The sequence below is a fragment of the Chitinophaga sp. Cy-1792 genome (assembly GCF_011752935.1).
Classification (GTDB): domain Bacteria; phylum Bacteroidota; class Bacteroidia; order Chitinophagales; family Chitinophagaceae; genus Chitinophaga.
This window is the reverse complement of the sequence record NZ_VWWO01000001.1, coordinates 1,730,145-1,960,830: the sequence shown is the minus strand read 5'-3', so window position 1 is coordinate 1,960,830 and position 230,686 is coordinate 1,730,145. Positions and strand designations below refer to the sequence as shown.

Annotated in this window: 188 protein-coding genes and 5 tRNA genes (1 of these 193 running past the window's edge); 76 read left to right on the top strand and 117 right to left on the bottom strand. The window is 44.9% G+C overall.

Annotated features, from left to right (window positions below; genetic code table 11):
* Positions 1–1,758: 1,758 nt before the first annotated feature.
* A complete protein-coding gene (locus F3J22_RS08065) occupies positions 1,759–4,293 on the bottom strand; it encodes an ATP-dependent Clp protease ATP-binding subunit (RefSeq protein WP_167015995.1) in 2,535 nt (844 codons plus the stop codon).
* Positions 4,294–4,601: 308 nt separating this feature from the next.
* On the opposite strand from F3J22_RS08065, the gene F3J22_RS08060 reads away from it, so the two are divergent.
* Together F3J22_RS08060 and F3J22_RS08055 are read left to right on the top strand one after the other, a co-directional pair.
* Complete coding sequence (locus tag F3J22_RS08060; protein ID WP_167015993.1) at positions 4,602–4,976, top strand: anti-anti-sigma factor; 375 nt, start codon at positions 4,602–4,604, stop codon at positions 4,974–4,976.
* A 99-nt stretch (positions 4,977–5,075) separates the two neighbouring features.
* A complete protein-coding gene (locus tag F3J22_RS08055; protein WP_167015991.1) occupies positions 5,076–5,984 on the top strand; it encodes a ribonuclease Z in 909 nt (302 codons plus the stop codon).
* Between the two features lie 84 nt (positions 5,985–6,068).
* On the opposite strand, the gene dapA is transcribed toward F3J22_RS08055, so the two are convergent.
* Both dapA and F3J22_RS08045 read right to left on the bottom strand, forming a co-directional pair.
* Positions 6,069–6,944, bottom strand: coding sequence for a 4-hydroxy-tetrahydrodipicolinate synthase (dapA, locus tag F3J22_RS08050; RefSeq protein ID WP_167015989.1), 876 nt, complete (start codon positions 6,942–6,944; stop codon positions 6,069–6,071).
* A gap of 78 nt (positions 6,945–7,022) precedes the next feature.
* Positions 7,023–7,976: an acetyl-CoA carboxylase carboxyltransferase subunit alpha gene (locus F3J22_RS08045; RefSeq protein WP_167015987.1), complete on the bottom strand. Its 954-nt coding sequence runs from the start codon at positions 7,974–7,976 to the stop codon at positions 7,023–7,025.
* A 167-nt stretch (positions 7,977–8,143) separates the two neighbouring features.
* Here F3J22_RS08045 and F3J22_RS08040 point away from each other — a divergent pair.
* Positions 8,144–8,217: transfer RNA gene (locus tag F3J22_RS08040), tRNA-Asp, on the top strand.
* 195 nt (positions 8,218–8,412) lie between these two features.
* Here F3J22_RS08040 and F3J22_RS08035 read toward each other — a convergent pair.
* From F3J22_RS08035 to F3J22_RS08020, 4 genes are all read right to left on the bottom strand, one after another.
* On the bottom strand, positions 8,413–9,558 hold the full coding sequence (locus F3J22_RS08035; RefSeq protein WP_167015985.1) for an epoxide hydrolase family protein: 1,146 nt from the start codon (positions 9,556–9,558) through the stop codon (positions 8,413–8,415).
* Between the two features lie 71 nt (positions 9,559–9,629).
* Entirely contained in the window at positions 9,630–10,472 is an 843-nt protein-coding gene (locus F3J22_RS08030; RefSeq protein WP_370459409.1) for a DUF6597 domain-containing transcriptional factor, read from the bottom strand.
* A gap of 188 nt (positions 10,473–10,660) precedes the next feature.
* A complete protein-coding gene (locus F3J22_RS08025) occupies positions 10,661–11,209 on the bottom strand; it encodes a hypothetical protein (RefSeq protein ID WP_167015981.1) in 549 nt (182 codons plus the stop codon).
* Positions 11,210–11,253: 44 nt separating this feature from the next.
* Positions 11,254–11,667, bottom strand: a complete 414-nt coding sequence (locus F3J22_RS08020; protein WP_167015978.1) for a RidA family protein — start codon at positions 11,665–11,667, stop codon at positions 11,254–11,256.
* A 373-nt stretch (positions 11,668–12,040) separates the two neighbouring features.
* Between F3J22_RS08020 and F3J22_RS08015 the strand changes: the two genes are divergently transcribed.
* Positions 12,041–12,973 (top strand): hypothetical protein, encoded by a 933-nt coding sequence (locus F3J22_RS08015; RefSeq protein WP_167015976.1) that lies wholly within the window; start codon positions 12,041–12,043, stop codon positions 12,971–12,973.
* A gap of 11 nt (positions 12,974–12,984) precedes the next feature.
* On the opposite strand, the gene F3J22_RS08010 is transcribed toward F3J22_RS08015, so the two are convergent.
* Entirely contained in the window at positions 12,985–13,686 is a 702-nt protein-coding gene (locus tag F3J22_RS08010) for an AraC family transcriptional regulator (protein ID WP_167015974.1), read from the bottom strand.
* 173 nt (positions 13,687–13,859) lie between these two features.
* On the opposite strand from F3J22_RS08010, the gene F3J22_RS08005 reads away from it, so the two are divergent.
* Positions 13,860–14,351 carry a hypothetical protein gene (locus tag F3J22_RS08005; RefSeq protein ID WP_167015972.1) on the top strand — a complete coding sequence of 164 codons (492 nt, stop codon included), beginning with the start codon at positions 13,860–13,862 and terminating at the stop codon, positions 14,349–14,351.
* Positions 14,352–14,397: 46 nt separating this feature from the next.
* Here F3J22_RS08005 and F3J22_RS08000 read toward each other — a convergent pair whose 3' ends face one another.
* Positions 14,398–15,036, bottom strand: coding sequence for a DUF6624 domain-containing protein (locus F3J22_RS08000; RefSeq protein ID WP_167015970.1), 639 nt, complete (start codon positions 15,034–15,036; stop codon positions 14,398–14,400).
* Positions 15,037–15,182: 146 nt separating this feature from the next.
* Here F3J22_RS08000 and F3J22_RS07995 point away from each other — a divergent pair, with 146 nt between their 5' ends.
* Complete coding sequence (locus tag F3J22_RS07995) at positions 15,183–15,782, top strand: macro domain-containing protein (protein ID WP_167015968.1); 600 nt, start codon at positions 15,183–15,185, stop codon at positions 15,780–15,782.
* 29 nt (positions 15,783–15,811) lie between these two features.
* Positions 15,812–16,429 (top strand): hypothetical protein, encoded by a 618-nt coding sequence (locus F3J22_RS07990; protein ID WP_167015966.1) that lies wholly within the window; start codon positions 15,812–15,814, stop codon positions 16,427–16,429.
* 54 nt (positions 16,430–16,483) lie between these two features.
* On the opposite strand, the gene F3J22_RS07985 is transcribed toward F3J22_RS07990, so the two are convergent.
* The 3 genes from F3J22_RS07985 to F3J22_RS07975 form a co-directional block, all read right to left on the bottom strand.
* Positions 16,484–16,825: a HopJ type III effector protein gene (locus F3J22_RS07985; protein ID WP_167015964.1), complete on the bottom strand. Its 342-nt coding sequence runs from the start codon at positions 16,823–16,825 to the stop codon at positions 16,484–16,486.
* Between the two features lie 112 nt (positions 16,826–16,937).
* Entirely contained in the window at positions 16,938–17,420 is a 483-nt protein-coding gene (locus tag F3J22_RS07980) for a hypothetical protein (RefSeq protein ID WP_167015962.1), read from the bottom strand.
* A 3-nt stretch (positions 17,421–17,423) separates the two neighbouring features.
* Complete coding sequence (locus tag F3J22_RS07975; protein ID WP_167015961.1) at positions 17,424–17,804, bottom strand: hypothetical protein; 381 nt, start codon at positions 17,802–17,804, stop codon at positions 17,424–17,426.
* 124 nt (positions 17,805–17,928) lie between these two features.
* Between F3J22_RS07975 and F3J22_RS07970 the strand changes: the two genes are divergently transcribed.
* Together F3J22_RS07970 and F3J22_RS07965 are read left to right on the top strand one after the other, a co-directional pair.
* Positions 17,929–18,885, top strand: a complete 957-nt coding sequence (locus F3J22_RS07970) for an alpha/beta hydrolase (protein ID WP_167015960.1) — start codon at positions 17,929–17,931, stop codon at positions 18,883–18,885.
* Between the two features lie 86 nt (positions 18,886–18,971).
* Complete coding sequence (locus F3J22_RS07965) at positions 18,972–19,403, top strand: Rrf2 family transcriptional regulator (RefSeq protein WP_167015959.1); 432 nt, start codon at positions 18,972–18,974, stop codon at positions 19,401–19,403.
* A 40-nt stretch (positions 19,404–19,443) separates the two neighbouring features.
* On the opposite strand, the gene hmpA is transcribed toward F3J22_RS07965, so the two are convergent.
* The 4 genes from hmpA to F3J22_RS30385 form a co-directional block, all read right to left on the bottom strand.
* Positions 19,444–20,637 carry an NO-inducible flavohemoprotein gene (hmpA, locus tag F3J22_RS07960; protein WP_167015958.1) on the bottom strand — a complete coding sequence of 398 codons (1,194 nt, stop codon included), beginning with the start codon at positions 20,635–20,637 and terminating at the stop codon, positions 19,444–19,446.
* Between the two features lie 264 nt (positions 20,638–20,901).
* On the bottom strand, positions 20,902–21,411 hold the full coding sequence (locus F3J22_RS07955; RefSeq protein ID WP_167015957.1) for a nuclear transport factor 2 family protein: 510 nt from the start codon (positions 21,409–21,411) through the stop codon (positions 20,902–20,904).
* A gap of 234 nt (positions 21,412–21,645) precedes the next feature.
* Positions 21,646–22,482 (bottom strand): CsgG/HfaB family protein, encoded by an 837-nt coding sequence (locus tag F3J22_RS07950; RefSeq protein WP_167015956.1) that lies wholly within the window; start codon positions 22,480–22,482, stop codon positions 21,646–21,648.
* Positions 22,483–22,659: 177 nt separating this feature from the next.
* Entirely contained in the window at positions 22,660–23,235 is a 576-nt protein-coding gene (locus F3J22_RS30385; protein ID WP_205195161.1) for a DUF1801 domain-containing protein, read from the bottom strand.
* Between the two features lie 135 nt (positions 23,236–23,370).
* On the opposite strand from F3J22_RS30385, the gene F3J22_RS07940 reads away from it, so the two are divergent.
* Positions 23,371–23,556 (top strand): KTSC domain-containing protein, encoded by a 186-nt coding sequence (locus tag F3J22_RS07940; protein ID WP_370459408.1) that lies wholly within the window; start codon positions 23,371–23,373, stop codon positions 23,554–23,556.
* A gap of 1 nt (position 23,557) precedes the next feature.
* Here F3J22_RS07940 and F3J22_RS07935 read toward each other — a convergent pair whose 3' ends face one another.
* From F3J22_RS07935 to F3J22_RS07925, 3 genes are all read right to left on the bottom strand, one after another.
* A complete protein-coding gene (locus F3J22_RS07935) occupies positions 23,558–24,676 on the bottom strand; it encodes a multiheme c-type cytochrome (protein WP_240155091.1) in 1,119 nt (372 codons plus the stop codon).
* Positions 24,677–24,766: 90 nt separating this feature from the next.
* Complete coding sequence (locus F3J22_RS07930; RefSeq protein WP_370459407.1) at positions 24,767–25,786, bottom strand: type IX secretion system membrane protein PorP/SprF; 1,020 nt, start codon at positions 25,784–25,786, stop codon at positions 24,767–24,769.
* Between the two features lie 12 nt (positions 25,787–25,798).
* Positions 25,799–27,718 carry a gliding motility-associated C-terminal domain-containing protein gene (locus tag F3J22_RS07925; RefSeq protein ID WP_167015951.1) on the bottom strand — a complete coding sequence of 640 codons (1,920 nt, stop codon included), beginning with the start codon at positions 27,716–27,718 and terminating at the stop codon, positions 25,799–25,801.
* A 332-nt stretch (positions 27,719–28,050) separates the two neighbouring features.
* Here F3J22_RS07925 and F3J22_RS07920 point away from each other — a divergent pair, with 332 nt between their 5' ends.
* From F3J22_RS07920 to F3J22_RS07900, 5 genes are all read left to right on the top strand, one after another.
* Positions 28,051–28,767, top strand: a complete 717-nt coding sequence (locus F3J22_RS07920) for a response regulator transcription factor (RefSeq protein WP_167015950.1) — start codon at positions 28,051–28,053, stop codon at positions 28,765–28,767.
* On the top strand, positions 28,751–30,109 hold the full coding sequence (locus F3J22_RS07915; RefSeq protein ID WP_167015949.1) for a HAMP domain-containing sensor histidine kinase: 1,359 nt from the start codon (positions 28,751–28,753) through the stop codon (positions 30,107–30,109). Before F3J22_RS07920 ends, F3J22_RS07915 begins: the two co-directional genes overlap by 17 nt.
* Before the next feature lie 108 nt (positions 30,110–30,217).
* A complete protein-coding gene (locus F3J22_RS07910; protein ID WP_167015948.1) occupies positions 30,218–30,703 on the top strand; it encodes a hypothetical protein in 486 nt (161 codons plus the stop codon).
* A 21-nt stretch (positions 30,704–30,724) separates the two neighbouring features.
* Positions 30,725–31,642, top strand: coding sequence for a bestrophin family protein (locus F3J22_RS07905; protein WP_167015947.1), 918 nt, complete (start codon positions 30,725–30,727; stop codon positions 31,640–31,642).
* 240 nt (positions 31,643–31,882) lie between these two features.
* A tRNA-Asp gene (locus tag F3J22_RS07900) sits at positions 31,883–31,956 on the top strand.
* Positions 31,957–32,013: 57 nt separating this feature from the next.
* On the opposite strand, the gene F3J22_RS07895 is transcribed toward F3J22_RS07900, so the two are convergent.
* Positions 32,014–32,736: a hypothetical protein gene (locus F3J22_RS07895; RefSeq protein WP_167015946.1), complete on the bottom strand. Its 723-nt coding sequence runs from the start codon at positions 32,734–32,736 to the stop codon at positions 32,014–32,016.
* 108 nt (positions 32,737–32,844) lie between these two features.
* Complete coding sequence (locus tag F3J22_RS07890; RefSeq protein WP_167015945.1) at positions 32,845–33,891, bottom strand: sialidase family protein; 1,047 nt, start codon at positions 33,889–33,891, stop codon at positions 32,845–32,847.
* A gap of 214 nt (positions 33,892–34,105) precedes the next feature.
* Here F3J22_RS07890 and F3J22_RS07885 point away from each other — a divergent pair, with 214 nt between their 5' ends.
* Positions 34,106–34,963 carry a helix-turn-helix domain-containing protein gene (locus F3J22_RS07885; protein ID WP_167015944.1) on the top strand — a complete coding sequence of 286 codons (858 nt, stop codon included), beginning with the start codon at positions 34,106–34,108 and terminating at the stop codon, positions 34,961–34,963.
* Between the two features lie 155 nt (positions 34,964–35,118).
* Here F3J22_RS07885 and F3J22_RS07880 read toward each other — a convergent pair whose 3' ends face one another.
* On the bottom strand, positions 35,119–35,808 hold the full coding sequence (locus F3J22_RS07880; RefSeq protein WP_167015943.1) for a LytTR family DNA-binding domain-containing protein: 690 nt from the start codon (positions 35,806–35,808) through the stop codon (positions 35,119–35,121).
* Complete coding sequence (locus F3J22_RS07875) at positions 35,805–36,878, bottom strand: sensor histidine kinase (RefSeq protein WP_167015942.1); 1,074 nt, start codon at positions 36,876–36,878, stop codon at positions 35,805–35,807. The genes F3J22_RS07880 and F3J22_RS07875 overlap by 4 nt, the downstream gene beginning before the upstream one ends.
* Positions 36,879–37,034: 156 nt before the next feature.
* On the opposite strand from F3J22_RS07875, the gene F3J22_RS07870 reads away from it, so the two are divergent.
* Both F3J22_RS07870 and F3J22_RS07865 read left to right on the top strand, forming a co-directional pair.
* A complete protein-coding gene (locus tag F3J22_RS07870; protein WP_167015941.1) occupies positions 37,035–38,720 on the top strand; it encodes a S41 family peptidase in 1,686 nt (561 codons plus the stop codon).
* A 62-nt stretch (positions 38,721–38,782) separates the two neighbouring features.
* A complete protein-coding gene (locus tag F3J22_RS07865) occupies positions 38,783–39,769 on the top strand; it encodes a S9 family peptidase (RefSeq protein WP_205195160.1) in 987 nt (328 codons plus the stop codon).
* Positions 39,770–39,835: 66 nt separating this feature from the next.
* On the opposite strand, the gene F3J22_RS07860 is transcribed toward F3J22_RS07865, so the two are convergent.
* From F3J22_RS07860 to F3J22_RS07850, 3 genes are all read right to left on the bottom strand, one after another.
* Positions 39,836–40,858, bottom strand: a complete 1,023-nt coding sequence (locus F3J22_RS07860) for a retropepsin-like aspartic protease (RefSeq protein ID WP_167015940.1) — start codon at positions 40,856–40,858, stop codon at positions 39,836–39,838.
* Between the two features lie 36 nt (positions 40,859–40,894).
* Positions 40,895–42,202 (bottom strand): hypothetical protein, encoded by a 1,308-nt coding sequence (locus F3J22_RS07855; RefSeq protein WP_167015938.1) that lies wholly within the window; start codon positions 42,200–42,202, stop codon positions 40,895–40,897.
* Between the two features lie 100 nt (positions 42,203–42,302).
* Positions 42,303–43,373 carry a DUF2911 domain-containing protein gene (locus tag F3J22_RS07850; protein ID WP_240155021.1) on the bottom strand — a complete coding sequence of 357 codons (1,071 nt, stop codon included), beginning with the start codon at positions 43,371–43,373 and terminating at the stop codon, positions 42,303–42,305.
* Between the two features lie 314 nt (positions 43,374–43,687).
* On the opposite strand from F3J22_RS07850, the gene F3J22_RS07845 reads away from it, so the two are divergent.
* The gene (locus F3J22_RS07845; RefSeq protein ID WP_167015934.1) at positions 43,688–44,539 is read left to right on the top strand and encodes an archaemetzincin; all 852 of its coding nucleotides are present in this window, start codon (positions 43,688–43,690) and stop codon (positions 44,537–44,539) included.
* Here the strand turns inward: F3J22_RS07845 and F3J22_RS07840 are convergent.
* Positions 44,536–44,916: a DoxX family protein gene (locus F3J22_RS07840; protein ID WP_167015932.1), complete on the bottom strand. Its 381-nt coding sequence runs from the start codon at positions 44,914–44,916 to the stop codon at positions 44,536–44,538. The two genes, F3J22_RS07845 and F3J22_RS07840, sit on opposite strands and share 4 nt — an antisense overlap.
* Positions 44,917–45,089: 173 nt before the next feature.
* On the opposite strand from F3J22_RS07840, the gene F3J22_RS07835 reads away from it, so the two are divergent.
* Entirely contained in the window at positions 45,090–45,998 is a 909-nt protein-coding gene (locus F3J22_RS07835; protein WP_167015930.1) for an NAD(P)/FAD-dependent oxidoreductase, read from the top strand.
* A 137-nt stretch (positions 45,999–46,135) separates the two neighbouring features.
* Positions 46,136–47,317, top strand: coding sequence for an aminotransferase class V-fold PLP-dependent enzyme (locus F3J22_RS07830; protein WP_167015928.1), 1,182 nt, complete (start codon positions 46,136–46,138; stop codon positions 47,315–47,317).
* 60 nt (positions 47,318–47,377) lie between these two features.
* Here F3J22_RS07830 and F3J22_RS07825 read toward each other — a convergent pair whose 3' ends face one another.
* The 5 genes from F3J22_RS07825 to F3J22_RS07805 form a co-directional block, all read right to left on the bottom strand.
* Complete coding sequence (locus F3J22_RS07825; protein WP_167015926.1) at positions 47,378–47,662, bottom strand: hypothetical protein; 285 nt, start codon at positions 47,660–47,662, stop codon at positions 47,378–47,380.
* The gene (locus tag F3J22_RS07820; RefSeq protein ID WP_167015924.1) at positions 47,659–47,934 is read right to left on the bottom strand and encodes a hypothetical protein; all 276 of its coding nucleotides are present in this window, start codon (positions 47,932–47,934) and stop codon (positions 47,659–47,661) included. The genes F3J22_RS07825 and F3J22_RS07820 overlap by 4 nt, the downstream gene beginning before the upstream one ends.
* A 30-nt stretch (positions 47,935–47,964) precedes the next feature.
* A complete protein-coding gene (locus F3J22_RS07815; protein WP_167015922.1) occupies positions 47,965–48,522 on the bottom strand; it encodes a hypothetical protein in 558 nt (185 codons plus the stop codon).
* Between the two features lie 159 nt (positions 48,523–48,681).
* On the bottom strand, positions 48,682–49,230 hold the full coding sequence (locus F3J22_RS07810) for an adenylate kinase (RefSeq protein ID WP_167015920.1): 549 nt from the start codon (positions 49,228–49,230) through the stop codon (positions 48,682–48,684).
* 51 nt (positions 49,231–49,281) lie between these two features.
* A complete protein-coding gene (locus F3J22_RS07805; RefSeq protein ID WP_167015918.1) occupies positions 49,282–49,707 on the bottom strand; it encodes an SRPBCC family protein in 426 nt (141 codons plus the stop codon).
* 178 nt (positions 49,708–49,885) lie between these two features.
* Between F3J22_RS07805 and nfi the strand changes: the two genes are divergently transcribed.
* Positions 49,886–50,560: a deoxyribonuclease V gene (gene nfi, locus F3J22_RS07800; RefSeq protein WP_167015916.1), complete on the top strand. Its 675-nt coding sequence runs from the start codon at positions 49,886–49,888 to the stop codon at positions 50,558–50,560.
* Between the two features lie 36 nt (positions 50,561–50,596).
* On the opposite strand, the gene F3J22_RS07795 is transcribed toward nfi, so the two are convergent.
* The 3 genes from F3J22_RS07795 to F3J22_RS07785 all read right to left on the bottom strand — a co-directional run bounded on the left by F3J22_RS07795 (position 50,597) and on the right by F3J22_RS07785 (position 54,427).
* Positions 50,597–52,030, bottom strand: coding sequence for a S41 family peptidase (locus F3J22_RS07795; protein WP_167015914.1), 1,434 nt, complete (start codon positions 52,028–52,030; stop codon positions 50,597–50,599).
* Between the two features lie 65 nt (positions 52,031–52,095).
* Positions 52,096–53,724: a rhomboid family intramembrane serine protease gene (locus tag F3J22_RS07790; protein ID WP_167015912.1), complete on the bottom strand. Its 1,629-nt coding sequence runs from the start codon at positions 53,722–53,724 to the stop codon at positions 52,096–52,098.
* Between the two features lie 55 nt (positions 53,725–53,779).
* Entirely contained in the window at positions 53,780–54,427 is a 648-nt protein-coding gene (locus F3J22_RS07785) for a rhomboid family intramembrane serine protease (protein ID WP_167015910.1), read from the bottom strand.
* Positions 54,428–54,574: 147 nt separating this feature from the next.
* Here F3J22_RS07785 and F3J22_RS07780 point away from each other — a divergent pair.
* Positions 54,575–54,648, top strand: a tRNA-Asp gene (locus tag F3J22_RS07780).
* A gap of 75 nt (positions 54,649–54,723) precedes the next feature.
* Positions 54,724–55,221 (top strand): hypothetical protein, encoded by a 498-nt coding sequence (locus tag F3J22_RS07775; RefSeq protein WP_167015908.1) that lies wholly within the window; start codon positions 54,724–54,726, stop codon positions 55,219–55,221.
* Positions 55,222–55,301: 80 nt separating this feature from the next.
* Here F3J22_RS07775 and F3J22_RS07770 read toward each other — a convergent pair whose 3' ends face one another.
* Together F3J22_RS07770 and F3J22_RS07765 are read right to left on the bottom strand one after the other, a co-directional pair.
* Positions 55,302–56,021 carry a LytTR family DNA-binding domain-containing protein gene (locus F3J22_RS07770; protein ID WP_167015906.1) on the bottom strand — a complete coding sequence of 240 codons (720 nt, stop codon included), beginning with the start codon at positions 56,019–56,021 and terminating at the stop codon, positions 55,302–55,304.
* Complete coding sequence (locus F3J22_RS07765; protein WP_167015904.1) at positions 56,018–56,833, bottom strand: sensor histidine kinase; 816 nt, start codon at positions 56,831–56,833, stop codon at positions 56,018–56,020. Before F3J22_RS07765 ends, F3J22_RS07770 begins: the two co-directional genes overlap by 4 nt.
* Positions 56,834–57,744: 911 nt before the next feature.
* Between F3J22_RS07765 and F3J22_RS07760 the strand changes: the two genes are divergently transcribed.
* Together F3J22_RS07760 and F3J22_RS07755 are read left to right on the top strand one after the other, a co-directional pair.
* A tRNA-Asp gene (locus F3J22_RS07760) sits at positions 57,745–57,818 on the top strand.
* 89 nt (positions 57,819–57,907) lie between these two features.
* Positions 57,908–57,989, top strand: a tRNA-Tyr gene (locus F3J22_RS07755).
* Positions 57,990–58,171: 182 nt separating this feature from the next.
* On the opposite strand, the gene F3J22_RS07750 is transcribed toward F3J22_RS07755, so the two are convergent.
* From F3J22_RS07750 to F3J22_RS07735, 4 genes are all read right to left on the bottom strand, one after another.
* A complete protein-coding gene (locus F3J22_RS07750) occupies positions 58,172–59,455 on the bottom strand; it encodes an HAD-IB family phosphatase (protein WP_167015902.1) in 1,284 nt (427 codons plus the stop codon).
* Positions 59,456–59,800: 345 nt separating this feature from the next.
* Positions 59,801–60,850: a hypothetical protein gene (locus tag F3J22_RS07745; RefSeq protein ID WP_167015900.1), complete on the bottom strand. Its 1,050-nt coding sequence runs from the start codon at positions 60,848–60,850 to the stop codon at positions 59,801–59,803.
* Positions 60,851–61,125: 275 nt separating this feature from the next.
* Positions 61,126–62,382, bottom strand: coding sequence for a DEAD/DEAH box helicase (locus F3J22_RS07740; protein WP_167015898.1), 1,257 nt, complete (start codon positions 62,380–62,382; stop codon positions 61,126–61,128).
* A 295-nt stretch (positions 62,383–62,677) separates the two neighbouring features.
* On the bottom strand, positions 62,678–63,115 hold the full coding sequence (locus F3J22_RS07735) for a c-type cytochrome (protein WP_167015896.1): 438 nt from the start codon (positions 63,113–63,115) through the stop codon (positions 62,678–62,680).
* A 161-nt stretch (positions 63,116–63,276) separates the two neighbouring features.
* Between F3J22_RS07735 and F3J22_RS07730 the strand changes: the two genes are divergently transcribed.
* Entirely contained in the window at positions 63,277–64,113 is an 837-nt protein-coding gene (locus F3J22_RS07730) for a methylated-DNA--[protein]-cysteine S-methyltransferase (protein ID WP_167015894.1), read from the top strand.
* 80 nt (positions 64,114–64,193) lie between these two features.
* Here the strand turns inward: F3J22_RS07730 and F3J22_RS07725 are convergent, their stop codons facing one another.
* Positions 64,194–65,972: a RagB/SusD family nutrient uptake outer membrane protein gene (locus tag F3J22_RS07725; RefSeq protein ID WP_167015892.1), complete on the bottom strand. Its 1,779-nt coding sequence runs from the start codon at positions 65,970–65,972 to the stop codon at positions 64,194–64,196.
* Positions 65,973–65,998: 26 nt separating this feature from the next.
* Positions 65,999–69,226: a TonB-dependent receptor gene (locus F3J22_RS07720; protein ID WP_167015890.1), complete on the bottom strand. Its 3,228-nt coding sequence runs from the start codon at positions 69,224–69,226 to the stop codon at positions 65,999–66,001.
* A gap of 236 nt (positions 69,227–69,462) precedes the next feature.
* Here F3J22_RS07720 and F3J22_RS07715 point away from each other — a divergent pair, with 236 nt between their 5' ends.
* From F3J22_RS07715 to F3J22_RS07705, 3 genes are all read left to right on the top strand, one after another.
* Positions 69,463–73,494 (top strand): two-component regulator propeller domain-containing protein, encoded by a 4,032-nt coding sequence (locus tag F3J22_RS07715; RefSeq protein ID WP_167015888.1) that lies wholly within the window; start codon positions 69,463–69,465, stop codon positions 73,492–73,494.
* A gap of 246 nt (positions 73,495–73,740) precedes the next feature.
* The gene (locus F3J22_RS07710; protein WP_167015886.1) at positions 73,741–75,966 is read left to right on the top strand and encodes a heavy metal translocating P-type ATPase; all 2,226 of its coding nucleotides are present in this window, start codon (positions 73,741–73,743) and stop codon (positions 75,964–75,966) included.
* Positions 75,967–76,013: 47 nt separating this feature from the next.
* Positions 76,014–76,223: a heavy-metal-associated domain-containing protein gene (locus F3J22_RS07705; protein ID WP_167015884.1), complete on the top strand. Its 210-nt coding sequence runs from the start codon at positions 76,014–76,016 to the stop codon at positions 76,221–76,223.
* 168 nt (positions 76,224–76,391) lie between these two features.
* On the opposite strand, the gene F3J22_RS07700 is transcribed toward F3J22_RS07705, so the two are convergent.
* The 3 genes from F3J22_RS07700 to F3J22_RS07690 form a co-directional block, all read right to left on the bottom strand.
* A complete protein-coding gene (locus F3J22_RS07700) occupies positions 76,392–77,855 on the bottom strand; it encodes a RagB/SusD family nutrient uptake outer membrane protein (RefSeq protein ID WP_167015882.1) in 1,464 nt (487 codons plus the stop codon).
* A gap of 11 nt (positions 77,856–77,866) precedes the next feature.
* On the bottom strand, positions 77,867–80,989 hold the full coding sequence (locus tag F3J22_RS07695) for a SusC/RagA family TonB-linked outer membrane protein (RefSeq protein WP_167015880.1): 3,123 nt from the start codon (positions 80,987–80,989) through the stop codon (positions 77,867–77,869).
* 753 nt (positions 80,990–81,742) lie between these two features.
* Positions 81,743–81,949: a hypothetical protein gene (locus F3J22_RS07690; protein ID WP_167015878.1), complete on the bottom strand. Its 207-nt coding sequence runs from the start codon at positions 81,947–81,949 to the stop codon at positions 81,743–81,745.
* 569 nt (positions 81,950–82,518) lie between these two features.
* On the opposite strand from F3J22_RS07690, the gene F3J22_RS07685 reads away from it, so the two are divergent.
* From F3J22_RS07685 to F3J22_RS07640, 10 genes are all read left to right on the top strand, one after another.
* On the top strand, positions 82,519–86,388 hold the full coding sequence (locus F3J22_RS07685; protein ID WP_205195158.1) for a Pls/PosA family non-ribosomal peptide synthetase: 3,870 nt from the start codon (positions 82,519–82,521) through the stop codon (positions 86,386–86,388).
* Positions 86,385–86,897: a GNAT family N-acetyltransferase gene (locus tag F3J22_RS07680; RefSeq protein WP_167015876.1), complete on the top strand. Its 513-nt coding sequence runs from the start codon at positions 86,385–86,387 to the stop codon at positions 86,895–86,897. The genes F3J22_RS07685 and F3J22_RS07680 overlap by 4 nt, the downstream gene beginning before the upstream one ends.
* A 201-nt stretch (positions 86,898–87,098) precedes the next feature.
* Positions 87,099–88,955, top strand: a complete 1,857-nt coding sequence (locus F3J22_RS07675) for an O-antigen ligase (protein WP_167015874.1) — start codon at positions 87,099–87,101, stop codon at positions 88,953–88,955.
* Positions 88,956–89,049: 94 nt separating this feature from the next.
* Positions 89,050–89,244, top strand: a complete 195-nt coding sequence (locus F3J22_RS07670) for a hypothetical protein (RefSeq protein WP_167015872.1) — start codon at positions 89,050–89,052, stop codon at positions 89,242–89,244.
* Between the two features lie 284 nt (positions 89,245–89,528).
* Positions 89,529–89,702 (top strand): hypothetical protein, encoded by a 174-nt coding sequence (locus F3J22_RS07665; RefSeq protein ID WP_167015870.1) that lies wholly within the window; start codon positions 89,529–89,531, stop codon positions 89,700–89,702.
* Positions 89,703–89,883: 181 nt separating this feature from the next.
* The gene (locus F3J22_RS07660) at positions 89,884–90,942 is read left to right on the top strand and encodes a hypothetical protein (protein WP_167015868.1); all 1,059 of its coding nucleotides are present in this window, start codon (positions 89,884–89,886) and stop codon (positions 90,940–90,942) included.
* On the top strand, positions 90,939–91,355 hold the full coding sequence (locus F3J22_RS07655; protein ID WP_167015866.1) for a MauE/DoxX family redox-associated membrane protein: 417 nt from the start codon (positions 90,939–90,941) through the stop codon (positions 91,353–91,355). The genes F3J22_RS07660 and F3J22_RS07655 overlap by 4 nt, the downstream gene beginning before the upstream one ends.
* 23 nt (positions 91,356–91,378) lie before the next feature.
* Positions 91,379–92,623, top strand: a complete 1,245-nt coding sequence (locus tag F3J22_RS07650) for a 6-bladed beta-propeller (protein ID WP_167015865.1) — start codon at positions 91,379–91,381, stop codon at positions 92,621–92,623.
* A gap of 444 nt (positions 92,624–93,067) precedes the next feature.
* Entirely contained in the window at positions 93,068–93,334 is a 267-nt protein-coding gene (locus tag F3J22_RS30815) for an HTH domain-containing protein (protein ID WP_167015863.1), read from the top strand.
* Positions 93,335–93,367: 33 nt separating this feature from the next.
* Positions 93,368–96,214, top strand: a complete 2,847-nt coding sequence (locus F3J22_RS07640) for an outer membrane beta-barrel protein (protein WP_167015861.1) — start codon at positions 93,368–93,370, stop codon at positions 96,212–96,214.
* Between the two features lie 99 nt (positions 96,215–96,313).
* On the opposite strand, the gene F3J22_RS07635 is transcribed toward F3J22_RS07640, so the two are convergent.
* The 9 genes from F3J22_RS07635 to F3J22_RS07595 form a co-directional block, all read right to left on the bottom strand.
* Positions 96,314–98,935, bottom strand: coding sequence for a S9 family peptidase (locus F3J22_RS07635; RefSeq protein ID WP_167015859.1), 2,622 nt, complete (start codon positions 98,933–98,935; stop codon positions 96,314–96,316).
* Between the two features lie 210 nt (positions 98,936–99,145).
* Complete coding sequence (locus F3J22_RS07630) at positions 99,146–100,408, bottom strand: DUF2264 domain-containing protein (protein ID WP_167015857.1); 1,263 nt, start codon at positions 100,406–100,408, stop codon at positions 99,146–99,148.
* A 217-nt stretch (positions 100,409–100,625) separates the two neighbouring features.
* Positions 100,626–101,816 (bottom strand): glycoside hydrolase family 88 protein, encoded by a 1,191-nt coding sequence (locus tag F3J22_RS07625; protein WP_167015855.1) that lies wholly within the window; start codon positions 101,814–101,816, stop codon positions 100,626–100,628.
* A gap of 21 nt (positions 101,817–101,837) precedes the next feature.
* Positions 101,838–102,899: a LacI family DNA-binding transcriptional regulator gene (locus tag F3J22_RS07620; protein WP_167015853.1), complete on the bottom strand. Its 1,062-nt coding sequence runs from the start codon at positions 102,897–102,899 to the stop codon at positions 101,838–101,840.
* A 37-nt stretch (positions 102,900–102,936) separates the two neighbouring features.
* Positions 102,937–103,692 (bottom strand): 2-dehydro-3-deoxy-D-gluconate 5-dehydrogenase KduD, encoded by a 756-nt coding sequence (kduD, locus tag F3J22_RS07615; RefSeq protein WP_167015851.1) that lies wholly within the window; start codon positions 103,690–103,692, stop codon positions 102,937–102,939.
* Entirely contained in the window at positions 103,692–105,905 is a 2,214-nt protein-coding gene (locus F3J22_RS07610; protein WP_167015849.1) for a DUF4861 family protein, read from the bottom strand. The genes kduD and F3J22_RS07610 overlap by 1 nt, the downstream gene beginning before the upstream one ends.
* Positions 105,906–105,926: 21 nt before the next feature.
* Positions 105,927–106,769: a 5-dehydro-4-deoxy-D-glucuronate isomerase gene (gene kduI, locus F3J22_RS07605; RefSeq protein ID WP_167015847.1), complete on the bottom strand. Its 843-nt coding sequence runs from the start codon at positions 106,767–106,769 to the stop codon at positions 105,927–105,929.
* A gap of 36 nt (positions 106,770–106,805) precedes the next feature.
* Positions 106,806–108,071: a DUF2264 domain-containing protein gene (locus F3J22_RS07600; protein ID WP_167015845.1), complete on the bottom strand. Its 1,266-nt coding sequence runs from the start codon at positions 108,069–108,071 to the stop codon at positions 106,806–106,808.
* A gap of 175 nt (positions 108,072–108,246) precedes the next feature.
* Positions 108,247–110,205 carry a heparinase II/III family protein gene (locus tag F3J22_RS07595; RefSeq protein ID WP_167015843.1) on the bottom strand — a complete coding sequence of 653 codons (1,959 nt, stop codon included), beginning with the start codon at positions 110,203–110,205 and terminating at the stop codon, positions 108,247–108,249.
* A 298-nt stretch (positions 110,206–110,503) separates the two neighbouring features.
* Here F3J22_RS07595 and F3J22_RS07590 point away from each other — a divergent pair, with 298 nt between their 5' ends.
* Complete coding sequence (locus F3J22_RS07590; protein ID WP_167015841.1) at positions 110,504–112,150, top strand: UxaA family hydrolase; 1,647 nt, start codon at positions 110,504–110,506, stop codon at positions 112,148–112,150.
* A 246-nt stretch (positions 112,151–112,396) separates the two neighbouring features.
* Here the strand turns inward: F3J22_RS07590 and F3J22_RS07585 are convergent, their stop codons facing one another.
* From F3J22_RS07585 to F3J22_RS07565, 5 genes are read right to left on the bottom strand one after another with little or no spacing between them, the layout of a single operon-like run.
* On the bottom strand, positions 112,397–113,740 hold the full coding sequence (locus F3J22_RS07585; protein ID WP_167015839.1) for an MFS transporter: 1,344 nt from the start codon (positions 113,738–113,740) through the stop codon (positions 112,397–112,399).
* A gap of 35 nt (positions 113,741–113,775) precedes the next feature.
* On the bottom strand, positions 113,776–114,438 hold the full coding sequence (locus F3J22_RS07580; RefSeq protein WP_167015837.1) for a bifunctional 4-hydroxy-2-oxoglutarate aldolase/2-dehydro-3-deoxy-phosphogluconate aldolase: 663 nt from the start codon (positions 114,436–114,438) through the stop codon (positions 113,776–113,778).
* A 3-nt stretch (positions 114,439–114,441) separates the two neighbouring features.
* The gene (locus F3J22_RS07575) at positions 114,442–115,440 is read right to left on the bottom strand and encodes a sugar kinase (protein WP_167015834.1); all 999 of its coding nucleotides are present in this window, start codon (positions 115,438–115,440) and stop codon (positions 114,442–114,444) included.
* Positions 115,440–116,834, bottom strand: a complete 1,395-nt coding sequence (uxaC, locus tag F3J22_RS07570) for a glucuronate isomerase (protein WP_167015832.1) — start codon at positions 116,832–116,834, stop codon at positions 115,440–115,442. The genes F3J22_RS07575 and uxaC overlap by 1 nt, the downstream gene beginning before the upstream one ends.
* Before the next feature lie 13 nt (positions 116,835–116,847).
* Entirely contained in the window at positions 116,848–118,344 is a 1,497-nt protein-coding gene (locus tag F3J22_RS07565; protein WP_167015830.1) for a tagaturonate reductase, read from the bottom strand.
* A 214-nt stretch (positions 118,345–118,558) separates the two neighbouring features.
* Between F3J22_RS07565 and mnmA the strand changes: the two genes are divergently transcribed.
* Positions 118,559–119,662, top strand: a complete 1,104-nt coding sequence (gene mnmA / locus F3J22_RS07560) for a tRNA 2-thiouridine(34) synthase MnmA (RefSeq protein ID WP_167015828.1) — start codon at positions 118,559–118,561, stop codon at positions 119,660–119,662.
* Positions 119,663–119,720: 58 nt separating this feature from the next.
* On the opposite strand, the gene F3J22_RS07555 is transcribed toward mnmA, so the two are convergent.
* Positions 119,721–120,107, bottom strand: a complete 387-nt coding sequence (locus F3J22_RS07555; RefSeq protein WP_167015826.1) for a helix-turn-helix domain-containing protein — start codon at positions 120,105–120,107, stop codon at positions 119,721–119,723.
* Positions 120,108–120,196: 89 nt separating this feature from the next.
* Between F3J22_RS07555 and F3J22_RS07550 the strand changes: the two genes are divergently transcribed.
* A complete protein-coding gene (locus tag F3J22_RS07550) occupies positions 120,197–120,706 on the top strand; it encodes a dihydrofolate reductase family protein (protein ID WP_167015824.1) in 510 nt (169 codons plus the stop codon).
* Positions 120,707–120,818: 112 nt separating this feature from the next.
* Here the strand turns inward: F3J22_RS07550 and F3J22_RS07545 are convergent, their stop codons facing one another.
* The 7 genes from F3J22_RS07545 to F3J22_RS07515 all read right to left on the bottom strand — a co-directional run bounded on the left by F3J22_RS07545 (position 120,819) and on the right by F3J22_RS07515 (position 129,799).
* Positions 120,819–121,421: a hypothetical protein gene (locus F3J22_RS07545; protein WP_167015822.1), complete on the bottom strand. Its 603-nt coding sequence runs from the start codon at positions 121,419–121,421 to the stop codon at positions 120,819–120,821.
* Positions 121,422–121,451: 30 nt separating this feature from the next.
* The gene (locus tag F3J22_RS07540; RefSeq protein ID WP_167015820.1) at positions 121,452–122,048 is read right to left on the bottom strand and encodes a hypothetical protein; all 597 of its coding nucleotides are present in this window, start codon (positions 122,046–122,048) and stop codon (positions 121,452–121,454) included.
* A 119-nt stretch (positions 122,049–122,167) separates the two neighbouring features.
* On the bottom strand, positions 122,168–122,887 hold the full coding sequence (locus tag F3J22_RS07535) for a hypothetical protein (RefSeq protein ID WP_167015818.1): 720 nt from the start codon (positions 122,885–122,887) through the stop codon (positions 122,168–122,170).
* Between the two features lie 484 nt (positions 122,888–123,371).
* Positions 123,372–123,926, bottom strand: coding sequence for a hypothetical protein (locus tag F3J22_RS07530; protein WP_167015816.1), 555 nt, complete (start codon positions 123,924–123,926; stop codon positions 123,372–123,374).
* Positions 123,927–124,004: 78 nt separating this feature from the next.
* Positions 124,005–125,192 (bottom strand): RsmB/NOP family class I SAM-dependent RNA methyltransferase, encoded by a 1,188-nt coding sequence (locus tag F3J22_RS07525; RefSeq protein WP_167015814.1) that lies wholly within the window; start codon positions 125,190–125,192, stop codon positions 124,005–124,007.
* Between the two features lie 180 nt (positions 125,193–125,372).
* A complete protein-coding gene (gene odhB, locus F3J22_RS07520; protein WP_167015812.1) occupies positions 125,373–126,932 on the bottom strand; it encodes a 2-oxoglutarate dehydrogenase complex dihydrolipoyllysine-residue succinyltransferase in 1,560 nt (519 codons plus the stop codon).
* Between the two features lie 110 nt (positions 126,933–127,042).
* A complete protein-coding gene (locus tag F3J22_RS07515; protein WP_167015810.1) occupies positions 127,043–129,799 on the bottom strand; it encodes a 2-oxoglutarate dehydrogenase E1 component in 2,757 nt (918 codons plus the stop codon).
* 277 nt (positions 129,800–130,076) lie between these two features.
* On the opposite strand from F3J22_RS07515, the gene rpsT reads away from it, so the two are divergent.
* Both rpsT and F3J22_RS07505 read left to right on the top strand, forming a co-directional pair.
* Positions 130,077–130,331, top strand: coding sequence for a 30S ribosomal protein S20 (gene rpsT / locus F3J22_RS07510; RefSeq protein ID WP_167015808.1), 255 nt, complete (start codon positions 130,077–130,079; stop codon positions 130,329–130,331).
* Between the two features lie 70 nt (positions 130,332–130,401).
* Positions 130,402–132,186 (top strand): M14 family metallopeptidase, encoded by a 1,785-nt coding sequence (locus F3J22_RS07505; protein WP_167015806.1) that lies wholly within the window; start codon positions 130,402–130,404, stop codon positions 132,184–132,186.
* A 488-nt stretch (positions 132,187–132,674) separates the two neighbouring features.
* Here the strand turns inward: F3J22_RS07505 and F3J22_RS07500 are convergent, their stop codons facing one another.
* The 10 genes from F3J22_RS07500 to F3J22_RS07455 all read right to left on the bottom strand — a co-directional run bounded on the left by F3J22_RS07500 (position 132,675) and on the right by F3J22_RS07455 (position 142,141).
* Positions 132,675–133,688 (bottom strand): beta-ketoacyl synthase chain length factor, encoded by a 1,014-nt coding sequence (locus F3J22_RS07500; RefSeq protein ID WP_167015804.1) that lies wholly within the window; start codon positions 133,686–133,688, stop codon positions 132,675–132,677.
* A 16-nt stretch (positions 133,689–133,704) separates the two neighbouring features.
* Positions 133,705–134,919: a beta-ketoacyl-[acyl-carrier-protein] synthase family protein gene (locus tag F3J22_RS07495; protein ID WP_167015802.1), complete on the bottom strand. Its 1,215-nt coding sequence runs from the start codon at positions 134,917–134,919 to the stop codon at positions 133,705–133,707.
* 12 nt (positions 134,920–134,931) lie between these two features.
* Positions 134,932–135,192 (bottom strand): phosphopantetheine-binding protein, encoded by a 261-nt coding sequence (locus F3J22_RS07490; RefSeq protein WP_073077454.1) that lies wholly within the window; start codon positions 135,190–135,192, stop codon positions 134,932–134,934.
* Between the two features lie 94 nt (positions 135,193–135,286).
* On the bottom strand, positions 135,287–136,582 hold the full coding sequence (locus tag F3J22_RS07485) for an ABC transporter permease (protein WP_167015800.1): 1,296 nt from the start codon (positions 136,580–136,582) through the stop codon (positions 135,287–135,289).
* 21 nt (positions 136,583–136,603) lie between these two features.
* Positions 136,604–137,350, bottom strand: a complete 747-nt coding sequence (locus F3J22_RS07480) for an ABC transporter ATP-binding protein (RefSeq protein ID WP_167015798.1) — start codon at positions 137,348–137,350, stop codon at positions 136,604–136,606.
* 9 nt (positions 137,351–137,359) lie between these two features.
* On the bottom strand, positions 137,360–138,361 hold the full coding sequence (locus F3J22_RS07475) for a BtrH N-terminal domain-containing protein (protein ID WP_167015796.1): 1,002 nt from the start codon (positions 138,359–138,361) through the stop codon (positions 137,360–137,362).
* 76 nt (positions 138,362–138,437) lie between these two features.
* Entirely contained in the window at positions 138,438–138,836 is a 399-nt protein-coding gene (locus tag F3J22_RS07470) for a hypothetical protein (protein ID WP_167015794.1), read from the bottom strand.
* A gap of 24 nt (positions 138,837–138,860) precedes the next feature.
* Positions 138,861–139,997 carry a beta-ketoacyl-ACP synthase III gene (locus F3J22_RS07465; RefSeq protein WP_167015792.1) on the bottom strand — a complete coding sequence of 379 codons (1,137 nt, stop codon included), beginning with the start codon at positions 139,995–139,997 and terminating at the stop codon, positions 138,861–138,863.
* 191 nt (positions 139,998–140,188) lie between these two features.
* Positions 140,189–141,112 carry a dialkylrecorsinol condensing enzyme gene (locus tag F3J22_RS07460; RefSeq protein WP_167015790.1) on the bottom strand — a complete coding sequence of 308 codons (924 nt, stop codon included), beginning with the start codon at positions 141,110–141,112 and terminating at the stop codon, positions 140,189–140,191.
* Positions 141,113–141,406: 294 nt separating this feature from the next.
* Positions 141,407–142,141, bottom strand: a complete 735-nt coding sequence (locus tag F3J22_RS07455) for a head GIN domain-containing protein (protein ID WP_167015788.1) — start codon at positions 142,139–142,141, stop codon at positions 141,407–141,409.
* A 93-nt stretch (positions 142,142–142,234) separates the two neighbouring features.
* Here F3J22_RS07455 and guaA point away from each other — a divergent pair, with 93 nt between their 5' ends.
* Complete coding sequence (gene guaA / locus F3J22_RS07450) at positions 142,235–143,773, top strand: glutamine-hydrolyzing GMP synthase (protein WP_167015786.1); 1,539 nt, start codon at positions 142,235–142,237, stop codon at positions 143,771–143,773.
* Positions 143,774–143,871: 98 nt separating this feature from the next.
* Positions 143,872–145,188, top strand: coding sequence for an ABC transporter substrate-binding protein (locus F3J22_RS07445; protein ID WP_167015784.1), 1,317 nt, complete (start codon positions 143,872–143,874; stop codon positions 145,186–145,188).
* 95 nt (positions 145,189–145,283) lie between these two features.
* Here the strand turns inward: F3J22_RS07445 and F3J22_RS07440 are convergent, their stop codons facing one another.
* Together F3J22_RS07440 and F3J22_RS07435 are read right to left on the bottom strand one after the other, a co-directional pair.
* Positions 145,284–146,339 carry a hypothetical protein gene (locus F3J22_RS07440; protein ID WP_167015782.1) on the bottom strand — a complete coding sequence of 352 codons (1,056 nt, stop codon included), beginning with the start codon at positions 146,337–146,339 and terminating at the stop codon, positions 145,284–145,286.
* A 59-nt stretch (positions 146,340–146,398) separates the two neighbouring features.
* Positions 146,399–147,769, bottom strand: a complete 1,371-nt coding sequence (locus F3J22_RS07435) for an MFS transporter (RefSeq protein ID WP_167015780.1) — start codon at positions 147,767–147,769, stop codon at positions 146,399–146,401.
* 150 nt (positions 147,770–147,919) lie between these two features.
* Here F3J22_RS07435 and F3J22_RS07430 point away from each other — a divergent pair, with 150 nt between their 5' ends.
* From F3J22_RS07430 to F3J22_RS07415, 4 genes are read left to right on the top strand one after another with little or no spacing between them, the layout of a single operon-like run.
* Positions 147,920–148,390, top strand: a complete 471-nt coding sequence (locus F3J22_RS07430; protein ID WP_370459406.1) for an Lrp/AsnC family transcriptional regulator — start codon at positions 147,920–147,922, stop codon at positions 148,388–148,390.
* A gap of 1 nt (position 148,391) precedes the next feature.
* A complete protein-coding gene (locus tag F3J22_RS07425; protein ID WP_167015778.1) occupies positions 148,392–149,249 on the top strand; it encodes a helix-turn-helix transcriptional regulator in 858 nt (285 codons plus the stop codon).
* 59 nt (positions 149,250–149,308) lie between these two features.
* A complete protein-coding gene (locus tag F3J22_RS07420; RefSeq protein ID WP_167015776.1) occupies positions 149,309–149,704 on the top strand; it encodes an ester cyclase in 396 nt (131 codons plus the stop codon).
* Positions 149,705–149,731: 27 nt separating this feature from the next.
* A complete protein-coding gene (locus tag F3J22_RS07415) occupies positions 149,732–150,754 on the top strand; it encodes an LD-carboxypeptidase (RefSeq protein ID WP_167015774.1) in 1,023 nt (340 codons plus the stop codon).
* Position 150,755: 1 nt separating this feature from the next.
* On the opposite strand, the gene F3J22_RS07410 is transcribed toward F3J22_RS07415, so the two are convergent.
* On the bottom strand, positions 150,756–152,081 hold the full coding sequence (locus F3J22_RS07410) for an NCS2 family permease (protein ID WP_167015772.1): 1,326 nt from the start codon (positions 152,079–152,081) through the stop codon (positions 150,756–150,758).
* Between the two features lie 53 nt (positions 152,082–152,134).
* Here F3J22_RS07410 and F3J22_RS07405 point away from each other — a divergent pair, with 53 nt between their 5' ends.
* Genes F3J22_RS07405 through F3J22_RS07395 form a run of 3 tightly spaced genes read left to right on the top strand, consistent with a single transcriptional unit; the run spans position 152,135 to position 156,193 of the window.
* The gene (locus tag F3J22_RS07405) at positions 152,135–154,588 is read left to right on the top strand and encodes a ligase-associated DNA damage response DEXH box helicase (RefSeq protein WP_167015770.1); all 2,454 of its coding nucleotides are present in this window, start codon (positions 152,135–152,137) and stop codon (positions 154,586–154,588) included.
* Positions 154,589–154,629: 41 nt separating this feature from the next.
* Positions 154,630–155,277, top strand: coding sequence for a ligase-associated DNA damage response endonuclease PdeM (gene pdeM / locus F3J22_RS07400; protein WP_167015768.1), 648 nt, complete (start codon positions 154,630–154,632; stop codon positions 155,275–155,277).
* A gap of 13 nt (positions 155,278–155,290) precedes the next feature.
* A complete protein-coding gene (locus F3J22_RS07395; protein ID WP_167015765.1) occupies positions 155,291–156,193 on the top strand; it encodes a histone deacetylase in 903 nt (300 codons plus the stop codon).
* 60 nt (positions 156,194–156,253) lie between these two features.
* Here the strand turns inward: F3J22_RS07395 and F3J22_RS07390 are convergent, their stop codons facing one another.
* Positions 156,254–156,937: an ABC transporter ATP-binding protein gene (locus F3J22_RS07390; RefSeq protein ID WP_167015764.1), complete on the bottom strand. Its 684-nt coding sequence runs from the start codon at positions 156,935–156,937 to the stop codon at positions 156,254–156,256.
* Between the two features lie 102 nt (positions 156,938–157,039).
* Here F3J22_RS07390 and F3J22_RS07385 point away from each other — a divergent pair, with 102 nt between their 5' ends.
* Positions 157,040–157,261: a DUF2795 domain-containing protein gene (locus F3J22_RS07385; RefSeq protein ID WP_012794455.1), complete on the top strand. Its 222-nt coding sequence runs from the start codon at positions 157,040–157,042 to the stop codon at positions 157,259–157,261.
* A 191-nt stretch (positions 157,262–157,452) separates the two neighbouring features.
* On the opposite strand, the gene F3J22_RS07380 is transcribed toward F3J22_RS07385, so the two are convergent.
* From F3J22_RS07380 to F3J22_RS07360, 5 genes are all read right to left on the bottom strand, one after another.
* Positions 157,453–158,265 (bottom strand): enoyl-ACP reductase, encoded by an 813-nt coding sequence (locus F3J22_RS07380; RefSeq protein ID WP_167015762.1) that lies wholly within the window; start codon positions 158,263–158,265, stop codon positions 157,453–157,455.
* 61 nt (positions 158,266–158,326) lie between these two features.
* On the bottom strand, positions 158,327–159,973 hold the full coding sequence (gene recN, locus F3J22_RS07375) for a DNA repair protein RecN (protein WP_167015760.1): 1,647 nt from the start codon (positions 159,971–159,973) through the stop codon (positions 158,327–158,329).
* Positions 159,974–160,080: 107 nt separating this feature from the next.
* Entirely contained in the window at positions 160,081–161,568 is a 1,488-nt protein-coding gene (locus F3J22_RS07370) for a tol-pal system YbgF family protein (protein ID WP_167015758.1), read from the bottom strand.
* 405 nt (positions 161,569–161,973) lie between these two features.
* Entirely contained in the window at positions 161,974–162,726 is a 753-nt protein-coding gene (locus F3J22_RS07365) for a zinc ribbon domain-containing protein (RefSeq protein ID WP_167015756.1), read from the bottom strand.
* A 3-nt stretch (positions 162,727–162,729) separates the two neighbouring features.
* Positions 162,730–163,824: a Nif3-like dinuclear metal center hexameric protein gene (locus tag F3J22_RS07360; protein ID WP_167015754.1), complete on the bottom strand. Its 1,095-nt coding sequence runs from the start codon at positions 163,822–163,824 to the stop codon at positions 162,730–162,732.
* A gap of 59 nt (positions 163,825–163,883) precedes the next feature.
* Between F3J22_RS07360 and F3J22_RS07355 the strand changes: the two genes are divergently transcribed.
* Complete coding sequence (locus F3J22_RS07355) at positions 163,884–165,383, top strand: carboxypeptidase M32 (protein WP_167015752.1); 1,500 nt, start codon at positions 163,884–163,886, stop codon at positions 165,381–165,383.
* Positions 165,384–165,439: 56 nt separating this feature from the next.
* Here the strand turns inward: F3J22_RS07355 and F3J22_RS07350 are convergent, their stop codons facing one another.
* Together F3J22_RS07350 and F3J22_RS07345 are read right to left on the bottom strand one after the other, a co-directional pair.
* The gene (locus F3J22_RS07350) at positions 165,440–166,123 is read right to left on the bottom strand and encodes a rhodanese-like domain-containing protein (protein WP_167015750.1); all 684 of its coding nucleotides are present in this window, start codon (positions 166,121–166,123) and stop codon (positions 165,440–165,442) included.
* Between the two features lie 44 nt (positions 166,124–166,167).
* A complete protein-coding gene (locus F3J22_RS07345) occupies positions 166,168–166,749 on the bottom strand; it encodes an SAM-dependent methyltransferase (protein WP_167015748.1) in 582 nt (193 codons plus the stop codon).
* Between the two features lie 151 nt (positions 166,750–166,900).
* On the opposite strand from F3J22_RS07345, the gene F3J22_RS07340 reads away from it, so the two are divergent.
* The 4 genes from F3J22_RS07340 to F3J22_RS07325 all read left to right on the top strand — a co-directional run bounded on the left by F3J22_RS07340 (position 166,901) and on the right by F3J22_RS07325 (position 176,302).
* Positions 166,901–171,757 (top strand): PKD domain-containing protein, encoded by a 4,857-nt coding sequence (locus tag F3J22_RS07340; RefSeq protein WP_167015746.1) that lies wholly within the window; start codon positions 166,901–166,903, stop codon positions 171,755–171,757.
* A gap of 114 nt (positions 171,758–171,871) precedes the next feature.
* Positions 171,872–174,712, top strand: a complete 2,841-nt coding sequence (locus F3J22_RS07335; protein ID WP_167015744.1) for a PKD domain-containing protein — start codon at positions 171,872–171,874, stop codon at positions 174,710–174,712.
* A gap of 3 nt (positions 174,713–174,715) precedes the next feature.
* Positions 174,716–175,747 carry a PorP/SprF family type IX secretion system membrane protein gene (locus F3J22_RS07330; protein WP_167015742.1) on the top strand — a complete coding sequence of 344 codons (1,032 nt, stop codon included), beginning with the start codon at positions 174,716–174,718 and terminating at the stop codon, positions 175,745–175,747.
* 198 nt (positions 175,748–175,945) lie between these two features.
* Positions 175,946–176,302 (top strand): T9SS type A sorting domain-containing protein, encoded by a 357-nt coding sequence (locus tag F3J22_RS07325; RefSeq protein ID WP_167015740.1) that lies wholly within the window; start codon positions 175,946–175,948, stop codon positions 176,300–176,302.
* Between the two features lie 187 nt (positions 176,303–176,489).
* Here the strand turns inward: F3J22_RS07325 and F3J22_RS07320 are convergent, their stop codons facing one another.
* On the bottom strand, positions 176,490–177,662 hold the full coding sequence (locus F3J22_RS07320) for a class I SAM-dependent rRNA methyltransferase (RefSeq protein ID WP_167015739.1): 1,173 nt from the start codon (positions 177,660–177,662) through the stop codon (positions 176,490–176,492).
* A 158-nt stretch (positions 177,663–177,820) separates the two neighbouring features.
* Between F3J22_RS07320 and F3J22_RS07315 the strand changes: the two genes are divergently transcribed.
* From F3J22_RS07315 to F3J22_RS07305, 3 genes are all read left to right on the top strand, one after another.
* Positions 177,821–178,381, top strand: coding sequence for a nucleotide exchange factor GrpE (locus tag F3J22_RS07315; RefSeq protein ID WP_205195157.1), 561 nt, complete (start codon positions 177,821–177,823; stop codon positions 178,379–178,381).
* A 112-nt stretch (positions 178,382–178,493) separates the two neighbouring features.
* The gene (gene dnaJ / locus F3J22_RS07310) at positions 178,494–179,666 is read left to right on the top strand and encodes a molecular chaperone DnaJ (protein WP_167015737.1); all 1,173 of its coding nucleotides are present in this window, start codon (positions 178,494–178,496) and stop codon (positions 179,664–179,666) included.
* A 110-nt stretch (positions 179,667–179,776) separates the two neighbouring features.
* On the top strand, positions 179,777–180,718 hold the full coding sequence (locus F3J22_RS07305) for a class I SAM-dependent methyltransferase (protein ID WP_240155020.1): 942 nt from the start codon (positions 179,777–179,779) through the stop codon (positions 180,716–180,718).
* 29 nt (positions 180,719–180,747) lie between these two features.
* Here F3J22_RS07305 and F3J22_RS07300 read toward each other — a convergent pair whose 3' ends face one another.
* From F3J22_RS07300 to tgt, 15 genes are all read right to left on the bottom strand, one after another.
* A complete protein-coding gene (locus F3J22_RS07300) occupies positions 180,748–182,493 on the bottom strand; it encodes a VWA domain-containing protein (RefSeq protein ID WP_167015736.1) in 1,746 nt (581 codons plus the stop codon).
* 140 nt (positions 182,494–182,633) lie between these two features.
* The gene (gene hpt, locus F3J22_RS07295; RefSeq protein ID WP_167015735.1) at positions 182,634–183,176 is read right to left on the bottom strand and encodes a hypoxanthine phosphoribosyltransferase; all 543 of its coding nucleotides are present in this window, start codon (positions 183,174–183,176) and stop codon (positions 182,634–182,636) included.
* A 54-nt stretch (positions 183,177–183,230) separates the two neighbouring features.
* Positions 183,231–184,727: a glucosaminidase domain-containing protein gene (locus F3J22_RS07290; RefSeq protein ID WP_167015734.1), complete on the bottom strand. Its 1,497-nt coding sequence runs from the start codon at positions 184,725–184,727 to the stop codon at positions 183,231–183,233.
* Between the two features lie 37 nt (positions 184,728–184,764).
* Positions 184,765–185,406 (bottom strand): O-methyltransferase, encoded by a 642-nt coding sequence (locus tag F3J22_RS07285; RefSeq protein ID WP_167015733.1) that lies wholly within the window; start codon positions 185,404–185,406, stop codon positions 184,765–184,767.
* A gap of 103 nt (positions 185,407–185,509) precedes the next feature.
* A complete protein-coding gene (locus F3J22_RS07280; protein ID WP_240155019.1) occupies positions 185,510–186,127 on the bottom strand; it encodes a TIGR00730 family Rossman fold protein in 618 nt (205 codons plus the stop codon).
* A 597-nt stretch (positions 186,128–186,724) separates the two neighbouring features.
* Positions 186,725–187,864, bottom strand: a complete 1,140-nt coding sequence (locus tag F3J22_RS07275) for a TIGR03364 family FAD-dependent oxidoreductase (RefSeq protein WP_167015729.1) — start codon at positions 187,862–187,864, stop codon at positions 186,725–186,727.
* Positions 187,865–187,882: 18 nt separating this feature from the next.
* Complete coding sequence (locus F3J22_RS07270; RefSeq protein WP_167015727.1) at positions 187,883–188,560, bottom strand: HAD hydrolase-like protein; 678 nt, start codon at positions 188,558–188,560, stop codon at positions 187,883–187,885.
* Between the two features lie 267 nt (positions 188,561–188,827).
* Positions 188,828–189,442, bottom strand: a complete 615-nt coding sequence (locus F3J22_RS07265; RefSeq protein WP_167015725.1) for a hypothetical protein — start codon at positions 189,440–189,442, stop codon at positions 188,828–188,830.
* Between the two features lie 10 nt (positions 189,443–189,452).
* Positions 189,453–190,862: an FAD-binding oxidoreductase gene (locus F3J22_RS07260; RefSeq protein ID WP_167015723.1), complete on the bottom strand. Its 1,410-nt coding sequence runs from the start codon at positions 190,860–190,862 to the stop codon at positions 189,453–189,455.
* A gap of 51 nt (positions 190,863–190,913) precedes the next feature.
* Positions 190,914–191,933, bottom strand: a complete 1,020-nt coding sequence (locus F3J22_RS07255; RefSeq protein WP_167015721.1) for a PorP/SprF family type IX secretion system membrane protein — start codon at positions 191,931–191,933, stop codon at positions 190,914–190,916.
* 6 nt (positions 191,934–191,939) lie between these two features.
* Entirely contained in the window at positions 191,940–195,617 is a 3,678-nt protein-coding gene (locus tag F3J22_RS07250) for a PKD domain-containing protein (RefSeq protein ID WP_167015719.1), read from the bottom strand.
* 172 nt (positions 195,618–195,789) lie between these two features.
* The gene (recG, locus tag F3J22_RS07245) at positions 195,790–197,883 is read right to left on the bottom strand and encodes an ATP-dependent DNA helicase RecG (protein WP_370459420.1); all 2,094 of its coding nucleotides are present in this window, start codon (positions 197,881–197,883) and stop codon (positions 195,790–195,792) included.
* Positions 197,884–197,993: 110 nt separating this feature from the next.
* Positions 197,994–199,316: a citrate (Si)-synthase, eukaryotic gene (locus F3J22_RS07240; protein ID WP_167015717.1), complete on the bottom strand. Its 1,323-nt coding sequence runs from the start codon at positions 199,314–199,316 to the stop codon at positions 197,994–197,996.
* A gap of 478 nt (positions 199,317–199,794) precedes the next feature.
* A complete protein-coding gene (locus F3J22_RS07235) occupies positions 199,795–200,886 on the bottom strand; it encodes an LptF/LptG family permease (protein ID WP_167015714.1) in 1,092 nt (363 codons plus the stop codon).
* A 47-nt stretch (positions 200,887–200,933) separates the two neighbouring features.
* Positions 200,934–202,064: a tRNA guanosine(34) transglycosylase Tgt gene (tgt, locus tag F3J22_RS07230; protein WP_167015712.1), complete on the bottom strand. Its 1,131-nt coding sequence runs from the start codon at positions 202,062–202,064 to the stop codon at positions 200,934–200,936.
* A gap of 133 nt (positions 202,065–202,197) precedes the next feature.
* On the opposite strand from tgt, the gene F3J22_RS07225 reads away from it, so the two are divergent.
* Positions 202,198–203,334 carry a glycosyltransferase gene (locus F3J22_RS07225; protein WP_167015710.1) on the top strand — a complete coding sequence of 379 codons (1,137 nt, stop codon included), beginning with the start codon at positions 202,198–202,200 and terminating at the stop codon, positions 203,332–203,334.
* A 35-nt stretch (positions 203,335–203,369) separates the two neighbouring features.
* Positions 203,370–203,999 carry a 16S rRNA (guanine(527)-N(7))-methyltransferase RsmG gene (gene rsmG, locus F3J22_RS07220; protein WP_167015708.1) on the top strand — a complete coding sequence of 210 codons (630 nt, stop codon included), beginning with the start codon at positions 203,370–203,372 and terminating at the stop codon, positions 203,997–203,999.
* An 81-nt stretch (positions 204,000–204,080) separates the two neighbouring features.
* On the opposite strand, the gene F3J22_RS07215 is transcribed toward rsmG, so the two are convergent.
* From F3J22_RS07215 to F3J22_RS07200, 4 genes are all read right to left on the bottom strand, one after another.
* A complete protein-coding gene (locus F3J22_RS07215; protein WP_167015706.1) occupies positions 204,081–205,412 on the bottom strand; it encodes a BT_3987 domain-containing protein in 1,332 nt (443 codons plus the stop codon).
* Positions 205,413–205,431: 19 nt separating this feature from the next.
* The gene (locus tag F3J22_RS07210) at positions 205,432–207,276 is read right to left on the bottom strand and encodes a RagB/SusD family nutrient uptake outer membrane protein (RefSeq protein WP_167015704.1); all 1,845 of its coding nucleotides are present in this window, start codon (positions 207,274–207,276) and stop codon (positions 205,432–205,434) included.
* Between the two features lie 19 nt (positions 207,277–207,295).
* Complete coding sequence (locus F3J22_RS07205) at positions 207,296–210,349, bottom strand: SusC/RagA family TonB-linked outer membrane protein (RefSeq protein WP_167015702.1); 3,054 nt, start codon at positions 210,347–210,349, stop codon at positions 207,296–207,298.
* A gap of 102 nt (positions 210,350–210,451) precedes the next feature.
* Complete coding sequence (locus tag F3J22_RS07200; protein WP_167015701.1) at positions 210,452–211,528, bottom strand: FecR family protein; 1,077 nt, start codon at positions 211,526–211,528, stop codon at positions 210,452–210,454.
* 183 nt (positions 211,529–211,711) lie between these two features.
* Here F3J22_RS07200 and F3J22_RS07195 point away from each other — a divergent pair, with 183 nt between their 5' ends.
* The 5 genes from F3J22_RS07195 (at position 211,712) to F3J22_RS07175 (ending at position 215,557) form a co-directional block, all read left to right on the top strand.
* The gene (locus tag F3J22_RS07195) at positions 211,712–212,314 is read left to right on the top strand and encodes an RNA polymerase sigma factor (protein WP_167015700.1); all 603 of its coding nucleotides are present in this window, start codon (positions 211,712–211,714) and stop codon (positions 212,312–212,314) included.
* A 221-nt stretch (positions 212,315–212,535) separates the two neighbouring features.
* Positions 212,536–213,093 carry an RNA polymerase sigma factor gene (locus F3J22_RS07190; RefSeq protein WP_167015698.1) on the top strand — a complete coding sequence of 186 codons (558 nt, stop codon included), beginning with the start codon at positions 212,536–212,538 and terminating at the stop codon, positions 213,091–213,093.
* 18 nt (positions 213,094–213,111) lie between these two features.
* A complete protein-coding gene (locus F3J22_RS07185) occupies positions 213,112–213,519 on the top strand; it encodes a hypothetical protein (protein WP_205195156.1) in 408 nt (135 codons plus the stop codon).
* A gap of 344 nt (positions 213,520–213,863) precedes the next feature.
* Complete coding sequence (locus F3J22_RS07180; protein ID WP_167015696.1) at positions 213,864–214,430, top strand: DinB family protein; 567 nt, start codon at positions 213,864–213,866, stop codon at positions 214,428–214,430.
* 152 nt (positions 214,431–214,582) lie between these two features.
* Entirely contained in the window at positions 214,583–215,557 is a 975-nt protein-coding gene (locus F3J22_RS07175; protein ID WP_167015694.1) for a patatin-like phospholipase family protein, read from the top strand.
* 71 nt (positions 215,558–215,628) lie between these two features.
* Here F3J22_RS07175 and F3J22_RS07170 read toward each other — a convergent pair whose 3' ends face one another.
* The 6 genes from F3J22_RS07170 to F3J22_RS07145 form a co-directional block, all read right to left on the bottom strand.
* Positions 215,629–217,518: a M1 family metallopeptidase gene (locus tag F3J22_RS07170; RefSeq protein WP_167015692.1), complete on the bottom strand. Its 1,890-nt coding sequence runs from the start codon at positions 217,516–217,518 to the stop codon at positions 215,629–215,631.
* A gap of 73 nt (positions 217,519–217,591) precedes the next feature.
* Positions 217,592–218,671 (bottom strand): winged helix DNA-binding domain-containing protein, encoded by a 1,080-nt coding sequence (locus tag F3J22_RS07165; protein ID WP_167015690.1) that lies wholly within the window; start codon positions 218,669–218,671, stop codon positions 217,592–217,594.
* Between the two features lie 68 nt (positions 218,672–218,739).
* Positions 218,740–219,408 carry a 16S rRNA (cytidine(1402)-2'-O)-methyltransferase gene (gene rsmI / locus F3J22_RS07160; protein ID WP_167015688.1) on the bottom strand — a complete coding sequence of 223 codons (669 nt, stop codon included), beginning with the start codon at positions 219,406–219,408 and terminating at the stop codon, positions 218,740–218,742.
* A gap of 75 nt (positions 219,409–219,483) precedes the next feature.
* Positions 219,484–219,729 (bottom strand): phosphoribosylformylglycinamidine synthase subunit PurS, encoded by a 246-nt coding sequence (gene purS / locus F3J22_RS07155; RefSeq protein WP_167015686.1) that lies wholly within the window; start codon positions 219,727–219,729, stop codon positions 219,484–219,486.
* Between the two features lie 108 nt (positions 219,730–219,837).
* A complete protein-coding gene (locus tag F3J22_RS07150) occupies positions 219,838–220,620 on the bottom strand; it encodes a phosphatidylcholine/phosphatidylserine synthase (protein WP_167015684.1) in 783 nt (260 codons plus the stop codon).
* A 52-nt stretch (positions 220,621–220,672) separates the two neighbouring features.
* Positions 220,673–221,962 carry an aminopeptidase P N-terminal domain-containing protein gene (locus F3J22_RS07145; RefSeq protein ID WP_167015682.1) on the bottom strand — a complete coding sequence of 430 codons (1,290 nt, stop codon included), beginning with the start codon at positions 221,960–221,962 and terminating at the stop codon, positions 220,673–220,675.
* 347 nt (positions 221,963–222,309) lie between these two features.
* On the opposite strand from F3J22_RS07145, the gene pckA reads away from it, so the two are divergent.
* The 4 genes from pckA (at position 222,310) to F3J22_RS07125 (ending at position 227,841) form a co-directional block, all read left to right on the top strand.
* The gene (gene pckA / locus F3J22_RS07140) at positions 222,310–223,911 is read left to right on the top strand and encodes a phosphoenolpyruvate carboxykinase (ATP) (RefSeq protein WP_167015680.1); all 1,602 of its coding nucleotides are present in this window, start codon (positions 222,310–222,312) and stop codon (positions 223,909–223,911) included.
* Between the two features lie 373 nt (positions 223,912–224,284).
* The gene (folD, locus tag F3J22_RS07135; RefSeq protein WP_167015678.1) at positions 224,285–225,172 is read left to right on the top strand and encodes a bifunctional methylenetetrahydrofolate dehydrogenase/methenyltetrahydrofolate cyclohydrolase FolD; all 888 of its coding nucleotides are present in this window, start codon (positions 224,285–224,287) and stop codon (positions 225,170–225,172) included.
* Positions 225,173–225,219: 47 nt separating this feature from the next.
* The gene (locus tag F3J22_RS07130) at positions 225,220–225,843 is read left to right on the top strand and encodes a 7-carboxy-7-deazaguanine synthase QueE (protein ID WP_167015676.1); all 624 of its coding nucleotides are present in this window, start codon (positions 225,220–225,222) and stop codon (positions 225,841–225,843) included.
* A gap of 111 nt (positions 225,844–225,954) precedes the next feature.
* Positions 225,955–227,841: an OmpA family protein gene (locus F3J22_RS07125; RefSeq protein WP_167015674.1), complete on the top strand. Its 1,887-nt coding sequence runs from the start codon at positions 225,955–225,957 to the stop codon at positions 227,839–227,841.
* 58 nt (positions 227,842–227,899) lie between these two features.
* Here F3J22_RS07125 and F3J22_RS07120 read toward each other — a convergent pair whose 3' ends face one another.
* Positions 227,900–228,874: an AraC family transcriptional regulator gene (locus F3J22_RS07120; protein ID WP_240155018.1), complete on the bottom strand. Its 975-nt coding sequence runs from the start codon at positions 228,872–228,874 to the stop codon at positions 227,900–227,902.
* Between the two features lie 140 nt (positions 228,875–229,014).
* On the opposite strand from F3J22_RS07120, the gene F3J22_RS07115 reads away from it, so the two are divergent.
* Positions 229,015–229,410, top strand: coding sequence for a nuclear transport factor 2 family protein (locus F3J22_RS07115; protein ID WP_167015672.1), 396 nt, complete (start codon positions 229,015–229,017; stop codon positions 229,408–229,410).
* Positions 229,411–229,516: 106 nt separating this feature from the next.
* Here F3J22_RS07115 and F3J22_RS07110 read toward each other — a convergent pair whose 3' ends face one another.
* The gene (locus tag F3J22_RS07110) at positions 229,517–230,323 is read right to left on the bottom strand and encodes a 5'-nucleotidase, lipoprotein e(P4) family (protein WP_167015670.1); all 807 of its coding nucleotides are present in this window, start codon (positions 230,321–230,323) and stop codon (positions 229,517–229,519) included.
* A gap of 99 nt (positions 230,324–230,422) precedes the next feature.
* Between F3J22_RS07110 and dprA the strand changes: the two genes are divergently transcribed.
* A protein-coding gene (dprA, locus tag F3J22_RS07105; RefSeq protein ID WP_167015668.1) for a DNA-processing protein DprA crosses the window boundary here: on the top strand, positions 230,423–230,686 show its 5' end (the start). Its footprint extends 843 nt past the window's final position; only the first 264 of its 1,107 coding nucleotides appear in the window; the start codon lies at positions 230,423–230,425; its stop codon lies beyond the right edge, outside the window.

Sequence of the window (230,686 nt, the reverse complement as noted above, 5' to 3'; positions counted from 1 at the left end):
TATACTTTACCCTGAGTGAGAAAAATTACACCAACATACCATTTTGCGATTTGTATATATTGCTCCGGAAGTGTATACATAGCAAATAATATTTATCGACCGGCTGTGCCAGCTAAAAGCCCGGCAGTACAATCATTATACTAATATATTCATCCGGTTTTCTCTACAAATATAAATACTATTTTTATTTAATATAATAAATTTCCATAACATAAAGATGTTATATAGAAATATTATATGATTTAATTTTTTTTTGAAGATGATATAAGGAGATGATTGATCTGGAAATGAGGCATTTGACGACCGCGGAAGATTGATTGGAGGATTTAGTACGGAGATATTAAAACCGACATCCTCGATGTCGGTTGGGGGGTCCGCCCCTTCGGGGCGGGAGATTTTCCTGGTAGATTACTGGGCAAAAGTCATATGTGTAAGCCACCTGAGGTGCCTTTAAAACCTGGGCAGGGAATTTTCAAAGGTAGATTGCTGCGCATAAGCCATATGTGCAACTTATCAGCGGTGGGAGAAGCAGCCTTTAAGATCTGGGAGGGATTTCCAAGGTAGATTACTGCGCATAAGCCATATGTGCAACTTATTAGCGGTGGGAGAAGCAGCCTTTAAGATCTGAGCAGGAGATTTTTCCGGCAGAATATTACGCAAAAGCCATAGCGGTAAGCCATCAACGACGAAAGAAGCGGGCCTTTAAGATCTGGGCAGGAGATTTTTCCAGCAGAATATTACGCAAAAGCCATAGCGGCAAGCCATCAGCGACGAAAGAAGCGGGGTTTTAAGATCTGGGCGGGATTTCCAAGGTAGATTACTGCGCATAAGCCATAGGTGCAACTTATCAGCGGTGGGAGAAGCAGCCTTTAAGATTCGGGCAGGAGATTTTTCCGGCAGAATATTACGCAAAAACCATAGCGGCAAGCCATCAGCGACAAAAGAAGCGGGGTTTTAAGATCTGGGCGGGATTTCCAAGGTAGATTACTGCGCATAAGCCATAGGTGCAACTTATCAGCGGTGGGAGAAGCAGCCTTTAAGATCCGGGCAGGAGATTTTTCCGGCAGAATATTACGCAAAAGCCACAGGAGGGAGATTTTTCCGGCAGATTATTGCGAAAAAGCCATAGCGGTAAGCCATCAACGACGAAAGAAGCGGGCCTTTAAGATCCGGGAGGGATTTTCAGGATAGATTATTGCAAAAAAACCATAGCGGCAAGCCATCAACGGCGGGAGAAGCGGCCTTTAATATTCAGGCTGGAGATGTTCAAAATAGATTGCTGCGCATAAGCCATAAGGGCAAGCCACCAGCGGCGGAAAAAGCGGGATTTAATATTGGGGCGGGATTTTCAAGATAGATTGCTGCGAAAAAGCCATAGCGGCAAGCCACCAGCGGCGGAAGAAGCGGCCTTTAAGATCCAGGCAGGAGATTTTTCCAGATAGATTCCTGCGCAAAAGCCATAGCGGCAAGCCATTTAAGGCGGGAGAAGCAGCCTTTAAAATCTGAGCGGGAGATTTTTCCGGCAGAATATTACGCAAAAGCCTTAGGGGCAAGCCATCAACGACGAAAGAAGCGGGCCTTTAATATCCGGGCAGTGGAAATCAACCAGTGAGCAAATAAACCAACGATTACCGGGCATATAAGCACCTGACTGCAGACCGGAAAAGCCGGTGATTCACCCAATTGGAAGCAGCCCTAAAGAAAAAGGGCCATCCCTGCTGTGAGAGACGGCCCTTAATTATAAGATGGGAGACTTAATTAAGCCTCTGATTTTTCTGATTTACTCTTGGAAGAGTTGTTTTTCAGTGTAAATATCAGCTTCTGGTTTTCTTTGTCCAGGTCTGCTACGAGGATATCACCGTCATGAATATTCATGTTCAGGATTTCTTCGGCTAAAGGATCTTCCAGGTATTTCTGGATGGCCCTGTGCAGCGGACGCGCACCAAACTGCTGATCGTAGCCTTTGTCTGCGAGGAAGCCTTTTGCTTCTTCTGTCAGTTCCAGGCTGAAGCCAAGGCTGTTCAGACGTTTCAGCACACTCTGCATGGTGATGTCGATGATCGTATAGATATGCTCTTTGTTGAGCTGGTTAAATATGATCACATCATCAATCCTGTTGAGGAACTCAGGAGAGAAGGTACGTTTCAGTGCTTTTTCGATCACTGATTTTGTATTCTCTTCTTCGCTGCTCACACGGGTACTGGTAGAGAATCCAACACCTGCACCGAAGTCTTTCAACTGACGGGCACCAATGTTAGAAGTCATAATAATGAGGGTATTTTTAAAGTCTACCTTACGGCCGAGACCGTCAGTCAGAATACCATCATCGAGTACCTGTAACAGGAGGTTATATATATCCGGGTGTGCTTTTTCGATCTCATCCAGCAGGATTACTGAATAAGGTTTACGGCGAACTTTTTCTGTCAGCTGACCACCTTCTTCGTAGCCAACATAGCCCGGAGGCGCACCGATTAAGCGGCTAACGGAGAATTTCTCCATGTATTCACTCATATCGATACGGATCAGTGCATCATCGGAGTCGAACATGTAGCGGGCCAGTGATTTGGCGAGCTCTGTTTTACCCACCCCGGTAGGGCCGAGGAAGATGAATGTACCGATTGGTTTTTTCGGATCTTTCAGACCTACGCGGTTACGCTGGATGGCTTTGGTGACTTTGCTGATAGCTTCGTCCTGTCCAACCACTGCACCTTTCAGATCTTCACCCATGCGGCGTAATTTATCGCTTTCTGCCTGTACCATCCTTTTCACAGGGATACCGGTCATCATGCTGACAACTTCCGCGATGGCTTCTTCATCAATCGGGTAGCGTTTATGCTTCACTTCTTCTTCCCACATGGCTTTTGCGCGTTCCAGGTCTTCACCCAGTTTCTTTTCAGTATCGCGCAGTGCAGCGGCTTCTTCGAAGCGTTGGCTTTTCACTACTTTATTTTTTTCCTGCTTGATATCTTCAATCTGTTTTTCGAGGTCGAGGATATTCTGCGGAACATTGATGTTTTTGAGGTGAACGCGGGCGCCGACTTCATCGAGTACGTCGATGGCTTTGTCTGGCAGCAGGCGGTCTGTCATGTAACGGTCGCTCAGTTTCACGCATGCTTCGATGGCATCCTCAGTATAGCTAACATTATGGTATTCTTCATAACGAGGCTTGATATTATTGAGGATCTGAATGGTTTCATCCACGGAAGGTGGTTCTACCATTACTTTCTGGAAGCGGCGGTCGAGTGCACCGTCTTTCTCGATGTACATACGGTATTCATCGAGGGTGGAAGCGCCAATGCATTGGAGCTCACCTCTTGCGAGGGCTGGTTTAAAGATATTGGAAGCATCCAGGGATCCGGAGGCACCACCCGCACCAACGATGGTATGTATTTCATCGATAAACAGGATAACGTCCCTGTTTTTCTCGAGTTCGTTCATGATGGCTTTCATCCTTTCCTCGAACTGGCCGCGGTATTTGGTACCGGCTACCAGGGCGGCGAGGTCTAAGCTGACAACACGTTTATCGAACAATACGCGGGAAACCTTGCGTTGCACGATGCGGAGGGCGAGGCCTTCCACGATGGCAGTTTTACCAACACCGGGTTCACCGATGAGGATAGGATTGTTCTTCTTGCGGCGGGAGAGGATCTGCGACACGCGTTCGATTTCCTGTTCACGACCAACAATAGGATCTAAGCTGCCTGACTCGGCCAGCTTGGTAATGTCTCTACCAAAATTGTCCAGTACCGGTGTTTTGGACTTGGTATTTGTCTGTTTGGCTTTGGAGGCGTAGCTCTTTCTTTCGTCTTCAAATTCTTCCTCACCCGGATCATCGAATTCTGCTTTTGGATCAGCAGATTTTACAAAGCCTAGTTCGTTTTTAAAAGTATCGTAGTCCACGTCAAATTGTTGTAAGATTTGTGTACAAACGTTTTCTTTATTTTTTAAGATAGACAGCATCAGGTGTTCCGTTTCAACGGTGGCACTCTTGAGGGCTTTCGCTTCGAGTACCGTGACGCGGATAACCTTTTCAGCCTGTCTTGTCAGGGGAAGACTATTGATATTGGCAATGTTTTTCCCCGTCTTATCTTTTACAGCCAGTTCTACTTCTTTGCGTAATTCGTACAGGTCCACGTTTAACGCTTGCAGAATCTTTACGGCCGTGCCTTCGCCTTCGCGAATAATACCTAACAGCAGGTGTTCAGTACCGATGAAATCATTTCCCAGGCGTAAAGCTTCCTCCCTGCTGAACGAAATGATCTCCTTAACTTGCGGTGAAAAATTCTGGTCCATTGTGAATAAATTAGATTATAAAAACCCTTACGGGGGCTTGTCTATACAATAATAACGAATAATTCTGATTTCCCTTGTCAGCGAATCCGTCGGATTGAAGTTATCGTTTTTTTGCAGTCCGGCGTGTTACACTTTAATAGTATTAAGAATTATTTTTGTGGTGAATGTGTGGGTACGGGTCTCTTTTAAAATAACTACGAAGAAGGCTAAACATTTGTTCGGTCTCATCCGGGTATTTTTTCAGGCGGGTGCCCTTTCTTCTAACTCAGCAATTGATTCTTACTAAAATATAAAACAATATCCAACGCATGAAATTCAAAATTGATACCAAAGAAAAAATAGTGGTTTTTTGTCCGGAAGAAAATGCTTTGGATGCTAATTTGTCAGCCTCGTTCATTACTACCGCTACCACCCTGCCCGGCCTGGAAACCCGCAATCTCATACTGGATTTACATTTGATCGAAACTGCGGACGATGCCGGCATAGAAGCCATTTTTGCAGTCTACGGCTTCATGTATGACAATAATCGCTCATGTGCGATCACCGGTCTTAACAACATTTTAACTGCGCGCCTGAAAGCAGAGGGGCCTGAAAACCTTAATCTTGCTCCTACCATGGCCGAAGCAATAGACCTGGTGATGATGGAAGAACTGGAACGGGAATTATTGGACGGAATGGAATAAATTAGCAGACGGCTCTTTCAGGAGCTGGTTTTGCATTATTCAGGCAGGCGGATTCCTTTCACACGAAAGGGGAACGCCCCAAGAAAGAAGGTATATCAAATGTTTGGAGTAACGATTTTAGGAAATAATTCAGCCATCCCCACCCTGGACAGGCACCCGACAGCGCAGATCGTCACCTGTAACGATCAGTTGCTGCTGATAGATTGCGGGGAAGGGACCCAGCTGCAATTTGCAAAATATGGCATCAGGCGTAGCAAGCTCCGGTATATCTTTATCAGCCATTTGCATGGCGACCACTATTTTGGACTGATAGGATTACTGAATACCCTGAGTTTGATGGGCAGAACGGAGCCCCTTAGCATTTTTGCCCCTCCGGAGCTGGAACAGATCATCCAGATTCAATTGGACTGTGCCGGTACCATTTTGAAGTTTGAGCTCACTTTTGTGCCGCTAATGCCGGAATACAGCGGTGTTATCCTGGAGGATAAGGACCTGGAGGTTCGTTGTTTTCCTACCCAGCACCGGATTAGCTGTTTCGGATTTTCGGTGTTATTGCAGAAAAGGAAGCGTAAACTGCTGCCAGACCAGGCGAAGGCCTATGAAATTCCGGCCGCTTATTACGGTAAACTGCAGGAAGGGGCGGATTATGTCAGGAAAGATGGCAGCATCGTCAAAAATGACTGGGTAACGATGTCGCCGGGAAAAGGCAAGCGGTATGTATACTGTGCAGATACGCTTTATGATGAAAATCTGCTGCCATACCTGAAGGATGCTGACCTGATGTACCATGAAACGACTTACCTGCATGAACTGGCAGACAGGGCGGCAGAGCGTTTTCACAGCACCACGGTGCAGGCAGCGACGCTGGCGGCAACAGCGCATGTAAAGCGGCTGCTGATTGGTCATTTTTCTTCTAAATACAAGGAATTAGACCAGTTTCTGGAAGAAAGCAGGCCTGTATTTCCGAATACCGACATTGCGGCTGAAGGCACCACCTTTATTGTATAACAACGGTTTAACTAATGATAAAAGGCCGTCTCTACTAAGTAGAGACGGCCTTTTCAATATTGTTATTACTATCTGTGAACTGTGTTAGTATTTGCGGAGGTACTCACCGATCTCGTTATAGAGATCATCAGTAACAGGGAGTACCGGCAGGCGGAATACGTTTTCAACAATGCCTTTATGGGCCAGGAATGCCTTGATACCAGCCGGGTTGTTTTCAGCGAACATCATGTCGAAGCCTTTCATCATTTTATCGTTGAGTGCGCGGGCAGCAGGGAAATCGTTTCTGAGGGCTGCTTTTACCATTGCCGGAAAATCGGCAGCGAAGTAGTTGGCAGCAACAGAGATAACGCCGTCCATACCGCATGCCAGCTGTGGCAGCGCCAGGGCATCGTCGCCGCTGACAACGATAAAATCTTTCGGTTTATCGCGGAGGATCTGCATGCATTGGAGCATATCACCGGAGGCTTCTTTCATGGCTACGATGTTTTCTACTTCGTGCGCGAGGCGTAAAGTAGTGTCGGCAGTCATGTTACGGCCGGTACGACCAGGAACATTATAGAGAATGATTGGCTTAGGAGAAGCCTGTGCGATCATTTTATAATGCTGGTAGATACCTTCCTGTGTAGGTTTATTGTAGTAGGGAGCAACACTGAGTACAGCAGCAGCCTGTTCAAGCGGATAATTTTCGAGGCTTCTGACAACTGCTTTTGTGCTGTAATCACCAACTCCTACCACAACTGGCACCCGTTTCGATACCTTTTCAAAAGTGAATTTCACCAGGTCCTGCTTCTCTTCTACGGAGAGCGTTGGAGTTTCACCAGTTGTGCCGAGCGTTACGATATAGTCAACGCCGCCAACAATCACATAGTCGATCAGCTTTTCGAGAGCGTTCCAGTCTATGCTTTCATCTGCTTTAAAGGGTGTCACCAAAGCCACCCCTGTGCCTCTTAATTGTTCCATGATTATGTTTACGAGAAAACAAAATTAGAATTTCGGATGCCGAAATTCTAATTTTTTATTGTCTTCTTCGAATATTTTTTAATGTTCTTCGTAAAAGCCCATGCGGGAGAATTTGTCGATACGTTGTTCGATACGGGTTTCCGGATCGATGTTTTTGAGTTCTGCCAGTGCTTCTTTGATACGTTTTTTCAGGATATCAGCCATTTCATCGGGGTTTACGTGTGCACCACCGAGCGGTTCACGGATAACGCCGTCAACGAGTCCGAACTGGCTCATATAGTCTGAAGTAAGTTTTAATTCTTCAGCTGCCTTCTCTTTAAAGTTCCAGCTACGCCAGAGGATAGTGGAGCAGTTTTCCGGGGAAATAACGGTATACCAGCTGTTTTCGAGCATGAGTACGCGATCGCCGATACCGATACCGAGGGCGCCACCGGAGGCACCTTCACCGATAATGATACAAATTACAGGCACGCGGAGTTTCACCATTTCGAAGAGGTTACGTGCGATGGCTTCGGCCTGGCCTCTTTCTTCCGCTTCGAGCCCTGGGTAAGCACCGGGGGTATCGATGAGCGTAACGATAGGTTTATTGAAGCGTTCTGCGAGTTTCATGAGGCGCAGCGCTTTACGATAACCTTCAGGATTAGCCATACCGAAGTTTCTCAGCTGACGCATTTTGGTATTTACACCTTTCTGCTGGCCGATAAACATCACTGTTTCACCGTCGAGGTCAGCGAAACCGCCTACCATGGCTTTATCGTCCTTCACATTACGGTCGCCGTGCAGTTCCACGAAGTTGGAGCACATCTTTTCAATATACGCGAGCGTATAGGGCCTATCGGGATGGCGGCTGAGCTGAACACGTTGCCACGCAGTCAAATGGTCGTAAATTTCCTGGCGGGTATCGGCGATTTTCACCTCATACTCCTTTACAGTGGCAGAAACATCCACCCCAGACTTTTCACCATTTTCCTTCAGCTTGGCCAGCTGCTCATATAAATTCTCGATAGGTTTTTCGAAATCCAGGAATTGCATAACTTGAATAAATTGGTTAAAGTACGGTGTAAAGATAGTGCTGAAAATTTTTTTTAAAAAAGATTTGCTAAAATGGAAACTTTGTTGCTATCTTTGCAATCCCAAAACGGGACAACACAACCGTTTGGGAGCCAGAAAGATAGCAAGTATCTTGACTATATTTTCGAGGATCGGTAGTTCAGTTGGTTAGAATGCCGCCCTGTCACGGCGGAGGTCGCGGGTTCGAGTCCCGTCCGGTCCGCAAAAAAGCAGCTCTGCAAAGAGCTGCTTTTTTCGTTTTAGGTGGTATTACCAGGTCCGACGCGGCCGCTACATAGTAGAACTGTCCGCTCCTCAAGATTTTATTATATTATATATCTCTATATACGAATCAACATCAAGGAATTAAAAAGCCTCCAAATCGAAAGATTTGAAGGCTTTTATTTTTTTTAGCTGTTTATTTAGATCTATTATAGAAAAAGTCACTAAGCTCCTTTGAAAATAAATCAGGAGCGTCCAGTGCAGCAAAATGGCTCCCTTTTTCAATGATATTAAACTGTTGCACATTTACTTTCCTATTGACCCACTCAATAGGGAAAGGGGCCTCTCCCGGGAATAAGGATACACCGGTAGGAACTTCCACCTTCATTTCTGATTTAAGCCCTGTAGTCCATGCTACCTTGCTCTCTTCGGCATATGTCCGGATAGAGGTATTGATCGTTTGAGTGATCCAATATATCATGATATTGGTGAGCAGCACATCTTTGGTAAAGTGATCATCAAGATTTTCAGGCTTGCCGGACCAACCATGAAACTTTTCCACGATCCATGAAGCCAGGCCCACCGGCGAATCATTTAAGCCATAACCCAACGTTTGCGGCTTGGTAGTCTGAATAAGGTTAAAAGCACCTTCAGCAAAGAACCATTGTTGAATAAAGCGACCAAACTCCTGCTCCGGTGCAGACATTGTTGCCCAATCTTCCCTTCCGTTTGGATAGCCAACATCTGTTATATGAATAGCTGATACCAACGAAGGAAATTGATTCGCCAATGATTTGCTGATCGTGGAACCGATATCTCCTCCGGCAGCATAAAATGACTGATATCCTAATACCTCTGTCATTAGTTTAGCCCATAAAATTGCGGTTTTATCACTGCTCTGAGGAACACTATCCGAAAATCCGAAACCAGGGATGGAAGGTATGACCAGATCAAAATCCTGCGCTGCATCACCTCCGTAACTTGCCGGATCAGTAAGCATCGGAATTACTTTATGAAACCTGTAGAAGCTATCGGGCCAACCGTGCGTTAAGATCAAAGGTTTGGGATTTTTAGATTTCCCCCTGACATGTATGAAATGAATCGCGACACCATCTATGGTTGTCTTAAACTGGGGCAGCTTATTTAGTGCTTCCTCCTGCGCTCTCCAATCATATTGATGTTGCCAATATGCTACCAACTCCCGCAGATAGGTCGGATTTGTTCCATAATTCCAACCAGCATTTTCCGGCTCATCCGTCCAGCGTGTTTGCTGTAATCTTGTTGACAAATCGTTCAGGACTTCCTGTGGTACTGCTATTTTAAAAGGTGTGATTTCAGCCATTTCTTTTTGTTTTTACAAAGATACCAGCCCGTCTGCCGACCGCATTGTAAAAAATTTACCTCCCCGGCAACCTATAAATCATCCGCCGGAGGACGCAAGATCATATCTGCGACCAGGTGATTATCCTCTACTTCCATTTGTGATGATAAATATTGTGTTGGTTTGATACCGGTAAATTGCGAAAACTCCTTGATAAAATGTGCCTGATCAAAATAGTCATAATCATTAACAATAGCCATCCAATCTGCTTTCCCCTTAAAGGCCTGGATATCCCTGATCACATTTTGAAATCTATGAAGCTTTTGCAGGTATTTCGGCGGGAAGCCGGTGTGTTGTTTAATGATCTGTATGACGTGTTTCTGTGAGTAACCTGATTTTTTTATTAGCCAGTCAATCGGCTTATCAATGTTTTTATCAACAAATTTCACCAGCGAGTTTTCAAAATGCTGATCTCCGATTAATTGCAGGAAATAGTTTTCAATAATGGTAAACAGCTGTGGGACATCATTTGCATTGATGAGTTTTTCATATAAATGCTTAAAAGAGTTGCCTAAAAGCAATTCAGCCTCTACACAAACCGACGGTATAGCTGTTACAGGAATTTTTGTTAGCGCATAAAAACCACCGGTTGTAAAACGTATGCTAAGAATAGATGATGCCGTTTGATTCTGATATAAGATTGCCTGCTTTTGCGTTCCTGATATCCATGCATGCTTCATGGTCACTTTCTCTTTCATATCCGCATCCAGAAATACAGTATTAATCGTTTTTTCCTGTAGCTCAATAACCAGGTTTATACCTTTATCAGGAAGTTCTTTAATAAATGGAATGTTGGAGGTTGATCCACTAACATACACAATATGTTGAATGTATTCCGACAAAGGGGCGCAAGGTATATGTTTATGGAATATCATAGAAGTTACGAATGATCTCTGCCAATAAATCTTCTTTTCCCTGGTAGAAAATCAATGGCTTTTGCTACACTCATATCGCCGGGTTGTTTTTAGCCGGGAAAAATATCGTACAAACTCGTTTCTTAAATATGGGCTTCTACTATCGAAAATATTATAAAAAAGCCTTCAGGCCAAGAACCTGAAGGCTTTTATTTTATTTCTCCGGCACCCGGATCCTTCCCCTCCATTTTTACGGAATACAGCGCCGCGATATCTTCCAGATCTCTGGCTCGTCCAAGGGAGGTTTTATTGAGAATTAAATCATCAAAACTGATATATGGAATATCCACACCCTCCTTTTTCATGACAACTTTATTGCTGCAGGCAGCACGAAACCGCTTAAATCCGGGCAATGCAGGTAATAAATCCAGCTTATACTCCGGCAGATCCAGCTTAAAGTATGATTTTTCAGGATCAGGAGAAGTTTCACTACGGAAGTCAGCAACATCGAATTCCAATGTTTCCAGAGCATTTAGGAGCCTGAAATAATTATCATAGGTTGGGTTGTACCAAATATCAATATCGTATTTCTCCGCAACCGTGCCATCTTCCTCCCGTGACAACCGAAAATAGCCATGGAAAGCCACTGCGACACCTCCAACGATCAGATATTGCACACCGTTAGCATTGAATGCGCGACATACGCCTAAAAGATATATAAGTAAGTTTTTATCCACCTGATTTGAATGATATTCCAACTAATGTAGGTAAATACCAGCAATATCGGGGGATTAACATGCTCCTATTTATCTCCCATAAAAGCAATCGCATCTACTTCTATCTGCATTCCGTCCAGTGCCAGTCTGGGTACGGGAATCAATGTACTTGCCGGAAATCCTTGTTTTTTCCAGGTTTTCTGCATTTCTTCACTCCATATTTTAAGTTTCGCCTCATCATGATTTACGATAAGTATGGTGATTTTGAGCACATTACCAACATTTAAGCCATAACCATTCAATACAGTTTCAAGGTTTTTAAGGGCAGATTGCACCTGTGTCCTGAAATCATTTGAGAGATGATGATTTAAGCCTTCTCCCCCACTCTGCCCGGAGATAAATACATATTTTCCATTGCCTTCTGCGCTGGTAGCGTGAGAAAATCCAAATGGGGTGGGATCAAAAAGTGCTGCCGGGTTTTTATTGATAACCTTACTCATCGTTGCTGATTTTATATTTTTTTGTGAAAATGCCTGCAAGCCGGAACACAGGACTAACAAGGCTATTAATACGCGTTTCATCAGGTTGTATTTTCAGCAAAATTAAAACGGTACCTTTTCTACCCACTTTACATATGTTGATTGGATTGAAAACTAATTCAATCAACACTATATACGCTGGCACCTGGAAACAATTTACAAAGTGGTCATTTCCTACAAAATTTGGCGTACTTATCGTTGGAGTAGATCATTAAAATGCCGACTTCGTCATCTCTCTTCTATCCTATTTCTTCGGATTTATTATGAAATTTCCACCAATTTGAACATTTCGTGCCTGAAGCGGTTGTGATATGTAGGGTAAACAGCTTATCATATGCTGCAAAGGGTCATCTCTTTTTTCTTTATTTTCCTGTGTGCCTGCACTACCTCCCGTAAATCGGCAGATATCCTGCAGATATCAAAAGAAAGCTATTGCGATCCTCCAACAGGCATGATCCCAAATGGCCCTGTATTATCACATAATGCAGATTCATTGCTGGCGGCCAATCAGCACCTGAGCAGTAAATATTCTGCTTCCAGTATACTGGTGTTATATGCACTGGGCATACTGGAAGATGTCAACCAGATCTACCTGCTGAAAAAAGATTCGCTGAACAGCGTGAAAGAATTACTGCTGCGCAGGCATATTAACGATAAAATCCTGCTGGGAGAAGCAGATATTTCATCACTGGCAGCGGAGCTGGACTGTGAAGGAGAACGTATAGATCAGATCGCCAAATATGTTGATGATATCAATTCAAAGCGTACCACAAAGTTTACAGTAACCTCCATTATTGTAGGCGCCCTGGCAGGTGTTGCTGGTTCGGTGATCAGCAATTCGGGCTGGAACAAAGGCGTTGCCATTACTGCAGGAGCTGCTGCCATCGGTTTGGGCCTGGCAACACTCAACCCAAAAGGCAGAAAGGCTGCGTTGACGCATCAACGCAACTTATTACGTGATATCTGGCTACAGGAAAACAACCACGATATATCGCCTTTTATATGGTTTATGTTGACAGAAAAACGAATCAGCAATACCGGCAATAATTCCCTGGTGGAAAACCTGAAACAACGATGGATAAAATACCAGTTTGATGGCAACGCCAATAAAGCGCAACACTCTGTCATCTTCACAGATGGAGGTATTTACCGTGCCAGCGATTTACATAACAGAGCGGAAATGCTTAACCAGCTGCAGGCTGAAATCAGGAGCCTGGCACAACCACTTAATATTTTCCTGCGGGAGCTTTCTGATTACGTACCGTAAAGATGGTTTATTCATCCACCTTTCAACACAAAAAAAGGCTTAATGCCAAACATCTTATAAAAGGCTTTATTGAAATGGGAAGAATCAGCAAACCCAACATGGTAAGCACATTCCGTTAATGAATACCCTAGCTGCGATTGTTGTGCTGCATAAAGAATTTTACGCCAGCGTATATACTGCTGCACGGCAATTCCTGTTTCTTTTTTAAAAAGATGAGATAAGCGGCCTTCTGAAAGAAATACAGCGCGGGACAAAGCAGATAATGTTATGTTCTCTTTTGTAAGCATACGGTCGATCATCTCTATACAAACAATAATCCGATCATCTACATTATTACCAATACGCTCCCGGGGAAGGGCAGAAAAATTAAATTTTCCATTCTCATGAAATGCTTCCGGGAAAGGAACATTTGTCGCAATATCATCTGTTCCTGCTTGTATTAACTGCCTCGCAAAATATCGACCCATATCGGAAAGCGGATCCAGAAACAACAGACTGCAGCTGGCCTTCAGGCAACTGAAGCTATGCCGCAGATTAGAAGGTATGATTACATTTGTAAGATTTGTATAGCTGCCCTTATCGGTTGTTACAGAAAATGTACCCTCCATACAGCAAACCACTTCAATAGCATAATGCGAATGTATTCTTGTCTCGTAATCACTTTTGGAGAATACGGCATATCCCTGATCAATATTGAATAATTCTATAGACATGCAGAAAAGCAATTTGCGAGGTCATGAACAGATAAATTGCAGGATAAAAGTACTAAAATCCGGGCTATATCTGCGCTTTGTTACATTGCCGGAAATATTTCCGAAGGAACCACATTATTCCTGTTTTCTTCATAAAAAATCCGCATATTTAGATATATTAATTCCCCTACACCATGAACTTCTTTAAACGGTTATTCACGAAAAGTGAGCCTGATACACAACCCCGGGCAGGTACTTTAATAAAATGTCCACGGTGCCTGGGAAAAGGACATGTAGATAAAGAAGATATCAGGCGACTGGAACAGGAGCTTTCCTGGAACCCCGGCAGGTGCGTCTACTGCAACGGATTTGGCAAAGTAGAGGCAGACATGATCAGCAAAGTGGCTGTAAATGAAGAATATTTCACCACTGCATTAACACAGAAAGAAAGATTGAAAGTTATCGCCGGCGACCCAAAAGCGCTGGACAGGATGCAAAAACATAATGAAAGACGCGCGACATTTATTGCAGATATCACCAGGATGTACTTCATGGAAAACATGGAAGTAGAAGATATCGTAGAGGTATACCTCCAGCAGGATAAGGGATTGAGCCCTACAGCATACCAGCAAAGAAAGGAAGAACTGACAGATTATATCCGGAAAGTAGCTAGCCGTAAGAAATAAGGACAATGCTGCTGTTGTTACCTTTCAGCCCAACAGCAGCAGTACATCAAGGCTTCACCCGTGGCCTGCCTAAGGCCTTCAGTACTGTTTCATAGTATTCTTCCATTGGTTCCAGTCCTATTTCTTTTCTTCGTTTATCCACATTTTCAGGATCTTCCAGGTCTGGCGGCAGCATGATTTTATTGTTACTATCGAAGAGATTCCCATTCTTACCATATACCGGCTGCGTACCATACAATTGCTTTCCACCGGTATTATGTTGGATACGGTCGTAGAGATAAGCGTAATCTTTACGGGATATTTCACCCGCTAATGACAACGTATCCAGTACCGGCAGCAATTGCTTTTGAAACGCAGGATCATGGTCTGCATGCTGGATAAGGACAAAAAAATTATGCGATGATGCCGGTCCTACCATGGCAGCAGTAGGATAGCCATATTGCGCATATATTTTCTTCACGACCTCCAGTTCATTCCGGTAAACGGCCTTCTTTAAAGAGTCCTGCCTTTTAATACTGTCTGCCGGTGCATTTCTCAAATGCATTTCCCTAAACTGCCATTGCACGGCCTGATCATCATTATAAAGACTATCAATAGTTCGTGAGAGGGCTGCATTCACCTGAGCATGGGCATAGAAAGCAGTACAGGTAAGGATTACCAGGAAGAAATACTTTATGCTATTCATGAATAAAGGTTTAGATACAGGAAACTACAAAACCCGGGAAACATGGCCATTTTTATTTGATATCAACTTATCAACCATTAACTTATAGCATTCATTATGAATAAGTTTAATAAATTTGCAGCTCGTTAACCCAAAAGAATATACTTATGAAACTAATCTTAGCAGACCTGGAACCAAGGCTTGTAGCTGCCTGGCGATCATTCTTCGACACCATTCCGGATGTAACTATCATTGAAGGGGATATTACCGCTTTAACTGTAGATGCGGTTGTCAGCCCGGCTAATTCCTTTGGCTTTATGGATGGAGGCCTTGACTATGCCCTATCTGAACGACTGGGATGGGACCTTGAAAAAAGGTTGCAGGCACTGATAAAAGCGCTGCCGGAAGGAGAATTACTGGTAGGCCAGTCGTTGGTACTGGAAACCGATGACGACAAAATTCCTTTCCTGATTTCAGCGCCTACCATGCGTGTGCCGACCAACTTCAACATTGATACCTCCATTAATGCCTATCTGGCCATGAAAGCGGCTTTACTGGCAGCAAGGCGTCATCCGGATATCACTTCTGTTGCCATCCCGGGCTTCTGTACCGGTGTTGGGCGTATGCAGCCAATCATTGCAGCAAAACAAATGCATATGGCATACGAGGAAGTAATGCTGGGTAAAAAAATGGACTTCAGCACCTTCAGTGAAGCACAGCAGCATCATTGGAAGATCAATCCGCAAGGAATGATCTGGACACATTAATACAATCTGAATAAATAATAACAATACTTATGGGACTCGACCTATTTCATGACAAAGTAAGTCATCAATCAGACGGTAGCACCTCTTTTTATGAAGCTGAATATTTCACAAATTCTCCTGAGTTTTTACGGAATAATAAAGACCTACTGCATACACTTACCCATTCATGCGATTTTTTCGACATAAAAATATTTCCGGATGATGAGTCCGTGGCAAAATATCGTGGCATTTATCCCAATGATAAAACAATAAAATTAGTCGGCGAGCTATCTACATTAGAAAAAAAGTTCAGGGAGATAGAAACCTATTACAACCTTGACCCTAGTGATAAATTTATAATGTCAGGTCAATTTGGATATCCGATGACAGCATTCATGTCTTACCTGCAGGTTAGTTATGCGGTAGGGTTTCGGACCTTTAAGGGATTATACTTCACAAACGAAGGCCTCATGGAGAAATGCATGATTTCTGAATTTCGGGAAAATTTTAGAGACGATATATTATATACCAAAAAAGAGGATGTAATAAGAGCCGCCGGATACCTGGATTTAGACTATAAATACGCAGACGAGGTACTGAAAGAATTTCAAACTACTTTCATCGACAATTTTGAAGAAGGAAAAAGCATTTTCCACACCTCCTGGTAATAAAAAAAGCTGCTGTAGCCAATGCCACAGCAGCTTTCCAATATAGTCAAGCCGTTATTTCGCCTGTAAAGCTACTCCTTCGAATTTAATACCTGCCCAACCGTGCTGCATGAACTGCCTGATATTCTGGTGGTCTGTAGCATCAGGATGACTTAATACTGCCTGGTAATGCTCAGCAAACAGGTACAGGGTATCTGCTTCAGCGAGGTTATTCAGCTGTGCGAAAGCAAATACTTTGGCACTACCCTGATTTTGTGTTGCCTCGTTGAAGGCATCTCCATTTTTGAAAGCGGTAGGCTGATGCTGGTAGCGGGCCTCTATGAATTCTAATACGTCTTTAAACGCGAGTTTATTATCCTTTAATTGTCCGATTAATCCGGTTACTTGTTCTGTCATGTACTAGATACTATTTTTAGATATATGGAAGGCAAATATTATTTCAGGGAGTAATCTCCGGCTGCCTTCCCAACACCAAAAGTAAAAAAATAAAATCTTAGAAAGTTGCCGGCTATTTACAGCCAGGCTCATTTACTTTCTTCAACCGATAGGCACTCAGACTATCTACGTATAGGTGTTCCTGTTCGGGTGCTGATGGAGAAAATTTAACTTTCCAGGAGGCCAGTCCCCTGTCTTTATCTTTCCATGTAAAGGTATAAACGACTACACTGGTGGTATGAATGATAGTCTGGCTATCATTCTTTTCCTGCTGTGTAAGCCGTGCCCAGCTATGTTCCATCTGGTCCTGGTTGTACAGGGAATCTCCGGTTACACGTATGGTACGCAAATCGAGGCCACAGGGCTGGTAGATGATGTAGTCACTGTCTTTCCGGGTAACTTCGAACCAGGCGCCCTGTAATCCTCTTTCGTGGGAGTCGACAGCGGGCTCCGTCAAAGCGGTGTCCGTATTGGCGTTTTTGGTTGTTTCGGTATTTCCGGTATTACAGGCAGCCAGTAACATTACCCAGGGGAAAATAGCTGTCAATCGGTTCATAAATTACTGTGTTATCGGTTGTAGCTTTATGGTTTCCAGCGAAATAACTTTATCATCTTTCGTGGAATTTTTGTCGAAGATAAAAATAGTATCAGTGATATACCCTTCTTTTTTGAAGAGCAGCTTATCTGAGTTGGGGGCCAGTTTTCCGCGCTCTTCCCCGGGGAATAATGCCCGGGTATCTTTCACAGCGGGGATAACGAAACTACCGTCGGTGTTGGTGCCTGCCAGGGTATCTGCGGCATCATAGCTGGAAATAATGACTTTTTCCAGCGGCTTGCCCGTAATATTATCGCATACAGTTCCCTTGACGGAAGGGCGGAGTGTTGGAACACTACAACCTGATATTATCAGGATCACAAACAGTCTGAATGGTTTTTTCATAGCTTGCTTTGTATAAAGTTATTATTTTTTAGTTTAGTTAGATGCCGCCATTACCTGTTTTTTATAGTGATTCACTTGCAGAGATATTGTTAAAATTGTATTTTCCGCAGCTCATTTATACGTTATGAAAACAGGTTTCCTTTTATCCTTGCTGCTGGCTACAGGTAGCGCTGCCATGGCGCAATCGCAGGCCCGCATCACCAATCAGCCAGACACATCCTTTACTAACTATAGTGCATATACGCATAATAAGAAAGCCTATCCGCAGATAGCGATGGTCAATGAATCCATTCCATCAGACATTAAAAAACAGCAATATACCTATCGTGGAGCGCTGCAAATAAGTTCCTATTCTGCGACTAAAAAGGTAAAGAAAAAGCGGTTGCCCGCCATCATTATCGTGCATGGCGGCGGATGGAGAAGCGGCTCACCGGATCAGCACCAGGCGATGGCTGTGGAACTGGCGCTGCGGGGATATGTCACCTTCACACCGCAATATAGTTTATCCACTACCGCGCTATATCCGGCAGCAGTCAATGATATCAAGGCAGCTATTACCTGGGTAAAGCAGCATGCGGCCGACTGGCATATCGACACAGCAAGGATAGCACTGGCAGGGTTTTCCGCCGGCGGACAGCTGGCAGGACTGGTAGCCAATTCCGCCGATAATTCAATATTTCTGAAAGACAGTACCTACAGCAATTCAGTCAGTGCCCTGGTTTCCATAGATGGTGTCATGGCTTTTATCCATCCTGAATCCGCGGAAGGCAACGACAGCAAAGGCCCTTCCGCCGGTACGTTATGGTTCGGCTATACTAAAGACGAACAGCCAGCCCTCTGGCATCAAGCGTCTGCATTAAACTATGCCGGCAAAAACTCACCTCCTACCCTATTCCTGAATAGTGAACACCCGCGATTTCATGCCGGCAGAGACGATTACAGGAAGATATTGAGTCAGTATAACATTTACACGGAAGTGCATGAATTCCAGGGACCGCACCCCTTTTGTCTTTTCCATCCCTGGTTTAACAATACGGTACAGGACATTGACATCTTCCTGAAAAAAGTAATGACAAACTAATCTATCATCTATTTAAAACAGCGCCAGAAGGATTAAAAGAGCTTATTCTCCTTTATCGTATCTTTGTGGGGAAAATAAGCAATAACATGTTTTCCAGAACTTGTGAATACGGTATCAGGGCAATGATCTTCATCGCACAAAAAACCAAGAATGGTGAACGTGTGGGTATTAAGGAGATTGCCACAGGGATAGATTCCCCGGAGGCTTTTATTGCCAAAATCCTGCAGGAGCTGGGACGCAAAGGATTGCTTCAATCACAGAAAGGCCCCAGTGGCGGGTTTTATCTTGATAAACCTTCCAGAAAAAATACATTGGCAGATATTGTCCGGGCTATTGATGGCGACCGCCTGTTTTCTTCCTGCGGACTTGGACTGAAACAATGCTCAGAAACGCATCCCTGCCCTATTCATAATGAGTTTGGTAAGATTAGAAAAGCAATTAAGCAGATGCTCGAAAAATCGAAAATCGGGGAGTTTACCGATGAGCTGGAACAACAGCTGCTCTTTTTAAGGCGCTAAAAATATAAAGCTCCGGCAAAGGTTGCCGGAGCTTCTTTTTTTAATTCAGTTGCAGCGATGCAGGGCCGAATTCTTCGAACCTGATGGCGCCTGGGGATATACCTTTTGCAGTGAGGTATTCAAAATGCTTTTTAATGAAGCCAGCAGGGCCACAGATATAGTAGGTGGCATCTTCCGGCATTTCCGGTAGTGCTGCCAGGTCTACCCAGCCTTGTTTCAGCTGAGCAGTTTCCTGCGATACCTTATCGTAGAAGATATGGCTCACCAGGTTATTTTCTGTTGCGGTCCAGTTGCTGATGGTATTTTTGAATGCGTGCACTTCTTCGCCCCTACAACCGTGGATCCAGTATTTTGTTTGTTTGTGATCGTTATTGAGTAGATGTTCCAGCATAGAGAGGAGCGGCGTCTGGCCAACACCCCCACTGATGAATACCACCGGGTTTTCATTTTCCTGTAATACGAATATGCCTGCCGGTGCGGAAACTTCGATCATATCTCCTTCTTTCACGGTATGATGCAAGGCATTGCTGATCATGCCATCCGGATGGGTGCTGCCTGCTTCCTGTTTCACAGAGATACGGTAATATTCGCCGTTCGGTGCGCAGCTGATGCTGTATTGTCGTGGCTGCAGCAGGTTTATTTCTGGCAGGAAGAGTCGTACGCTCAGGTATTGGCCAGGCTGGAAATCGGCCACCGGACCGTTATCTGCCGGGTAAAGCAAGAAGGAGGTAATTTCTTCAGATTCTTTTATTTTCTGTTTTACGATGAAGGGGCGCCATCCTGTCCAGCCGCCATGAGACGCAGTTTTCTGTTCATATATGCCGGCTTCATGGCCCATCATGATGCTGGCCAGCTGTTGATAGGCGGCAGTCCATGCGTCGAGTATTTCTGCTGTTGCTGCCGCTCCGAGCACTTCAGCGATGGAAGCGATCAGGTGTTTACCTACGATCTGGTAGTGTTCAGGGCGGATATCCAGACTGGCATGTTTATGACCGATGCTGTCTACCACGGGAAGGAGTACAGCTGGATTTTCAATGTGTTCCGCATATGCCAGCACGGCCATTGCCAGGGCTGCCTGCTGTTTGCCGTTTTGCTGATTGCCCATGTTAAAGATATTTTTCAGCTCCGGGTTATGCGTAAACATACGTTGATAGAAATGTGTGGTCAGCGTACGGCCATGTTCTTTTAATACTGGTACGGTGGCTTTTACCAGTTCAATTTGCACAGGTTTCATCGTAATTATTTAATAAAATATATAAATACCTTTTTATCCTTTATTTTAATAGATGTTATGCCGGCTGCACCATATTTCAAGACAAAGTTAAATACAAAAAATAATAAAAGACAAATTTATCTTTTATTATCTCTACGGGAAGATCATCTACCCGGAATAAGCATTTATGCAACAGATATTTTATAAAAAAACATCGGGTAAATAGCGCTGGTGCTATATACCCGATGAAATACTTTCTGCCGTTAATATTTATCAGTCAGACATTTATTCAGCCGCATTATGATCATAACTAATCACACGGGTCATCTTCCATACACCATCTTTCAGTATCCAGACATGTGTGAACTTTGCAATACCAGTGAGGTATTCCGGCTTTCCGGGTTCTGTAATATAAAACTTATGCTCACCGGTGAGTACGGCCCCATATATTTCATGGTTCTTTTCAAGCGGATAAACTTTCATGGTTTCGGGAATCGCTTCTCTACGGAGCTGGAAATTATTTCTGTCTTTACAGAGATTTTCCTTCACGCTGTTTACCAATGCAGGCAGACCAAATAAAGGGCCGCCTTTATCGTGGTAGAATTCCACATCATCAGAGAAGAAGCCCTGGAATTTAACAATATCACAGCTATTGTATGATTTCCAGAAGGCACTGTCCAGCTGTAGAATCACGCCAGTAATACGCGGGGTAATTTGTTGGGCAGATGAAGGTGTTATGTTTATAAATGATGTTAACAACATCAGTACCATCAGTTTTTTTATCAGGGAGTACATAATTACTTTTTTTACTTTGACAGATATACTCCTGATTTTACAGAAACAGTACCACGATTGTAACGGGCATGCCAGTTCTTAAAAACTCAATACCACAGAGGATTTCAAATTTTGGCGACATGTAAGCACCGATACATTATTGTTCAAATACGGACAATTCTGTTTAAAAACCGAACAATAAAAAATCCCCTGCGGCGGTTGCCACAGGGGATCAGTATATACTTTCGTTATGAATTATTTCTGAAAGAATAACTTCTTAGGTGCTTCTGCGGTGAGCTCACATTTAACGGGTGAGCCAGCAGTTACCAGTTTGGTAATTTCGGTAGCGCCTTCCAGCACGGTGCAAATAGAGAAATGTTCGTCTTCCACTTTTGCTACTACTATTCTGCCGATGGTTTTCTTCCTGGTGAGTTTTTTACCATCCACATTTACTTCTACTACCTGGTATACTTTGAACTCGTCACCTTCTTTGGTTTCTACGGCTTTACCAGCGGTCAGCAGTACTTTAGAGGCGTCGCCATAGGCGGTTTTCTCTTCAATGGAAGCAATGCTGGCGGTGAGTTTAAAGTTATCTTTAATGAATTTTTCCAATTTTCCACGGGTACCGTTCAGCGCATCTGAAAAAGCATTCTTGCCTTTGGCAATATTATCGAAATTGCCGGAAGCCGTTACTTCTCCGGTGTTGACATCAATGATTCTTACGGTGTAGATCACTTCTGCCTGCGGCGTTACGGTGGTTCCCAATACGGGCACTTTGGATTCTTTCTGATCTTCGGTTACACGAACTACGTTACCGATGAGCAGGTATTGTGCCCCCAGGTCTTTCATTTTCTCTACTTCTGCATTTTCTGCCGGAATGGCTTTCACCTGGTCCATCTCTCCGCGCTCTACCAGGGTAAAGCGTTTGCTTCTGATAAATGCATCTTCCACTGTATTCTGGATGGTAGACTGATATGCACTTGTATCGGCACCGTTACTCCTGAAGGCAACACCGATCACCGGTTTTGTTTGTGCGAAAGCAGCATAGGAGGAAAACAGTAAAGCTATGGCAGTAAAAAATTGTCTCTTCATATTGAACTAGCCTCTTATATTTTTGGATAACCTATCGTTTGAAACCCTATAGTTGTACTAACAAAAATAATAATACGTCTCAAATTTAGCTCAAAAACGTATAGGCTAATCAGTTATTATGCCCTTAATGGCTGCATAACGAATAAGAAGGCTAATTTTAACACCATTTTAAGACTGTTACCCTTTAAACTGCAAACCTGCGGCAGCGAGTGCCTCCGTCATTTTGGGTACAGAAGATTTCCCCATGCCATGCAGCAGCATAATATCTTCCAGGGTGTGGTCAGCCAGTTGCTTCAGCGTGGTAATCCCCTTGTTTTCCAGTGCGCGCCTGGCGGGGGCTGCCAGTCCGGGTACGAAAAAGGTAGGCTCCGGCGCTTTCTTCACGGCTGATTTCTTCGTTTTACCCAGGTTCTGCTCAATACGATAGCGCGTAATGGCGGTTATCAGGGCAGCAGGCAGCGGCTCATTCAGCGGGAGCTGTACGGTACCTTTGGAGGTTTTATAATGGGTAAGTTCTTTTTCGAAATGTTCCATAGCACCTGCACCCGGATAAAATCCGATATGACTTTTGTAACCGGCGAAATGTACCAGGTGACCATTCAAATCGAAAGTGGGGATGCCGTAACTAATCGTTTCAAAGGCCAGGGGAGCAGCTTTACGGATAATTGCCCGTATTTTCTCCAGCATATCCTTTACCTCTGCCGGGAACGCCGCTATGTACGCATCGATATTTGCAGGCTGAACTGATTCCATATAAACGGGGTTTTTACTCTCTTCGAAATTACAATCGGGGTACCAGAAGGATCAGGGCTTATTGCGACAATTTCAGGTAGAAAATCCGACGTTTTCAGGTATAATCATTGCGGCAGTACAGCTATGCCCTCCAGTGTGGTCGCATATTACCACTACTCCCCTGCCCGAAAGGTGCTCAGGGTTACTTACACTTCAGGTAAGGTATACGACTACCTGCAAGTGCCTGCTACCGTATATGAAGCCTTGAAAGCCGCCATTTCAAAAGGCACCTTTCTGAACCAATATATCAAAGGTCACTACAACTACAAGTTAATAAATTAATTTATTTTCTTATATAATGAGAACGTAAAGAATCAGCCACCGTATTTTCTCCTCCGGTCAGGAAGGTGATTACCTTAGATTTCTCTACTGGCATATGACAATCAATACAGTTCTGTTTTAACTGCACTACCGGCAGTGCTTTATTGGTACAGAATTTCGGTGATTCCGGCGGGTGACAGCTCATACATTTCAGCGAATAAGCCTGCAGGTCGCGGGAATCTTCATGGGCATTATGGCATGTATTACAAGTCAGCTGGTTCATACTTTCCCGGAAGCAGCGGCTCTTTTTCAGTAGCTGGTATTGATTTCCATGTGCATCTGGTGCTTTGCCGGCAGGTGTGGCGAAATAATCTGCCATAATAAACTCCGACAGCTTATTGCCCGGCCGGAAATCGAACAGGGAGCGCTGCGGCGTCAGCAGGCCGGAATGGCACAAAGCGCACATATCTACCTGTTGCTGTGCGGAAAGCTTGCCCACCTCTACTATTCCATGTGGTGTTTTATCGTCCGGATGCTGGGAATGCCAGGCCACATGCTCCTGGGCAGGTCCGTGGCAACGCTCGCAGTTGATACCGTACATCACCTCATTTTTAGGGAATAATTCTTCTTTACGTATACCGGTCATCTTTTCTTCTACATTCACATAAGAGCTATGGCAGCTGAAACAGGTAGCAGGCACCATTCTTTCGAAGAAAGGATGTGTGGCAGGATATCCTGGACTGTTTACCCAGCTGTTGACAGGCTTGAAGTACGACAATGGCAGCTGATAATAATGGTTGTTACGCCAGCTAAGGTAGGTCTGTGCATTGCGCCCCTGTCCTACTACCACATCGAAACTGGCACGCTGTTGCAGCTGACCGTTCGTATAGGCTGTCTGATAAAACTGGCTATCTGCCTTTTCTGCTTTTACGACAGCACCGCCGCTGTACACAAAGGAATCATTTGGCGATTGGAAACTACCTAAAATGGTAGTGGTACTTGCCGGTGCGGAGGCATGGTAATGGGCAGTTTTAAGGTAGCTGTCATATACCGTTTTATGGCAGCTGATACAGGCCTGGTCACCCGCAAAAGCAGGCCCTCTCTCATCTTTCTTACTTCCTACACATTGGGATAATATCATCACACTTATCCCGATAAACACAACAAAATAAAACGATCGCTTAAACATAACAGGGGAATCTCTGCGAAAGATACAATATCTTACCAAATCTTACCAGATGTTGCGCGGGCAGCCATCCGCGTATTTATTACCCAGGATAATACCCAGTACGATCTCGTGTGTGCCGCGGGCATATGTTCCCAAAGCGGTAGTGGTATTATCATAGGAATAGCCTACGTTGAATTTATTGAAGATATTAAAGCCCATCATGGCGCCGAAGCTGTCTTTGTACCTGTAACTGGCCCCTACCCAGAGCAGGTCGTTGTATTGCAGCTTAACATTGGTTTCTACCTGTAGCGGCAAAGGGTTGATATATTTCACCATTACAGAAGGCAGGAGGTTAAACTGATCGTTCAGCAAAAACCGGTAACCGCCGGTAAAGAAGAGGTGTGGCACCGTCTGGCCGGTTTGAGCGGTAATTTTACTATCAGAGAAATTCAGTTTCGAAGGTACAATCTGTAATGCAGATATACCCAGGAAGAAGTCTGCAGAATAGAGATACAGCCCTGCATTCATATCAAATTTTGTTTTATTGACGATGCCGGCACTATATACCGCCGGATCAACAGTGGTATTACCAAAATCGAGTTCATAGCTCTTGAGGGAATACCTGCTGATACCTGCGCCAAAACCAGCAGCGATACTGGTTCTTGGGGAGAGACCTACATGGTAGGCATAGGTACCATAGGCGCTGAAGTTGGACAATGGCCCGGTAGCATCCTGTATTACCTGCAAGCCTATGCCGTGATGTGGCTGTGCGGCGGTATAATCTTCCCAATAGCGGTGGCCGCGCGGATTTTCGCCAGGCACTTCAAAAGAAGTGGCGGTAGTACGGTAATCCTGTTTACCAATGGGTCCCTGAATAGTAAAATAGGTAGTCACCGGTGCACCATCGAGTCCGGCCCACTGGTGGCGGTGACTCACTTTTATATCTGTATAATTTTCAATACCGGTAAGTGCTGGATTGATGATATACTGATTGAGGATATACTGGGTATAGTGTGGTTTCTGCTGCGCAGCAGCGGATAATACCATCAACAAGAGGCAGGCCTGAAAGGCAACATTCTTCATCTTCATAAACCTTTACCGAATGATGACCACCCAACCGGAAGGATTTTTTCCAAACCCGGTTTTAAGATCTATTGTATAGTAGTAGGTGCCTACCGGCAGCGGGCTGCCGTTGATGGTACCGTTCCATTCGTGACTGTAGCCATGGCTTTTGAATACCAGCTGTCCGTAGCGGTTGAATACATTGATATCCGATTCGGGATAGGTATCCAGTTTATCGATTTTCCAGGTATCATTGATACCATCGCCGTTAGGGGAAAAGGCATTGGGAATGCTGATCTTCTTATATACCCTGACAAAAGCATCGTCCGTAGCAAACCCGCAGCCATGGCTGGAAGTAACCTGCAACGTATATGTAGTATCCGTTGCAGGGCTAACAATTGGGGTTAACGAGGAGGCATTCGTTATATAATAAACAGGTGTCCAGGTGAAGGTCACATCAGATCCTCCGGCGCTGCCGTTGAGTTGTGTGGTTTCACCTTCGAATATTTTTTTGTCGGGGCCGGCATTAGCGACAGGTTTATGCCATACATTCACGACTACGGTATCTTTATCGGTACACTGTCCGTTACTAACGGTGAGGATATACGCCGTTGTATCTGTGGGTGTGGCCACAGGGTTGGCACTGGCCGGATCTGATAGTCCGGTGGCGGGTGTCCAGGAGAAACTGTTACCACCACTCCCCTGCAGGGTAACACTGCTGCCTTCGCAGATGCCGGCATCGGACCCGGCATTTGCTACCGGTGCAGCATTGACATCTACCGTAGTAGTGCCAGTATTGGTGCATCCGAGGGAAGTGGTAAGTGTAACAGTATAGACACCGTTGTTGACGGCGTAAACAGGACTAATGACTGGTTGCTGAAGATTACTGGTAAATCCGTCAGGACCTGTCCAGCTGTAGGTAGATCCGTTATCGCCGCTGGCGCTGAGCTGCAGCGATTCCCCTTCACAGGCGGGATTATTGCTACCTGCATTGGGGTCCGGGTCCGGTTGTACATCTATCGTAATCAGGTTAGAGACCGTGCGGCAGCTGGACGACGTGATATTGGTACCCTGCGCTGTTGCCAGTCTGTAAAGGTATTTTCCGGCAGCTGTAGGATTACGTATATACGTTTGCGTTGTTTCCCCGGAGATATCTGTCCAGGTGGCGCCATTGTCTGTGCTTTGCTGCCATTGGAAGGCCGGGTTCGTATAGCCGGTAGAGATAGTACCCTGGAGGGTATACGTAACAGGCTTATCGGCACAATAGGCGATGCTGGTACCACCGGTTTGCAAGGCGGCAGTGAGGTTAGGACCACAAGGGCGGAAGGTGATATCATCCAGCGCAAGGTCATTGGCAGGTGCGCCACCGGGGCTGTTGTTAGTCATTTTGATGATCACATCGGAAACACCGGCAGGCGTGGTAAAATAGAAGCCGAATTGCCGCCATACCGGGCCGGAGCTGGTACGTGCGATGGTACCGGTGCTATATTGCTGAATGACAGTATTACCGTCGGCAGTGAGAATAGAAAAAGTAACATTAGGAGGATTGATATCACTGGAGCGCAAAAGGTTGACGATCCAGGCGGCAAATTCATATGTTGTATTGGGACATAACCCGGTTACTTTCTTTTTATAAAAATAATCTGTAACAGATGTATTGGCATTTACCACCATCATATAGCCACCGGAATTGCCGGTATGGTCAGTGGTAGACCACCAGACGTTCCCGGCGCCGGCAGTGGTATTTTCTACCGTATAGGAGCCATCATAGGGGAAACTTTGAGCGACATATGTATAGCTGGTGATATCACTGCCTAAAGCAGCAGCAAAAGTGGCCGTTCCTGAACCGAAGTCGATATTTACAACCGGGTCGCCCAAACTACCCGTGCACAGTTGAGCAAAGGCAGTGCAGGTGAATAGGAGCAGCAGGCAAAGTAATCCGGTTCTCTTCATTTTCAAATAGTGTGACAGGTATAGTATTATAGCTGTGAGCCTGATTGTCCGACAAAAATATTCTTATCAGGATAGTAACGGGAATTATTATACGAATCGGTAGAATGTATAGATAAACAGGCGGAAGCCCTTTTATTAGCTTCCCGTCATCCCGTTCGGACCTTCGGTCCGAAACAAATTCCGGGATTTCAGCGCCACCGCAGGTGGCGTTGAAATCCCGGAAAAAGAGAAAATTCGTATAGCTATAGACGTTAGCTTACCAGTTTGGACTCCTGAGATATAACAATTATTCTCTATCTACCTTGTAGGTTTATATACTATATTTGTTTAGCATGAAGATATTATTAATAGAGGACGAACCGGCTGTAGTATCCGTGATTACGCGGGGACTGACAGAAGCAGGCTATGAAGTCAGTGTGGCGCCTGATGGCACCAGTGGCTTAAAAATGGCCCTGGACAATCCTGTTTTCACATTGATCATACTGGACGTAATGTTGCCCGGTCTCAACGGCATTGAGGTATGTAAAGCCATTCGTAAGGAAGGCACGGCTACCCCCATCCTGATGCTGACAGCCCTGGGCACCACAGAAAATATAGTCATGGGACTAGATAGCGGGGCAGATGATTACCTGGTAAAGCCTTTTAAGCTGGCGGAACTGGAAGCCCGCATCCGTAGCCTGTTGCGCAGGAAAAGTGGCATAGCAGCCCCCCTGCCGGTGACAAACAGTAACATATTGCAGTTAGCCAACCTGGAGCTGGACACCGACACCAAAACAGCCCGCCGTGGAGGCAACAACATTCAGCTGACCGCCACAGAATACCGGCTGCTCGAGTTTCTGCTGAAGAATCCCCGGAAAGTATTGTCCCGCATGGAAATCCTAGAGCAGGTATGGGGCATCGACTTTAATATGAACACCAAAGTGGTGGATGTATATGTTAATTATCTCCGGAAAAAAATAAATAAAAATAATCAGCCGGAACTGATACAAACCGTAACAGGACTGGGTTACATGCTGAAGGAAGGAAATACAGATGAAGATACGCCATAAAATACTGATCGTTTTTGCAGGCCTGACACTGTCCACCATCATGATCATGGGCGGACTGATCTATTATTTTGCCAATCAGCATTCATTTGAGGACTTCTATAAAAGGCTGGAAATCCGCGCCTATCTTGCTGCAAAGGCTGCCCTGCCGTACTACGAATCAGATGCCGTTATCTACAATGAAATCAGGGATGAACACCTGGAAAAATTGCCCGCAGAAAAAGAGTATTTTTTAAAGGTAGACAGCATGGGCCATGTGGCACAGGATTCCACGCTTTCCCTTCCTCCATCTTTTTATAATAAAGTCGTAATTCAACACCGCGCTACCTATCGCGAAGGCAACCGCTTCTATGAAGGGGTGCTGTACAAATCCAAACAGGGCCTGTATGTGGTGATCGTATCCGCCATCAACCAGTACAGCACCGAGTATATGGCCTGGCTGCGGAAGATATTGCTGATATGTTTCAGTATATCCGCTATCATATTAATAGGCGTTGGCGCTATATTTTCCCGGTATATATTACAACCTATCCGTCATATTATGACGCAGGTAAAAAGTATCAGCAGCCGAAACCTGCACCTGCGGCTCAAAGTAGACAACAGCGGTGACGAAATCAATGAGCTGGCAGATACCTTCAATAATATGCTGGACAGGCTGGAAACCGCTTTTGAAACACAGAATAACTTTGTGAGCAACGCCTCCCATGAGCTGAGTACCCCACTCACCGCCATCATCGGAGAGGCCGAACTGGCGCTGAACAAGGACCGTAGCCAGGAAAGCTACATCCATGCCATCAAAAATATCCTGGCAGAAGCAGGAAGACTCGAACATATCACCAAAAGCTTACTGCACCTGGCCCAAACCGGCTTTGCCAATACACGCCCCGACTGGGGAATGGTTCGAACCGATGAATTATTGTTTAATGTTAAGAATACTGTTGATAAAATTATCCCTGGTAGTCAGGTAGATATAGATTACAGTCTTTTCCCTGAAGAGGAAGAAAAGCTGACGGTACGAGGCAATGAACAGTTGCTGGAGCTAGCTTTGAGCAATATAGTCATGAATGCCTGCAAATATTCCAACAACAAACCTGTATCTATAGCCCTGGCAGCCACAGACAAGAAGGTCATCATCATTGTAAAAGACCAGGGGATAGGCATCCCACAGCAGGACCTGCCTTATATTTTCTCTCCCTTTTTCAGGGCCTCCAATACGGGCCACTATAAGGGGTATGGCATTGGGTTGCCGCTGGCGATGAATATCATCCGGATGCATAAAGGAGATATTATTGTTAACAGCCAGGTAAACGCCGGAACCGAGATCAGGATTGAACTTCCACTGTAGCGTTCGTTTTTCTTACCGTTTTCTTACCACATTCTTACAACCTTTTAACCGGCCTCTTACCGGCTTCTAATCTTGTGCGCATAGTTTTGTATCATAAATGCAACAGCTATGAAAAATGTACTTATTCCTACTGACTTTTCGATTCGTTCTCTTGGTTATGTACACAATGTAGTATCGCAGTATCCCGGTGAAATGGTCAACGTAATTTTTATGCACGCGTTGCGTATGCCGGACTCCATTTTTGACCTCGTAACGTTTACACGAAACAGCAGACATATAGAATTAATCAGCGCCGACTTCAAAGATGGCTGTGAGATTATCCGTAATAAATATGCCTCTGCGATAAAACAGTTGAAGGTGGAGTTCTTCCATGGCGATACCAACATCGCATTTAAGAATTTTTGTATTGCCAACGACATCGATGTGATACTTCAGCCGATGGACCTGGAATACAAAGCGCCAGGGAAGCGGAGTTACAACCCCGAGAAAATAATTAACAGATCTAAGTTACCGAAGATCACGGCGCCGTTGCCAGGAAACAGGAAGATACTGGTAAAAGCAACAATTTCATCATTGCTGCTGGCATCTGAATAAAAAAAATTTAAAACAGTATTTATGCTGCTGAAGAAAAATATTCCCTTTGGGTATGTATTTGGAAAGATAAAGTATGAGATTCTGATGGTAGCCGTTTACAGTATGCTTGTAAACATATTATACTATCAGTATGGATATAAAAATATTAGTATTCCCATTGCGGTGCCAATGGTATTAGGTACGGTATTGTCGCTGTTGCTGGCATTCAGATCGAATCAAGGATACGATCGCTGGTGGGAAGCGCGTACCATATGGGGAGCAATTGTAAATGATTCCCGTTCTCTGTCCAGACAGATTTTAACGTTGACAGCATCGGATTATCCATCAGAAGAATTAGAGAGTTTCAGAGAACGTTTTATAAAGCGACAGGCAGCATGGTGTTATAGTCTTGGTCAGTCATTACGCAAAACAGATCCGTTGAAGGGGCTGGAGCGTTTACTGAGCAGAAGAGAATTAAACTATGTGATGAAGTATGATAACGTACCTGCTGCACTGTTGCTTTTACATGGCCGCGATATCAAGCTGGCACTGGAAAACGGCTGGATCAACAATTACCAGCAGGTGAGCCTCGATCAGACGCTGAGTAAGTTATGTGATTCTATGGGTAAATGTGAGCGTATCAAGAATACCATTTTTCCTGCAACGTATAGTTTGTATACACACTTTACGCTGTTATTCTTTATAGTGTTGTTACCGTTTGCCCTTATAGATTCCTTAGGCTTTATGGAAATACCATTGGTAGTAGCCATTTCTGCCTCATTCCTGCTGATTGAGCGTATGGGTATCAGCTTACAGGATCCGTTTGAGAACAAGCCTACGGATACGCCGGTAACAACGATTGCGCGGACTATTGAGCGTGACCTTCGTCAGATGTTGCACGAACAGCATGACCCGCAACAGGAAGAAGTTTTAGACCATCCAAAGTACTATGTATTATAGCCAGACAATTTGTGCAAGGCAACAAATTATAGCGTTAAAAGGCAACCCCGGTTTTTACCGGGGTTTTTTATTTTGCTTTTTCTGAGATGATTAATTTCTGCCAAACACAGCACCATCGGTGATTACAAGCTATTCATTTCATCTATTCCTAAACTGTATTTAATTTATTTTTAGCGGATTTCAATAATACCTTTTGGAAGTTTGAAACTTTTTGTTCTATATTTGCAACCCCAACGGGAAGGATCGGTAGTTCAGTTGGTTAGAATGCCGCCCTGTCACGGCGGAGGTCGCGGGTTCGAGTCCCGTCCGGTCCGCAAGAAAGCATCTCTGCAAAGAGGTGCTTTTTTCGTTTAGGGATTATTCTGATTATATTATAGATCATCAATAACGTGCAATAAACTATCATTTACATACTCATTAAAAGTATTAGAGTATATCTGGGTAATAGTATTGCTACGCCCCAGGGCCAGTCGGCAAGGTATAGCATGACTTCCATTAAAATGATCAACCTTAGAGATAATCAACTCCCCCGGCATTAAATAGATATTAGGCTGTCCTGTGCCACAGATGCCCTGCTCGCATAATTTCTTATTCACCTTTACCCATTGTCCACGGCTATTCATCATCTCTCTGTGCATTTGGCTCACATTATAGGTTATCCCCAATGACACCGCTGTATCGCACAGATTACGTATAATGACTATTGAAGCATGATAGTAGCGGTTTGAGTCACAATAATGGTCAATAGACCTGTCTTTGTTGAGATATTCCAATGCATCACATGCAGGATATGAAGTATCAACCTGTACAGATATGTTACATGTTGAATATCTTAAAATCCAATATGCCGGATATTCTTTGAATCTGCATTCTTCACGCTGCCAGTAACGCGTTCCAATATTGATCGTATCTTTCGAAGGCCCAAGGTAATAGATAGGAAAACCATCATCCTCAAAAGATTGCAAATACGCATTAGCACTACGGGAAGTATCTTCCAGTATAAATCCACCTATATGAGAGAAACTGACAGGTACAGGCTTGTGGAAGCAAGCGGAAAGCAACATGATAAATAAAAACATGATTTTGGGTCTCATAGTCTTTGTATAATGATGCTATACTGGAATTATTCCATATTTGCCAGCTGTGGTTCGCAAAAAAGCATCTCTTCTCAGAAATGCTTTTTGCGCTTTATTTGAGCAGGGTTAACAATGGTTCTCCGTCTGTACCGCATAAATCACGTTACCGGAAACAGATAATATAAACATCTTCCCTTTTACAGCAGGCAGCACCAGCTTCCATGTTTTTCCCTTATCGGAGGTCCTGTAAATGCCATTAGTATGACCACAAAAGAAATCTTCCCCCACCTGAATAATGGACGTTTTGTATTCCTGCTCAACAGGGGTGGTCTCTTTTTGATGCCAGACTGAGTCGTTGCCTTGTGCCGGATATCTGGCATTTATGAACTGTGAGGGTGCGTCAATAATAGTTTGCGGCTGCAGGCCAGCATCAATGGGCTGCCAGGTTTTCCCGCCATCGTAGGATGTTCGCACTCTTCTCGTCCTGGCCGCTGCACTGTAATTGATAGCAGCGAACCCACCTTTGATACTTTCCACATCAATGCCCACGCCGCCCTCACTGATCACCAATTCCCAGTTTTCACCTTTATCAGTAGATCTGATTATTCCTCTATTGGAGGTGGCCACCATAACACCGTCCGACTCTGCCACTTTGCCTAACAGGCCCCATGCATGGACATTTTCCCATGTTTTTCCATTGTTGGCGGATCTAAAAAGGCCTTCGTCGGTGCCAACGAATAGGGTGCCTCCTGCAGTTTCTGTAACAGTGCGTACTTTTTTCTCCTGTAAATCCGTGAATATCGGCAACCAGGCATTTGTTCCGTTAAGCTTTTGTAAAATGGGACTATAGTAACTATATGCAAATATCCCCATCTTACCAGGAGCAATGCTGCTATGTTTGTCAGGGAATATATCCTTGGTCCAGAAAGGAGCTGCGGAATTCTTGCTGCTGTGGTATATCCAATTTCCATCGGTTAGATAGAGCCCATTATCATCTGCGTAAACAACATTTCTGTTAAGGTCGTAGCCATCCTTCACATGTTCGGGCAGCCCGTTACTAATGTCCTGCCAGGTTTGTCCGCCATCAGCAGACCTAAAAACGATGTTTGCTGTTCCGGTGCTATCGGTATGTCGGGTGTGGAGACTATCCGTGAGTAAAGAAGCCTGCTGCATTCCTACCGGCCGGTTACAGCAGCACAGAAATGGGACAAGGAGCAAAAATGAAAAGTGATTGAAATTCATGACGGTAATTAATTTGGTACAACAATGCAGTAAAGGTATTTGGCCCCAATTTCCCTGAAGGTTTTTAGTGGTAAAAAGATGTAAAAAGCGGTGTAAAACGTTTGTAAAACCACGTAAACTGGGGGTTAATAGTTATTTTGCGTATATGAAGTCATATATTTTGTTGGGTTCTTTTGCCTTGATAATTATAATTTTAATTGGTGCTGTTGCGGTTAACAAGAAAGAAAAGGAAACCCCTGATCACCATTTAGAAGTTGTATTACGTGATATAGGGCACCAGCTTTTGCTTTCCGCCAAAGATTCTACCTCCCGGGTGCTGCCGGTTAAGAAAATAAACGGAAACACGTACCAGATTTCCTTTCAAAATGACTTCAGTTTTGTTTCAGATACCCTTATCAACCTGGTGCAACGGGAATTTCAGAAAAGTGCGCCGGCAACCCACTATATCGTGAACCTGAGGAACTGTAAGCAAAATGAAACCGTGTTTGCTTTCGAAATAAATCACCAAAAAGGCGACCTGACACCTTGCCGGGGTCGCAAGCTGGAGGTGGATTGCTATATTATTGAAATTGAATTGTTAAAGGCGCGCTCCTTAAATCCCCTTTGGCTATTGCTATTGATTATTCCTTTGGGGGGTATTGCATATTTCATGAAAGATAAGTTTCGGAATAAAAAAGCGCAGGAACCCATCATAGATAATGATAATTATATACAATTGGGACGCTTTAGATTTTATTCAGATAAAAATATGCTGGAAATTGAGAATAAAACTATTACGCTTTCAGAAAAAGAAACAAAAGCACTTAAAATATTTGCTGAGAATATAAATCAGATCGTAGAAAGGGATAAACTGATGAAAGAGATCTGGGAAAATAACGGCATCGTAGTTATTAGTAGAAATGTGGATGTATTAATATCTAAATTACGTAAGATATTAAGCGACGATAACACCATTAAGTTTATTACGGTACCTGGCAGGGGTTATAAGTTAACTATTGAGTAAAGACCCATTTAAATCAGGCAATCAAAAGTCACAACTGGCTGAAAATTAATTAAATGAGATTTCACGGACAGTGTCCGCAAATTCTCTGGGTACATCTTATTTTGCTATTCAACACCGTCTACAAAAGCATTTAAGCAAAAAGGTGTTTTTTCTTTTTAAGACAGTCTTCTCACCAACGCATCTTTATACGTAAGTCCAACAGAAAGCTTTATCCCATCCACTACCATGAAATTCCCTTCCAGGTATTGGATAAAACTGGCATTTATGATAGTTGACCGATGTATTCTTATGAATTTTGATGCAGGAAGCAACGATTCAATCTTCCCGATGGTTATATAACTCACAAGCGTACCACCAGTTGTATGCACTTTCAGGTAATCCCCCAAAGCTTCTATGTAGCGGATTTCTGAAAAGTCCACTTTTACCAAACGTTTGTCTACTTTAAGGAAGATGCTCGTGGTTTGCAAGGCATCCCTTTCCTCATGGTCTACCCTGCCTGGCTGCACAATTTTCTGAACCGATTTCAGGAAACGATCAAAGGAAACGGGTTTTACAAGATAGTCTACCGCCTCCAGCTCAAAAGCATCTACGGCAAATTCAGCGTGAGCAGTAATGAATATCACTTTAGGCGCATTCCTGATTGATTTGACAAAATTCATCCCATTAATGCCAGGCATGTCGATATCCAGAAACATCAATTCTACCGGCTGGCTTTGCATTACAGTAAAAGCCTCCATGGCGGTATTATAACAGCCCAGGCAATGCAGATCCGCTATTTGATCGATATAGGAAACAATCAGCTGCCTCGCCAGAGGTTCGTCATCGACTACGATACAGTTGATCATGAAATGTTAATTACTAAGGTTACTGTAAAGATTCCCGGCTCATCATGAATAATCAGTTCATGGTTGTCCGGATAAAGCAATTCTAAACGTTTTCTCACATTTACCAAACCTATCCCGCCATATTTGTCTGCTGTCATCTTTGCGGATAAGTTTTTTGCATTAGAGATTTGGAAAATAAGCTCATTTTCATCAACTGACAACACCATTTTCACCCATTTATCCTGCATATGCTGACCCAGGGCATGTTTAAAGGTATTCTCAATTAACGGCATAAACAGCAAAGGTTCAATATTGATATTATTTATCTCTCCCTGGATACTAAAATCAATCAGGTCCATAGCGGTATGCCGTAGATTTTCCAGGTAGATGTAATTCCTGATAAAATCCACCTCCTGTTCTAATTTAACAGTTTCATGCCGGCACTCGTAAATCACATACCTCATTATCGAAGACAAACCTTCAATCATCTTAGGCGCACCTGGCGATTGCTGCACACTTAAAGAATAGATGTTATTTAAAGTATTGAAAAAAAAGTGTGGTTGTATCTGGATTTTTAATTGGTTTAACTCCAGTTTTAACTTTTCTGTCTCCACTACGCTCAGGTTGTGCTGTTTTTTAAACAATAACTTCACTACATATAACGAAGTGGCCCCCAGCAATACTAAACAGGTGTAACCCAGGGATTGGTTAAAGTATCCTTTAGACAGATCTTCAGGATGTGCGCTTAAAAGATTATTGCGATATACTTCCGGTATGAATGGAAAGTGAATCATCAAAAGACTACTCAACCTGGAACCCAATTCATACAACAGTATATATACCGGAAATAAAACTACTGCCAATAAGTATTTCCCTTTCCCTATAGTGTAGGGTAAAAATATACGATAGAATAAAATGATCAGGGGTAACTGAAAAATATTGAGCAAGACAAGGCTCCAGGTGAATGAAAACTGACTGAATATCTGAAGACCTACTGCCAGCGGACTTAATACTCCTGTCACAAATAAATACACCAACTCAGCCAGCAGGCCTTTCTGTCTATAGCTAAGTACAATAGGTCGAAAACGCATTCCTCTAAATTAAACATCATTTATAAGTTCAGGAAAATTTTTAGCCGAACCTGCTGTTTCACTGGTCGAAGTGAATGAGATATCTGTCCGGCAAGCAGGAATCAGTGTTCATCGAAAAAAAATATCATTGGAATATAGCTGGATTAATATTGGGGTATGAAAAGAAATTATGTCATCATGCTGATTTTGTTCCTGTCAGCGGCAACTGCTTTTGGACAATCTAAAACACAATATCTTCAGCTTAGTGAGCTATGCAGGACATGGGGATCATTAAAATACTATCATCCTGAGATTGCCAGTGGCAAACATAATTGGGACAGCTTATTGATCGTCAGCATAGATAATATTTTATCCGCCAGGGATATTAATCGCTTCCATGAAGCAATTGATGGTATGTTAGCAGCGGCTGGCAATGATACGGCTGCGTATTATTCGCCCGAAACTGATCGTTCAGTAAGATACCGCAACTATGATATTTCCTGGATCAGACGTGCGAAATATCTGAGTGGTACGCAGAAAGAAAAGCTCCATTATATAGCCACTCATCCTCACAGGGGAAAAAACTACTATGCACATCCGGGTGATGATATGGACAGCACTGTTGCTACCCCTAATGAGCAACCATATAAAGACATGTTGCTTCCCGATGTCAACTACCGCTTGCTGGGGCTTTTCAGATTCTGGAATGTGATCAACTACTACTATCCTTACAAATATGCGATAGGCAAGCCATGGGATAAAGTACTGCAGGAAATGATTCCCATGATGGTAAAAGCCAGTGATACACTTTCCTATTATCGGACGATCGCGCAAATGGCGGCCGCTATAAACGACTCACATGGAGGATTATGGCCAGAAGTATACAAACCAATTGCAGGTAAATACATGCCTCCTTTTAATTTCCGTCTGATCGAAGGGAAAGCTGTCGTAACAAAAATTATCGACAGTACACTGGTAAAGGATACCAGGTTCCAGGCAGGCACAACACTGGTAGCTGTTAACGGTATTCCCATCTCCCGCCTGATCAAAACATATTGGGACTATGTACCCGGATCGAATGCCGGCGGCAAGCTCAAATCCATGCATGCCTTTATACTTAACACCCATTCAGCGCAGGCACTATATAGCGGCATCAACAAAGAAGGAAAGAAGATCAACTTAGTACTGCAACAAATAGAAAGGGATTTTTTAAAAGACTATGCTGATTTTTTCCAGATGAACAGCAAGATAACGGCTAAGGTACTGGAAGGAAATATCGGTTATGTGTATTTTAGTAATCTCAACCGCCAAAACCTGGATAGTGTCATGAATGCTGTTTTGAATACCAAAGCGATCATCTTTGATATGCGCAACTATCCGGAAAACGGAACAGGAACATACCAGGTTCCTGGTTACCTGCTCTGCCAGCCAGCAATATATGCCAGAAACACCTATCCTGATTTCAGTTTACCGGGCAGATTCAACTACATGGTATCGAATGAGGGTACGCCATTTTCACTGGTTGGAAGACACAACCCAAATCCTTACAGCGGAAAAATCATATTGCTGGTAGACAGCCGTACCCAAAGCGCAGCAGAATGGGCCTGTATGACTTTGCTCACATCCCGAAACGTAACGGTAATAGGAAACCAAACAGCAGGAGCAGATGGTAATGTGACCCGAACGGTTCTTCCTGGTGGGTACAAGATAGCTTTTTCAGGTTTAGGGATCTATTTTCCTGATGGCCGTGAGACCCAGCGAACAGGCATCCCAATTGACATAGCGGTAAAGTATACGGTAGCAGATGCCATCGGAAATCGTGATCCTGTACTCGCTAAAGCAATTGAATTTGCAAATAAATAGCTTCTACATGCAGGCTTTTCTTATCTTTCCAGGTTTTGAAATATCAAGTAAATCCTATACTAATGAAACCTCTTCTTACGAATGCATTGCTGGCATTGGCTATACTTAGCACTATGCACTGTGGCACGCCTCCTTCCAATAACAAAGCAACAAACACTGACTTAACAGCTGCCTCGCCGGTGGACCTTTCATTCCGCACAGCGCGGAAGGGTTTCAAAACCAGGTTGATTAAGCTTCAACGTATGGGAACCCATACCATAGCTCCTCCTCCCAACATCCTTTCTCTCGTGTCTTTTCCAACAGAAATAGGTAATATGGATGCATACCTGAGTAAAATACCAGATGACGGGAAACTGCACCCTGCCATCATCTGGATTACCGGTGGCTTTGGCAATGGTCTGGACCCGGTATGGGAACCAGCAGATACAGAAAATGACCAGACAGCATCTGTTTTCAGAAAAAGTGGCCTGATAACCATGTATCCTTCACAACGTGGTGGGCAAATGAACCCCGGTCACGACGAATCTTTTTTAGGTGAAATAGATGATATTATTGCTGCGAGAGATTTCCTTGCCAAACAAAAAGGAATTGATTCTAATCGTATCTACCTTGGCGGACACAGTACCGGTGGTACCAAAGTGCTGCTTGTCGCAGAAGTCACCAATAAGTTCAGGGCTGTCTTTAGCTTTGCACCGGTTTCCTATGTGGTGAGCTATGGCCCGGATGCGCTTACCTATGATTTCAACAATGAAGATGAATCGCTGATGCGCTCACCCATATGCTGGTTAATTGACATAGCCACGCCAACTTATATCCTGGAAGGGAATGATCCTGAAAGGAGTAATATTGAGGAACTACGTAGAATAAATAAATATGTAAAAAAATATGAACTGCCACTCGTTCATTTATTCGAGATAAAAAACAAAGATCATTTCAGCTCATTATACCCAGCCAGCGCTATTCTGGCAAAAAAAATACTTGCCGATACAAGTGCCAATGTGAATTTTGAATTTAATGAGGAATTGTTTGGGAAGGTGCAAATGAAATAGCACATAAATAAAAAAATATGGTCTCTGCAAAATCTGAAGATGCAGAGACCATATGAGCTACATAAATTATTTCTCCAGAATTAGTTGCTCCCGCTGATTATCAATGGACCAACGCCGAAATTTATTAAGGAAAGTCTTTCCCAGCAGAAAGCTATCAGCTTCTTTGGATGCACCAATAACCAGGTTATCAACAGTAAACTTCCCTACCTGGACATGATTGATTTTATATACATCACAAAGCAGTATCCTTCCATTGGCCAGGGTATAGGTTTGCTGTCCCAGGAAATCATCTTTAGATACCAGTTTCAGTTGAAGCAATTTATTCATCATGGTGTCCGACACCAGCATATCAGTAGCTCCGCAATCCAGCATCCATACGTTTACCACCGGGCCTATTTTCACTTTCAGTTTCGTCATACCGCCAACAGTGATTACATCAACAGAGTCGATCCTTTTGCTACCGTTTACATCCAGACTATCTGCTACTTTCCAGGCATGGGTAGGAGATATTTTTTTATAGGGATATCCGCCGCAACTATAGGCAATTTCATTAAACAACATAGAATTAGGATCATTTATATCCTTAACACTTTCTGCATTAATTTTCCGTTTCGCCATAATAGATACCGCACAATCGCAATAGCTATTTATTCTGCTTTCATCCAGTTTTTCCTTTGTATTCTCCCGGATATACGCTGCCATAGAATCCCGGTAGGTCGTCATTTGAAGCGGTGAGAAAAAAAGATTGTTTTGCGAAATGGTACTGTAGCAGTCCTCGATACGTTGCTGTAATGCTACATCTTCTTCTAAAAGTTTCGTTAAAGATAAATGAGGATACAAACGTTCATATTTCTTTATTTTCGCCATAGGAAAATACCTGTCAAGTTGCTCCGCCTGGCAGGTGCAGACCTTTACAGCTTCCTGGTTATTGGCATCTGCTTTCAAGGCTTTTATGCAGTGCCAGATGATCGTATTTTTCTCCCATACATTACGTCCCTCTTTGGAACGGATATATTCCTCCCCAGGTTTGGCAAACTGGGCTGATACGTCAATGGAAATAAACAGTAATATAAATACAAGAAATCGCATAAAAAGCTTTGACAGATTGAATATAGATGATTGGTCTTAAAAATTTTGTACGGCATAACGTACTTTAACATCCGGCAACATCAAGACTGCGGGCTTTTTACCAGTTGTGATCAGTACCTGATCTATTGGCCGGGCATCTGTAGCCGAATTATCCACGAACACTTGCACAAGGCGGATACCTGATTGCGGCAGGAGATTACGTGGAACCTTAACAGGAGAACGGTTCATTTTCAACAACCAGTCAGGCCGTCCGTTGATTAGTTTAACAGGAGGATGAACTACCTGTAAATCTGTTGCTCCAGCTAAGAGACCCGCGGTTAAAGGTTTTCCGTCCTTCAATAATACAACAGATTGCCCCGAAGTTTTTGATACCGCGATGCTATAGAGATCAACATCCGGTCGGTTCATAGGCACCGGGGATAATCCGGCCTGATCGATCGTCAGTGGATCAATGCCTGTTTTATCTTTAAGAATGGCGGCCATTTTAAGGTATGGCTTTTCTTCATTCAGCAAAGGATGCTCAGCGGCATGACGTTCGCCCACATAAACGAGTATTTTACTATCAGGGAACGGCTGTACCCCGCGACGGATAAGATTCTCTGCCTGTGCCTGTTCCCTTTCCTGATCAGTGTATCCCCTACCTGCTGTTTCATACGACACCGGACGGTATCCCATCGCCAGCGATTGCCTGATAAAATCAGCAAATACAGGATCATCAAAATAGTATCCACTATAAAAATCACCCGCCCCTCTAACTATGCCATCCTTCGAAAGTTGCTCCATTTTAAGCCGCGCTTCCTGGTCATCAGCATATGGTCTTAGCGCTTCAACAGCCAGCACTGTATATCCCAACGGTTTCAGGGCTTTCGCAACCTCCAGGCCGAAGGCACGACCACGTGGGTCCAGATGATTTTCATTAAGAATAACAATACGTGTATCACGCGCACGCCTGACTATTTCATCGATAGCCGGGATTGCTTTGGCCATCCGCAAATCTGAGACCTGCTCTTCCGGTACGTGAAAGTCAGCCCCTTTAGCCTTGTTGAATGAAGGAATCCCTGTTATCGCAGACATCACCTGTGCCCATTGGTCCACAACATCGGCATCATCTATCTGATCAATACTTTCTACCCCCAACCTTTTGAGCAGACCAAAAGAAGCGTCCAGATACTTTCCATGTGACACGTCGCTGATAGATTGCTTGTAAGCTTCCAGGAGCGTATCATTGGGTATTTTTTTTATTGGCAGCACAGTGCCGGCAGATTGTGCGGCAACCGTCATTCCAATTGCAGGCGCTAAAAGGATTGTCAATATACTGATGGAAAGTAATAGTGTAATTTTCATATGTACAGTGTAAACCAGAATCTGGAAATGCAAGTAACGCAAAAAAGCTCACTTTTTAGAAGTGAGCTTTTACTTGAGAACTGGAAAATACCGAATAGCTTCAGGAATTTATATCCTTGCCATCCTGCAATGTTTTCACCATTTTTTCAAGGCGGTCTTTGTTAACAGGATCAGGCGCCTGCGCCAGGGCTTTCTGTGCGTAGCCCAGGGCTTTTTTAAAATCTCCCAGGGCAGAATATCCACGTGCCATACCAGCATTGGTAATGAATTCATCCGGATGTTTATCGTAATCCATTTTGAAGATCTCGAATGCTTCTTTCCCTTTTCTCAGATGAGCAAGGGTTCTGGCATAGAAATACAGCTCATTGACATTACCATAGGGCAAGGCCTTTTTCATCGCAGCCATCGCTTCCTGGTTACGGCCCAGACTATCCAGGATACCCGCTTTCGTACTCCATGCCTGGAAGCTCTGAGCGCCTCCGGTTCCAAGACTGGTAGCGGAATCTGACCATAAGAGCGCCTCTTCCAGGTTAGTATTGTTTTGCTCACAGAAGCTGGCTGCGGTATGCCATGTTTGCCAGATGAAGCCACTGGTACCGCGAAGTTCCTTACGGAAAGAGGCAATCTGTGTTGCTACCAGGTCCACATCAATCTTAAAGGGAATCGCCAGCTTTTCCCACTCCAGCATCACGGTAGCGCTGGAAGGTGTTTCATCTGCAAACTCATATCTGAGCCATTCCTGGCTTTTATCCAGTGTTACCGGCTTCACCTTTACGCGTAATGCATCCTCTTTAGGATCATAGTAAAAGCTACCCCAGGAACTGGAGTTTTTGCTAAAAATCAACATACTTTCATTGGGATCATAGGCAACAAAGAATCCATAAGTGCCTGCTGCCAATGGCTGACCATCAATTTTTACATCTGTGGAAAAAGTGATGGTCGTATTTTCATTTGCACCCGCGCGCCATGGCGCAGCCTTGGAAGGCCCAAAGCCCAGGTTGGCAAAACCTTTATGTACCACTCCGCCCCAGATATGCCCTTCTCTTCCTCTTACACCCGGGCGACTGTAATTAATAGATACCTGTGTAATACCTACACCTTCACTCACCGTAGCACGTTTATTATCGCCACTAGGCAGGTTGGTGAATTGTGCCTGAGCAACAATAGTCATTAATAGAATTGTACAAGCAAGGATTGTCTTTTTCATTTAGTGTTTTTTGGGTGGGGAATAAAATAGCTACGGGCTTTCACCATGCGGGGGTAAGTGGTAGCCATCGATACAACAAATTCCTTGAAAAGGTAGCATTATTCAGGCATAGCCCAGCGTCACACATTAGGGTTTTTCGACCACTCATCAAAATAGATACTGCGGCAGGATAGCATGTTCTTATAAAACAAAACATCTTCCCATTTATCTTTTTTTATTAAATTGATAAAATAGTTGCTATAACCTATACCGTAATGATCTCCAAAATATATTGCCTGTTGATAATTGCTTTAGCTATTTGTTTTTGTAGCTGCAACAAACGAAACACCTATTTCGACAGGATCGCTAAAAACGATATTCCGCTGCCGGTACCACAACACGGAGACTGGCTATATATACATAAAGAAAAAGGACAGACATGGAAGGAATATCAGGCTATACATCCGGTAAAAGCATCTGCAGAAAGGTCCGTAATTTACCTTTTACCTGTTGGAGATTTCGGGGTATTACAAAAAGAAATGATCGCCGCTACCTGTGAGTATAACGCACTGTTTTTTCAGTTGAAAACCATCGTGCTTCCAGGTATCGACGATAATGTACCACAAACAGCAATGCGAACATTTGGAGATGATAATCACATTCAATTGCTGGCCAGCTATCTGCTCGACAGCATTGTAAAAAGTAAAAAGCCCAAAGACGCTATCGTACTGCTGGCTATCAGTGCAAAAGACCTCTATCCTCAAAGCAGCTGGAATTACGTCTTTGGGCTCGCTTCCTATAATGACCAGGTGGGCGTTTCCTCGATTTACAGATTACAGGAATCTCACCTGGATAGTACCAACTTTAAAACGGCGCTACGCAGATTACTGATCATCAGCACACATGAAATTGGCCACATGTTTTCCATGCATCATTGTACTCATGCGAAATGCACCATGAATGGCACTAATGGCCTGGAAGAAACGGACCGTACACCTGCCCGCCTCTGTGCTGTATGCCAGCAGAAACTTTCTTTAGCTGTTTCCTACAACAATGAACAGCGTCAGCAACAGCTGCTGAAATTCTTTCACCACTATCAGCTGGAAGGCGATGAAGCGCTCTTAAAAAAAGATGCCGCCCTGCAGCATTAATTATTAGTGTACTTACCTTTGTTCAGCGCAAAAAACAAGGTTACCAGCACCATCGTCAATGGATAGGATGTTTCAGCGAAAGGTGCCCCGGCAGATATTTTGAACAGCGTAGCAACAATCATTGTCAGCAGTAACGCGATAGACAGAGGCCTTACAAAAAATCCGCTGATCAGTGCAAGCCCGCCAATCAGTTCTGCCAATGTAGCCGCCAATCCAAAGGCCTCCGGCCAGAAATTAATACCAACTATTTTCAAGGTACCACCCAGAAATGCCCACATAGCGGGTCCACCCATTATTTTCATGATACCAAATGTCAGGAATAGTAATCCAATACCTATGCGAAGAATCAAAAATGCCAGTTTGTTTGTGTTTTGCATGATGTTAAGTTTTCTAAATAGGATACAAAATTAGGGACCGAATGTTATCCCTTCGATGGACTAAAATCACATAAGCATGGACATTTTTTAATATCCATTTCAAATTAATTATTTGCAACACTGTTGCATTTGTTTATTTTTATATAAATTTGTTGCCACGAAAAACGGGAAATATGAAATCAGGAGACAATTATGATGTAATTATCATTGGGGGTAGCTATGCCGGCCTGGCAGCGGCTATGTCGCTGGGCAGGTCGCTACGCAGGGTATTGATAATAGATGCCGGCAAACCCTGCAACAGGCAAACACCGCATTCACATAACTTTATCACCCACGATGGCGACAAACCAGCTGCCATAGCAGCAGCTGCTAAAGCAGAAGTACTAAAATACGCTTCGGTACGCTACCGGGAAGGTGCGGTGACAGCTGTAACGCCACTGCCAGGTGGCTTCACCGTCCATACGGAAGTGGGTGAAAGCTTCGAATCCACTAAACTGGTATTTGCTACCGGCCTGAAAGATAATATGCCGGCCATTCCAGGCTTTGCAGCTTGCTGGGGCATATCCGTCATCCATTGTCCGTATTGCCATGGATATGAGGTCCGAAATGTACCAACAGGCATATTGGCCAATGGTAACATGGGCTACGAATTCGTGAAACTCATATCCAACTGGACAAAAGATCTCACCATTTTCACCAACGGCACTCCTGACTTCACAGAAGAGCAATTATCCAGGTTCAAAAAGCATCATATCAACATAATTGATAAACCGATAACGGCATTTAATCATCAGAACGGCCAAATCAACACCATTAGCTTTGCCGATAACAGCGAACTTCCCGTTACGGCAATATATGCCAGACCACCGTTTACGCAAGGCTGTGAGCTGATTAATACCCTGGGCTGCGAATTGACAGAATCCGGCCTGTTAAAGACAGATATTTTCCAGCGTACAACCGTTCCGGGAGTTTACGCTTGTGGTGATAATATGACCATGGGCCGATCCGTAGCACAGGCAGTAGCCACCGGTACAATGGCAGGTGCTTTTGTGAACAAAGACCTGATTGAACTATTCTTTTAATGGCGTAGCTCCTGGTTCTGCCAGGAGCTATTTATAATTATAATTTTTCAGGCAGATGCAGCCCTTATATTTTTAACTATAAGCGCCGGGATTTACTTAAATTTAGAAAGGAAAATCTTTATCAAATTTAAGCTACCATGAACCTGAACACCCTTCGTACGGATACGCCCGGCTGTGATAACATCATTCACCTCAACAATGCAGGGGCTGCCCTGATGCCCCGGCCGGTAGTGACTACCATAGAGCAATACCTGAAAGAAGAAGCTGATTTCGGAGGCTATGAAACGGCAGACAAACATGCAGCAGACCTTTCCACTTTTTACGATCTAACCGCGCAGCTACTGCAGACACAACCCCGTAATATAGCCTTCACTACCAATGCTACAGATAGTTATAATAAAGCATTAACTGCGGTACCTTTCGAAGAAGGTGACGTTGTACTGCTAACAGAAAATGATTATCCTTCCAATTTCATTTCCCTGATAAGTTTACAGAAACGCTATGGTATCAAGCTGGTGTTGGTAAAAAACGCGCCCAACGGAGAAGTTGACCTGGAAGATCTGGAAGAAAAATTACGTACCTATCATCCTAAACTGGTATCTATCACACATATCCCTACCAGCTCAGGACTGATACAACCTGCTGAGGCAGCAGGAGAAATCATCAGCAAATACGATACTTTATACTTACTGGATGCCTGCCAGTCGCTGGGACAGCTACCAGTAACAGCTGCCGCCACGAAGGCCGATTTCATCAGTGGCACTGCCAGGAAATGGCTGCGGGGGCCCAGAGGCACAGGACTACTATATGTATCAGATAAAGCGCTGGATATGGGCCTGGAGCCACTATTACCAGATTTTGCCGGCGCAACATGGACCGGCCCTTTCTCCTATACTCACCGCAATGATGCAAAACGTTTTGAGCTGTGGGAGAAATCGCAGGCATTACAAATGGGAACAATTGCCGCGTTGAAATACCTGCTGGATTTAGGTATTGAAAATGTTTACACCCGCTGTCAGATGCTGGCAGCAGAATTGCGACTTGCATTGGAAGAAGTGCCCGGCGTAAAACTCCAGGACAGAGGTGACCGGTTATCTGCTATCATTACATTTACGGTAGATGGTAAACAGGAAGCAGGCGCCAAACAGTTTTTCCGTGATCGTGGTATCAATATCTATACTACCAGCAAACCTTCTGCTGTCATAGATTTTCAGGAAAAAGGAATCGACTGGGTAATGCGTGTATCCCCACATTATTACAATGACGGCGAAGAATTGACGAGATTTTTAGAGGTATTGAGAGAGTGGCAGGAGGAATAATATTAAAAGTATTGAGGAGCGTACTTATCATACCTCCTCATTACTTTTTCTTAGATACATTCATGGATGCTGATTTTCCAAAGCCTGTTGCCTGTTGTACGCTGCACGCTCCGCATCACGCTGTTTCTGCCAATCTTGGCGCTGCGAGGCACACCAGGCGCTAAATGCAAAATCATCTGCATTTTTCTCATTTGACAAATATTCACGCAATTCACGAAAACTTTCTGTTTCCTGAATTATTCGTTTATGCGGAGAATTATATAAGATATTGGGTAAATTCTCCAGATGCTTTTTAACTTCCGCCTTTACATTGGCTATCATTTCAGCCGTAACTTCTCTCCTCATTTTTGTTGATTTTTAATTTGCATTTTATACGCTGCACGCTTCGCATCGCGCTGTAGTTGCCAGTCACGGCGCTGCGAGGCGCACCAGGCGCTAAATGCAAAATCATCTGCATTTTTCTCATCTGATAAATATTCGCTTAATTCACGAATACTTTCGGAATGCTGCACTTTTCTTTCATAAGGATCATCCCTCATAATATATTTTGCATTCTCAAAGTGCTTGTTCAATGCAGCTTTTCCGGCGGCTATCATTTCCGGCGTAACTTGTCTCATAATATTTTTGTTAATGTAAAAGAATAGGAATCAAAATTTAACACTATTAGGATTTAATTCTAACGCATAGTATTTATACAGGCAATATTTGGTTCTTTTATAATCGAAATCAAAAATCATAGGTTTAGGCAATAACTGTCCGAATTCATCCAGTTCATATGTATCATCCCTTTTTCGGCGAACATAATAATCTATTCCTAATGGTCTAAAATACACCTCAATATAATCTCTGTTATTTTTAAGAATCTGGTGATACAATATTGTTCGTAAATCTGTAGACCCATCAATAATCAAAAAACAATCCTGATTACCTCTAAGAAATATCCATCCTTGCAATAAAATGGTAGATAAAACCTTACCTACATCAATATATTTAAGCCTGACCGACGTATCTATACTACCATCACTTTTCACCGGACCAAAAGAAAGCACATTGTATCCTTCAAACTCAGGATCATCCATGGCATCAATTTTTATTAACAATTCAACAAATCTATTTCCTTCCACTTCCGCATAAAGGTTAGCTCTTCTCAAATCAAAGGAGGTCCAAATACGGTTATACGTATTTTCAAAATCAATCATTAACATAAACAATGGTATTTGAGTAACAAACAATTTTATGCAGCAAATGTATATCGCGCAGTTATACGCACAAAAAAAATGAACAGCTTTTTTCTGTTCATTTTCATTCAGGGATTTTATAATTTTCGTACTGAGTGAACAAGTAAAATTATGACATTTACAATATCATTTGTGATGCATATTCCACCACGCCAAAACCTTATCCATCCGCTCTTCTATGCTGACATCACCCGCTATTTCCAATACCGGAACAGATTGTTCCGACAACCATTTCCTATGCACATCAAATGTCCTGTTGGCCACACCGGTTTGCTCATCATAATCTGCTGCCCATTGCATAAATGCATCGTGCGATTTACGCAATACAGGATCCGTTTCAAGTGCCTCTCCATAGCGTTGCTGTTCACGCGCGCGCAATCGTTGCATACGTACTGGAGCAGGTATCCATAAAAAAACGATCAGATCAAAAACAGGAAAAACATTTTCACCCCAGTTGACAACAGAACCACCAAATACCCAGCTGTCCTGCTTCGCAAGCTCCGTCGATATCATCGCGTTGCGTTCCGCAGCATCACGGCGCTGCGAAAAAGGTGGCACCGTAGGCAACCAGAAATAATTATCACTATCGAAATAAGGAATATCAAGATAATGCGCCAATGCATTACCCAATGTTGTAACGCCGGACCCGGAAGCACCAAGTATATGTAATTTCATCTTTCCAGACTAAATAAACAGGTAAATCAAAATTTCGTTTATACTATAGCGTTAGTGTGACTCTACATATTTTTTAAAATTATTCAGGATAGACTGCCATCCCGCCTGCTGCATTTCCACAGGGTTCTTCGTTTCTGTTTCAAAATCTTCTGTAATGCGAACACCGCCTTCCACCTCCTCAAATACTATCTTCACTTTTCTGCCATCCCCCAGCCTATATTCAATCAGCTTATGATCATCTACCAATGTATACTCGCCTCCAAAATCAAACCCAAAACTACCATCCCTCGCATCCATTCGATAAGAGAATTTACCACCTGGCCGAAGATCATTCTCTGCCCGCGGTGTATGCCAGTCTTCCGAAGCGGTATTCCACTGGATAATATCATTCGGATCGGACCACATCTTCCAGATTTTCTCTATTGGTGCATTAACAATAGTTTCAATGCTAAGTACCATACCAGATGTATTACTCATAACTATTAATTTAATTACTGATGAATTGGCTATGTTGCCAGCACAAACCTGCCTGAGAAATTAAATAAAATGGCTGTTAACGACAATCTTTGGGTGCTATACACCTGCAAAGATATTCAATATGCACCAGTTACTGCTATTTTTACGACCTTAGTACCTGAACCTATGATTATTGACTATGATTAGCGAAGCTGCTGCCATTGCTGAGCAAACGAGACTTAGCAAAACTATAATATCTGTTGATCATCTCCCCCACCCTGTAAAATTCATAGCAGGAACAGACGTTGAATACGATAAAGAAACCGACCTGATCGCCGGAAGCATTGTCGTATTAAATTATGAAACACTCGAAATTGTTGAAATTTCCACTCACTGCATGCAGGTTACCTTTCCCTATATCCCCGGACTTTTCTCTTTCAGGGAACTGCCGCCACTGCTGGTGGCCTATGAACAGCTGCAACAAAAACCAGACCTGATCGTCTGCGATGGCCAGGGCATGGCGCATCCCCGCCGCTTCGGCATGGCCTCGCATCTCGGCGTCACCATTCAGCAACCAACGATTGGCTGTGGAAAAACCCGCCTGTGCGGTTATTTCGAGGAACCAGCTCCGGAACGCGGTGCTGTCAGTCCGCTACTCGCAGAAGATAACCAGGAAGTAATCGGTAACGTACTCCGCACACAAACAGGTATCAATCCTGTGTACGTTTCTGTCGGTCATATGATTTCCCTGGCCACCGCCACCGATATTGTACTGAAATTAGCTACTTCCTACCGCCTGCCTGAAACTACCCGCATCGCGGATAACTACGGCCGCCTGGCACTGGAAGAATATAAAAAATCCCGGTCGCTGTAAAAGCAACCGGGATTCAGATTCGTATAATCGTTAGCGTTATTTACTATTTCCTTCGAGATACAGCTGTGCCGCTGCAATCCAGTCCTGATCTTCTTTCAGCTGTATTTGTGGCTTGATACCAACGTTATCGATCGCCAGCCCCTGATCCACACGGCGGCTACGGGAAGATGGATAACCCAGCGTGTAAGACAGCGTTTTGAAATCTATATCCAGCATATTGGCATAATCCAGGATACCTGCACTATGTGTTCCCATCAGCGTAGTCTTTTTGCTCTGCATCGCCTCCAGGATAAACTGTTCTGCTGTGCTGGCATTTTCTCCATCTATCAGTACCACTACCTTCTTAGGAACAGGATGTGTTACTGTCAGCTTCTTGTAACCATCAGGGATAACATGTATCATTTTTCCCGGATGCATCACCATTGAATCTACAAATGCTGCAATTACCTCTTTGGTTTCATCTGGCATATCCGGCTGCGCGGCAACCTTTTTCCAGGCAGTAATATTGTCTTTGGTAGAATAGAAGTCTGCACCTACTATTTTAACTGAGTCGGTATACAGGTATGGAGAGATGCTGCTATAGGAGAAATCAGATCCACCACCGTTACCACGAATATCCACGATCAGGTATGGAGAGCTTTCTATTGCTGCCTTATTGGCCGCTACTACAGAGTCGATCACCCTCGCCTGATCTGTATTAAAGGAGGCCACACGCAGGTAAAATGTTTTAGGAGAAAGTTGTTTACCGGAAGTCCATGGCAATCTCACTTTCTTTTCTATTCCGGCAGGCTCCGGGTTATTATTTGTCACATTGCCTTCTCTAAGCCATGGGCCAAAGCTATTGCCTTTAACATCATAGGATATCGGCTGTATCAGGCCCTCTTCGGTATATTGGAAGCCATTGAATTTATAGTTTACAGAGTCGTAATTAAACTCCATCAGTACATCGCCAGGGCGCCAGCTGTTGGAAGGCGAAATCATGATCTGTGCTACATAATTCCTGAATGGATTTTCATCATTTATAACCGCGATACGGAAAGATCTGTCTTTATTCCAGAAAATGCCTTCCGCACCGGTAGCGCTTTTCAGATTGGTGATACGTTGCGGACTCAGTTTCACCGGAGTAACTTCTGCACGGGCTTTACGCACCATTTCCACCCATGGTCTTTTAATGCTGTCTTCCTTGCGATACAAAACCAGGTGCCCATCCTGGAAGTAGTCCAGGTACCGTTGTACCAGGAACAGGCAATAGGCAGGCTTAATAGCCTGTGGCGCCAGCTTTAGGATACTGTTGCTGATGCTGTCGTATTTACTGCGGCCTTTCTGCTTTATTTTATCGTTGAATCCGACGTAGTTGGTTTCCACCTTCTGCTTGATATACTTGAATTCTGCAGCACAATCGCATTCTGTTTGTGCATAGGTGGCAGATCCAGCTAGCAGCAAGGCTAACAATAGCATTCTTATTTTCATACAGGCATAGAATTTTTTAGGTAGACAATAGGTTTTTCTCAGATATTATTTTTTGATGATAAAAATTAGTCCTGGTTTGATGGACTGGCAGGCCCTCCCCGGCGTAATTCTTCCAGCTTTCTTTTCATCCCGGGTGCGAGGAAGGAACCGATGATCAATCCACTCACCAGGCCACCGATATGTGCGGCATTATCGATGCCGGCACTGAATCCCAACGTTAAGTTAATGCCTGTCCAGAACAACATATTCATAAGTAGTCCTTTAGAGAGATCATTTTTGCGATCAAGGATAAGCAGTGCAAGGAGTACACCGAACAATCCGAAGATAGCGCCGGAAGCGCCCACACTCACTGTTGCCGGATGCCATGCAATACTGGCCAGACTCGCTACAATACCGGTTACCATATAAACGATCAGTAACTTCTTACTGCCCAGTAATCGTTCCAGCAAACCGGCAGCAAACAGCAAACCATACATATTCATGGCCACATGCAGCAAACCTCCGTGAAGGAACATACTGGTTACAAGCCGCCACCACTGTCCATTGACAGTATAGGGCCTGAAGTCAGCGCCCCATCGGAGCAAATCTTCTGCACTGAATGAAAGTACGCCCAATCCCGACACTGCCATCGCCAGAAAAACGCCTACATTAATATAAATCAGCAGCGGCGTAACTACATACCCCTTTCTGATTTTCAGCACATCATAATTGGGCTTACGGGGACCTCCCGTGCGCTGCTGCGGCTGATGTTGATGTTCCTGCGAATATTGTTGATGTTCTTTCATAGTATGCATTTCAGTATCCAGTTCATTTATAGGAACTTTCCGAAGTGGTGAATACACCACGATACAGGCCCAGACACCGAAGAAAAGGAGAAAAGATAAAGGCATCCATACCGGCGAGCTGTTCCTGTCCTCAAATGTACCGAATCGGGGGCGCAATATGATATTATCGGAAGATGTAAATGTTTTGTCCGATGCTATTGCCTTCTGGAAAGCTTTTCCAGCTTCACTTACCGGCACCCGCTCCAGGTAAGAAAATCCTGTCAGGGAATCTTTCTCATATTTATCGGCTGTTTCGTTAATAAATTTTTTATAGGCCGCTTCTTTCTCTTCACCGCTAAGGTCATTATCCAACGTTTCGCTGTAATGGATGGCATACCAGGCAGCACATACGTGTGATGCTGTATCTGCGGCCTTATCCAGGATAGGGAGGGCCAGGTAAAGGTGCATATTGAAATGCTCATCACTACGGCCAGAAACATCAACAGCATGTTGCACGCCAATATGTTCCTTGTCTAAGTAGCAGTTTTTCAGACTATAATACTTCGTTTTGGGAGTGCTGCCTATATCTGAAATAGTTTGAAGTGGCGTCAGTTTGCCGGTGGCAGATACCAGGTAATGCTGTACTACAATGGTAGGAATGGCCATGGACAATGCCAGGAAAAGCTGCAGTACCAGTTCCCTTGTACCTGTAGCGGCTACCATTTTTATTTTGTCGCGGAACCAAATCAGTACAGGTACCCACGATAGCAGGAAAGGTAACCAGAAAAGCAGCAGGTCTTCGTCTAACGGGATGAGTTCCAGCCTGATAAATACCAGCCAGTGAAGGAAGGTATATAACCCTATAAAGCCGACCACAACAAATAGTGACGGGATTATGATATGGCGGAATTTTTCTTGCAGTTGAGACATAAAATCTTATCCGGATTAATTTTTCTTAGCTACAAATTAAAGGTATTCCTGTCAACTACAGCCGCTGGGAATGTTCTTCCAGTGCTTTTCTTTCGGCAGTGGTGAGGCTGTTAATGCCTTTTTGCTGTATTTTTTCGAGGATATCATCGATGATCTGGGCTCTGTCGGCACGTTCCAGGTTATAACGGTCATCAATATCCCCTTTGTATTGCCCGTATTTAGGCCATATCATGGGTATTACATAAATCAGGAGGAATACCAGGGTATAGCACCATGCAGCCATATTAAAGAGGCCGAAAATACTCAGGGGAAAGTCTCCTATTCTGGCGATGGTAGCCAGCATGACACCGGCAGTGGCCCATTGTGCGCCACATATCTGATGTCCCGACTGTTTGCGGCAGGCAAACAGCTGGATGACATTTCCCAGCACCAGCGAGATGAAATAGGTCAGCAGGAAGCTGGTTACCGGCAATGCATATACGGCCTGGCAGGTAAAGAAGTACAGGGTAAACATATTCAGCAGCAGTGTAGACCAGCTACGGTGAATAAAGCCAGCGGTAATAAAGCGATAGTATTGCCGGGAGATAAAAATCTTATCTGCCTTTAAAATATATTGCCCGTAGAAAGTTTTATTCCTAAATGCCAGCCATGATACAATAATGTTTGCCAAAACGAGCCCCAGGCTGATTATACCGGTATTCATAGGTCAGGATTTTTACTTTTTGACACAATGTAAAAATGCGAATATTTTTAAATTTTAAAAATATTTTTGGAGGATTGAATTTTTTGTCGCTATATTTGCAACCCCAAACGGGGAAAACGGAATGGCTCAAAAGGCCGTCTGTATTGAGGATCGGTAGTTCAGTTGGTTAGAATGCCGCCCTGTCACGGCGGAGGTCGCGGGTTCGAGTCCCGTCCGGTCCGCAAAAGGCCACTTCTTAGGAAGTGGCCTTTGCGTTTTTAGCAATACCCTGACTTCATACCCACAATCAAATCTACATGTGGACCTATAAGAAAACCTATGCCATCGGTGGCCTCGAAAATGTTGGCTTCGCAGAAAATACGGATAACCTCATTGTATTATCTGGCCAGGGAAAAGGAATCTTCAACTGCATTTCAGCCGAAAAAACTGACAGAATTAATGATGATTGGTGGGAGGAGTTTGATGAATCCACCGGTACGGTACATGGATTTGGCATACTGGAAGGCTCACTTATTCAAACAGGCGGCCTATACGGAGATCACAGTCTTCCCCACGTAACAGCCGACGGATGGCAGCTTATAACACGGGAAAATGAACCAGATGACCCTCCCTTTGAACATTACAGGGTAACAAAAATTTTCCTGGTTTCCCCGGATGGAAAGGAAATTTTCTTCATTACAAAAGATGGCCCGTGTGAGTTAATGGCCTATGGGTTTTCGCCAACCGGAAATTCCCTGATTGTTGCATTAAGCTGCGACCTGGTAATATGGAGCAGAGACGGTGGAATATTATAAACAGGCCTTTGCAGAAGCCGAACCGATAATAGGCTCGTTTCTGATTGATCCACTTATGGATAAGCATACTTTTTCAACTCCTACATCATCTTCAGCTTCATCATCTCAATAAAACCCGGTTTATATGTTTCGCCCAATAAAATGTCTGCGTTAATATTTCTGAGCATGATCTGATTACCTTCTACAGCAATGATTTTAGAGATAGAAATAATAAACGACTTGTGTACCCGCATATACTGCTTACGTGGCAAACGCTCTTCCAGGTCTTTCATATTCAGCAGCGCCATAGTTTTCTGGCCATTATGATGAATAGCCACATAATTTTTCATACCTTCTATATAATCAATATCCCTTAAATTGATTTTCAGCATTTTCCCTTTTTGTTCCGTCTTCACAAAAATATAGTCATCATCATCCAATTCATTACTCACCTGTGTGGTACCAGAAGTGCTCATGGTCAATGCCCGTTGGGCTGCCTTCAGAAACCGGGGAAAAGGTATCGGCTTCAGGAGATAATCTACTACTTCCAGATCATAACTTTCGGCGGCAAACTCGCTATAGGCTGTCGTTAATATTACCCTACAGCTGCCCTGAATTGTTTTAATAAAGTCAATACCAGATATTTCAGGCATCTGTATATCCAAAAAAATTAAATCAATTTTATTTGTATTTACAACTGTTAGTGCTTCCATCGGGTTAGTGGTGGAATGCAGGAGATGCAGGTAAGATGTCTGCTTTATATAATAAGCAAGGACATCAATAGCATGTTGTTCATCATCCACTATCAGACAATTAATCATTGCAAATCGGGTTTTGAATTTAATGGTGTTGCTATGAGCATTGGCAGATGCCGCTGATGTTCAGCGGCTGCCTGGAAATTGATCGTTAATGTTGCAGCATAAAACATACTGTCCCCTGCTACTTCTCCCGTTTCAAACGTATGAAAATCATGATATGTCCAGTATAGCCGTTTCCGGATATTTTCAATACCAATTCCATGAGATAGTTCCTTAGGGCCTGCCTTCCTTTTGTTAAATGTCGTAAACTGAAGCCTGGTCTGATCTTCATTTACCTCCAGCCGTATCCTTACCGGGTGATAAGGATCTGTAAGATCTCCATGTTTAAATGCATTTTCTACCAGTGTTATCAGTACCAGCGGAATAATTCTGATGGAAGTAATATCACCCAATATCACAAAATCAAGATGCAATGTATTACTGAACCTTAACTGGTTGATCTTAATTACATTTTTAAGATGTTCTACTTCCTTTGACAGCGTCACTTTACCATCCATACTCTCATTGGGTTCCAGCGAATAGCGCATTATCTCCGACAAGGTAAGAATCCCTTCAGACAGCTCTTTTGAACAATTCAGGGATTTGGCATAAAAGAAATTGAGGGTATTATACAAAAAGTGAGGGTTAATCTGCGCATTCAAAAATGCATATTCCGATTGTAATCTGTTTTGCTCCATTTGCAGTTGCTTCAACTCAACATCTCTAAGCCGCTTTTCTCTTCTTACTGCCTGTATATAAAAAAAATAACCTAATGCATCCATCGAATACAACAGGTATGTCCAAAAATAACTTACTGCAAATTTGGGTATGGTCATTGGCGTCATTGGGAATTTAGGATTGAGAACCGACCTTATCCTATACTGATATACCCAAAACATCACAAAAAAAACGGGGAAGAAAGCCAACTCCGCCAGTAGTACAAACCAGACACGCTTTGGCCTGTTCTTATCTACAAATATATCCAGTATATAAAAACAAGCATAAAACGCAACAATACTTGGGACACTTGAAAGTACTGCATCCCAGAAAAAAACAGTATGTATTCCTGTGACGTACATTTTCGCCCCTATCCCTATAGCAAAGTAGATGGTCCATACTATTGTATGCACCCAGACCATCTTGTATTTCCTTAGTATACTAACCAACAACATCATATAACTATTGGTATGCTGAAGTAGCGTAAAATACCAAAATATTGCGCTCCTGCACTTTTTCTATCATTAACCTCCTGCAACACCTGTAATAGTTTCGGCCATATACAGCGTAATGATGCCATTGGTGCTGATTTCTTTACTGTTTGAAATAACAATAGTAATTACAGCACCACTGGGAACATCATATGTGGCGGAAGGATCGGGTATTACGTATTTTATGCATCCGGAAAAATCGGAACAGGATTCCAATACCTTCAGGAGCAGGAGGCAAGTTTCGCATCATTAAAGTTTCCATGGTCCTGAAAATTTTACAGAATACTACTTGTCGCATTGTTTATACAAAAATAGTATGAACGGAAAGGTGTTAAAATCTGATACACCAAATAGTATAATAGAAGTACGAAACCCGGAAAAATATAAAAAACGTATAACCGTTGGCGATACAACAAAAGAGCTGCGGCAAACAATTATAATAAGTTGATTTACAGAAATATTTGGTGAGTTGAAATTATTATCTATATTTGCAACCCCAAACGGGGGAAACGAACGGCTCAAAGGGCCGTCTGTATTGAGGATCGGTAGTTCAGTTGGTTAGAATGCCGCCCTGTCACGGCGGAGGTCGCGGGTTCGAGTCCCGTCCGGTCCGCATATTATTTTCAGACGCCTGATGTGCTACATCAGGTCTGTTGGTCCGAAAGAAATTAAAAGGAATACATTCCTTCAAATTCAATCGCTGGGCAGGTTCCAGAGCGGCCAAATGGGGCGGACTGTAAATCCGCTGTCTACGACTTCATAGGTTCGAATCCTATCCTGCCCACAGTTTTAAAAGCCTTCGGAGATATCCGGAGGCTTTTTTGTTGATATATATTTTGCTATTCATATCTAATAATCTTCTAAAAATCTTTAGATCATAAGGAACTACGGATGATCTATCCCACCAAATAAAAAAACCGCATAAACCCTAAGATCTATGCGGTCCCTGTTTATTATTCAACTATTTTAATACAATACCCTGAAACTAATAGTACCCGGCACTTCGCGCAGCGCCTTTAACAGCTGCGGTTTATAATCGGCACGGATATCTGCAATAACATATCCGATCTGCTCATTGGTCATCAGATATTGTGAAACAATATTGATCTGATGATCTGCAAATACCTGGTTAACTTTCGCCATCACTCCCGGTACATTGGAATGGATATGTATACAGCGGTGCACCGCTTCTACCTTCGGTAACTGTAAATGCGGGAAATTGCTGCTCTTGAAAGAATCGCCATTGTTGATAAAACGGATCATTCGCTTCGCAACGGATGCCTGTTTCTTCAAGTTATCGAATACAATCACACCCGCTGCTGTACATGCTTCCAGCGGCAAATACTTTTTACCATTGCCAATATACCCGATTACCTTCAGCTTAGGGGCCTGCTGCAGCTGTGCGGCAGATAGTTCCATCTTATCCCCCAGCAATAACATCCCTGCCTTAGATAATAACTTATCATCCAATCGCTCTGTCACTTTCACATTGAAGCCTTCTTTCTTCATCAGCTTTACGGCATCTTCTGCTACATTCCCTGCAACAACGCAGTGGATACGGTTTTTAGGATATGATATCGCTGAAGGAAGATTATTTATGTAAAGAAATTCATCCAGACTTGGTGTAACGTGGTCCGCTTTTTCCACCACAGATTTACGGCTGATATTTTCCGTAAATGCATAGAACTTGCGGATCATACCAAATTCTTTCAGCTGAAAATCTGAATAGCCATCACCGATACCATGGATTTCTCCCTGGAGCTGCAGCTCTTTCAGCAGCTTCACCTTACCACCTTCAAATGACAGCGGGTTCGCTTCATCGTAGCCATTGATGCGTCCTTCACTATCGAATGTGAATGTATTGGCATAAATATTTTCCTTCCTGATATGATAAGGCAGCACTACCGGCGTAATAAACTCTTTGAATCCACCAGACACAATCAATACATCATCTGTATGGTCTTTGAAAAAGTTCTTATTCCTTGCAAACGACGGCGACACCAGCTTCTTCAGGTGTTTCACCAGTAATTTCAGGTGCTCTTTGTTTGCCTCGAGCAACTTTACCCTTCCTGCCAGACTCTCACGGAAAGAGAGTTTTCCTTCCATTGCCTGGTTGGTAAGATCTTCTATTTTCTTATAGATGGCTTCCTTATCCGGATGATTTTGCAGAGAAATGCGGGCGAGTTCGTCCAGTGCTTCTACCTGTGTAAAAGTGCTGTCAAAATCGATGATATAGTACTTTTTACTCACTGACAATCTGTTTTGAGAAGCACAAAAATAAAAGTTTGAGCAGGTTTTTTGCGACAAACTTCCCGCCTGTACTAAATTTTACCGCTTGCATTTTTGAGAATTAAAACAGTTAACTGCTGTGGCAATCAACTATCATGGATGCTGTTGCCGCTTGTATGGTGCTTTCCAGCCAGTGCCGGCGGGAAGATATGGATATATTTATGTGCAATAACAAGGAGCTGCCATCCATTGGCCTTCTCTTTCAACGTGCAGGTTTTTATCGGGTATTTTTGTTTTTGGATAGTAAATAAGGGGATAGCGCTAAAATGTGTCAGACCTTTCTATTCGCTGTTGTTGCGGGGAAGGTTATTCAAATTCATATGCGAAATTGCCGATTACCCTGTTTCTGTCGTCAGGATTGACAGCGAGATAGCGGGCAACTTCCGCAAACACGAATTTTTTAATATCATTCCTGATAACGGCAGATTCCAGTCGCCACCTGGCGGGGCCTGTCAGCTCAAAGCCTTTACCCCTGACAGCCGCTATCAATATCATGCTTTCTACCAGTTTACGCTTACTGATCCTGATCTTGGTTTTTGCTTTCACAGCAGCTTCCTTGATGGCCATGATCATGCCTTCCTGTACCCCATCAATCAAACTTCCGCCGAGGAATAGTTCATAATGGTTCGCAAAGGAACGTACATACGAAGTCGTTATCCACAACGGCTGATAGCAGAAACTGATCTGGTATACATAATCACGGATATTGGCTTTCAAATCCATACGAAAGAAAGGGTTTGCATGGGGATGCTGCCCGATGGCGCCATCCAGCATACGGCCTATCCCTTGCGGATAAAGCAATACATTGCGTTTGAAGTCGGTTCGTTCATCGGTAGTGACGATGCGGATACCGGGATAGAGGTAGGCAAACTTTTGCAACAGCAGGGTTGTCTGCTCATAATCCACATCAAACTGGCGGAAAATGGCCGTATCCAGTGCGAATTCAATCATTACATCTCCTGGCGTGCCTTTACCGTTGCTGATATTAAGGATATAAAATCCTTGTTTGCTATCGATTGTATAGATATCTTCCTCATGATGAATCTCAATTTCAGCATGTGCACTGAGTGCGATCATGATGGCTATAGGTAATGCACTGGGCTGCTGCATCTCGGGCAGATCAAGATGATGAATGCAGCTGATGAGGCCTGCAGTTGCTACTTTCGTTGCTGACAGCCGAATATTTCCCGAATGGAGGAATTCAATAGTTATGGTCGTTTCATTCCTGGTTTCAGTTAACATCTCTTCCAATACATATTCCAGCATATTCGCGAAGCCCGTAAATCTCAAATTCCCAATAAACATCGCAGGACGAGAACGTATCAGCTCATTCAATTTGTTGGCGCGGGTATCCATCTCTTAAAAAAGGGTCAAATTCAAAAAAATATTAATACAATATCAAAAGATCCTATGTAAATTATCTACCATCTCATCTGATTTTTTATGAAAACTGGTAAAACGTCGCTCAAAATAAGCAATAACGGAAATTCAACGAGTGTTTAATTTATCAAATTGCAGGTTAAAATAAGCGCAATGTCATTTTTTTTACACAAGCGGGCATAAAAAAACCGGGAAGTTAACCCGGTTCCATCACATAATTCTATTAAGATTATAATAAGATTAAGACAAGATTAAAAATCTATCTTGTTCCGCTTATCTGTCTGATAGCGCTTTTTATGCTGATTAGAAGGCTTAGGTTTTCTTGGCTCACGGCGGGCTCCTTCGGAAGTATTTCTGTCTGCGTCCATATTGGCAGCTTCAGCAAATGGATGCCTCAAAACAGTTATCGGCTGCTTTGTAAGTCGTCCTATATTTTTCAGGAAACCACGTTCATTGAGGTCACAGAAAGAAAGCGCAATCCCATCATGTCCTGCCCTTCCGGTACGTCCAATTCTGTGTACATATGTTTCCGGCACATTCGGCAGGTCGAAGTTGATAACATGTTCCAGTGAATCCACATCAATACCTCTGGCGGCAATATCAGTGGCTACCAGCACACGCAGGCTTCCACCCTTGAAGCTGGTCAGGGTTACTTCCCTTGCTTCCTGCGACTTATCACCATGCAGTGCATCGGCACGGATACCGCTACGTTTCAGGTGCTTCGCGATATTATCCGCATTATGCTTGGTTTGCGTAAATACGATCGTGCGCTTGATATCCCTGTTTTTAAGGATCAGCTCCAGCAAGGCCTGTTTATCCTTTTTACGCACATAGTAAACACCTTGCTCAATCCTTTCAGCAGTAGAAGAAACGGGAGTTACCGTTACTTTTTCGGGCTTATAAAGCATTGTATTTGCCAGCTGGGAAATTTTAGGTGGCATGGTAGCAGAGAAAAACAGCGTCTGTCTTTCTGAAGGCAATTCCTTAATGATCTTCTTGATATCATTCACAAAACCCATATCCAGCATACGGTCTGCTTCATCCAGCACAAAAACTTCCAGGTGACTCAGGTATACATAACCCTGGTTCATCAGGTCCAGCAGTCGGCCGGGAGTAGCAATGAGGATATCGGTACCATTTCTCAGGGAAATGACCTGTTTATGTTGTGGTACACCACCAAAGATCACATCGTGCTTCAGGTCGGTAAACTGGCTATAGGCCTGGAAATTATCTCCGATCTGGGAAGCAAGTTCACGGGTTGGCGTCAGGATCAGGGCACGCACGTGCTTATAAGCCTGCTGGCCTCTGTCTTCCCTGTATAACTTTTGTATGATAGGAATGGCAAATGCGGCGGTTTTTCCGGTGCCGGTCTGTGCGCATCCCAGGAGGTCGGTACCTTGCAGAACTATAGGTATAGCTTGTTGCTGTATGGGGGTTGGGGTTGTATAACCCTGAGCTTCAACAGCTTTTAATATGGGCTTTATCAGCCCTAATTGCTCAAATTGCATGTTCAAAATTTTAGCCCGGAAACGTGGCACCGGAGTCATCAACATCAGTAAAAGGCAGGTGTCCGTATATACGTCGGGGGTGACCGGATGAGCTTATTATAAAATAATTGAAAGTTTATCTGGTCTGTTAGTTAATTAGTTACAAGGCAAGTCCTTGTATAGCTGACCAATGAGGAGCGCAGATTTTCGTCGTATGTGCTATGATCTCAAAAGACGGAACCAAAGATACGTCTTTTTGGGTTCAGGATAGTGTTAAAAGTAAAGGCCCTTGCAACAGGGCCTTATACCGGGTAAATTACTTTGTTGAAGCAGGCTGCTGCGGCGGAGGCGGCGGCGTCTGTCCTTCGGCTGGTTTGCTTACCGGTTCCTTATCACCATGATGGCAGGTATAGCAGGTAACCGTCATGGTTGCTGAACCTTTAAAGAAATTCGTGTTGATACTATCCGTCATACGCATCATATCGCGTGCAATGTCCTTGTGCGGATTGTCATCGCTGGCAAAATCCATTTTCTTAGGATCATCCTTACCCGGCGCATGGCAGAAATTACATTTTACACTTAATGAAGTGTTGAAATTGTGCATCACCGCAATGAGCTGATCGTGGCTGATATCTTTAGGGAGAACCTTCAGATTTTTAGGACCTTCGGGCTGCTGTGGCAGCGATAAAGAACATAATGAGCCGGCAGCGATTAAAGCTGCAGCCACTACGACTACGCTCTTTTTAAGTTTCATGACCTTGGATTTTGACTGGATTAAGACAGTTATTTGCTTCCTTATATTATGAAATCTACAAAAAAATCTCATATTCCAAAATTTTCTATAGATAAAATGCGCAAGTTTCGGGTTTACAGGCATTCCTCACCGTCTTACTTTTGTTGTAAATTGATGGAGATATGAACAACTACGATAAAGTGGCAACGGCCATCACCTTTATCAGGGAGCACTTCAGAGAGCAGCCTGACCTCAGTGAGATTGCAGCGGCAGCGCATCTGAGCCCTTATCATTTTCAGCGGGTATTTGCAGAATGGGCAGGTGTATCTCCCAAAAAATTCCTGCAATACCTGACACTGGATTATGCAAAACAATTATTACGTGAAGAAAACACCACCCTGCTGGATGCTGCTTTCGAAACCGGATTATCCGGTACCAGCCGCCTGCACGACCTCTTCATCAACATTGAAAGCATGACACCAGGTGAATATAAAAACGGTGGTAAAACCTTGCATATCAACTATAGCTTCGCTGAAAGTCCATTCGGTAATATCCTGGTGGCCAGCACTGCCAAAGGCATTTGCTATATGGCTTTTGCAGATGAACCTGCAACAGCACTACAGGAACTCTACGCCTGTTTCCCGGAAGCGGAATTCAGCCAGATGACAGATATAATGCAGCAAAATGCCTTGTATATCTTCCGGCAGCAGCCAGCAAGTCTGCCGGAGATCAAACTGCACCTCAAAGGAACACCGTTCCAGCTGAAGGTATGGGAGGCATTGCTGAAAATCCCGATGGGTAACCTGCGTACCTATTCACAGATAGCGGAAAGCATACAGCATCCGAAAGCTTCCAGGGCCGTAGGTACGGCTATAGGCAGCAACCCTGTCGCCTTTCTGATCCCGTGTCACCGTGTGATCAGGGCCAGCGGCGAAACAGGTGAATATCATTGGGGTAGTACGCGCAAAACAGCTATCCTGGGATGGGAAGCTGCGCGTACCCAATCAACGGATCAATGATGGGGTACAGATGAAAGGCCTCTACATTAAAAAAATAAGCCTCCTGGAAAGGAGGCTCACCTGTTTGACTTTATATTGCTCTATTCAATCCAGCCTTTATTTTGGTCCAGCTTAGGATTATTTTGTCTTTCTGTTAATGGAATAGCCCAGGTATACAGCTGATCTCCCAGCCATACAAACGGTACTACTACTGTTCCCCAGATCTGTTTGATACCGTTGCCAGGATAAAACACATCATCTTTCCAGGTTTTCCAGCGTAATTCATCGAAGTAGGAAATACCTTCATTCGGGAATTCACACAGGCGTTCGTGGCGGATGCGTTTACGCAAATCATCTTGTCCGGCTACTGTGGTACCAGCGGAAGAGTTCAGCAAACCTACGCCTGCACGGCCTCTTACCTGGTTTACCAGGTCCACGGCTGCTGCCGTGTTACCTTGTTCGTTCAGCGCTTCTGCCCACATCAGTAAAACATCTGCATAACGGATCAATGGCATATCAATACCACCGGAGTAACGGTTAGGTAATTGTGTAGAACCGGTATAGACAAATTTTCTGTGCAGATAATAGAAGAGTGATTTAGTATCTGTCAGCAGGTCCAGTGTTGGTGGTAATTCATCCCTTACCGGCCAGCGCAGGGTAAATGTCTGGTCAGCACCATTAATATTTCTACCAACATAGGTTGCATACGGTGTGATGACATTCGCTGTCAGACGCGGATCCCTGTTGGCATATACTGCCTGAATACGCTGTTCATTACCCGTAGGCAGGTAATCTGCCATATAGGCGCCACGGTTTGTTGCGGCAGTAATCTCTGCTGCGGTGAGGTTGTTGCGCAGGAAATATACTTCCCGCTGTGCAGCGGTTTTGCTGCTATAACCCGGAATAACGGCATCCCAGTTGAATTTGCTGCCATCTTTATTTTCGTAGGCATCTACCAGGTCAGGTGCGATCAGGTATGTGTTCCAGCAGGAACCGAATGAAGAACGGGTACCGCAGTAAAATTGCGTGGTACTACCGAATCCATCTACCGGCAAATTCTGAATAGAAAAAATACACTCGTCACTCTGTTCGTTGGCTTCCAGGAATAATTCCCTGTAGGTTGGGAACAATCCGTAACCTGCATCTTTCACACTCTGGAAATCAGCAGCAGCCTTATCCCAGACTTTCTGGTACATATATACTTTTCCTCTCAGCGCATAGGCAGCCCCTTTGGTAGCATGGCCAAAGCTGGAACTACCTTTTGCATATTTTGCAGGCAGATTTGGTTCAGCAATCGCTTCTGTCAGATCTTTAATGATCTGTGCCCATACTTCATCTTCTGTATTGCGCGGACGCATCAGGTCATTAATATTCCGGGGATCCAGATAGATAGGTACTCCTTTAAATACCTGGTTCAGGCGGAAATAATAATAGGCTCGCATAAATTTCATCTCTGCGAGATAACGGCTTTTCTTATCTGCGGCAGAAGGTGAAACTTTCTGGAGGTTATAGATGGCGTCATTTGCACGGAAAACACCTTCGTAAAAATCCACCCACGACAAAGAAAACATAGTATTCGAAGGAGTAGCAGTACCTGTCTGGAAGGCGTCGCCATCACGTCCCTGACCGTCAATAAAACGGCTGTACTGATAAATCTCCCTGCCACTGGCACCACCGTTACTATAACCCATTTTTAACTGGGCATAAACACCGTTAACACCCAGGTCGGTCAGGTTGTCGGTTGTCCACATGGTGGAGGAAGAAACCGAAGTGTAAGACTTTGTGTCCAGCAGATTTTTACGGCAGCCGGCCAGTGTCAGTACACCTACCACCAGTGCAGCACCCGTTAAATATCTTCTTTTATTATTTATATAATTCATGATTATTATTCTTTTTATCTGAAAAATTATAAACCAAGGGTAATACCTACAGCTACCTGCTTCATGGTAGGATACCCAATATCCTGGCCCAGCTCAGGATCGATACCTTCCCATTTGGTAATGGTCAGCAGGTTTTCACCGGAAAGGAATACACGGCAGTTATGCAGGTGTACACGCTTCATCACATCAGCAGGCAGGGTATAGCCTATCTGAATATTTTTCAGTTTTACATAATTGGCATTGTATAACCAGAATACACTTGGGGTATTGTTAATCGCGTCACCATTGAATTTCAGACGAGGGAAATGACCATTGATATTATTTCTCGGATCGCTTGGGTTTGCGTCGTTAAAATAATAGTGGTCATCCGCAATACGTTGTGCGATGCCATTACCAGTACGTACGATGGAGTTGTCGTAACCTTCTGCGTTCCAGTAGAATTGCAGTCCCATCGCACCTTGTATGGACATAGACAGGTCAAAGTTTTTATAAGCCAGGTTGGTATTGAAACCAAAAATGAACTTAGGATCTTTGTTGGTGCCGGTAAATTTCCTGTCGTAGCTGTTGCCATAAACTCCATCACCGTTGAGGTCAGCAAAGATGAAATCACCATAATACAACTGTGATTTACCGGTAGCATTTACAGGCGAGAAGGTATAACCGGCTGCCTGCATATCTTTCACCCATTGTAAATCTGCAGCGGTTCTGATCATACCGGAGGTAGGACCACCATTGATATTTACGGTACCATCTGCATTTTTATAGGAGCCATTACCGTGGTACAGCTGACGCAGATAATATTCACCGATCATATGTTCTTCTACGTTCGGATTAACCGCGCTGGCACTGGATGCAACAGCGCCAATGTTGCTGTTATATACTTTGTTGCCGTTTACGGTACTCCAGCCTTCAACCAATGCGCCTTTGTATTGTGTGATCTGATTACGGTTGTAAGAGAAGTTACCGCCGATAGAATAGCGGAAATCACCTTTACCTCCCTGCCAGTTCAGGCTAATTTCAATACCTCTGTTATTTACACTCGGGCCGTTTACCGTTGGAGCAACTACGCTTCCTGCAGTCAGTGGTAATGGAACTGTTGTGAGGATACCACTTGTCTGACGGTTATAGAGATCCAGCTCTACAGAGAGATGTCTGTCGAAGGTGCTGAAATCTAAACCGATATCTGTTTGTGCGGTGCTTTCCCAGCGGAGGTCAGGGTTGGCAATTTTATATTGTGCCATGGCTGAGGTCTGGTTGCCGCCATAGGAATAGGAGCTACGACCATAGGTAGCCTGCCAGTCGTAAACGCCTGCAGCATCATTTCCGAGCTTACCCCAGGAAGCTCTCAGCTTAACATCCTGGAAGAGATGCGAGAACTGTTTGGCAAACTGTTCTTCGGATATACGCCAGCCTGCGGAGAAGGAAGGGAAGTTACCCCACCTGTTGTTGGCGCCGAAGCGGGAAGAAGCATCCCTGCGCATGTTGGCTTCGAACATATATTTATCTCTGTAGATATAGTTCAATCTACCAAAGAAAGAACGCATAGAGCGATCAAATGCAGTACCACCGATAGACGACATGGTTGTTCCGGTACCGATGTTGGTAATGGTAGCATCCAGCAAGCCGGTCATGGTAGCCCCGAAGTTGAAATACTTGTAGTAATATTCATTGTACCCTACCATGGCATTCAGACTATGATCTCTCCACTGGTTGCTGTAGCGGAGGATCTGATCCATAGAATAGCTGTAATCTTTACTCTCTCCCTGTCCGGTAGACAGGTTTATTGGCAAGGCTGCAGGAGCAGCAATGGTATTGGTAGCAAAGTTCCAGCGGTCGAGCGGGATAGTATAATCGGTAGAATCCGTGCCTCTTACCTGGTAGTTGAAGCGGCTTTCTACCGTGAAATGTTTCAGGAAATGGATATTGGAATACAGCGTGCTGCTTATCCTGGATTCCTGGGTGGTACCGCCGGTGCCGTAGAGGTAGCCGAGCAGGTTATTCAGGCCGGCAGATTCGTCGGAGGAAGTAGGTGCGCCGAGTTTACCGTCGTACATAGGGTACAATCCTGGTGTAGTCTGACGGAGGAAGTTGAAGAGATTGCCCACATTTCCCTTGTCCCGGTTCTGCACTGATGCAAACGTTTGCGTTCCCAGGGTTAAAAAGTCAGTAGCTTTTACTTCCACGTTGGCGCGCATTTCATAGCGTTTGATACCGGTATTATGCATAACGCCGGGGTTACCGAGGTAACGGGCAGAAAGGTTATACAATACATTATCACTACCACCGGTTACCTGGAAGTTATGATTCTGGATCAGGTTATTTTCGAAAATGGTTTTACCCCAATCGGTATTAGGATATACCACATAGTTAGGAATACCAAAGTCATTGAGTTTGTTAGGGTCCTGTTTGGCGGCTTTCCACAGGTCGATATTGGATTGCTGATAAGGGGCAGCCTGGCCGATGTTGGTAGCGCCTTCGTTAAACAGTTCCATATGACGCACGTAGTCCGTCACGAATTTAGGTTTGTTGTTGGGGGTTGCCTGGGAGAAAATACCGGTATAATTAAACTGCGGCTTTCCTTTTGTTCCTTTTTTGGTAGTAATGAGAATTACACCATTTGCGGCCTGTGCACCATAGATAGAAGCAGCAGCCGCATCTTTCAGGATAGAGATAGACGCAATATCCGATGGGTTTACCGCATCCATCGTACCGATGACGCCATCAATCACTACCAGGGCACTGGCGTTATTGAGCGTACCTGTACCTCTTACACGGATAGTAGCACCGTCCAGGCCCGGCTGACCGCTGCCCTGTACCACACTTACACCGGCCGCAAGTCCACCCAGCGCCGAAGATACGTTGGTCACCGGGCGCGCATCCAGCTGTTTGGAGCCGATGGAGGCTACCGAACCAGTCATATTAACTTTTTTCTGTACACCATAACCTACCACTACTACTTCATTCAAACCTGTTTCTTTTGAACGCAGTAATACATTATAGGAAGATGCTGCCCCCACCTGGAGTTCTGTATTATCGAACGACATACCCGAAAAGACAAGGATAGCGCCATCCGGCACCACCGCCTTGAAATTACCGGTACCATCTGTAATACCGATTGGCTTGCCTCCTTTAATGTGGAAACTTACGCCCGGAATTGGCGTACCCGTGGAATCTTTCACTGTTCCCTGGATGTTTTTCGTTTGTGCAAATAACATTAACGGGGAAAACACAAATACGAATAACATCAACCGCATAGCATTAAGGAGATGTTTTTTCTCCTTCCTGTGCTGCAGCTCACAATTTCTTTTTTGAAAATACATTGTGGAAATTTTAGAGATAAATAATTAGAGTTGGTTGACGTGGTTTTGTTCAACGCTGGTTTTACAAGCATTCATTCTTATCTACAAATTTGTATATTTGGTGCTATCATAGAGGGGCATAAATGAATCTAAATAGGGGTTCTTTCTTAAACCTATCAGCCAAAACAGCAGTGAACATCAATTTCTCCACCAAATTAGCAGTGGTTTTACTCCTTTTACTACCGCTGTGTTCCAGGGCGCAACTGCGCAACCTGAAGTTTCATCATATCAATACGGAGAATGGTCTTAGCCAGAATTCCGTGCTGGCCATTACCCAGGATAAAGAAGGATTTATCTGGTTCGGCACACAAAGTGGCCTCAACAGGTACGATGGGAATAATATGAAAGTATTCAACAGCCGCGATAAAAAAGGATTATCGCACGGCTATATCCTGTCTCTTTTATGTGATCATAATAACCAGCTCTGGGTAGGCACCGGCCAGGGACTCAATAAATTTGATAAGGTAACGCAAACGTTTGCATCATACTACCCCGTTACCCCAAAATGGGATAACGCCAACTGCATCACCAGTATAGCAGAAAGCCGAAACCTCCTGTGGATAGGCACTAAAGACGGACTATTTAAGTTTTTACCCTCCCGCGGAACCTTCGAAAAAGTAAACCTCGACGGCATACTCACCAACAAAGACCGCTTAATAATATATGATATATACCCCGCCAGAAATGGAGACCTCTGGGTAGCCTGCAATGGTGGCATCGTCATACTCGATATCAGTAACGCAGCAATTCATATTAAAAAAATACAACAACACGCAGGCGACGGCAGCAACGAAATTACAGCAACAGCCATCGCCGAACACCCAAACGGTACCTTCTATGTAGGCACACTGAACAATGGTATACTGCTATGTAACAGCAACGGCGACATTACCCGTTCCTTCTCCACGGCCAACAACCCCACCGTTGTCAGTGACCATATCAGAAGAATAATCGTAGACAGCACCAGGAACAAAATACTGGCAGCTACACAAAACGGACTCCTCCTCTTCAATGCCGCCGATAATTCCATCACAGCCTGCCAGCACTTCGCCAAAAACCCGCAAAGCATTCAGAAAAATTCCCTCTGGAGCCTCTACCTCGATACTGATGGCAGCTACTGGATAGGCTCCTATTTCGGCGGTGTCAGTGTTTCTGATGGCGATCATACCGCTTTCAATACATGGCCAGGCATGGAAATGTACCCAGGCATCGGCAACCCGGTCATCAGCGGCATGGCTAAAGATAAAAATGGGGACCTCTGGATATGCACGGAAGGGAATGGCCTCCTCCAGTTCAATCCGCAAACATTACAATATAAGGTATACCGCAACAGCCCCGCTGCCAACAGTGTCAGCTCCGACCTGCTGAAATGTATCTACCTCGACAAAGAAAATCAATTATGGATAGGTACCCACAGCGGCGGACTCAATATGCTCAATGCCGCCCGTAACACCTTCTCCCATTATTCTCTTTATAAAGATCTGCAAACAGAAAAGGCCAACGAAATCTACGCAATCTCCGAAACCAGCAACGGCAAACTGCTTGTGGCGGGTAAACATGGCGTATTCGCTATCACAAAAGGTAGTAACGAATTCGAAACCAAAAACTTCCTGCAGCTGATCAATGTCTCTGCCAATGCACTGTTCCAGCTCAATGCCACCCAACACCTCGCGGGCACACAAGATGGCCTGTACCTGATAGAGAATAACCAGGCCAGACAGCTGTTCAGCGGTCTCGCCATCAATTGCATCCTGTCACAGTCTGACGAAATCATATGGCTGGGCACCAAAGCAGGCCTCTATACCTATGACCTGCAAACCCGGCGACTGCTGAAAAGCAATATCAAATCTCTGGACATCAGCATACTAAGCATCAGCACCGATAACAGTAAAAATCTCTGGCTGAGTACCGAAAACGGCCTCTTCATGCTCACGCCGGATAATGCTATTCACCACTACCTCGCCAGCGACGGCCTCGCCAGCAATCAGTTTAACTACAACTCTGTCATCACCGATAACGACGGCCGTATCTTCTTCGGCGGCAACGACGGACTCACCTACTTCTACCCGGCAGACCTGAAAATCAATACCACCATCAGCCCCCTGATGTTTACCGGTATCACCATGCTGGATTCCGCCGCCAATAACCCGCCGGCACAGCTATTGACAGACCTCAATCATACGGATCATATTACCCTGGACAGCAAACAGGCGTCTTTCAGTCTGCAATTCGCATTACTGAATTATATAAAATCTGAAAAAAATCAATATGTCTACCAGCTGGAAGGCTTTGACAAAAACCCCAGAACAACACATATTCCCACAGCAGCATATATTAATCTGCCTGCGGGCGACTATATCTTCACTGTAAAAGGTATCAATAACGACAACATCGCAAGTGCGGAAAAGCGTTTATACATCACCGTATTACCGCCGCTATGGCGTACCTGGTGGGCATATACTTTTTACGCACTCCTTATTTGTGCATTTATATTCAGCACCATCCGCTATATCTTCCTGCAGCTGATCCTCAAAAAAGAAGAGCATCTGCATCAGCAGAAACTGGATTTCTTTACCAACATTTCTCATGAAATCAGGACCCATCTGACGCTGATAGTGGCGCCTGTCAGCAACCTCCTGGCACAGAAAGAGATGCCGCCAGCCAACAAGGCAACCCTCCACCAGGTGGAAGCCAATGCCTCCCGACTTATGCAGCTGGTGAATGAATTAATGGATTTCCGGAAGCTGGAAAGAGGTTTTATGCACCTGCACATCGCCACCTATGAAGTGAATGGCTTCATGCAGGAAATCTACAAAGCCTTTCTGCCTGTGGCTGAAAGCCGCAATATCAGACTGACATTTACTCCCCTCCCAAAGGACACGCCGCTGTATTTCGATAAACACCAGCTGGAAAAAGTCTGTTTTAATTTAATAAGCAATGCCTTCAAATTCACACCTGATGGCGGTATTATAGCTATTAAGTTATATGCAGATGAGGAACAGGTACGCGTAGAAATTGCAGATAACGGGTTTGGTATAGATGATAATTATAAAGATAAGATCTTCGAAAACTATTACCAGATAAACGACCATACCCGCCAGAACACAGGCTATGGCATCGGGCTGGCACTCTCCCGGAAAATCGTGGAATTACACAATGGCAGCCTGTTTCTTGCCGATAAAATCAGCGGATATTCTACTGTTTTCAATATTGTGCTGCTGCAAGGAACCGAACACCTCAAAGGAGAACACGTTCACTTCGATGGCAAGGCCGGCGGCCCGGGAATCACCCCTCAGATACTGGTACAACCTGAAATCAACCATTCTACCGATCAGGAGGAAATCCAGGATGAAATCCGTAAAACCATACTGGTAGTGGAAGACAACCAGCTGATACAATCACTCATCAAAGGTATCCTGCCCCCTTTTTACCAGGTAACCATCGCCTCCAATGCTGAGTCAGGGCTGGTAATAGCCAGGGAAACGCTCCCCGATATCATCATCAGCGACGTCATGATGCCAGGAATGAATGGCTTCAAATTCTGCAAGCTATTGAAATCAGATACGCTTACCTCTCATATTCCTATCATCTTACTAACAGCAAAAACCGCTACAGATGACCAGATCTATGGGCTAGATCAGGGGGCAGACATCTATCTCTCCAAACCATTCAACGCACGTATATTGTTATTACATGTGCGTAATCTAATCCGTAACCAGGAGCAGATTCAACATAAAATAGCGGCACATTATCTTAATAATACCACACCGGCAATGATGGAAGCATCAACTCCCGACGCGGAAATTCCTGTTACCTCCGAACTCAGTGAAACAGACCAGCGCTTCCTGGAAAAACTGACCAGCCACGTAGATGAAAACATTTCAGACGCGGAGCTGGGCGTACAGGCGCTTACAAAGGAATTTGCCATGAGTGCGCCGGTATTATATAAGAAGATATATGCTGTTACCGGGTTGTCTATTCATGAGTTTATAAAGATTCAGCGGCTACGAAAAGCCTGCGTACTACTGAAAGATAAAGACATGAATATCTCTGAAGTGGCGTACTCCGTAGGTTACAACGACCGGAAGTACTTCAGTAAAGAGTTCAAGAAATTCTTCGGCATCAACCCTACGGAATACCTGAAGCAGTCCATCAACGAATAATAATGGGGTCTGGGGGTTGCCGTCCCCGGAAGGGGGCGGCAACCCCCATTATCAAAAAACTGATGCCGAAGGCGTCAGTTTTTTGATAATGGGGCAAACACAAACACCCTACCATAGCCTATCTAACGACTATTTACACATAACATAATTATCTACAATAATCAATAATTATATAAATCATATCCATGATTGTGTAACAACTCCCCCCTGTTTCTGTCCGACCTTTGATCTATCAATTTGAATCATATGGAAACACAGGAACAAATCATAAAAAAGACATTTCCCATCACCGGCCTGAGTTGCGCATCCTGCGCCGTTAGTGCTGAATCTATGCTGAGTGCAACACCTGGCGTAGTACATGTTGGTGTAAACTTCGCAAATGCCAGCGCTACAGTAGAATATCAACCATGGGTAGTGGGTCCTGATGGCTTAAAAGCCGCTATTCAATCAATAGGCTATGACCTCGTAACCGAAGATACAGAAGAAGCTGCCGCAGCACTCGAAGATCTTCACCGCAATAAATTTGAATCACTGCGTAAAAAGGCCATCTGGTCCATCATATTCTCTGTACCACTGGTAATCATTGGTATGATATATATGAACATGCCTTATGCCAACTATATCATGTGGGCGCTGGCAACTCCGGTAGTACTGGTTTTCGGACGCCAGTTCTATGTAAACGCATGGCGCCAGGCAAAACACAGAACCGCGAACATGGATACGCTGGTAGCATTAAGTACCAGTATCGCCTATATATTCAGCGTTTTTAACACGCTCTTCCCGGAATTCTGGCATAGCCGCGGATTACACGCACACGTATACTTCGAGGCTGCCGCAGTGGTAATCACATTCATCCTCCTGGGACGCCTCCTGGAAGAAAGAGCGAAATCCAACACCTCTTCTGCCATCAAAAAGTTAATAGGACTCCAACCTAAAACGGTTACGCTCATCCAGGAGAATGGCGATACCGCAGAAGTGCTGCTGGCACAGGTAAAAGTGGGCGATCTCTTACTGGTAAAACCAGGCGAGAAAATCCCTGTAGATGGTACTGTTACTGCCGGAAGTTCTTATGTAGATGAAAGCATGATATCCGGCGAACCTTTGCCGGTACTGAAAGAGAACAACGCGGAGGTTTTTGCAGGAACCATTAACCAGAAAGGTGTTTTACGCTTCAAAGCCGTAAAAGTAGGCGGCGATACCATGCTGGCCCAGATCATTAAAATGGTGCAGGAAGCACAGGGAAGTAAAGCACCGGTACAGAAACTGGTAGATAAAATCGCCGGTATATTCGTTCCCGTTGTAACGGCACTGGCTATACTGACTTTGATCGTCTGGCTGATCTTCGGTGGCGACAATGGCTTCACGCAAGGTATGCTGGCCATGGTAACAGTGCTGGTAATCGCCTGCCCATGTGCCTTAGGCTTGGCAACGCCTACCGCCATCATGGTGGGTGTGGGAAAAGGAGCCGAAAATGGTATGCTGATCAAAGATGCAGAAAGCCTGGAACTTGCTCATAAAATCAATGCAGTAGTACTTGATAAAACCGGTACCATCACCGCCGGAAAACCGGAAGTAACCGGTATAAAATGGAAAGATGGCATCGATACAGAACGCGCTGCACGACTGCTTTACAGCATCGAACAGCAATCTGAACACCCGCTGGCAACTGCTGTTGTAAAATATTTACAGGTAGATGAAACCATGCAACCCGACCACTTCAACAGTGTAACCGGTAAAGGTGTGGAAGCCGTTTACAGTGGTAAAAAATACTTTGCCGGCAGCAGAAATTATATCAGTAGTCTGGGCATAAAAGTAAGCGCAGCACTGGAAGCACAGTCAGAAAGCTGGTTAGCTGATGCCGCCACCGTAATATGGTTTGCAGATGAAAGAGAAGCACTGGCAGCAGTAGCCATCGCCGACCAGATCAAAGACACGTCCGCAGCTGCGGTTAAAAAGCTGGAAGATATGGGTGTAACCGTATACATGCTTACCGGCGACAATGAACAAACCGCAAAAATAGTCGCAGAAAAAACCGGTATCACCCATTATAAAGCAAACGTACTCCCGGCAGATAAAGCCGCCTTTGTGCAGGCCCTGCAACAGAAAGGCAATGTAGTAGCAATGGCCGGCGACGGTATCAATGACAGCCACGCACTGGCACAGGCTGATGTTAGTATCGCAATGGGTAAGGGTACAGACATCGCGATGGATGTTGCCCGCATGACGCTGATCTCTTCTGATCTGCTGATGATACCTAAGGCAATTAAATTATCCAGGCAAACGGTGAAGCTTATACGTCAAAACCTCTTCTGGGCCTTCATCTACAACCTGATCGGTATTCCGCTGGCCGCTGGCATATTGTATCCCGTAAACGGATTCCTGCTGAATCCGATGATCGCCGGAGCTGCCATGGCACTGAGTTCTGTATCTGTGGTAGCCAATAGCCTCCGCCTTAAATGGAGCAAACTTTAAACAAATCTTTATATAATTTTTATTAATCCAATTATAAATTAATCAATATGGAAACTTACAAATTCAAAACGAATATCAATTGCAGTGGTTGTGTAGCAGGTGTAACACCTCATCTGAATCAGGCTACCGGCGTAGAAACATGGAACGTGGACACTGCCAATCCTTCCAAAGTACTGACCGTTGAAACCAACGGTGTTACCGCAGAAGAAGTAGTGGCAATAGTAAAAAAAGCAGGCTTCTCCGCTGAAAAAATCTAAGACAGCTAAATAGTATAATGAAGAAGAAAAGGTCGTCTCTACTCAGTAGGGGCGACCTTTTAATATGTAAAAAAATGTCCCTCCCGTAGAGGGAGGGACTCCATTATTGCTTATGAAAAAGACCAGCATTAAATAATGCCACGTCGCTACAAAGAGGAAACAAATTCATTACTGGTTATCAACACAAAGTTTGTTATACACCAGCTCATCAGAAGATATAGGCCAGATATACTTTGTATCAGTGGTGAGTGTTTGAACAACACCACCTCTGGCCACAAAATTTTGTTGTGTTCTTGTAACCTCCATACCTCTGAATCCTTCACCCAGTAATTCAATATGTTTCTCATTCCAGATCGCATTTACCAGGGCGGTAGGTGTTGCAAAACCGGCAGCAGTAAAGGTCACAGTAGGATCTGCTCTGTGTCGTACTGCATTCAGTAATGCTAACGCTGTCGGATCTACGGTGTTATTCTGTTTCACCAACGCTTCCGCATAGTTCAGCAATATTTCAGAATAACGGATAACCGGCGCCCAGTCGGTATAAGGATTTGGAGTAGGATATTTAACCAGGAAATATTTACTACCTACGGCAAACAGGAATTTCCTGCGTGCATCTGTGGCTGTTTTCCAGGAAGAATCGGAAATAACACCGGTAGATATCAGTGAATATTCACCATTACCTGCATATGGCAGCGAAGAAGGCGCAAAATAGTACCCCAGCTGTGTTTGCGTACCAGGAAAATCTCCTGTGGTTCCGGTGAATGGCAAAGAGAACATTGATTCTGTGGTAGTATATGGCGGTGCAAATACTTTGGCGATCTCTGTATTCAGTGAGTGGCCGCCAGGAGAGCTGAATGTGGTGGTACCTGTTACGATTTTCTGTGCTTCGGTAATCACCTTATCATATTTACCCATGTAGAGGTAAACACGCGTTTTCAATGCTACTACACTGTAATAGTTGGCATGCGTGATAGCCTTTACTGTACCGGCAGTAGATTTTGGCAATACAGCTTCTGCTTCGTCCAGGTCTTTCAGGATCTGGGTATAGATTTCAGCAACGGTGCTTCTGGCTTTGGCATAATTACCTTTTTCTTTATGTCCTTCCAGGTAGAGTATCAGCCCCGGTTTTCCGCCGGCGCCATCCCAGAATGGGCGGGCATACAACTGCAGCAGGGAGAAGTAGGAAATCGCACGTACGAATTTTGCTTCGCCGACATAAATTTTACCTAAAGAGTCGCCCACCACTTTGTTACCCTGTGCATTCATACCATCGATGAACAGGTTCGCATTGTTGATGGAAAGATATCCCTGTGCCCAGATTTCTTTTACTTCCTGGGTCTCGTTACCCACGTTCCTTCTCCAGGAAAGTGCCAGCGTAACGGAGTTAGAGAGCTCATTGCTAAAATCTTCTCCACGTACTTCGTTGGCAATCTGGAATTTTCCGCCCAGGAATTTACCGTTTTTGAGCATGGTGTATAAACCATTATTCTGACTGGCAATACGGTCCGGTGTATCAAAAACGAGGCCTGCATCCAGGTCCGACTGTGGTTTAGGATTCAGCAATGATTTCTGGCATGATGCCATCATTATGGCCGCTCCTAATGCTAATGTATATACGCTGATTTTTTTCATCTTCATTCGGTTTAGAAATTAACATTTAAACCCAGAGTAAAAGTACGTCCGTTGGCCAGTGTGTTACGGTCGATACCCTGACCGGAGGCATTGTTACCGTTGGAAGATACTTCCGGATCAGGACCAGGATATTTAGTCCAGATACCCAGATTTTGTGCGTTGGCATATACTCTCACACCGGAAAGATGCGCCAGTTTAGCAACTTCAGAAGGGATGTTATAGCTCAGGCCTACTGTACGAAGTTTCAGGAAGTCTCCTTTGAATACGTTCGCAGAAATTGCATAGGAGCTACCGTTAGATACGTTATCGTTGGATACCAGACGTGGGATGTCGGTGATATCATTAGCTTTCTGCCATCTGCGCAGTACATCAGTTGTATTGTTCCAGAAACGCTGATCTCTCAGACCTGCATTGGAGCCATAGTAAACATAGAAGCCTGTCTGGTAGGTCAGTAATACGTTCAGTTCAAAACCTTTGTAACGGAAAGTATTTTCAAAACCACCGATGAATTTAGGGTTAGTATTGGCGAAAGGCACAGCTGATTTTACATTCACTGCAGCAGCAGGTTTGCCATCCATATAATAGTAAGCAGCAGCTACCGGATCATAACGAACCGTTTCACCGGCAGCATTGAGCAGCATACGCTGTCCTGTTGCAGGATCTACGCCGGCATTTCTTACAACATAAATCATACTCGCAGGCATACCTACTTTATTGATAGATGTTTGCTCAAGAGAAGCTGTAGTAAATGGTACTTCATTCATACCATCTGCAAGTGAAGTAATCTGGTTTTTATTGTAGGTAATATTGAAGTTAGATGTCCAGGTGAATGCACCTTTATCCAGTACCACTGCGTTTACGCTGGCTTCCAGACCTTTGTTGTACATAGAACCGGAGTTATATGGCACTGATGTTGGTAAGCCTGCAGAAGGTGCTTGTGTCAGATAGAGGATCAGCCCATCAATGTTATTGTAGTAATAGGCAAATTCAAAATTGATACGGTTTTTAAGAATACCAAAGTTGATACCCACATCTGTTTTCTTACTTTCTTCCCAGGTAAGCTGCGAGTTACCTGACTGGCTGAAGTACATAGCCTTATTACCACCATACAGAGAAGGATGATACAGGAACATGAAGTCGTAGTCGCCAAGGCCGGCAAAGTTACCTACTTTACCATAGCTGGCTCTTACTTTGAAGTTGCTGAAAACTTTACCCAGTGCACCTTCTGCCCAGAAATTTTCTTTTGCTACTTCCCATCCGCCGGAGAAGCCATAGAAATTACCTTTCTTTTTGTCCATCGCGAAGGCGGAGTATTGGTCCTGACGGAGGTTACCACTCAGGAAATATTTCTCTTTGTAGTTATAGTTCAGACGACCGAATCCAGATAACAGATAGTTATCTCTGGAAAGGATACCGCTGGAATTATCGATCAGCCATCCACCTTGTGTGGTATTGAAATAATCATCTGCCTGGAATTGTCTGTCCAGACCGTAACGCTGGCGGGTATCACGCTGTTGCTCCATACCCAGGAGGAGGTTCAGGTTATGGTTGCCAAAGGAATGTGCTAACTGTGCAGTGTTGGTCCATACCCATCTTTTATAGTTGGAAGAAACACTGATAGCCTCACCTTTTAAGCTCACACCATCACCACTTTTAGGGTTACGGTAGATGTTATTATCCATCAGCAGGTAGTCGATACCGTACATAGTTTTCAACGTCAGCCATTCAAATGGTTTCAGCTGTGCATATGCAGATGACTGTATGTGATTGGATTCTGTATTGGATTTATCTTTATCCAGCAATACCTGCGGATTGTATAAACCTACCTGCAGGCTTGGATTTCCAGTGTTAGCAACATAACCGTTTGAAGCCAGGTTATAGGAACCATCGTTATTAAATGGTGATGCAATCGGAGAAGTCAGGAATGCCAACCTTGCCAGACCACCGGAGTTGAAAGCCTCACCTTCCAGGGAGCCTGAAGAACCGGAGATCTCACTCAGCTCATTGCTGTAAGATCCTTTTACGCCAACAGATAAGATCTTTCCTACTTTCTGGTCCAGGTTGAACAGGAAATTTTTACGGTTGAAAGCATTCCTTTTAAGGATACCTTCCTGTCTGGTATAACCACCGGATAAATAGTAGCTGGTACCTTCAGTAGCGCCAGAAGCGTTGAAGCTGTGACTCTGGGAGAAAGCCTGTTTACGATAAACCACATCCTGCCAGTTGGTATTGATAGGATTACCGTTTGCGTCTTTGTTGAGTGCATACAGATTCGTAGCTGCAGGGTTTCTGTTCAGGATACCTTCATTTTTTATTGCGATATACTGTTCAGCATTTAACAGTTTAGGCATACGGTTTGGTGTAGACCATCCAGTCCAGCCATCGTAGGAAAATTTCGTTTTGCCTAATTTTCCTTTTTTGGTGGTGATGAATACCACACCATTGGCAGCGCGGCTACCATAGATCGCAGTAGCAGCAGCATCTTTCGCGATTTCTATAGAGGCAATATCTGCAGGATTAATACTTGCCAGCGGGTTCAGTGGAGCGTTGGTAGAACCCTGATCACCGGTAAAAGTAGCAATACCATCAATGATGATCAATGGATAAGCACTCAGTGAAAGAGAGTTCACACCACGGATACGGAATACCGGTGGGTTGTTTACCACACCGTTAGGCACGGTGATCTGTACACCTGCTGCACGGCCACCAAGGCCTGCTTCAAAGCTCTGGATAGGTAATTCTGCTACCGCATTTCCTTTAATGGAAGCAATGTTACCGGTTACCTCTGCTTTACGCTGGGTACCATAACCTACTACCACTACTTCAGAAATTGATTTGGCATCTGTAGCCAGTGAGATGTTAAATGCATTCTGGCCGGCAACCGGTATCAGCTTGGTTTCATAACCCACCATAGATACCTTGATTTGTTTTGCCGATTCAGGAAGTACTAAGGTAAATTCACCTTTTGTATTAGTAACAGTACCAGTTTTGCCACCTGGATAACTAACAGTTACCCCGAGTAATGGGGCGCCGGCGTCGTCCACAATGCGACCCGAAACAGTCCTGTTAGTTTGGGCCAATAGCGAAGATGCTAGCAATAGCATGCTGGCCACCACGAGTAATAGTTTCCTCATGTAGTTCAGATTTTGGTTGTGATAAATGACTGATTAATAAAGTTGACTGATTGTTTTCTTGCTAAATGTTTGTCTGATTCAGATTTTGGTTTGAAAAAATAAATAGTCGGGAGATGAATACAAGTATATTCCGGACATGGCACTGCCAGTACGAACAGGTCGCATTAATACAGTGTAAACATGTAGTGAATAAAATTACAGTTCAGTCTCCTGAATAATTGGCATAGTAAAGTCTATACAGTAATGATACTTACAATAATCTGGTAAGGATTTTCTTCTTCTCATTCGATCTTGGTTAAGGTAAAAAGCAAAACGCTACATTTTCCTATTCTGACTAAAACAAAAACTACATAACAACATCGCTGTGATTTCTCGCGTGGCAAGATTGTTTCTATTGGTGTTGATTAATTATCAGTAGTGAAAAACAGATACCGGCGGAAACATCCTGTAGGAAAGCAATTAAGTCGGCATTATTGTTAATTCATTACCAGGCTACAATACTTATCGGTAACAGATTTTGGTCTTTTGTGATAAAAGCTGTGGAACTTCTATCATTTCGCTGTAAAAACTACTCAAAGCAAACTTCTCTAAAAATAGTAAAATATTTTATTTCTTAACTGTGTCTGCCGTAATAATGCAGTACAATTTAGACAACAGCCTGTTAAATTATTAATAATCATACTAATATACATTATAAAGAACGAAAAAAATTTCGGAAGAATTTAACAGTTGGCTGATATCTGCAGAAAAGTATTACTTTTTGTTCGGTATTTTGGAATAAGGGAGTTGGGTAGAATCTGCATTTTTCCTGGCCTTTTCTCTTGCCGCTTCTTCCGTTCTCATCTTCCAGATACGCGCCTGCCGGCGTAATCGTTGTTGTGGGGAGAAATAGTAAGCTGCTGCCGTTATAAAAAACAACAGAAAGAATAACGGCAGTAATAAGGAGTATTTTCTGGACATAGGAATTCAAATAGTAACAATAAAGGTGGTTTTCTGCTTAACGTGTCGATTTCACCGATTTTCTTACAATTTATAACAAAAAAGTGAATCTTATTAAATCAGAATAGGGGATAATCGCCATATCAGACGTTATTAAAAGGTAGGGAACCCGGTGTCAGGGTCTTTACAGATTATATCAAACAAATGTTAAAAATTTATTATGAAATTTTCAGCTGGATAAACAATATTTTTTAATAATTGTTATTCGCTACAGACCTGTATTTTTAAGCATATTATAAGCCAGTTCCAGTATAGTATATATTACCTTTGCATTTAACCTTTACCCAATTAAGACATGAATATGATGTCAAGTGTGTTGAATGCAGTCGGTGAAACGGAACCGGGCCCTATTATGCGATCACTACTAAAGGTAGATTACTGACAGCACGGGAGCAACCTCCGGAAAACAGCACCAATCACAATTACGAGTTTTTTTGAATTACCTATTCGGGCAGCAATATATGAATGGTTATAGCATAGTAATGGGACCCCAGCGGCCGGATTTACTTCATACCGAAACCTTAGCAGCAATGTTTGCGAACACGGTCCAGCACCATCCGCATCATACTGCTATCATCTTTCAACAACAGACTTTTACCTATAAACAACTGGATCACTGGAGTGATGCAGTGGCCGCCATGTTGCAATCCCAGGGAATAGGTCCTGGCAGCATCGTTGGCGTCTGGTGGCCCAGAGGCGTGGAACTTCATGTAGCCATCCTCGGTATTGTCAAGGCCGGCGCCGGATATGTGCCCCTCGACAGGGAAATGCCGGCAGAACGTGTGGAAGGCGTACTGTCAGAAGTGAAGGCTGCCGCCTGCTTCAGCCAGGAACCCCTCCAGCTCAATGCCACCATACTTACCGTACCACCGGTACCTCTCGCAAACGACCATTTTGTGTTGGTTGCTGGTGCCACGCCGGATAATATCGCCTATGTGCTGTATACCTCCGGCAGCACCGGTAAACCTAAAGGAATACCTATCACGCACAAACAAATCTGCCACCTCATCAGGTCAGAACAGACTGTGCTCAATATCCAGAGCAGCGACAAAGTATACCAGGGCTTCTCCGTATCCTTCGATATGTGGTGCGAAGAAACATGGCTCAGCTACTTCGCCGCCGCTACCATCTGGGTAGCTGATGCTACCACCGCCAAAGCCATTGATGAACTCAGCGACACACTCAAAAAAGAAAAAATTACCGTTCTCCACGCGGTACCGAGTCTGCTCGCCATCATGGACAACGATATCCCCTCCATCCGCCTGGTAAACGCCGGCGGGGAAGCCTGTACCCCTCAGGTACTGGCACGATGGGGAAAACCACCCCGCGAGTTCTATAACAGCTACGGCCCTACGGAAACTACCGTCAGCGCCACCTTCGCACGCCTGCTCCCCGGAGATCCCATCACCATCGGCCACCCACTGCCCAACTACAACATGGCAGTAGTCGATGATAAGATGAATATACTCCCCCTCGGAGATCGCGGCGAACTCGTTATCACCGGCCCCGGCGTTGGAATGGGCTATATCGACCGCCCAGACCTTACGGCAGAAAAATTCATGGACAAACCCGCCTCCCTGGACGCTATCCCAGGAGATCGTGTATACAAAACCGGTGACGCTGCCATCATCCTGCCCAACGGAAACATCGACTTCCAGGGCCGCCTCGATGACCAGATCAAACTCCGCGGATACCGTATCGAACTCGGCGAAATAGAAAATAAACTCAACGATATCCCCGGTATCTCCGCTGCCGCCGTTGCCGTACGTAAAGACAGCAACGAACAGGACCAGCTGGTAGGTTATGTCGTGAAAGAAGCCGGCAATAACATTTCCGAGGCAGATATGCGCCAGGAACTGGCCCAAACACTGCCCACCTACATGGTACCCGGCGTCATCATGGAACTGGACGATATGCCACGGCTCCCAAGTGGAAAAATCAACCGTAAGGCACTCCCCGTTCCTGCTGCTTTTGCACAGGTAGCCGAACCACTGAAAATAGATACAACCGCACCACTCCCCGATCGCGTGATCGCCGTACTGGAAAAAGTCTTCCCGGACAAAACCATCAACCTCCAGGAAGATTTCTTCACCGACCTCGGCGGACACTCACTGCTGGCAGCTGCCTTCGTATCCCGCCTGCGCCGCGAAGCAGATATCCCACAGGCATCCCTGAAAGATATCTACATACACCGCCCGCTGCAAACACTGGTAGATACCTGGGCCTCCGCACCACAGGGAGGAAAAGCAAAACAACATTCCTTCAATAAAGTACCCTGGTACCGGCATACGCTCTGCTGGCTGGCCCAAACCATCAGCCTCCTGCTGATATTCGGCCTCTTTGCCATGCAGATATTCTTCCCTTACCTCGGATACTACTACGTAGTGGAAGATACCGGCAAACTCAGCTACGGCATCATGACCGCACTGGGTATGTTCTGCCTGCTCCCGCCAGTATTTACCATGCTGATCATCATCTTTAAATGGCTGGTCATGGGGAAAATGAAAGAAGGCGACTACCCGCTATGGGGAACCTACTACTTCCGCTGGTGGTTCGTTAAAACCATGCAGCGACTCATGCCTGCTCAATTCCTCCAAGGTACCCCACTCTACCCTACCTACCTGCGCTTCCTCGGCGTTAAAATAGCCGCAGATGCACAGCTGGGCTCCGTTACCATCGGTGCGGAAGACCTCGTAAGTATAGGCAGCGACGTTAGTATCAGCTCCCAGGCTGTTATCAACAACGCATGGGTAGAAGATGGTATGCTCAAACTCAGAAAAGTCCACCTCGGCGACCACGCCTATATCGGCAGCAGCGCAGTAATTGCCGGCGGTGCTACCATGGACAACTGGAGTGAACTGACAGACCTTAGCTATCTCCCGCAGGGAAAAACCATCGGCGAAGGCGAAATATGGCAGGGAAGTCCGGCCGTGCTCAAACAGAAAAAATCCATCAACGAACTGCCACAGCCACTGCCGGTATCCATGGCCCGACGCCTGAAATACAGCCTTGTATTCTCCCTGTTCCTGCTGGTATTCCCATTCACCGTACTGTTACCGTTACTGCCTACCATCATTACCATCAACAGACTGGATAATGCTGCGCCTGACTATAACTTCAACTACATGGTGATCACACCGGTGCTGGCATTAACGTATATCCTGCTGTTTACCACACAAACGGTAGTGCTTACAAGATTACTGCAATGGGGTATCAAACCGGGCATATACCCGATCTACAGCCCGTTCTATGTACGCAAATGGTTCGCTGACCAGCTGATGTCGCTGTCACTCATCGTTATACACCCGATATTTGCAACCGTTTATATCAGCTCCCTCTTCCGTGCACTCGGCGCTAAAATTGGTAAAAACACTGAAGTATCTACCGCCAGCAGCGTTACACATCCATTGCTGGAAATTGGCGACGGCGCCTTCGTTGCAGATGCCGTGACACTCGGAGAATCCGATGTAAGGGCCCAGCAGCTGACACTCGCAAAAACAATTATTCATAATACCAGCTTCGTCGGCAACAGTGCACTCATCCCGCAAGGATATGAGCTGCCAGAAAATATGCTCATCGGTGTGTTATCCACACCGCCATCAAAAGAGCAGATGGCTGCCGACAAAGCCCGCGACTGGTTTGGCTCTCCGGCCATTGCCCTGCCACGCAGACAGGAAAGCCGCTTCTTCCCGCCGGAACTCACCACCACACCAACCATGCTGCGTAAACTCGCAAGAGCCACCGCAGAATTTATCCGTATACTCATTCCGGAAACAGTGGTGATCTGCTGCAGTATACTCTTCATCGCCTATGCGCATGACCTGGTAACGCAGAAATCAATAGGGAACATACTCATACAATTCCCGTTCTATTACCTGTTTTTCCTCGGTATACCGGCATTCCTCTTCACCGTACTGCTGAAATGGATCATGGTAGGCGTCTACCATTCCAAACAAAGCCCGATGTGGACATCCGCCGTATGGCGCAGTGAAGGGATCACCTCCACCTACGAAGCGCTATCAGTGCCATTCCTGCTGGAATACCTGAAAGGCACACCATGGCTGCCGGTACTCCTGCGCTTCCTCGGTGTGAAAACAGGCCGCCGCGTATGGTTGTTCACCACCGACATTACCGAATTCGATATGGTGGAAATCGGCAGCGATTCCGCTTTAAATGACGACAGCGGCCCGCAGACGCACCTCTTCGAAGACCGTGTAATGAAAGTAGGCCCGATAAAAATAGGCCAGCGTAGCAGCATCGGCGCACGTACCATCATTCTCTATGATAGCGAAATCGGCGACGATGTAAACCTCGCACCTTTATCACTGGTAATGAAAGGAGAAAAACTGCAATCCGGCACCAGCTGGACAGGCTCCCCGATAAAACCTGATTACGAATGATAACATTAACGCATATACGTATCCGCGACTATTACGACGTAATGGCTGAAATGCTGCACCAGCTGCATCTATCGGAAAAAGAATTCTTCCCGGGCACCGCCGCCTGGGAAGATATTGCGGAGAACTACATGCAACATGTGATAGAAATGCAGGAAGATTGCGAAGGTACCTGTATCATCGCATGGGACCGCGACAAGCCAGTAGGCTTCATTTTCGCCTACCTCGAGTATCCTGATGAAAGTCGCATTGAAGATTATACCGGCGACACCTTATACGTTTCGGATGGCTATGTAGCGCCTGATTACCGGAGGATGGGCATCTACCGTAGTATGAACGAAGATCTGGAGAAAAAATATGTAGAAAAGGGCATAAGACGTATGGTCAGATATACGCTTACCAACAACAAGAGAATGCAGGCGTTTCTCAGCTCCAAAGACTATACGGCCACCCGGCTGGTATATGAAAAATGGCTTACGCCAGATGGACAACATCCCAGGAAAATCCTCTAAGCCACTATACCCCTACCTGCTCCCGGAAGAAAAACCCGCAAAAAAGCAATAATTAATCCTATTCCAAGATTCCCCTACATGTCATATTCCTGGTAATTCCCGGAAGTTCACCTGCCGTGAAAGCACCTACATTAGCACGTTCATATTAAACAAACTTTCACAGCTCGGCAATTAAATCAAAGGGAAAAAGGAAAATCATTAATGACGTTATCAATTCCAGGAAAAGAATCAGTCAGTAAATGGGCTCAACTACTAAATAACAGTGTCATTGTTATTTCATGGACATTAGCAATACTCTTCTTTACTATCCGTTATTGCTTCTCCTTTAACTTTGAACTCTATATTACGGACCATTATTACCTGTATACTATATATCCACTGGTTTTAATCATGCTCGCAGGCTGGTATTTCAGGATTGGTACAGGCTTTTACCCCAACATGTTTTTACTGATAATAATCTCTGTATTATCATGCCTGCTGCTATTCAGTACGTATTACTCCTTTGCCAATGAGTATTTTTCCGTTATCACAACCCTCTTTCTCCTATATTTTTTACTTGAGAAAGCCGGACCAGGTATATTTAACCTGGTTATACTCCTATTTGCCGGGATGTTCCTATTCCAGTTAGGCAAAGGCCTATGGCAGTTATATCAGCTGAATATGGAAGAAGTCAATTTTTCAGACGGCTTGTGGTTAACCGGAACATTGCAAAATTCAGGCGTCTATGCGATATACCTGGTCGTTCATTTACCAATAATGGACTGGTTGCTACGACAACGTTTGCTGGAAAAATATAAGGATCAAAAGATAATTAAAATATCAGTATACTCATTATATATCATCCTGGCAATTACAGCAGGTATATTGGTAGCGCTCAGCAAAAGCAGGACAGCATTGCTGTTGCTGACAGCACTGGGAACCATCATTATATCCGGAAGATATGCACCTGTTATAAACGTCTGTTTCAAGAAACTGTCGTGGCTATCAAAATGTCTGCTTCTTTCATTTCTAACAATATTAATATCAGCCGGCTGCTATTACATTTTTATGTTAAAGGCAGCTTCCGCCTACGGAAGGGTCATGAAGTGGCAGATTGCAAGCGCTCATATATATGAGCACTTGTGGACAGGTACCGGGGTTGGTCGATTTACCTGGTACTATCCTCAATGGCAGGCACAATACTTTCTGGAACATGGATCTTCATCACCACAAACTATTGCAAGCTCAGGGGAGAGCTACATTATTTTTAATGAATTTCTGCAATTACTTAATACAGTAGGTATCCCTGGAATGCTGGTAGTAGTTGTATTTCTCTTTAATTTTTACAAAGCTTCATCCAAAGCATACCAGCAACAGGTAAAAATGATAAAGCTGACAACTACGCTTATTTTAATTAGCAGCTGCACCTCCTATCCTTTCCATGTCAATGTATTTATGCTGCTGCTAGCCCTTTGTTTTGCGTTCGTTTTTAGTGTATCAGAAAAGCGAACACCTTTACCAAACTTCAAAAAGTTAACATCCACAGCTCTCAGCTATCTGCTTCTCACGATAGCCTTCTTACTTTTATTGTTTACCACCGGTTCCGCCTTGTACACTATGCATGCCAAATATCAATGGGATAAGTTAAAATACCTGTCTCCGTCTCCTGCCCTCACAGCAGAATACGAAAAACTGCAGCGTGAGTTACCTGCTGACGGAAAGTTGCTGACGTGTTATGGTGAAAATCTTTTACTGGATAGCGCCACAAATAGCAAAGCTGTCATAGTACTGGAATCGGCACGCAAATACTTCATCAGTAAAAGAACAATAGAAAAATTAGGGCAGGCTTATTACAATACAGGCCAATACGACAAAGCACTGGAAGTATATCAGTGGCTGGGATATTACCTGCCATCCCGCTTTATACCAAAGTATAAAGAAATGAACCTCCTGCTTCAAATGAAGGATACATTGAATTGCAGGAAAGTTGCCAGGTATATTACAGAGATGCCAGTAAAAGTACCTTCTGCAGAAGTCGATAGTATTAAATCAGCCGCAGCCCGGATTTTACAACCATGATAAGTTTTCAGTAAATAATACCATACGGTAAATATCTTGCCGTGATCACAATTATTTTTAAGCGTCAAAATATTTCTCAACCCAACTTTTTCTTATGTCTAAGAAACTATTGAAGCGGATAACTATTCCGTTGATTGCTGTTATGGCTGTTATTTCATTTTCTTCATTTACCGGTGCCGATGAAAACAATTATGGCACCTGCAATAAGGTGAATGACCATGTATGTAAAATTACTGCTAAAGATGGTACTACCATTCTTGATTCAACAGGTGCATGGACATCTAATTAAAATTACTTCACTCCCAGAACACTTATCATGAAAATCCGCAAATTATTGTTAGTGGCTGTCATTATCACCATAGGTTTTGCAGCCTCCGCTTTTACTGATGCAGGTGAGCAATATCATTGGACCTGCGATCAAAGCAACAATTCAAGTTGTACCGTCCACATGCCGGATTACACTATTTATTCGACTGGCGATATGATATGGCAGAAGTAATTCTGGCCATCATTTAAAGCGACAGCTATATTACCGGAAATAACAGCGCAACTGCTCTTTACAAAAAAATTATTATGAAAAATATTGTCTATTCATTTTGTGCACTTTTTGTTGCCACACTACTGTTTTCATTTACTGATGCCGGAGAAGGTAAATCCACCTGTGATGCTACTAACGACAAAACTTGTGTGGTAGTATTCAACGACGGTACAAGAGTTGATGCCACCGGGGTTCCTCATTGGCAATAATTATTCCTTTTAGAACAGATACCTATTCGCTGCCAATATTCGTATTGGCAGCGAATCCCTCTTTATTTCAGTCGGACAAAATTACCAGTATTAATAGTACAAGCTATACTCCGACAACTATGAACCGACAAGCATTATGAAAATTTTCAGCATATATCTATGCTTATTTGCGGGGCTTTTAATGCTCAGCTGTAACAATTCTTCCAAAAATTACCAGTTTTATAAAGGTAAAGTTTCCATCAGCTATAAATCAAAAGAGGATGGATATACGTGGAATTTCAGCAGAAACTATACAGATACCCTCGCAGAGGTTTCCCGTACCGAGGTTGCTTCTTCTTCTCTTTTAAGTATCAAGCAAATAGATACAACCCTGATGGGAGCACTCGATTTCAAAAATGGAACAATACATTTTTTGTCTGCCAAAGACCTGCGTTCCCTGTTCACTTTTTCGCTGCACAAAAGGACCCAGATAATGAATTATGAATATATCAATAACGATCTTCGCTTTTATGATTTTAGTGACAGGCGTTTAAAAATATTTCACCGGGAAAGCAACCCGACTGACCAGCCGGATTTCAAACAAATCAGCACCCGAAGCATCCCGGCGAGTGCGGCCGTTTTCAGAGCAATGTTCCTCACAGACAGTACCACCATACACTTCCAGCCAAATGAAAAATCAGCAGATGCAAACTTTATAATCAGGAACTTATTTGCAGGAGATTCAATAAAACATAATTACGATCTGAAAGAAATTATTGGCACTAAAGATTCAGTACCAGGAATTGAGTTAGCCTACGACGGTAATTTCATATCCGCTTCAAATTCAAATTATGTCGTATTCCATTGTTCATTTACCGGCTTTTTTATAGCCTTCGACAAGGCTACCGGGGAGTTCCGATATGCATCAAAGACTGTTGATCAGACACCCGCTCCTAAGGCCTATTACAAAGAAATTGCGCCAGGAGTACAACACCAGGAAATCTCCCCTAATGTAACCTTCTTTCCTGGCAGCAGTATAGATGGCAATCAGCTATTCCTGCTTAATTCCATAAATGCAGACAAAGTGCCTACTGTAGATATCTATGACCTTTCAGCAGGCGGAAAATATAGGAAGAGCTTCTATATTCCGGAACTGGATAATAAATTTCCTCCGATGAGCATTGCTGTAAGTGGTAATGTCGTATCTGTCATGTACCGTAAAAGCATTATAGTGAAATACCTGATAAAATCTGATCTATGAAAAAAATTCTGAAGGAGGCAATAGTTGCCCTGCTGGCATGTGCGCTGGCATTTATGGCAATACTACATATCAAACACAAAGATGCGATTGCTACTAAAATTGGCATGAGCCATTTCTTTTCTGTGGCCACAGTAGGATGGCTGGCAATTGCATTACCGGTGTTAAACATACTGGCAATGCTGTTCCTGATATTCAAACGAAACAAATGGTCTTTCATTGGTTCTGCCGGCATAATACTGTTTTACCTGCTTTATAACCTGGCATTATACATATATACAGACAGTGACTGTGGCTGCGCAAGTATTATTCAGAATGTAGCCATTACCACGCAGCTTATAGGATTTGGATTTCTATTTACCTGTTGTATATTCCTGATTATATTTAATCGCGCTCAGACATCAACAGCTGTGTGATAAATTATTTTAAAAAGCCCGGTATGAATATCAGTAAATGTCGTTTAATTGCTTTGTTAGCACTAGTGCTATCCTTTTCCAAGACAGTATTCTCGCAGGAGGTTACCAAAATCAGAATTGATCCGGCATCGGCCTACGGCGGTAATGTCAATGACTTTTTTGAAAAAATTGAGTATATCCCACTGGAAACCAATAAAGAAAGTCTGTTTGGCGATATATCACGGCTGATCATTACAGACAAAAGCTATATTGTATATGACTGGGATACAAAAAGCATTTTATTCTTCGCTACTGACGGTAAGTTTATCTCCCGATTTAAGGAGTCCGAAAATACACAATTAGATATTTTCCTTGATAAGCAAAAAGAGGTAGTAAATTTATTGATATATAATACCGTTACCGAAAAGACAACACTAAAATTGTTTACCACTGATGGCAAAGCCATTCCGGCATCCTCAAAAAAAGCAGTGGATAACAATGGTGAAGATTTTGTTCCCCTAGGCAATAATTATTACGCCAGCTTTACCAATATTCATCTTGGTCATGGCGTGGTACCCAAAGACAGTATTTATCATCGCATAAATATTTTTAAGGGAGATAATCTTTACAAATCATTGCTGCCTATTAACCAAAAAGACAATCTGGGTATCTGCATGCTGAAAGGCTACTTTAAAAAACTGCGAATAGTACAGGATGGCAGTTTTTTTATCGCATTACCGTTGGAACACCTGGTGTATAAAGTAAATAAAGATAAAGCTGAAAAGGTTTACCAGTTTGTTTTTCCGGCAGACAGAACTATTTCCAGATCATACTATAGCTCTAATAATGTCAGTGTAATTGATAGCATTAGAAAAACGTTGAGCCAGGACCAGAATATTATTATGGAAGTCAGCAATATTTTCCAGAAACCGCCCTATTTATTCTTCAAGATTAATACCAGTGTATACATTACTCAGGCAGGTTCTGAGAGTAAAAATCAATACAACTTTGCATATAATTTATCCACCGGGCAACTAATTTCAATGGAAAGACTGACGCCGGATGCGGCAAACTTTTACCTACCCTTTTTGGGACAGAGTGCACGTGTTAATGGCCTTGACTATTATTCCAATCATTTCTATTCTTCAGTTTCCGCACTAAAATTGTTCGCAGAAAAAGAAAAGAACAAAGACAAAAGTCCACAATATCCGGCAGTACTGGAACAGTTCTTTCAAACCCAAAACAGGAAGAGTAACCCAGTGATTGTAAAAATGAAAATGAAAGGATAAACAACTGGTAGCCGGGGGCGATAATCAAGTCATACATGATAAGATTATTCTTTCCCGGCTATTTTTTGCGCGTAAATATATCACCTGAAAATATGGTAATAGCCATGGTAAGCCTCTCCCTTGTTATTAAAATTTTATCAAGTCATCTTTTTTCAGGCAGAGTTATTTAAAAATAAATAGAAATTATACTTATATTGTTAAGAAATATTAAAAACAATATGGTATTAAAAATATAATTTTAAAATAAGACTTATAACCCGGCATATTTAGGGTTTAAATGGAATTTTCAACCAACGTTAGCTGTCGACAATTAATAAAGAGACTATCAACCTAATCATACATTATTACCCGGGCAAATCTGGAGGCATGAATCGAATAGCTGGTTATTAATCTGGTCTTTCATTCCTGGTCTGCCATTTTCAGCCTTTTAATTATCAATTCCCTATGTTGCCACTAATTATTGAGAGGCTATCGGCAATCGACTATCTTATTACCCATAAAAAAACCGGTACACCGCTTGAACTATCAAAAAAACTCAGGGTTTCAGAACGCTCGGCCAGACAATACATTACGTGTTTAAGGCAACTGGGAGCCCCTATTGCTTTCAGCAGGACCTATAAAAGCTATTACTATAAAGAGGAAGGGTATTTTAATTTCCAATTTACACTTACTGCTCTCAGTGAAGATGGAAGTCTGAAACAACTCAATTAATTGTTCTGCCATTATTTAAACGTTTACCGACGCTTGAAATATCTCGTATTTTCTTTTCTGGCTATCAGTTTAATATTAAACTGCATTATAGTTGAAGGTCAAGTCAAAAATTCCAGTACAAATATTGGCAGTATTAAAGGTGCTGTTAAAGATTCCACACAGAATTTCGTCCTTTCCAGTGCAACCGTTGCCGTATATAATCTGTCCGATACAACACTGATACAATTCACCATTCCTAATAATTTTGGTGAGTTTACCATTAGTGCATTACCCCTGGATATTCCTTTACAACTGGTAATATCTCATATCGGCTATAAAAGCCTGACATATATATTTACTCTGGATAAAAATCGTACAATTATTAATACAGGTACACTTTATATCCATCAGTTTACTGCTGAAGATAAAGGAGGCAGATTACAGGAAGTACAGATAACAGCACTTGCTCCTGTCAGAATGAATGGTGACACGCTGGAATTTAATGCTGATGCATTCCGGCTTGATACTGCTGCCACAACTGAAGATCTGATTCGCCGTTTGCCAGGCTTTACCATATGGGGCGACGGCGATATAACTTTTAATGGCAAAAAAATTAATGCAGTAACAGTAGATGGCAAGCCTTTTATGGGAGGATCTATTACCAGCGTCACCCAAAACCTGCCCAAAAATGCAGTGAATAAGCTACAGGTATATCAACAGGCAAACGAAAAAAATCCGCTGGATTCAACCATGTTTGCCAATATCATCCTGAAAGAAGATAAAAAGTCCGGATACTTTGGAAAAGCCGCCGCCGGACTCGGAACCGATAAACGATATGCTGCTGATGTCATGCTAAGTGGCTATAACAAAAAGTTACAATCAAGCCTTGTAGCAGCCACCAACAATATAAATAAGCTGGCCGATAACGTAGACCTACTATTTAAAAGTAGCGCATTTAAATCTGATGGAATCAATGTTGACTATCAATCAAATTTTAATATGAATGGTCTTAACAAACCAGTAATGGCCGGCGCCCGGTTTCAATATGATTTCGTTCCGCAGGTAGCCTTTCAAACGACTAACAGGCTCAAATGGGACTATTTTCTGAATAACAATACTAATCAAACACTGGAAACAGGTCGGGGAATAACGTTCCTGGGGCCAGATTCCACCATAACCCGAGACTTTCACAATAACAGTTTTTCCAATACTACCAAACACGCGTTCAATGCACAATATGAGAAAAGCACGGAATATAATGTACTTAAAATCTCAGGTACTGCCAATGCACTGAACGACAACAAAACCGCTGAAAACAATAGCATAATTAGCAGAACCGCTGATGGAATCATCAGCAGCAGTCATACAATGACCGATACCCACAATAACTCCTGGGACATAAACCTGGGAATGGATTACACCAAACGTCAGAATCCATATGATAAAAAAAGAGTCTCCAAGGCATTTAGCTTTAGCTATTTTTTTAAAACTGCCGGCAAATATGGTAATAGTAAAAATGTAAGCGACTTCACTTCTACTACCTCTCCAACGGCTAATATGACCTTTGACAGACTCTATTCCCGCCTGAATGAATCTGGATTCGCACATACCTTTAATATCATTTACCCCGGACTCAAACCGCTCATCTTTGGAAGAAACACCAACCTTGCTGGCATTACGATGAGTGCTATTACGCAAGTATTATTACAGAACCAGGTAAATGACGACATAGTACTGGACCGCGACCTCCTCAAAGGCGACTATACGATCAACAACTATTTATCCAACCACAGAAAGGCATACCGGCAGGATTTCACACCAGGGTTATCCTTCACCAGGACAATTATGAGAGGCCTTACCAATAGGTATGGCCGGTATGCATATATCGAAGTAAATGTTAAAAATAAATTCTTTAAATATAGAAACGAGGGGGCCCAAAACATTCAAAACTTTAACTACGCTTATTCCACTTTTGTTCCAGATGCATCTTTTACCTATACGGATCATCAGTACGGGAACTATGAATTAAAATCAAATTTAAACTATAACAGGAATGTGAACTTCCCCGATGCGAATAAAATAGCACCGTTAACAGACAGTTCCAACACCACCTACATTTATAAGGGAAACCCTGGTTTGAAACCGGAATATGAAACAAAAATCTCTGCCAGCCAGGAATTAATTACCCGTAAATCAAAAAATCCATTTTCTGCAGTACTGGCTTTTAACTACCTCTCCATCAAAGACAAAATGATTGACAGCCTGGTATATGACAGTTTGGGCAGGCAGGTTATTTATGCAGCTAATCACGACGGATACCGTAATATAGTTGTTACGGGAACATTGAAAAAGGCTATAGAAAAATTAACTAAGACCTATGAAATCAATGGGCGTTATATACTCACTTTTGTGAAATACCCGCAATTTATCAATGGCACTATGAATTTATCCAATGGCGTCAATCAATCAGAAGTTCTTGGATTAAGTTTCCGTGTACGTGATTTCCTAAACTTTTCACTGGAAGAAGGCATCGATTTTTACGCTACCGTACAACAAGGATATAAAAGTAATACGTTTAAAAGCTTCAACCAGCATGCTAAGTTTGCAGGATCAATTCAATTTCCAGTAAACGTAATCTGGAACAGCAATATAACCTATAACAAAAATAGCTCAAACAACACGACTCCCATTTATTACACCATTTGGAATGCCAGCGTAGCATATCGCTTTCTTCCTGCAAACAAGGGCGAAATAAAAATATCTGCACTTGACCTGTTACACGAAAATAAAGGCATCATTAATAATATTAATGGGAACACCCAGTTTTTCACAGTCAATAATGTACTCCGGCAATATTTTATGATTACGCTCTCCTATTATCCAAGGAAATTTGGTAAATAAGTAAGATAAAAAAAGAGTTATCAATACAGTTGAAATACCATGTATTGATAACTCCTTTTCAAATAAAACGTATTTCCATATTCCCGACCAGGTATTCACCTAGAACATACCTGACTGCTCCAGTACATATTTCTCCCCTTCCTTCCTGAAAGACCTGAACGTATACACATTTTCATTTGAGATATCCCTGACTGGCAGTACATCTGTACACTCACTCGTATATAATAACTGACATTTATTAACTGTATTAAAGGGACTAACTAAAGTAAGGTAACTAAGGTTCTTTTCAGGAAAGGAAAACCCATTGAAAGTTACTATCCTGTTAGCAACTGATAGTACCTTCTTCTCTGCCAATTGCTTTATTATCTTGTTATTGTTGACATCTCCCAGTAATAAAAGATTGTAATGCTGAAGATCAGCAGCAGTAACGTTTGTATCTAACTTTTTTGGGCAGGAAGAAAAATATTTACGTCGCCAGTTTTGAGAGAATATGGCCTCAAGATTTCCAGCCTCAATACCATATACCAACAAAACCGGTTTACAAAACACTTCCTCTGGCGTATGAGACTCATTCTCTTTAATTGACTCAATTACCAGGTCAACGTCTTTACGATTACTTTTAATACACGAGAATACCGGATTGCTATTCAATTTAATGTAAACTTTTTCACTAGATATTGGTAAATCCTGAACACGTATTGTCACTTTACCAATATTATTGCTATGGATAAGCAATGTATCACCAGTTAACCGGGCATTTATAGTTCCCTGGGAATGCGGCCTGAGATCGTGCACTGACAGCCATCCACTGCTGTTATACTGGGTCGAGTATGTTGAAAATCTGATTTCTGCAGGATGTAATGCCCTATATTTATTTTTAAAGTAAACAAACACATCACGGTAATAATCTCTGGGGGCACTAAGATGGCTGCCTTCTTTTGCAATCAGTAGTGAGGAAGAATTAAAATTGCGTTTATAATCATCATAAAAAGATTTTATTCTATCTACCGGCACCTTCTCATCTCCTATGCTACATTTGATAAATACATGACTGTTATAGAGATTCCCTAACAAATCAGTGGTCTCTAAATGATCATGTGGCAAAGAGTCTGAAGCAACAGGTCGATCCAAAACGGGATTAACCAATGCACAGCCGGCGATCAGATTAGGCCTTCGTACAGCATGTACCAGCGTTTTGGTGGCGGCGGCACTATTACCTAGCACAAATATGGCTGTTGTATCTATGTTACAGGTTGCACTTGCATCTTTAATACATTCTGTTAGGTCATGGTAGCTTATAGCATTCACACCAGGATTTCCACGGAGATTAACCCACATCACCGCAAAACCGTTTTCATCGGCCAGACGCGAATCCCAGGACAGCTGATCATAATTGGATATAAACCAGCTTTTAAGCAATGGCGCATCATTATTGGTGGGAAAGGGCATAATAACCAACAACGGAACTTTTTGGCCTCGCTTCATCATCTTTGTATCAGCATGAAAAAGATAGTATTGCAAGCTCGTATCCAGTCCTGACCTGAATCCATGGATAAATCCTTCGTATGGAACCTGTTTGCCTGGATTAGCTTTACACCTCCTGAAATAGCCTGATAATTCCTTCGCAAACTGTATGCGATTACGATCCCAGTACCTGACCGTAGAAAAATCACCTGTTACAAAAGTCTTCAATAAATATGAAAGCCTTCCGAAGGCGGCATCCAGGTTTATACGATCCCTGTCAGAGCCGACACTACCTGCAATTTCTTCATAATCAGCTGACAATCTCTTAAAATAATCTTTGAAATCTCCATAATAAAAATCCTGCTTAAGTGTACCTTTCGAAGTTTGCACCTCAAGACTGATTAACTTTTCCTGGAGACTGTCTGCCAGCGGCAATGTTGCATATCCTGTCAGCGTATCTGTAGCCAGTTTGTTTAACCCCGCCTGTTGAATAATAAGACCCGAATCATCTCTTAGTATATAATGTACGGTAGTATCACCAATATATGGTCCTATGTAAATACCAGCAGCTGATCCTGCGGGAATACATGATTTCTTCAAAATATCAAATGCATATTCTCTGGCATAATTTTCCCGGGCGTAGTCTGCTGTTGCAATAGCGGCGCTAAAATGCCAGTGCGGGATGGAAGAAGAAAAATCATGAACACCGACCTTAACCATCAGCGTATTTTCTCCTTTATTCAAATGAACAGGAATATAGTCTTCATAAAATTTAGCCTGGCTTTTTTTAAATGGAAGTGCGTACATCAATTTATTATTCAGATGAACCCGGAGTGCCTGAGCCGCATTGACGAGTAATACCACATTGGTATCCTGGTTTGAATATAACGTTGTCAGGAGGTATTTTACAGCAGGTCTTCTGGCGGTGTCATTCAGTAGCTGTATCAGTGGATAAGAATTAGTATCAGTCTCCCACTTTATCTTTTTACTTGTAAATATTCCAGGAAGTTTGTTAAAGATATTAAGTTCAATATTATTCTCATCAACACCGGCTATGGAGAGATAATTGGAATCCATGTACCTGCCTTTTGAAACGGCAGCGGTATCAGCATAAAATGAAGTGGTTATATTCCAGTGAGTGATGCGTTCAACAGCATTTGATTGGGAGAAAAGTCTGTTTTGGATAGTTTTTTCCTGATGTGAACAACTGCAAAAAAAGAACACTACAAAAAGTAGTTTCAAACAATAACGGGACATAGGGATCGTTGGTAAAAATTGAGATTAAATATACATATTCAATCACGATTTTCAAACAATTACAGCAGGTATCACTAACATGAAAACTTACGTTCAACGTAACAGCAATCAAAAAAAATGGCAGCCGCTGATACCGCTGCTAATACATTCACTAACGTGGTGATTTATTCATAACAGCGTCGGGCAAATCGTTCGCGGCTGCCGGTATCCTTAATTATCTATTGCGTGGTCACGTCGTATTTTGCCGCCACTGTAAGCCATTTTGGCCGTCCAGTCGGCAGCAGGTGCTGTCCAGAAGCTATGTGCTGCCGGTAATCCCAGTGGCAGGAAGCTATTGGTGCAAAGGTACAGACTACCGGTAGAAATATATCCTTCGGCGATCTCCGGCTGATGACCACAGAAACCTATCTGTAACCAGCCATCTTTATCAAATGTACCTGGCGCTTCATAAATTCGTTTATTCACTGCCGTTAGTGCGGACCTTACCTGTGCCGGATTGATTTCCTTTGGTAATTGTTCCTGTAGTGCCAGCATGGCCAGCGGCTGAAAAGCGCCACTGCGGTAAGGCATGGAGCGCCCCACTACCGGAAAGGTGCCTTCCGGCGATATCTGTCTTTCCAATATAACGCCATAGCGTTGCATACGCGCATGTGCGAGTTCGTATTGCTCTTTGCTGCCCACGTTCTTCTCTGCCATTACACGCAGGGTTTCTGTGAGCATGGGATGCATTACGAAGGCATTGTAATAATCGAAGTGAAATTTAGTACCATCGCCGTACATGCTATCTCCTTTATACCAGTCCATCATTTTCTGCACCGCAAAATCTACTGGTTGCCTGTCCCAGCCGGCATCTACCTGCAACAGAAATGCTTCAATGATGGCAGAAAACAGTACCCAGTTATTGGTATAAGCCCTGATGCTGCGTAGCTCCTTCAAGGCAGTAATCGTTTGCTGCTGAACGGATGCTGGCAGTTTTCCCCATATCTGGTCTTTGCCACGAAGTAAACCCAGCGCCAGGAAAGCGCCGTCCACCAGGGGCTGCGAGTCGAATTTACCGGTAAAGTTCATGAAGTCGGGCGAGCCGGGATTAGTAGCATGGTCCATGGCGGCATGTGTAGCTGCTAACAGCCTTGCTCTTTGAATACCTTCAGGTGTATTGTCTGCAGGGAGGTTGAGCCATGGCGCCAGCCCTGACATCGTACGACCGAAGGCTTCGAGGTAGGTTACTTTATCTACCGGCTTTGCATAATCAGGCCCCTTTTCTGTTGGCATCTGTGCCTTCAGTTTCCCTTCGCTCAGTGCATTTATAACGGGATTGGATATACGCAAAAGTAACTGTACGTTATAATCTCTGTCGCTGGCGGGTTTGGCAGCAGCTGTTGCGGCGAGGTCGCTGGCAAAACCTTTTTCAGTGGATAATGTAGAAGCGATACCGGCAAGGGGTACGGCCTGTAAAAACTTTCTTCTGTTCACTAGCTGGGATTGAAAAGGTAATCAAATATTAAATTACTCCTTAGCGAAAGCGCCCACCGCCCCGAAGGGGCGGAACTGAAAAGCAGTAGCGGAGCTACTGCTTTAATAATCATAAATGCTTTATGAGCTTTTAATAACTTAAAATTTTTGTGATCGCTACAGCGTAGACACAAAAAAGGGGGTATCGGAAAACCGACACCCCGTTGCCTTTAAGATATTATTTAGCCCATTGTTTATAGCGCAAGAGCGCCTCAACAAAATAGTAATCCGCATAGGTCAGCGGCACGTCTACCTCAGAATTATGAGGCAGTGAGCCCACGCTATGCATGAGGATGAAGTCATTGTTTTCACCTTCTTGGGCCAGGTAGGCAGGGCTGCAGAGGCTGGTCAGCATTTTCTCAGCTGAGCCCCAGTAGCGGTTGCCGGTGGCTTTGTCGGTGTACTTGCTCAGTTCCAGCAGTGCGGAAGCTGCTACAGCGGCAGCGGAAACATCACGCAGTGCGTTAGGAATGTTTGGAGCGTTGTAATCCCAGTAAGGCACGAGATCAGCAGGCATATTCGGATTGTTCAGAATATATTCTGCGATGTGTTTTGCCTGTTCCAGGTATTTTTTATCTTTTGTTTCACGGTACATCATGGTATAGCCATAGAGGCCCCATGCCTGGCCGCGGGACCATGCAGAGCTGTCTGCATAACCCTGGTGTGTTTTTTTCTGTACTACTGCGCCGGTAGCAGGATCATAGTCTATCACGTGATAGGAACTGTAATCCGGGCGGAAATGATTTTTAATGGTGGTGTTGGCATGCGTTTTTGCGATCTCCGCAAATTTTTTGTCGCCGCCGGCTTTGGTGGCCCATGTCAGGAGTTCCAGGTTCATCATGTTATCGATGATTACCGGGAATTTCCAGGTGCCATGGTCCCAGGATTTGATGCAACCTACAGTCGGGTTAAAGCGGGTAGATAAGGAAGCTGCGCTGGTCAGCAATACGGCCTTGTAAGCAGGGTCTTTGGTAATACGGTAAGCATTGCCGAATGGGCAGTACATCATAAAGCCCAGGTCGTGCGTACCTTTATTGTTTTTTTCTTTTTCGATGATGGCCATACGTTTCAGGGCTTCCGCCTTGAATGCAGGATCTTTGGTATACTCATAAAGATACCATTCGGTACCAGGATAGAATCCGGAGCACCACCAGCGGGAATTAGATGTTTCCAGTGTACCGGTTTTGCTGGTAGTTTTTGGCAGTACAGAATCAGGTAGATGCTGGGCCATCAGCTTATACTGACGCGCGGCAAATTGTAAGGTTTCATCTGCTTTCTTCAGCAGCTCTTTGTTGGCTTTCCCTTGTTGTGCATACGATTGCATACACAGTACAGAGAGTAATAATGGAATAATAAGTTTTCTTTTCATGATTTCGTTTATGCGTCTGAGTTATGACAAAGTCATTTTCTTTTTGGTCGGCTTAGCTTTTCCTGCGCTTGATTGTCTTTCTATGAGCTGGATAGGAATGATTTCCTGTGAATAACGTGGTACTGCGGTTTGTTTACCGTTGATCAGTTCCATCAGTGCGGCCACTACTCTTTCTCCCATCATCCCCGGAAACTGGTCTACAGAGCTAATGGGCGGCGTAACGATTTCCGTACGGGGATCGTTGGAATACCCAACAATCTTAACATCTTCCGGCACCTTCAGGTTAATTTTTCTGCAATACTCCATGATAGTAATGGCGGTAGTATCATTGGAAGCGAAAATCCCGTCCGGGTAAGGTTTCTGAGCAAATATTTTCTCGCAGGTCTGCCAGGCGTTATCTCTGGTCAGCTCCTGGTAAAAGACACGGTTCTTTTTAAAGGTAAGGCCGTGTTCCTGTAAGGCATTTTTATAACCTGCCACCCGATCGCTGTAAAGACAGCAGGTGAGCGGGCCGGAGATATGCACCACATCCTTGCAACCTTTGTCTATCAGGTGTTTGGTAGCAGTATATCCACCGAGGTAATCATCCCCTTTGATCACTTTTACGTTGTAATCTTTAGGTACCCGGTCAAAAAATACCAATGGTATGTTATTATCTCTGAAAACATCAAAATGGGAAAAATCAGTGGTATATAACGTGGTAGAAACTACCAGTGCATCTACCCTGGCGGAATACAGCGTATTGACCAAAGTCTTTTCCTGTTCATAGGAGTCGTTAGACTGGCAGATGATCAGGTTATAGCCATATTCCTGCAATTTATTCTGGATGATGGTAGAGATGGTTGCAGGAAAAAACATCGATATCCTGGGCACTATCAAACCAATCGTTTTGCTTTTATTGTTGCGTAATCCGGCAGCCAGTGCATTCGGTCGGTATCCCAGTTTTCGCGCCATTTTCTTCACGCGTTCTTTCGTACGTGCGCTGATGTTGGGATGGTCGTTGAGGGCCCTGGATACTGTGGAAACAGACAATTGTAGTTCTTCCGCAATATCAACGATTGTTTTTTCTGTACGTTTGCTCATGGAATATGTATGCTTTTTCCTGCAATGGTTATGTTAATTATCTGCCCATCCAGCCGCCATCAACGGTAAGGATGGTGCCATGTACGTAATCGGAGGCTTTGGAAGCCAGGAAAACAACAGGGCCGTCAAAATCTTCAGGTTCGCCCCAGCGGCCTGCAGGTATACGGTCCAATATGGAAGTACTGCGCTGCTCATCTGCACGGAGGGCAGCAGTATTATCTGTGGCGATATATCCCGGGGCTATGGCGTTCACGTTCACTCCCTTAGAAGCCCACTCATTGGCGAAAGCCTTCACCAGTGAACCTACGGCTCCTTTGCTGGCTGCATATCCCGGTACGTTGATACCGCCCTGGAATGTCAGCAGAGAGGCTGTAAAGATAATCTTTCCCTTTCCTCTGGCAATCATCCCTTTACCAATTTCTCTGGTCAGGATAAATTGCGCGTTCAGGTTGGTATTGATCACGGTATCCCAGTACTCATCCGGATGCTCTGCAGCCGGTTTACGCATGATGGTACCGGCATTATTCACCAGGATATCAATTACAGGCACTTCCTGCCCTAACTGGTGAATAAAGGTATACAATGCCTCTCTGTTGGAGAAATCGCACTGATAAGCCTTAAAACGCCTTCCCAATGCGGTCACTTCACGCTCTACCTCTGAGCCACTCAGCTCCAGGGAGGCAGATACGCCGATGATATCAGCACCCGCCTTTGCCAGTGCTACTGCCATGGCTTTCCCGATACCTCGCTTACATCCTGTTACCAGGGCTATTTTTCCGTTTAATTCAAACATTATTTCTTTGTTGGAATGTTATTCTGTAAGGTTATTGCAATCTTGTTATTTACCCGCTGGGAGAAGTTCTCCAGGTAGTTAAACCACTCGGCGGAATTAGCGATCCATCCTCCCTTGCTCCAGGTAGCACCGGCATAATAAACGTAAGGTTTATCATTTTGTGCGATGCCCGGCGTCAGCAGGTGTACATCATCTGTTTTCATACCTGGCTTTCCTTCAGGGAACACGCAACCCAGGCCAATGGTTCCATCTTCGCCATGCTGTGGCTCCCAATATCCCATTACACCGGTTTTTTCATCCAGCAGAATGGTGCCCGGCTCCTTACGTTTTACGATGCCTGTTACAACAGGCAGCTCTTTGCCTTTAAAGCTATATTGCAGGGAGATACGGTTCAGTTGTGAACCTGCATCCAGACTGATCGTTTTGGTAACGGTTACGGGTATACCGCCCGCATTCCACTGCTCGTAGGTAAGTGCAAAAGCAGTACGCAACGGACCATTATCCAGCGTTTTCTGCTGACGATAATTTTTAGGGTAACGGATACTGTCATTAACAACAGGTGCATTATCACCCGCCCCCAGTGTCAGTCCTACACTATAGAAATCAAGTCCCTGGCCATTATCATGATGATAGTTATCTGTCTTGTACCATTCGTTGATCACCAGCTCTTCGGTACGTTTAGCCCAAACATCAATACCAAAAGCCATTTCCTTTGGAACCTGCTCCAGCGCTTTACCATACATACGATAAGCCATACGGTCATTTTCCCATGCATAGTCATCCTTACGCTCAGGAACGTAGCGGCCATAAGCTCTCGCTTTCACTGGTGCCGGCGTGCCTTCCTTTACCAGGGCTGTTACCGTAGCTCCCGGTGCAGCATTGATCTGCAGGAGAATAGAAGATGGTGTTTTTTCACCATTATAAATCAGCTGATATGGAATTTCCTTACCAGTAACGGCATTGACTATACGGAAAGATTTTGCAGCGGTTTTAGGCTGTGCCTTTGAGAAAGTAGCCATATCCAGTTCCACAATTTCCCCGGGACGGTCTACACCAATATTGTTGGTCATCTCAATGGCTGTACCTCCCTGTTGTCTGATATCAAATTTTATAATTTCAGAACCTGCCAACAGGAATGCACCTACGCCATAAACGTCGGTATCTTCTGCGGTAGCCTTACCGGGAGCGGCTGCAACAACCTGTACAAAACCCAGTTTACCATTAGGTTGCACACAGCTTACCAGCGCCTCCCAGCCTTTTTTAATGACAGGCATAAAATCTTTTGCAGGAAGGATATTGTTATTCACTCCCCACATTAATGCATATACGTAAAATCCGGTACCACTTGTTTCTTTGGAAGGATAACTATCCGGATCAAGCAAACTGGCATGCCAGGTGCCATCGTTGTTTTGCAACGCGGCTATCTTGTAGGCCATCTGCTTAAACTGTTCTACAAACTTCGCTTTACCGGCGTATGTAGCAGGCATATTATCCATCATACGTACCAGTCCGCCCATTACCCAGCCATTGCCACGACTCCAGAATACGCGCTTACCATTGGCTTCTTTCTTACCGAAATAGCTGGCATCGCGATAGTATAAACTATCTTCTTTGCTGTACAGGAAGTCGCTGGTTTTCCACCACAGCTTATCTGCGGTAGCCAGGTATTTAGCATCGCCGGTAGCAGTAGTAAGATAAGCCAGTGCGGTAGGTCCCATATAGAGCGCATCGCACCAGGCCCATTCGCGATGGTGAATACCGTTTACCCATTCCAGTGACTCGGTATGCGGCGCAGCCACGATACTGTCTGCCAGCTTACGCCAGCGTTCAATCATCCTGGGTTCTTTATAAATAGTATACAGCTGTGAATAGGTTTGACCAATGCAATATTCATCTGCAAAGAATCTATCCGGACCGGTATTCCAATTGTTATCAGTACCTACTCTGACAAGGCGCTGCATAAAGAATGGATTTTCCGATACCTGGGCCAGCTTGAACATCCCGGTATACATGGCACCGTTTGTCCAGTTGGTTTGCGGATTAGACCAGCCTCTGTTATCGAGTTTGTTCCATTGCCAGGTGGCAACTTTTTCCATCTGACCTAAAATAGCCGGAGCATTAAGGGTAGAATCACCCACAGGCAGGCATTTTGCCGTGGATGCGTGGAATAAGGCAAGTCCTGAAAGACTTGCCATTACTATGTTTCTTATCATGATGACGGTTATTATCAGTTACTATCGTAGCTCGGTAATTTTGCAATGGTCCATATCACCATAGTCCAGGTTTTCACCTGCCATACCCCAGATAAACGTGTAATTGCTGGTACCTGCGCCGGAGTGAACAGACCATGGCGGAGAAATAACCGCCTGTTCGTTCTGCATCCAGATATGCCTGGTTTCCTGCGGCTGACCCATAAAGTGGCATACAGACTGTCCTTCCGGTACTTCAAAATAGAAATAAACTTCCATTCTTCTGTCATGCGTATGTGCCGGCATGGTATTCCATACACTGCCCGGTTTCAGTTCGGTCATACCCATCTGTAACTGACAGGTTTCCAGTACAGAATTTACCAGCAGTTTATTGATAGTACGGTGGTTAGATGTTTCCAGGGCACCCAGGGTCACCACTTCCGCTTCATTTTTTGTAACCTTTTTAGTTGGATAGGTATGATGAGCAGGTGTAGAGTTCAGGTAGAATTTAGCCGGATTAGCAGCGTCTTTACTACGGAAAGTTACCTGTTGTGTACCTTTTCCGATATATAAAGCTTCTTTAAAAGCAATTTCATATTGTACGCCATCAGCTTCTACAATACCATCTCCTCCTACGTTGATCATTCCCAACTCTCTGCGTTGCAGGAAATAATCAGCTTTCAGCAGGTCAATAATTTCCAGTTTCAGCGCTGTTTTCACAGGCATTGCACCACCGGTCAGATAACGGTCGAAATGGGTATGTACCCAGGTGATTTCATCTGCCTCAAATACACGCGGTATCAGAAATGCCTCTCTCAGTGTAGCAGTATCCATCTGCTTTACTTCAGCAGGACTGCTTGCATAACGGGATTCATATTGTTTGCTCATAATACTTTATCTGTTGTTATTAGTTTTTACTGATGTTTAATAAGTAACGTGGTAATCTTTTTTAACCGGTTTGCCGGACCATACTTTCTGCGCCGTCCATTCTGCGGCAGGTGCAGCCCAGAACGGGTCTTCGGCTGGCAATCCCAGTGCCAGGAAGCCATTGGTACAGATATATAAACTTCCGGTAGAAGTATAGACATCTGCCACTTCCGGCTGATGACCACAGATCCCCAGTTGCAGCCAGCCGTTTTTATCGAAGGTACCTTCCTGCTCAAAGATCCGTTTCATGATGGCTGTCATGGCACAACGTACCTGTGCAGGTGCAATTCCTTCCGGTAGCTGGTGCATCAGCGCCAGTTGTACCAGTGGCTGAAATGCGGCCGTACGGTAGGTCATCGACCTGCCTAATGCCGGATAGGTACCATCTGGTGCGATCATACGTTCCTGCAGTTCTGCAAAACGCTGCATACGCTTCATCGCCTGATCATAGTCGGCCTTGCTTCCCTGTTTATTGTCGGCAAGCACTTTCAGCATATCCGTCAGCATAGGATGGATGACATAGCCATTGTAGTAATCCAGTGAAAACTGCGGCCCGTCTGAATAGAAGCCATCCCCGGCATACCACTCTTTCATTTTCTGTGTGGCTACCATGGTGCGTAGTGGTTCAAATTCTTCGTTGATAGACGACAGGAAAGCTTCCACCATACCCGCAAAGAGTAACCAGTTATTATAGGCAGGACGTATACGTCTGAGCTCTTTCAGCTCGGTGATAACGTTTGCTTTTGTTTTATTGTCCAGCGGCTTCCAGAAGGTATCCGGTGCACGCATGAATGTCTGACATAAATAGGCGGCATCTACCAGCGGCTGCCCTTCCTCGCGGAAGTTGAGGTAATCTGCTGCTGTAGGATCAACTGCATTGGTAATACCCTGTAATACCTGCTCTCTCATTTGCTTACGCACTTTGCCTTCTGCAGTGCTGTCGTCCGGCAATGCCAGCCATGGTGCCAGTCCGGATATACAGCGTGCAAAAGCTTCCAGGTAGGTTACCTTTTCCAATGCCAGTCCGTATCCCGGGCCTTTTTCTTTAGGCATGTTCTTTTTCAGCGTGCCTTTGCTCATGTTCTCCACTACCGGGCCGGCTATCTTTTGCAGTAGCTTTGCCTGGTATTCACGGTCCGATATAGCAGCTGCGGCTAAATTATTTTCTGCAGTTGTTCCTGTTCCTGCCAGCGCCCTGGAAGGTGCTGCCATTCCCGCTATTCCGGCCAGCGGGGCCATCTTTAAAAAATTCCTTCTTTCCAAACGATCTGGTTTTTGCTGTTTCTGTCAGATGCCGGGCTATTAAAACCCTAATTTAATGCAAACGTTTGCAATAATCCAAGCGATATTTTATGCAATCGATTATAATACACGCCGGTATTGCGTTTGCGGCATTGAAAAAATATTTGGTGAGCTGGGCAGCCATAGCCACCCAATGCTATTTTAACGCAAATTTGATGGTGTATTTTCCGCGCAGCTGCTGCTTTTTAGCAACCATACTAATACGCGTAACGCTATTGCCCCATACGGAGGAAAGGCGTGGATCATCAATAGGTTGCTGTGTGGTAGTCACTTCCAGCAATGCCGGATCATAGTTTACCACCAGGTCATTGCCATTACCTTTGATAACCAGTACGCCTGCCTTGCTGGTATCCGGCGCCTGTGGACTCATCAGATTGCAGCGGAAAGCCTCTTTCCACTCTTTCAGGTCATATTCATCCGTGAGCACCACGGTAGCATTATTGGCTGTAAAATTCCAGGTACGCACCCAGCTGTTTACCAGCGCTGCTTCAGGGTATGCTTTAGCAATATCCATCTTCAGCAAACCACCGTCAGGACGTTGCTTAAAAGAAACGTCACCAGCCTGAAACCTGCGGCCATCCTGCTGCTGTATGCCGTTAATGGTAGGGCAGTTATGCCACTGACTCTGCATATACCAAAGCTGATAACGGTCTTTGCTAAACGTTTGCTTTGTATAGGTGCCTACGCCAACATCAATGATGGCGGGTTGCCCGTTTACATAAAGTACAAAATTACCTACGTCGTTATGGTTATGACTCTCTGCATTATGTCCGCCCTGTGCCGCCAGGAATAAGCCTTTCGGCGTACCGGCCCTGGAACGCAGGGAAAGTACCTGCAGATCAGGTAGCCAGTTGACAGCAGTATAAGGCGCCGCAGCCGGGGTTCTCCGGATATCATCTCCCAACAGTAACTCATATACGAATTCAGCCAGTGCACTCGCTTTTAATCTTTCTTTATCAGGGTGTCCCAATCCATACAGGTAGGAACCGAACTTTGTCAGCAGCGTATCGTGATATAACTGGCCGTACATGAATACATCCTGTGGTGGCGGGATACTTCTGGCAGAAGCATCTGCAAAATTCACGAACCTGTTACTATCCACATGCATTTTATAGATATAGGCGCCAATGGCATGCATGAGCGGGTTTTTACTGAAATCCAGCTTACCGCCTGATGCGCTTTGTAAGGATTCCAGCATTTCAATCAGCTTACCACCGGCATGTCCCCAGTAGGACGGCCCTTCATCGCAGCCACCATCGGGCGCATAGGCATTTACGAAGTTATCGGCACTACGTATACTTTTAGCGATAACCGCATTGCGTTTGTCGGTGTTATCAAGATTGAGCAGTGCAGTTTTAAGTATGTTATTATTTATCCAGATGTTCCAGTTATTGACCTGACCACCTTTGAAGCCCATCCACCAGAAATCATCGCGTTGCAGATAAGGGGTGTAGATACGGCGGTCCAGTTCATAATCTATCCGTTTGTTGATGATCACGGAATATTTGTCCAGGTCCTCTCTCAGCAGGAACTGCGCCCAGCTTAGTGTTACAGCGGTTTCTCCTGCTACCAGGTCAATGATCTGCTCTGATGGATCGGGGAGGTTGGCACCAGATTTCTGCACACCAATATGTGCAGGTAATACCCAGGTGCTTTCTTCCAGCACCAGCCACAGGCCGTTGGCTATCTGCGGCATAAAACGTCCTTTATGTTCCACCAGCTCACCGGCTATCAGTGCTACCATCATTCTGCGGCGCTCGCCCTGTACGGTTTCGAAATTAATCCTGTTGCCATTGTCGCGGTACTGCAGGTAAAGATCAGCGGTAACAGCTGGCCATTTAAAAGTCAAAGCTTTCTCCGCATCCTCTATCAGTCCGGCTTTGGTAGCCGCTGGCAGTGTATTGATACGCTGCTGTATGGTAGATTTCAGCTCGTTACGCCAGGCATCCCTGCCTGCAAAAGCAGTGGCGCCGCCGGCTTGCTGCCAGGCTTTTTCCAGGAAATCTGATGGTGCCGGCTTCGATTGTGCCTGTAAATTCACTGAAAGCGCCATCACAGCCGCTGTCAGTACGTGGAATAATTTTATTAACCGCATAGGGCTATAGATTTATAAGGTGAGTAAGCTTTGCGCATAGTCATCCAGTTTTCATTGTTCACTAAATATTCCGGCTTTATGCCGGAAAGATGATACAATGTAATAATTGTTCAAACGTTTGCATAATCTTTTTTTCAGATGGTATTTAAACCTTTTAATTTGAATTTATCTTTTCCTGATTCATTTGTAACTTGCTGCTGTTAACGATTTCCGTTGATTTGGCAAGAAGGCAAAATGTTATCAGGGATTAATAGGATAGTATTACCAGCCGGCTGCCTTATTTACTACTTTAGCTTTTATGAACAGTTATTTACAAATACATCCGGCCGATAATGTGCTGGTTGCATTGCAAGATTTACAGGCTGGAACAAAAATTACATTCAACGGCCAGGAGATAGAATTGCTGCAAAACACTCCCGCTAAACATAAATTTCTCATTAACGATATTAACAGTGGCGAACCTGTAATCATGTACGGTGTACTGGTTGCCAAAGCTGTTACGACGATTCGCCAGGGTGGCATCATGACTACCGAAAACGTAGTACACGATGCCAATGCCTTCCACGAAAAAGAAGGCAGCCAGCAATGGCAGGCACCGGATATCAGCAAATGGAAAGACCGCACCTTCATGGGCTATCAACGGGCAGACGGGCAGGTAGGTACCCGTAACTACTGGCTGGTAATTCCACTGGTATTCTGTGAAAACAGGAATGTAAGCGTGATCAAAACAGCTTTCGAGAAAGGCCTTGGATTCGCTCCTGCAGAGATTTACAACGAACAGGTAACTGACCTCGTGGAACTCTATAAAAAAGGTGATTTAGAAGCGATTAAGCAATATGAAGCCGGCGCTGCCAGCAACACGGACAAGCGTAGCAAAATATTTCCTAATATAGATGGTATTAAATTCCTCACCCACGAAGGTGGCTGCGGCGGTACACGCCAGGACTCAGACGCGCTCTGCGCCCTCCTGGCTGGTTACATCCACCACCCTAACGTAGCAGGTGCCACCGTGCTCAGTCTGGGCTGCCAGCACGCGCAGGTATCCATCCTGCAGGAAGCGGTGAAAAAACTCAATCCATCTTTCAATAAACCAATCCTGGTTTATGAACAACAGAAGAGTCCTTCTGAATTTTCGATGCTTTCTTCCGCCATCAAAGATACTTTCCTGGCACTGGTAGCAGCTAACAAGGATACCCGTCAGCCAAGTCCGTTATCTAAACTGGTAATAGGCCTGGAATGCGGCGGCTCCGACGGATTCTCCGGTATCTCTGCCAACCCTGCAGTAGGTCATACCTCCGACCTGCTCGTGGCACTGGGCGGTACTTCTATCCTCTCTGAGTTCCCTGAGCTCTGCGGTGTGGAACAGGAGCTCATCAACCGTTGTACAACCGAAAATACTTCGGAGAAATTCATCCGCATTATGCGTGCGTATGAAAACCAGGCGCAGTCAGTAGGTTCCGGTTTCTACATGAACCCTTCTCCTGGCAATATCAAAGACGGCCTGATCACAGATGCGATTAAATCCGCCGGTGCAGCTAAAAAAGGAGGTACCTCTCCTGTAACTGATGTACTGGATTATACAGAATATGTTACCAAACCAGGATTAAACCTGCTTTGCACACCAGGCAATGATGTGGAGTCTACCTCCGCAGAAGTTGGTTCCGGCGCAAACGTTGTACTGTTTACCACTGGTTTAGGTACTCCTACCGGCAACCCGATTGCACCGGTAGTAAAACTCGCTACCAACACCAAACTGGCTACCCGCATGCCTGATATCATTGATATCGATACCGGCTCCATCATCAGCGGCCAGCACAGCATCGCTGATATGGGTGAGCAGATCCTGGAATATGTGATACAAACCGCCAGCGGTGAAGTACATACCAAAGCTGAGTTACTGCACCAGGATGATTTTATCCCGTGGAAACGTGGTGTGAGTTTGTAAAGACTTTCTTTTTTACGATTGTTGTTATTGTCCGTCCGCCGGTGGCGGACGGACAATAACAACAAAAAACGGGCTGCCTGCGGCAGCCCGTTTTTTGTTGGGCAGAACTTTCCCCTCCGGCGGACGGAGAAACAAAAAACTTAAATCAATTGCTGGTCATTGACATAAAAAAAGAGTCAGGGCCGCATCCCCTGACTCTACATGCCTGGTACTCTTCTTAAACTATGAAGCCCTTTGATAGCGTGCTTAATTGCTATAAACTGCGTTCTTTTTATCATCTGCAGTAATTGGCTCATCCAGCTGTACCTGCTCCATTCTTGGGGCAAATGCATGCATCAGCAGCCAGGCTGCCAGGTAGGCAACACCGCAGACAGTCAGGATAATACCATATCCTGTTGAAATATTATTGAGTGTTTTGTAATGATCAAGGATAACACCTACCAGCAGCGGGAACAGTGAACCTCCCACGGAACCGGCCATACCACCAATACCTACTACAGAACTAACCGCCTTTTTAGGGAACATATCAGATACCGTGGTGAAAATGGTTGCAGACCATGCCTGGTGCGCTGCAGTAGCCAGTCCGATCAATCCCAGGCCTACAGCCAGATTGTTGACATGTGGTACTATTACTACCGGTACCACTGCAATGGCAAATGCCAGCATAGAAACTTTTCTCGCTTTAAATACAGGCCAGCCTTTTTTGATCAGGTAAGAAGATAACCATCCACCAAAGATGCTACCAACGCTGGAAATAGAATATACAACTACCAACGGCCAGCCTTTGGTTGATTCCATATCCAGGTGATAGGTAGAGGTAAGATAGGTAGGCAACCAAAACAGGAAGAACCACCATACAGGATCTGTCAGCAGTTTACCAAATACGAAAGCCCATGTCTGACGCACCGTAAACAGCTTACCCCATTTTACAGACTGTGGTTTCTCTTCTACGTCTTTTACTTCTTCGTTATCGCTGTGAATAAAGGCATATTCCTCTTTTGACAAACGTTTCTGTTTGGCAGGAACTTCATAAAACATCCACCAGAATATCAGCCAGATAAAACCAATAGCACCGGTCCAGATAAAGGCCGTTTGCCAGTGGTAGGATGTCAGGATCCAATAAACAGCCGGTGGGCCTACGATGGCAGCAATGTTGGCGCCGGAGTTAAATAATCCGGTGGCCAGTGCCCGCTCTTTTTTAGGAAACCATTCCGCTACCGTTTTGATAGCTGCAGGGAAGTTACCGGCTTCGCTCACACCCAGTACAGAACGGGCAGCACCAAAGCCAAATGTGGAACGGGCAGCAGCATGTGCCATGGCAGAAATACTCCAGATAGCTACAGATACAGTATACCCCAGCTTACTGCCTATTTTGTCTATCAAACGGCCAAAGCCCAGTAAACCCAATGCATAGGCGGCAGAAAATGCCGTAACAATATAACTATAGTCTTTCTCTGTCCAGCTAAACTCTTTCGTCAGCGTATCCTTCAATAAGCCTATTACCTGCCTGTCTACATAATTAATCGTGGTCGCAAAGAATAACAACGCGCAGATGCCCCAGCGATATTTACCTAAAGTTGTGGAATTCATTTCGGCTGATTTTGGAATTTATAAAGTGGCTGAATTTACGCTAAGGCTTTCAGAATTGCAAACGTTTGCATAACTTTTTCTTTCAATGCTGCCCAGTCGCGGTTCTCGATCACTGCCTTAGACAGCAGATTGGACCCCATACCAACACATACAACACCGGCATCAAACCAACGCTGCATACTTGCCTCAGTAGGCTCTACACCGCCGGTAGGCATGAATTTCAGTCCAGGAAACAGCGGCTTGATAGCAGTTGCAAAGCCAGGTCCGAGCACATTACCAGGAAACAGTTTTACCAGCTGCGCACCACTCTTTTCCGCAACAGAAATTTCTGTCGGCGTCATACAACCCGGAATCCAGGTGATGGACTTTTGCTGACAAATAGCGGCAGTAGCCGGATCTACAATCGGACAAACGATAAAATCAGCACCTGCATCTGCAAAAAAAGCAGCATCATCTGCATTCTTAATGGTACCAATACCCAGGTACATCTCTGGCATAGTCGCCTTTTTCTTCTCCAGCATAGCGCTGAAGTTAGCCCTGGCAGCGGCGCCGCGACTCGTAAATTCGAATACGCGCAAACCTCCGTCATAACATGCCTGCAGTACTTCCAGGCAAACGTTTACATCGTCGTGGTAAAAAACCGGGATAATCCCGCTCTGCTGAAAAGCAGCTAAAATAATGTCTGATTTCGGCGCCATAGTCTACATCAATTTATAAATCTCTTCGATTGGAGTTGTATTAAAATCACCTTTCACAAAAAACTTGGAATAAGCAGCTGCAGCGGCAAAGGAAATAATGCCCTGATCGTCTTTTCCTGCCAGTTGCGCGTGAATAAGGCCTGCCATAAAGCAATCGCCACTACCTACTCTGTCTACCACCTGGTCGGTATCATAAGCCTTGCTCACACTTACTTTGCCTTCGTTGTAATAAAATGCATAGTAATGGTTGTGTGTAGGACCAGAAGAGAAACGGAACGTGAAAGCCACTCTCTTGCAGCGTTTATACCTGTCCGTTATTTCTTTTGCTACATGTTCGGCCTGCTCCAGGTAAGCTTCTTTGGTGTCGCGCTCCAGCTCGGCGGTATTCAGGGAAGTATCCAGCATCGTATGTGCTGCCCAGATGTTGCCCATGATCACATCACAATATTCCACCAGCTCGGGCATCACTTCAAATGGCTTTTTGCCATACTGCCATAATTTGCTGCGGAAATTAAGATCTGTGGAGATAATCAAGCCCTTACGGGTAGCCGCTTCCAGCACTTCTTTACAAACGGCTGCTGCCTGCGGGTTCAATGCCGGCGTGATCGCGCTCCAGTGAAACCATTCCGCATCACCCAGGATAGCATCCCAGTCGGTAGTACCCGGCTCAATGCCGGCAAAGGAGGAATACTTCCTGTCGTACACCACTTCCGCATGTTTAAGGTCGCTGCCCTGTGCCAGGTAATAAATCCCGATACGGTCGCCACCCCATAACATCCTGTCCGTTTCGATGCCCAGTGCGCTCAGCTGTGCCAGCACATCTCTGGAAAGGCCGTTATCGGGCACTTTACTGAGGTACGATACCGGCGTGCCCCACTGTGCAAGTCCGGCGGCTACATTGGCTTCTGCTCCCCCAACGTAAATCGCAGCTGTATGGGACGACAGCTGCGGGGAAAGCCTTAACAGGATCTCTCCAAACGTAATTACTTTTACTGCTTTCATTAGAATCCGAAATATGCTTTTGCATTATTGTAACAAATATCCTGCACCATCTTGCCCAACCATTTCAGGTCATTAGGCAGCTCCCCATTTTCTACATCCCGGCCCAGGAGGTTACACAAAATACGACGGAAATATTCATGACGCGAATAAGAAAGAAAACTACGTGAGTCCGTTAACATGCCAACGAACCTGGAAAGCAAGCCCATATTGCTTAAGCAGTTCATTTGTTTTTCCATACCATCTTTCTGGTCAAGGAACCACCAACCGGAACCATACTGAATTTTTCCTGGTATGCTTCCGTCCTGGAAATTCCCTGCCATGGTAGCAAAAACATCGTTGTCAGCCCCATTCAGGTTATAAAGTACTGTTTTAGCGAGTTTATTATTCTTATCTAGTTCATTCAGGAAAGCACTCATTGCAATGGCGTTTTTCCAGTCTCCTATGGAATCTACGCCGGCATCTGCCCCGAAAGAAGCCAGCAGCCTGCTGTTGTTGTTCCTGATAGCTCCCACATGGAATTGCTGCGCCCATCCCCTTTCATGGTTCCATGCACAGATTTCCAGCAGCATTGCTGTGCGGAACTGCTCATTTTCCAGCTCAGTGGCTACTTTTCCACTTCTGCCCTGCTGAAAGATCCTTTCCAGCTCCGTAGCGGTAGTCTGCCTGAAATAAAATGCACTCTGCCCGTGATCACTCAGTCTGCCGCCCTTTTCATGGAAATAATCATGACGCTGCTTCAGTCCGGCGAGTAATTTATCATAGCTGTTGATGTCTGACCCGAGAACTTCGGAGAGTTTATCCACAAAGGAGTTGAACATGGCAGGGTTATCTACCGCCATCGCCCTGTCAGGGCGGAAGGTAGGCAATACCGCCGTACCGAATGGGTTGGCAGCGATCGTGCTGTGATGTTCCAGGGAATCCACCGGATCATCGGTAGTACACAGGGCTTTCACCTGAAAATGCTGCAGCAGGGATTGGGTGCTCAGGTCGGGTAGCAGCTCATTACAGCGCTTATAGATGCTCTCAGCGGACGACTCATTCAGCAGCTCCGTGATACCAAAAGGATTACGCAGCTCCATGTGCGACCAGTGGTACAACGGATTACGCATTGTATACGGCGTAGTAGCAGCCCAGTGACGGAACTTCGTAAAGTCGTCCGCATCACCGGTGATATACTTTTCGGCTACGCCGTTGGCACGCATCGCACGCCATTTGTAGTGGTCGCCCTTCAGCCAGATGGCGGTAAGATTATCATACACCTTGTTCTGCGCGATTTCATCCGGCGGCAGGTGATTATGGTAATCGATGATGGGCATGGATTTGGCGTAGTCAAAGTATAAACGCTTTGCTGTCTCTGTCTGTAACAAAAAGTCCTCCGACAAGAATTCTTTCATATCGCTGTATAGTTTATCTGGATGCCGCCAGTTCCTGACGGATAAATGCTTTTACTCCCTGTTGCTGTAATTGTTCTAAATGCGCTGCGACGGTATCGGTAAAGCCTGGCAGCTCATCCAGGTTTACTTCCCAGAGGCGCAAATCCTTGCAGATTGCGGCCACCATCTCCCGGCTGCCATTGTACTGGCGCCAGTATTCCGCAAATACGGCGATGTTATCGTCTGTAATCAGGTATTCCTCACCATCTCTTACACCGTAGTATTTACCACCTTCTTCACGTGCCGGTTTCAGGAAAAGCAGCATGGCAGCAAATCCCAGTGTCATATAAGTAGGTAACGCCTGCTGCTGCTCATAATAGCGTACCAGCGTGCGAACATTGCGTGCATTCATTTTAGAGCTCTCCTGGAAGGTAATGCTGATCAGCTTATGCGCAATAAACGGATTGGCAAAACGGTCCAGCACATCGGGTGCAAAGGTCGTCGCCTGCGGACAAATATCCTTGATGGTAGGCAGAATTTCCTGTTGTACCACCTGCTGGAAGAAATGTCGCATATACTCGTCCTGCATACACTCATATACGGTATTAAGTCCCGAAAGGAAGCCCATAGGCACGGAGGCGGTATGGCTACCATTCAGGATACGCAGTTTCTGCTCACGGAAAGGAACGATGCTCGGCGCTATCAGCATCCGGTCATCTGCCTTATAAAAAGAAAGAACGGACTTAATATACTCATCTCCTTCGATAGCCCAAAGCAAAAATGGTTCTACTTCTATCCACAGTTTATCGGCATATCCTGCTTTTTCTTCCTGCTCAGCCAGGTTACGGGGTTTGCCGGGGACGATTCTGTCTACCAGGGAACTGCAGAACCTGTTGGCGGTATTAATCCAGTCGGTGAAAGCAGCTGGTAATTCATTAAATGCGGCCAGTTGAAGCACAATGTCTTTCAGGAGGACGCCATTGTCGACCACCAGTTCAGTAGGTACGATAACAAAGCCGGTATGGCTGCTGCCGCCGAAGAACTGGTATCTCTCCCAGAGAATGGCCAGGAGCTTTCCCGGGAAGCTGGAAGGGACGCCTTCGCTGATCTTCTCCGGAACGTATTGAATCCCTACTTCGGTGGTATTAGATATAATTGTTTGTAAATCAGGCTGATGTACCGTTTTCAGAATTTCAGACCACTCTGCATTCGATTGCAAAACACGGGAAATAGAAGCATTTACCAGGACGCTATCAACCAGTTCACCCTGGGAGATTCCTTTAATATGGGTGGTATAGAGGCCATCCTGCTGGTCGAAATCGCTGGTATCGCCGTCGGTGCTTTTAATGACAACGATGCGGCCCTGGAAGATATCCTGTTTGTTGGCTTTATCTACGAGGTAGTCTACCAGTCCGCGCAAAAGCACGCCAGTACCGAATTGCAGTATTTTCTCCGGGTACTGGAACAGTTTTTCATGAACGCCGGAATCAGCTCTTTTAGTGATGAGCTCTTTGTTAAGTGTTGCTAACATTTACTTCTACTTTGGACAATAAATATAGAATGCGAAATTAACAATTTGAAGCAAAAGGTAACATTTTGTAGTAATTCGCTAATTAAACGGCATAGATTAGCAAAAAGCTATCATCAAATAGTCATAATTGATGGTAGTATTGCTAATATCGATAATGTGAGTACCTGCATTGGCTGGAAAATAAGTAATTTTGCAGCCTTAAACTATTTTAAAAATGAGCAAGCATGGAAAAGTGCTGGTTGCCATGAGCGGCGGTATTGATAGTACTGTAACGGCGCTGATGTTGCATGAACAGGGTTACGACGTGGTGGGAATCACCATGAAGACCTGGGATTATGCATCGGCAGGCGCCAGCAAGAAGGAGACCGGCTGCTGTAACCTGGATTCATTCAATGATGCGCGCGCAGCAGCGGTGCACCACGGATTTCCTCACTTCGTACTGGATATCCGCGATGAGTTCGGCGACTTTGTGATCAATAACTTCGTAGACGAATATATTGCAGGACGCACGCCTAATCCGTGTGTGCTCTGTAATACACATATCAAGTGGCGCGCCCTGATGAAGCGTGCCGATGCACTGGATTGCGAATTTATTGCCACTGGTCACTATGGCCAGATTCGTCAGCACGATAACGGCCGTTATGTTATCAGCAAAGGAATAGATGAATTAAAGGACCAAAGCTACGTATTGTGGGGTATCCAGCAGGATGTATTAGCCCGTACGATATTGCCGTTAGGTAAGTACCGTAAAACAGAGATCAGGCAGATGGCCTTCGATTTCGGTTACCCGGAACTGGCAAAGAAAGCAGAGAGCTATGAGATCTGCTTCGTGCCGGACAATGACTACCGCGGCTTCCTGAAACGTAAAGTAGAAGGACTGGAAGAAAGGGTAGATGGCGGTAACTTCGTTCTGGCAGATGGTACGATTGTGGGTAAACACAAAGGTTATCCTTTCTATACCATCGGGCAGCGTAAAGGGCTGGAAATTGCCCTGGGTCGTCCTGTATTTGTTACAGAGATTATCCCGGAAACCAATACCGTAGTATTAGGTAATGAAGATGAACTGCAGAAAAATGAAATGTTTGTAAGCGGTATCAACATGGGTAAATACGATACCATCCAGGATGGCATGGAATCAATTACCAAAATCCGTTACAAAGATAAAGGTGCCCTCAGCACCCTGCATAATGAAGGAGGCCTCGTAAAAGTGAACTTCTTCGAAAATGTGAAAGGTATCGCACCCGGACAATCAGCCGTTTTCTATGAAGGCGATGATGTCGTAGGTGGCGGTATCATCCAGCGTGCAACATCTATCTAACACGATATATCACAACATTAAAATCCGTCTTTACTTAGTAGAGGCGGATTTTTTTTATTTATCCCACTTTCTCTAACGCACCATTACCTGCAACGGCCTCTTTTATTCTTTTTCGCTGTTGAATACCAAAGGTTAGCAGCGCATCATAAACCGCCTGCGCCTCCAGGGCAAATGGCGTGATTGCATAAGATACTGTAATCGGCTTAGTGTTATTAACCGTTCTGGTGATAAGCAGATTCTGCTCCAGTTCCAGCAACTCCTTCGTCAGCACTTTAGGAGAAATACCCACCACTACTTCCTGCAAATCTTTGAACCTTTTTTCTCCGAATTCCAATTGCTGGAGAATACAGATCTTCCATTTACCACTTAATAACTCAATCGCATCTCTTAATGCCAGCCTCGCTTCTTTGCAAAGCATCTCGTTCCCAAATTGAATAGAGATCATAGTAAATAATGTTACTTTCCTAAAGGTAAGTGATAATGAAGATAATATGCCCTCACTGTAGCTTTGCACCATACAATAAAAACTGAATTATGAAAATCACATTAGTAGCCAATATCTCCGCAAACGGAAAAGTATTATTATCTGAAAATCAACACCATCAGGCACCACCGGCAGCAGTGAGCAGCTTTATAGAAGTAGCCATGCAGGCAGGCAATATGGTCCTCGGCAGAAAAACCTTCGAATTTATCCAGCGACTTCCTGAAGAAATGAAAGGATTCCTCGCAGGACTGGAAGTTGTAATACTTTCCGGCACCCTGCACGATACCCCTGCATATAAGGTGGTAAATACTGCCGAAGCAGCTATCAACTACTTAAAAGACAAAGGATTCGAAAATATTGCTGTAGGTGGCGGTACAGAAACCTATAATGCATTCCTGAATGAAAACTTACCGACTGATATATATTTCAACTACATCCCACTTATTACCGGTAACGGCGGGGAACTGGGTACCAATTTTAACCTGGAAGCCGCTTACAATCTGAAAGCACATAAGCTGTTAACGGATAGCATTATGCAGTTGCATCTGACTAAAGCATAAACGTATTTGTTATCCAATAAAAAATCCGACGCAAATATTTACGTCGGATTTTTTTATTGGATAACAAATAAGGCTGGTATCACAAATTGTGACACCAACCTTAATTGTCATTTTACTCTTTCCTTAAGCTGCTGATTATCGGTGTTGCAAATTTTGTTATAGGTATAGTCACTGGATTAGTAATAAAATCTACATCTGTTTCCAGGCGATACAGCAATGCCGTTAGCTCCAGGAAGTGCGCCCCATCCTGATCTGCCACCATTCGGGTACCATTTCTCCAGGTATCAGACCTATACAACACTACACCATATGCATCACAGTAAAAGAATGACACTGAACCATCTGCAACATCTTTGTCTGCCTGCAATCGCAAAAGATTAATATTGGCTTCATTAAAAGTATACCATCTTTCATCAGACATGACGAGCGTTTTCCATTCATCTGTTCCATATTTTAACCTGAATGCTCCTTTCTCTTTATTTACTGAAATACAAAACGAATCCCGCCCATTCACATAGTGTAAGATAGTCGTACTATCCGCTTCCATTCTATGTTCGACCTGATAATTTTCAAAACAGACACTATCCTTTCTAACAATCATATACCTGACCTGCTGAATACAATTTTCAATTAACCTGTTATGTTGTTTATGATCTGGTTCCTTACAGGATAAAAATGCAACTACTGTGAATAAAGTTATTGCTAACTTGTACATAATACTTTTAGATTATTTAATTAACCAACGTTAATGCCTCAACACCTTTGCCAGATTGCTGTTTTCCCGAACGGTATGCGATAAAAAAACTCCCGCACGAATTGGTTTATCATTCTTAAAATCAGTGACTATAGCAGTCCCATAATTCATTCCTTTTTGAAACGGTGCTCTTACTTCATCCTCCAAAAGTCCGGCACCGGTCAGTTTCATTTTCCTCCTTTCAATACAAACCCACCTTGTCCACTTGAAGTCGTTAACATAGGTGAACACATCTGCACTATCTTTTCCATAGCATACCAGGAAGTTAATAAATCTTGTCACCTCGCCACTTCTCCTTTCTTCTATTACAGACCAATTTTCACCTCGGGCATTTTCGTCATTTAATACCTGTAAGAATAATTGACGCGGACTTTTTTCTTCTAATAAACTTTCATCTATAGGAAACCAAGCTGAAAAATAGTCCTCTTCCACATATGCATCCCGTTCTTTTTCCTGCGCATCACTTATCAGATCATTATAAGCAGTTTTGCAAGATAAATTCCAGCGTAGCACAAACGCTGTATCCAGTGGGGCTTTATTCAAAGGTGTAAAGCACATTGCCAATAAAAGAGAAGCTAAAAATTTCATAGGTAACGTATTTATGTTACAGTCATCGCTGATTCAGTGCAAACAATGTCAATAGTTCACCAATCCGCCTGCAGTTCATTGACGAGATCCCCCATTGGGATCATTATAAGATCTGACTATCATTTTCCTGTAACAATATTATAAAGCAAATCCGGGGCAATCCCTGTTTCAGGATCATCTGGTGTCAATATCATTAATTGGAGTGTGCTATCTTTTTTTAGCAACAATAAATCCATAGGAAATTTAGCGGTAACGCCGAAGAGTCTATCTGGTCCAACTACAAAAATATCAAATGGTTCTTCAGCTTCATACCTGATGGACATATTTTTACAAATTAGATAATCGCTAATGATACTATCATTTTTTACTATATGCTGTAATGAATCACCGGCAAGGGTCATATAAATATGAGCGACTGGTTTACCCTGCACTGAACGATATTTATAGGTAAAGAAGAGTGCATTAGGAAAAGTATTATATATCACGAAACTGGAACTATAAACGCTTCTATTACTTACTTCCAACACTTTGCTTAATGAGGAATCGCTATTGAGATCTATTCTATAGCTTACCAGACGATATTTGCCATCAAAATGAAAAACGAAAACGGGATTTCTGTTATGACTTTGATAGGAGACTCCATTGCTCAACTTATCAGCATACTTATCGGAGATCAGGTGATAGTCACTCGATAATACAGCTGAGATATGCATAGGGTTATTAGCGGAATCTTGTAGGAGGCTCCAAAAAAGTTCCAATATGATGGTACAGAAAATCAAGATAAAAATGCCTCGAGCTACCCTTCTCCTCTTGCGTTTATTCTGCTCATTTTCCCACATATAATATCATTTTTTGTTGTTTATAATGCCAGAACTGGCGCGACCACATCTCACATACTTCTTAACAGGATATCAGTACTTTATCTAATAAAAACGAGGAACCAATCATCTATCAATCACCTTAATTACTAAACAGAAGTAATCAGGCATAATAACATCTGAAATTCATCAGGTTTTCGAAAAATAACATATCTTTTTTCAGGGCACAATCAAAATAATTTTTGTGTTATTGACAATTATTCCGAAATAATTAAGGCTTCATTTAAATTAAAACATACGCTATTTATAGCCCCTATTACATATTTGATGTAGAGAAAAAATAAATACGCCAGCACTATTATAAACAAAAAGGATATCATGATGATATCCTTTTTTAATGGTATTACAATGTCTTATTCTTATCTACTACCTCGTAAATTTCACTGCAAACATCGTATCGGCACCATTACCATAATCCGTAATAATCCGCAAATATTTATCTTCATTAACAAATCTCAATATGACGACTGATTTCCAGGTAAATATTGTTAAATACATTAGTTATCACCAGCAAATCCACTGAGGTTTCTACCTTTTCAGTTTTAGCCCAAAGCACGCAATCAGCTACGTCTTCTTTGAATTGTGAAATAGCATCATGGCATAGCAATGTTATCAAGTATTCATTGGAGGTTTGAATAGCATAATCATTAATAATTCCCAGGCTATTGTATACCTTATCCACCCAATACAAATCTTCAGTATTGGCATCAGCTATCAGGGAATCTATATCTACTACTGCATATGGAGCGCAGTGCGGGTCAAATAATGCAGCCCACTGCTTTATGTTGGCTGGATCAAACAATAAATCAGTGTTCAATATATAGGTTAGCAAATCTTTTTCTTCTTCAAAGAATAACCAGTTACTATTATTACCTATCAACACCTTATCAGCATAATTTTCTGAAATATCCGCCCCTGAAACAGTATAATACGATTTTGCCGAAAAAATAATTTTGCATAAATATTTACGAAACTTTTCCGAGATCTCTGATTCTTCCATGTCAGCTATAGTATTGCTAGATAAAAAAAGGGATATCTTGAGATATCCCTTTTTCAAATTATTATATTTTTATCATTTCTACCTCGTAAATTTCACCGCAAACATCGTATCGGCACCATTACCATAACCAGTAATAATCCCGCCTTCCTGACGCTTTAAATCACTGTTTGCTTCGATAAAATCAACTACATCCTCATTCTCTGCACGAAACACAGAACAGGTAATATAAATTAATGATCCACCAGGTTTTACAAACGATACAACGTTAGCGGCTATACGCTTTTGCAGGTCGGAATATTTTGTAATTTCTTCTTTTTTAAAGAAAGATAAATTTTCCGGCGTTCTGCCCCAGGTACCGGAACCGGAACAAGGTGCGTCTAATATAATCCCATCAAAACTCACTTTCCCCATCGTACCCGGAAACGCAGGATTGGTAAGGTCTGCCACACGCTCTTCATAATTTTTGACACCTGCTGCTGCAAAGCGTTTCTGTAGATTTTCCAGGATAGACCTTCTCACATCACTTACCAACAGCTGCACACCAGGCTCCTGATCTTTCAGTAAAATAGATTTACCACCACTTGCTGCACAGCAATCCCACCAGCGTTCACCCTTACGCGGTTTGAATAACAACCCCGTTTGCTGGCTGCTGGCATCCTGTACTTCATACCAGCTTTTCTCCGGTAATAACTCTTCAATCTTGGTACCATTAGGCAAGGCAAGTGTTGTCTTATTCTCCCACAGCTGATAATTGATGCCAGCTTTATCAAGAATAGCCAATACTTTCTCCTGCTTATTATTCCTGATACGTATGTAGAAATGCGGTTGTTGCAGATAACTTTTCGCGAATGCGTCCGCATCAATTCCTGCGGAAAGCTCGTCTGCAAAAGGAAACAGTGCTGCTGCATCCAAAGGCCCGCTACCGCTCAGTTTCAACTTCTCTTCCAATGAAGCATTCACCGCCGCGTTCCATTCAGGCTTCAGCTGTGCCAGCAAATCGCTGGGCGTATTTTCACATAAAAACGTACCTAATAACAAACGCTCCGATACGTCCGTGTCATGCTTCCACCATCCCAAACGGTAGTAGTGATAGACCAGCTGCGAAATCCAACGTCTGTCGCGACTCCCCATCTGCGGATGCTGCTTAAAAAATGCTTTCAGAAAATGATGCAACGGCGGATCGCCCTTATAGGCATTGATAACTTTTGTTGCTGATAATAGATAACTGTCCCAACGGCTCATGCCACGAAGATAAGGCTTTCCCACACCGGTGCGCTATTTAATCACATCTTTCCGGTTTTTGGAGGCTGCCTTCGGCAGCCTCCAAAAACCGGAAGTTCTCTCCCCGCCAACGGCGGGGAGAGAACTTCCGGAGAGTAAATCCAATAAAAAAGGCCGTCTCTACTAAGTAGAAACGGCCAATATGTAATTCTAAATACTATCAGATTAGAGCTTCAGCAGTGCTTTCAGCGGATCTTTACCGAACAGCAGCTGCTCAGGATTTTCCAGCATTTCTTTCACACGTACCAGGAAGCTTACTGACTCACGACCATCGATGATACGGTGATCGTAGCTCAGCGCAATGTACATCATCGGACGGATCACCACCTGACCATTCACTGCCATCGGACGCTCCTGGATTTTGTGCATACCCAGAATCGCAGACTGAGGAATGTTGATGATTGGCGTACTCATCAGAGAACCGAATACACCACCATTCGTGATAGTAAAGGTACCACCGGTCATTTCCGGCAGCGTCAATTTGTTATCACGCGCTTTGGTAGCGAGGTTCAGTACTTCTTTTTCGATGCCGGCCATATCCAGACTCTCCGCATTACGGATAACAGGTACTACCAGTCCTTTAGGAGCTGATACTGCGATAGAGATATCACAATAATCGTGGTATACCAGTTCTTCTCCATCGATGTAAGCGTTTACAGAAGGGAATTCCTGTAATGCAAAGCAACATGCTTTCGTGAAGAAGCTCATAAAGCCCAGGTTCACTTCATGTTGTTTCTTGAACACCTCTTTATATTTAGCACGCAGCGCCATGATTTCTGTCATATCTACCTCGTTGAAGGTAGTCAGCATAGCGGTGGTGTTTTTAGCTTCCACCAGACGGCGGGAAACGGTTTTACGCAGGTTGCTCATTTTCTCGCGACGTTCGCCACGGGAGAACATTTCCTGACCGATAGCCACACCTGGATTCTGCAATGCAGCATATACATCATCTTTTACGATTTTGCCATGTGCACCGGTACCTTTAATTGTAGATGGATCAACATGTTTGTCAGCAATAACGGCCGCAGCAACAGGCGTTGCTTTGATATCGTTAGGAATGCTGGTTACAGGCGCCTGCTGAACGGATGGTTTTGCAGGAGCTGCTGCCGGTGCAGGAGCCGCCGCAGGTGCTTTACCTGCTGGTCTTGCAACGTCGGTATCTATTTTGCAGGCTACATCCCCGATTTTCAGGGTATCACCTTCTTTTGCAACGAGGATCAGCTTACCTGCTTCTTCTGCATTCAGTTCGAAGGTAGCTTTTTCAGATTCCAGCTCACAAATCACTTCATCACGCTCTACGTAGTCACCATCGTTTTTGGTCCATTTCACTAAAGTAACTTCACTGATAGATTCACCTACTGTAGGAACCTTCATGTCAATTACCCCTTTGTTTACGGCTGGTGCTGCTGCTTCAACTGGTGCAGCCGCAGGTGCTGGCGCAGCTTGTGCCGCTGCCGGAGCAGCTGATGCTGCCGGTGCTGCCGCATCTGTATCAATGGTGCAGGCAACATCTCCGATTTTCAGGGTAGCGCCTTCTTCCGCATTCGCCGCAATTTTCAGTACTCCCGCCTTCTCTGCATTCAGCTCAAAGGTGGCCTTCTCTGATTCCATTTCACACAGTACTTCGTCCTGTTGCACATAATCTCCATCTTTTTTCAACCATTTCGCAATTGTTACCTCGCTAATAGATTCGCCTACCGTAGGGACTTTGATTTCGATAACCATATTTTATCAGTTGATGGTGAACCTGTTATTGACTGTCTTGAAAAGACTTACGCTCTGGAAATGTCTAACAGTTAATAACAGGTATCTGTTTTATTAGTTTGAATATTTTATTAGATGTTAAAAGCGGTATCAATGATCTGCTGTTGTTCGCGGGCATGCACTTTAGCATAGCCGGTGGCAGTAGATGCACTTGGATTACGGCTGATAACACCGTAGTTGATCTGTTTCAGGTTCATCTGGAGGTAAGATGCAGCGCCCATGTTCAGCGGCTCTTCCTGTACCCAGAAGAAGGTAGCTCCCTTATATTTGGCAGCGATAGCTTCCAGTTGTTTAACCGGCAGCGGATACAGCTGTTCCAGACGTACAATCGCCACATCTTTGCGGTCTTCTTTCGCCTGTTTGTCGCTCAGATCAAAATACATTTTACCTGTACAGAGCAATACTTTCTTCACCAGTGAAGTATCCTGGATATATGGATCGTCCAGTACTTCTTTAAATCCACCCTGGGTAAATTCTTCCATGGTAGAATAAGCACCCACATGACGCAGGTTCGCTTTTGGAGAGAAGTTGATCAGTGGCTTACGGAACTGCCATGTCAGCTGACGACGCAGCGCATGGAAGAAGTTAGCCGCAGTGGTAATATTGGTTACTACCATGTTTTCTTCTGCACATTGTTGCAGGAAACGCTCAGGACGCGCGTTGGAGTGGTCTGGTCCACCACCTTCATAACCATGAGGCAGTAACATCACCAGGCCATTCTGGGTTGTCCATTTCTGCTCTGCACTGCTGATATACTGGTCAATCACTGTCTGTGCTCCGTTTACGAAGTCACCATACTGTGCTTCCCAGATAACCAGGCTGTTAGGCGTTGCCATAGCATAACCATATTCAAAGCCTAATACACCATATTCACTGAGGAGTGAGTTGTAAATTCTGAATTTACCCTGTTCAGGAGCCAGTTCACCTAAACGGCTGTAGGTCGCATTGGTGTTCTCATCGAACAGTACCGCATGACGGTGAGAGAAAGTACCGCGTTTCACGTCTTCTCCACTCATTCTTACGTCTCTGCCTTCTACCAGCAGACTGCCATACGCCAACAGTTCACCTGTAGCCCAGTCTACCTTACCTTCTTCCTGGTAGAGCTTAATTTTATCCTGCAGCAGTTTGCTCACCTTACGTAAAGGAACAAAGTCTGAAGGCCATTTCATCAGGCCATCAAAAAGACGTTTGAATTCATCTTCGTTGATAGCTGTTACCGGCGACTGGTCAAAATCCTGCGGCGTTGCCTTACGCAATGCCTGCCACCATTCTTCCGGTTTCTGGTTCACATAAGGCAGCGGATGTTGTTTAACCTCATCCAGACGCGCCTGCAGCTCATCCCAGAATCCTTTTTCCATTTCTTTTGCCAGCGTCTGTGCATCGGCTTCGCCGTTCTGCAGCAGGAACTGAGTATATACCTCGCGTGGGTTCTGATGCTTGTCGATCAGTGCATATAAGCTAGGTTGTGTAAACTTAGGCTCATCACCTTCGTTGTGACCGTGTTTACGGTAACAAACCATATCAATATATACATCTTCATTAAACTCCTGACGGTAACGGGCTGCCAGCTGAGATACTTTTACTACCGCTTCTGCATCGTCGCCGTTTACGTGGAATACCGGCGCCTGCACGATAGATGCAACGCTGGTACAGTAGTCGGAAGAACGTGCATCATCAAAGTCAGTGGTGAAACCAATCTGGTTATTAATCACAAAGTGAATGGTACCACCTGTGTAGTAACCTTTCAGTTTGCTCATCTGTGCCACTTCATAAACGATACCCTGACCTGCTAAAGCCGCATCACCATGGATGAGGATAGGCAGGATCTTATCGTAGTCGCTGTTATAAATAACATCCGCTTTGGAACGGGAGAATCCGATCACAATCGGATCAACCACTTCCAGGTGGGATGGGTTAGGCATCAGCTGCAGGTTTACCTGTTTGCCATAGGCTGTCTCCACCTGAGAACGGAACCCAAGGTGATATTTCACGTCGCCGCTACCCATGGTCATGTCCGGAACCGCCAGCCCTTCAAATTCATTGAAGATCTGTTCGTAGGTTTTACCAAGGATATTAGCCAGTACGTTCAGACGGCCACGGTGTGCCATACCGATCACAGACTCCTGTACACCATATTCAACAGCCTCGCTGATCATAGCATCCAGTGCAGGAATGGTAGATTCGCCACCTTCCAGACCGAAACGTTTCTGTCCTATATATTTAGTGTGTAAGAATTTTTCGAAGATCACACCCTGATTCAGTTTCATCAGGATACGACGACGTTTTTCCAGTGATAACGGTGTGCTCATGGCTGCTTCATACTCTTTCTCGAGCCATTTAGCTTTATCACGGTCATTAATATAGGTATATTGAATACCTACTGAACCAGCGTAGATCTTATTCAGGAATGCCAGAATATTCTCTAACGTGGCTTTGCCGAGGCCAAGGAAGCTACCTGCAAAGAACTCCGTCTTCAGGTCAGCATCGCTCAGATCGAAATTGGTGATTTCGAGGCCGGCTTTTCTGTCTTTTCTTTCGCGAATTGGATTGGTTTTGGCGATCAGATGGGCTTTTTTGCGATATGCCTGGATAAGGCGATATACACCAAACTCTTTTACCAGCTGGTCGTTGGTCACCGGTGTCCCTCCTCCTGCAACTGCCGGTGCAGCGGGTCCCGCCTTACCATTAGCGTTGGATACTGCAAAATCAAACCCTTCAAAAAATTTTACCCATTCTGGGTCTACGGAATTAGGGTCTTTGCGGAAATCCTGATATAAAGATTCTATGTATGCAGGATGCGAGTTGGTGACAAATGAGAAGTCCTTCATTTACAACGAGTTTTGCTGATCTTCAGTTCAAATACTTTTCTGTTGATTCCCATCATCATATAGGTAGATTTCCCACATTATACAATGTATGGGAATGCAAATATCGCTCGTTTTTCATTACAGAGTATGTAAAAAATTATAAAATAATAAGCAGATTTATTATGTAGAAGATACCGATCAATCACTTATATTTGCACCTTTATCGGTAGGGGAATTTTATTTTGTACTTTATTAGAAAAAGTATTACCTTTGCCGTCCGAAACTTGAAATTTGAAAAATGGCAAACCATAAAGCAACGAAAAAAGACGTACGTCAGAGCAAAAAACGTAATGAACGTAACCGTTACTACGGTAAAACTACCCGTAATGCCATCCGTGACCTGAAAGCGATTACTGAGAAAGCGGCAGCGGAGAAAGAATTGTCAGATGTAGCTTCTATGATCGACAAATTGGCTAAACGTAACGTTATCCACAAAAACAAAGCTGCAAATCTGAAAAGCAAGCTGGCTAAGAAGGTAGCTTCTCTGGCTTAATTGCTTCAGTAACAATATTTATAGCTCTTCCTCTCAAGGGAAGGGCTTTTTGTTTTTTTAATCCAGTTATATGAGAAATAATTATAGTATATGCGGAGACTCCCCCGCATTTTTTCGCATTTCAGGTAGAAAAGTCCTGCTTCTAGCCATTTTCACCGCCCTATTACCACTTATCTCCAATAGCCAGGACCTCCAGACACGCTACGAAAAAACAAACGGCAACGAAACCGCCACCTACCCCGAAGTCATCCAATACTACCAGGCACTCGCCAAAAAGTTCCCACAGATAAAAATCATGGAAATGGGCCCCACCGATGCCGGACATCCACTACACCTGGTCATCTACAGCCCATCCAAAGACTTTAACTTCTCCAGCCTCCGGAAGAAAAATAAACGTATCATCCTCATCAATAATGGTATCCACCCTGGCGAACCCGACGGTATCGACGCATCCATGATGCTCCTCCGCGACATCGCCCAGGGAAAAACCCATCTCCCCGACAATATCATTCTCGCCGTAATTCCTGTTTATAATATTGGCGGCGCACTCAACCGTAGCGAATTCTACCGCGTAGACCAGAACGGCCCCGATGCCTTCGGCTCCCGCGGAAATGGCCAAAATCTCGACTTAAACCGCGATTTTATTAAAAATGATTCTAAAAATGCCCGCAGTTTCGCCCAAATCTATCACCTCACAGATCCCGACGTATTTATCGATAACCACGTAAGCAACGGCGCTGATTATCAACATATCATGACATTATTGCCCACCCAGCACGATAAACTGGGCGGCCCGATGGGTGAATTCATGCAGCAACAATTCACACCCGGACTCTACCATTTAATGAAAGAAAAAGGCTACGACCTGGTGCCATATGTAAACCACTTCGGCGAAACACCTGACAGCGGCTGGGTAGAATTCAACGATTCTCCCCGCTACTCCTCTGGCTATTCCACCCTGTTCCACTCCTTCGGCTTTGTTCCGGAAACTCATATGCTGAAGCCTTATCCACAACGCGTAAAAGCTACCTACGCCCTGATGGAATGCTTCATTAAATTCACCTCCGACAACAGCACCACCATCCGCGACCTCCGCGCCGCCACCAAAAAAGCAGTGCTTACCCAACAAAAATTCCCGCTGGAATGGAACGCTGATATGTCCAGGTACAGCATGATCACCTTCAAAGGGTTTACCGCCGGGCATAAACCCAGCGATATCAGCGGACTGCCACGCCTCTACTACGACCGCACCAAACCTTACGAGCGCCAGGTGAAGTTCTACAACTACTTTAATGCCGGCAATTATGTGGAAAAACCTACCGCCTATATCATCCCGCAAGGCTGGTGGCCGGTGATCGACCTGCTGAAAAATAATAATGTTTCCATGCAGCGCCTCTCCCGGGATACGACTATCCTGGTAGAAGTCTACCATATTGCCGACTACAAATCCTACAACAAACCTTTCGAGAAACACTTCCTTCATACGGATGTAAAAGTGACTACCACCAAGGATTCCATGCATTTCCGCAAAGGGGATTACTATATCCCGATGAACCAGGTAGCTAACCGCTTCCTCATCGAAACACTGGAGCCAACCGCCGGCGACTCCTACTTTGCCTGGAATTTCTTCGACGGCATCCTGGGCCAGAAGGAAGGTTACAGCCCTTATGTGTTTGAAGACACCGGCTACGAGTGGCTGAAACAGCACCCGGATGTGCAAAAAGCCCTGGCAGAAAAGAAAGCAACAGATACAGCCTTCGCTAACAACGCATCAGCCCAGTTACGCTGGGTATTTATGCAGTCGCCTTACGCCGAACCGGATTATCTGAGGTATCCGGTGTATAGAGTGAGATAATATCTACCTAAAAAATAATTATTTGCGGAGAATAACGGGCTTATTCTCCGCAAATTATGCGGAGAATAAATTCAAACCTACGTCAAAAAGCACAATTTGACTCAATAAATTCAGTATAATTCATACCGGATAATTTAGACTTTGGGTAACGCCCTATCTTTGTAAACTACCTCAAACTTATACCAGTAGTCTCTTACAGCAGCCATAATAAAAAAAGGCTCACCCTCATTTACCTGTACCTTAACAGCATAAAAAGAGGTAAAAGGATAAGAACTGACACCCACCCTGATTGACAGCTGGAACATATCATTATCGAGTGGAAATCTTCGTAAGGTGGATGCAATGGAAAGGACATGGAACCCAGCAGCGGTCAATCGCTTTATCCAATGTTTTTTTACATAAAGCTGCCGGAAATATAAACCCAAAATGTTGGTTGTCAACACTGCCAATACAATAAGGGGAAATGTCATCATAGATAATAAGAGGATTTACACCCTCTCCACCACCATCACACTATGTTGCTCACCGAAATAATGATTATAAATCAATATTTTCTTAAAATCTGCCGGTAGAGAAGGAATCATAGGGAAAAGCTGTGCCGGTACTGTTCCATTCTTCAACAATGCTGCCGCCAGCCATAGCGCAAACGCTCCGGCAGTTTCATACTCTCCGCAGAGATGTTTGAAAGGCAGTCCTGGTTGAGGAAGTACCTCATTTAATACGGTATAATAATCTTCATGATTAATATCGCCGTTGGTACCGCTAAGGATCAGGTCTGCATCGGCGCCCAGTTCCTGTAGGGTTGCTGAAAGTCGCTCCAGGGAAGGTTTATACAATAGCTTACAGGCACTTACTGCTGCCAGCGATTTTGCGGTAGGCGCATTGCCCAAAACGAAAAATGTACTGCCTTCTCCGGATATCGTTCCGGGAAGATATTCATCGTATATGGCACTGCTGTTTACAGGGGATGTACGCCAGTGGCCGATACGGCTTTTAATGAAAAAATGCTCCGGCGTCATCTCTTCAAAAGCGCCGGTGAGCGTATGTGTATACCCTTCATTCAATAACATCATGCTATCGATCAGGGCATTTTCAAAGGAAAAACCTCTGTGTACAAAAGTATTATTGTAGTCGGTACCTTTCTGCTGTAAGGCTATCAGGCCGTTTACGGAATTGTAGGTAGACTGAATAAACGGGGTTGGATTGAGCGCAGTCTCTTTATACTGCTCTATCTCTTTTATAAATTTTTCGGTATCCTGTAGGCTGCCTTTGCCGGTGCCGGTTACAATAGGGCCGGGGGTTTCCACTCCGCTTTCCGACAGACATTTCAAGGCGGTGGTCAGTCCCATTTTCAGTACCCGCGTCATACGACGTAAGCTGTTACCGGGAACAAATGGCTTATAGTCTGGTTCCAGACATACAAATCGGTTGCTATCCGTCTGCACTAACGGCGCGTCAATAAAATCTCCATCAAATGTATGCTGGGGAGATATTGCAGCCATTCCTTGAATATAACACTTAACCTTCATATTTGCTGAGTACCAGGGAGGCATTGTTTCCTCCGAAGCCAAAAGAATTTGAAATTACATTTTTAATCAGGACTCCTTCCTGCAGCTGGGTAACCGGTTCAATCTGCAGCTCTTCCATTTTCTCTGTAAAATTGAGATTGGGGAAGATGATCCCGTTTTGTATTGCTAGTATGGCATAGATGGCTTCAATAGCACCGGCTGCCGCCAGTGTATGGCCTGTAAAGGGTTTCGTGGAACTGAACGGCGGAACTGCTGTTCCGAAAAGCCGCTCCAGTGCACGTCCTTCTGAAATATCATTATTCAGCGTGGCAGTACCATGTACATTGATATATTGCACGTCTTCCAGGGTTCTGCCACTCATCTCCAACGCCTGTTTCATGGCGGCATAGGCGCCATCTCCTTCCGGCGATGGGGAAGTAGGGTGAAAGGCTTCGTTCGTATTGCAGAATCCACTCAGCTCCGCCAGAATAGTACTGTTGTTAGCTTTCGCGAATGACTCGCTTTCCAGCACCAGGTACGCAGCGCCTTCTCCGAGATTGAGGCCGGTACGCTGGTTATCGAATGGCCGGCAAAACTGCTTATCCACATTCTTCAGGGAATTGAAGCCATTGAGAGTAAACCTCGTCAGTGCTTCTGTTCCACCACAGATCATCCGCTGGTACAAACCATGCTTAATCATTCTGGCGCCAAACATTAAGGCATTGGCAGAAGAAGAACATGCTGTACTAATAGTGGCAATATGTTCTGTTATACCAACCCTATCGGCTATACGCTGTGTACAATCCGCACAGTCAAGTGTATCAATACTTTGAATGAAATCACCTTCCTTTTCCGGATTAATGAGATCGAAATAAACCTTCTCCGTGTCACACATGCCACCTACTGTGCTGGCATTAATAAAGCCGGTAGGCACATCCTTCACATTACTGATGCCGGCTTGCCTTAATGCTTCCTTTATCGCAATCAGCCCCAGTAAGGTGGTGCGTGTATATCCCTTTTGTACAGGAATTCCAGCCATTTGAAATAAAGCAGCATCATCGTGCTTTACCTCTCCTGTTGGCAGTACAGCTTTGTAAATAGTATCAATATAGTCGGTAAAACCCAGGCCCGTCTTTTGTTGATGAAGGCTTTGAAAATTTCCGGCTACATTATCACCTATGGCGGTGATCATCCCCATCCCTGTAATAAACACTCTTTCCGCCATGCGATAATTTACTTAAGCGGGTTGTTGTTTGGATTGGATAAATTCTGCCATAGATTGAACAGACTGGAGAATTTTACGGCCTTCGCGGGGATCTTCCACCTTGATGCCATATTGTCTTTCCAGCAATACCATCAGTTCCAGTGAGTCGATGCTGTCAAGGCCCAGACCGTCGCCAAATAATGGGGCATTATCATCGATATCAGCAGGTTTGGTGTCTTGCAGATTCAATGCTTCAATAATCTGTTCTTTCAGTTTCTGTTTTAATTCTTCCATAATGTTGTAGGTTTATCAGCTGTCGTTCTGGCAACAGCGTAAAGCCTTGTTAAGTGGTAAAAATACAGTTTTAGTACTGTTTTGAAAATATTTATCAGCTCATTCTCCGTTTTTCAACATAACCGGCTAAAGCCAGCATAAAGAACCCGGTGAACACAAGTCTTAATATATTCTTCCAAACATAGGCGATGTTGCCATTCCTTAAATATATATCATTGATAGCATCCAGTCCCCAGCTAAGTGGCGACAAATGCCCAACTATTTGCATCTTTTCCGGCATGATTTCCAATGGTATCCATATACCGCCTATGGCAGAAAGAATAACGATGGAAATAGCCCCGAAATTCAAGGCCTGGTTAGGTGTCTTAAATACTGTGCCAATCAGGATACCATAGGATGTGGCTGCCAATCCTATAGCGGCCGCTACCAGGAAAGTAGCGCCTGCATCCCGGCCCATTGTCAGTTTAGGCAGATCCAGCAATGGCATTATATACATACCTACCAGCATCATACAATAAAATTGTATTACACAGATGCCTACAAAAAAGAACATCTTGCCTGTCAGTATCTCCAGGTAAGAACCTGGTATCAGCTTCATTCTCAGCAAACTACCATCTTCCCGCTCCCGGATCATATTACCGGCAATAGGAATAACGATAAAGAACATGGCGAAAATACTCCAGGCGGGCACATTATGCTGTACGGAATTGGAAATCACATCAATTCCCTTACCGTTGCCAGTCGCTTCTTCTTTCAGTCCAACCGCCTGCAGGCGGATGGCCATCGTATCATTTTCAGCGGTGGCAGTAGAATCCTTTCGGCGCAATTCCTGTTTGATACGTCCCAGCAACATATCTGTTTCTACCTGTGTCAGGAAGTTATCAATAGCCTGATGAATAGCCCCTTTAAAGGCTTTCTTGGCAGCAGGATCAAAATAGATAATAACATTCAGGGAATCGTTCCCTTTCTTTACAGGCAGGGAAACCGACATGCCCATCCTGTTGGAGATATCATTAACGATCTTATTGGCATTGCTAACGATAGATCCGGTAGCGCCGGCAGGAATGATAATACTTATCTTATAGGTACCGTCGTTTACCAGCTGGCGCGCCGAGGCAACGTCCAGTGCTTTGCCATCAACTGAGTCGATGATGCGGAACTGACCACTGCTTTCCAGGCCTTCGCGTATATATCTTCCTAACTTTCCATGATCATTATCAACCGTAAGAATGTCAAATTTTACTTCCTGGTAATCCTTAAAAGGCGCATCCTGGATCAGTGCCATTACGGTAATCAATATCACCGGCATGACAAACAGTAACGTTAGTCCTGTTTTATCGCGCCTCAATAGTTGCCATTCTTTTCTTATAGTTGCCAGTAACCGTAACATATCGGAATTCCCGTATAAAAATTAATCTCTCAAAGCATATCCTGTATAATGCAGGAAAACATCCTCCAGGTTCTGACAGTCGGGCAGTGCCGCTATCAGGTCTTCAGGGTTGCCTTGTATAACTTTGCGTCCTTCGTCCATGATGACTACATCATCGCAAAGAGACTGTGCTTCTTCCAGCAGGTGGGACGTATAGAGGATACTATTGCCCTGGCTGTTGTAATCGCGCAGAAACTGGAGTATAACGCTTCTGGACTGAACATCTACGCCAGCTGTAGGTTCGTCCAGCACCAATAATGCAGGCTGATGAAGGATGGCAGCGATGATATTCGCCCTCCGCTTCATTCCGCCTGAATATTTATAAATTTCTTTATTGACACTCTTTTCCAGTCCGAACCGCTCGAGCAGGTCAAGAATTTTTGTCTTTAATGTGTTGCCTTTAAAGCCGTAAAGATTGCCGAAGTAAGTCAGATTTTCCAGGGCGCTCAGTTGCGGGTACAATGCAATACGCTGTGGCACAATACCTACGAGACGCTTGATGGCCTCACGATGGCCGCCATCCTGGTGAAGGCCGTTTATCAGCACATTGCCACTGTCGCCCCGTACAAGCCCGCAGAGAATGGAGATCGTCGTCGTTTTACCGGCGCCGTTAGGCCCCAGTAACCCGGCTATACTGCCTTCCCTGAAAGAAAAGGAGAGTCCTTTTAATGTAGGTTCGTCCGCTCCTTTATAGGTTTTGTACAATTCTTTTACATCAATAGCAGCCATATCACTCAATTAAAACACCTTGCTGAGCTTACGGAAGAAAGCTTCTTCAGCGGCGGCGTTACGGAAAAGCATTTCACTCAGGTCGCCATAGGAAACGTTATCGGCACTACGACTTTTACACACCCTGCCGGCGGAAAAGGCGAAATTACGCCACAGGTCACCGATCTGGGTCAGCTCACCTGCCAGCACAGACAACTCCGGTTTATTGAGTTTTTCTGATGCTTCCTGTAGAAATGCAGCATAGATAAAGCGGAAACCAGCACCACCGGTGCCAATTTCTTCCTGCATACGGATAACGTTGCCCAGGTAGAGTCCGGCCCGGCGAGGGTCCAGCTTTTCAGGGTATTTTTTTATTCTTTTTGCTAAAAAACGGATACCATCTACTCCAAACATAGGAATAGGTACTTTCAGCATATAGTGACAGGTTTGTTTGATACCTGCGATAATCGGTTTTTCTAAAGAGACCTCTTTGGGAACACTAACGGGATAATACATTTTTCCTTTAGGCGCCGGAAATCCTTTTGCAAAGCGGGCCTGTGCCAATGCTTCCGGGGATATAGCCGTTACCGTGTCCATCACCGGGTCACTGACCAGGTATTGTCCGTTTTCTTTTCCGTATACCACCAGGTTATGTGCGTTGAAGTGGAAACGGTAAGATTCCGGGAAATAAGTCAGGTAGTATACGCTGGAGAGCATTCCTGCCGGACTTCCTGCTGCCAGGGTATTGTCCAGTGCTGTCATTCCTTTTTCCACGGAGTTGAATTTTTCAACCTGCATTTTAATGCCGAGGCGGTCACATACCCGCTGAAAAATTGCTCCCGGCCAGATCCTGTAGGTAGTTCCTGGCACGCCATTCACCTTTACAAACGGCAGGTGTCCGAAAAACAGGCCTGCTCCGATACCAAAGGCCATGGGCTCACTGATTTGCAAGCCATGGTGGCCCAGAAGGTTGGAGATAACGCCACTTTCGCAATGCGCTGTCTGGGTGTGATGGAAATGAATATCGCTCATAGTTGAATTATGTCGCTATAATTATCAAACGGAGTTCCGGTTGTACGAAACTCCGTCTGATAATTATACTGTTGAATTATTTAATCTGCTGAAGCGCTGTCACACTGATTTTGAAGGCATCCGCGTAACGTTGCAGCATTTGGGGACTCAGTCGTTTAAAGACAGCAGGTTTCATATGTCTTTTCACCTGCCATTGGAATTTGCCGACATAGTTTGCCAGCAATGCCAGGTCCATGATATTTTTTTCCATGTAATAAGCGATCGGACTGATTTCTCCGGCCAATACGCGGTTTCTGGCAGTGTTTACTCTTTCATGCACTTCTTCCCAGGCTTGTCCCAGGGCTACGTTTTCGGGCTCCCACCCTGCACTTTGCACCTGGACGTAATTTCCTGCGTTATCCACCGCATACATAATCTGTTTGAAAGTACCTTCATGCAGGTTATCGCCATCCTGAGGCACCTCATCTTTTTTCATGTCAGCAGTTTTTAAGGGTGATTATTATACAACAGTAATACCGGCATAGGCATAGGAGAAGCGCGCGCTTTCCGGAACCATCATCACAATTTTCTGGCCTTTTTTCAGTTGGCCGGTATTCATCAGTTCTTCCAGCATCAGGTAAGGAGATGCGGTACCTACGTTACCTACATTGGCCAGGTTGGTGAACCATTTTTCCAATGGGATAGGCACGCCGATACGGGTGATTTCCTCATCAATTTTCAAGCGGAAAAATTCGGAAGACAGGTGAGGCAGGAACCAGTCGATTTCGTCGAGGTTGATGCCATAACGTTCTACCATTTGTTTCCACATGACAGCACCGGAAGGAACAATATTTTTTCCGAGTAATCGGGTATCCTGCTTAAAGGAGAAAACACTGTGTTCTGCCCACTCGTCAGGAGTCATATCGATCCATCCTTTGGTAGAACCATCTTCGTTTTTCACGGAACCAGCATACATGCAGGTTTCCAGCTCATGCGCATAAGAAGCAATTTCCACCCAGTCTACACGGAGGGAGATACCATCTTCATTAGGCTTATCAGAGAAATATGCAGCGCTGGCGCCATCGGAGAGCATCCAGCGGAGGAAGTCTTTTTCAAAGGCGATGAAGCCATTTTGTGCCAGGAGGTTTTGTTTATCAGCTTCCGGCTGGAATTTTTCGGCCAGCATCCAGGCGGAGAATTTTTCAGAGCCGGTACTAACTGCGTTGGAAGTGTTTCCACAGCGGATAGACATCCAGGCATACTTGAAGGCTTGCATACCAGCAGCGCAGGCGCCGGTGGCAGCAATAAGTTCAACGGGCTGGCATTTCAGCAAACCATGCACCATAGCGGCATGGTTTGGCAGGAGCTGATCAGGAGAAGTAGTACCACAGGCCAGCAGTTGTAAGTCGCTGATTGGATTTTTCTCGTCAAACAGTGCTTTTACTGCCTCAGCAGTCATTTCGGCATTGGAATGCGTAGATTTTCCGTCCTGGTCCAGTGAGTAGTATCTTGTTTTGATCTTGTTATTACCCAAAATCTTCAAACGCATACGGGAAGGCTTTCCGTCCACCATTCCGAGGATGCTTTCCATTTCTTCATTTTCGACAGGCTTGTTTGGCAAAAATTTGGAAAGCCTGGTAATATATACTTCCTTCATTTGAAAAAAATTCGATCTGATTAAGGTTAGTTACAAAACCTTAGCAAACATCACAATGAAACATGCTTTGATTTGTACACAAATTATAGAGCGTAAATATAAAATTCTAATCTGAATTACAATTATTACGCCATTACCCGAAAAGGGTTATATGGTATGCAGATGATATAGCCAGATCTGCATTTATTTGATTAATTGCGCAGGGAGACGCCTTTGTAGTAGTCTACTTTTCGTTGTAATTCCGCCTTTTTCAGGTTTTTCTTTATAAGGGATGAAATGATCGTAACCGGCGACAGTACGATGATTCCAGGGATCAGCAGGGAACGGTACATGGAAACCCTTGGTTTGCGGGAGGCTTCACCGGGGCCACCTTTGGCGCTAATGAATTTTGCCCAGTAGCGGAAGGCTTTGATACCACGGTCTTCAAGCAAAATAAGGTCAGGAATCAGTTCTACGGCATCCATGGCCAGTAATTCACCTTGCAGCGGCTGCCAGTCTGCCGACTCCAATGCCTTGCCCAGCGGGCCTGCAAAACGCTTGCTGGTAATGATTTCATTTTCCTGAACACCACCCTGTGGCAGGAATCGGGAGGCTTCTTTTTTACCTTTAAACAACCAGCGCAAAACAGTTACCAGGGAAACCAGGTTAGGGGATTTATCAACAAGTACAATATTTCCGGCCAGTTTGGCACCTGCCTTATCAAGATGCTGTTTTACCGTTTCCTGGGCATTGAGCCACATATTACGGCCACCAACGAGGGTTACCACGGTTTTTCCCTTCAGGAGCTTCGCAGCATCACCGCTCTGGAGGAAGGCTGCCGTTGGCTGTGATGGGGACAGGAACCAGGGCTGATACGCCAGCAATACCAGGTCGAAATGCGCGTTAACATCCACTTTCAGCGGCTGAATACCACGAGGTCTTCCCAGTACCGTTTCCGGCATGGTGTCGTAAAAAGTCTCTTTCTTCCAGGGAAATACAAAAGGCTCTACTGGTACCAGTTGCTCATAGGTAACATCCACTTTCCCTTCCAGGGGCGCCAGCACATGATCAACAATCCTTCTAAGTTGTCCGGTTTGAGTATAGTATACGACCAGGACCTTCGGTTTTACATTCATAAAGAAACAGGAGGTTCAAGCTTTTGAAGCTGTAAACTTACAAAAAAGATAGATTGAATTATATGATTTAATAATAATTTGATACAAAGGCAACCTCAAAAGGCAGGGAATTTATATGGGGTAGTAAGCAGGAGATAGATAGTTGGTGGCTTGTGCCCCAGCCAGATACTGCACCAATCGGCTTACATATTTGATGCAGTACCTGGACTAAAGGACTTTAGTTTTTTACCAATCTAAATAACTAAGAATCAGACTTTTTATGATAAGAAATTTGTTAAAATTTTGTAAATATTTTTAATCAATTTTCTTAACAGAGCCCGAACCCGCTATAGAAGAGGATACCTGAGGAGAGCCCTTGTAGGCAATATCTCCGGAACCTGCAATTTTTGCTTTCAGGGAAACGCTCGCATGCACTTTTGCATCGCCGCTACCTGCAATTTTTACTTCTGCATTTTCAGAAAGCAGGTTATCACCAACGAAATTACCTGCACCACCGATACTTACGCTCAAATCGCGGGTCTGGCCGGTCAGTTTGATATCACCGGCACCTGCAATAGCTGCTGTCACTTTAGGTGCATCCAGCTGTCCGGAAATGCTACCCGCTCCGCCAATCTTCACTTCGATGGCATCTTTAGACGTGAATTGCCCGTCCAGCTCAATATCTCCACTACCGGCAACGGCTACCTTACTCAATTCTTCGGTAGAGATATGTATATCGAATTTATTATGTGTCCGCGCACTCAGTTTGTTTTTCAGCCTGATTATCAACTGATCACCGTCTGGTACCAGCTCTATCAGGGGCATAATATTACTTTCCGCATCAATGGTGGCCGACTGTGTAGGGCCCTGTTTAATAAAAACATTCATTCCTGCTTCTACGCGGATGGCCTTAAAAGGAGCCACCGGACGATTTTCTGTGATCACCTGACCGTTTCCTTTGACGGTTCTACCAAATTGATTGCAGGAAGTTAAAAACGTAACAGTGGCAAGGGTTAGGAAGCTAAAGTACCAGCTTATATTTTTTCTCATAAAGGGTATATTAATACCGGAAGATACGGCAGATTTCGGAATTTGGAATTTCAAAATCTGAATTTACCGGAATGACTTTATCTTTGCACCACCATGACAGAAAAGATACTTATCCTCGATTTCGGTTCTCAGTATACACAGCTGATTGCACGCAGCATACGCGAACTGAATGTTTATTGCGAAATTAAACCATGTCTCCAGCCAATTGCCTGGGACGAGTCCATCAAAGGAATTATATTATCCGGTAGTCCGTTTTCCGTAAATGATCCGAATGCACCTACCGTTGATATTGCAGCCATGGCAGCAAAAGTACCGGTACTCGGCGTTTGCTACGGCGCCCAGCTGATGGCCAAAAACTTCGGTGGCGATGTGGCTAAATCCAACATCCGTGAATACGGCCGCGCCTTTATGGAGCACAACGACAAAGAGGAAAAGTTATTATATGATATCTCCGGGAAAAGCCAGGTTTGGATGAGTCACTCCGACACCATCAAACGCATCCCTGAAAGCTTCGAAATAATCGCTACCACCGAAAATATCCCGGTTGCTGCCTTCAAAAGCACTTCCGTAGCGGCTAACCCTATCTACGGCCTGCAATTCCACCCGGAAGTAACCCACTCCCTGGAAGGAAAACAGATCATCCGTAACTTCCTGCTGCATGTTTGTGGTTGCACCCAGGACTGGACTCCTGCTCAATTCGTTCAGGAAACCATCGCCAAAATTAAGGAACAGGTAGGCGACAAACGTGTGGTAATGGCCCTCAGCGGTGGCGTAGATAGTACCGTAGCAGCTGAACTGATCCACAAAGCCATCGGTAAAAACCTGTTCTGCATCTTCGTAGACAATGGTTTGCTCCGCAAAGACGAATATGAAACCGTACTCGAGTCCTATAAACATATGGGCCTCAACGTGAAAGGTATCAACGCAAAAGAACTTTTCTACGGTCAGCTGGACGGCGTTTCCGATCCTGAAAAGAAACGTAAGATCATCGGCCGCCTCTTTATCGAGGTATTCCAGCACGAAGCTGCCGAACTGAAAGATATTTCCTTCCTCGGACAAGGAACCATCTACCCGGATGTAATCGAATCCGTTTCTGTTAACGGTCCTTCAGTTACCATCAAATCACACCACAACGTAGGTGGCCTTCCTGAAAAAATGAATATGCAGCTGGTAGAACCACTTCGCTTCCTCTTCAAAGACGAGGTACGCCGTGTAGGCCGCGAAATCGGTATCAGCGACATCTTCCTGGCACGCCATCCTTTCCCTGGTCCGGGCCTGGCTATCCGTATCCTCGGCGCTATCACTCCTGAAAAAGTAGATATGCTCCAGCAGGCAGATGCTATCTATATCGACGGACTGCGTGAAGCTGGCCTCTACGACAAAGTATGGCAGGCAGGTACCATCCTCCTCCCGGTACAAAGCGTAGGTGTTATGGGCGACGAACGTACCTACGAGTTTACTGTAGCGCTCCGCGCTGTAACCTCCGTAGATGGTATGACCGCCGACTGGGCACATCTTCCGTACGAATTCCTGGCAAAAATGTCGAACGATATAATCAACCGCGTTAAAGGTATTAACCGCGTTGTTTATGATATCAGTTCCAAGCCACCTGCTACTATCGAGTGGGAATAACGGGCAAAAGGAACCAACAATAACCGATCGGCACAACTTATGCAGTAGCTGCCGGTCGGTTGTTAAATTTTATGTCACAGCACAAACTGCCAATTGTTATGAACCTGTCTTTTTCTATAAAACACCTGTTTGCCGGAATGGCCATAGCGGTCGCATTCAGCGCCTGCTCTTCTTCTAAAAAAGCCGTTTCCAAAACTTCCAACCCGGCAAACGTTACCACCAACAAACCTGTCGAGAAAAAACCTGAACCACCAAAAGTGGATAAAAAAATCCCTTTTAATGTTCCGGCTTTCGCCAGAGATGTTAAAAGAAGCACCTACAACGTTGCCATTTTCACCCCATTGTTCCTCGATTCTGTTTTCGCAGGCTCCACAGATATTCCAGGCCGTACCATGCCACGCTATGTATTGCCAGGACTAGAATTTTACGAAGGCGCCCAGCTGGCACTGGATACCCTTCAGGCACAAGGATATAACCTCCGTGTAACCGTTTACGACAGCAAAGGCAAACAAAGCATCCCCAACCTGATCAACAGCAAAGTACTGGATGCCACTGACCTTATCATCGCTTCTGTTACCAATCCTGACCTGAAAGAACTCAGCGACTTCTCCCGCAATAAAGAAATTAACTTTATCTCCGCCACCTATCCGAATGATGGCGGCATCACCGATAATCCTTTCCTGTTTATCAGCAACAGTACCCTCAAAACACACTGTGAAGCTATTCAGGATTATATCCAGCAGGCATTTGCCAACAAAAACATTATCCTGCTCCGCAGAAATTCGGCCTTCGAATCCCGCATGGGCGCAGATTTCAAAGCGGCCTACGACAAATCTACCAATCCTAAAAAATCAAGGATTCGCGAAGTTGTCTGGACCGACGCCACTACACCGGAAGAACTGTCTAAATACCTGCTTACCGACCGTACCAACGTCATCGTTGTAACAGCCCTGGATGAAAATGGCTCCAAAGCTATCCTGCGCAAGCTCAGCGCCAATTCCGCCACCTATCCGATGCAGGTTTATGGTATGCCTACCTGGGATGTATTCAAATTCAAAGAGCCGGAATTTAAAGGTCTGCAGATCTATTATTCCTCTCCCTACTACAACGACAAAACAGATTACTATAGCCGTTATGTAAGCGACTACTTCCGCAGAACATACCGCGCACGCCCTTCTGACATGGCTTATAAAGGATTCGATATGACCTACTTCTTTATCCGCCTCATGAAACAGAACGGCGTTTACTTCAACGCCGAAGTAAATGATGCTCCGAAAGTTATTTCACAATTCGACTTCCAGCCGGTATATGTGAAAGATGGTGAAACCACACCTTCCTACTTCGAAAACAAAAACATCTATATCATCCAGAAAGGTGATTCTACAGATATTAAAATGAATGCGGTAAAGAATTAACAGCTTTACCCGTCAGCAACAAAAAAAGCGATCGCCTTGGCGATCGCTTTTTTTGTTGCTGTAATCTTCAACCCGCGCTACGCGCGGGTTGAAGATTACAATGGTAAGTTATAAGATCTCAATTCACCGTCGCTGGTAGTCAGCAACAGCTGATTATGTACGATCATAATGTTAATCACATTACTGCTATAATCAACAATCTTCTCTTTACTTTTTGTAGGATTACCATTATAATCATACGCAGTAAATTCAATACCTTCCGGCATCACTTCTGCTTCTACCTGCATGGATGCTCTGTCTATAAGCAACAAGCGACCAAAGACAGTATACACCAGCATCTTCTTATCATCAATAAAAAACGCGCTATAGTTCAGTGAATCCGGTTCTTCTGCCGGGTAATCTGCGCTGCCGTCGAATATCGCATCCTGGGTCTGTTCCGCCACCGCGCTAACTGCCGGATAATCAAATACCATCAGCGGCCCGTCGTAATGTGGCGCTGTTACAAACTCCTTTCCTGAAGGTGAAAAATTACCGAAGATGTGGTCCGCACACTGAGGCAGTTCACGCACGGTTATTACACCATTATTATAAGATATTTCTGTCAATTCACATTCTTCCTGTCCGGCACTCGCTTCCAGCATCACTCTCCCTTTATCAGGACAGGCATGGAAGGTATACGCATATTCCTGCTTGCCATTCAGCGGATAAGACGCCAGCAGTTCAAAAGTATGTGCATCAATGATCTGCAGTTCATCCTGCTCATCATCTCCCACCGGTATTACATACATGATGGTTTTATTATCTGCACCAAAATAAACAGCAGAACCAAGGAAATAACCCCATGGTTCATGTTCTATCGTATGCAATACATTCAGGTCGTTGTCTATGATACGGATATCATTCATACCCGCGATGGCAATACGTTTACCATCACTGGAGGCAGACATTTTAGTGCTCACATATTTTGCAGACTGAATAGGTAATAACCGTTCCGAAATGATTTGCAGTTTACTGTCCAGATGCGTTATCAGGGGCTGACTGGCAAAGTTCAGCAGAAACTCGCCATCAGGCAATGGAAGGACGTTTACAGGATTAGCGGTAAACGTGATTTTTGCATTTAATGGTAGATGTATATGCGGAAATTGACTCATAATCTTAGTAGTTCAGAAAGTGCAAAGGTAACGCAGAAACGCTTTACGAAGTACTAAGTTTATAACGATAACTGACGCTTTGTTTTACGTTGATACCGGCTGATCTGTATAATCGCTATTATTTCTATTCCTATCAGCACCGACAGCGCCGCAATATGCATATCATACTGCATTACCACCGCCTGTTGCATAACCAGGCCCGTCAGAGAAAGGCCCAATCCGCCGCCAAATGAATTGGCGGTTCCGTTAATGCCGGAGGCAAGCCCCTGCTGCGATGGCGGCGCCGACTCCACGCCCAGTATGGTCATACTCGGGAAAATCATCGATATACCCACCGTATTGGTGCAAAAAATGGCCGCAACAATGACTGGCAAAGGCAGCACTCCAAGATAGCTGATAATAAAAAGTATAAACCCGGACACCATAAAAATGTTACCGATCACGCCTACACTGATTACGCCAATACGCCTGAACAGTAGCGGTAGTAGGAACTTGCTGAACAAACCGGACATAATACTGAAAGGCAGCAGTAACATTCCTGCCTGTGCAGGATTTAATAATAAATGTTGTTGCAGATAGAGTGTCAGCAAAAACAGGTAGCTTCCAAAAGCAGCGCCAGTAAGCAATGCCCCCAGATTTCCAGTAACGGCGCCGGGCAAACGAAGTAGTTTAAAATCTATTAATGGCGATGTATGTGATTGCTCTTTACGGACAAAATAAAAGCCCAGTAACAAAAAGCCGGCAACTGTTGCCGCAAACTGAACAGGTGCCGTTGTTATGCTGCCAAGGGAATGAATGATCCAGGCAGCCGCCAGCATCAGCACTGTGAGTATCAGTCCACCGGAAAGGTCTTCCTTATGTTGCTGCTTTTCTTTTTTGTCTGCCGGAATAAATTTCCAGGCAAAAAACACTGCCAGCATAATTACCGGCACATTGATAAAGAAAACCCACTGCCAGCCCCAGTAAGAAGTGATGAGTCCGCCGGTAGCCAGTCCTGCTGCGAAGCCTGTACCCGCCATGGCTCCGAAAATGCCCATGGCCCTGTTCCTGGCCGCCGGCTCAGGAAAAGTATTAATGATGATCGCAATGGCAGCAGGGATGGCGAAGGCAACACCGATACCCTGGAGGGCACGGAATGCCAGCAGCCAGCTAAAAGTTTGTGCACAGCCACAGGCAAAAGAGGCCAGCCCGAATAATCCTGCGCCCACCATATAAATATTCCTGCGGCCCTTTATGTCCGCCAGGCGGCCACCCAGCAATACAAATCCGCCGTAAAACAAAATATAAACGGTCTGCACCCACTGGATAGCATCCGCACTGAACCTGAAATAGCCTTCCATACTGGGAATGGCCATATTCAATACAGAGGCATCCAGGGTCTCAAAAAATACCGCCAGACAAGCGATCGTCAGAATTATCCGTTGCTGCATAATCGTTTTTAAAGTTGGGACGCAAACTTAAGATTTTAGAACATCAATAGTTTTATTATAAATATTTTGGAATAAAACACTAATTTGATATCTTTATGGAGATTTTTTTTCCAAAAAAGAGGAGAAGATCCTCAATAAACAGCATATATCGTGGAAACACAATTGGTACTGGATGAAAAGGATATGAATATCCTTAAATTACTTCAACAGGATGCAAAAATGACGATGCGCGACATCGCTGCACAGCTGAATCTCAGCACCACCCCTGTGTATGAACGTATACGCAAAATGGAACAGGCAGGCATCATCAAACAATATGCTGCCATCGTAGACCCACGGCTGATCGGTAAAGGCCTGACCGTATTATGCTACATCACCTTAAAGGAACACAATAAAAAATACGGTAAAAAATTCATCCAGGAAATCCTCAACTTCCCTGAAATCACGGAATGCCTCAATATCTCCGGGGAGTTCGACTTTATGATTAAAGTACAGGTAAAGGACATGGATGAATACCGCGAATTTTATGTGAATAAACTCGGCGAACTGGATAACCTGAGCCATACACAAAGCATCTTTGTAATCTCTGTTATCAAAGCCACCCACCAGGTAGTTTATTAATATGCTGCTAAAATTTCCGCAAGACTTCCCCGGTCAGCAAATTCTCAAGGCCGATGTACACTACGCCATGCTCAAACAGCGGCGTATGGCGGAAAAGCGACGCATATTCCTGAAAGAAAACCTGCTCATCTTCGTTATCAACGGCTATAAAATATTACACACGGAAACGGCTTCTGTTCGCGTGGAAGCCGGTTCTGTATTCCTGCTCCGCAGAGGTTTTCATATATTATCTGATATCGTGGAAGATGGTACGGATTTTAAAAGTCTGCTGATATATTTTTCAGATGAAGATGTAAGCAGATTTACCCACAAATACCACCATCTTTTTTCGGGAGTAACAGCCAGTACAGCACAACACCTGGTAATTCCCCTCACTAGCTACCTGGATGATTTCCGCGAAACATACCTTCGCTATTTTCAATCTCCACCAGACCATCTTTCTTCCATATTATCACTGAAAAAATTTGAGCTGTTCCTGTTACTGATGGAAACCCCTCAGCAGCAGACTGTCGCCACTTTTCTGCAAGCGATCAGCACGTTACAACCTCCTGAAATTGAATGGGTTGTACGCCGCCATATTTTCGAACCTCTCACCCTGCCAGAACTGGCCAGGTTATCTAACAGAAGTCTCGCCGCCTTTAAGCGTGATTTCCAGCAACATTTTGGTACATCCCCACGTAAATGGATTACCACCCAGCGCATGTTACACGCCCGCAACCTGCTGTTTAACTCCCCATTACAGATAGCGGAGATCAGCCTGGAATGCGGCTATGAGCATACACCACACTTTATCTCCCTGTTCAAACAACAATATGGAGAAACCCCGCAGGCACTCCGTTCTAAAAATGCTATCATCTGAGCCTTTCCCGTTATTCCAACCTTTCCACGTCCACTAGCTTTGCAGATAAATAATCTGTTATGTCATCCACATTAGAAAACAACAAAGCTATCGTTAGGAGATTCAACGAAGAATGCCTGGTAAAAGTAAACATGGAAGCGCTGGACGAAATTGTGCGCGACGACTTTACCAACCACACCGCACCTCCGGGTTTTTCCCGTGATAAAGATTCGCTCAAAACCTTTATTCAGTATGCGTTTCCCAACATCGGAAACATTTCCCTGACTATTCATGACATGATCGCGGAAGGTAATAAAGTAGTGACCTACAAAACCTTTACCGGCATACTGAAAGCCCCGCTACTGGGCGCCAATAAAATCGGTGAGCCAATGGAACTCACCATCATCGATATTATTGAGATAAAAGAAGGCCGTTATTTTGGTCATTGGTCCGTACGTCAGATGGTGCAGCAGTAATATCATAAAAATGCTTACTTTAAATCTATGAACCGTAAGCATTTTCTATCCTCTCTGCTGGCTGCCGGTGCAGTAATACCGGGGGTCAACGCTATCGCTGGCATTCCTGGTACCACCGGCAACCAGCCTGTTGTTCCGCCTTACCTGAAACCCGGTGATACCATCGGGATCACCTGCCCCGCCGGCTACTGCCCCCGTCCCGACCTCGATGCCTCCCTGCGTATTATCGAAAGCTGGGGCTTTAAAGTTCGTATAGGCAGCACCGTTGGGCTGCGTGACTTCACCTTCGGTGGTACAGACCAGCAGCGCACCGCCGACTTCCAGGAAATGCTCGATAATCCTGAGATCAAGGCCATCCTCTGTGCCAGAGGAGGATACGGCTCTGCAAGGCTGCTGGACAAACTGAATTACGACAAGTTTGTACAACACCCTAAATGGATCATAGGATTCAGTGATATCACAGCTTTTCATTGTCAGGTCAACAGTAAATTGAACACGGCATCGCTCCATAGCAAGATGACCAACAGCTTTCCGGATAATTTTCGTACAGCCGATCCCGTTGTACAGGATAGCATCACCTCTATTTACAATGCACTTACCGGTAAAAAGATGAGCTATACCGGCACCACCCAAATGGCAAATCGCCCTGGCAAAGCCACAGGTATAGTGGTAGGTGGAAACCTTGCCGTCATCCAAAGTATGAACGGTACCCAGTCTGAACTCTTTACAGACGGGAAAATATTATTCCTGGAAGAAGTAAGTGAATATCTCTATAACATCGACAGAATGCTGGGTACGCTGGAAAGATCAGGTAAGCTAAAAAACCTTGCAGGCCTTATACTCGGTGGGTTTAACTATATCCGGCCTGATGATCCGGGAGAAGAATTTGGCAGAACCGTGCAGAGCATGGTACTGGACAGGGTGAAAAATTATAGCTATCCGGTATGTTTCGATTTCCCGATAGGGCATCAGCGTAACAACTATGCCATCAAATGCAATATGGTACACACCCTTGAAGTGACAACCAAAGCTGTTACGCTGACAGAATAACTTATTTTACAAAGAACGTTACGATAAAGAGAATCGCCAGTACATACATGACCGGACTAATCTGTTTGTGCTGGCCGGTCAGTACTTTCAGCAATACATACGACAACATACCAAACACGATACCTTCTGCAATGCTGTAGGAGTAAGGCATCATGACGATGGCCAGGAATGCCGGCAGTGCTTCGGTCACATCATTAAAATCGATTTTTGTCACTGCTCCCATCATCAGCATACCCACAATAATCAACGCCGGCGCGGTGGCAGCCTGTGGAATCATCGCAAATACCGGTGCAAAAAAGAGCGACAGCAGGAACATCACGGCAACCGTCAGGGCGGTGAGTCCGGTTTTACCACCGGCAGCAATGCCACTGGCACTTTCCACATAAGCTGTTACTACGCTGGTTCCCAGGAGTCCCGCCGCGGTAGTGCCTACTGCATCCGCCATCAGCGCCTGTTTGGCGCGGGGAATACGGCCATTGGCATCCAGCAGCCCGGCCTTATTGCAAAGCCCGATCAGGGTGCCTACCGTATCAAAAAGGTTTACCATCAGCAAGGTGAATAATATCATCACCATATCCATGGAAAAAATTTTATCGAATTGCATCTTAAATGCGATGGGCGCGATAGAAGGCGGCAACCCTACCAGGTGTCCATGCTCAGGCAGATGCGTAACGCCCAGCGGAATACCGGCAATGGTGGCGGCCATAATACCTATCAGCAAGGCAGCATTCACCCCTTTGTACATCAGCACGGCACTGACAATAACGCCGATCAGTGCCAGCAGCGGCCCCGCAGAAGTAAGATCCCCCATCTTCAGCACTACACCTGCCAGTTTGCCATCACCCACATGATGCATGCCTGTTTCGATGATACCCGCATTGGCCATACCTATCAATGCGATCAGCAAGCCAATCCCCACACTGATAGCATGTTTCAGGTTGCCGGGAATGCTGTGGATAATCGCTTCCCGTATTTTGAACATCGACAGAAAAATAAAAATAATTCCCTCCAGGAATACCGCTGTCAGTGCAAACTGCCAGCTATACCCCAGCGAGGCCACGATCGTATAGGCAAAGAAAGCATTAAGACCCATACCTGGCGCCACGCCAATAGGCAGCCGGGCATAAAAAGCCATCACCAGCGTACCAATAGCTGCTGCCAGCGCCGTAGCGGTGATAAGGGCGTTGAAGTCCATGCCTGTCTGCGATAAAATACTGGGGTTTACCGCCAGTATATAGGCCATGGTAGAAAAAGTGGTAAGTCCTGCCAATACCTCCTTTCTAACGGTGGTCTGGTTTTCTGTTAACCTGAAAAATTTAGCGAGCATGATGCAAAAATAGTGTCTTAATTTTATCCGATAACCGGGTAAGGAGATTGTGCATGAAAGGAAAACAAATTATCACCGACTGGCTGGCAGCAAAGGAGCTACAACCATTCGAGTTCCAGGAGGATGCCTGGGACGCTTATCTGAAAGGGAAATCGGGCCTGGTGAATGCCCCTACCGGCTTTGGTAAAACATTTTCGCTCTACCTGGCCGTGCTGATAGCCTGGATAGATGCCCACCCTAAAGATTACCAGAAAAAAAAGAAGAATGGCCTGCAGCTGATGTGGATAACACCACTGCGCGCGCTCGCCAAAGATATTGCCCGTGCCATGACGGAGGTACTGGAAGAACTGAATATTCCCTGGCAGGTAGGTATCCGCAGCGGCGACACCTCCCTGGCTACCCGTGCTGCACAGAAAAAACAAATGCCGGAAATCCTGCTGATAACACCGGAAAGCCTCCACATCCTGCTGGCTCAGCGGGATTATCCTTCCCACTTTAAAAACCTCCAGACTGTTGTGGCCGATGAATGGCACGAGCTGATAGGCACCAAAAGAGGTGTCATGGTGGAACTCGGCCTGTCCCGCCTGAAAGGACTTACACTCCAGGAAGACCGGCCTCCGCTGAAAGTCTGGGGTATCTCCGCCACCATTGGTAACCTCGATGAGGCGATGGAGGTACTCCTGGGCCCTTTTCATAACGATGGTATCATCATCCGGGCAAAATTGAAGAAAAACATCGCTTTAAAGAGCGTTATTCCTGAAGAGATACAGAATTACCCCTGGGCCGGACATCTGGGCTTAAAGATGCTAAAACAGGCCATTCCGATCATTCAGGAGAGCCAGACCACCCTCCTGTTTACAAATACACGCTCCCAGGCCGAAATCTGGTACCAGGCACTACTGAAAGAATGCCCCGACCTGGCAGGAGCTATCGCCCTTCACCATGGCTCTATTGACCTGGAACTGCGTATATGGGTGGAAGAAGCCCTGCACAATGGTATACTCAAAATAGTTGTATGTACTGCCAGCCTGGATTTAGGCGTCGACTTCCGCCCGGTAGACACCGTCATCCAGGTGGGAAGCCCTAAAGGCGTGGCCCGCTTCCTGCAAAGAGCCGGTCGTAGCGGCCACCAGCCCAATGCCATCTCCAAAATATTCTTTCTTCCCACCCATGCGCTGGAACTCGTAGAGGCATCTGCCCTGAAAGCCGCTATGGAAGAAGAACTCATTGAAAGCCGTATGCCCATCCTGCAGGCATGGGACGTATTGTTACAATACCTTATGACCCTGGCCGTTTCTGACGGTTTCCATTCCACCGACATCTGGGAAGAAGTAAAAAATACCTTCTGCTACCAGCACATCACCCCGGAAGAATGGCAGTGGATACTGGCTTTCCTCACCACCGGCGGAGAAGCACTCTTCAGCTATGATGAGTTTAAGAAGATGGAAAGACACGGGAATTTCTTCCGTTGTACCAGCCGCATGCTGGCCATGCGCCACCGTTTGCATATAGGCACCATCGTCAGCGATGTGATGATGAAAGTGAAATTTATGACTGGCGGGTACGTGGGCGTGATAGAAGAAGGGTTTATATCCCGGCTGCAACCCGGCGACTCCTTTACGCTGGCAGGACGCAACCTCGAATTTGTAATGACGAAAGACATGACGGCACTGGTGCGTAAGTCTACTTCTAAAAAAACCATTGTGCCCAGCTGGCAGGGAGGCCGCATCCCATTATCCAGCAACCTGGGAAAAATGCTGCGGCAGAAATTCAACGAAGCCCTTACCAGAAGGGCCAAAGACCCGGAACTGCTGGCATTACGTCCGCTGTTCAAACTACAGGAAGATCTCTCCCATGTACCCAAAGATGATGAACTGCTGATAGAGCATATCGTTACGGAAGATGGCTATCACCTCTTTGTATATCCTTTCGAAGGGCGGCTGGTACATGAAGTAATGGCCGCACTGCTGGCCTATCGTATCAGCAGAACACAACCCATTACCTTTTCCATGGCTATGAACGACTATGGCTTCGAGCTCCTCTCCGACCAGCCCATACCTGTTACCGTGGAAAATGCCAAAGTGCTGCTATCTGCAGAAAATCTGAACGAAGAACTACAGGCCAGCGTGAACTCTACAGAAATGGCCCGCCGTAAATTCCGTGATATTGCGGTTATCGCCGGACTGATATTCACCGGATACCCGGGCAAAGGGAAAGCCAACAGGCATTTGCAGGCCTCCAGCTCCCTTATCTTCAACGTTTTCAAGGATTACGACCCTGACAATCTGTTGCTGCGCCAGGCTTTCAATGAAGCATTTTTCTATCAGATGGAAGAAGCCAGGCTAAGGGAAACCCTTGATCGTATTGCTGTCAGCAAGATTATTGTCACCCATCCACAGCATCTTACGCCTTTCTGTTTCCCGATAAAAGTAGATAGCCTGCGTGATACCATGACCAGCGAAAGACTGGAAGACCGTATCAAAAAAATGATCGCTGCAAACGGATAGGAATTTGATAATTTGCAGCCTTATTTTAAAAAGCAGACGGCGTGACAGGGGAAGTATTTAAATATCGGTCGCAACACTGGCATTTATTGCCTGAGCGGGCCATTTTCTGGGAAGAAGAACAGGCACTTATCGTATCAGACCTTCACCTGGGCAAAGCCACTCATTTCAGGAAGGCAGGTATCGCAGTACCGGCAGGCATTGTAACGGAAGACCTCTTCCGGCTGCAACGGCTGATTACAAAGCTCAATCCCGCTCAGATTATTATTGTCGGCGATATGTTCCATAGCCACGAAAACCGCGAAGTCGATTACTTCCGGTTATGGCGGCAACAATTTGCCAATGTACGTTTCCACCTGGTAGTCGGGAATCATGACATTATGCCTGCTGAAGTCTATACCACACTGGATATCCACACTACCGACCAGCTGACCATCAACGATATACATTTCATTCACGAACCTTGTGAGGAACACAACGGTTATACCTATACGTTTTCCGGGCACCTGCATCCGGGCTTTGTGATGGCCGGCCCTGCCCGGCAGCGGCTACGGTTGCCCTGTTTCTATTTCGGGCGCCATTGTGGTATCCTGCCTGCATTCGGGGAGTTTACCGGCCTGGCAAGTCTGGCCGCAGAGCCAGATGAACCGGTATTTGTCATTGCCGGCAATGCTATTGTCAGAGCGCAATAATAACAGACAGGTTATGAAGATCGCATTTCACGAAGTTTATATACATCCGCTACCACCAGACCATCGGTTTCCGATGATCAAATACGAACTGATTCCTGAGCAGCTGCTGCGGGAAGGGGTGATTGGTCAGAAAGACATCTTTGCCCCGGAGCCTGTAGCGGAAAACGTTATACTGCTTACACATACAAGGGAATATTGGGAGAAACTGCGCGATCAGGGATTATCCTATAAAGAACAGCGGAGTATCGGGTTTGTACAATCTCCTTTGCTTACGCTGCGCGAGATTACCATTGCACAAGGTACGATAGATATTTCCCTGCATGCGCTGGAAAGCGGCCTTGGATTCAATGTAGCTGGCGGTACGCACCATGCCTTTGCCGACAGAGGCGAAGGCTTTTGTTTGCTCAATGACATAGGCGTGGCTGCCAACTATCTGCTGGACCAACGGAAAATCCGCCAGGCACTGGTGATAGACCTGGACGTGCATCAGGGAAACGGCACTGCTGCCATATTTGAAAACAACGAGCGCGTGTATACATTCAGTATGCATGGTGCGCATAACTATCCTTTTCATAAAGAGCGCTCCGACTGGGATCTTCCCCTGCCGGATGGCATCACCGACGGGGATTACCTTCAGCAACTGAAAGCAGCTTTACCAGTTTTAATAAACAAGGTGCGCCCTGATATTGTATTTTATTTATCTGGTGTAGATATCCTGGAGACAGATAAGCTGGGTAAGCTGAAAATTACACCTGAGGGCTGCCTTGAACGCGACAGGCTGGTATTCGGCGCATTGAAGCAGCATGATATACCGGTGGCCGTAGTAATGGGAGGTGGTTATTCTCCGCGCGTGAAAGACGTTGTGGACGCACATTGCAGAACATTCAGCGCAGGAATTGACATATACGGTGGATAAAATAAAAATGGCATCTGTAAAAAGATGCCATTCCAAAATATTTATGTTGGGGGAATTCCATTACGAAATCAGGCCTTCATTGTGTTGCAGGGTCTGAATAATTCTGCCATCCTTCATGATCAGCTGTCTGTCGCTCAGCGGCGCCAGCTCTTCGTTGTGGGTAACGATGATAAAGGTCTGATTGAATTTACTGCGAAGCTCAAAGAAGAGGTTATGTAGTTCCCTGGCATTATGAGAGTCGAGGTTACCGGTAGGTTCATCTGCCATAACGACGTCCGGGTTATTGATCAGTGCGCGGGCAACGGCTACACGTTGTTGTTCACCACCGGAAAGGGCGCCGGGTTTATGGTCCAGGCGACTGCCAAGGCCGAGCGTTTGCAGCAGGAAAGCGGCTTTTTCCTGTACCTGGCTTCTGGGCTGACCGGAAATAAAGCCAGGAATACAAACATTCTCCAGGGCATTGAATTCCGGCAGGAGGTGGTGAAACTGGAAGATGAAGCCAATATGTCGGTTCCTGAAATCTGCGAGGGCATTCCCTTTCAGCGCTGTCAGGTCCACACCGTTGAGCATAATCTCGCCGGAAGTAGGCGTATCAAGCGTTCCGAGGATATGCAGCAGCGTGCTTTTGCCGGCTCCGGAAGAACCGACAATGGTCACTATCTCTCCTTTACTGACAGTGATATCAACTCCCTTCAATATTGGTAAGTTGGAATAATTTTTGGTGACATTGCGAGCGGTTAGCATAACCCAAAGAAAAGTTATTTACGAATAAAATAGTAAAAGTTGTTTATTTCAAATTAAATAATACTTTTGCCAAAAAATTAGAAAAGTAAAAATTTTAATAAGATGTACTGGACATTAGAATTAGCTTCATACCTGGAGGATGCTCCATGGCCAGCTACGAAAGACGAACTCATTGACTACGCAATCCGCTCCGGTGCACCGATTGAAGTGATTGAGAACTTGCAGGAGCTGGAAGATGAGGGAGAAATTTATGAAGGTATTGAGGATATCTGGTCCGATTATCCGTCTCAGGACGACTTCTTCTTCAACGAAGACGAGTATTAACCAGCTAATCCGTTGTTTCATAGGATACTGAGTGTCCTATTAAAAGTATTGCAGCCGTCTCTACTTAGTAGAGATGGCTGTTTTGTTTTTAACGTATAACTATCAAGGCATGTAGTAACATGCTGATAAATAAGAAGGCCGTCTCTACTGAGTAGAGACGGCCTTTTGAATATCTGGTCAGTATAGAATTACTATTTTTCCATTGCTTTGATAACGCCGGCAGAAACACCAGTGTTAGAGAAACCACCATCATGGTAGAGGTTCTGCATGGTAACCATTTTGGTCAGGTCTGAGAACAGGGTCACTGCATAATCAGCGCACTGGTCAGCAGAAGCGTTACCCAGCGGGCTCATATCTTCTGCGTATGCCAGGAAGCCATCAAAGCCCTGTACACCGCTACCGGCTGTTGTTTTCACCGGAGACTGTGATATAGTGTTTACACGTACTTTCTTGGCAACACCGTAGTGGTAACCGAAGCTGCGTGCAATAGACTGCAGTAATGCTTTAGCATCAGCCATTTCGCCATAGTCAGGGAATACGCGTTCTGCAGCGATATAAGATAACGCGATTACAGAAGCCCACTCGTTTAATGCATCCAGCTTGTAAGCTGTTTGCAATACACGGTGTAAAGACATAGCAGAAATATCAAATGTTTTGTGGTTAAAATCGTAGTCCAGGTCGGTGTATGCTTTTCCTTTACGAATGTTCATACCCATGGCCACAGAGTGCAGTACGAAATCGATCTTACCGCCAAAATGCTCCATGGATTTAGTAAACAGGTTGTTCAGATCATCCATATTGGTTACATCAGCAGGAATAACCGGTGCATTACAGGTTTCAGCCAGCTTTTTGATTTCACCCATACGGAGGGCAATAGGAGCGTTGGTAAGCACAATTTCAGCGCCTTCTTCCACACAACGGAGTGCAGTTCTCCAGGCAATAGACTTTTCATCTAATGCACCGAAGATGATACCTTTCTTCCCTTTTAATAAGTTATGAGCCATTTGGTCAAAAATTAATTTCGGCAAAAATAGTCGTTATAGTTGAAAAAAGCTATTTGAGTTTTTAACGTACCATTTCCCTTGCATTTTCAAGGGCAGCCGCAGTTGGCTTTTCTCCGCTGAGCATTTGTGCGATCTTGTTGATACGTTCTTCCAGCGACAGCAAACGCACGCTGGTAGTCACTTTCTCGGCAGCAGCATCTTTATATACAAAGTAATGTGCGTCGGCTTTTCCGGCAATTTGTGGCTGGTGTGTAATACAGATAATCTGGTGTTCTCTGGCCAGGTCTTTCAGGATAACTCCTACCTGTTTCGCCGCTTCTCCGGAAATACCGGTATCGATTTCGTCAAATATCAGGGTAGGCAGATGTACCGACTTCGCCACCAGGGATTTCACGCAAAGCATGATACGGCTCAACTCACCACCGGAGGCTACTTTACCCACAGGCGCAAAATGATTGCTCTTATTGGCATCAAACAACAGGTCTATCGTATCATGGCCGTAAGCATTCAGTTCTCCCTGAACAATCTCTACTTTCATGCGGGCATTAGGCATCCCTACCTGTGCCAGCAATTCGTTGACTCTCTTCTCAAAAGGCGCAGCAGCTTCTTTCCTGGTAGCAGAGATATTTTCTGCCATTTGTTCCAGCTGCAGGCGGAGGTTGGATTGTTCCTGCTCCAGTTGTGCCAGTTCCTCGTCCAGATTGAGCACACTACTTACTTTCTGTTCCAGTGTGGCTTTAATTTCCAGCAGTTCGGCAGTGGTTTGCACCCCGTGTTTTTTAAAGAAGCGATAGCCCATCGCCATACGCTCGTTTACCTGCTCAATCCTGTTGCCATCGTACTGTACCTGATCGCCGAGGCGGTCGATATCACCGGTGATGTCCTGCAGCTCTACATAGAGCGATTGCATTCTTTCTGCTACGGCCGGTACATCCTTATGGAAGGAGGAAATGGTCATCAGGGAAGACTGTATCTGCTTCAGGGTCTGAAGGATAGGTTGTTCATCTTCCTTCAGCTGAAAATATACTTTACTGAGTGTATTCTTGATTTCTTCGGCATGACTGAGCACCTGTAGTTCGGCGTCGAGGTCTTCGATTTCATTTTCCTTGAAATCGGCTTCTGTCAGCTCATCGAGGAGGAACTTATTATAGTCCAGCTCTTTATTGGCATTGTCTCTGTTGTCGAAGAGTTCTTTATATCTTTTTTGTACCTGCAGGTATTGTGTAAACAGCTGCTGATAGGCTGTCAGCTGTGCAGGTTTGGCTAATGCGTCAATTACTTCGCGCTGGAAGTCGGCGTTGCCGAGTTCCAGGGTATCAAACTGCTGGTGCAGGTCTACCAGGTATTGTGCGAGTTCATGGAGCTGGGAGATATTGACAGGGGTATCGTTGACGAAGGCCCTGGATTTGCCGGCGGCACTGATTTCGCGGCGTATGATCAGCTGATCTTCCAGGTCCAGTTCATGTTCCTGGAGGAAAGCGGATATCTGGCCGTTTTTTACCAGGAAGATACCTTCCACGACACATTTATCGGCCTTATTGAACAGCACACCAGGATCCGCTCTTTCGCCCAGTATCAGGGAGAGCGCTCCGAGCAGGATAGATTTACCTGCACCGGTTTCACCGGTAATCACATTCAGGTTACCTGAGAAATCAACTTCCAGGTGATCGATGATGGCGTAATTCTTAATAATTAATCGCTGTAACATAAGTCAGGATAATAAAAAATGCGCTGTAAAAGTCGGGATAATCTATCTGAAAACGTTGATAAAACTTATCTGTCAGGTGATAAATTATTCCGACCTGCACTCCCGGATCAGGATCCGCTCACACGCTGTATTCCTGCTTTAGCCCTTGCATCCAGGGAGTTTTTATAATCATGGCCTTTCATGGTCATACATTGCTGGTAGCATTGCATGGCTTTGGCCTTATCATTTCTTTTTTCGTAGATATATCCCATTTGCAGCGAAGCCCTTGCGGCGTAGTATTCCGGCCTGTTGGCCCCTACTTTCACGGTGGCGTCGTACATCTGGATGGCTTTATCGTCCTGGCCGGTTTCGTCGTAGATACGGCCAAGCCTGTACGCATATTCCAGTTTTTCGGATATATCGGTAAAGTCGGTCGATTTTTTGGTGAGGATCAGTTTAAGTGCCTCATTAAAATAACCGCCATCACTTAACAATCGTACTTTCAGCAGGAATGGATTGGGCCATTTACCGCTTTCGGCCTCTTTCAGGGCCTGTTTGTCGGCATCTGTTTCCAGTCCGCCCTTATTGAAGATCATCTGCCGGTATTTATTGGCAGCGGTCTGGTTACCTTCCATGTAGTAAAACCAGCTAAGCCTTTGCAGGCATTCTTTCAGGTAAAACTTCCCTTTGAAATTATTGATAAATCTCTCCAGGTAAACATGTGCGTCTGTATCTAACCGTGTCAGTTTCAGCAAACCATATACGTAGTTATAATACTGGATATCTGCATACTCACTCCCTTCATTTCTTTCCTGCAATACCTTGATCCCGGTGGCGGCTTTCTGGTTGTTAAGCGCCAGGTTGGCCACCATGAGGGCAAAGAGGTAATTATTCTTAGTATCCAGTTGTTTACGTTGTAAAAAAGTCCAGGTATCTTCCGGTTTATTTACCACGAATAAGGTCAGGTAGCAATAGTAATAGTAGGATTCTTCCCGCAGCAGTCTGGCCTCTGGCGCGTTGCTGTCTATAAAGGCATTCACATTGTTCATTCCCTCTTTAATACTGCCTTTCATGCCCAGGATATTGGTAATCCACTTATATCCATCCGGGATGGTCCCGAAAACGGTTTGCATCGACCCCAGCAGCAAGCGGTTGGGTACGAAGTTCGGAAACTTGCGCTGGTTGTCTTTCAGCATCATGTATGCTTTCCTGACTTCCCAGGTGGCATCCCACTTTTCATTGAACTTTACTTTGATGAGTGCCCAGTGAAACTTAATAACTGCCTGTGTATACAGGTAGTAGGGAGAATCTTCCGGACCTTCATCCATTTTATCGAGCCTGAAACTTCTGCTGCCACGCTTGTTAGCGTATTCAGCAGGGTCTTCATTAAAAAACAGTGGGAAGAAATCTGCATAATCATCCAGAAAATAGGGAATCAGGTTATCCGGGTTATCTTTCTTTTCTTCTTCCAGCAAAGCTTTCCCTTCATTTATCCTGAGCTGCATGATAGCATCATAGGCTTGCTCACACCGGCTGTTAAAGTCGTAGACCTTTTGCCCGGCACTAACGTTTAAGCCTATACTGAGTACCAAGAGTAATGAAACAACAATACGCATACGTCAAAGTTCCTTAAAACCAATCAAACAAAATACAATTCCTAAAGTTGCCTCATTGCATCCAATTTCCTGCCACAAATAAAAAGAACTATTACGCAAAGTATCTGCGGAGCTGAACGGTAAATGAAAAATAACCCGAAATGGCTGCCAGACTACCTATCCGGCTATTCGGAATTTTCATGGATACCACTATAGTAAGGTGCGTGGTTACACGCTTCTTATCCAGCCCCCGGAAAGCGTTCGCAGCAAAACTAATATTTTTAGTAATATGACGCTAATTTTATTAGCGTTATTTTTTTCCGGGGAGATGATATACGCGCAGGGCTTTCGATGGACGCAACAACAGCAAAAAAAAGCGACCAGGAACAAATTCCTGATCGCTAAAAAAGTAAACCTAGCTATTTCTTAGATAGTGATGGTAGCATCCAGATCGTTATCCACGAGGATACGGCCGCAATGCTCACAAACTATAATCTTTTTGTGCTGGCGGATTTCAGCCTGACGCTGAGGAGGAATGGCATTGAAGCAACCACCGCAGGAATCACGGACAATGGTAACCACTGCCAGACCATTACGATAGTTTTTGCGGATCTTCTCATAAGCAGCCAGTAAACGTGGATCTACCTTTTCACGGGCAGCTTCACTTTCCTTTTCAAATTCTTTCTCTTCTTTATCTGTTTCTGCAATGATTTTCTCCAGCTCGCCTTTCTTATGTTTCAGATTCGCCTCTTTATCACCGATCGCTCTTTTAGCGCTTTCCAGGACGCGGCTCTTATCTTTCACCTCTTCATTAGCATCCTTGATGTGCTTTTCCGCTAATTTGATTTCGAGATTCTGCATCTCTACTTCCTTAGTGATAGCCTCAAACTCACGGTTGTTCTTCACATTGTCCTGCTGCTTCTCATATTTCTTGATCAGCGCTTCAGCTTCCTTAATCGCCGCTTTTTTATTGGCAACGAAATCCTGGATACCCTTGATCTCATTCTCAATGTGTGCCTGGCGGGTGTTCAATCCTTCGATTTCATCTTCCAGATCTTTCACCTCAATCGGCAACTCCCCTTTCAGCACCTGGATCTCATCCAGCTTGGAATCAATCTTTTGCAATCTGAGTACAGACGCTAATTTTTCTTCAACGGAGTATTCTTTTACGGTAGCCATGTATTATAAATAATTTACCGGGTTTGTTTTAATCGTAGATTTAAGAGGCGCAAAATTACGGAATTTTTCGGTCAATATATGATAAAATAATTCCACTGTAAATTGCTCACTCTCAAAATGTCCTATATCTGCGATAACTATTTGATTATCAGCATCAAAAAATTCATGATATTTGAAATCTGAGGAGATATACACATCGGCACCTGCCCCTATGGCCCGCTTTAACAGAAAACTGCCCGCACCACCACATAACGCAATCTTTTTCACCGACTTACCCCTCAAAGCCGTGTATTTCACACAACCTGTACCAAAACGCTCCTTTACCAGCTGCAGAAAAGCCATCTCATCCTGTGCCTCCGGCAACTCTCCCACCAGCCCCGAACCTACTTCCTGGTACATATTATCCAACGTTACAATGTCATAGGCCACCTCTTCATAAGGATGACTACCCAGCAACGCCTGTATCACACGACCTTCCAAATATAACGGAAAAATCACTTCCAATTTCGTTTCGGCCTCAAAATGTCGCTCACCCACCTTTCCAACGTAAGGGTCCGCTCCCTCGCCTGCCTTAAAGGTGCCCTGCCCCTCGCCATTGTAACTACACTCGCTGTAATTGCCAATATGCCCCGCGCCGGCCTCAAAAAGCGCCTTCCTGACCTTTTCGGCATCTGCTGCCGGCACAAAGGTGTACAGCTTCTTCAGCAGCCCCTTTTTAGGCTGTAATACCTTACAGTTCGTTAAACCCAGCCTGGCAGCCATTTCCGCACATACGCCATTCCGCACATTATCCAGGTTGGTATGCGCCGCATATACCGCCACATCATGCTTGATCGCCTTGATAGCCACCCGCTCCACATAATTACTCCCATTGATCTTCTTCAGCCCGCCAAAAACAATAGGATGATGCGCCACTACCAGGTTACATCCCTTTGCAATGGCCTCATCTATTACTTCCTCGGTGGCATCCAGCGTCAAAAGCACATTTGTTACCTCCCTGGAGGCATCCCCGAAAATAAGCCCGGCATTGTCATAACTCTCCTGGTACTGTAAAGGAGCATACTGCTCAATCGCCTGGATAATCTCTTTTATCTTCATAAAGCTAAAAATTAATGGTTCTTCTGCTCATAACTTACTTTTGCAAAAAAATATCAGTTATGCCAGGAAGCAAATCTACAGCAGAACAATATGCCGATTATAAACTAAAGATGCAAAAAATTGCAGATGTAAGGAACGCAATCGCCGTATTGGGCTGGGACCAGGAAACCTATCTCCCAGAAAAAGGCGCCGCCTTCCGTGGTCAGCAAATTACCACCCTCAGCTCTATCGCACACGAACTATTTACCGCTGACGACCTCGGCACACTGCTGCATCAACTCCAAAACAACACTGAACTCAACGCGGTTCAACAAAAAAATATTCTGCTCTCCATCGAAGATTACGATAAAAACAAAAAATACCCGGCCGCCCTGGTAGCGGAAATCTCTGAAGCTACCAATCAGGCCTATCACGCATGGATCAAAGCCCGCAAAGCCAATGACTACCAGCTCTTTGCACCGACACTTACCCGCATGGTAGAACTGAAAAGGAAAGAAGCGGACATCCTCGGCTACGAAGACCACCCATACAACGCCCTCCTCAATGAATACGAGAAAGGCGCCAATACTTCCATGCTCGATACCATCTTCACGGAAGTAAAGTCTGCCCTATCACCGGTACTGGATAAAATAGCACAGCAACCCGCTGTTCGCCGCGACTTCCTCCACCGCAGCTACAACAAAGACAAACAGTGGAAACTGGGCATCGATATCCTCAAAGAAATGGGGTACGATATGAAAGCCGGCCGCCAGGATATTTCCGAACACCCTTTCACTACCAGCTTCAACCCGCTGGATGTACGCGTGACCACCCGCATCGATGAAAATGATTTCAGCAACATGACCTGGAGCTGTATCCACGAAGGCGGCCACGCACTCTATGAACAGGGGCTCCCCACAGAACAATACGGCCTCCCCTGCGGAGAAGCTGCCAGCCTGGGTATCCATGAGTCTCAATCACGCCTTTGGGAAAACAACGTGGGCAGAAGCCTTGACTTCTGGAAGTTCCAGTACCCTAAGGTACAGCAGCTGTTCAGCGAAAACCTCAGCGACGTCTCCCTGGATGAATTCTATCACGCCATCAACCATGTTCAGCCATCACTGATCAGAACAGAATCTGATGAACTGACCTATCACTTTCATATCATGATCCGCTATGAGATAGAAAAAGGCCTGATAGACGGCAGCATCAGCACCAAAGACCTGAACCACACCTGGAACGAATACTACCGTCAATACCTGCACGTAGATGTGCCGGATGATGCACAGGGCGTATTGCAGGATATCCACTGGTCGCACGGCAGCTTCGGCTACTTCCCGACCTATTCACTCGGTAGCTTCTATGCAGCACAGTTCTTTGCCGCCGCACAGAAACAGGTACCGGAGCTGGCCACAGACATCGCTTCCGGCCAATATCATTCGCTGCTGGAATGGCTGCGAACAAATGTACATCCATTCGGAAGGTTCTACACTTCCAATGAACTATGTGAGAAGATTACCGGAAAACCGCTACAGTTCAGCTATTTCCTTGACTACGCTACTAACAAGTTCCTGAAATAAAAAAGGAAGGGTGTCTCCGCAAAACAGAGACACCCTTCCTTTTTTATAGCAATAATTTATTTCAGCATCGCATCCAGGTTATCCTTGCTGGTTACACCTGTAAATCGGCTCTGTTCCACGCCGTCTTTATAAACGATAAACGTTGGCAATGTTGTGGCATTAATAGCTTTCATTACATCGGTATCATTACCGCCATCCACTTTTACCAGTTTCACATCTTTTCGCTTGGACAACAGGTCTTTTAACACCGGCTCCATCTGGCGGCAAGGCGGACACCACGCTGCGCCTACGTCTGTCAACACCCAGCCTTTTACTTTTACCTGCTGGTTGTAGTTATCCATCGTCAGTTGTGGCGCTTTCACCGCTGCATCATCTACCGGCAGACCGCTCTGTTTCCAGGCATTGATGCCCCCTTCCAGCTCCACTACTTTAGTAAAGCCATTTTCACGCATCCATTTGGCAGCGCCGGCACTACGGCCACCACCCAGACAATAAACATACACCGGCTTTTGCTTGTCCAGGTATTTCGCTCTTTCATAGAATTCTGATTTCTGTGTAAAGTCGGCCTGTAAAGCGTTTGGCAAATGTCCGGTTTTATATTCTGCGGCTGTTCTTACATCAAAAACCTGTACGCCGCTTTGCTTAATATCTTTGGCAAAGGCAGTTGCATCTTCTTTGTCCTGTGCTTTTACAGCAAAACCTGCACACAGGATAGCAACCGCAATAAATATCTTCTTCATAAGCTATATTTCGAGATAAAATTAATAAAACAAATCATCTTCACTTATTTACGCACAAAATTAATAAACACTTCGCTCCCCTGCCTTGCCGGATGTGAGTTATAGCAATCTTCCATGACTTTCAATTCAAAATCCTGCGAAAACAACTCTTTATATTCCGTCACATTTCCTCCAAAAGGAGGACCATCATGCGAAAACGTTCTGTTAAACAAAACACCTGTCAGTTTTCCGCCAGAAACGATCATTTCACTCATATGCTGCACATAATCAATCCGCAGTAACGGGTCCAACGCGCAGAAGAATGTTTGTTCCAGTACGAGTTCATAGGTTTCGTGGTGTGCAAAGAAATCGCCTTCCAGTACACGGATACCGGTAGCGGCAAAACGCTCCTTCAGCTGATCAGTAACAGCAGCTGCAATATCGAGTACGGTAATATTTGTAAATCCTTGTTCCCAGAGATATCCGGCCTCATAGCTGTTGCCGCCTCCGGGAATGAGTATACGCGTAGCTTTGTTGGTCAGTTGATCTGCATAGGCTTTCAGCGGGGGAGATACCATCCCCATATCCCATTGGGTTTGATGATGTTGATAACGCTCGTTCCAATAATTTCCATCTAATAACTGCATCTGGCTAATATAGGTAATTTAACTGCTAACATTAAATTTCAGAGAAATCTAATATTATACCGATCAAATTATAGGCCGATGTTATAATTTAAATACTATTTTTATAGATTATTATATATATGAACCAGACCCTATATAGGGTACCTATGCCATGAATAACCTTACCTATACCTATAGAAAAATCATTGCTATTTGTGTCATTCTGATGTTAAGTATCAGCAAGATATATGCACAGAATGTGAGCATAAAAGCAGATAATACCAGTGGATGTTCACCTATGCTCGTGAGCTTTTCCGCTACCGCCGATCCTGGATATACCAGCATCGTGTGGGACTTCGACCAGGGCGCTACAGTCAAAGATAACCTGACTCCCCAAAAAACATACAGCGTTCCGAAAACTTACCATGTAAAGGTAACGGCTGTATATCCTACAGGCACTATCGAAAAAACACTGGACATTGTTGTACACGATAATCCCACCGCTATTGCCACCGGAACAGTTACAGATGTATGCCAGCATGGTACACTTTCTTTTACTGACAATAGCAGTACACCTGATGGTACGATCAAAAATATTTCCTGGGATTTCGGCGATGGCACCTTCGCAGATGGGACACAGGGCGGGACAATCAGCCACAAATTTGATTATGAAGGCACCTACAACGTCGGCACCATTGTTACCAACAACTGGGGCTGCCGCAGCAACAGTTCACCCATAGCAGTTACTGTCAGAGCCGCTGATGAACCTACGTTCACCGCAGTAAAAACAGGTAGCTGTACCACTCCTTTCGACGTTACTTTTATCAATACTACCAGAGATCCTAACAAAGTCTATACCTATACCTACGACTACGGTGATGGTACTACGGGTTCATCTCCCCAGCATACCTATACAAAAGCTGGTAGCTACACGGTTTCGCTGAAAGCCTTCAACGGCTCCTGCCAGGCTGCCACCACTAAAAAAAACTATATCACCGTAGGTGGACTCAAAGCGGCTTTCGAATACCACGCCTGTCTGGGTGAAGATGTAGTTTTCACCAACACCACCCAACCTACACCTACCTCTTCCATCTGGACCTTTGATGACGGCACCGTTCAACGCACTGATAATGCGGTAAAAAGAATTAATTATCAGGGGTCAATGGTAACGTTATCGGTTACACTGGATGGCTGTACAGATGTGATCTCTGTACCGGTAACACTTAATCCGTTACCAACAGATCTTGGTGTTGCCAATCCAGCCAAACAATGCGCTATGCCTGTAACTACGCAGTTTACAACGCAAAACAGCAATGCCGCTACCTGGCTGTGGAACTTCGGTGATGGCACCACTTCTACGTTACAAAATCCAACACATACCTTTACGCAGAATAAAAATTATCCGGTAACGCTGACTGCCACGTCAGCGGAAGGATGTAGCGTCACCAACACTGTCAGCGCTGACTACTCCTTACCAGGACTCACCATTCAGCCAGACCAAATAGAAGGCTGCATTCCTTTAGATGTAAAATTTACGGCTATCAGCAGCACTACACCGGAAGAACCTTTTATTAACTTCACCTGGGACTTCGGAGACGGTGGCACAGCTGTGGGTACATCTGCCCTTCATACCTTTACCACAGAAGGCTACCATACCGTTACTTTAACAGGGACCACGCTCAATGGCTGTAAAGTCACCACCACCACGATGATCCAGTCGGGATTCAAACCTGTGGTAGATTTTGTTGGTACACCACTGGTATCCTGTGCAAAAGATCCGATACAGTTTACCAACAAGTCAACACCTCCGGGACAAAGATGGCTGTGGCAGTTCGTGACCGATCAGGACGATCCACGGAACCCTGGATCTACCTTCTCTTCAGAAGAAAACCCTTCCCATACATTCCACAACTTCGGGATGCAGACTATCACCCTGACAGTGTTTAATTACGGTTGTCAGAACGAGCTTACCAAAGTTGATTATATCAGCATCAATCCACCTATTGCAGAATGGGCTACTACAGTAGATTGCGATAATAATTTATTCAGACAGTTTACTGATAATTCCAGATGGGGAAATGATCCGTCGCTGCCTAAAAATTATTCCTGGGATTTCGGCGATAAAACACCACTCAGCACAGATCCTAACCCTTCCCATACCTATGCCCAGCAAGGGATATACGATGTTACACTGTCTATAAACAATGGTGTTTGTGACAATACCTACAAAGACAGAGTTTATATAGTCACACAACTTCCTGTCATTAAGAGTGCTAACGCAGCGGTATGTGTAGGCACGGACTATTCTGTAAATGTCAGCATCACTGACCCTGCGCTGGAACAGCAATTTGCCATCTATTGGGGAGACGGAGCGATTGACGGGTACTCTGCCTGGAACACCAATTACACACATACTTACAGCACACCTGGCCAATACCAGGTACAGGTGGTGGCTACAGATCAGAATGGCTGTTTGCGTAAATCAAATATTGAAAATATTACCATCAATGGCGCCATTCCTAAATTCCAGATAACTGGAAAACCCTGCCGGGATGAGGATATTACCTTTACAGATCTGAGCACTGTCAACAGTGGTAACCAGCTCACAAAATGGGTGTGGAACTTCGGCGACTACAGCGCCGAAGAGACCAAAACCACTGGTCCGGCAAATACTACACATCAATACGTTAACGATGGTTACTACCAGGTAACCCTTAACGTTACTGACAAAAACAACTGTACCGTCATGGCGGTACAGAACTATATACTGGACACCCACAAGGCAGATTTTGTACTGGCAACAGAAGAACCCTGCCTCAACCAGGATTACCAGTACTACAATGCTTCCACCAATGCCAACAGCTTCCAGTGGGACTTTGGAGATGGTACCAGCAGTACAGATGCCAACCCTGTTAAAGGCTATGCAGCCGCCGGCAGCTATACCGTAAAACTAATCACCACTACAGCAAACGGCTGTACGGATACTGCCACTCAAAAGCTGCGTGTACCAGATCCTAAAGCAGATTTCAGCATGCCGGCAACGTTGGCCCCTTGTCCGCCAGCCAAAGTAGTATTTACCAATAACAGTACTGATTTCGCTACCACCAAATGGGATTTCGGAGATGGCTCCTTTACTGCCAACGACAACCCTGACGGTCATAACTATACGAAAGCAGGCACTTACAATATTGTACTCACCGTATATACCAGCGGCGGATGTAGCAGTACCACCACCCAAACAATGAAGGTGGATGGCCCTGATGGCACCATGAGCTTCACGCCTAACCAGGGCTGTGCGCCACTGGACATGCAGATGTCAGCTGTTGCCACCAAAACCGTAAGTTATGCCTGGGATTTTGATGACGGTGTTGTAGAAAAAACTACAGTACCAGTTTCTCCAAACCATACCTACACGACCAAAGGTATCTTCTATCCACGCGTGATACTCACCGATGATAAAGGCTGCGCAGTACCGGCAACTTCAACAGACAGACTCATTGTAGATAAAGCAGTCGCAGATTTTGACATCGACAATAGCGCTGCCTGTGGCGGCGGACAGGTGATATTCCTGAATAAATCAAATTCGCTTACAGAAGATTCGCTCGCATTACCATACAGCAGCAGCTGGGATTTCGGACGTAGCGGACTTCCAAATAACAACAGTATCAACAGAAACGGCGTATTCAATTATCCGACTCCCGGCGCCAGCACTGTGAAACTGACGGTTGTCAGTGCTTATGGCTGTACAGCTGAAAAACAAAAAAACCTGACGATTCCTACACAGCCCAAAGCCAATGTCAGCACTATCCCGGATATCTGCCAGTATGCAACTGCTACCATCACAGGTAGCGAAACCGCCGGTGTTCCGAATGCAAAATGGTTATGGAATATTGCGCCGGATATCAACAACAATACAACGGCCCCTATCAGCTTCGTTGCCAATACCGGTGGTATCATTCCTGTCAGCCTGACGATTACCAATGAAGATGGCAGCTGCCCCAGCACTGCCCTGAGCCAGATTAACGTGCACGTATCTCCGTCGCTGGCACCAACGCCTGACCAGATCAATATCTGCCGTGGTAACCCGATACTACTGATGGCCAATACCGATGCCGATGCGACAGTGACCTGGACCAACTATAACATTGATAACGCCAGCAGCAAAACACCACAGATTACACCAGATATTGATACGACCTATACGGTTGTCGCTACTAACCCTTACGGCTGTACGAATACAAAATCGGTACATTTTACAGTAACGCAACCATTTACGGTAACCACCAGTAATTACGCTATCTGCCACGGTACCGGTACCTTCCTGCAGGCATCCGGCGCATACCGTTACCAGTGGGCGCCAGCGCCAGGACTCAGTAATACCAGCATTCCCAACCCTTTGGTAAAACCTGAAATCAGCACTGATTATGTAGTGAGTGGATTTGATAAATTCAATTGCTTCGAAGTAAAAGCCACGTCGCACGTTACCGTAAATCCAACACCAATAGTAAATGCGGGCCCCGACCTTACCGCCTCTACCGGCTCCATTTTACCGCTGGCAGTTACCGGTAGTGAAGATATCACGCAGGTACGCTGGACGCCACAGGCCGACCTCAGCTGCTATACCTGCCTGAACCCTACGGCAACACCTAAAAATGATGTGACCTATTTCGTAGAAGTGACCAACCAATATGGTTGTAAGAGTACCGACGATGTCAGTATCAAACTGCTCTGCGATAACGCCAATATCTTCATTCCCAATACCTTCTCTCCAAACAGAGACGGTGTCAATGATATTTTCTATATCCGGGGAAGAGGGGTGAAGGAAGTAAGGTCATTTAAGATCTTTAACCGCTGGGGACAACTGCTGTTTGAACGATACAATTTCAACCCGGATGATATCTCGAAAGGTTGGGACGGTACCTTCAAAGGACAAGTACTTACCCCGGATGTCTACGTCTATTTTGCAGAAGTTATCTGCGATAAAGGCGGCGATGGCCTGCTGAAAGGAAACATTACTTTGTTAAGATAATCAATATTTAAATAGATAAATAATTGAATTCCTGTATTATATAGATAAAATAGTGTATTTATTGTTTTTTTAGTTAATTTGTGTGCTGATTTCTATGAAAAACCGCTGCAACCTATGAAATACCATCCGGCAAGATGTTTAAAGACATTGTTGTTACTGTTAATCATATTAACAGGTGGGAAAGTGCTGGCACAGCAAGCGGGCTTCAACTATACAGCCTCCCCAGCTTCCCTTTGTGCTCCTGTAACCTTCACCTTACAAAACACAACGACAGGTACCCCGGTAATGTATACCTGGGATTTTGGCGACGGACGCAGCTCCCATGACGCCAATCCATCCGTTACCTATACCACCGGAGGACAAAAAACAATAACGCTTACTGCCAAATACTATAACGGAGAAAGCACCTATTACAGACAGATAACTGTGGGAGATATACCTGCGGTAGATTTTAACGCGAATATTACTCAGAGCTGTAAACTATATACCGCCACTTTCACCGATGTAACACCGGGCGCCCAATACCGCACCTGGGATTTCGGAGATGGCTCTGCGCCGGTACAATCTACCACCAGCACCATTACACATGCCTATGGCAAAGCAGGTAAATTCAGTGTAACCCTTACCGTTACTAACAGTACCGGCTGTACACAAAAGCTGGTAAAATCTGAATACATCAATATCTCCATTCCTGATGTTGCTGTAACCAGTCCAACAGGTGGATGTGTACCTTATACCGCCGCATTTTCCGCTACTGCTACCAATCCCGCCACAGACCCCGTTTCAGGATACACCTGGAACTTCGGTGACGGCACCATTCAGGCAGGTAATGCTACTATTAATCATACCTACGCCCAAACAGGCACCTACGATATAACCGTTACCATGACCACCAACAGTGGCTGCACCGTAACGAAAGCTTTTCCCAAACAGATACATACCGGCAATCCACCATCCGGCGTGAGTTTCACGGTATCACCAACAACTGCCTGCGTAGGAGAACCCGTACGCGTACTGGCTGATGCCAAATATGCCGGAAACTACTTCTGGGACTTTGGCGACGGCTCCACGCTGGACACCACCGCCTACGACCTGAAACATAATTTCCTTGCTTCCGGCAACCTGACCATTCAGCTGAAAGCAGGCAGCAATGGCTGTTATACCAGCCCGGTATCTATGCCCGTAACCATCACCGGGCCTGTATCTTCCTTTTCTGCCTCCAGGTCATGTACAAACAGAACTGCCTTTACCTTTACCAATACCTCTACCAATACTACCGCTACAAGTACCTATGAGTGGGACTTTGGCGATAACAGCCCGTTAGAAACCACCCAAAATACCACACACCAGTATTCCGTTACCGGAAAATACACGGTGCGCCTGACGGTGAAAGACAACAACGGCGCCTGCAGCCATAGCAGCTTTCAGACAGTTTACTATTTCCTGCCCGACTTCACCGCAGGGGTTAGTGCCATCTGCCGGGGAAGCAAAGCCACCTATGAGGTGCTGAACATACCACAGGAACTGGTTGCCAGCTATACCTGGCAGTTCGGGGATGGCTCCAGTGCTACCACCACCCAGCAGAGCTATGAGAAAACCTTCCCTGTCAGCGGTAATTTCGACGATAAACTGATTATTAATTATAAAGATGCCATGTATTGTACTGATGTTGTTACCAAAGTAGGCAACATCCGCATACTGGCCCCTGTGGCAGATTTTGCAATTACTGGCGGCGCATGTGCAGGCCAGCCTGTAAACTTAAAAAATACATCTGCCACCTCACCGAATACACCACTGACCAACTGGCGATGGGATCTTGGCAATGGTCTTGCCTCCACGGCACAAACACCACCGGCTACCAATTATTCCGCCTCTGGTGATTACACCGTGAAACTGGTAATTACCGATGCGAGAAATTGCATGGATTCTATCACGAGGTCCATTACCATCAACCCATCGCCATTCATTAAAGTATCTTCGACACAGGCTAAGATCTGCGAAGGCAGCGGTACTACGCTCAACGCCATTACCGATGGCAACGTGCAATGGCTCGTTACGGATAACCTCAGCTGTACCTATTGCACTACGCCAACAGCATCGCCGGTAGTCAATACCCGCTATAAAGCACTGGCTACTAACGCTTACGGCTGTACGGTGTACGATTCTACTGATATTTCGGTAGTACCAAAAGTTTCGCTGACGGTAACGCCGAACATGAATGTCTGCTATGGCAGCTCTGCCAAACTGCAGGCCACTGGCGCCACCTATTACAACTGGACACCCGTGGATGGTCTTACCAACAATAAAATTGCAGACCCGGTGAGTACACCGGTAGCAGATATCACCTATCAGGTTACCGGCACCAACGATCCGATGTGTCCCTATAGCGCACCGGTATCCGTGAAGCTGTCTGTAAAACCCGTTCCCAGTGTGGAAGCGGGCAAAGATCAGGAGGTTCCGGTAGGTTCTGTGGTACGCCTCATCGCTACAGGTTCCATAGATGTAGTCAAATGGCAATGGTCGCCCACGGATTATCTGGATTGTACGACCTGTCCGGCTGTCAGTGCGGCGATCCGTAAGCCCATGACATACAGCGTTACCGGCACCAATGCTTTTGGCTGCTCTAAAAGCGATATCGTGAGTATAGACCTGGTTTGTAAAAGTGATGCCATCTTCATCCCTAACACCTTTAGTCCTAATGGCGATGGCGTAAATGATATATTCTATCCACGCGGCAAGGGAATCAGCTTTGTGAAATCATTCAGGATTTTTAACCGCTGGGGCCAGGAAGTATATCACCGTGAGCAATTCAATACCGATGATATTTCCAAGGGCTGGGATGGGATGTTTAAAGGAAAGCCGCAATCCGCGGATGTTTACATCTATTTCATTGAAGCCTACTGCGATACCAATGAATTCATGCAATTAAAAGGCAACGTCACCTTAGTCAGATAATTTATGAAATACTTATACGGCATATTACTGTTTACGGCAAGCGTGTTAATTACACCGGCACTGGTTGCGCAAGACATCCACCTGTCGCAGTTCTATGAAACGCCTATACTCCGCAACCCTGCGCTGATAGGTATTTTCAATGGAGATGTGCGGGTACAGGCCGTATACCGTAACCAATGGAATAATGTCACCACCGCCTACCAGACAGGTACGCTCAGTGGTGAGATCAAATTTCCGGTAGGTCAGGGGAATGATTACCTTACCACCGGCCTGCAGTTTACCTACGACAGGGCAGGAACGTCGAAGCTGCAGTCGACACAGGTATTCCCCGCCATCAACTACCATAAATCGCTGAATGCCGACAAGACAAGTTTTCTTGCTTTGGGTTTTATGGGCGGTTATGTACAGCGCCAGTTCGACCCCGGCAACATGACATTCGACAACCAGTATACCGGTGGCCGGTTCGACCCTACCATGCCTACCGGCGAGGAAGGTAAGCTGGCCCTCAAGGGCTATGGCTACCTGGATGCCGGTTTCGGGCTGAGTTATAACAGTGTAATCCGGGAAGATGTGAATTATTACCTGGGGGTGGGCTATTACCATTTTCAGGGTGCCAAAGTGTCCTTTTATGCCGATAAAACGATCCTGCTCCAGCCCAAACTGACGTTCAATGCCGGTATCTCCATTCCGGTGGATGAGCGGGTAAAGGTGATTGCAGAATATAACCAGTTGCACCAGGGAACCTACTCTGAGTATATTGGCGGCGGTATGCTACGGTATGCCCTCATGGACCGTGGACTTGAATCCACAAAAAGCATTTCCGGCGGCCTCTTCCTGAGATGGAACGATGCCATTATCCCGACGGTAAAGCTCGATATGGATAAGTATGAGCTGGGTATGTCCTATGATACCAATATCTCACAGCTGAGAACGGCTAGTCAGAGTTTCGGGGGATTTGAGATATCGTTGGTGTTTAAAGGCTTCCTGAACAGTCGGAACAGTACGTTGGAAAGTGTGAATTGCCCAAGATTTTAGACGATCAAAAATATTGTATGTCAAAGCATTACAAAATATTGCTCAATAAACCGTTAAATTTTACATAAAAAGAGCAAAAAATATAACAAAATGGCGTTGTATTTGTTAAATTTATAGGGAAAAGTGCACAGGTTTCTTGTGTGATTTAACAATCAAAAATTAGGAAATATTTGAATAAATTTTTATCTTTATAAGACTATGTTAAAATCCTCTACCCTCTTATTTACCCTGTTTTTTTGCCTCTGTACCTTTGCGGTCAGAGCTCAAAACGACAAATCCCAACCGGCAACGGACGGGGGTAGTAAAATTGTAAAACTATACCCTAACCCTGCTACTAACATCGTTAACTTCGAAATTACACAGCTACATAATAACGAACAACCATATGATCTTATTGTGTACAATTTCCTTGGTAAAAAAATAGATCAGCTGAAAGGTATAGGGGTACGTACCAGCGTAAATCTGTCTAACTACTATAGTGGACTATACATTTACCAGTTGAGAGATCAGCGCGGTAACCTGGTAGAATCAGGAAAATTCAACGTAGTAAAATAAAGATAATTTTATCTGAAGATATTATAGCCGGCTCTACTTGGTAGGGCCGGCTTTTTTTTGTCATTTCAGGCAGCCATACAATCAGGCATCCTAACTATTATAAGCGAAAGAGGAACAAAAAAAGCAGCCTCTGCAAAATAGAGACTGCTTTCAATAAAATGAACGGTGAGCTACCGCAGATCTATATCTACTGTACTTCCACGATCAGGAACTTGAGATATGTTGTATTCTCGATATTCCAGAGGATCGGGTGGTCTTGCGCCTGGGTCTGGAAGGTCACCTGACGCAGTTTTTTTCTGGCGTCTTTGGCGGCCATATCGATGATTTCCAGGAACAGGCTTGGCGGTACCAGGTTGGTACAGGAAGCCGTTACCAGGAATCCACCTGGTTTCAGCAACTTCATACCACGCAGGTTGATCTCTTTATAACCAGTAATTGCTTTCTGGATATTCTCACGGCTTTTGGTAAATGCCGGTGGATCCAGTATAACAACATCAAATTTCTTTTCTTCTTTGGTCCATGTTTTCAGCTGATCAAAAGCATTCACTGCCTGGAACTTACATATATCCTGGAGGTTGTTCAGCTGGGCATTACGACGTGCGGTGTTAACGGCATGCTCGGAGATATCGAGGCCCATTACGCTTTTAGCGCCATAATAGCCGGCATGGCAGGAGAAAGTACCGGTATAGCAGAATGCTTCCAGTACGTCGGCACCTTTCACGATATGCTGGATGGCGCGGCGGTTATCCTGCTGATCAAGGAAATAGCCTGTTTTCTGGCCATTTTCAATGTCGACATGGAATTTCAGACCGTTTTCATTGATGATGACGTTGGTATCGAACGGAGCAGAGAGGAAGCCTTTCTGTTGCTGCATGCCTTCCAGCTCACGAACAGGCACATCGTTTCTTTCATAGATGCCTTTAGGACTGAAAATCCTGTTCAGCGCATCTACGATGGCACCTTTCCATTTTTCCATACCCAGCGCCAGCGTCTGGATAACGAGGTAGTCATTGAATTTATCGATGATCAGGGCAGGCATTTCATCGGCCTCACCAAATACCAGACGGCAGTTTTCCACATAACCGATCTTTTTACGGTATTCCCAGCACTTCAGCAGCCTGCGATAAAAGAATTCATCGTTGATCTCTTCGCGCTTATCGCGGGTGAGCAGGCGAACCAGGATCTGGGACTGCGGATTGATGTAACCACGGCCAACAAAGGTGCCTTTATGAGTATAGACATCCACGGTATCACCAGCATCTACCGGCCCGTCGATTTCATTCACTTCATTACCAAACACCCAGGGATGACCCAGCAAAACCCTGTTTTGTATACTTTTCTTTAAAAATACTTTTGTCATTTATCGCAATTCGAGGTGCAAAGGTAAGAAATAGGCAGCACCCTGTAATCAAATAAGTAATTCCGTGTCAATTTGTCGCCAAATGGTCGCTTGGCAAAGTAATTGTCTGCTTATCTTTGCAGACAATCATTACAATTATGACAGAAAAAGAAAAAGACATGCATCAAGAGGAAATCAACAAAACCGAAAATGAGAAAGGCATGCCGGATGGTAACACTGATGAGAATATGAGTGGAACTTCGCATATGAATAATGAGTTGGATGAATCTGGTGAGTTGGCTAAGAAAGACCAGGAAATTGCAGACCTGCGCGATAAATACCTGCGCCTGCAGGCAGAGTTCGACAATTTCCGCAGACGTACAGCCAAAGAGAAATTAGAATTAATGCAAACTGCCGGCAAAGACGTAATTGTATCTTTGCTCGATATACTGGATGATAGCGAAAGAGCTTCCAAACAAATGGAAACAGCTACTGACCTGGCTTCTGTAAAAGATGGTTCCATGATGGTTTTCAATAAGTTAAAATCATCCCTGTTATCCAAAGGCCTGACAGAAATGGATGCCATGCACCAGGAGTTTAATCCAGACCTGCACGATGCCATTACTGAAATCCCTGCCCCTACCCCGGACCTCGCCGGTAAAGTGCTGGACGTATTACAGAAAGGCTACTACCTGAACGACAAGCTGATTCGTCACGCTAAGGTGGTGGTAGGTAAATAGTGACGTTGTGGCATGACATTGCAACAGCCGGACTATGCTGACAAATGACAGAAATAAAATTTTTATAACAGAAAAAACCCCGCCAGCAGCGGGGTTATAAGGTTTTTATATAATGTCTACCAAGAGAGATTATTACGAAATACTTGTTGTAACTAAATCTGCGACACAGGATGAGATCAAAAAGGCTTACCGTAAAGTAGCCATGCAGTATCACCCTGACCGCAACCCCAACAACAAGGAGGCGGAAGAGAAGTTTAAAGAAGCCGCCGAAGCATATGAAATATTAAGCGATCCGGATAAACGGGCACAATATGATCGCTTCGGACACGCCGGCATGAATGGCCGCGGCGGTGGTGGATTTAACGGTGGTGGTATGAATATGGACGACATATTCTCCAACTTCGGTGACATTTTTGGCGACGATATTTTCGGTAGCTTCTTTGGTGGAGGCGGCGGAAGAGGCCAGGGTGGCGGTGGCCGCCGTGGTCGCGGTACCCGTGGCTCCAATCTTCGTGTGAAAATCAAACTCACCTACGAAGAAATCGCCAAAGGCGCCAACAAAAAAATCAAAGTTAAAAAATACGTTTCCTGCCAGCATTGCGGCGGATTAGGCGCAAAAGATAAAAACTCCTTCCAGACCTGTAACTCCTGTGGAGGTTCCGGTCAGGTAAGAAAAGTAACCAACACCTTCCTCGGTCAGATGCAGACAGTTACCACCTGTCCGAACTGCCACGGCGAAGGCCAGATCATTACCAGCAAATGTAACCACTGTAAAGGCGAAGGTCGCATGTACGGTGAAGAAACCGTTAGCATCGACATCCCGGCAGGTGTACAGGAAGGTATGCAGCTCTCCATGAGCGGCAAAGGTAACGCCGGCGAAAGAGGCGGCGCCCCTGGTGATCTCCTCATCCTCATCGAAGAGGAACCACATCCTGAACTGCACAGAGATGGCCTCAACGTAGCCTACGACCTGCACATTTCCTTCACCGACGCTGTCTTCGGAACTTCCCTCGAAGTACCAACCATCGACGGTAAAGCGAAAATCAAAATACCTGCAGGTACACAAAGTGGTAAAATCTTCCGCCTCAAAGGCAAAGGTTTCCCAAGCATCAACTCATACGACCGCGGCGATCAGCTGATCCACGTAAACGTATGGACACCACAACACCTGACCAACGACGAAAAAGATATGCTGGAAAAACTGCATTCTTCCGATAACTTCAAACCTAATCCGGAAAAATCAGATAAAGGCTTCTTCGAAAAAGTCAGAGATATTTTTAGCTAACACACACGACTCTCCCGGAAACTAAACCCGGAAGAAACATCGATATTGATTCAGGCTGAATACCGTGACAGAATCCACTTCTTCACCGTATTCAGCTTTATCTTTTAATTATGGATAACAAGCTCCAGATGTTCGAGAACCGGCTGACGAAAGTTTTCCGGCATATCTCCAAAATCGCCAGACGCCAAAACATCACCTGCTACCGCGTATATGATGATGACATTCCCGAATTTCCTTTTAGTATAGAAGTCTATGAAGACCACGTATACATCGCGGAATATCATCGCAAACATGGTATGGACGAAGATGCGCACGAAGCATGGCTCGACTCATGCCTGGAACTGATCGCCAGAATACTGGATGTCGCCCCTTCCAAAGTATGGGTGAAACAACGACAGCGCAAGGAAAGCCGTAAAGGCCAGTACGAAAAACTCAGCCTGGAAAGTGAAGAAATGACTGCCCATGAAGCCGGACTCAAATTCAAAGTGAACCTCTCCGACTACCTGGACACCGGTCTCTTCCTCGACCACCGCATTACCCGCAGTATGGTCAGAGAAGAAGCCCAGGATAAAAAAGTGCTCAACCTATTCTGCTATACCGGCTCTTTCTCCGTATATGCAGCCGCTGGCGGCGCATCCCAGGTAACATCTGTAGATCTCTCCAAAACCTACTTAAGCTGGGCAGAAGAGAACTTCAGACTGAACGATATCGACCCGGCAAAGCATGAATTCATCCATGCCGACGTATTGCAATACCTGGACACACTCAAACTCAACACCTATGATCTCGTGATCATGGACCCTCCTACCTTCTCCAACAGCAAGCGTATGAAGGAGTTCCTGGACGTACAGCGCGATCACGTCATGATGCTGAACAAAGTACTGCTGGCCACTAAAAAAGGCGGCACCATCTACTTCAGTAATAATTACAGGAGATTTATCATGGAGAATGATCAGATCGAAGCCAGTACTATCAAGGATATTACGGCACAAACATTACCGTTCGACTTCCAGCAGAAAATGATCCGCAAATGTTATAAGATCATCAAATAACGATACACAGGGGCTTCAACGCCCCTTTTTTATTTAGACTTCTCCGCCAGCTTTACCAGCTTCAGAAACTCTTTCCGGTAGCCACTTTTATCAGGCCCCAGCGACTTCTTCGCAATATTCTCCACCATTTCCATATTACCACACCCACGGTAGGAAGAATTACGCAGGATCATACCAAACAAAGCTACTGATGCAGCAAAGCGATGATCCACAGACGCCTCACCAAACGGAATACAACGATCGGCAAGACTCACCTCCAGCTCATGTAAAGTAGCCTCCTGTGGCCGGCGATAAGTGACCTTAATACTGGCCAGCATAGCATCAGGATGATCGCTTAAACTATCCACCGGCAATATCTCATATAACGCCACCGCACAATGGCCACTCCCCACAATACCACCAGCAACGGAGTCCGGCAGACTATTATCCGTTGGAAGCACCTTGTTTTCATAACCTATCAGCCGGTAAGCCTTTACAATAGCAGGGTTGAAATGTACCTCCGCCCTGACATCACGGGCCACAGTAAACAACGTACTTCCAAACTCCCGGGCAAAAATCTTGGTGGCTTCCTCCAGATCATCTATATACGCAAAATTACCATTGCCTTTGGCGGCCATGATCTTTAGTTTGGAATCTTTATAGTTCTTCATGCCCACGCCCAGGCAGGTCAATAAAACACCACTTTCTTTTTCTTTGGTAACCAGTTGTTCCATTTCCTCATCGGTAGATCTACCTACATTAAAATCCCCGTCGGTGGCCAATATAACCCGGTTATTTCCATTGCTGATGAAGTGTTGTTCCGCTATCTGATAGGCCAGTTTAACCGCTGCCTCTCCCGCTGTAGCGCCATTGGCATTCAGGTTATCGATGGCCGCAAGAATTTTCTCTTTCTGATCACCAAAGGTAGATGCCAGCACCACCTGTGGTTCGCTGGCATATGCCACGATAGCCACGCGGTCTATAGGGCGCAGGTTATTTACCAGCACGCGGAATGCCGCCTGTAATAAAGGCAATTTGTTGGGAGCATCCATAGAGCCGGAAGCATCGATCAGAAACACCAGGTTACTGGGGGGCAGACTATCCAGCGGAATAGAAGTAGCGCGGATCACGATTTGCAGCAGGCGGTGCATCGGCTCCCATGGGCAGCTGGTAAACTGCCCCATCAATCCGATCGTTTGCCCGGCGCCAGGTAACGGGTAGGTATATTGGAAATAATTCACCATTTCCTCAATCCTGACCGCATCGGTAGGCACCTTTTCCTTCTGGCGCAGGAATCTGCGAACATTGCTGTAGGAAGCCCTGTCTACATCCACTGCAAAGTTGGAAGCAGGTATCGCGCCGGCGCGCTGGAATTTATTCTCGTAGGTAGCACCATAGGTTTCATTATAGAAAGTATGGATGCCCATACCGGAGTTACTATAGTTAGGATTACTGTTGCGGGAGAGTTTCGCCCTGGCTTTAGCCAGGGCAATAGGATCCATGGCTTTTCGTGCAGGCAGGAGCGTTATCAGCGGGCGGTCGTCCTGTTTTACAAATATTGTTTTAGGAAGATATCCGGGTATTTCAAGACGGATTTGAACCAATGGTTTGGTTAGCTGAATGCGAAATAATCCGGCACTGTTCGTTACCACGCAGGTGGTATCGTTCATAACGCAGACGGATACACCAGCAATAGGTTTGTGGGTGAGACTATCTTCCACGGCGCCGCTGGTCCAGGTAGTTTGGGCGTTAGCAGTACAACAGTACAGTATCAGTAGCAAAAGCAACTTTCGCATGAAACAAATTAGTCATTTAAACTGATATATCCATGACTGTTATGTTCCTTAGCCGCTCAAAAATTCAAAAAACAAGCAAAAAAGCCTGATTTCATGCATTTTCTCTGCACAAAATCAGGCTTTCCAATCATATACCGTGATTATTCCTGTCCTACGAGCTGATAAATTTCCGGCAGGTTACGGCCCAGACCATCATAGTCGAGTCCATATCCCAGGAGAAATTTATTTGGTACGGAGAAGCCGAGATAATCGATTTTGATAGGATGCACCATCGCTTCCGGTTTAGTAAGCAGGGAGGCTACCAGTAATTTTTTAGGTTGCTGGTGTTCCAGCTGCGGAAGGAACTGGCTGAGTGTTTTACCGGTATCCACAATATCTTCCAGGATAACGACGGTACGGTTGAAGAGGTCTTCATCCAGACCAATTGCCTGTACTACATTTCCTGTTGATTTGGTTCCTTTGTAGGAAGCCAGTTTAATAAAAGAGATCTCTGCGTCGATGTTGATATATTTAAACATATCAGCAGCGAACATAAAAGAACCATTGAGGATAGCAATAAACAAAGGGCGTTCGCCTTTAAGATCTTCATTGATTTTAGCGGCCATTTCCCTTATACGTTGCTGCAGTTCATCTGCACCAATATAGGGTTGAAACTGTTTGTCATGCACTGTGATTACCGACATAAATACTACTTCATTTCCAGTTTTAACAATTAAAAGCTCAAAAAGATGTGAGCTTTATTTTCCCACAAGCAGGCGCTGGCCGATTTTTATATCGAAGCCCTGCAAATTATTCCATTCCTGTAACTGGGTTACAGATTTGTTGTACATTCTAGCGATACCGTACAGCGTTTCTTTCGGCTGTACATCGTGGTATTGGGTGCTGCCGCCGGTAGTTTTTACCGGGGCAGGAGCAGGTGTGCTGGCTACAGGAGCAGGTGTTGCCGGTTTTGACGGCGACGGAGCAGGCATGGTAGCCTTAGCAGGTGGCTGGGCAGGTGTTACAGCCGGTGTGGTGGCGGGAGCAGAGCTGTTACCGTTAGAAACAGTCACATCTCCGTTTTTCTTCAGATCTTCTATCATGGCAACAGGTATCCCACCTGTCTGCGAGTTATTTTGCTGGGAGGCTGGTGTTTTAGCCGGTGTTTTAACAGGCGGCTGATAAGCTATTTCTTCCTCCTCATCTTCTTCTTCCTCACGGCTGTTTTTTGCCAGGGCAGGCATATTGGAGGAGAAGCCTGTCAGGGCCAGTTTCTGACCTGCAGCAGGCTGATCGCCTTCATGCAGTTTATTACGGCGGCGCAGCCATTTGAGCTGAATACCTTCAGCCTGTGCTACGTCCAGTAATGACTCACCTTTAGCAACGGTATGGAATTCGGAACCGCCTTTTTTAGCTTTTTTCTGTAGAAAGATGATCATATCTTTTTTCAGTGGCGCATCACTCGGCAGGTCATTGAAGCGTACCAGTTTGCTCAGGCGCATATCGCGTTGATCTGCGAGTTGGATGAGGCTGGTACCAGCCTTCGCAAATACGGCTTTACGGCCGTTGATTTCGAAAATCCCTTTAGGGTAGTTGCCCGCAACCGGTTTGCTGGATTGATTATGTTTATTGGAAGAACCACCGGTAACAGGTCTGGGTTTGGGGTTTACCACAGTGCCGTTATTGGCCATTCCTTCGCCGATGGAGCTGGCTTCGGAGGCTTCCGGCGATAATTTACCCAGTGCAATCAGCGAAAAGCGTTGCAGGTTATTGTCTTCAATTACTTTGATTAATTGTTGCGGATAGGTTTTATTGGTCGCATATCCGGCTTGTTTCAGACCGAAAGCCCAGGATTTATAGTCTTCACCGTCGAACTGGAAGAGGAAGGCGTATCGTGGGTTGCTTCGCAGGAAGTCGGAGTGGTCTTTATAGGACTCTCTCGCGGTTTCGTATACACGGAAACATTCCTGGGCGGCGTCATCGTCGTATTTGATGGTTTTACCGGTCCAGGTATTTTTACATTTAATACCGAAGTGGTTATTGGATTGCTGGCAGAGTGCGCCATTGCCAGATTGCGTTTCCACTACTCCCTGTGCCAGCGTGATAGCTGCGGGAACGCCTGTACGACGTTGTTCATCGATGGCCAGTTGTTTGTACGTTTCAATATACTGCTGCGTTGTGATCTTCTGTGCGTGTAGCTGCACAGTGGCGCCAATAAGAAAACTGACCACCAACAAGAATTTTCTTACTTGCATGTATTTTAAATTTAATGGGCGTTGTTCATGGAGATGGTTATTTCTTCCTGATCAGGAGAACACCATCACGGATAGTTAGCAGTACTTGTTCTGCGCGGTCGTCTGCCAGCACTTTCTCACAAAATCGTACCATGGCTTTTGCCTGGCTTCCACGTTCACTTTCCGGCAGTAGTACCTGACCGTGGTACAGTACATTATCGGCGAGGATGAAACCTCCCGGCCTTAATTTGTCCCATACCTGATCATAGTAATGTTCGTAACCAGCTTTGTCTGCATCGATAAATACAAGGTCGAATACTTCATCGAGTGACTCAATAATCGCTGCGGCCTTGCCTATATGCATTTTAATTTTATCGGCTGTTCCGGTAGCCTCCCAGTATTTCTGGCAGAGTGTTTCCAGTTCTTCGTTGATATCTACCGTATGTAATAGACCTCCGGGCTGCAAACCCTGCGCCAGACAGATGGCTGAGTACCCTGTATAGGTACCTAGTTCCAAAATCCGCATGGGGCGGATCATATGGCTTACCATACTCAGGAACTGGCCCTGTACCTGGCCACTAAGCATGTGTGGCAATTCTACTTTCAGATAGGTTTCCCGATGTAGTTTGTATAACTGCTCACTCTCTGGTGTGGTATACTTCTCTGAAAATTGCTCCACTGCTTCCGGTATCAGCTCCATATATAAAATTTCTGCAAAGCTAAAGAAAAGACCTTATAAATAGTAAACGCCACAGGGTCGGTTTTTATGCGGCCCAGTGGCGTTGTCAAAATACGGTAGAATATTAGAAATTCGGTCTTAGCTTGTTGGTAGTATAGAAAACCCTGAAATACTCCACCACTTCATCGGCGGTATCGAAGAGTTTCAGCAGGTCGAGGTCTGGTGCATTGATGTTATGTTCTTTTTCGAGCATCACATTCTTTACCCAGTCCAGCAGGCCGCTCCAGTATTCTTTTCCTACGAGTACCATGGGCGTTTCTTCCATCTTTTTTGTCTGGATAAGCGTAGCCACTTCAAAGAATTCATCCATGGTACCGAAGCCACCAGGCATCATTACAAAGCCCTGTGAGTATTTGGTAAACATCACCTTTCTTACGAAGAAATAATCGAAGTTGAGGCGTTTGTCGTTGTCGATATAGGGGTTAGGGTACTGCTCGTGGGGCAGGGTGATGTTGGCACCTACCGATTTACCACGGGCGCGCTGGGCGCCTTTGTTGGCAGCTTCCATGACACCGGGACCGCCGCCGGTAATAATACCGAAGCCTTCTTCTGCGAGTCGTGCTGCGATTTCTTCAGCGAGGTCGTAGTAACGGTTACCCGGTTGGGTACGGGCGGATCCAAATATTGATATGCAGGGACCTATCTTAGCCAGGGATTCAAAACCATCCACGAATTCCGCCATGATTTTGAAGATTTGCCAACTTGAATGAGCTCTTGTTTCCGTCCAATCTCTTTCTTTTAAATTCTTTAAACTATCATTCATGTGATATGCGTTTATGCTTGAGACCAATTTAGGGAATTTTTTTGACTCTCCTGGCAGTCGCGGTTTATGCCTTAACAGTTTTTCGATGCCTCCGGCATCGAAAAACTGTTAAGGGTTTGAGGGTGCCGAAGGCACCCCCAAACCCTTAACGAAAATATATAAGGTGGGCCATTACAATGTAACTGAGGGAAAAGAAAAAAGCAGGTAACTCAAAAGAAACCTGCTTTCCATTTAACACGTTATGAACGTGCAGCACCGTATTTTATACAATGCTGCAGAAACGTTTACTAAAGCTGGCTTGTTGAATGACGAATCTAGCAGGACCTGCTATCGTTGCGTCAGGCGACTTTCATAACGGTTAATAGCCTTTAAATTATTGCTTATTTATGCAATAACCTAATTTATGTTTTTCGTATATACACTAAGTATAGGTTAAGACAGAAATGTCCTGCAATGCGCAGACAGCACGCACTACAAGACATTTCATATTACTGGCAGAAATAGTTCGTAAGGAGATTATTTATAAGTCCCGCTCACAATTTCTTCGGCAAGACCAAAAGACAAGGTCATACCTGCACCACCTAAACCATTTACAATCATTACACCTGGCTCAGGAGACATTACCAGGTCCGTATTACCATTCTTCAGTTTAGGATAGATACCGTGCCATGACTCCTTAATGGTGAGGTCAGGCGCCTGGAGGAAGGTATGCATATATTTCACGATCAGGTCATTGATAAAGGATTTATCAAACGGATCGAAATCCGGGCCGTATTCGTGAGAATCGCCGATGGTGAGTTCACCATCGCCATTCTGAGAGATCAGCAGGTGAACACCCCATTTCACATATTCCGGCATTTCTGCTTCTATTCTACGTTTCAGGGCATCCAGCGTTTTACAGCTATTGAATGCAGCATAGTGCAAAAGCGTGAGTCCTGCACAAAGGGCCGGGCCCAGTTGCCAGTTGCCTGGCTGCGGAACAGTACGCATCATCTGCAGTTTGCATTTGGTAAGATAGGTATCAGCAAATATAGCAGGGTAAAGGGTTTCAAAGTCTGCTCCACTACAAACATACACCTGGTCTACTTTCCATTTTTCATCCTTTGTTTCGATATAAGGCATGTTGATGGCATTCACCGCAGTGCTGAAACGCGTGGTTACACCCATTTGTTCCTGGAGGTATGCAGCGATGGTAGCACTGGCCTGGCGTGGGTTTACCGTCATTTCAGTGTTGCTGTACATGGCGCCGAGTAAGCCTTCTGTTTTTACAGCCTGTGTATATTTACCAATATTAGCCGGAGTAATCAGCTCACATGCGTAACCATTCTGTGCAGCAGCGCCGGTAAATTCTTCCAGTACTGCCAGTTCATCTTTTTCGTATACCAGGTGCAGAGAACCGGTTTCCTGGCATTGAAGGCCTGTAGCGGCCGCCAGTTCTTTCCAGACACTTCTGCTGTGCATTGCCCTGTTATACATTTTTCCGGCAGTTTGTCCGATAGGCCATACCAGTCCGAAATTACGTATGGATGCGCTGATAGCTCTGCTATTACGCTCGAATAATACTACTTTTTTTCCCTGCTTAGCCAGTTTATATGACATGGCAAGTCCTACGATGCCCGCGCCTATTACCGCTACATCCGCCTGTTGTTGTTGCATGGGTTATATCTGAAAAGATTAGAAAATTGAAAGTAATTCGTCCAGAGATGCGATCAGGTGCGTGTGAGGACCTTTTTCCAGATCTGCTTTGGAATAAGCGCCCGTTGTTACACCGGCAACAATTTTGCAGCCAGCATTGGTTCCTTCTTCCAGGTCGGAAATGGTATCTCCCACTTTAGCAACATTAGCCACACTGGCTATTTCCAGCTGCTCCATGATACGATAGATCATATACGGATAAGGACGGCCATGTGCAACCAGATCGCTGGTCATCACAGCATCCACGAGGCCGTTGTTTAGCCAGCCTGTACGTTCCAGGATCACAGCTGTAATATCTTTATCGAAACCTGTGTCCAGCGCCACTTTAATGCCTTTAGCACGTAAAGCTTCGAATACACCGGAAACACCGTCTTTTTCACGTACCCCCGGATTAGTGGCATAATAATTTTTCATGCCGGTCACGAAGTACTGATGCAGTTCATCTATCAGGGCAGCATCTTCCGCACGCGGATGGTGCTTCTGTTTCAGTAAATAACGTATAGCAAAGGGTTTAGCGTATCCCATTACCTCATTTACTTCAGCGATCGTAACATCTACGCCGGCTGTCTTAACGGCTGACTGTAATACCTGTGCAACATTGGATTCATCGTGCAGCGTGGTTCCTGCAATATCAAAAACAGCTAACTGTATACTCATCTGTTCACTTATTTATGCGGCAAAGATAACACAATGGGTAAAATAAAGTTTAGTCTTTATAAACAATTAACATGAGGTTAATATGGGAAGATGATTAAATCATTCACCAACTTATGCCCTTTTCCCCGGATCGTGCCCCCGCCTTTGGCGGGGGCACGATCCGGGGTCTTGATGCTGGCCTTCGGCCAGCATCAAGACCCCGGACAAAAAACGATGCCTGCCTCTACAGCGTAAAGACAGGCATCAAAAATATTTTAAATACAATAATTAAAACCCAAGACCAACACCAGCTCTGTATATCAGGTTATTCTGATAAGGTGAGCGGCCATCCTGCAATACATCATACATGATTGCAAAACTGACACCTACCCTGCCGCCTACCGCCTGCGTGTAACCTGCGCCCATCAAGAGGCTTGGCACCGCGTAGTTGGAAGTATAGGTGGTTGTTTTAGGGTTACCATTCATATCAAAGTAATTAGTTGTTTTCTGCGAAACAGAGTTATACTCCGGCTGTACATGTATAAACAGCATTGGAATCGGGTATACACGTCCCCAGACACCACCACCGAAAATTGTATACTGATCACGGGAAGTGGTAGTTCCATAAAAATCGCGGTATTTAATATTACCGTACTGTGCGTTGATATTCACACCAGCCGCTATATAGTTATTAAACCGATAACCTACCAGTGGTGAAATATCAATATTGGTATAGTCTCCGAACACCATTCCCAACGAACCACCAAATACCAGCCTGGAAGGGTCAAAGGTCTTAGGTTGTTGTGTCTGTGGTGGCCTGCTGGTAGTATCAGTTTTATAAAACTGCGCATGCGCCATCTGGAATCCGCTAATCAGGAGTATACAAAGCAACAGCTTTTTCATATGTCGATTTTTAACAGTCAAATATTTTACCTCTGTTGAGGATATTGTTAGGATCAAATATCTGTTTTATTTGCTTCATAATGTTCATGGAAGTTGCATCAAAGATGATATCCATATAGCTTTTCTGTACCAGACCAATACCATGCTCTCCGGAGATAGTACCATTCAGGCTTTTCACCAGTTGAAAAATCTCTCTGATACCTGCGGTGAGCGTGCCATTCCACTGTTCTTCCGTCAGGTTGCCACGAATAATATTCACATGGAGATTACCATCACCGGCATGACCATAGCAAACAGAATGAAAGCCATATTTTGCACCGATATCTTTCACACCTTTCAGTAATACCGGCAGTTCCGCTCTTGGCACAACCGTATCTTCTTCTTTATAGATAGAATTCGCTTTTACCGCTTCTGCCACACGACGGCGAAGCTTCCAGAGTTCATCCTTCTGGGTGGAATCTTCTGCAAACAATATCTCCCCGATATCAAACCCTTCTACTACACCTGCGATGCCTTCCATTTCCTGCATCAGCACTTCCGGGTAGTTACCATCTACTTCAATGAGCAGGTGTGCCTGAATATCGTCCTCAATTTTCACGGTACTACCCTGCACATATTGAGAAACCCAGTCCAGTGCATCCCTTTCCATAAACTCCATGGCACTTGGCGTAAAGCCTGCACGGAAAATAGCACTAACAGCAGCGCAGGCACTCTCCGCAGAACGGAATGGTACCAGCATCAGCAGGTCATGCTTAGGCAATGGAATGAGCCTTAAAACTATTTTTGTAACGATGCCAAGGGTACCTTCACTGCCAACCACCAGCTGTGTAAGATTATAGCCCGTCGCATTTTTTAACACATTAGCGCCTGTCCAGATGACTTCGCCGGAAGGTAATACCATTTCCAGGTTCAGCACATAATCCTTTACCACACCATATTTAACAGCCTTCGGACCACCTGAGTTTTCAGCGATGTTGCCACCAATGAAACAGGTACCACGACTGCTTGGATCCGGTGGATAAAACAGTCCTTTTTCCTTTACTGTATTCTGTAATATTTCTGTGATAACTCCCGGTTCGGTCGTTACCTGTAAGTTTCTTTCGTCGATTTCAAGAATTCTGTTGAATCGTTCCATGGAGATAAGAACACCTCCAAACTGTGGCAGAGCGCCACCACTAAGGCCTGTTCCGCCTCCGCGTGGGGTAACCGGCAGTAATTCACGCTGACAAAGCTGCATAATTTTGCTTACCTGCGCTGTACTATCCGGCTTTACAACAACTTCCGGCAGAAAATGTAAATCTTCCGTTTCATCCTGTGCATAACGGTCCAGACTTTCTTCGTCTACCAGCACATATTTCTCTCCCGTTATTTCCCGTAAGGCCGCAATATGAGCGGCAGTTACCTTGTTCAATGTGGTCATGTAACAAAAGTAATCAATAAGCAGGTTTCTGTATAATACGGTTGTAAAGATTTAAAAAGATGGACAGAAGGTAGATCTGATCGCGTCTGAAAACCCTCTGTTCTTGTATAATCCGGTGTAGATGATACCTATTTCGTAAGCCCCTCTGCTACTATTGGCAGCAGATAAGGAAGAGGTGGTAACATCATAGCTGAACATGAATTTCAGGTTGCTTAGCTGGTAACCAACCATAGCCATAACAGCATCATTTGTGCGATAATAAATACCACCATATGCCTGCTGATTCCCATCTCCCGACAGGTTATAAGCGGCATTCAGCCCCAGCATGGTTTGCGAGGTATGTGCCTGCCTGGTATAGTAAGCCCCCGGATTCAGGATTACTTTATCACTCATTTTAATACTTGCATTCAGGAAACCAATATACCTGCGGGGAACCTGGTTGTCGCCATTATAAAAAGTTTCCCGGGGCTGGTTCACGTGTTGTACAGCTGCCCCTACATTGACGTAAATATCATCTGTAGGGAAATACGCATAATTCATACCCACGTGTAAATCGAAATAGTTAGTGCTGCTGGAGGCTATCGGCTCTGCAGTAGGCACCTGGGCATCAAAGAACTTACCATTCCACTGGTCACCGAAAACCAGTTTGGTAACGTCCACTCTTTTGTTGGCAGAACCGGCATTAAAACCCAGCGACAACAAACTACTATTCCCTAACAACTGATGATAAGCTATTGAAGCATAACCTTTTGTAGAGGAGAGATCACCTGCACCAGCCACATCACGGAGGATAACTGCACCTATGCCCACCCATCCATAAGTAAGCTGGTCGCGGAATAACTGTGCATCACCAAATGCAGACATCGTTTTATAAGGCACCGGAATCGATGACCATTGGTCCCTGTAATTGATGCCCACCCGATAGTTGCCATCGGGGATAAACCCTGTATTGGCAGGGTTGGTAGTAAGCGGAGAATTGAAGAACTGCGAAAAGTGCAGGTCCTGCGCAAAACCGCTACTGGTGGTTAACAACAGGATAATACCTGCCGTGAATTTAACAAGCTGCTTCATGGGTCATCATCTTAACAAGGTTACACTTCCTGAACGGTTACCTTTGGTTCCATCCGTGAATTCTAAACTAAGCACATATGCATAAGCATCCATCGGCATGGCAGCGCCATTGAACCTTCCATCCCAGCCCTTACGCCAGTCTGTTGTTTCAAACAACAGCTTGCCCCAGCGACTATAGATTTTCAGATCGAATTTGCTCACACCAAAAGCCTTCACCTGGAATATGTCGTTAATACCATCATTATTTGGTGAAAATGCATTTGGCACATCAAACAGCGGTACCACAATAGAACTCACATCTTTACAGGTTGTATTTGTACACCCTTCAGGATTATATGCTGTTAAACATACCGTAAACGAACCGGTCGTATTATACTGATGCGACGGATTCATAACAGAGGTTGTATCTCCATCCCCGAAATTCCACAAATAGGAGGTTGCGCCTGAACTATTATTCCTAAAGGCAACCGGCGTATTTTCTATCGGTTTTAACGGCGAAAAATCAAAGTCTGACACCGGCTCCGGCGCCACCAATACCTTCTTGGTGATACTGTCCGTTATATTGCAGGTATTCGGATCTACCGCTACCAGCTTCACATCAAACACACCCGTTGAGTTAAACTTGTGTGTAGGATAAATATCCGTGCTGGTACTGTTATCATCCCCAAATGTCCATTTAAATGATGTTCCACCCAGGGAGGTATTATTGAAGGTTACGGTTGACCCTACACAAACAGTATCAGGATTAGTAAATGCGGCTGTAACGTTTACGGCTACACGCAATGGAATCACCTCTGTTTGCGGAGCATTACAGAAACTGGTATCTACCAGCGTCAGCTTCACATTGTAGAGACCAGGCGCCGTATATTGATGTGCATAAGGGAAACGCGGCGGAATGGTACCATTCACCAGCATATACATCGGCGGCGTACCATCTCCCAGGTCAAAGATAAATGAGCTGTCACGGAAACCATTGGTAGGCGTAGAGTTATTCCTGAACTCATATTTCAACAAATCGCATGGTGGCTTTATACGCACAGCTTCCAGATCAAGGATCGCCTTGTTGGTACCGGCTTTGATCTGAATATATGCAGTATCTGCTCCATTACAGGTGCTGTTATCTGTTTTGATCAGCCTGACAGTATAAGTACCTGAGGCGGTAAATGCATGTGTCACGGTATCCTTTGCCAAACCAACCACATCAGGTGAACCATCGCCAAACCGCCACTGGTAGGTGGAGGTTGCCACATATACCTGCGTGGTATCAATAAAAGTAACAGGATCAGGGATACAGTAATTATTTTTTCTTTCCAGTGTTTTGATACCAGCTTTTACACCATCGAGATTGAAGGCAATCTTCAGTGCACCAAAGTTACAGCTACGCGGCGGCGTGCTGGAATAAGCACCTGGCGAAGTTGGGTATTTAGGTTTGGAAGGACCACCTGAAGTATTACACCATGCACAGATACCCTGATAGATGATACCGTTTTTATCGAAGCGGCTGGTACCGCCATCTACGTGTTCATACAGACCAGAGCCACCAAAGTAGCTACCAAACAGGATATCGGTGGCATCTTTCTTTAATACAAAAAAGTAAAAGTCCATACCATCGGTAATACCCTGCAATGCGTTTTTCAGCGGAAGCCCACCGGTACCAGTATTAGGGTAACCTTCTGCAGGGTTGATACCTCCTCCCCATCCGGATACATATACGTTTTCACATCTGTCTACCAGGAAAGCCACCGGACTGATAGCCGGCTTCATGCCCAGGGAGCGGTTTTTACCGAAAGTGGTGGAATACACCACATCGGAAAGGTTTGGCTGCAATTTCATGATAAACTGCTGCGAGTTCTGATTATAAAAAGTACTGGTGCCAGGGGCTTGTTTTACTGGCCAGATACCTTCCGTAGTACCCATCACATATACATACCCGTTACCATCCAGCTGTACACCATAAACCTGGTCTGCAGCACCATCTGTAGAACCTACATACGTGCTCTGTATCAGCTGGGTTCCGTCACTTTTTATGTGTGCGATAAAGCCGTCGCAGGAGCCACCCGTGTAGGTACCTGCATACACCGGAGAGCCCTTTATCGGAAAATCCGTACTGGCAGTACCACCGGCAACGTATAATGATTGAAGATCATTCAGTGCAATTACAAAGGCTGCATCTTCGCTGGTACCTCCCAGGAAGCTGGCCCATACAACATCCTGACACAGCGGATTAATTTTCATCACCACACCATCCTGTTTACCTGCTAAAGCAGTCTGAAAAACACCAGCAGTAACAGGAAAATCTGTAGACTTTGTACAGCTGGCCACATAGATATAACCGGCATTATCTACTACGACTTCACTACGTGCATCATCGCCATAGTTACGCAGCGTAGTGTTTGCACCACCTGCGCGCTGGTCACGGATATTAACACCATCATCTGAAGCACCACCTATAATCAGTGAACCCACAATTTTATCGCCGGCGGCAGTGAGCATCGTTACTGCAATATCCCAGCTTCCACCAGGACCAACACGTTTTCCAGGGTAGTTGGATGATCTTGTTCTACCTGAAATTACCAGCTGATTGTTTTTATTGACAAACAGACTATGTGGCTGTTCAATATCTCCACCACCAACGAAGGTGCCGTATACCAGCTGTGTACCATCAGGCGTAAATTTCTGAATACCGATATCTATCTGGCCACCACCGAAGGATGTCTGGTAGGCGCCGGTGGTAACAGGGAAGTCCTGCCCGAACACGATACCGCCTCCATAAAAATATCCTTCCGCATCATAGGTGGCTGTGAAGCCCCAGTTATCAGCGCGGGAGCCGGATACAGTGGAAAATACATATGTCGGATCTATGATCAGCGGATAAGCGGTATTATAGGTGCCGGATATCTTAAAGCTGACTTTATTGTTACTTAGTTTATAACTAACCTTAACGGGTACACGTTCTTCATTAATATACTGGTAAGCGTACGGCAGTTGCTCTACCACATCGCCAACAGAAGTATGAATGATGAGCTGGCCTTTCTTCAGTTCAATGGAATTAACACCATCATACTGCAACTGTATATCATCCGGGTTTCCACCAGGATTGATGACCATGTCATACTTCAGTTTAGAGGCTTCAGAATATACATGTGCATCAATATTTTTGTAGATGTTTCTGTAGTTGATACCGAGGTAGGATTGCACATGGGTGGCCCATTTGCTCTCGTCATTACCAATGAAGTAGTTACTGTAGGCATCCTGTTTCTTTTCAGGTTCCAGCATTACATCGGGATTGGCATTTACGAAGTTTACCTCGTAGGCATGATTTCTTACGGGAGGCATCTGGGTAAGTGGCGGATCTACCTTGGCGGGGTTGTTCACCTGTGTACCGTTGACAAAGGCGCGGTTCTGCACCCAGAGGGTATCATTGCGATGTACGTGTCCGTGAATATATTGATTTACTTTATCAAGATCTTCCGGGCTTTGCAGATTGAAAGTAAAGCCAGTTTTACGGAGAAAAATGGCGGCGGCGTCTAGATCAGTTTTGTAGATAACAGCATGGTTCCATTGACCTTTATTCTCCGCAAACTTAAGCGGGGTGTAATTAGCTGTTTGCTGCGCCCGCAGTGAAGCGGTACACATCATAAGGATAATCATTCCAACAAATCCGATCGGGAGGGTAAATTTCAACGGGATAAGATTTTTTTATTATCTGAAAAAACTAATATACTATAATTAAACGCACCAACTTGCACAATTGTTACGCTTTCAAAAACAACAACTTATAAGTTTACTGTCCTGTCGTACGGTGAAGACTATACTGAATTCTTTGACTTGGATAAATAATAAACGTTAAAAGTGGTCAGGAAATTTTGCTCCAGACCGTTTTACTTCGTTGTGAGGCCAAAAATTCTCTCAAACCCTGGTTTTCGGGTAACTGGAGATCCATGTCTTGCTGCAGGAGTTTTTCAGCACTATTGCGGGCGGCGTCTAAAATGGGTTTGTCTGCAAGGATATCTGCCAGTTTAAAGTCGAGGATACCGGATTGCCGGGTTCCTTCAATATCTCCCGGGCCACGGAGTTCCATATCTTTTTCGGAGATAATAAAGCCATTATTCGTTTGCACCATCACGTTAATACGTTCTTTGGAGTCTTTACTCACTTTGTTTCCTGTCATGAGTACACAGAATGACTGTTCAGCGCCCCTTCCTACGCGGCCTCTCAGCTGGTGCAGCTGGGAAAGTCCGAAGCGTTCAGTACTTTCAATGACCATTACGGAAGCATTGGGTACGTTCACGCCTACTTCAATAACAGTAGTAGCCACCATAATGTTGGTATCGCCGGAAACAAATCGTTGCATATTTGTTTCGCGCATGTCTGCCGGTTGCCGGCCATGTACCATACTGATATAGTATTGCGGTTCTGGAAAAAAGGCTTTCACTTCTTCGTAGCCTTTCATCAGGTTTTCGTAATCCATTTTTTCTGAATCTTCTATCAACGGATATACGATATAGGCCTGGCGGCCTTTTTTCACTTCTTCTTTTATAAAGTCCATTACCTGCGGGCGCTGGAACTCTGTTTTATGTACGGTGGTAATAGGTTTACGGCCTGGCGGCATTTCGTCGATAACCGATACGTCCAGATCGCCGTAGATGGTCATGGCCAGGGTTCTCGGGATAGGCGTTGCCGTCATAACGAGTACATGCGGCGGGATGGAATTTTTTTCCCACAGGCGTGCGCGCTGGGCCACACCAAAACGGTGCTGCTCATCGATGATGGCCATCCCCAGGTTTTTAAAATCTACTTCTTTTTCCAGCAGGGCATGTGTTCCTACCAGCAGGTGGATATTTCCCTCTTTCACATCGGCCAGTATTTGCTTCCTGGCTTTTCCCTTAATGCTGCCCGTTAGCAGGGCTACGCGTACCGGCATATTTTCCAGGAGTTCGGACAATCCTTTAAAATGCTGCTGGGAAAGGATTTCGGTAGGTGCCATCAGGCAGGCCTGGAAGCCATTATCGATGGCCAGCAGGGCGGTGAGCAGGGCTACCATTGTTTTTCCGCTACCTACATCCCCTTGCAGGAGGCGGTTCATCTGCCTGCCATGCATAGTATCCTGGCGGATCTCTTTCAGTACACGTTTTTGTGCACCTGTAAGGGAAAAAGGCAGATGATTGTTGTAGAAGTCATTGAAATGTTCTCCTACTGCGCCGAAAACATATCCGTGAGAAAGTTTCTGTCGCTTTATTTTCAGGCGGCAGATGCGTATCTGCGCGATAAACAGTTCTTCGAATTTCAGGCGGCGCTGGGCTTGTTTAGCTTCTTCTTCGCCGCCTGGCATATGTATTTTAAAATAGGCCAGGGAGCGTGGCATGAGGCGGTACTGGTGGAGGATTTCCTGTGGTATATTTTCTCTGATTTCCTGTGGAGATAATTGTTCCAGCAGGTTTTTTGTCAGTTTTCCTATAGCCTTTGCCGTTAGTCCCCTTGCTTTTAATTTTTCGGTGGTGTAGTAAACGGGTTCCAGGAATTGTTTTCCGGTGGCTATTTCCTCTGTCAGCAAGTCCAGTTCAGGGTGTGCGATCTGTATATTGCCATTGAAGGCCGACACACGGCCATATACCAGGTAAGCTACATTCTCTCTGAGCGACTTCTGCATCCATTGCCATCCCTGAAACCATACCAGTTCAATGATACCTGTTTCGTCCTTAAAGGTGGCTACCAGTCGTTTCCCCCTGTTTTCCCCCATGACCTCCATCCGGATGATACGTCCTCTTATCTGCACAAAATCTTCATACCCGCTGATATCACTGATTTTATCAATACGGGTTTTATCGACATACCTGAAAGGAAAATACTCGAGTAAATCCTTGAAGGTATGAATGTTGATTTCCTTACGCAGGAGTTCACCCCGTTGCGGGCCAACACCTTTCAGGTATTCTATCGGATTGGATAATATGGTTGTAATGGTGGAAATAAGCTGTTTATTTTAAAACACAAAAATAAAAAAGGCAAGTGGTAAAAATACCACCTGCCCTCTTCTCTATAAAAAACAATTATTACACTTAATTATTCAGCATCATCTACTTTTCCTTCTACGAAGAGTTTCATCCATTCAGTTGTAACGGATTTAGGTCTTTCGATAGACAGGCCCAGTGCGCGATCCCAGCAGAGAGAAGCCAGTACGCCGAGTGCACGTGAAACGCCAAACAGCACGGTGTAGAATTCGTATTCTGCCATGCCATAGTGAAGCAGTAAAGCTCCGGAATGCGCATCTACGTTAGGCCAAGGGTTTTTCACTTTGCCCAGGTCCTGCAGGATTGGAGGTACAGTTTCGTATACCATCCAAACGATTTTCACGAGTTCATCGTTAGGCAGGTGAGTTTTTGCAAACTCCATCTGAGCGGTGAAGCGAGGGTCAGTTTTACGCAGTACGGCGTGACCGTAACCTGGCACCACTTTACCTTCTGATAATGTTTTGCGAACATATGCAGCGATTTCTTCTTTGGTTGGCATACCACCACCCAGTTCTTCGCGCATATCCAGGATCCATTTGATCACTTCCTGGTTAGCCAGGCCGTGTAAAGGACCTGCCAGACCGTTCATACCCGCTGCGAAAGACAGGTAGGCATCGCTCAGTGCAGAACCTACCAGGTGAGTGGTGTGTGCACTTACGTTACCACCTTCGTGGTCCGCGTGGATTACCATGTACAAACGCATCAGTTCACGGAAAGCCTCGTCTGAGTAACCCAGCATGTGTGCGAAGTTACCAGCCCAGTCCAGCATACCGTTTGGCTGAATATGATCGTTATTCTTGTATTTGCGGCGATAGATATATGCAGCAATACGTGGCAGACGTGCGATCAGGTTCAGTGTATCTTCAAATGTATAGCTCCAGTAATCTTTTTTATTGATACCTTCTCCGTATGCTTTAGCGAAAGAAGATTCTGTTTGCAGTGCCATGATACCAACGGTAAACATGGTCATTGGGTGTGTAGATATAGGTAAAGCTTCGATGGCGTCAAACACGTGGTTAGGCACATGGGAACGACGACCCAGCGTAGCTGATAAATCCTGTACATCCTCTTCTGTAGGCAATTCGCCTATCAGCATCAGGTAAAATAAACCTTCTGGTAATGGCTCCTGGCCACCTTTCACTTTTGGTAATTTTTCTCTCAGTTCCGGGATGGAATATCCACGGAAACGAATACCCTCATTCGCGTCGAGGAGAGAGGTTTCAGTAACCAGTCCGGTAATACCACGCATACCCTGGTAAACCTGTGCTACTGTAACATCGCCCACTTTTGTGTTGCCATGGTTCTTCAACAGGTCTTTTACTTCAGCGTTCAGTTCATCCGCCTTAACCTTAAACTTTTCTTTTATGTTCCCCATTTTACTGCTATTGTTTATATAATGAGACAAAATCGATCAATTGTCAAAAGTAATGATTTGTTAACGAAGTTAGTACCCTTTTGGCATTATTAATGGCAAATTAACAACAAAAAAGTGCGCAAACCGGCCATGACTTCCATGTTAAAAATTACGTATAAATAACTACAATTCAAACAATTATATCATCTAAATAAAACTACTGTTTTAAATTTTAAAGAATTGTAAATTTTTTCAGAATGAATTGAAAATATTGAAAGAATCAGTATTATTTATTGCGTTTTTAACAGTTGGAATGATCTGTGTAAATAACCGGAATCAGCTGGCTTTTATTATAAAACCAGGTTAGGCAGATACCTGCCATCTGTTGGTATATGTCAGGCAGATGATCATCATCTCTCTAAAAAATATTAAAAAAAATGGGCCTCTGTTGAAGAGGCCCATTTTAAAAAAGAAGAATATGTTGTAAAAATACAAGTCATCATTTAGGTGCCCGCTTGTAAAGCCACAAGGCCAGTCCACCGAATGCAAAATTCGGTATCCACACTGCTACCAGCGGGTCCAGGTCGGCTTTTACGGAAAACACCGTGGCAAACTGCAAGGCAATAATATAACTGGCACTGATTACAATACCCAGCGCGAGGTGCAAACCACTACCACCACGTACTTTCTTGGCAGCAATAATACCTCCGATGAGCGTCAGGATCACCACGGCGGCGGCGGCGGCGGTACGGCGATAATACTCCACCCAGTAAGTATTCAGCCCCTCTGCCCCGCGAATGGCTTCCCGCTTGATATAGCGGCGCAGCTCAGGCGTAGTCATTGCTTCATGCATGTTCTTTTCTTCTACCAGGTCCTTAGGAACCAGCGGAATCTGGATCATGGTATCCTGCAGACTCCTCCAGTTTTCATGCAGGCCATTCATGGTACGGATGGTTACATAGTCCAGCCGCCATTTTTTGGCGGTAGAATCGTAACTAACCCTGTCTGCACGCAGCCGGTAATTGATTTCCTGGCCATGGATTTTCTGTAATATGAAAGTGGAGCCATTATAGTAGTTCGGGTCGTAGGTACCAAAGGTAACGTAGGTAAAGCTATCGATACGGGTACTTCGGTCGAACTGTGAGTTCTGGTTATCATGGCTGTGCAGGTACTTATTTTCGAAGGCTGTTCTGATACGGTTGGCATTAGGTACTACCCAGAAGTTGGCCAGCCAGAGGATGCCACCAAACAGGAAAGCTCCTACCCAGTAAGGGCGCAGGAACCTGCGGAAGCTCACACCGGCACTCAGTATGGCAATGATTTCCGAGCGATACGCCATCTTGGAGGTAAAGAAAATTACCGACAGGAAGATGAACAGCGGGAACAACAATGCCAGGATATGCGGAATAAAACCGAAGTAATAATCAACAACAATTTCCCGTAGCGACAGGTGATTTCTCATGAAATCATCTACCTTCTCCGTAATGTCGATCACCACGGAGATCAGCAGGAAGATCGCCAGTGAATAAATAAAGGTACCTATCAGCTTACGTAATATATACCAGTCTATTTTAGTCAGGAATTTCGGCATGAACCCAAAGATATTAGTTTATTGGATTATTTGTTGATTTGCTGGTATTATAAACGGGTTTTTAACTGACTGATCATTTTAGGTTTCCATGTGCTGAAAGTGCCTGCAAGTATTTGTTTACGGGCTTCTTTCACCAGTTCCAGGTAAAACGCCAGGTTATGAATACTAGCCAGTGTCATGCCTAAAATTTCACCGGCCACAAAAAGGTGACGGATATAGGCTTTTGAATAGTCTTTGGTAGCAAAACATTCGCTGTTGGCATCGATTGGCGTGAAATCATCTGCCCATTTCTTATTTCTGATGTTGATAACGCCATTCCAGGTAAATAACATACCGTTACGACCATTACGGGTTGGCATTACACAGTCGAACATATCCACACCGAGGGAAATATTTTCCAGGATATTCCATGGGGTACCAACACCCATCAGGTACCTTGGTTTCTCTACCGGCAGGATATCGCATACGAGTTCACACATTTCGTACATATCTTCTTCCGGCTCCCCAACGCTGAGTCCGCCGATGGCATTACCAGCTGCACCGCGGGAGGCGATGTATTCAGCCGATGCTTTACGGAGGTCTTTATAGGTACTACCCTGTACGATAGGGAAGAGCGTTTGTTCGTGGCCGTATGCAGGCATGGTATCTGCCAGGCGCTGGATACAGCGGTCCAGCCAGCGATGGGTTAAGTCCATCGACTTACGTGCGTAGCGGTATTCGGAAGGGTATGGCGGACATTCGTCGAAGGCCATAATAATATCCGCACCGATGGTACGCTGGATATCCATTACATTTTCAGGCGTAAACAGGTGACGGGAACCGTCTATATGTGATTGAAAAACAACTCCTTCTTCCTTGATTTTACGGTTGGCAGCCAGGGAAAACACCTGGTAACCGCCGCTATCGGTCAGGATTGGTCTGTCCCAACCATTGAATTTATGAAGTCCGCCGGCTTTGGAAAGTACTTCCAATCCCGGACGCAGGTACAGATGATAAGTATTACCCAGGATAATCTGTGCCTGAACGGCTTCGCGGAGTTGTTCCTGTGTAACGGCTTTCACGCTGCCTACGGTACCTACCGGCATAAAAATCGGTGTTTCTATTTCTCCGTGTGCAGTAGTAATTTTACCTGCTCTGGCCTTGCTGCCAGTATCTGTAGTAATCAGTTCAAAATTCACGAGATTTCATTTCAGCGTGCAAAGATACCGATTTGAAATCCGAATTGCGAATTAAGGAAATCATAATAGTTGGGGATAACTTAATCTATTATCTTTTTACAGATATTAAAAAAAATATATTTTTGCTGCTATTATGCTTGACAACCTTGGTGAAATTGCCTTATACTTCTTTGCTGCTATAGCAGGAATTCAGATATGCTATTACCTGTTCATCTTTTCAAGGGTGGCATTCTATCGTCGGAAATTCGACACTGACCAGCCACCGGCGGGGCAGTTTTCGGTTATTATCTGTGCCAAGGACGAGGAGCTGAACCTTCAGCGAAACCTCCCAGGCGTATTGCAACAACGTTATCATGACCACCTGAAGCCTGAATATGAGGTGATTGTGGTAAATGACAACTCCGAAGACGACAGCCGTTACTATCTCCAGTCAATAGAACCGGGTTATCCACATTACAGAACCATAGAGATCAAACAGCCGGCGAAGTTCATTCCCGGCAAGAAGTTCCCATTATCTATGGGGCTCCGTGGGGCAGCTTTTGAAAATATCCTGCTCACCGATGCCGACTGTAAACCAGGGAGTACCTACTGGCTGTCGCTGATGAGCCAGGGCTTCACGGAAAACAAGGAGATCGTACTGGGCTATGGCGCCTATAATAAAAAGCCGGGCTTCCTCAATAAAGTGATCCGCTACGAAACTTTCTTCAGTGCCTTACAGCACCTGGGCTTTGCGATGAGCGGCATGCCTTATATGGGCGTGGGCCGTAATCTTGCCTATAAAAAAGAACTTTTCTACCGTCATAAAGGGTTTACCAGTCACCAGCACCTCGCTGGCGGCGACGACGACCTGTTTGTGAATACAGCCGCCAACCGTAAAAACGTGGGCGTGGTAATCGACAAAAAAGCCTTTACCTACTCAGAAGCCAAAAGCAGCTGGAGCAGCTGGTTCCGCCAGAAAACCCGTCACATGACGACCGGCAAACATTACCGTTTTGCCCATAAGTTCGTATTGGGACTGTTTTCCATGACGCATTTCCTTTTCTATCCGGCCTTTATCCTGGCCTTATTCTTCCCGCCACCAATTTTGTGGTATGCCCTGGGTATATTCGGGTTTAAGCTGCTGGTACAATCTGTTATTATGTTTGCCGCCATGCGCAAACTGGATGAGAGAGACCTGTTCAAATTCAGCCTCTTCCTGGATATCTTCATGTTATTCTATTATATCATCTTTACACCTGCTTTACTTATAAAATCCAAAAACCGTTGGTAAGCTTATTCATTGCCGAATAAGTTTATTTTTGCAGCATGGAGATTATTTTAAAGTATTTCAGCGACTTCACGCCAAAACAAACTGAGCAGTTTGAAGCGCTTAAAGGATTGTATACCGAATGGAATGAGAAAATCAATGTCATTTCAAGAAAAGACATCGATTCCTTATACGAGCGACATGTATTACATTCACTGAGTATTGCAGCCGTGGCTGATTTTGCACCTGGCACCCAGATCATCGATCTCGGTACCGGCGGCGGCTTTCCTGGTATTCCGCTGGCAATATTCTTTCCTGAAGTACAATTCCACCTGGTAGACTCCATCGGTAAAAAGATCAAGGTGGTAGAAGGTGTGGCCGCTGAACTGGGACTTAAAAACGTTACCACTGCCCATTCCCGTGTTGAAGAAATCAAGAACCGCAAATTCGATATCGTGGTTTCCCGCGCCGTAGCCCCGCTGGGCGACTTATGGCGCTGGAGCAGGAATATTATGAAGAAGTCCACTGTTCCCGGCAAACAGTTCGAAAAAGGACTGATATGCCTGAAAGGCGGCGACCTCGCCCAGGAAATCTCTGAAAGTGGCCTGAGACCAAAAAAGATAGATATCTATGACATCTTCCCGGAAGAAAGCTTCAAAGAGAAATATATTATCATGGTGAAGAGCTAAACCAGCAGCTTCCCAAATGAAAACCGGTTGGCAGATCCCATATCTACCAACCGGTTTCTTATTTATACCCGGTTTATCTTCCTACTTCACAGTAAAAAATTCTGCAATATTGGCAATATTGGACCTATTGGAAGAAGTCAGGTGTATCCTGATATACCTGGCATTGGTTGTTTCACAATAAAAATAAAACGGTCCGGCAGATTTGTTGGTAGTGCCGCAATCAAACGCAGTAGCTGTTTTCCAGTTAACGTTATCTGCCGACACCTCAAAATAGCCGCCTCTCAGATCGGTCACATAGGTGCCTGGCCGGCGCCACAGCTCAAAACCATTGACATTCGTCAGCTTGCCCATATCCACCACAATCGTATATGGTAAGGTCACTCTTCCTACCTGGCTGGAATTATATGCACACTGCCAGTAAGTATTAAAATCATTATCCATGATCTTAACCGGCTCGTAACCCGCGCCTGAATAGGAATCATAATCCGTGATAGCCCAGCCTGTACGGGCATTCCTGGCCGTATCCGTATTATTGATGATACGTATCACCTTATACGAACTATACTGCGGGAATATCTGACCGTCTCCGAAACTGCCGGAATTAAGCTTCAGCGCCACCGAATAAACGCCTTTAGGCATTTTACTTTTATTGATAACAAAATTTAAGGTTGCCGCAGATGCGCCCTTCGGCATTACTGAATCGTAACTCAATTTGTAAGCGTCTTCAGGAAGGGCTTGCAGCATTGTATTTCTGGCTGTATTATACATCGTTAATACCGGCGCGCCGCTGCTGATGGAAAAATGACTCTTATCCTGGGAATTAACGAAACTGATATTTACCTGTAACGCATATTTGATAGAATCGCCGGCAGTACTGGCCACGATCTCCGTTACGCCGGTATCGCTTAAATTGATAAATGCCTGCCCGATTACCGGCTGGATAACGATCCGTTTATTGGGACCTAACTGACCAGGTAATTTGCTGACAATCTTCAGCGGCAAAACATAACTCACTTTTTTATCTAACGCATCTATCAAACGGGGCCTGAGCTTCACGGGGAATGTCAGGGTTCTGTTGGCGCTATTGATAGTGCCGTTGTTAACATCCAGCGAGTAGCACTGTTCCGGCAGCAAGGCGTAAGTAGCGCCAGCAGCGAGGTTCAGACTATCTACATACGAAGCATCCGGTGCAAATGAAATATCTGTATTTCCTGCGATATCCTTACCCGCATTGGTCGCATATATGGTATCTACATACAAACTATCAAAAGTATACAGCTGAATATTCTCTATGCCGAATTTCGTCAGGTTCACCACTGCCGGCGGGATGTAATCATCTATGTGCGACTTTTCACAAGCCGCACCAATAGTGAGTATAACGAGAAATAGAATATATTTTAGTTTCTTGCTCATAGTATTTTATTTAGAAAGATCACCAGCCATAGTTTTGTGTCAGCCTGGCTGTTACAATCTCATAGTCTTTGAATGGGAACAGGTAGCATCTTGGAGTAAACACTCTCACGCCGTTAAATCCGGCTTCCAGCTTAACTACAGTACGCTGCCAGTAGGGGCCGTTTACTTTGTCATCCGTATTCCAGACATTGAGGCCGTAGACAGGGCCACTGTTTTCAACAGGTGCAGTCATCCAGGTCCTGGTATCAAAATAGCGCTGATTTTCGAAGCATAACTCTACAAAGCGTTCCTTGCGGATAAGCTCCCGCATCAGTACCTGGTTACCTACTGCTTCAGGATAGGCGACTTCTATCCCTGGTATGCCTGCTCTCCTGCGGATAAGATTGAGGTAGGTAATGATATCCGCGTTGTTCGGATCATATTCATTCAATGCCTCTACATAGTTGAGCAAAACTTCTGCATACCTGAAAAGCGGATAAGATAAAGTTCCCCAGTCATCTATTCCATATTTGATAGACAGGTCAATGAATTTAAAAGGTGTGTATCCCGTAGGCGGATAGTTATTACTTGTTCCCGGGCCGGAGTTACCATTCAGGTTATACTGTACTTCAGCGATGGTTCTGGCTCCGCCGGCATCTATCCATGGAAGCCCGCTCCAGAAGATATCCATATAAAATCTGGGGTCCCTGTTCTGATACATGGTGGAAACATTCACCGCTTTTCCTAAAACCGGGTGCGTTATAGTGGTGAAGCCTGTTTCAGTATACCCGGAGCTCTTATCAATGATGGGAGTAGCGCCATTATTGGTATAGCCCGTAATCGGATATCTGCCGTTACTCATGGCAAAACCGTCTACCATTTTTTGTGTAGCGCCTACTCCACCATAGCCGCCAGCCGTTTGTGGTACAGTGTTTCTGCGTTCTCCATAGGCAGATACTTCTTCCGTAAAAATAAACTCGCTATTGCTCACTGTTCTGGTAAGGAACAGATTCTTTAAATACGTATATGCGTTATAGTTATTAGCAGCCGATTCATCCTGTCCTACCAGTTTGTACTTGTTCAGATCAATGATAGCTTTGCTTGCAGCGGCTGCCTCCTGCCATTTATTCATATCCGGTGCCGCAGGAAAAAGATGCTGACCGAATTTATTGGTCATACTGCTATATAATTTACAACCGTTAAACAAGGGCCTTGCCGCATATAACATCAGTCGGGCTTTTACAGCCATGGCAGCACCTTTGGTGGCTCTGCCGGAAAAACTTGCACCCCAGTTGTCAGGAAGATTTCCAGCAACAGCATCCAGTTCTGAAACAACATAGTTCAGACAGGAATCCCATGGCGCTCTGTCAACCTTAGAAAGGTTATCGGAGGTAAAGTCTACCGGATTATTGCCTATCAGAATTACCGGGCCGTAGGATCTCATTAAAAGAAAATAATAGTATGCTCTCAGGAACCTGGCTTCATTGTAGTAAATTTTCTTCTGATCATCCGTAATAGGTGATTCATTTACATGCAACATAAAATAATTGGCTGCCCGGATGCCTTTATAGGACGGTGTATACGTCTGATCGTAATAATTATTTGCAGAGGTTGTCCACAGATCCTGATTGATATATGCAAAGCCCCTCGACGGGTAAGCACTGGAGCCTTCATCTGAGGAAATATTAAATGGGTGGTTCATCCCATTGGTTTCCGCCTCATAAGGCATATAAGTGTAGGTATTCATCAGCGAGGCCAGTGTGTTTGCCTCCGTTTTGAATAAGTCGGCTTCTGTTAGCGCATCATCTGATTGTCTGTCCAGGTATTTCTCACAGCTGCAAATCGATAACACCAGGAAAGAAAGTATATATAGCTTTATTTTCATCTCAAAATCGTTTAAACTATTAGTTGATATTTGTGCTGATCCCTATGCTAAAAGTCTTATTGGGAGGGAAAACAGATCCATTCACCTGTAAGTCCGGGTCCCAGAGTTTAAACTTGGAGATCGTCAGGATATTCACGCCTGAAAAGTAAATCCTGGTATTTTTGAGATGCAGGCGTGTTAACAGCGCTTTAGAGAAAGTATAGCCAAATTCAATATTTTTCAGTCTGAGATAGGAACCATCAGCCATCCAGAAAGTAGAGGCGACATTGTTGTTTGAGTTGGAAGAACCTGCGATACGCGGATACTTTGCATCTGTATGATCAGGCTTCCAATAGTTGCCGTACACATCTGCAAATATGCCGTTCTGGTTCATATTGGAATTAGAGAAAGGAACTACCTGTTCTGAATTATACAGGAAATTTACATGCGAATTTCCCTGGAAGAAGAAAGATAAATCCCAGTTTCTCCATTTTGAAGAGATGCCAAATCCATACACGATTTCGGGAATATTCGTATAGCCGATAGGTTTACGATCGTAATAGTTAACAACACCATCGCCATTGAGGTCCAGGTATTTGATATCACCGGGTTTCGGTGTAGCGCCTACTTCCTGTTTAGGCCATGCATCAATCTCCGCCTGACTCTGGAAAATACCTGCCGCCACATAACCAAATGACTGGTAACGCGCCTGACCGGTGCTGTATAAATATTGCTGGTCGTAGGTAGGTTCATCTTTATTCAGGATGATGTTGCGTGCAAAGGTAAAGTTACCCAGTCCGGACAGCGATACTTCGCCGATTTTCTGGTTGTACTGCAGGGAAAATTCAACACCGGAATTTCTCATCTCTCCTATATTGACATAAGGAGAATTTACTACACCGGCATAGTTTGGAATAGAAGCGCGCTGTAAAAATATTCCGCTTCTGTTTTCTTTAAAATAATCAAATTTAAAATCGAGTTTTCTGAAGAAAGTCATTTCAGCCCCTACATCCAGTTTCAAAGCGGTTTCCCAGCCTACGTTGGGATTTGCCCAGTCTTTAATGTAGATGGTATTCTGATTGGAAGCAGCAGTACCCATGCCTGTTTGTGTGGTGCCGGAACCAATCGTTCCGATATAGGCAAAGCGCCGGTCGCCACCAATATTATCGCTACCTACTTTACCGTAGGAGCCTCTTAATTTCAGGTTGCTTACCACCTCTTTTAATCCTGTAAAAAACTGTTCATTGGATACATGCCATCCCAGCGCCAGGGCAGGGAAAAGTCCAAACCGGTGACCTGGCGCGAAGTTCTCAGAACCATTGTATCCGAAAGAGCCTTCCACCAGATATTTACCGTTATACGCGTAGTTAAATCTACCTGCAATACCCTGATTTTTATAAGGCAATGCATCATCGGAAGTAGATACGCCGATATTAAAAAGTTCTGATTGCTGGAATAATACAAGTCCATCTACACGATGCTTCGCAAATGTTCTGCTGTAGTTGATAGAACTCAGTACATAGAACCTTCTCATACCGTTGTTGGACTCTGCATACTTCAACGACTGCTCTCCAGGAAGTTTCTGGTTCATGATAAGGTTTCCGTCCTCATCTCTTCCGGTAGCCAGCCATTCATCCACCTGCCTTGTTCTGCTGTTCTTTGTGTAATTCTGTGCGTCGAAAGATGCCTGTATATTAAAGCTCAATCCTTTGGTCAGCGGACTTAAATCCTGCGTGATACCAAACAGCGACTGGCCATTGAACCAGAACTGCTGTACATACCCTGACTGTGTCAACAACGCATAGGGATTCCATCCCTGATTGGAGCCAGGTCCGGGCATTTTGCCATTAGAATAAACTGTAGGAAAAGAATTGGGTGATGTGCGTATCGCATAATCCCAGATAGTGCTGTTGCTGCTGCCGGGATCATTCTTTCTTTCGAAGGCAGTGTTCAGGTTGATGTTAAACGTAGTATGTTTAAACAGCTGAATATCGAGATTGGACCTGAAGGTATATCTTCTGTAATAATTCGCGGTATTATAGGATTTCAGGTTATCGATATTATACAAACCTTTCTCACTGTATGCCGTACCGGAAACATAATACCGGGCCTGTTGCGTACCACCATTGATATCCACAACGATGCGCTGATTATTCGTATAGTCTTTATAGATCGTCTTTATCCAATCAACATTGGGGTATAGGTCCGGGTCTTTGCCAGACTTATATTTATCCAATGCTTCCTGTGGATAATAGGAAAATCCTACTGCTTCGTTGTACATATTAGCAAACTGCGAAGCATTGATCATCTTAGGGATTTTGGTGGGCGTAAGAATACCATTTTCTACTTTTGCTGAAATGGTGATAGGGCCGGGTTTACCGGTTCTTGTAGTGATGAGAATTACGCCGTTGGCACCTTTTACACCATAGATAGAAGTAGCGGAAGCATCTTTCAAAACAGAGATCTGGTCTATGTCTTCCGGGTCTACCAGGTCCATGTTTCTTTCTATACCATCTACCAGCACAAGCGGAGATGCATTCGTCATGGTACTGATACCTCTTATCCAGAATGTAGAACCAGCGCCAGGTTCACCGGTACGTTGTACCGCAATAACGCCGGCTACCTTACCGGCCAGGCTGCTGGAAATTTTGGAAACAGGAGCGGTAACTATTTCTTTGTTAACAGAAGTAACCGCCTGAATGATGTTGTCTTTTTTCTGATTACCATATGCGACCACCACTACTTCATTCAGCTTCTGCAAAGCCTCGTTGGCAGGCAATTGCACCAACAACGAAGCCACATTGTTTTTAGCAAGTACTTTCTCTACTTTCACGGGTTTATAACCGATCAGGGAGAAAACCACATTGTACATTGAATCCTGTCGTAAGCCCTGAATAAGAAAAACACCCAATGTGTCTGTAAAGCCTGTTGCCACGGCTCTTCCATTCAAATCTAAAACGCTTACAGCAACATCCTGAAGATACTTGCCTCCTACATCGGTGACCAGCCCTTTCAGGATGACATTGTTTGCAGGACGATTTTGTGCGTATAACGACTGCTGCATTATACCTAATCCCAGCAGCAGTACTGCCATCCAAAGTGATTTAATTTTTGCCTTGTACATTCTTGTTCATTTTTGACAATATTTATCCTGACGGGAGTAGTGTTCCCATCAATTTCATTTGATTTCTTTCTTCTAATTCGTGGTGATCGTTTTTCCCTTTATTTTATATTTCATGCCAGTGGAAAGGGCCAGCTTTTTCATGATCAGTTGAATGTTTTCTTCATTGGAGAAAGTGCCTGTAAATAGTTGATTCATTTTCTCTGCGTTGCTACAGCTTATTTTAAATCCGTGCTGCTGACCGATTTTTTCCATCACCTCCTGCAAAGGCACGTTGCTGAAGGCTAGCATATTATCCGATTCAACAATGCCGCTGCCTGGTGTTGCTGGTGTTGTCGTGGTATTATCCGTCAGTTGAAATTGTTGTTTTTGTTCATCAAAATTGAATTGCTGCTGTGGTTGATCCAGTGCTATATCTTTAAAAGTGCCGGTCAGGGACTGGATAATTATTTTACCTTTTATCAGTTGTGAGATGACTTTGCCATTGGTGTATTCTACGCTAAAAACTGTGCTGACATCCAGGATGCGGATCCCGCCGGCATCTACAAAAAATGGAAGCTGCTTACCGCTAAGATGATGTACATCAAATATTGCTTTACCAGACAGCGCCAGGGCCCTGTCTTTTTTCATGTAAAGGTTGTTGTTATAGATGATTTGAGATTTAGGGAAAAGAGATACAGTAGAGCTATCAGGCAATAAAAAGACCTGTATATTATTGCCGTCATTGCGCACTGTATCCAGTTGGGCGGAAGGAGCAATGGTATTTTTATCATGTTGTGCCAGGGCACCTGTTGGCGTGTTATTACTTTTTTGCAGATAGATGGCGCTGCCATAAATAACAGCGAGTAATATGGCCGCTGCGGCAGCATACCTGATCAATAGTTTTCTATATCTGCCGGTTGTAGCTGTAGCTTTTGTGTTGTTAATATCTTCATTGATTTTCAACAGGAGCAGTTCACCAATTCTCTCTTTATCCTTGTCCACGGCGGTATCATCATCAGTAATCTGTTGCACGAATGAGTCGTACAATTCCTGCTGTAGGGCAGTTTCGTCTTCCAGTAGCTTTTCCAGAGCTTCTTTTCTAAGCCTTGCATCATGTTGATGGGAAGCCGCTATCTGAAGCAATAATTCTTTTGAGATATTTCCTTGCATACAATAGTAAAATCTCACGTGTATGCCTAAACGATACGTTTTGCATGTTAACGAATTGTTAACACTGGATAAACGAAATACTTAACGCATTCTTAATTATTTTCTCAATCTTTATTCTTTTCTGACAGAGTAATTTTACGTTCCCTTTTACCAACTGATTTTCCACCGCACCAAACGATTGCTATGCAGGATCCGGACAATGAAATACTACAACAATTAAAAGTGAATGATCCACAGGCATTCCGGAAGATATTCAACAGGTATTATCCGGCGGTATTTGCCAACATTAAAAAGTTTGTTTCGGATAAATATTTAGCGGAGGATTTGCTGCAGGAAACATTTGTCGCATTCTGGGAAAAGCGTCAGCGTTTTCAGGATATGGGGCATATTGCCAAATGGTTGTTTACGGTCAGCTATAACAAGTCAATGACGCATTTAAAGAAGGAAATACACCTGCAGGCAATCAATGAATCAGTATATCCTGACTTGCTGGAACTGCCTGCCCAGGATGCAGGTGCGCCTTATGAAACGGATTTTGCTTCCAATATAAAGTTGAAGAAATTAAACGAAGCCATTGAGTTGTTACCCAAGCAAAAGAAGAAAGCCTTTGTGCTTTGTAAGATACAGGGGCTGTCTTACCAGGAGGCTGCTTTACAATTGAATGTTTCGGAGGAGTCTATCAAGCAGTATGTAAGAACAGCTATGTTGTCGTTGAGGCGTATGCTGAATACAAAAGATGCCGGTGTCATTGTATTAACATTAATAGTAATGTCCCAAAAAATCTAAATTGACCTATAGCTGCCTGAAAAATGCTCATATTCAGCGGGTTATCAGATAATATAACAAAGATGTATATTTGATAGTGAAGTTTGTACTGGAAATAGTTGCTTTTTTTTTCCATAGAAGATGGAGATAAAAGTTGAAAAGCGGTTGATATTTTAAAATATCCTGGATACTGGTTCGTCTTCAATAGTAAGATGAAACAGTTGCTCCTATCAAACACAGTTATGGCCCAAGAGCAAAACGAGCGTATACAGGCTGCGGTAAAGCAGGAGAGCAAGCGCTTGCTCCACTTTATCCGTCAGCGGGTAAGCAATGTGTCTGATGCAGAGGATATTTTACAAGACGTACTTTACCAGTTTACAGAATATTTACGCCTGGGCAGCCAGGTGGATTCTATCACCGGGTGGCTATTTTCCGTTGCCCGCAACAGAATAACGGACTGGTTCAGGAAGAAGAAAGAAACACCTTTTGCAGAATACACGAAGGAGATAGAAGGAGAAGAAGTGCTCTTTTTACCGGAATTGCTCGCCGACACCTCTATGGAGGCCGACACGCCCATGATGAAGAAGATTATGTCTGAGGCCATTTCTGCCGCTATCGATGATCTGCCGCGGGATCAGAAAGATGTATTTATCGGCCATGAGATATTAGGCAAGTCCTTTAAAGAGATGAGTGCGGAAACAGGTGTCAGTGTGAATACGCTGCTTTCCCGGAAACGCTATGCTGTGCTCTTTCTACGAGAGAGATTGGGAGAACTGTATCGGGAAATTTTAGACAATTAATTAAACTTATTGGAAGATATGGGAAGTTTCAGAAATAAATCCAAAGGGAAAATCGCACTGATGATTCTCTGCGGACTGGCCTTTGTAACAGCAGTGGTGTTCCTGACCATGACACTTTGGAACTGGTTAATCCCTGAACTGTTTCATGGCCCGACTATCAGCTTCTGGCAGGCCTTTGGCTTATTGCTGCTTGGAAAGCTGCTGTTTGGCTGGCATAGTAATGGTAAAGGCTTCGGTGGTGGCCATTCACAGCGCGACTGGCGGGCAAAAATCCGCAATAAATGGGAGCATATGAGCCCGGAAGAACAGGCGCAATTCAAAGAAAAACTGCGTAACCGCTGTGGCGGCTCCGAAAGATTCGAGCGTTTTAGCCGCTTCTGGGACGAAGAAAAGCCTTCAGAAGAAGTACCTCCGCAGCAGCCTTAACCATTAACATTGTTAACGTTTTTTAAGCCCTTTCTAAGCGATTTCTAATTCGCAAAAGAAAGGGCTTTCCTGACTAATAACTAATATTGTATTGTAAAAAAAACACAGGAAAAATAACGGAAATCTACCCAATCATTATTCTTATTCTAAATAAGTAAGAAATTTTACATCCATTCTCCCCAAAAGTGAATTTTCCCTCAAAAAACATTACATATTTAAATATTAAATATGTTGGTTGGTTTAAAAAACTGGTGTAACTTCAGAGACATTGCAAAGTCCCGGGTATATTCTCAAAAAGGCGCCAGGTTTTGTGTTTATTTCGCACCCTTTAAAACGGATTTCCTATGTACCTGAACCAGCATGAGATTCAGTCTCTTCTCAACAAAAGTTTCGATGGTTTCATCGATTATGTAAATACGTTGCCAGATCATCGTTTTACAGCATCACCTTATGGTAAATGGTCGGCTGGCCAACAGCTGGACCACCTCACCAAATCAGTGAGGCCTGTTTGTAACGCCCTGGGATTCCCCAGATTTGCCCTTCGTTACTTCGGTTTAGCCCAACAGCCATCCCGCTCTTACGACATGATGGTGAGCCACTATCAGCAGAAATTAGCCGATGGTGCCACCGCTACCATTCCTTACCAGCCAGGCGTTATCTATAATGCCCAACGCTTCCCCCTCGTCCAAAGCTTCATCAATCAGAAAAATAAGCTGGAAGACAGGCTGAAAGACTGGTCTGAGAATGACCTGGATAAATACCGCCTTCCCCACCCTATTCTGGGTAAATTAACCATACGGGAAATGCTGTATTTCACCGCTTACCATAACCAGCACCACCTGGAAAAATTACAGGACCAGGAATCTCACAGCCAGAACTGGGAAAACCAGCTACAGCAAATGATTTTCTAGACAACCGCTTTTGTCTTCATCTGCATATTTCCGGATTCCGTATATCCATAAGTCAATGTTGTTACCCTGGTATACGGTATCAAAACCCATAAATCAACCCCATGCTTCGTTACGGCTTGTGTTGAAGGGTAATCGGGGGAAAATTGCAGTCTATGACCAAAAAAGCGTTGGTGATCAACGGCGGCGGCTCCAGAGGCGCCTTTGCCGTAGGTATCCTGAAACAACTTTCCTGTATGCATCCCGTGCTACAGTTCGATATGTGCTGCGGCACCAGTTCCGGCGCGCTTATCGCAACCATGGCGGTACTGGGTGAACTGGAAATACTCGAAAAAATATTCACAGGCAATAAAACCCAGGATATCATCGCCACCGGTAATATTCTTGACAGATTTGTGAATAATAATTCGCTCTATAATGCCACTCCCCTGCAATTAAAAATCGGGAGTATCCTCACCGACAGCCGCTCCAATAAACTCATTTCTTCCGATAAAAGCCTGTTTATCGGCTGCAATAATATGCAGACAGGCCGTACTACCTACTTTACCAATAACCTGCAAGCCGCTGGCAAGCATTACGACCTGCATCCCATCAATGACCCCTCCACCCTCCGCAACGCCGTAATGGCGGCCTACAGCATGCCTGTTTTCATGGCGCCAATGCTCATCGGAGAACACCAATACACCGACGCAGGCGCCATCAACAATACCTCTATTCAACTGGCCATCGACCACGGTGCCACGGATATCTATGTCATCCTCCATACACCCTCCCAAATGCCCACCACCGGCTTCGAATACCGCAACGTACTGGACATGCTTGAACATACCGCCGACAGGCTGGCGGCCGACAATACACAGCCCCATCTTCCTATACTATATAATCAAACACTGGATTATCTCCATACCATCAAATCAAACATGAAAAATGCCGGCCTGAAAGAACAAGACATCGCCTCATTTTTTGACACACCGGATAATCCCTTTGCCGGCAGGCAAAAGGTAAATATCCATATGATAAGGCCCGATCAGCCACTGGATGGAGGCCCGGGCGGCCTCGACTATGTACCTGGTGACATGCGTATCATGCTGGAAGCAGGTGTCAAAAAAGCCGCTACCCTTTTTCCATAAAAAAACCGGCTAAAAATTCAGGTATCACTACCCAAACTTTTAGCCGGCCCTCTAAAATGCAGCAGCAACAATTATTCTGCTACTGCCTTGTTATTTGATCTGTCCACATCAGCCATACGCTGGCTAGGATCGATTTCTATAGATTTCAGGTTCGTGTATGGTACATCGATTTCCAGGTCGTAAGTTGGATTAGTCCAGTACCAGCCATCTTTCACCACACGTTTCACAGATGGATCTTCATTTGGTTTTTCACCAAACATCAGTGTCAGCGGGATATAGTACATGGTTTTGTTACCGTTCTTATCAATCACCAGGAAGTCGACCGGCATCGGCATTTGTCCCACACGACGCAGGCGCACAGTGGTTTTATTGCCTTTAGGAATGATGCTGTCGATACCATAATCGATATGTTTGGTGGACTGGATAAAATATTGCTTGTACCAATCCAGCTGAATACCGCTTTGCTTTTCCATCACACGAACGAAGTCGTTTGCATTCGGATGTTTGAAGCGCCATTCGTTATAGTAGCTGATAAGGCCACTGTCGCGCACCTGGTCACCGATGATATAACCCAGCTGCTCCAGGAATATAGCACCTTTGCGGTAAGCGTTGTTGCTATAGCCGTAGTTGGTGTTGTAATGATCGGAATGCGTCATGGCGTTTTCTTCAAACGGGCTGGCAGCAAGGCGGAAATAACCTTTGTAGGTATCTTCCATTGGCCATTTGCCTTTCAGACTGTCGGTAGTGGCGTAGATCACATGTTCTTCACCGAAGGTAGTGAAACCTTCGTCCATCCATGGATACAGGCTTTCGTTGGTAGCCAGCATTCCCTGGTACCAGCTGTGCATCCACTCGTGCATGGCAACGCCGTAAAGTCCGGTGGCAGTACCATTACCCATGATCAGCGTGGCCATTGGGTATTCCATACCGCCATCGCCGCCCTGGATAAAGGAATATTGTTTGTAAGGATAAGCACCATAGTGCGCTTTAATATAGGCGTAAGCGTTAGGAATACGTTTTGCCAGCGCAGGCCAGGTAACATTTGTAGTGTCGTTAGGAATAAAGAAGAAGTGAGCGGTGAAGCCGTCTACCTGTTGTGTGATATGCCTGTAATCAGGATCTGCTGCCCAAACGAAGTCGTGCACGTTTGGCGCCACGAAATGCCAGCTGAGGTTTTTACCTTCAGGACGTTTCACTTTCATACCGGCAGTTTCGTACCCATGGCCAATTTGCTCAGGGTTCTGCAGGTAACCGGTAGCAGCAATTACATATTTTTTATCCATGTTGATGGTAACATCATAGTCGCCCCATACACCGTAGAATTCACGTGCGATGTAAGGCGTAGGATGCCAGCCTTCGTAATCGTATTCACACATTTTAGGGTACCACTGTGCCATGGAGAAGTCCACACCTTCGGAGTTGTTACGGCCGCTGCGGCGGATTTGAACAGGCACCTGTGCTTCGAATTCCATATCGAAGGTAGTGGTTGAATGCGGCGCAACAGGCTCATCCAGTACCACTTCGAGGATGGTCTCTACTACTTTATAGTTTTGTGGCTTACCGTTATGCTTCAGCGACAATACTTTCTGGTAGCCGATTTCATCAGGTTTCAGCTTGGAGATACGATCGCGTACACGGTTATCCCAATCATATACCTCTTTACCATCTTTGGTTTTGCCGATAACGACTTTTCCCAGTTCGCGGGAACGAACGTCCATCATACTACCAGGCTGAAATGCATTCCAGTAGAGGTGATAGAATACTTTTTTCAGTGTATCCGGAGAGTTATTATAATATTCGAGATGTTGTTTACCAGTAAATTTATTTGCTGGCGCGTCTACATTCACGTCCATTTTGTACTTCACGCGTTGCTGCCAGCGATCCGACTGTGCATTTGATTGTAACCAGCTGCCTGCCATCAATGCAATGGCAATGCAACCTCCGAGAACCGGGTGCTTCATGCTGTTAGATTTTGTTCAGACCGCGAAAATAATCATTTAGGACAAAGGGAGGTAGACAAGTTTATATAAGCGGTCAGATTACGGTGATACTGCTGAGTGGTTGTTGCAGATAGGCCGCGTATGCTTCTGCCGAGGCGGCAAAAGACTGTAATTCGGGCTTTTTCAGTGGCTTAAAAGGTTGATATACAAGAGATACGCCTGTTTTGTCCACATTCCTTTTCCAGGTGCCGGTAATCTGGCCTTTCTGCACCATTATCGGAAAGAAGATGCCATTGGTTGTCAGCACCTTTCGGGTATGCGCGCTGTCGAGCACATGGCTGCGATCCTTATAGGCGACGTAATATTCGTCGAAAGCCGGTAATAGCAAGGACTCCGGGAATTTATGACGGCTACTGTCCAGGTCTTTAGCGTACCAGTAATGCGTGTTATTCACCACGATGCTGCTGAGTAGCGGCTTCGCCGCTTCCAGGCCAGTATGGGCTTCTTTTGGGGTAATACCTCCCCAGGTCATAAAATCTGCTACTGTGGCGGGGCCATGACTGAGAAAGTATTTCTGTGCCAGCAGGCCGGGTATTTCATCCGGGGAGATGATGGTATTATCTGGCACCCATTCATCCAGGAGGGTAAACGTATATTGTTTCCCCTTCATAGGGCCGTGGCAGAGGATTCCTTCCAGGGAGCCCCGTAAAAGCAGGTAGCGTAAGTAAGCTTCGGGAATTTTGTGTGCCTCAAGCAGGGCTGCAATTTCCGTGCGCATCAACTGCTTACCGCCTTTCAATTCCTTTTGCAGTAAGGGATATATGGTGCTGTGGTATTTGTTTTCATCAATGCCCAGTGGCTTTTCTACGGACCTCATTCTGCGGAAAATGCGGTCTTTGACAAGTGCTGTCATCCAGCGTATATCCGTCGCCGTTACTATGTGCAGGGTACCGCGGAACACCCAGGTACGCATGATTTCACCTTTATTGATGGCTTTTTCCACGCTTTTCAGGGTAGTGCCGGGCACGCGCAGGCCGACGGCATATTTGCCGGCATTATAATCCTGGGCCTGGATGGCGCCCATATGGGAAACCAGTGCCTGCGGAGATTTCAGACGATGTTGGGTAATCTGCTGGGCCAGCAGCCGGAGTTTTGCGATGTCATTTTCGGGCATGAACGATGAATTTACAGCAAATCAACAACTGGCAGGTGACAACCTTATGTCAGCAATAGAAAAGAAAATTATTCGGCGCCCTGCACTACCACCACGATTTCTCCTTTGACGCCTTTTTCCTTGAAATAGTCGGCTACTTCGCGGAGCGTGCCTCGTTTATTTTCCTCGAACATCTTGGTGAGTTCGCGGCTAACGCTGCACTGGCGGTCGGGGCCGAAGTATTGTACCAGGTCTTCCAGGGTACGTACCAGCCGCATGGGCGACTCGTAGAATACGATAGCTCTTTCTTCGGTGGCCAGTTGTGTAAAGAGGGTATGGCGGCCTTTTTTCAGGGGAAGGAACCCTTCAAAGATGAAGCGGTTCATAGGGATACCGCTGTTTACCAGGGCAGGAACGAAAGCAGTGGCGCCTGGCAGGCATTCTACCGGCACACCGTGGCGGATACATTCGCGTACCAGCAGGAAACCGGGATCAGAAACACCAGGAGTACCGGCATCCGTGAGCAGCGCCATGGATTTACCCGCCTGTAGCTGTTCTACAAGGTGTTGTGCTATTTTATGTTCGTTGTGCTGATGATAAGGAGTAATGGGCTTATTGATGTTATAGTGCCGGAGCAGCACGCTGGAGGTGCGGGTATCTTCAGCCAGTATCAGGTCTGCTTCTTCCAGTACTTTAATAGCCCGATAGGTAATATCGGCAAGGTTTCCGATAGGAGAAGGAACGATGATCAGTTTCATGTAATAACGAATTACGAATTAGGAGTTGTAGAATTACAAATTGCAATTATATCCTAATTCGTAATTCGGGATTATTTATTGAATGTGTACTTCAAAGTATTCCATTACCTGGTTAGCCAACAGCTTCTGGCAGGCATTTTCAGCGATCTGCTGTGCCTCTTCTTTGCTGCCAGCCTCGATTTGGAGGGTAATGTGCTTGCCGATACGTACATCATGAACCTGGTTCATACCGAGGTTTTTAAGGCCACCCATTACCGCTTTTCCTTGCGGGTCCAATAATTCTTTCAGTGGCATCACATTGATATGTGCAGTAAAAGTCATTGTGCTTTAAATTTTGCCGCAAACCTACATCAAAATTTACGAATTATGAACTCGTAGTTACAGATTTGCAGTGAGTTATTAGAGATAATCCCTTTCCTGGCTGCTATTTCAGGCCTGTTCCGGATTTTTTTCGGCAGACATTGGCGGGAAAAACAGCGATAAAATTACATAACAGATGAATATGAAAGGTACGGAGGCAAAACCCAGTAAAGGAATGCTTATCGCTGCCAGTACTACCAGCAGCAGTCTTGTCCAGTTGGCTTTCAGTGATTTGCTCTTGATTTTCAGGCTGAGCATAGGTATTTCTGCCACCATGAGGTAGCAAAGTACCGCGATAATAGCGTAGAGCACCCAGATATTCTGGAACCAGTGCCCGAGGTTGTAGGGATTGTACAGGACAATCAGCGGGAAAGAGGCTACCAGCAGGCCTACCGCCGGGGTAGGTACACCGATGAAGTTTTCTGACTGACGGGTATCCAGGTTGAACTTAGCAAGGCGGTAAGCCGCAAAGCAAGGCACCAGTAAGGCCGGAGCCAGGTTTACCACAGATACGTCAAATACATCGGGCTGCTGGAAATAAGCGCTGCGCAGCAATCTGTACAGCATCATGCCAGGCACTACGCCAAAGGTCACCACATCTGCAAGACTATCCAATTCTTTGCCCATAGGGGATTGTACACGAAGCAGGCGGGCCGTCATACCATCGAAGAAATCGAAGATTGCAGCGAGTACCACCAATGCAGAAGCCCAGTAAACAGGCTCCGGTGTTACTATCGTATAGTCGGTACCGTTAAAATCGGCTTTGTATTCCGGTGCATGGAGCACGCAGATAATAGCCAGGGCACCGCAAAAGAGATTACATAGGGTAATAATATTGGGTATTTGTCGCATTTGATGGATTAGTTGAAAAAAGGCCCCTCACTGTTTGCGAGGGGCTATAAATTTATTTCATTAAAGCTTCAATTTCATCAGCGGTGATCGGGATATTTTTCATCAGATCGATATTACCTTTGGAAGTGATCCAGTAGTTATTTTCGATACGGATACCCATTTTTTCCTGTTCGATGTAAATACCCGGTTCTACTGTCAGTACACATCCATCAGGGATTGGCTGGTGGAAGGAAGGCGCCAGGTCATGTACGTCTACGCCAAGGTGGTGAGAAATACCATGGTAGAGATATTTGCGGTAAGCAGGATTTTCAGGGTCCTGATTTTTAATATCATCTTCAGTAAGAATACCCAGTTTTACAAATTCTCTTCCAGCCTCTTCACCCATCATTTCATGGTATTTAGCCAGTGTAATGCCCGGTTTCAGAATAGAAACAGCGTAGTGGTGCAGGTGCAGACAAGCGTTGTATACCTCGCGCTGACGTGGTGTAAACTTACCATTTACCGGTACGGTACGGGTCAGATCGGCATTGTAACCGCCATATTCAGCACCGAAGTCCATGAGGATCAGTTCACCATCTTTACATTCCTGGTTATTGAAAACATAGTGCAGGGTACGGGCACGGTCGCCGGAGGCGATAATCGAGCCATAAGCTTCACCAGCAGAGCGGTTACGCAGGAATTCATGCAGGATTTCTGCCTGAATTTCATGTTCCCATACACCAGGTTTGATAAATTTCAGGATGCGACGGAAAGCCTTGTTGGTGATTTCCATGGCAACGTCCAGTACTTTGATTTCCTCCGGTGTTTTTACAGAACGCAGTTCCTTGAAGATAGTGGCTGCACGCAGGAAACTGTGTAAAGGATAACGTTCCTTCATTTCTGCCGCATAGCGGTAATCGCGAACAGGAACGTAGTTGGATTTACGGTTATTTTCGTTGGTGTTCAGGTAGACATTTGTTGCTTCATGCACCCACTGCTGCAATAATGCATCCAGTGCATCCAACCACACGATGGTAGTCATACCGGAGATAGCCGTAGCTTCCTCTTTTCTCAGGCGGTGACCATCCCACTTTTCTTTCAGCTCATTAGGACGTACGAGCACAAGTACTTCACGGAATTTAGGATCAGGATTATCCGGGTATAAAACAACCATGGTATCTTCCTGGTCAATCCCTGTGAGCCAGTACAGGTCTGAGTTCTGCTTGAACTTAAACAATGCGTCGCCATTAGTGGGCAGTTCATCATTGGAGTTGATAATGGCGATAGACTGTGGCTTCATTTTAGCCACAAAGCGCTGGCGGTTCTTTATAAACAGCTGCGGATCCAAAGGCAGATTCTTCATATCTCTAATTTTCAAATGAGGATTCAAACCTATGAAAAAATATAAAACCACTTAAATAAAAATGTGTTTATAATAATAGCAGGGATGTGTAAAGTATAACTGAGGCTGGCGTTTAGAAGGAAAAAAATGCGTATTCAGCAATAATACTTATGTGTTATTACTTAATGTTTTATTCACACAAAATACCTTTGATAACCTATAAGGTATTTTCATACATTTTGAAGATATCGCAAAATTCCTTCTTATATCGCTAGATTTTTCTAAATTTTAAGGGCTTTACAAGCAACAAATTTGATGAAATCAAAAATTGCCTAGTTTTGCTTTTACACCAAAACAATCTTGCTTTTATGCAAATGAGTAGCGTAAGGAATCCTGTTGCTGACTTACGGGGACTGGGCATAGAGAACGCTTCTGCCGTATATTACCAGCTCTCTCCGGAGAAACTGGTACAGCAAACAGTAGAGAGGAACCAGGGTGTTTTATCCGATACTGGCGCACTAGCTGTGAACACCGGTGAATTTACCGGCCGTTCTCCCAACGATAAATTCATTGTAAAGGATGACATCACTGCCAACACCGTAAACTGGAATAATTTCAATATTCCGTTTACTACTGAGTGTTTCGACCGTTTGTACCAGAAAGTTACTGCCTATTTTGCCGGAAAAGAGGTATGGGTACGTGACTGCATTGCCTGTGCTGATCCTGCTTATCGCATCGGCGTAAAAGTGATCACGGAATATCCATGGTCTAACCTGTTTGCCTACAATATGTTCCTCCGTCCTTCTGAGGAAGAACTGGAGCAGATGCCTGAAGACTGGACTGTTATTCAGGCACCGGGCTTTATGGCGGATGCAACTTGTGACGGCACACGTCAGCACAACTTTGCGATAGTGAGCTTTACAAAGAAAGTAATCCTGATCGGCGGAACTGCCTATACCGGCGAAATCAAGAAAGGCATTTTCACCGTACTGAACTATATTTTACCGCACGATAAAAAAGTGCTGAGCATGCACTGCTCTGCCAACCAGGGAAGTAAAGGCGATACTGCCATTTTCTTCGGACTGAGCGGCACCGGTAAAACTACCCTCAGCGCGGATCCTGCCCGCAAACTCATCGGTGATGACGAACACGGCTGGACAAACGACAGCGTTTTCAATTTCGAAGGTGGCTGTTATGCAAAATGTATAGACCTGAGCGCGGAAAAAGAGCCGGAAATCTTCCAGGCTGTGCGTCCGGGGGCTTTACTGGAGAATATTACCTTCTTCCCGGGTACCAACAAAGTGAATTATGCAGATAAGAGCATCACGGAAAATACCCGTGTTTCCTATCCGCTGACATATATTCCAAATGCGCTGGAACCTTCAATAGGAGCAGTTCCTAAGAATATTTTCTTCCTGACGGCAGACGCATATGGTGTTTTACCGCCTATCTCTAAACTGACGCCAGGACAGGCCATGTACCAGTTCATTTCCGGCTATACCGCTAAAGTGGCGGGTACAGAAGCCGGTGTAACTGAGCCTAAGTCTACCTTCAGCGCCTGCTTTGGAGCGCCTTTCCTGCCGCTGCATCCTGCACAGTATGCACAGATGCTGGGAGAGAAAATGCGTAAAAACGAAGTTAATGTCTGGTTAATCAACACCGGATGGACTGGCGGCCCTTATGGCACTGGTAGCCGTATCAAGCTGGCTTATACCCGTGCGATGATCGCTGCTGCCATTGATGGAAAGCTGGAGAGCGTTAAATACCGTTCAACACCGGTTTTTGGCCTGGCCATCCCTGAAACATGTCCGAATGTACCGGCAGATATTCTCGATCCACGTAATACCTGGAGCGACAAAACTGCCTACGATGCGAAGGCTGCCAACCTTGCCGGACAGTTTATCCGCAATTTCGAACAATACGCCGGAGCCGCTGACAAAGAAATTCTTGATGCAGCTCCAAAAATTTAGATATATTGTGATCAATAAGATAGCAAAAACACCTCAGAGGATATATTTCTGACCTTTTGCTAACTGATACCGTCTTTGTTTGCCTTATAATTTCCACTACAATCCAACGGTTCGCAGGAGTTAACACTCATTGCAGGCAAAACAGGTTTCCGGGTTCCCGGGGATCTGTTTTGCAGGACCAGCAATAACTTACTAGAGGAGCCTTTCGGCTCCTTTTTTTGTTTCAGGAAGATGCCTGCATGGCTTTTTCCGCAGCAAAATCTGGCAGCTTCGCTGCCAAATTTTGCTGCTTTTCAGGGGATAATGAGCAGCCATTGGCCGCTCATTATCCCCTGAACCACTTGCGGGAATAAATAAAAATGTAACTTTGCACATGCAAATTTTAGACGGTAAACTTGTTTCTGAGGCTATCAAAGCCCAATTAGCCGCTTCAGTGGCTGAATTAAAGGCCGCTGGCAAAAAGGTCCCTCACCTGGCTGCCATCCTGGTTGGTAACAATCCTGCGAGCGAAACCTACGTTGCTTCCAAAGTAAAGTCATGTGCAGAATGCGGATATAACTCTACCCTCCTGCGTTTCGATGAACAGATTTCTGAAAAGCACCTGCTGGACCAGATCACCCTGCTCAACGAAAATCCGGATATCGATGGTATCCTGGTACAGCTGCCTTTACCAAAGCATATCAGCGAAGAACTCGTCATCAATACGATTGATCCAAGCAAGGATGTAGATGGCTTCCATCCTATGAACGTAGGTAAAATGGTAAGTGGTCTGCCTGCTTTTATTCCGGCTACTCCATATGGTATCATGCTGATGCTGGAACACTACAATGTGCCTACAAAAGGTAAACATGCAGTAGTGATCGGCCGCAGCCATATCGTAGGTACGCCTATCAGCATACTGCTGAGCCGCAATACCAATCCGGGCAACTGCACCGTCACGCTGACCCACTCTCATACACATAATCTCGCAGAAATCTGCCGTCAGGCCGATATCATTGTTGCCGCTATCGGCAAGCCTAACTTCGTAACCGCTGATATGGTGAAAGAAGGCGCTGTTATTGTGGATGTGGGAATCAACCGTGTTGAAGATGCCACCAAGAAAAGCGGTTTCCGCCTGATCGGTGACGTTAAATTTGATGAAGTAGCACCTAAATGCAGCTACATCACGCCGGTACCAGGAGGCGTAGGTCCGATGACCATCGCCGCGCTGCTGAAAAATACCTATCACGCCTGCATAGGCCTCAGAGGTAGTATGAATTAAAAAAGGCACTGGAATATTTTCCGGACCTTTGTAGGGATAGAATCACAATGTCAGTAAATACTTTAAATATAACCGCCACCTTACCGGTGATGGAGCGCTTTTACACGATTCAGGGTGAAGGCTTCCATCAGGGCAAGGCAGCCTATTTCATCCGTCTTGGCGGCTGTGACGTGGGATGCCACTGGTGCGACGTAAAAGATAGCTGGGACGCAGATAAACACCCGCAATTATCCATAGATAATGTGGTGGATGAGGCTGCAAATTACCCAGGCCGTATTGCCGTAGTGACCGGTGGAGAACCGCTGCTCCACCAGCTCGATGCACTCACGAAAGCACTCCATAAAAAGGGTTTTAATACACATATTGAAACTTCCGGCTCCTCTCCGCTCAGTGGCAGCTGGGACTGGATCACGCTTTCTCCTAAAAAGTTCAAGGCACCACTGCCGGAAGTCTGCAAGGCTGCCAGCGAACTCAAAGTGGTTATCTTCAACAAAAGCGATTTCGCCTGGGCTGAAAAGCATGCCGCCATGGTAGGTAAAAGCTGTAAGCTATACCTGGCACCGGAATGGAGCAAAAGTGCCGAAATGACGCCGCTGATCATCGATTATATTAAAGATAATCCCCAGTGGCAGCTATCGCTACAGATACACAAGTATATCAATGTACCTTAACCGGTATTGCATACAATTTTTGAAAATGGCATCTTCGGATGCCATTTTTGTTTGTTACCGATAGCTTACAGCTACATACGTTTCCTTACCTTTAAGCGTTGTATTATTACTATGAAAAAAACTATCCTTCCATTACTGGCGATATGCTTCACCATGCAACTCCATGCACAGGTGGTTACGTCAGAAAATGCGCCCAAAAAGGCCAGGGCAAGCTTTGATAAAGCACAGGCTGCCATCAGCGTATACCATACCGCTGACGCCGTACCCTTCCTGAAAGAGGCCATCAACATCGCTCCCAATTACCTGGATGCCTACGGACAGCTGGGAATGTGCTATATAGAACTCAAAGATTATAAAGAAGCCGTGAATACTTTCAGCAAATTCAAACAGCTGGACAGTAGCAGCCTTCGGCAGATTATGGTGCCCTACAGCCGCGCACTGGCAGGTACCGGCGACTTCAACGGCGCCCTGCAAATGATCAATCAGTATATCGCCGGCGCCAAAGTGAGTAGCAGACTGGCAGAGAAACTCAAAGCCAACTACACATTTGCAGTCAACGATAAAAACAAAAATCATCCTTTCCAACCAAATAACCTGGGAGATAATATCAACAGTAAAGACCCGGAATATTTCCCTTCTCTTACCATAGACAGTAAAACACTGATCTATACACGAAGAGTAAATGGCAATAATGAAGATTTCTACATCAGCCAGCGGCAGAACAATACCTGGGGCCCTTCCCAGGACATGGGCGCACCTATCAATACCAGTTTCAACGAAGGCGCTCAACATATCTCACAGGACGGTACCATCCTGTTGTATACCGGTTGTGAATTCCCGGAAGGAAAAGGTAGTTGTGATCTCTATATCTCCAGAAAAACAAAAAACGGGTGGACAAAACCTGAAAACCTGGGCGCACCGGTAAATACACGGGATTGGGAATCGCAACCTTCCTTATCTGCCGATAACCAGACGCTCTACTTTGCCCGCGAAACGCCCACCAATGGCTCAGATATATTTGTAAGTCACCTCCTGCCAAACGGCAAATGGAGCAATCCTGAAAACCTGGGGCCCAATATCAACACCAAAGGAAGAGAAACTACTCCTTTTATCCATGCAGATGGACAAACGCTGTATTTCGCTTCTGAAGGCCTTCCCGGCTACGGCGGACTAGATATCTTCTATTCCAGGAAACAACCCGATGGCTCCTGGGGACCAGCCGTAAACCTGGGCTATCCCATCAATACCATTGATGAAGAGGGTTCATTAGTAGTAGATGCAGCCGGCACTACCGCCTACTTTGCCTCAGACAGGGCCGACGGTAAAGGTTCCCTGGATATCTACAGCTTTGAACTCTATCCTGAAGCAAGACCTTTGCAAACCCTTTATGTGAAAGGATTTGTTTATGATAGTACTACCCAGCAGCGGTTACCAGCCAGTGTTGATGTGATAGACCTCCAGGGAGGTACGCAGGTAGCCAGATTTGAAACAGATGAAAATGGTAATTTCCTGGCACCACTGCCTACCGGCAAAGACTATGCATTCCATGTCGGCAAAAAAGGTTATCTCTTCTACTCAGATAATTTCTCACTAAAAGAACATAATCCGGGACAACCATTCGAGAAAAATATACCGCTGCAGCCACTGGCCGCCAATGCCAGTATTGTATTGCACAATATATTTTTTGATACCAAACAGTATGTCCTGAAACCGGCTTCTATGCTCGAATTGGACAGACTGGTGCGATTACTGAATGATAACCCGACACTGAAAATCGAGATAGACGGACATACCGATAACATAGGTAGTGACAAGGATAATAAGGTGTTGTCAGAGAACCGCGCAAAAGCAGTTGTTGACTACCTGGTATCCAAAGGCATTCCGGCGGAAAGACTGAGCAGCAAAGGATTTGGCAAATCGCAGCCGGTCGCTTCCAATGATACGGAAGAAGGAAGAGCGGAGAACAGAAGAACAGTATTTAAAGTGGTTAGCTTATAGTGAAGAAGATATTATACTTTCAGAACGAGTCCTTCACAATTAGTGAGGGACTCGTTTTTTAATTGAAATTTTCGGGCGATACCCCAGTCCACTTTTTGAACGCTCTGCTGAAAGCACTGAGTTCATTATATCCCAGCATCCACGAAATATCTTTTAATGCAAAATTCCCGGCAGTAATATAATGCTCCGCCAGTGAACGTTTAACGTTGTCGGCTATACGCTGATAAGAATAACCTTCTTCTTTTAATTGTCGTTGTAATGTTCTGGGGCTCATGTTAAAATTGGCCGCAATATCGTTCAGCGGCGCCACTCCCAGATAAGCGTTGGCAAGCAGGTAATGCTGAATACGGGTAGCCAGCTGTTGATTGTTTTTATTGATGATGGTGAGATGGGAGGTTTGTTTTAGCAGCATTTCCTGCAACTCATAATTGGCAGTAAGGATAGGTTCTTCCCAATATTGTTGAGAGAAGGTGAGGCTATATTCACCAGTTGATTTGCCAACACGACACCGAAACACCCGTTCATATTCAGCCGGGTTTTCAGTTTTGTAGGGCAGCACTACTGCTTTAGGTGTAATTTTGGTGAGTAGCAGTCCGTCCAGTTCATGAATGACTACCACCAGCAATACTTCCATTAATGGGTTCACACCTGTGTTTTTTGTAGGGAGCAGCCGGACTTTAAAAGTGCCTTTTCCCGGCACAATTTCCATCCTGCACTGGTCGGTGATGAGATGTACCAATGCCGCCGAATGGGTAAGTGCTTCTCCAACATTAGCACTGGTTTCAATAATGTTACCAACAATTCCCAGTGCAGTGGTGCGCAATGATTCGCCAAAATGTAATCCAAAAAGCGGGTCGCCGCACAGGTGCGCAGCGTTGCTCCATAGGTTATGCAGCTGTGCAGCTGTAGCAGCCGGAGCATCCTTCTTCTTTAATAGTTTCATATCTATATACGACTGCTTACACAACTGTGCAGTATCTATATTTCGAAGCGCCGCGTATGCGAGGATTAGCTGGACCAGATTCTTCATCATCTAAATATAAAAAGAGATTTTGGGCAAAACATAAACTTGTCGCAAAATGGTAAATGATTGTCGTCTTATGGTAAGTACATAGGGGTTATTGAAATGTAGTTTTGCTATATCAAATTTAACAACACAAAAAATAACAAAACATGAAAAACACTTCATTAGCCGTAGTTACCAACTTTCTTGCTGCCGTACAAAAACTTGATTTCGATACTGTTGCTGGCCTGTTACATCCAAATGTAAAATGGGAACAGCCAGGCAATAACAGGTTTTCGGGCATTAAAAATTCAGTGGAGGATGTCCTGGCAATGGCCAGTGGTATGTTCGCCATTTCTGAACAAACATTTGCACTCGATGCAGTACATTCTTATGCCGTAAATGGGGATGATGTAGCTGCAACCCTTACCTGGAAAGCGAATCGGGAGGGTCAGCAGCTGAATGTGCAAAATATAGATGTATATACAGTAGCAGAAGGAAAAATTACAGCTGTAAAAATCTTCACGGCAGACGAGCAGCAGGAAAACAATTTCTGGGGCAACTAATCTGCTTACTTTCAACCTTTAACAAAAAAGAGCTGCCATGAGTGGGGATAAAAAAGCCTACGGAAAATTAATTCTCCGTAGGCTTCCTTTTATCTTGAAAAGAATACTAGTAATTTTTCAACACAGACTGCATAATAGAGTCTTTCTGGTGATCTGTCAGTTTATACTGGAAATTATAGATGGCACCTTCCCAGTCGCCATACATTGGATTTGGCAGTACAATAAACCTGGAACCAAATTCAGCACTTGATTTCAGGGCAGCAGCATTGCGCTCTTCATAAGGCTTCTTATCAAAAATATTGGAGAAGTCGCTCAGGTTATCACCAAACAACATCACAATATCATATTGCTGTAACACTTGCTGACGGCGGGCTTCCTTGCCGGAAGTTGTTGTTTTCAGCATCAGGTGCTGATCGTCTGCAAATGGAAAATTATAACGCTGCAGGTTCTTCAGGGTAGCAGCACGTTCAGACTCCGCACGGTTGGTGATATAAAACACCTGCACACCTTTGGAGGCAGCGTATTTAAAGAAGTTCGGTGCACCGGGAACAGTATCTGCGGCGGCTTTGGCGGTCCACTCTGCCCAGCTTTTCTCATCATATCCACGGTCGTTCAGTGCCTGATGAACAGAATAAGGACTGTTATCCAGTACAGTTTCGTCGATATCTGTTACTACTGCCAGGGGCTTCGCACCGCCCTTAGCCAGGTATTGATCGAGTCTTAATGCCGCCAGCTGATAAGCCTGCAGACACAGCGCCTTGTATTCTCCGGATTGCTGTTGCCAGAGTGCTGCCCAGGCAGCACCATGCGGGATCAGTTTGGTGCTCTGTACAGCAGGAGGAGTTACAACAGGCTGAACAGACTTACATGCCGCCATACCGGCCAGCAGTAAAACACCCAAAATCCTTTTCATCATCATAATATATCTGTTTAATGCTGCAAAAATAAATCACCCGGAGAACAAATAATTACCGTTGATAAATTGTAATTTAATAAGATAATATTGTTTGTTATGCCCGATGAATTAATGTACAGGATTGCATTAACCCAGGTACCTATGCTGGGCGATGTAAGCATCCGTAAGCTCCTGGAGCATTTCGACAGTGCCGCGGCCATCTTCCGGGCACGCTCCTGGCAGCTGGAGAAAACAGCACATATTGGCAGCATCAAAGCCAATGCTATCCGCAAATTCAGCGATTTTACCTCCATAGAAAAAGAAATCTCCTTTCTCAGTGATTACGATATACAGCCGTTGTGGATTCAGGACAGCAGCTAT

Bases quoted from the DNA above. Each gene is read 5' to 3' on its own strand.
- dapA (WP_167015989.1), bottom strand. From the start codon at position 6,944: ATGGAACAATTAAGAGGCACAGGGGTGGCTTTGGTGACACCCTTTAAA.
- F3J22_RS07350 (WP_167015750.1), bottom strand. From the start codon at position 166,123: ATGAAGAAGATATTTATTGCGGTTGCTATCCTGTGTGCAGGTTTTGCT.
- hmpA (WP_167015958.1), bottom strand. From the start codon at position 20,637: ATGAAACCTGTGCAAATTGAACTGGTAAAAGCCACCGTACCAGTATTA.
- F3J22_RS07370 (WP_167015758.1), bottom strand. From the start codon at position 161,568: ATGCGTATTGTTGTTTCATTACTCTTGGTACTCAGTATAGGCTTAAAC.
- F3J22_RS07725 (WP_167015892.1), bottom strand. From the start codon at position 65,972: ATGAATTATATAAATAATAAAAGAAGATATTTAACGGGTGCTGCACTG.
- F3J22_RS07590 (WP_167015841.1), top strand. From the start codon at position 110,504: ATGAACAGTTATTTACAAATACATCCGGCCGATAATGTGCTGGTTGCA.
- F3J22_RS08010 (WP_167015974.1), bottom strand. From the start codon at position 13,686: ATGTCTATAGAATTATTCAATATTGATCAGGGATATGCCGTATTCTCC.
- F3J22_RS07485 (WP_167015800.1), bottom strand. From the start codon at position 136,582: ATGTTACGGTTACTGGCAACTATAAGAAAAGAATGGCAACTATTGAGG.
- F3J22_RS07925 (WP_167015951.1), bottom strand. From the start codon at position 27,718: ATGAAGAGAACCGGATTACTTTGCCTGCTGCTCCTATTCACCTGCACT.
- F3J22_RS07290 (WP_167015734.1), bottom strand. From the start codon at position 184,727: ATGCAAGTAAGAAAATTCTTGTTGGTGGTCAGTTTTCTTATTGGCGCC.
- F3J22_RS07360 (WP_167015754.1), bottom strand. From the start codon at position 163,824: ATGAAGATAAAAGAGATTATCCAGGCGATTGAGCAGTATGCTCCTTTA.
- F3J22_RS08045 (WP_167015987.1), bottom strand. From the start codon at position 7,976: ATGCAATTCCTGGATTTCGAAAAACCTATCGAGAATTTATATGAGCAG.
- F3J22_RS07200 (WP_167015701.1), bottom strand. From the start codon at position 211,528: ATGCAAGGAAATATCTCAAAAGAATTATTGCTTCAGATAGCGGCTTCC.
- F3J22_RS07480 (WP_167015798.1), bottom strand. From the start codon at position 137,350: ATGGCTGCTATTGATGTAAAAGAATTGTACAAAACCTATAAAGGAGCG.
- F3J22_RS07410 (WP_167015772.1), bottom strand. From the start codon at position 152,081: ATGCTCGCTAAATTTTTCAGGTTAACAGAAAACCAGACCACCGTTAGA.
- F3J22_RS07935 (WP_240155091.1), bottom strand. From the start codon at position 24,676: ATGATATTATCCCAATGTGTAGGAAGTAAGAAAGATGAGAGAGGGCCT.
- F3J22_RS07195 (WP_167015700.1), top strand. From the start codon at position 211,712: ATGCAGGATCCGGACAATGAAATACTACAACAATTAAAAGTGAATGAT.
- F3J22_RS07975 (WP_167015961.1), bottom strand. From the start codon at position 17,804: ATGAAAAAACCATTCAGACTGTTTGTGATCCTGATAATATCAGGTTGT.
- F3J22_RS07540 (WP_167015820.1), bottom strand. From the start codon at position 122,048: ATGAAATTTTTAGCTTCTCTTTTATTGGCAATGTGCTTTACACCTTTG.
- F3J22_RS07990 (WP_167015966.1), top strand. From the start codon at position 15,812: ATGGGACTCGACCTATTTCATGACAAAGTAAGTCATCAATCAGACGGT.
- F3J22_RS07795 (WP_167015914.1), bottom strand. From the start codon at position 52,030: ATGAAAATAAGAATGCTATTGTTAGCCTTGCTGCTAGCTGGATCTGCC.
- F3J22_RS07995 (WP_167015968.1), top strand. From the start codon at position 15,183: ATGAAACTAATCTTAGCAGACCTGGAACCAAGGCTTGTAGCTGCCTGG.
- F3J22_RS07235 (WP_167015714.1), bottom strand. From the start codon at position 200,886: ATGCCGAAATTCCTGACTAAAATAGACTGGTATATATTACGTAAGCTG.
- F3J22_RS07280 (WP_240155019.1), bottom strand. From the start codon at position 186,127: ATGGCGGAATTCGTGGATGGTTTTGAATCCCTGGCTAAGATAGGTCCC.
- F3J22_RS07475 (WP_167015796.1), bottom strand. From the start codon at position 138,361: ATGAGCGATATTCATTTCCATCACACCCAGACAGCGCATTGCGAAAGT.
- F3J22_RS07465 (WP_167015792.1), bottom strand. From the start codon at position 139,997: ATGAAGGAAGTATATATTACCAGGCTTTCCAAATTTTTGCCAAACAAG.
- F3J22_RS07380 (WP_167015762.1), bottom strand. From the start codon at position 158,265: ATGGCTCATAACTTATTAAAAGGGAAGAAAGGTATCATCTTCGGTGCA.
- F3J22_RS07110 (WP_167015670.1), bottom strand. From the start codon at position 230,323: ATGAAAAGGATTTTGGGTGTTTTACTGCTGGCCGGTATGGCGGCATGT.
- F3J22_RS07215 (WP_167015706.1), bottom strand. From the start codon at position 205,412: ATGAGCAAGAAACTAAAATATATTCTATTTCTCGTTATACTCACTATT.
- F3J22_RS07825 (WP_167015926.1), bottom strand. From the start codon at position 47,662: ATGAGGAGAGAAGTTACGGCTGAAATGATAGCCAATGTAAAGGCGGAA.
- F3J22_RS07425 (WP_167015778.1), top strand. From the start codon at position 148,392: ATGCTGCTAAAATTTCCGCAAGACTTCCCCGGTCAGCAAATTCTCAAG.
- F3J22_RS07345 (WP_167015748.1), bottom strand. From the start codon at position 166,749: ATGCAGTTATTAGATGGAAATTATTGGAACGAGCGTTATCAACATCAT.
- F3J22_RS07255 (WP_167015721.1), bottom strand. From the start codon at position 191,933: ATGAAGCAGCTTGTTAAATTCACGGCAGGTATTATCCTGTTGTTAACC.
- F3J22_RS07180 (WP_167015696.1), top strand. From the start codon at position 213,864: ATGTACCTGAACCAGCATGAGATTCAGTCTCTTCTCAACAAAAGTTTC.
- F3J22_RS07660 (WP_167015868.1), top strand. From the start codon at position 89,884: ATGCTCAGCTGTAACAATTCTTCCAAAAATTACCAGTTTTATAAAGGT.
- F3J22_RS07880 (WP_167015943.1), bottom strand. From the start codon at position 35,808: ATGATCAACTGTATCGTAGTCGATGACGAACCTCTGGCGAGGCAGCTG.
- F3J22_RS07190 (WP_167015698.1), top strand. From the start codon at position 212,536: ATGGCCCAAGAGCAAAACGAGCGTATACAGGCTGCGGTAAAGCAGGAG.
- F3J22_RS07305 (WP_240155020.1), top strand. From the start codon at position 179,777: ATGGATAACAAGCTCCAGATGTTCGAGAACCGGCTGACGAAAGTTTTC.
- F3J22_RS07565 (WP_167015830.1), bottom strand. From the start codon at position 118,344: ATGTTAGCAACACTTAACAAAGAGCTCATCACTAAAAGAGCTGATTCC.
- purS (WP_167015686.1), bottom strand. From the start codon at position 219,729: ATGACTTTTACTGCACATATCAATGTGATGCCACTGAAAGAATTATTG.
- F3J22_RS07610 (WP_167015849.1), bottom strand. From the start codon at position 105,905: ATGATAAGAAACATAGTAATGGCAAGTCTTTCAGGACTTGCCTTATTC.
- F3J22_RS08065 (WP_167015995.1), bottom strand. From the start codon at position 4,293: ATGGACCAGAATTTTTCACCGCAAGTTAAGGAGATCATTTCGTTCAGC.
- F3J22_RS07325 (WP_167015740.1), top strand. From the start codon at position 175,946: ATGTTAAAATCCTCTACCCTCTTATTTACCCTGTTTTTTTGCCTCTGT.
- F3J22_RS07830 (WP_167015928.1), top strand. From the start codon at position 46,136: ATGAACCTGAACACCCTTCGTACGGATACGCCCGGCTGTGATAACATC.
- nfi (WP_167015916.1), top strand. From the start codon at position 49,886: ATGATTAGCGAAGCTGCTGCCATTGCTGAGCAAACGAGACTTAGCAAA.
- F3J22_RS07385 (WP_012794455.1), top strand. From the start codon at position 157,040: ATGTACTGGACATTAGAATTAGCTTCATACCTGGAGGATGCTCCATGG.
- F3J22_RS07835 (WP_167015930.1), top strand. From the start codon at position 45,090: ATGAAATCAGGAGACAATTATGATGTAATTATCATTGGGGGTAGCTAT.
- kduD (WP_167015851.1), bottom strand. From the start codon at position 103,692: ATGTTTGAATTAAACGGAAAAATAGCCCTGGTAACAGGATGTAAGCGA.
- F3J22_RS07670 (WP_167015872.1), top strand. From the start codon at position 89,050: ATGTCTAAGAAACTATTGAAGCGGATAACTATTCCGTTGATTGCTGTT.
- F3J22_RS07470 (WP_167015794.1), bottom strand. From the start codon at position 138,836: ATGAAAAAAGATGAGGTGCCTCAGGATGGCGATAACCTGCATGAAGGT.
- F3J22_RS07920 (WP_167015950.1), top strand. From the start codon at position 28,051: ATGAAGATATTATTAATAGAGGACGAACCGGCTGTAGTATCCGTGATT.
- F3J22_RS07695 (WP_167015880.1), bottom strand. From the start codon at position 80,989: ATGAGGAAACTATTACTCGTGGTGGCCAGCATGCTATTGCTAGCATCT.
- F3J22_RS07730 (WP_167015894.1), top strand. From the start codon at position 63,277: ATGAACAACTACGATAAAGTGGCAACGGCCATCACCTTTATCAGGGAG.
- F3J22_RS07300 (WP_167015736.1), bottom strand. From the start codon at position 182,493: ATGCGAAAGTTGCTTTTGCTACTGATACTGTACTGTTGTACTGCTAAC.
- F3J22_RS07745 (WP_167015900.1), bottom strand. From the start codon at position 60,850: ATGGATACCCGCGCCAACAAATTGAATGAGCTGATACGTTCTCGTCCT.
- dnaJ (WP_167015737.1), top strand. From the start codon at position 178,494: ATGTCTACCAAGAGAGATTATTACGAAATACTTGTTGTAACTAAATCT.
- F3J22_RS08015 (WP_167015976.1), top strand. From the start codon at position 12,041: ATGCTGCAAAGGGTCATCTCTTTTTTCTTTATTTTCCTGTGTGCCTGC.
- F3J22_RS07210 (WP_167015704.1), bottom strand. From the start codon at position 207,276: ATGAAAATAAAGCTATATATACTTTCTTTCCTGGTGTTATCGATTTGC.
- F3J22_RS07575 (WP_167015834.1), bottom strand. From the start codon at position 115,440: ATGAAAGCAGTAAAAGTAATTACGTTTGGAGAGATCCTGTTAAGGCTT.
- F3J22_RS07585 (WP_167015839.1), bottom strand. From the start codon at position 113,740: ATGAATTCCACAACTTTAGGTAAATATCGCTGGGGCATCTGCGCGTTG.
- F3J22_RS07150 (WP_167015684.1), bottom strand. From the start codon at position 220,620: ATGCGACAAATACCCAATATTATTACCCTATGTAATCTCTTTTGCGGT.
- F3J22_RS07955 (WP_167015957.1), bottom strand. From the start codon at position 21,411: ATGTACTCCCTGATAAAAAAACTGATGGTACTGATGTTGTTAACATCA.
- F3J22_RS07555 (WP_167015826.1), bottom strand. From the start codon at position 120,107: ATGATCTCTATTCAATTTGGGAACGAGATGCTTTGCAAAGAAGCGAGG.
- F3J22_RS07735 (WP_167015896.1), bottom strand. From the start codon at position 63,115: ATGAAACTTAAAAAGAGCGTAGTCGTAGTGGCTGCAGCTTTAATCGCT.
- F3J22_RS07460 (WP_167015790.1), bottom strand. From the start codon at position 141,112: ATGAATGTAAAACCGAAGGTCCTGGTCGTATACTATACTCAAACCGGA.
- F3J22_RS07580 (WP_167015837.1), bottom strand. From the start codon at position 114,438: ATGGCGCCGAAATCAGACATTATTTTAGCTGCTTTTCAGCAGAGCGGG.
- F3J22_RS07885 (WP_167015944.1), top strand. From the start codon at position 34,106: ATGAAGTCATATATTTTGTTGGGTTCTTTTGCCTTGATAATTATAATT.
- F3J22_RS07655 (WP_167015866.1), top strand. From the start codon at position 90,939: ATGAAAAAAATTCTGAAGGAGGCAATAGTTGCCCTGCTGGCATGTGCG.
- rsmI (WP_167015688.1), bottom strand. From the start codon at position 219,408: ATGAAACTGATCATCGTTCCTTCTCCTATCGGAAACCTTGCCGATATT.
- F3J22_RS07170 (WP_167015692.1), bottom strand. From the start codon at position 217,518: ATGAAGCACCCGGTTCTCGGAGGTTGCATTGCCATTGCATTGATGGCA.
- F3J22_RS07905 (WP_167015947.1), top strand. From the start codon at position 30,725: ATGCTGCTGAAGAAAAATATTCCCTTTGGGTATGTATTTGGAAAGATA.
- F3J22_RS07980 (WP_167015962.1), bottom strand. From the start codon at position 17,420: ATGAACCGATTGACAGCTATTTTCCCCTGGGTAATGTTACTGGCTGCC.
- F3J22_RS07415 (WP_167015774.1), top strand. From the start codon at position 149,732: ATGAACCGTAAGCATTTTCTATCCTCTCTGCTGGCTGCCGGTGCAGTA.
- kduI (WP_167015847.1), bottom strand. From the start codon at position 106,769: ATGAGCAAACAATATGAATCCCGTTATGCAAGCAGTCCTGCTGAAGTA.
- F3J22_RS07690 (WP_167015878.1), bottom strand. From the start codon at position 81,949: ATGTCCAGAAAATACTCCTTATTACTGCCGTTATTCTTTCTGTTGTTT.
- F3J22_RS07535 (WP_167015818.1), bottom strand. From the start codon at position 122,887: ATGTGGGAAAATGAGCAGAATAAACGCAAGAGGAGAAGGGTAGCTCGA.
- F3J22_RS07440 (WP_167015782.1), bottom strand. From the start codon at position 146,339: ATGAGTCAATTTCCGCATATACATCTACCATTAAATGCAAAAATCACG.
- F3J22_RS07720 (WP_167015890.1), bottom strand. From the start codon at position 69,226: ATGCGGTTGATGTTATTCGTATTTGTGTTTTCCCCGTTAATGTTATTT.
- F3J22_RS07740 (WP_167015898.1), bottom strand. From the start codon at position 62,382: ATGCAATTTGAGCAATTAGGGCTGATAAAGCCCATATTAAAAGCTGTT.
- folD (WP_167015678.1), top strand. From the start codon at position 224,285: ATGCAAATTTTAGACGGTAAACTTGTTTCTGAGGCTATCAAAGCCCAA.
- F3J22_RS07785 (WP_167015910.1), bottom strand. From the start codon at position 54,427: ATGAATACCGGTATAATCAGCCTGGGGCTCGTTTTGGCAAACATTATT.
- F3J22_RS07390 (WP_167015764.1), bottom strand. From the start codon at position 156,937: ATGCTAACCGCTCGCAATGTCACCAAAAATTATTCCAACTTACCAATA.
- F3J22_RS08060 (WP_167015993.1), top strand. From the start codon at position 4,602: ATGAAATTCAAAATTGATACCAAAGAAAAAATAGTGGTTTTTTGTCCG.
- F3J22_RS07545 (WP_167015822.1), bottom strand. From the start codon at position 121,421: ATGTACAAGTTAGCAATAACTTTATTCACAGTAGTTGCATTTTTATCC.
- F3J22_RS07665 (WP_167015870.1), top strand. From the start codon at position 89,529: ATGAAAAATATTGTCTATTCATTTTGTGCACTTTTTGTTGCCACACTA.
- F3J22_RS07815 (WP_167015922.1), bottom strand. From the start codon at position 48,522: ATGTTAATGATTGATTTTGAAAATACGTATAACCGTATTTGGACCTCC.
- F3J22_RS30815 (WP_167015863.1), top strand. From the start codon at position 93,068: ATGTTGCCACTAATTATTGAGAGGCTATCGGCAATCGACTATCTTATT.
- odhB (WP_167015812.1), bottom strand. From the start codon at position 126,932: ATGGTTATCGAAATCAAAGTCCCTACGGTAGGCGAATCTATTAGCGAG.
- rpsT (WP_167015808.1), top strand. From the start codon at position 130,077: ATGGCAAACCATAAAGCAACGAAAAAAGACGTACGTCAGAGCAAAAAA.
- F3J22_RS07330 (WP_167015742.1), top strand. From the start codon at position 174,716: ATGAAATACTTATACGGCATATTACTGTTTACGGCAAGCGTGTTAATT.
- F3J22_RS08000 (WP_167015970.1), bottom strand. From the start codon at position 15,036: ATGAATAGCATAAAGTATTTCTTCCTGGTAATCCTTACCTGTACTGCT.
- F3J22_RS07505 (WP_167015806.1), top strand. From the start codon at position 130,402: ATGAGAAATAATTATAGTATATGCGGAGACTCCCCCGCATTTTTTCGC.
- F3J22_RS07910 (WP_167015948.1), top strand. From the start codon at position 30,218: ATGAAAAATGTACTTATTCCTACTGACTTTTCGATTCGTTCTCTTGGT.
- F3J22_RS07405 (WP_167015770.1), top strand. From the start codon at position 152,135: ATGAAAGGAAAACAAATTATCACCGACTGGCTGGCAGCAAAGGAGCTA.
- F3J22_RS07130 (WP_167015676.1), top strand. From the start codon at position 225,220: ATGTCAGTAAATACTTTAAATATAACCGCCACCTTACCGGTGATGGAG.
- F3J22_RS07340 (WP_167015746.1), top strand. From the start codon at position 166,901: ATGAATAACCTTACCTATACCTATAGAAAAATCATTGCTATTTGTGTC.
- F3J22_RS07775 (WP_167015908.1), top strand. From the start codon at position 54,724: ATGTGGACCTATAAGAAAACCTATGCCATCGGTGGCCTCGAAAATGTT.
- F3J22_RS07930 (WP_370459407.1), bottom strand. From the start codon at position 25,786: ATGAAGAATGTTGCCTTTCAGGCCTGCCTCTTGTTGATGGTATTATCC.
- F3J22_RS07950 (WP_167015956.1), bottom strand. From the start codon at position 22,482: ATGAAGAGACAATTTTTTACTGCCATAGCTTTACTGTTTTCCTCCTAT.
- F3J22_RS07620 (WP_167015853.1), bottom strand. From the start codon at position 102,899: ATGAGCAAACGTACAGAAAAAACAATCGTTGATATTGCGGAAGAACTA.
- hpt (WP_167015735.1), bottom strand. From the start codon at position 183,176: ATGTCGGTAATCACAGTGCATGACAAACAGTTTCAACCCTATATTGGT.
- F3J22_RS08005 (WP_167015972.1), top strand. From the start codon at position 13,860: ATGAACTTCTTTAAACGGTTATTCACGAAAAGTGAGCCTGATACACAA.
- F3J22_RS07850 (WP_240155021.1), bottom strand. From the start codon at position 43,373: ATGACTATTGTTGCTCAGGCACAATTCACCAACCTGCCTAGTGGCGAT.
- F3J22_RS07420 (WP_167015776.1), top strand. From the start codon at position 149,309: ATGTCATCCACATTAGAAAACAACAAAGCTATCGTTAGGAGATTCAAC.
- F3J22_RS07145 (WP_167015682.1), bottom strand. From the start codon at position 221,962: ATGAAGAATCTGCCTTTGGATCCGCAGCTGTTTATAAAGAACCGCCAG.
- F3J22_RS07355 (WP_167015752.1), top strand. From the start codon at position 163,884: ATGCCAGGAAGCAAATCTACAGCAGAACAATATGCCGATTATAAACTA.
- F3J22_RS08055 (WP_167015991.1), top strand. From the start codon at position 5,076: ATGTTTGGAGTAACGATTTTAGGAAATAATTCAGCCATCCCCACCCTG.
- F3J22_RS07315 (WP_205195157.1), top strand. From the start codon at position 177,821: ATGCATCAAGAGGAAATCAACAAAACCGAAAATGAGAAAGGCATGCCG.
- F3J22_RS07240 (WP_167015717.1), bottom strand. From the start codon at position 199,316: ATGGGGAACATAAAAGAAAAGTTTAAGGTTAAGGCGGATGAACTGAAC.
- F3J22_RS07320 (WP_167015739.1), bottom strand. From the start codon at position 177,662: ATGACAAAAGTATTTTTAAAGAAAAGTATACAAAACAGGGTTTTGCTG.
- F3J22_RS07515 (WP_167015810.1), bottom strand. From the start codon at position 129,799: ATGAAGGACTTCTCATTTGTCACCAACTCGCATCCTGCATACATAGAA.
- F3J22_RS07710 (WP_167015886.1), top strand. From the start codon at position 73,741: ATGGAAACACAGGAACAAATCATAAAAAAGACATTTCCCATCACCGGC.
- F3J22_RS07205 (WP_167015702.1), bottom strand. From the start codon at position 210,349: ATGGCAGTACTGCTGCTGGGATTAGGTATAATGCAGCAGTCGTTATAC.
- F3J22_RS07985 (WP_167015964.1), bottom strand. From the start codon at position 16,825: ATGACAGAACAAGTAACCGGATTAATCGGACAATTAAAGGATAATAAA.
- F3J22_RS07855 (WP_167015938.1), bottom strand. From the start codon at position 42,202: ATGAAAATTACACTATTACTTTCCATCAGTATATTGACAATCCTTTTA.
- F3J22_RS07260 (WP_167015723.1), bottom strand. From the start codon at position 190,862: ATGACCACATTGAACAAGGTAACTGCCGCTCATATTGCGGCCTTACGG.
- F3J22_RS08020 (WP_167015978.1), bottom strand. From the start codon at position 11,667: ATGAGTAAGGTTATCAATAAAAACCCGGCAGCACTTTTTGATCCCACC.
- mnmA (WP_167015828.1), top strand. From the start codon at position 118,559: ATGAGCAAGCATGGAAAAGTGCTGGTTGCCATGAGCGGCGGTATTGAT.
- F3J22_RS08035 (WP_167015985.1), bottom strand. From the start codon at position 9,558: ATGGCTGAAATCACACCTTTTAAAATAGCAGTACCACAGGAAGTCCTG.
- F3J22_RS07455 (WP_167015788.1), bottom strand. From the start codon at position 142,141: ATGAGAAAAAATATAAGCTGGTACTTTAGCTTCCTAACCCTTGCCACT.
- F3J22_RS07810 (WP_167015920.1), bottom strand. From the start codon at position 49,230: ATGAAATTACATATACTTGGTGCTTCCGGGTCCGGCGTTACAACATTG.
- F3J22_RS07175 (WP_167015694.1), top strand. From the start codon at position 214,583: ATGACCAAAAAAGCGTTGGTGATCAACGGCGGCGGCTCCAGAGGCGCC.
- F3J22_RS07970 (WP_167015960.1), top strand. From the start codon at position 17,929: ATGAAAACAGGTTTCCTTTTATCCTTGCTGCTGGCTACAGGTAGCGCT.
- F3J22_RS07790 (WP_167015912.1), bottom strand. From the start codon at position 53,724: ATGTCTCAACTGCAAGAAAAATTCCGCCATATCATAATCCCGTCACTA.
- F3J22_RS07875 (WP_167015942.1), bottom strand. From the start codon at position 36,878: ATGCGTTTTCGACCTATTGTACTTAGCTATAGACAGAAAGGCCTGCTG.
- F3J22_RS07550 (WP_167015824.1), top strand. From the start codon at position 120,197: ATGAAAATCACATTAGTAGCCAATATCTCCGCAAACGGAAAAGTATTA.
- F3J22_RS08030 (WP_370459409.1), bottom strand. From the start codon at position 10,472: ATGATATTCCATAAACATATACCTTGCGCCCCTTTGTCGGAATACATT.
- recN (WP_167015760.1), bottom strand. From the start codon at position 159,973: ATGTTACAGCGATTAATTATTAAGAATTACGCCATCATCGATCACCTG.
- F3J22_RS07895 (WP_167015946.1), bottom strand. From the start codon at position 32,736: ATGAGACCCAAAATCATGTTTTTATTTATCATGTTGCTTTCCGCTTGC.
- F3J22_RS07335 (WP_167015744.1), top strand. From the start codon at position 171,872: ATGAAATACCATCCGGCAAGATGTTTAAAGACATTGTTGTTACTGTTA.
- F3J22_RS07680 (WP_167015876.1), top strand. From the start codon at position 86,385: ATGATAACATTAACGCATATACGTATCCGCGACTATTACGACGTAATG.
- F3J22_RS07635 (WP_167015859.1), bottom strand. From the start codon at position 98,935: ATGTCCCGTTATTGTTTGAAACTACTTTTTGTAGTGTTCTTTTTTTGC.
- F3J22_RS07685 (WP_205195158.1), top strand. From the start codon at position 82,519: ATGTTTGCGAACACGGTCCAGCACCATCCGCATCATACTGCTATCATC.
- F3J22_RS07700 (WP_167015882.1), bottom strand. From the start codon at position 77,855: ATGAAAAAAATCAGCGTATATACATTAGCATTAGGAGCGGCCATAATG.
- F3J22_RS07890 (WP_167015945.1), bottom strand. From the start codon at position 33,891: ATGCAGCAGGCTTCTTTACTCACGGATAGTCTCCACACCCGACATACC.
- F3J22_RS30385 (WP_205195161.1), bottom strand. From the start codon at position 23,235: ATGGAATCAGTTCAGCCTGCAAATATCGATGCGTACATAGCGGCGTTC.
- F3J22_RS07705 (WP_167015884.1), top strand. From the start codon at position 76,014: ATGGAAACTTACAAATTCAAAACGAATATCAATTGCAGTGGTTGTGTA.
- F3J22_RS07915 (WP_167015949.1), top strand. From the start codon at position 28,751: ATGAAGATACGCCATAAAATACTGATCGTTTTTGCAGGCCTGACACTG.
- F3J22_RS07265 (WP_167015725.1), bottom strand. From the start codon at position 189,442: ATGAAAAAGCTGTTGCTTTGTATACTCCTGATTAGCGGATTCCAGATG.
- F3J22_RS07965 (WP_167015959.1), top strand. From the start codon at position 18,972: ATGTTTTCCAGAACTTGTGAATACGGTATCAGGGCAATGATCTTCATC.
- F3J22_RS07650 (WP_167015865.1), top strand. From the start codon at position 91,379: ATGAATATCAGTAAATGTCGTTTAATTGCTTTGTTAGCACTAGTGCTA.
- F3J22_RS07625 (WP_167015855.1), bottom strand. From the start codon at position 101,816: ATGAAAAGAAAACTTATTATTCCATTATTACTCTCTGTACTGTGTATG.
- F3J22_RS07285 (WP_167015733.1), bottom strand. From the start codon at position 185,406: ATGGAGCTGATACCGGAAGCAGTGGAGCAATTTTCAGAGAAGTATACC.
- F3J22_RS07495 (WP_167015802.1), bottom strand. From the start codon at position 134,919: ATGGCGGAAAGAGTGTTTATTACAGGGATGGGGATGATCACCGCCATA.
- F3J22_RS07395 (WP_167015765.1), top strand. From the start codon at position 155,291: ATGAAGATCGCATTTCACGAAGTTTATATACATCCGCTACCACCAGAC.
- F3J22_RS07445 (WP_167015784.1), top strand. From the start codon at position 143,872: ATGAACCTGTCTTTTTCTATAAAACACCTGTTTGCCGGAATGGCCATA.
- F3J22_RS07185 (WP_205195156.1), top strand. From the start codon at position 213,112: ATGGGAAGTTTCAGAAATAAATCCAAAGGGAAAATCGCACTGATGATT.
- F3J22_RS07595 (WP_167015843.1), bottom strand. From the start codon at position 110,205: ATGCGGTTAATAAAATTATTCCACGTACTGACAGCGGCTGTGATGGCG.
- F3J22_RS07435 (WP_167015780.1), bottom strand. From the start codon at position 147,769: ATGCAGCAACGGATAATTCTGACGATCGCTTGTCTGGCGGTATTTTTT.
- F3J22_RS07870 (WP_167015941.1), top strand. From the start codon at position 37,035: ATGAAAAGAAATTATGTCATCATGCTGATTTTGTTCCTGTCAGCGGCA.
- guaA (WP_167015786.1), top strand. From the start codon at position 142,235: ATGACAGAAAAGATACTTATCCTCGATTTCGGTTCTCAGTATACACAG.
- pckA (WP_167015680.1), top strand. From the start codon at position 222,310: ATGCAAATGAGTAGCGTAAGGAATCCTGTTGCTGACTTACGGGGACTG.
- F3J22_RS07675 (WP_167015874.1), top strand. From the start codon at position 87,099: ATGACGTTATCAATTCCAGGAAAAGAATCAGTCAGTAAATGGGCTCAA.
- F3J22_RS07530 (WP_167015816.1), bottom strand. From the start codon at position 123,926: ATGGAAGAATCAGAGATCTCGGAAAAGTTTCGTAAATATTTATGCAAA.
- F3J22_RS07820 (WP_167015924.1), bottom strand. From the start codon at position 47,934: ATGAGACAAGTTACGCCGGAAATGATAGCCGCCGGAAAAGCTGCATTG.
- F3J22_RS07165 (WP_167015690.1), bottom strand. From the start codon at position 218,671: ATGCCCGAAAATGACATCGCAAAACTCCGGCTGCTGGCCCAGCAGATT.
- F3J22_RS07120 (WP_240155018.1), bottom strand. From the start codon at position 228,874: ATGATGAAGAATCTGGTCCAGCTAATCCTCGCATACGCGGCGCTTCGA.
- F3J22_RS07765 (WP_167015904.1), bottom strand. From the start codon at position 56,833: ATGACCATACCCAAATTTGCAGTAAGTTATTTTTGGACATACCTGTTG.
- F3J22_RS07805 (WP_167015918.1), bottom strand. From the start codon at position 49,707: ATGAGTAATACATCTGGTATGGTACTTAGCATTGAAACTATTGTTAAT.
- F3J22_RS07840 (WP_167015932.1), bottom strand. From the start codon at position 44,916: ATGCAAAACACAAACAAACTGGCATTTTTGATTCTTCGCATAGGTATT.
- F3J22_RS07225 (WP_167015710.1), top strand. From the start codon at position 202,198: ATGCTTGACAACCTTGGTGAAATTGCCTTATACTTCTTTGCTGCTATA.
- F3J22_RS07865 (WP_205195160.1), top strand. From the start codon at position 38,783: ATGAAACCTCTTCTTACGAATGCATTGCTGGCATTGGCTATACTTAGC.
- F3J22_RS07365 (WP_167015756.1), bottom strand. From the start codon at position 162,726: ATGGCTACCGTAAAAGAATACTCCGTTGAAGAAAAATTAGCGTCTGTA.
- F3J22_RS07115 (WP_167015672.1), top strand. From the start codon at position 229,015: ATGAAAAACACTTCATTAGCCGTAGTTACCAACTTTCTTGCTGCCGTA.
- F3J22_RS07270 (WP_167015727.1), bottom strand. From the start codon at position 188,560: ATGAGTATACAGTTAGCTGTTTTTGATATTGCAGGAACCACGCTGCAC.
- F3J22_RS07860 (WP_167015940.1), bottom strand. From the start codon at position 40,858: ATGCGATTTCTTGTATTTATATTACTGTTTATTTCCATTGACGTATCA.
- uxaC (WP_167015832.1), bottom strand. From the start codon at position 116,834: ATGAAAGAATTCTTGTCGGAGGACTTTTTGTTACAGACAGAGACAGCA.
- F3J22_RS07770 (WP_167015906.1), bottom strand. From the start codon at position 56,021: ATGATTAATTGTCTGATAGTGGATGATGAACAACATGCTATTGATGTC.
- F3J22_RS07125 (WP_167015674.1), top strand. From the start codon at position 225,955: ATGAAAAAAACTATCCTTCCATTACTGGCGATATGCTTCACCATGCAA.
- F3J22_RS07490 (WP_073077454.1), bottom strand. From the start codon at position 135,192: ATGGAAGAATTAAAACAGAAACTGAAAGAACAGATTATTGAAGCATTG.
- F3J22_RS07500 (WP_167015804.1), bottom strand. From the start codon at position 133,688: ATGGCTGCAATATCTCCCCAGCATACATTTGATGGAGATTTTATTGAC.
- F3J22_RS07275 (WP_167015729.1), bottom strand. From the start codon at position 187,864: ATGCAACAACAACAGGCGGATGTAGCGGTAATAGGCGCGGGCATCGTA.
- rsmG (WP_167015708.1), top strand. From the start codon at position 203,370: ATGGAGATTATTTTAAAGTATTTCAGCGACTTCACGCCAAAACAAACT.